Genomic DNA, 199,814 nt, shown 5'->3' with positions numbered 1-199,814 from the left:
ATACGTTTAGTAAGCGGCTTGTTAATACTTCGATAAGTGCAGCATGAACAATTGGTGAGTTGAGTTACGAAAAACGGCTAGGGTAAAAATTACATAATCCCGTTCGTCCTGAGCGCGAAGCAGTCGAAGGAAGCTTGTCGAAGGAAGCGCGAAGCGGTCAAGAAAGTATGAATAATTACAGCTTAAAGTGACCAGTTGTAACAGTTAACAAGTAAAACAGAAAAGATAAGTAAATCAGCAGCCAAATACTCGGTTGCCAATCAAGATGACAGTAGAGATATTATGAAAACAGAGAATACCGTTTGGCACGATCAGCAAGTAAGTAAAGCTCAGCGTGCACAATTGAAAAAACAAAAACCTTGTTTGCTTTGGTATACCGGTTTGTCTGGTTCAGGTAAATCAACCGTGGCTAATGCCGTTGATGCCTTGTTATTTGAGCGTGGTTGCCATACGTATTTGTTAGACGGTGATAATGTTCGTCATGGTTTAAATGGCGATTTAGGTTTTAGCGATACCGATCGTATTGAAAATATTCGCCGTATCAGTGAAGTGGCTAAGCTTTTTATTGATTCTGGCATGATAGTCTCAACCGCTTTTATTTCACCCTTTGCATCAGATCGTCAAATGGCTGCCGATAAACTCGCCCAAGGTGAGTTTATCGAAGTTTATATCGATACCCCAATTGCCGTTTGTGAACAGCGCGACCCTAAAGGTTTATACAAAATGGCGCGTGCCGGTGAAATCAAAGACTTTACTGGTATCAGCTCAGGATATGACGTGCCACAAGCGCCGCAAATTCACATCAAAACTGATGAAAAATCAATTAGAGCCTGTGCCGAGCAAATAGTCGATTATTTAGTTGCTCAGGGTTTTATCCAATAATATTAGCATTTTAGTTTCAGGGAGTTTGTTGTGCATTTTGACGTGTTTAATGGCGATGCCGATGGCATTATTGCTTTACTACAATTACGATTGGCTGAGCCAAAATCATCTCAGCTAGTTACTGGGGTTAAACGAGATATTTCTTTATTAAAGCAAGTGCAACCAAGTAAAGCTGACTCAGTCACTGTGCTTGATATTTCATTAGAAAAAAATATTGATGCGTTAACGTCATTGCTTGATGACAATGTTAACGTATTTTATGTTGACCATCATCGCAGTGGTGACATTCCTCAGTCGAAAAACTTAACGGCGATTATTGATACCGACGCTAATACCTGTACCAGTTTATTGGTCAATCAACATTTAAACGGTCAATACGCTCATTGGGCAGTTGCCGCAGCATTTGGTGATAACATGACCAAATCAGCGCAAGCCCTTGCCAAGCAAATTGGCTTATCAGAGCAAGAACAAAACAGCTTGTCTGCACTTGGCATTTATATTAATTACAATGGCTACGGTAGAACTGTTGAAGATTTACATTTTCACCCAGCTGAGCTTGTGCAAACCTTAATTGCATATCCTAATCCACTTGAGCTTATTGAAGATAAAAGCTCAGTGTTTTACGCACTTGAAAAAGCCTACCATGAAGATATGGCAAAAGCGCAGTCAGCTAAAGTTTTAGCGGATAATAACTCGGCAAAAGTGGTTATGTTGGTTGATGAAGCGTGGTCTCGTCGAGTCAGTGGTGTATTTGGTAATGAGCTTGCTAATCAGTCACCTGATAAAGCGCATGCAGTGCTGACATTAAACGCAGATAATACCTATACTGTAAGTGTGAGAGCGCCGCTAAATAACAAGCAAGGCGCAGATGAGATTTGCGTAAAATTTCCAACGGGCGGCGGCAGAGCAGGGGCTGCAGGTATTAACCAATTGCCACAAGAAATGTTGGCACAATTTATTCAAACATTAACAGACTATTACGCATAACAACTGAGTCAATTAACGTTGGCTAATCAAGGAAAATCACATGAGCTTACTCATTACTGGTGGTACAGGCTATATTGGTAGCCACACTGTTGTTGAATTATTAGCACTAGATAAAGACATTGTTATTGTCGATAACCTATCGAACTCGTCAACGCTAGTGTTAGATCGCATTGAAAAAATTACAGGAAAAACCGTTACATTTATTAAAGCAGATATTTGTGACGAATCGGCATTAGATGCCATTTTTACCGAGCATAATATTGATGCGGTAATTCATTTTGCTGGTTTAAAAGCTGTGGGTGAATCTAACGAAATTCCATTAACTTATTATCAAAATAATGTCTCAGGTTCAGTAACCTTATTGCAAGTTATGGCCAAGCATAATGTTAAAAATCTTGTCTTTAGCTCATCTGCGACTGTTTATGGTGAAAATAACCAAAGCCCATTAGTTGAAAGTATGCCTACCTCGGCCACTAATCCTTATGGTCAAACAAAGCTGATGATCGAAAATATTTTGTTTGATCTTGCTAAAAGTGATCCGAGCTGGTCGATAGCCTGCCTGCGTTATTTTAACCCTATCGGCGCACATGAGTCTGGCTTAATAGGTGAAAACCCTAATGGCATTCCAAATAATTTATTACCTTACGTTGCTCAAGTAGCCGTGGGGCGCTTGCCACAATTGCAAGTGTTTGGAGATGATTATGATACCGCCGACGGTACTGGCGTTCGTGACTATATTCATGTGGTTGATTTGGCAATTGGTCATGTAAAGGCCTTAGAGAAATTAAACGTTATTGAAGGCTGTAAGCCGATTAATTTAGGTACCGGCAATGGTACTTCTGTCTTGGAAATTGTTGAAACCTTTAGAGCGGTCAGTAGCAAAGAAATTCCATACAGCATTCAACCGCGCCGCGCCGGTGATATTGCCACGGTCTATGCAAATGCCCAAATCGCGAATGACCTACTTGGATGGCAGGCAACACGTGATTTAAATACCATGATTACGGATACATGGCGTTGGCAGTCAAGCAACCCAAATGGTTTTGAATAAAGCCAAAAGAAAGCTAAGTTTGAAGTGAATAATAAAAGAGAGCAATAAGCTCTCTTTTTTGTATTTGTCTGCCAAATTTTCTAGCAATAAATTAAAGCATTAGTTGTCGGTTAGCATCGATTGCTCATCAGCCCAAGCCAACGCTTCGTTGTAACATTTCACTACGCTGTCTTTGTTTAAACCAAGTTTAACAATAACTTTTTCAATTTTTTCCCAATCAGCATACTCGGTTAATTCGACCAATTTAATTAAAGCGGCCATTACCCCTTTACGGCTGATCAAGGTATCTTTAATTTCTTGTGCTAACGGTAGCTTGGTGAGCACGGTTTCAATATCTTCGTCTAAAATTGCGTCTATCATCGACAACAGGCCCGTTAAAAAAGCGATAGAGCTATCGACAGGGCTAGTCATTTCTACAGAAATTAATTCACAAAACTTAGCACGTGCCATACTTTGCTTTAACAACTCTGACGGTTTGTCTGGGTTAACGTTTACCGCAAAAATTAAGCCCAAAAAGCGTTTTAACTCTTGTTGTCCTAAGGTGACTAATGCTTGTTTAATCGTTGATATTTCATTACGGCGTCTGAAAATAGGGGAGTTGGCATAACGCAATAATTTATAGGCAATACTCACATCGCGCTCAAAGACGCCGGTAATATTATCTAAGTCTAATTCAGGCTTTGACGTTTCATACAACAGCTCTGCCATCGACATTTGTGATGGTGATAAATCGCGTGTTTTAACCATTTCCGGTTTTGAGAAAAAGTACCCTTGAAAAAGTTCGCAGCCTAGTGCTAATGCTTGTTCGTATTCTTCGTAGGTTTCTACTTTTTCAGCCAAAATTTTAATATTTGGGTATTCACTAATGGCGTTTTTAACGGTCTCAATTTCTTTTAAACCAGAATGCTGAATATCAACTTTTATAATTTTAATAAAGGGGTAAAAATGCGCCCAAACACTTTGATGCTCGTAGTCATCAAGCGCTAAGGTGTAGCCTTTGTGGAATAAGTCTTTACATAGTGCGAGTAGTTTTTTGCCCGGTTTTACCGTTTCTAAAATCTCGATGACAACTTCGTCAGTTGTCAGCATTTCAGGGTAACCTTTACTTAAGGTTTCTGCGGTGAAATTAATAAACGCAGGTTTGTTGCCGGTAAATTCACTAATGCCCATATTAAAACGGCTAGCTTCAATCATTTTACTGGTTGCTTCATCACCACAAATATCAGGAAAAACGTTATCTATGCTATCGCGAAATAGCAGTTCATAAGCGTAAAGTTTTTTGTTTTTATCTAATATCGGCTGGCGCGCCGCATAAAAATACATATATCGTCCTGAAAATCATTTTGCTTGCATAAATATATTTTAATTAAGCAGTTATTTCATTATAAATCTTAATTAATATGCAAATTTTTCTGGTGAGCCTACTTAGCGATTTCACTAAATGATACAATGAAGTTTAGTCTATTATTCAATTCTATGTATATTGTAAGATGATGGTTTTTATAAAAATTATTTTTTTGCATTAAAATTCTCATTTTTAGGGGGCTCTTTTGGCATTAGGTACCATCATTTCACTGGCACTTTATTTTATTGCGATGTTAGCAATTGGTTTGTACGCATTTAAAAAATCAACCAGCGACGCAGCAGGCTATATGTTAGGTGGGCGTAATTTAAGTCCCTCGGTTACGGCGCTTTCTGCGGGTGCTTCGGACATGAGTGGTTGGATGTTAATGGGTTTACCTGGCGCTATGTATATTTCAGGGCTAAGCAGTGCTTGGATTGCGCTTGGTTTAGTTATTGGAGCTTATTGTAATTACTTAATAGTTGCGCCGCGTTTACGTACTTATACCGAAATCGCTAACGACTCGATTACCTTGCCCGACTTTTTTGAACATAGGTTTGAAGATAAAAGTCGCATTCTTCGTATTGTATGTTCTGTTGTTATAATTGTGTTTTTCACTTTATATACGTCATCAGGTGTAGTGGCTGGCGGTAAACTATTTGAAAACTCATTTGGTTTAAATTACGACTTAGGTTTATATATTACTGCGGGTATTGTCGTGATTTATACGCTGTTTGGCGGTTTTTTGGCGGTGAGCTTAACTGACTTTGTGCAAGGCTGTATTATGTTAATCGCCTTAGTTTTGGTGCCTGTTGTTGTTTTAATCGACATTGGCGGCATTGGCCAAATGAACCAAAGCATTGCGGCGGTAAACCCAGACCTACTGAATATTTTCAGTGGCGTAAGTCTTTTAAGTATTATTTCTGCCATGGCGTGGGGCTTAGGTTATTTTGGTCAGCCACATATTATTGTGCGCTTTATGGCAATTCGCTCTGTTAAAGATTTACCTGTCGCCCGACGCATTGGCATGAGTTGGATGATAATAGCCATTATTGGTGCAATGGCAACAGGTTTTGCCGGTATCGCTTATGTTGTCAATAATGGCGCTAAGCTTGATGATGCTGAAACTATTTTTATTTACCTTTCTCAAATCTTATTTCATCCACTAGTAGCCGGATTTTTACTGGCTGCTATTTTAGCAGCGATCATGAGTACGATATCTTCTCAGCTATTAGTGACCTCTAGTTCGTTAACAGGTGACTTTTATCAAGCCTTTTTAAATAAAGAAGCAACTGATAAACAATTGGTTTTTGTTGGCCGTTTATCTGTGGTGATTGTGGCGATGTTTGCCATTTCGCTTGCACAAGATCGCGATAGTTCTATTTTAACCTTAGTCAGCCACGCGTGGGCGGGTTTTGGCGCCGCATTTGGCCCAGTGATTATTGGTAGCTTATTCTGGAAAAGAATGACACGAAATGGCGCACTAGCTGGCATTATTACAGGCGCAGTCACGGTATTGGTTTGGTCTAAAGCGCCAATCACTGTTAATGGTAGTTCGCTCAGTAGCTTAATGTATGAAATAGTACCTGGCTTCTTATTAGCAAGCTTTGCTGTTTATGTAGTAAGTATGATGTCGAAACCGGTGAGCGAAACAATAACGGCTAAATTTGACGAAATGCTTAAAGAGCACTAAATCAAAGTGCTTAATTAGTGGCAAGTTAAAAGCTACAAGTTCGAAGTGATAAGCTGTAAGTTCGAAGTGATAAGCTACAAGCTACAAGTGACGAGCTACAAGTTATAAGTTAAAAACAAAAAAGGTCGCAGTGCGACCTTTTTCTATTGTGCCTTGTAGACAAATTTTTATGTGAAAGTGATTAAATTGACCACTGAATGTTACTGTCGATAGTATTTTGCCATTGTCCTAGCGATTCAGCTTTATCGCCAACAATAATCACATTGCGTCCTTGATACTTAATTGACTGACCTTTAAATTGTTGATCTGAAAAGTTGGCAATAAAACGCATATCTTCATTCTCAGGCACAACATACACATTCACAGGGCTGTGTTCACCTTTAAAGATTAAATGTAGGCTCTTCATGCCATCAAATCGGCAAAAGTCAGCAAAGATTAACTCACCCATGGTATTAGTAAAACTTCCACCAAAAGATGCCATCTTTTCATTTAAGCTAGTTAGGCTAACATTCGCGATATCGTTATTAGTAAAGTGATCTACCTCGTGATAGGTATGCGCTAGTGCATAATCACCTAAATTATTATGGGCACTTGAGAACATGAAAGTATTAACACTTAACCCAACAACAAGCGCGACTGACGCAGCCAAAGCAAGGTGGATACGGCTTTTTCGTTTGTTATGCTGATGGCTCGCCAATGTTTGGCGTAATATTAAGCGCTCACTTAAGTCGCTAGGCACATCAACATTAAGCGCCGCTGCAATTTGGTTATCAAGCGCTTCCATTTCTTGGCTGATTTTTTGACGGCTAGCACTACTTTGTTTTGCTTGCTGCAAATCTGCATCTTTGGATTGTGGCTCGGCAAAAAGTCGTCGCCTAAATTCTAAATCATCCATTGTATTGACCTCGCATTAACGGTTCTTCATCTAAAGCATCTTTTAATTGATTGCGTGCTCTAAATAGTCGAGTCATTACCGTATTCTTATTTAATTCCAACATCTTTGCGATTTCTTCACCGCTAAAACCACCAACGACTTGTAATACCAAAGGCTCACGGTATTCTTCAGGTAACGAGGCAATTTTTTCTCTTAACCAGTGATTTTCTATTTGTTGTTCAGTACTGGTAGACTGATTGTCAGTGATTGTTGATTCTTCATAGTCACTCATTTCAAAACGCTTACGTTCAAATCTACGTGCGTTTTCACGTCTTAAAATTGTGATCAACCATGACTTAGCCGCTTTTTCATCTTTTAAAGAATCTAGCGCGCGCCAAGCCCGTAAGAATGTCTCTTGCACTAAATCTTCTGCGACTTGTTTTTCGTTGCATAGCCAGTATGCATATCGATATAAGTCGGCATGAAGAGCTTTTACGAGTGCTTCGTATCGTGTTTGTTTAGTCGCCATATTTGAATAGACCTGAGCAGCGATAATTTTATTTCCAAAAATTTAAATAATTTTTAGAGCATAGCGCACTAAGTAGATTAGATATAGCAAGGGGCTAGTATATAAAGGATTTTTGACGGTAAAAGAAAAGTGGTTGGAAAGTTCTTTAAACTAACTTTGTTAAAAGGTTGACGATTAAATGAGCCAAGTTGCCTTGGCTCACTTAAATGCTAGGAGTGTTGATAAACTTAAAACTCGAACTAAGGATTAAGGTTAAGGGTATTTTGTGGTTTAATTTCAGCCGGCGTATTATTAATTTGCGCTAACGCACGCAATAAGTTATCACTTTGCCAACTGCCTTCAGTTTTACCAAAGTAACATTTTTGCAATTCGTTTACTGCTTGGCTAAAGGCTTCATCGTTTATTAAGACTATGGCTTCGTCAATGCTTGCAATAGGCTCTGGTTGGCGTTTTAAACTATTTACCCAAGGAACAAGCAGTGATAATACGTGTTGTCCTTGTTGCTGCTTACAGGCTGCAAGCAGGGCTAAATAATCACTATTAACTTTACCTAACCCTTTACGCACTTTTTGCTTTTTACTCGTTTTTGCCGACACGGCATTATTTGCGGATGTCTGTAATTTTCGTTTAGCAAATTTGGCACTAATAAACCAAGCAAAACTGGTTAACAGCCACAAGGCTAAAAACAGCCATTGCAGCCAAGACGCTTCCGTTACGGTTACAATTACTGGCTCTGCGTTTTGTGCATCGCTATTCGTATTGCTCGTATTTACTGGTGCTTCATCTAATTCAGGGTTTGGCAGAACAGTAATTGTTTGCGCGGCAATTTTCGCTACTTGATAACTATTAGTAACGGTATTCCACCACGGAATGCTGAGTTCTGGTAGCTGATATTCACCTGGTTTACTGGCAACTAAGGCAAAGTTTTTCACTTGTTGGCTGACCATACGGCCGCGGTTCATACCTGTGTGTAACTCGGCTTGATCAGGATAAACTTTAATGCCATCAGGCATGTTCATTTCAATGCTTGGCAGTTGTTCTTGGCTAAGCCCAGCGGCGGTTAAGGTTACGGTTCGTGTAATCGGCTCACCAACGGTGAAAGTTGTGAACTCAGGTTGCCATTCTTCGTGCAGCGTTAATAGCTCACTTGGCAGCCAAGCACCTTGATAGTTTTGCGGTTTCGCTTTCACTTTTATGGCAATTTCATCACCAATAACGCTGACAGGTTTGGTATCACCAAAGCTTAAAAAGTTTGAACGTCTTGGCGATTGCACCATCACTTCGCCTGAAAATACCGGTGTTTGTAAATTAAAATCGCCGCTTTGCTGCGGGCTAATGGCATAAGTACGTTCAATAATTCGGTAGCGACGACCATTAATAATATCTTGGCTTTCTTTGTCTTCACCTATTTGTAGAATATTAGCATTGATCAGCGAAGGCTCGGTCATGCTGCCGCGTCTTAGCTCTACGGCAAAATGAAGTTTTACTGTCAGTGTAAATTGTTGCTGTACATACACTTCTTTAGCTGAAATGTCGCTAGTGATAAATACATCTTGTTGCGCAGCTGAGCTATTTTCGTTGGCTTCTAAAACCGTTAAAGTAATGGGGTCGGTAGTTAAACCATCAACGTTTAGCGGTGGAATAATTACCGTGCCCGATTTTCTAGGGAAAAGTACCGTTTGAAAGCGTGTCGTGCGCGTGGTGTTGAAATTCACCATGCTGGTTTGACTACTCACTGTGGTGCGCTGAACAATAAAGTCTTTGCCTAAAGGGGAGGTGTCTAAGGCATTATTATCAACACTATCGTCGACGACTACGTTTAAAATAAACGACTCTTTTACTCGGACCGGATTTTTATCAACCGATGCTGTTGCTTGGCTTGCCGCCCAACTCGGGCTTAACAAGGTTAAGCTAAGTAAACAAAATAATACTCTTACCACTTTTTCGTTTCTCCCAAACTTGATTGCTCGTGTCGGCGTTTTTTGTATTCAAGTTGCATCTTATTACGTAACAATAAATACGGATCGTCGGTCACTTTATTCAGTAATTGTTGATGCTTTTGCTCTTTTTCTTGCTCTAATTGCTCTTGTGCCATTTGCGCAGCACTTTGGTTTTGAGCTTGCTGAGGATCACCTTGCTGATCTTTTTCTTGAGACTCTTCTTCGTATTCAGCATCAGGGTCTTGTTCAGACTGAGCATTGTTTTGCTCTTGCTGATTTTGCTCACTTTCATTTTGGTCAGCGTTTTCTTGCTCATTGCTGCTTTCTTGTTGCTCGGAATTACCTTGCTGTTGCTCTTGAGACTGTTGTCCTTCAGTATTTTGCTCGTTTTGCTCTTCCTGCGATTCTTGATTTTCTTGGTCTTGCTGCTCTTGATCTTGCTGCTGCTGTTGCTCTTGTTGTTGCTTCATTTTTTCGAGCAACTCTTTATTAGCTTTTGCATCGGCCATGTCAGGGTTTTTGGCTAACGCTTTTTCATAAGCTGCTATCGCTTGGTCAATTTGATTGAGCTGCGCGTAACTGTTGCCTTGGTTATAAAGCGCTTGTGCAGTATCGCTTTTTTGAAAAGCTTCTAACGCGAGTTGATAATTACCCGCTTTATAGTGCGCACTGCCTTGCCAATTACTGTCTTTAAAGGTATTGGCAGCATGCTCGTAGTTTTTTTGTTCAAACGCCTGTTGAGCTTGTTGATCGGGGGTTTGCCATAAATCTTGCCAAATTGACGCATTTGCCTGCTCGCTCGGCATTAAAAAACACAGTGGCAAGATTGCTAGCAAGGTACCGCGGCGGAAAAAATATAACACCACAGGTAAAATGAGCAATACTAGCCAAGGACCTTCTTCTTGCCATTGATCGCCAAGCTCTGATTGTTCATCTTCTTCATGCATTCCTAAATAGGCCTCTTTTGCGTATTGCAGTAGGTTTTCGATATCACCTGTGCCTGAATGAATGGTTTGATACACACCGTTGCCACGTTCGGCTAAGCCTTTTAATCTTGCTTCTGGCAATTTAGGGACGATGATAGCACCACTATTATCTTTCATTAATTCGCCGTCTTGCAATGTGATCGGCGCACCATTTTTAGTGCCGACTCCTAATATGTTTAAGCGGTGCGAATGTTCGCGGGACCAAGTGGTAATATCTTGAATATCAGAGCTTTCAATGCCATCAGTAAACCAATAAATATTGCCTTTTACATGACCTGCATTGGTTAGCATTTGATCTGCTAAAGTCAGCGCTGATAATGGGTTACTGCCAAGTTCTGGCATAATATCTGGGCTGAGTGAGGGTAGTAATAATTTTAAATTATTAATATCTTCCGTTAATGGACTAATCGTAAATGCGTCACCAGCGTAGGCCACCAACCCCATTTCACCTTCATTTAAACTGTCGAGTAAATCGTTGGCCTTATAACGGGCGCGCGTAACTCGGTTTGGTGATAAGTCGGTAGCAAACATTGAATAGGACATGTCCATGATCAACACCGCCCCTTGGTTTGACTGGTATACCGGTTGTGGTAATTTTTTCCAGCTAGGGCCGGCAAGGGCAATAATGGCTAATACACCGACAATGAATGGTAGTAACAAAGAGATTGATTGTTTTGAACCACCTTGGTCAATGAGCATTTTAGCAAGATGGTTGGGAATAAACTCTTGCCAGCCAGATTGCTTACTTTGAAATTGCTTTAATAGGTAAATGGCGGCAATAAGCACAACAATTGCCAATAACCACAATGGGCGAATAAAGTGAAAATCGTTCATGAAATTATTTATTCCTATTAGCTAAAGTAGGTACGAGCGTTAGCCAAAAAACATAGGTTAAACTTAAAATAAGGGCGATAGCGAGTGGCCAGTAAAACAGTGCCGTTAATGGGCGCATTTGTTGTTGCTCTTGTTCAACAGGCTCTAATTGGTCAAGTAGTTGGTAAATTTCTTCCATGTCTTGACTACTGCGCGCACGGAAGTATTTGCCGCCGGTGCGTTTCGCAATATCTTGCAGCGTTTTTTCGTCTAAATCGCCTGATGGGTTAACATTACGCGAGGCGAAAAACGTTTGCTGTAGCATTTCATCGGCACCGATACCAATGGTATAAATGGTAATGCCTTTGCTTTGGGCAAGCTCTAACGCTTGTTCTGGTGTTATTTTACCTGCGGTATTGCGACCGTCAGTGAGTAAAATTAATACTCGGTTTGACTCTTCTTTTTCAACAAAACGTTTTACCGATAATGCCATAGCATCGCCGATGGCGGTTTGATGACCCACTAAGCCAATTTCGCTTTCTTCTAACATTTGTTTAACGGTGTTGCGATCAAAGGTCATTGGTGTTTGCATGTAAGCGTCGTCACCAAATAAAATTAAGCCTAAACGATCGCCATTTCTACGCTTGATAAAATCACCAAGTACTGATTTTAGCATGTCTAAGCGGTTAACTGCTCTGCCGTTTAAGTTCATATCTTCTGCTGCCATGCTGCCAGACAAGTCAACCGCGATCATAACTTCGCGACCTTCTGTTGGCATATTAATCGCTTCACCTAACCACTGTGGTCGGCTCGCAGCAATAACCAGTAATAACCAAATAAGTGTTAATAAAATCAGCGGCAATTTTTTACGACTCGGCTGACTTGCTTGGCTATTCACGCCTGCTAGTAATACCGGCATTTTTAACGCTGAGATCGTGCTTTTATTTTTGGCGGGCAACCAATACACCAATAAAGGCAATGGTAATAAAATAAATAGCCATGGCCAGGCAAAATTAATCATTAACGACTCCTTTCTTACGTGGAGTTTTAATGGCAATGGCATGTTGCAGCCAAAGCTTGGCGGCTTGGCCAAACTGTTCAGTGTCTACATTTTTCATCATACTTGTTGGGGAATGATATAAGCCTTGAAAACCGGTGTGACTTAATTCTTTAAATGTCGCTTGTTTGGCTTCAGGCAAATTAGCAATTAAGAACTGTTGAAAGCTTTCACCAAATAAACTGGCAACTTTTCGGCGCGGAAAATAGCTTAATGCCGCCCACTTTAATAAGCCGACTATCGCTTCATTATCTAAATTGTTTTCTGCCAATTGCGCCAATGCTAATTTTTGACATTTATATTGTGCTTGGCGTTTTTTGTATTGAATAATTAAAAATACCAAAACCGCTAATATGATAAAAAGCAAAGCCCACCAGCCCGGAGCGATGGGGTAATTGTGTACAGCGGTAGGCAAACTAATATCTTTAAGTTGTTCTAAAGAATTCACACTAGCTCCCTATTTTTTAGTTGGTTTTCAATGGAACTGCCTGCGTCGACACAAATCACGCGTGCACCCGCTTTACTTAGTAGCGATTGTGTATTTTGATGTCGAATATTGGCGTGTTCTTGATACTGCTGCGATGTTTTTTGATTGGCAAGGTTAAACTCTTGTCGAGTTTTGCCATTGCTGATCGCAACATTAAGGTTATGACTCGTTTGCGGCAAAGCGTGCTCTAATTGGTCTGAAACAAGACAAACCAATAATTCGCAATGACGACTAACATGCGACAAGTGGCGCAGCGCCTCTTCGGTAATGCTGTGCCCGTCGGTGATCAAGTAAACTAAACTGCCGGGGCGAGCTAGCTGGCGAATGCGAAAACAGTTTTGCTCGAAACTTGTGCTGGAATGCTCAAAGTTTAATTTATCTTGCTGAGCTTTACTGCCAAATTGCTGTTCAATGCTTTCTTGATGTAGTTGTACTAAGGCATGCAAATAATGCAGCACACCTTTTTGACGGCTCTTCGGTTTTAGCTCTTGATGACTGAGCTGATTAAAAACGATACCGCCAACACGATCGCCTTTCGATTTAGCATGCCAAGCAACAAGCGATGCAATATGCGCCGCTTGAATTGATTTAAATAGCAGTTGGCTACCAAATAACATACTGGCGGTAAAATCGGTGGCAATTAATACCGGACGCTCAACTTCTTCTTGAAAAAGCTTGGTATGCGTTTTACCTGTACGAGCGGTAACGCGCCAATCAATTGCGCGGATGTCGTCACCGGTTTGGTAATGACGCACCTCATCAAACTCCATACCTGTGCCTTTACTGCGGGCGAGATAATTGCCAGATTTTTTACTACGTAAATGGCGAGTAGGGTAGAGGTTAATTAGCGACGTTTTACTTTGGTAGGGGATCAATTCATCAATCGATAAATTCACCCCATTACTATTTAAGCTTGCCAATGCCTCTTCGGCACTTACAAGCGAGTCTGTAGATTTAGAAAAATTAAACAACATCAATGATAACTCGGCTGATAATATATCGATTAAGCAACTGCGACTAATCTGACTAAATGATCTAAAATTTCATTGGCACTTAACCCTTCAGCTTCTGCTTGGTAAGTTAATAAAATACGATGTCTTAATACGTTGTGAAATACCGCTTGTACATCTTCTGGACTTACAAAGTCGCGATTATGTAACCAAGCTCGGGCGCGGGCACAGCGATCTAGTGCAATCGTGGCACGAGGGCTAGCACCAAACGAAATCCATTGTTTGAGTTTTTCATCGTACTTTTCTGGCTCACGCGTGGCCATGATCAAATCAACAATATAATTTTCAATAGCTGGCGCCATATGAATTTTTAGTACTTCATCACGGGCAGCAAAAATATCTTCTTGTTTAATTGTTTCAGGCTGAGCTTTTGCATGATTTAGTGCTTCACCACGATTGAGCTTTAAAATTTCTAATTCACTTTTTGCATCAGGGTAGCCAATTTCAACATGCATTAAAAAGCGATCTAACTGTGCTTCTGGTAGCGGGTAAGTACCTTCTTGCTCAATTGGGTTTTGCGTTGCCATAACTAAAAATAGCTCAGGCAATTGATAAGTCGTACGGCCAACAGTAATTTGACCTTCCGCCATAGCCTCTAATAAAGCAGCTTGTACTTTGGCGGGGGCACGGTTAATTTCATCGGCTAAGACTAAGTTTCTAAATAAAGGACCATGTTGAAAAACAAAGCTGCCATCTTCAGGGCGATAAATGTCGGTACCTGTTAAGTCTGACGGCAATAAATCCGGTGTGAATTGAATACGGTGGAAGTCAGCTTCTAAACCGTCTGACAAGGCATTTACTGCGCGTGTTTTTGCTAAACCAGGAGGACCTTCAACAATCAGGTGACCATTAGCTAACAGTGCAATTAATAGGTTTTCAACTAAATCTTGCTGACCAATAATTTGCGAAGAAAGATGTTCTTTAAGGGAAGAAAAATGTTCAATTGCCATAATAAATAATCTTGATAGTAGTTAAGTGCAGGTTTAAGACTAGTATTATGATATAAGGTTCCCTTAACAAAAAAACAACTTAATCTGATAATAAATGTAACATTGTTTTTACTTTGAAATACATGAAGTTGTTTCTATGGTCAGCTAAAGCGCAAAGCAAGGGATAATGGCACTGTCGATAGAGAAATATGTAGAAAAATCTCCGCCTTATCTGGTCAATATCATCTACACTATTTGAAGTTAGTGTTAATCAACCATTGATAAATTCAATTTTCTCGCTAGAATGGCAAAAAGCTTAACAGGTCTGACCACTAAGTTTTATAGTATAAAAACCAACTCTCAAGGAAAACTTATGACACAAATAAAGTTAGCAACTCGTAGCGGTGAACGCATTGCTATTGTTGCCGGTTTACGTACACCTTTTGCAAAACAAGCAACTGCTTTTCATGGGGTGCCTGCGGTAGACCTAGGTAAAATAGTGGTGAATGAATTAATGCAAAAGCATGGTGTTGACCCAGCAATTGTTGACCAACTTGTATTTGGTCAAGTAGTGCAAATGCCTGAAGCGCCGAATATTGCCCGAGAAATTGTGTTAGGTACCGGCATGAATGTGCATACCGACGCCTATAGCGTATCACGTGCTTGTGCCACCAGCTTTCAATCAACAGTGAATGTCGCGGAATCAATTATGGCAGGAACTGCCGATGTTGGTATCGCAGGTGGTGCTGACTCATCTTCTGTAGCGCCAATCGGTGTTTCGAAAAAATTTGCCAGAACCTTACTGGATTTATCAAAAACCAAAACCATGTCGCAAAAGTTTGCCCTTATTCGCAAACTCTCATTTAAAGATATTTTACCTGTTCCGCCAGCGGTTGCTGAATATTCAACCGGCTTGTCGATGGGGCAAACTGCTGAACAAATGGCAAAAACCCACGGTATTACTCGTGAAGAGCAAGATGCTTTAGCACATCGCTCTCATACCTTAGCTACTGAAAATTGGGCGAAAGGCAATTTAGCTGATGAAGTAATGACCGCGCATAGTGAACCTTATAAAGGCTTTATCGATAAAGATAATTGCTTTAGAGACAACTCAGTTTTAGAAAGTTACGCCAAATTAAAGCCGGTATTCGATCGTAAGCACGGTACGGTAACCGCAGCAAACAGTACTCCATTAACTGACGGTGGCGCAGCTATTTTATTAATGCGTGAAGGCCGTGCAAAAGAGCTTGGTTACACACCACTTGGTTATATCAAAAGTTACGGTTTCTCAGCCATTGACGTTTGGGAAGACATGTTAATGGGGCCAAGTTACGCCACGCCAATTGCATTAAAACGTGCAGGTATGAATTTAGCTGATTTGGATTTGATTGAAATGCATGAAGCTTTTGCGGCGCAAACCTTAGCTAACGTAAAAATGTTTGCTAGCCAAAAATTTGCTCGTGAAAAATTAGGCCAAGACCAAGCCATTGGTGATATTGATATGGCTAAATTTAACGTAATGGGCGGCTCATTAGCATACGGACATCCTTTTGCTGCTACAGGTGCGCGCTTAATTGTACAAACATTGAATGAATTAAAACGTCGTGGTGGCGGAGTGGGGCTGACCACTGCCTGTGCTGCTGGTGGCTTAGGCGCCGCGATGATAGTGGAGACAGATTAATGACTGAGTTAACAAACAATAATCAAGAAAATAATGATATCAGCAATAGCTTTAGTTTAATTCGCCAAGATAATGGCGTAGCCCATTTGGTGATGGATGTTGCTGGCGAGGCAATGAATACCTTAAAAGCTGAATTTGCTGAGCAAATTTCACAGGTATTAGCAGAGATCAAAAATGACACTAGCATTAAAGGTTTAGTTTTACTGAGCGGTAAAAAAGACTCTTTTGTTGCCGGCGCTGATATTAACATGATCGCAAGTTGCCAATCAGCACAAGAAGCGACGGCATTATCGCGCCAAGGGCAAATGATATTTGACCAATTAGAGAGTTTGACAATTCCAGTGGTCGCTGCGATTAACGGCCCTTGTTTAGGCGGTGGTTTAGAGCTCGCTTTAGCTTGTCATATCCGAGTATGTAGTGATAACGCAAAAACGGCGTTAGGCGTACCTGAAGTACAGCTAGGGCTATTACCTGGCAGTGGCGGTACCCAAAGATTGCCTAAATTAGTCGGTATTCAAAAAGCACTCGACATGATGCTAACCGGTAAACAACTTCGTGCTAAGCAAGCATTAAAAGCCGGTTTAGTTGACGATGTTGTGCCAAATAGTATTTTGATTACCACGGCTGAAAAACTTGCCTTGTCAGGTAAGAAAGGCGCTAAACAAGTAAAACGCTCAATGATGGATAAACTGCTTGAAGATAACAGTATCGGTCGCGGTATTGTATTTAAACAAGCAGCTAAAACTGTATTAAGCAAAACCAAAGGGAATTATCCTGCGCCACTTAAAATTATTGAATGTGTAAAAGCTGGCATTGAAAAAGCGCCAGCAATTGGTTATCAAACCGAAGCTGATTATTTTGGTGAGCTGGCAATGACCGAGGTGTCTAAACAATTACGTAAATTGTTTTTTGCCACCACTGAAATGAAAAAAGAGCATGGTGTTATTGGTGTCGCTCCGGAGAAAGTTAGCAAAGTGGGCGTACTTGGTGGTGGACTTATGGGCGGCGGCATTGCTTTTGTTACCGCAACCAAAGCCAAATTACCGGTTCGAATGAAAGACATAAACCACAAAGGCATTAGTCACGCGCTTAAATACGGTTACGACATTTTATCTAAAAAAGTTAAACGTCGTTTTATGCGTCATAGCGAAATGCAGCAACAACTGGCGATGGTCACCGGCAGTACTGAATATACTGGCTTTGAAAATTTAGATATTGTTGTCGAAGCGGTATTTGAAGACTTATCTTTGAAACAGAAAATGGTCGCTGATGTTGAACAGCATTGTAAAGAAACAACTATTTTTGCCAGCAATACCTCGAGTTTACCGATTGGACAAATTGCTGAAAAAGCGCAGCGCCCTGAAAACGTTATCGGCCTACATTATTTCTCACCGGTAGATAAAATGCCATTGGCTGAAATTATTGCGCACGAAACAACATCCGATCAAACCATTTCAACGACAGTGGCTTTTGCTAAGAAACAAGGTAAAACCCCTATTGTTGTTAAAGACAAAGCGGGCTTTTATGTTAATCGAATTTTAGCGCCATACATGAATGAAGCTGCGAGGCTACTACTTGCTAATGAGCCAGTCGATGTCTTAGATAAAGCGTTAGTCAAGTTTGGTTTCCCTGTGGGCCCTATGCAGTTACTTGACGAAGTGGGCATTGATATTGGTGCGAAAATCAGTCCTATCTTAAGCGCTGAACTGGGTAAACGTTTTGACGCGCCAGATGCTTTTGATAAGTTAATTGGTGATGGCCGCTTAGGTAAAAAGGCCAGCAAAGGTTTTTATGTTTACGGCGCAGCCGCTAAGAAGAAAAAAACCGTTGATGAGTCAGTGTATAAACTCCTTAACCTTGAGCCAAAAACACGCTTAGCGCAAAGTGAAATTATTAATCGTTGTGTTTATTTAATGCTAAACGAAGCCGCGCAATGTTTAGATGAAGGCATTATTAGAAACGCACGTGATGGTGATATCGGCGCTATTTTTGGCATTGGTTTCCCTCCATTTACTGGCGGACCCTTTAGCTATATCGATAGCATTGGTGCCGATAAACTCGTTGCGCAATTAAATCAATGGGCAAGCGTTCATGGAGATCATTTTAAACCTTGCAATGCATTGGTTGAAATGGCAGAAAAAGGCTTACGTTATTATTAACAAAAAATTGCCTTTATAGGGCAATATTCAACCGTTTTAAGAGGCAATTTATTGCCTCTTTTTTGTTCGTTTTACTTTGTTTTACTATGGCATTTTGCTATATTGCGCCGTGAAAATTTAGTGAAGTTATAAACCTGTTGTAAGGCTTGATTGGTGATGTTGTTTTTAGTGGTTTTGATGTGTGTATGTTGCGGTGCGTTTTTTTACTGTATGGCTATTGCTAGTGGCTTAGGAAGAAAACGTTGGGCAGCGGCAGGGTTTGTCTTTGGGCCGTTTGTTTGGCCAATGTTTTGTATGAATAAACGTATGAAATGTAATAGGTTAATGGGTGTTCGAGCGTTAATATTACGTGCTTAGATTTCAATTGTAATGTTGCTTTTTGGCTAACTAGGTAGTTATAACGTTGAAGTAAGGTGTAAAATTAAGGTTTAAATTAAAGTCAGTTACATCCGTGTAACTCTACTAACTTATCTTTTATAGATTTAACCCCGTATGTCTTTAACCCAGTACGGATTTAAATAAGGTTAATCTATGACCACCATGTGTTTGCAGGCATTTCTTTTATTTCTATTTTAGCTGCAATGGCGTTTTCTTTAATGTCAGCGACAAAGAAGGCTTTAATTAAGTTAATCATAATCACTCCTAAATGCGAACAGAACCGCGATTGCGGCCAATCTCTTCGCTGTCTAATTCATTGTTAATACGAACAGAACCACGATTACGACCAATTTCTTCGCTATCTAATTCATTGTTAATACGAACAGAACCACGATTGCGACCAATTTCTTCGCTATCTAATTCATTGTTGATGCGCACAGAACCACGATTGCGACCAATTTCTTCAGTGTTTAACTTATCATTGATTCGAACTGAGCCACGATTACGGCCAACTTCTTCGCTGTCTAATTGACTGCTAATACGAACAGAACCGCGATTTCGACCAACTTGTTCAACATCTAGATTATTAACATCAGCTGCAGGAGTTGTTGACATTGCCATTGATAAGATAAGAGAACTTAGCATTAGTTTTTTCCTTGTTGTTATTAAAATATATTCAACAAGGATATAGCCAGTTTTGTGCCAAAATTGTTAAAGCTTTATATAATAAGGCTTAGCAGCATAATAAAGAAAAAATGTCAGTAAATTGACAGAGTTACCTTTTACTAAATGACGTAGATTTGTCGGTAATTTGATGTGAAATTAAATACTTTTTAAAGTCTGTTTCTGGCAGTGGTTTACTGTATAAGTAGCCCTGTAGTTGCTCACAACGCAAGCCCGCTAAAAAGCTAAGTTGGTGATTGGTTTCTACACCTTCGGCAACTACTTGTAGGTCAAGGTTATGTGCGATAGTGACAATGGTTGCCACCATGTTTCTACCTTGCTCTGAGTGTTCAATATCATCAACAAATGCTTTATCTATCTTTAATGTATTCAGTGGGAACTTCTTTAAGTAAGCTAGCGATGAATAACCTGTGCCAAAATCGTCAAGCGATAAATGAATACCCATTTTTCGTATTTGTAACATGGTATCGATTGCTTGCTGCGGAGAGTCCATTACTGTGCCTTCGGTAATTTCTAATTCAAGGTATTTGGCAGGTAATTGGCTTTCTCTTAAAATGTCTTTGATCATTTCAACCAAGTTAGGTTGAGTAAACTGCACTGCGGAAAGGTTGACGGCAATGCGACCATCAAATAGTTTTTCATCAACCCAGCGTTTAGTGGCAAAACAAGATTTACGTAAAACCGTTTCACCAATGTCAATAATTTGGCCTGTTTCTTCAGACACAGGAATAAAGGTCAGCGGGCTGATTATGCCTTTGTTTGGTGTTTCAAAACGAACTAAGGCTTCCATACCCGCGATTTTACCGGTCGATATTTCAATCTTAGGCTGATAAAACACTGAGAATAAGTCTTCTTTTAAACCGTGTCGTATTAAGTTTTCTACTTGTAAGCGTTTTACCGCTTTTTTATTCATCGATTCATTAAAAAACTGGTACTTATTACCGCCAGAATCTTTAGCGTGATACATAGCTGTATCGGCATTTTTCAATAGCTCTTGTGAACTGACACCATCTTCAGGGTACAAGACAATACCAATACTGCTGTAAAGTACCACTTCTTGATTTTTCAATTTAAATGGCTGTGCAACGGTGCGTAATATTTCTTTTGCTATCGAAGTAATAGTATGAATATCGTTAGTATTTTCAATAATTAAACTAAATTCATCACCACCTAAACGGTAGACGGTATCTTGTTTACGCCCAATCGTTAAAATGCGCTCAGCCACTTTACATAATAAAATGTCGCCAACTTCATGCCCCATAGAGTCGTTAATTTTTTTGAAGTTATCTAAGTCAAATACCAACAAAGCATGTGGTATTTTGCTGCGCACGAGTCGTGTTTGATTAGCTTGGAAATAAGAGCGGTTTGGTAAGCCTGTTAATGTATCTGAACTGGCAAGTTTTCTTAGTTCGGCTTCGGTTTCTTTGCGCTTGGTAATATCTGAAAAAACGCCAACAAAGTGAGAAATATTATTGTTTTCATCACGAATAATATCGATATTTAAATCGGTAAGGTAGGCTTCATTATTACCGCGGTAACTTTCTATTTCACCATGCCAGCTACCTTTGGTAATCAAGTGCTTTTTGACATTTAGGGTAAATTGCTCAGAATAACGGGAAAAGTTTAACTGTTTGCCTATCATGCTTGATTTGGTTTTCTGGGTAATGCGTTGATAAGCCTTGTTAACATCAACCACATTAAATTGTCGGTTGTATATAACAACGGCATCCGAGATATTTTCAATACATTTTGCAAATAATTTTAAACTTTCTTCCGCTTTTTTTATTTGGCTAATATCTTTTAAGGTACCTGTCATACGCGTTGGTTTATCATTTTCATCGCGCTCAACAACTTTGCCGCGATCGAGTACCCAGATCCATTGGTTGTTTTTATTTTTAACACGATAGGTAACTTCAAATAATTCTGAGTCACTTTCCACATGATCGGTTAACGCTTGTTTAACACGAGGAATGTCATGAGGGTGGATATTGGTTTTTTCAGTACCATCTTCATTTAAACCACCGTTTCTTCGACCATCTTGAGGGAATTCAAGAATCCCCCAAATGTTTGAACGATAAATACGGCCAGTAACGATATTCCAATCCCACATTTCATCGCCACTACCCCATAGTGATAATTTAAGGCGCTCTTCACTTTGTTTAATATGTAAATGATACAAACGTTTATGGCGCAACTGCTGAAGGATATATACCACGACAAGTAAAAACACTAACGTATAAACCACTATCGCACTACTTGATAGCCACCAAGGGGGCAAGATATTTATATTAATTGAGTGAGTTTTAAGCTCGTTAGGTTGATGAATATCGTACACTTGTACTTCAAATGTATAATTACCTGGGCTTAAATTTGTATAGGTTGCTCTTCTATTATCGATACCAGACTCTATCCAGTTTTCTTCTAACCCTTTTAATTTATAACGATACCGTATTTGTTCTGGAAGGCGCGCATTAGGCGATATGAACTCTAGACTAAAAGGTGACTGCTGATGTTTTAGTACGAGTTTGTTAATGCTATTCAGCTGTTTATTAATACTAAACGTATTTTTTTTGTTTTTCGGAGATGATTTTACTTTTATTTCTTTGTTTGCTATTAACAGCTTAGTGAATATTGGAGAAGAAAATTTTTGTTCAACTTTTAATACTTCATCTGGTTTAAACTGATAAAAGCCATTGATACCTCCAAAATAAAAGTTACCCTTTTTAGATCTTAAGGCGGAATTCTTAAGTAATTCATTGTCTGAATTTGTAAAACTATTATCAAAATTCTGTACTGTGTTGGTGTTTGGGTTAATTACGCTAATGCTTCTGTTGGTAGCAACCCAAGCGTTATCGTTCTCGTCGGTTAGTAAAGAAGCTATATAGTTATTTGAGAGGTTATTGTTTTCATCAAATACTGTCGTTGTATTATTTTTTTCGTTAAATAGAATAATTCCCTGATCGGAAAGTAGCCAAACCCAATGTTTATTGATGACTATATTAGTTACGGTACCTAAATTTGAAGAGTTTAAACGGCTTGAACTCGATGCAATAAATGTCTTTGATTCAATGTTAAATTTAAATGTTTTGTGTTTTTGGGATACAAGCCAAATATTACCGTTATCTTTAGTTAATCCTTTAAATTTGTCGTTATTTGGTGAAATATAAGTTTTAAATTTGTTGGACTTGCTATCAAAGCTTGCTAATTTTCCATTGTTGTCGATAAACCATATTAAATTATCTAAGACGATAAATAAGTAGTTGTTGTCGTAATTTGACTTTTCCTTCCACTGCGTAATTTCTTTGTACTTGTAGTCTTTACTGGAAAAATTATACATGGAACCTGAAAGAGAAATCATCCAAATATTGTTATCACTACCTGCTTGCATTTGAAAAATGCTGTCATCAATTTGTGTTGGAGATGTAATAATTGAATTATTGGGAGTAATATAATTTAAGCCAGAAGTTTGTGAAGAAAACCAAACGTTTCCGTCAGGAGTTTCAGTAAAAGCATCAATCATATTACTTTCTATGTCGTACAGCTTATGTTGAAACTTTAAGGCGACTGGGTTAAATACATTGACTCCTTTACCGTATGTACCAAACCAAAAAACACCTGAAGAATCTTTAAATATATCTAAAATCCAGTTTTCAGAAATTGCTTTAGGGTGGCTCTTGCTTACATGTGTTGAAACTTTGTCGGTATGTAAATCTATAATATTTAAGCCATCTTCTGTAGCGATAAAAAATTTAGAACCACTGAGGTGCTCTATGTTACGCACTTTATTTGATATAAGAGAGTTCGGTGTGTTATTTACTGTGTAGTGTTTATGAATTTTGTATTCTTTACTAATGACATAAGCGCCATTGTCGGTTGCTAGCCAGTAATATTGACCAGTTTTTTGCATATCGTTTAAGGTATTAGCTTTTAACGTTAATCCCCAGTTATTATCATTTCTTAAAGCTACAGCTGTGGTGACATCTGAATTAGCTAAAAAGATACCGTTTTCGAAGGTGCCGAGCCAAAAGTTTTCGTTGCTATCTTGGAAAATGGTTTTTATTTCAGTTAACTGCTCGTCTAGTCCTTCAACGTGAACACGATTAAAGTTCTTTTTATCTTTATTAAAAATATGCAAGCCTGACTGAGTCGATACCCAAATTTTACCTGCGTTGTCTTGGTAAATATCCCAAATGACATTATCTTTTAGTGAGCTATTATCGCCATTAACATTGGTAAAGCTTTCAAAGTTGTCGTGAACATTGTCGTAGCGGCTTAAACCGTTTTGAGTACCAACCCATAAAGTATTGTTATTATCGACGAAAACTTTTCGAATAAAGTTATCTGCAACGGATGAGGGGTCTGTATTGTTATGTCGGTACTGGGTGAAATTCTCACCGTCGTATTTGTTTAACCCGTCTTCTGTCGCGACCCAAATAAAGCCTTCAGCGTCTTGAGTAATGCTATAGGCATAACTTTGTGACAAACCGTCGTTGATTGACAAGTGCTTAAATTTTAGTTGTTCTTGGTTTGAAAATGCAGCAAAAGATAATTGGCTAAAAAACAGAAAAAAGAGCGCTAAGGCTCTTATATATTTTACTGGTTGGTGACATTTTTTGAATAGTGATAAATACACTAATACAACCTTGCGTTTTTAATAGTTACGACACAATCAGGTAATGAATGACGTTGTACCTATATTGCTTATTATTTTTATAATCTACCGATATTAAAAGTGATAGGTAGACGAAGTCAAATAATTTAACGGTACACTTGTATCGGCAGGTTTAATATTTTCTTTCGAAATTATTTGTAATTTCTTCAATGCTGGTCACAGATTGTGTTTCACCTTTGAATTTATTGCATAAATCGTCACTTTCAAATGAAAGTAAATTGAGTCGATCAGTGTTTGCTTGTTTGACTAAGTTTTTTTCAATAAAAGATAAAATATCGCTAAACTCGAGTGACAACAGGGCATCAATAACTTGTTGTTTATGATCAAACAGGTTATCCCCATTAGTAATCGCCGCCCAAAATCGTTGGCTTCGTATTCGTAAACTGGTGTCTTTTTCTTGCAATTGCCCAGCCAAACCGTGTTGTAGTTGCTGCCATTCGTGCTCAGAAAACTCTGCCAATAAGGTTTGATAATTATTAATGAATTCATCCATAGCATTTGCCAGCGCAGGTGCTTCGGTATGTGGTGATTGAATGTAAAAAGCGATACCTGGGAAGTTGTGAATTGGTACGTAACCGATACCCACTAAATAACCATATTGTTTTTCGGTACGCATTTCTTGAAAAAAAGCCGGAGACAATAATTGGCTAGTGACGATTGTTTTTGCAATGGTAAGTGGTGACTTATCATTTAGTGGATAATACAGCACAGCTGCATGATCATGCTGTGGCAATACGATAGGAACACAAAGCTCACCTTTTGAAGTAATATCAATAAGCGGAACGGCAACCTTATATTGCTCACCGCTACTGCCTTGAAGGGAGTTTTCTATTGTTTCACTCATCGCAAGGGCGGTTTTCTGATGCCAGTTACCATGAATAAGAATATCGAGCGATACCTGTTTCGAGACTTGTTCGGCAAAGCTGATAAATTGCTGATAGCTAACTTCTTTTAACGCGTCATAAAGCGCAGTCGCGCTCGGGTTACTTGGTTGTAACGTTGAACTGAGTACTGAAAATAGCTGAGAAATCGATTTACTTTTATCAGTATGTTGCCATTTATTAAGCAGTTGAGCTTTTAGTAACGTAAATATATTTTCGTCAAAAGAAACATTTTTTAAACTAACCAACAGTTTAGCGAGTAAGTCGCCTTGCTTTTCACTTAAACCTGAAAGTTGTAGGCTTAAGCCACCTTGGTGAGAATATATATGGTAGTGAATACCTGCTAACTCAGCGTCGTAATAATCTTCGGTAATAGCATCGGTATAAATATCAACAAATAAGCGCGTCATTGCAATATTTGTGACGTTTTTAATAGTTATCGGCGCATCCATGCCGACATAAACATACCCTTTAGGTACTTTAAATGTACTGTCTTGTTTAAACCAAACATTTAGCCCGTCTTCCTGTTTGATCAGCGTGGGAGTTTTGGCCTTATTATTCAGCTGCTTGTCTTCTAACGGTAAAACTTGTGGTTGTTTTACGATGTATGGATTTTTAATGGGTAAGAAAAGTTGCTTGAATATCGCAGGGGTTAACCAACGATCAATGTTATCTTGTTCAATTTGACTGACGCGATAAGGGACTTTGTACCATTTACTGGTTTGGTCAAATTCATTGGCATGGCTAATGTGCAATAAGCGCATATTGTTAGGTGAGAGTAAGCTGACTAATTCATCAAAGTCTTCTTGCTTAAGTCCTTGCATTTTATAGTCGCCGTATATGTAATCTTCTTCCATATAATGTTGCATATTAACAACAAGTTGGCTGACATTATCTAGCGGACTTAGCTTTTCTTGGTAATTAAACGAAAGTTCAGCAATTGCTTGTTTTTCATCGTAATAGTCTTTTCCAATAGTGTTGTTTTTTATCAAAGCCACAAAGCTGAAAAATATTTCTACAATATCGTCTATATGACGTTCACCTAATTCGGTTAGCGCAATACTAATATTAAAATCTTTAAAGTTTGAACCGTTGATACCTGAACCTGCGGTTAACGCGACAGCCCATTGTTTTTGCTTTAACAAAGATAAAATACTGCCTCGACCTTCATAACCTAATAAATAAGCAATCAGTGATTCAGGTTTTTGTTGATACAAATGGTCGATACACGGTAGTGCAAAACTCATCAATAACTGCCGATCGTTTTTTACCGGTTTTATGTGAATGATTTTTTGCTGATGCTCAGGTAAATATAACGGCTCGGTAAAACATGGTAAGGCTGTTGCTGTTGAACGTATGTCAGCAAAATATTGTGTTGCGTAGTCAGCTAGTTCAGCAATAGATTGAGGGCCTTCCAATACTAAGGTCATGTATTGTGCGTAGTAATAATCATTAAATAGCTGACAGAGCTCTTCTCGAACCGACCCCGTTTGTTTATCGCCTAATGTTTCACTACTACCTACTGAAAATTTCGCAAAAGGGTGGTTAGGGTTGATCGTCTCTTTGTGCACATCGTATAAACGTCGAATATCATCTTTGAGTTTAAGTTTAAATTCAGCGTCAATATTTTTACGTTCAGACTCAACAAAGGCTTGTGATAATAATGGGGTGATAAAAAATTGGCTGAAGCGATCGAGCGCTTGTTCAAAGTTTTGTGCACTTATATCAAAAAAGAAACAGGTATGTTCGGTTGCGGTCCACGCATTGTGATGACCACCGTTTTGGCTGATAAATTTTTGATATTCACTTCCGTCTGGGTATTTTTCCGTGCCTAAGAAAAGCATGTGCTCTAAGAAATGCGCTAAGCCTTGTCTATGTTCAGGGTCACTAAAATGCCCCACGTTCACCGCTAACGCTGCCGCAGCTTTATTGTTTTGTTCATTGTGAACCAGTAAAACGCGCAAACCATTGCTCAAGGTGAGTGTTTGATATTGTTTGCTGTCGTTAGGACTTTGCTTCAACTGAGGCTCCTATTATTTATCTGGCACAATGAAAACAGCAAATTGACAAGGACGAATTTGAATTAGGTGTATGTAATTTAATCACTTAAATTAAGCATAGACCTTAAATTACCCTAAGGAATAACTTGAGTCCAATTATTCTTAACTAAGGTTATTATTTGCGAGAATTTGCTATACACTATGGGGAAAATTATCTAATTGCAGATCTTAGGTGAATTTAATGCAACTTTTTATAATGCGTCATGGTCAAGCTCAAATACACGGTAACTCTGACGCACAAAGGCCTTTGACCGAGCAAGGAAAGTTAGAAGCCTGTTTAATGGCTAAATGGTTGCAACAAAACCAAGCTGAACTTGAACATGTTTATGTTAGCCCTTATTTACGTGCCCAACAAACATGTGACGCAGTGCTTGCGCAATTAGATGCTAGCCCAATAAAACACACCTTAAACATGATCACACCAGAAGGCTCAGCGCAAGAATTTCATGATTATCTTGATGGCGTTTGCAGCGTTGAAAAAATGAATAATATTTTGGTGGTTTCACACATGCCTTTAGTGAGCTTTTTAGTGGAAGAGTTGACCATAGAGCAAAATGCGCCAATTTTTCAAACCGCAGCGATCGCGCACATTGACTACGACTTAAAGCGCATGAAAGGGCAGTTAGTACAACTTATCGCCCCTGATGATATTTGCTAGCCACTAGCAAAGTAATGGCGTTCTAGTACTCGCTTTTAGCAAATTTATCTTTTAATTCAACTAACGCTAAAATTGCGCCATTGCCGCCCCATTCAAGTGGTGCTTGATGAAACGCCATAATGTCAGGGTGTTGCACTAGCCAGTGCGGCACCTTGTTTTTTAATACTCTTGAACCTAAGCCATGAATAATACAAATACAGTGGGCATGCTCTTTTTGGCAAGCAAATAACAAGGCTGCTAATTCAGCTTTTGCTTGTTGTTGGTCTAAACCGTGTAAATCCAGAATTAAGTCAGGTGCGTATTCACCCCGTCTTAAACTTTTCGCTAAAAAACTGTCAACGCCATCGCGCACATATTTCATTGGCCCTTGTTGGCTTAAGTCGGGCTCAAATTCGTCTGAAAAGTAAAAGCTGGCGTGCTGTTTTGCCTCTTTTGACAAGGTGACTTTTTGCTTCGTCACTTTTTTATTGTGCTGCACAGTATCTTGTACCAAAGGTTTAACCTTACCTATGGCATCTTTGAATAACTGTTTTTCTTGGCTAGATAATGCGTCTTTAAATTTCATTTGGGCATTATATCCGTTAGCGAAATGAAGTTATAGTGTTGAACGCGGACTAAAAAGAACAAAATAAAAAACAAATTCAATAACGTTCTTGCTCATTCAATGATAAAATTTTTCATTATTATCTATCAGTAGGAAAAGCAGTGAGTGAATTAAACATCACCCAAATTAAAGAACAGCTGCACAATGTTGGCGATTATTTACGCTTTGCCACCAGTCAGTTTAATCAACATGAATTATATTTTGGTCATGGTACTGATAACGCATGGGATGAAGCCGTTGCACTGGTAATGTTTGCCTTAAACCTGCCAACAGAGCTAACTGACACTGTTCTTGCTTGTCGATTACTTGATGATGAAAAAGAAACCGTGCTTGAATTTATTCAGCGTCGTGTTAAAGAAGGTATTCCTGCGGCCTACATCACTCATCAAGCATTTTTTGCGGGTATGCCTTTTTATGTTGACGATAGAGTATTAGTGCCACGTTCACCTATTGCTGAATTAATCGAAAATAGATTCAGTCCAATGATCAGTGAGCAAAACCCGCCAAAACGTATTCTTGATTTATGTACCGGCAGTGGCTGTATCGCAATAGCGTGTGCTCATTATTTTCCTGAAGCGGAAGTGGATGCGCTTGATTTGTCGGTTGATGCGCTAAATGTGGCGCAAATAAATATTGAAAACCATGGGCTTGAAGAACAAGTTATTCCAATTCAGTCTGATGTTTTTACTGGGATCGCCTACCTAAAATATGATTTAATTGTTACAAATCCTCCTTATGTCGATCAAGAAGACGTTGATGCGCTGCCAAATGAGTTTTTGCACGAACCGCAAATGGGGTTAGGGTGCGGGGATGATGGCTTAGATATCGTCCGTAAAATTTTGGCGCAAAGTGCAGAGCATTTAAATGACAATGGTATTTTGATCTGTGAAGTGGGTAATTCACAAATTCATGTGGAATCTGTTTATCCAGAGGTACCATTTACGTGGCTAACATTTGAACGTGGTGGTCATGGCGTGTTTATGCTTACTAAAGCACAATTAGAACAATATTCAGCAATTTTTAATGAACAGGTAATTTAATTAAAATGTCAGGCAATACTTTCGGAAAATTATTTACAGTCACCACATTTGGTGAAAGCCACGGTTTAGGTTTAGGTGCCATCATTGATGGTTGTCCTCCTGGCATTGAACTCAGTGAAGCTGATTTACAAGTCGATTTAGATCGCAGGCGACCTGGAACGTCGCGTTATACCACTGCGCGACGTGAAGCTGACGAAGTTAAAATTATGTCGGGTGTATTTGAAGGTAAAACCACTGGCACACCCATTGGTTTAGTGATCAAAAATACCGATCAGCGCTCTAAAGATTACGGCGATATTGCGCAAACCTTTAGACCCGGACATGCAGATTACACCTATTGGCAAAAATACGGCATTCGTGATTACCGTGGCGGTGGACGCTCATCGGCACGTGAAACCGCAATGCGCGTTGCTGCTGGCGCGGTTGCCAAAAAGTTCTTAAAAGCTAAATTTGGCATGGAAGTCAAAGGTTATGTTAGCCAAATTGGCGATATTACCGCAGATACTGTTGATTGGAATATTGTTGAAGAGAACCCATTTTTCTTTCCTGATGAAAGCAAGCTTGAAGCATTAGACGAATTATTACGTGGTATTATTCGCAGTAAAGACTCAATTGGCGCCAAAGTTACCGTAGTAGCTCAAAACGTACCCGTTGGCTTAGGTGAGCCTATTTTTGATCGTTTAGATGCAGAAATTGCTCATGGCTTAATGGGCATTAATGCGGTCAAAGGCGTTGAGATTGGCGATGGATTTGAAGTTGTTAACCAAAAAGGCTCTGAGCACCGTGATGAGTTAACACCTGAAGGTTTTGCTAGCAACCATGCCGGTGGCGTATTAGGGGGCATTTCATCAGGTCAAGATATTGTTGCCCACTTAGCATTAAAGCCAACGTCAAGCATTGGCGTAAGTGGCAAAACAGTAAACTTACAAGGTGAGTCGGCCGATATCGTAACCAAAGGTCGTCATGATCCTTGTGTTGGTATTCGCGCAGTGCCCATTGCCGAAGCTATGTTAGCTTTGACACTCGTTGATCATTACTTACGTCATCGCGCGCAAAACGCTGACGTTGTTTGTGAAACGCCTATTATTACCAAATAATATTTGTCATCTACAATAATGTTCTCGCCATTATTTGTTCGGTTATCGTCTAGTTATTTTTGGTACTTTGCGGTAATTGGCTTAATGGCGCCTTATCTGGCGGTATTTCTCGATGGCCGTGGTTTTACCTCGCTCGAAATTGGTGAGATCTTAGCTGTAGTTACCGCCACCAAAGTATTTGGTCCAACCTTGTGGGCTGTGCTTGCTGATAAAACCGGCAAGCAACTTTCTATTATCCGCCTTGGCGCATTTCTCGCCTGCTTCGCTTTTTTCTTCTTATTCTTCTTAGATGGTTATTGGCCATTATTAATATCACTGGCATTGTTTAGTTTATTTTGGACAGCAATATTGCCGCAAATTGAAGTATTAACCTTAACCTCAATTCGTCGTAGCCCTAAAATTTATGCACGTATTCGTTTGTGGGGCAGTATTGGTTTTATTGCCTTTGCGATGTTAGCGGGCGAATTAATTGAGCGTTATGGCGCCGAGGTTTATATTGCCATTGGCATGGTGATTTTGCTTGGGCTTTTTATCTCGTCAATGCAATTAACTCAGCGGCGTTTAATTACCGTGCACCAGACAAGTAGTGAAAGCATTTTTAACAAACTCTATGATTATCGCTTTGTGATGTTCTTCTTGGCCGGCTTGTTATTACAAATTAGTTTTGGTCCGCTGAATAATTTTTTTGCGCTTTATTTAAGAGATTTACATTATCCAGCTTACGCTGTTGGCTTGATGCTTGGCATCGGTATTATCGCCGAGATTATTGTGTTTATTTTTGCTGGGCGCTTATTTCAACATTTTAGTTTAAAAAGTTTATTAGTCTTTAGTTTAGCCATTTCCATTGTGCGCTGGTTTTTAGTGGCCAGTGTTGGTGATATCGCGTGGCTGCTTACTGTTAGTCAGATATTGCATGCCTTTAGCTTTGGTTTGTATCACAGTGCATCAATGCAATTTTTGCATCGCCATTTTAATCATAATCAGCAAAATCGTGGACAAGCGATTTACATTGGCGGCGTATATGGTGTTGGTGGTGCCATTGGCGCATATGTAACAGGTTTAGTATGGCTTGATGGACAAGGTGGGCAGTTAGCCTTTTATATCGCAGCGGTTGCGGCGTTAATTGGTACCTTGTTCGCATTACTTATTCCAGCTAAATCAACTGCTTTGCTTAATCGTTAATTCCGTTTTTAGTGCAGCTTTTACCTTTGTATAAAATTGTAGCGAATTGTAAGTAATTATTGCGATTTTGCTTTTCATCTTATTTTTACTTCAATTGACCTATTTATATTCTCTTCAAATTTAATCCATCTCTATACTGAAATGAGTTGCATGAATGAGAAGATAAAATGAATTTTACCCGTACTGCATTAAAAAATCCTGCTGCCATTATTGTGATTGTTGCCTTGATCATGGTGTTTGGTTTGCTCAGCGTCTTTAAGCTTCCTATTCAACTCACTCCCGATATTGAACAACCCCAAATTAATATTTTCACTGGCTGGCGCAGCGCAGCGCCAGCAGAGCTTGAGTCGGTGATCATCGAGCCGCTTGAAAATGTCGTCAAAAATACTCAAGGGGTAACACGGGTTACCACCAATATTGGCCGAGGGTTTGGCAACATTACTTTAACTTTTGATGTTGGCGCCGATATGCAAAAAGCCATGCTTGATGTCATCAATAATCTTAACCAAGCGCCGCCGTTACCGCTTGACGCTATCGAACCGGTAGTTTCTGCTGGCGGTGGTCGAGGCGGCCCGAATACCGCCTCGTTAATGATCAAAACCTTGCCAGATAATCCCATTGAAGATTTAGGTACGTATCAAAAACTTATTGAAGATGTGGTTAAACCGCGCTTTGCCCGTATTCCCGGCATGGGACGGGTGAATCTTGCTAGCCACCGGCCACGAGAATTAAGAGTAACCTTTGATCCGATTCGCGCGGCTTCGTTAGGTTTGTCGATTAACGATATCCGCACCACCATTTCGCGCTCAAGTGATGTTTCTGCCGGTGTTGCCAATGTTGGTCGTCGTCAATATACGGTTAGATTTTCAGGCCAATATAGCGTTGAAAACTTAACAGAAATGATCATTGGTTATAGCGGCGAGCGACCTATTTATTTAAAAGATGTCGCCACGGTTGAAAATACCTTAGTTGACCGCCAAGGCTTTAGTTTGCGCAGCGGCCAACCTGCTTATTACTTTACTTTAATTCGCCAAAACGACGCCAATACCGTTGCCTTGCTTGATGAAATAAATATTGCCATTAAAGAGCTTAATGAAGGGCCATTAAAAGCGGCGGGCTTAACCATTGATTTGAGCTTTGACTCGTCGGTGCATATTCGTAATGCGTTAAAATTGGTACAAAATAATTTAGGGCTTGGCGTGTTATTGGCGTTAGGTATTTTATGGCTGTTTCTTAGAGGCATGCGCAATACCTTAATTATTGCCACCACCATTCCAATTTCACTCTTGGTCGCTTTTGTTGCTTTAAGTTTATTTGAACGAAGCTTAAACGTGATCTCACTGGCAGGACTTGCCTTTTCGGTTGGTTTAGTGCTTGATGCGGCGATTATCGTGCAAGAAAATATTGTTCGCCTGCGCAGCCAAGGGCTTGATAATCATAAAGCGGTGATGAAAGGCACTATGGAAGTCAGTGGCGCTTTGTTTGCTTCAACGGCAACCAGTGTCGCGATATTTTTACCGATACTGTTTATGGAAGGCATTGAAGGGCAGCTATTTTCTGATTTGGCGCTAACCTTATCAATCGCAGTCATTGCCTCCTTAGTAGCGGCTATAACTGTATTACCTATCGCCAGTAAGTTTTGGCTAAAAGAAGAAAATGATATCGACCCGTTTGGTCAGTTTTGGCAAAAACTAACCAACTTTGTTATGGCGCTCACCAATACCCGTAGTAAAAGGATTGGTTGGATCGCGCTATTACTTGGCGGCTCACTTGCGACAACTGTGGTGCTGATGCCAAAAACTGACTTTATGCCCAGAGCGCCTATCGATGGCTTTTTCTATAGTTTAAACATTCCACCTGGTGGCAATGTCGACTTCATTGAACATGAAATGGCAACCTTAGTTAAAGCGCGTCTTGCACCTTATTTAGCCGGTGAAAAACAACCTAAAATTAAAAGCTATAACTTTTACTCGAATGGCTCGGGTAATACCGGTGGTTTTGTTTATGCAGCCGACCCAACGCGGGTAGAAGAGCTAATGACACAAGTGCGCACTAAAGTCTTAGCTGACTTACCTGATACGCAGATATTTTTATTTCGCGGCTCAATGATTAATGTGTCCGGTGGCGGCAATGGCAGAACTATTGATATTGATATTCAAGGCGCCGATATCGAAGCGTTAATGGCGGTTGCGCAAACCGGCTTAGACGCTATTAATGAAACCATGGCAGGTACCACGGCATTTCCACGACCAAGTTTGAGCTTGTCTGAGCCTGAGCTTAATCTAATCCCCAAAGATCAGCGTATTACCCAAGCTGGTTTAAGTCGTCACGAAGTTGCCGATGCTGTGCGCGCCTATACTAGCGGCTTGTTTATCGGTGAATATTTTGACGGAAACGATCGCGTAAACGTGATTTTACGTGGCGAGCAGTGGCAAACGCCAGATGAATTAGCCTCATTGCCAATGTATTCGCCACTTGCTGGTATTCAAACCATTGGCGAGTTAACCGAAATTACTCGAACGGCAGGGCCGACACAGTTATTAAGAGTTGACGGTAGACGTACGGTCAGTATTCAAGTCTCGCCGCCGGCAACCATGTCGTTAGAAGAAGCAATTGTGATACTAAACGAACAAGTTTTGCCGAAAATGCAAGGCAATTTACCAGAAGACGCTTCTATAATTCTAAGCGGCAACGCTAATAAAATGGCATCTGCTATTAATGACATGATAAAGAACTTCGTTTTAGCGCTAGTGATTTTATTTTTACTAATGACGGCATTATTTAAGTCAGCTAAAGACAGTTTATTGGTATTATTAGTGATGCCATTGGCGGTTGCAGGTGGTGTGATAGGGTTAAATATTTTGAATGTTTTTGCCTATCAATCGCTCGATTTACTCACCATGATCGGCTTTATTATTTTATTAGGTTTAGTGGTGAATAATGCCATTTTATTGGTGGATCAAACTAGGCAGGCGCAAAGACAAGGGTTAAACCGAGAGCAGGCTGTTGCGCAAGCGGTGCGCATTCGAGCGCGCCCTGTGTATATGAGTACACTGACCAGTTTATTTGGTATGTTGCCATTGATGTTAATGCCAGGCGTTGGTAGTGAAATATACCGTGGACTTGCTACCGTTATTGTTGGCGGTATGACAGTAAGTGCTTTATTTACTTTAGTGCTGTTTCCAAGTTTATTGCGCTTTGGTGAACACTTTGGTTCAAGCAAAGATATTCCGCCACCAAGTGGCACACCAGATAATACGACAGTGACTAACTTGCCGGTTAACAACGCCAGAAGTGTCAGTAATTTTTAGGAGAATTTAATGAAAAACACGTTTAATCAACAGCTAATGAAAATTACGATAACGACCTTACTCACCTGTTGTGGCTGGTTGGCAATAGCTGCAGAAGCACCGGCAAAACCCGTGAAAGTGGACTCGGTGTTGACCATGTCTTTGGCTGCATCAACCCAGCTTAATGCCACTTTACATTCTCGCTCGCATATTCCAATTACTGCCGGAGTTAACGGGCGACTAGAGTGGCTTGCACAACCGGGCGACTATATCGAGCAAGGGCAAGTTTTAGTGAAAATGGATGTATTGCCGCTTGAGCTAAAACGCGCCGAGCAGTTAGCTGAACTGAAACGCGCACAGATTAACGTTGATTATTTAAAAACGGAATTTAATCGTTTACAAAAACTCAGTAAAACCAATGCCACTTCGCAATTTCAGCTTGATCAAAATCGCTCTAAGTATGAACTTGCACAAGCTGATATTGAAATTGCAGAACTTAAGTTAAAGCAAATTGAAGACCAGCTTAATCGCGCCACTATTACCGCGCCTTTTGCGGGTGTGGTAACAGAGAGAATAGTGCGAGCAGGCACTGATATTAATCGTAGCGATACCTTGTTAATGTTCTTAGATACTGAGCATTTAGAAGCGCGTTTATTTATTCCAATCAAATATTTGGGTTTTGTAAATAAAGGGCATTTGCTAACGTTGAGCGCAAGCGAGCAAGTGATTGAAGCGCCAGTTTCAGCAAAAATACCGAGCGCGGATCCACGCTCGCAAACGTTTGAAGTGCGCATTGATATTCCAACGCATTTAAATCAGTACTGGGCAGCTGGTCAATTAGTGCGTATTACCGTGCCAGTGCAAGCGGCAACTGAAAGCTTAACCGTACCAAGAGATGCGCTAATTTTGCGTAAAGAAGCCACTTATGTGGTCAAGGTGGAAAGTAATAATACCGTGCAACGTTTACCGGTTACTGTTGGCAAAGGAAATGTCGATCGTGTATCGATTCGCGGCGCGCTAAAACATGGTGACAAGGTCGCTATTCGTGGCGCCGAACGATTAGTTGACGGTGATAAAGTGATTATCCAGTAAGCGCCTAATAAGGGCCCAATAAGCGTGCAAATAGCCCCCCAAATGCCGTAATCAAAAAAGCATCACAATATCGTGGTGCTTTTTTTTGACTGTGATCCGTCAGTTCACTATCATCAGCTTTTCCCCTTTTTGAAGCTCTATTATGAAAACCGCATTAATTGCTAACTTTACCGGAAAGCGTTGGCTGAAGATCACCTTAAGAAGTCTACACCTTGTTGGCATTGCTGGGGTATTTGCCTCTTTATTTTCGGTAACTGATTTAAGCATATATTGGTTTATTGCTATCGCCTCTGGTGTTGGGCTATTAATGCTTGAAGCCTTGTCGAACTTAGTGTGGTTTGTGCAAGTTAGGGCGCTGGTGATGTATATTAAGCTAGCACTATTTATCTGTGTTTATATCTGGCCGATAGTTGCGTGGCAGTTAATGGTGTGCATTATTTTATTGTCTGGTGTAATTTCGCATGCGCCAAGTTCGGTGCGTTATTTTTCATTTGTTCACTTTAAAAAGATTAAGTCGGTTACCGATATAAAAGGATAAAAACGTGTCAACACCATCGAAATTATTGTCAGAAAATATTGCGCAGCTTAGCCTGTTGATCAAACCACTAAATGCTATAGATACACCTGTGTTGGATTTAGCCTGTGGTATGGGGCGCAACGGTCAATATATGTTGTCGCAAGGTTTTGCTTGTCAATTTGCCGATAGAAATAACGATGCGATACAGGCGATTAAAGCGAGCTTAACGCCGGCCGAGCAATTAAACGCAAGTTTTTGGTTGGTCGATTTTGAGCAGGCTGACTTTACTGAACTTGCTCAGCAACGCTATAGCGCCATTATCGTTTTTCGGTATTTACACCGCGCGTTATTTCAACAAATTAAACAAGCGATTATCCCTGGCGGTACCTTGGTTTATGAAACATTTACCGAGCAACACCCCCAATATGGTCGACCAACCAATCCTCATTTTTTATTAAAAAAAGATGAACTGCGTCAACTGTTTGCCGATTGGCAAATTCAGCATTATTTTGAAGGTACTACAATTTCTGAAACCGGGGGCAATTCACAAGCGATTGCGCAAATTATTGCGGTTAAACCGATTCAATAAATAGGGCGGAATGTAAGGCGTAATTGAGCTTAAAAATACGAGCGAAAAGTTGATAAATAAATAATTGTTGCTATAGGTAAAAATAATTATACTAGCGCTTTTTTAGCTAGTTCTAAACTTAGCATTAATTATAGGTGTTTCAATCACCTTATTTTTGAAGGTTTTTACGTTATGTTCGAGCATCAATTAACATCCAATACACTTTATCTTATAGGAACAGGTGAAGTGGCCAAAGCCGCGCTGTATAAATTAGTACAGCTCTACCCAAATCAAACGATTGCCATAGTTGCCGCTAATCGCTCAGGTGGTTTAGATTTATTGCGTGATAATGTCGCTCAAGATTTAGCGATAGCCAATATTAGTTATCATCAAGTTGATATCTTTAACAATATTGAGCAGTTAGAACAGTTAATTCGCGCAACGGCAGGCGAACAACCGCAAGTTATTTTTAACTTAGGTTCGCCTTATTTAGATATGAAACTAATGACATTGGCGATTGAAACGCATTGTCATTACTTTGACACTGCTTGTTACGAAGCGCTTGATACTAAAGGTTTTAGTTACCAACAACAGTTAGCGCTGGCACCAGAATTTGAAAAGCGCGGTTTAAAAGCGCTACTTGGTGGTGGTGGCTCACCGGGGATCACAAACTTGTTAACGCGACTACACGATAACAAACGCCAATGTGAAAGTGTGAAAATATTTGACTACAACGGCGGCTCTCAAAACAAATATCCATGGGCAACCAACTTCGCCGCAGAAGATAATTTAAAAGAGTTAGATAACCCGGCTAAATTTTTGAAAAATGGTCAATGGACTGAAGCACCTGCATTTTCTGAGCGTTTACATATTACCGACCCGTTAAATATTGGTGATGTTCAACCGGTTGGTTTTAATACCATTTATCACGAAGAACAAGAAACCATTAACATGGTGTTCCCGCATATCAGCAATATCTATAACTACATGAGTTTTGGTGAAGACTATATTAAATACTTTACCTTATTCCGCGATCTTGGTTTGTTAGGGGTTGAGGAAGTTTCTGATGGCCAAGGTGGAAAAATTATTCCTATTCGATTCTTAGCGTCGTTAATGCCTCATCCTCGTGAAGTTGCCCCTTTAGTTACAGGGCCAGCTGGTATGCGCGTTGAATCAGCAGGTGTTGGTTCATCTGACATGGATTTAGTGAGTGTTTGGCACATGAAGCATGAAGAGTGTTGGGCTGATACTAAAACTGGCGCGGTTGCTTGGTCAACCGGCGTGCCTGCGTGTTTATTTTTAGACGCGCTAATGCAATATAATGGCAACGGCGTCTTTGTGCCTGAAAACCTACCAAACTTATCAAGCGAGCTATTTAACGACTTAGCCGACAAGTATGGCTTACAAGTTGATTCATACAATGGTTCGGGTGAGAAGGTAAGCCTTTAATGGAGTTGTCAGCCCCACGCAGACCAACGCACATTTTTGATGAAGGTCAGTTTGAAAAAAATCTTGCGGCGTTAAAAAAGTTCAAGGAAAGCTGTAACCTTAATATTTTGCTTGCCTTAAAGGGATATAACCCTTTGCATTCTGCTGATTTGGTTAATCAATATTTAGACGGTGTTGCCGCGTCTTCGTTAAACGAAGCTCGCTCTTCATTTGAACATTACCAAGGGGAAATTCACACCTATTGTCCAGCTTATGATGAAGACACCTTTGACGAGCTAATGCGATACAGCAGCCACGTGGTGTTTAATTCTCATCAAGATTTAGCGCGCTTTGCTCATCGGGTGCCAAAACAGGTGAAAATTGATATTCGTTTGAATCTTGAGCACCATGATATGGAAACGCAAGTGTTTGCCGGCTACAACCCTAACAAGCCTTATTCTCGCTTTGGCATCACGGTGGCTGAATTTAAACCGGAAGATATTGAACGTTATGGCGTAACAGGTGTGCATTTTCACGCACTGTGTTCACAAGGCGCTGGAGATTTAAAAAGCTGTGTTAATGCATTAACGGTGAAATTTCCAACCCTGTTAGAGCAAGTAGAGCGTATTAATATGGGCGGCGGACATATGGTGTGTCGCCCTGATTATGATTACCAGACACTTGCCGAAGTGGTTTGTGATTTACAGCAAAAGTTTAACTTAACGGTGTATATTGAACCAAGTGAGCATGTTTTTGCCAACGTTGGCGTATTAAAAGCACGGGTACTTTCACTTGTTACTAATGAAATACCTATTGCTATTTTAAATGTCAGCGCTAAAAATCATATGCCTGATGTTATGGAAAGTCCTGACTATAACGTGATGATTTCAGAAGGTAATTTTGGCGATGAAAAAAAACATTGTTATATGCTAGGCGGTAATACCTGTTTAACCGGCGATGTGATTGGTCGCTATAGTTTTGATCAACCACTTGCTTTAGATGATTGCATCACTTTTTTAGATCAAACTCCATATACGCAAGTTCAATGTCATCATTTTAACGGTGTTAATCAGCCTGATTTTGTTGTATTAGATACTCAAGGTAACGTGAAACACCATAGAGTTGACGATTATCAGCGCTATTTAACTTCGGTGATACGTTAGGTGTGATTCGCTAGCTGTGATACGTTAGGAGTTAAAGGTTAGCACTTGCTTAGCAAGTGTCAAAGATAGTCATAATGACCAATAAACCCACTAAGTAATAAAACGGGAGCACAAATTGTGCTCCCGTTTTTTATTGCTTAGTTGTTTCATTGTGCTGTTATCAACAATAACTTTCGATAAATAACTGATACCAGTTTGATCATGTTATTAATCAGATTGGTATTACTTTACTTCTTCACCAGCGGCTTGTTTATCCGCATGGTAACTTGAACGCACTAACGGACCACAAGCTGCATGAGCAAAGCCCATTTTGTCTGCTTCACGTTTAAACATGTCAAACTCATCAGGATGTACGTAGCGCTCAACCGGCAGGTGATCTTTACTTGGTTGTAAATACTGACCTATGGTTAACATAGAAACGCCATGGTCACGTAAGTCGCGCATTACTTGCAAAATTTCTTCATTGGTTTCGCCTAAGCCAACCATTAAGCCAGATTTTGTTGGTACTGTTGGGTTTGCTTCACCAAATTTTTTCAACAAATCTAACGACCACTGATAGTTAGCGCCCGGACGTGCTTTAGTATATAAGCGCGGCGCAGTTTCTAAGTTATGGTTAAATACGTCAGGTGGATTTTGATTTAAAATTTCTAAGGCGCGGTCCATACGGCCACGAAAGTCTGGCACTAGCACTTCAACTTTAGTGTTTGGTGCGTGCTTGGCAATTTCACTAATACAATTAGCAAATTGTTGTGCGCCGCCGTCACGTAAGTCGTCGCGATCAACTGAGGTGATAACGACGTATTTTAACGCCATATCTTTAAGAGTTAAGGCCAACTTTTCAGGTTCATCTTCTTTTGGCGCTAATGGACGACCATGACCCACATCACAAAATGGACAACGACGGGTACAAATGTCACCTAAGATCATAAAAGTCGCGGTGCCGTGGTTAAAACACTCGGCAAGGTTAGGGCACGAGGCTTCTTCACAAACTGAATGCAGATCGTGCTTTCTCAAGGCTGACTTAATACCGTCAATACGCTCAGAAGTGCGCGGTAATTTGATACGCAACCAATCTGGCTTTCGTAACATAGTTTCTTTGGTTGAGCTAACAACTTGAATTGGGATATGCGCTAATTTGTCAGCGTCACGCAGTTTTGTACCTGGGGCAATGCGTGATTTTTTAGTAGTCATGAGATGTATCCAGTCCAGTAGAGTAACTAAGGTGTTGTGTATTCAGTAATTCGGCTAAATGTTTTACTAAGGTATCGCCAGCAAGTTCAACAGAGTTTAACTCACTAATATCAGCCGTTTGTACCATTTCTAAGCCAGCATAACCGCAAGGGTTAATGCGTAAAAATGGAGATAAGTCCATGTTGACATTCAATGCTAAACCATGAAATGAGCAGCCTTTGCGTACGCGCAGACCAAGCGATGCCACTTTTTTGTCGCCAACATATACGCCCGGTGCGTCTTTTCTTGCGCGCGCTTCAATACCAAATTCAGCTAAAGATGCGATAATGCCATTTTCAATTAGGGTGACTAATTCGCGTACGCCCATTTTTCTGCGGCGTAAGTTAATCATAAAATAAATCACCTGCTGACCTGGGCCGTGGTAAGTGACTTGGCCGCCACGGTCAACTTTTACAACAGGAATATCGCCAGGCATTAATAAATGCTCTTCTTTTCCTGCTTGACCTTGAGTAAACACCGCAGGGTGTTCAACTAACCATAATTCGTCTGCGGTTGCTTCATCACGGTTATCGGTGAAGTGCTGCATTGCTTGCCAGACTTTGGTGTAGTCCATATTGGCAAGCTGTCGAATGATCAAAGTATTTTGCAAGGGGTCATCTCGTTAATTTTTGCGGCGTTATTATAGGGGAAGCCCCGACTATATACACCCGAGTAACAGTAAGGTTATTTTAACTTTTTACTTTTAAATTTTACTTGGTCTTGATTAAAGTACGTAACGCACTTCTTCAATCGCTGTTAAGGTTTTATAAATTAACTCAATGTGCTCTTTACTGGTAACGGTAACGGCAATCGAAACCGAGTGATAGTTACCTTTAGAGCTAGGTTTGATTTTTGGAGAGTAGTCGCCCGGGGTATGTTTTTGCAATTCAGCAATAATTAAATCGGGTAATTCGTCACAGGCAATGCCCATTACTTTAAAGTTTAAAACGGTAGGGAACTCTAATAATTCATCAAACTTGGTTTTCATTTTACTCTCATACTTATGCGAGTTAATCGCTGGTAGCCATTAACGTTTGTTTAAATGTTTGAAATGCCTTGTGCATTTGCTTTGCTATTGGGCCTATTTCGCCATTAGCGATTATTTTATCATTAATCTGGGTGACAGGGCTAATTTCCCGCGAAGAACTTACTAACCAAACTTCATCGGCTTGATATACATCATCAACTTTAAGCTGCTGTTGGCAAATAGTGAGCGCTTGTTGCTCGGCGAGTTCAATAATAACATCGCGTGTAATGCCACCCAATATGTGATGATTTTTTTCTGGGGTATAAATTTGTCCATCGTTAACGATAAATACGTTAGTGGTCGTGCCTTCGGTGACAACGCCATCACGGTGTAATATCGCTTCTTGATAACCGAGCGCAATGGCTTGTTGGTGCAGCAAGATATTGCCAAGTAACGAAATCGATTTTATATGACAGTTTTGCCAACGAATATCGTCTAATAAGGTGGTTTTTATTGGGCTTAACTGTGCAATGGTGGTGGTTAATGGATTTGCCATAACCAATACTGTTGCGGGGGTATTTTCTGGAAAGTCGTGCTGCCTTTGTGGCTGGATACCGCGGGTTAATTGCAAATAAATTGATAGGTTACCGCCGCCATTTTTGCCAATGACTTGGTTAATAATTTCTTGCCACTGACTGAAGGTGTAGGGCAGGTCAAGCTCAATTTCTTTAGCGCAAAAGGTCAAACGCTCAAGATGCTCTTGAAGTCGAAAAGGCGTTGACTGATAAACGGGGAACACTTCATAAATGCCGTCGCCAAACAAAAAACCTCGGTCTAAGACCGAGATTTTTGCGGATGACTTTTCAAGATAGTCGCCGTTTAAATAAACAATATCTGTCATTGTTTTAAATGGTAATTACTCAACAAATTGTAATTTTACATAGTCAATTAAACGGTCAACCATGCCACCTTCATTAACTTCTTGTAAAGTTACTAACGGGTATTGCGCAATATCTTCGCCGTCAAGTTGAAGGAAAAGCTTACCAACAACAGTGCCTTTAGCAATAGGCGCTTCTAAGCGTTTGTCTAATTCAAAGTTCGCTTGTAAGTTTTTACGTTGACCACGAGGAATAGTGATCGGCGTATCCACCATAATGCCTAAATCGATTTCTTTTTTATCGCCCATCCAAATGCGGTTGCTGACAAATTTGTCACCAGCTTTGTACGGGGTATAGCTTTCAAAAAATCTAAAGCCGTAATTCAGTAATTTTTTACTTTCTACTTTACGTGCACGTTCGCTCTCGGTTCCCATAACAACGGTAATTAAGCGCATGTTATTTTTGGTGGCAGTTGTAACTAAGCTATAACCAGCGTTTGAGGTATGACCGGTTTTTAAACCGTCAACGTTCATGCTTTTGTCCCATAACAGACTGTTACGGTTAAATTGTTTGATGTTGTTGTAGGTAAACGATTTTTGCTTGTACAACGCAAATTCACTCGGCACATCACGAATCAAGGCGCTAGCAAGTGTGGCCATATCGCGTGGCGTGGTTACGTGCTCTGAACTGTCTAAGCCATGGCTGTTTTCAAAGTAACTGCTGCTCATGCCTAATTGCTCGGCGTGGGCGTTCATTAAATCGGCAAAAGCGCCTTCGCTACCGGCAATATGCTCTGCCATAGCGACACAAGCGTCATTACCTGATGCGACAATAATACCTTGGTTAAGTAGGTCAACACTCACTTCAGTGCCTACTTCAATAAACATTTTAGATGAATCAGGAAAGTTTTTTGCCCACGCATTTTCACTAATTTTAACTTGGTCGTCGTTGCTAATATTTCCGGCTTCAATTTCTTTACCGATAATGTAGCTGGTCATCATCTTAGTTAAAGATGCTGGCGCTAACTGGCTGTCAGCATTGCCTTCTGCAATCACTTTGCCAGTGGCATGGTCTAATAAGATGTAGCCTTTGGCATTAATTTCTGGAGCAGCAGGGATAATATTGGCTGCATGAGTGATAGTAACAACGCTAAAAGCAAGAGCACCGAAAAGGGTTGAAAGTTTAGTGCGCGTTATCGCTAATTTGTTCGCCAGGTAGTGAGGCATAGTGATCCTTTGAAAGTCTAAATTAGGTTAAAAATAAGGGTCGAAATTCGCGATAGTATATCACTTCTAGCTAAGTTTACTACGCGCTACAAACGATAAATTGTTGCAAAATTTAATTTATTTTCTCTTTTACATAAGCATTCGGGTAACCTAACTTTTTTAATTGCTCAAGTAAGGCTTGTTGTTCACTTAATTGCACTATTGGACCAACAAAGACGCGAAAAATTCCATTGCTATATGGATAAGTTAATTGGTGAGCTAAATGACCACTTAATTTTTCTGAAGTCGCCTTGGCACTGGCAAGGTTTTTCGTGGCAAAAACTTGAATGTAATAGGGCTTCTTATTCGCTGGTAAGTTGTTCAGTGGTAAGTTATTCGCTGGTAATTGACCCGCTTTTACTGGGGGAGAACCAGCATTTACTGCTGATTCAAGCTTTTTATTTGCGTTAATGATTGGTTCTGGTCCTGACGGCAGTTTTTCTTGAACTTGTGGCGTTTGAGCTATTGGCGGCTTAGCTTTTGGTGAATTAGATTTGGGAGCTTGGGTAATGGTTTCAATATGTACTTTAGCGGTGCCAGTTTTTAACATGCCTAGTTTATATGCTGCGCTGTAAGATAAGTCGATAATTCTGTCTTGGTGAAAAGGACCACGGTCATTAACACGCACTATGGTCGATTTATTGTTTGCTAAATTGGTGACTTTTAAATAGGTTGGCAGAGGCAAGTTTTTATGTGCTGCGCTCATCGCATACATGTCATAAATTTCGCCGTTAGAGGTTAGGTGGCCATGAAATTTACTGCCATACCAAGAAGCAATTCCTGTTTGTTCAAAATTTTCAGCACTTTTAATTACCTGATAATGTTTGCCAAAAACGGTGTAGTTTTTATTGCCGCCACGACTTGGTTTTTCAACACGAGGGATCGCGTCATGCAATTCGGCTGAGGTTGGCGTTCGGACCGGGGTGCTATCATGTTTTTGTTGATAACGGCCTTTATTTACTGTGCAGGCGCTAAGTGTTATTACCGTAAACAAAGAAATTAAGACGAGTTTCACAAACAGACCTATTTTTATTTAATTATTTTTATCCGTGATTTAGGCAATAAATCGACGATGGGTACTAATAGCCATTAGAATGCCAAATCCCGCCATTAATGTCACCATCGACGTGCCGCCATAACTCACCAGTGGCAATGGCACGCCAACTACTGGTAATAAGCCCGAAACCATGCCGATATTTACGAACACATAAACAAAAAAGGTTAAGGTAATACTACCAGCAAGTAGCTTAGTAAAGGCTTGCTGAGCGTTAACGGCAATCCATAAACCGCGCATGACAATAGCTAAATAAACTGATAATAAAATAGCCACGCCAATCAAGCCAAACTCTTCACTAAATACTGCAAAAATAAAGTCGGTATGGCGCTCGGGCAAAAATTCTAATTGTGATTGTGTCCCTTGCAACCAGCCTTTGCCTTCAATGCCGCCTGAGCCAATAGCAATTTTTGATTGAATAATGTGATAGCCTGCGCCAAGAGGGTCTTGTTCAGGGTTTAAAAAAGTAAGCACCCGCTGCTTTTGATAATCTTTCATCAAAAACATCCATAATATTGGGGCAAATGCTGAGGCTAAACCGACACAGGTGCCGATTAATTTCCAGCTAGCGCCGGCAAGAAAAATAACAAAAATGCCAGAGCTGGCAATTAGTAGTGAAGTACCTAAATCCGGCTGCTTTGCAATTAATAGGGTTGGGATTAAGACCAAAATAAAGGCGATGACGATGTCTTTTAATTTTGCCGGTAGTCGTTCTCTACTGATGTACCATGCGATCATAATCGGTACAACAAGCTTCATCACCTCTGACGGTTGAAACATCATAAAGCCTAAATCTAACCAGCGCTGCGCGCCTTTGCCAACATGACCAAAAGCCAGTACCGCGACCAACATGAGTAAACCGACTATGAATACCGGAACCGCCCACTTTTGGTACACCATTGGTGATATTTGCGCGACAATAAACATAACGAGCAGTGATATGCCTAAGCGAACACCTTGACGGTAAATAATAGGAAGCTCTTGCCCGCCTGCGCTGTAAACAACAAACAAGCCTAAGATCATCAGTGACAAAATGCCCAATAACAGCCAAGCATCAATATGCAGACGCTGCCATATACTGCGTTGTTTTTGTTGATCTTGTCCTGCTGTTCTCACTATCTTTTTCCTGATTTTTTCACCGGTTTAACTCGGTATTGCTTGCTATGGTGAGGGTGTCGACTACTGTCGGTGCTGACAATAACGCGTTTACCAAAATATTGGTCCATCATTTGACGAGCAACAGGCGCCGCATTGGTTGCACCGCCACCTTGGGCAACGTTTTCAATGGCAACAGCGACCACTATTTCAGGTTTTTCATAAGGGGCAAATGCAATAAACATCGCATTGTCTCGTTGCTTTTCTGCTCGTGATTGTGCGTCGTACTTTTCATCTTGTTTGATGCTAGCCACTTGTGCTGAACCTGTTTTTCCAGCTGCGTCGTATTGAGCGCCAACAAAGGCGTTATAACCTGTTGCGCCAAGTTTTTGCACGGTATTGTGCATTGCATCGAGTACCAGATCCCAGTTTTTATTGTCTTTAATGACAATAGGCGGTCTTTCATCGTAACTAACATCTTCAGTTAGCATAATGCTAGCTTCACCATTTTCTTGCGCTGAAAGGTGACTGACGGATTTTAATAAATGTGGTACTTTTATTTGCCCTTTATTCACTAAAACCGATACCGCTTGGGCAAGTTGTAATGGCGTTACGGTCCAAAAACTTTGTCCAATACCCACGGATAACGTTTCGCCGCCATACCAAGGTTGATTATAACGGGCTCTTTTCCATTGGGCACTTGGCATAATGGCGCGGCTTTCTTCGTGTAAATCAACACCGGTATAGTCACCAAAGCCAAACTTTTCCATCATGGTGCTAATACGATCTATGCCTAACTTGTGGGCTAAGTCGTAATAGTAAACGTTACATGACTGTTCAATCGAGTGCGTTAAATCAACCCAGCCGTGACCCCATCGTTTCCAATCGCGGTACTTATGCTCGATATTCTCTAATTGATACCAGCCTGGATCCCAGATCTTGGTATGCTTATTAATAATTTTCTCTTCCAAACCCAGTAGAGCCAAAAATGGCTTAATGGTTGATGCTGGTGGATAACCTTGCAACGTTCGGTTAATCAGCGGTAATTGGCGATTATTGAGGATTTTTTTATAGTCTTTAGTGCTAATGCCGTGAACAAACAAATTAGCGTCGTAGCTCGGATTAGAGTACATGGCTAAAATACTGCCATCTCTAGGGTCAAGCGCGACAATTGCGCCACGCTTAGTTGACAGTGCGCGCTTGGCGATCATTTGCAGTTCAATATCTAAGGTAAGTGTTAAGTTTTTACCTGATACCGGTGGCGTATAATCTAAGGTGCGAATAACGCGCCCTTGGTTATTTATTTCAACAGCTTGGTGACCAACGGTGCCATGTAGTTGGCTTTCGTAATATTTTTCTAAACCCAGTTTACCAATGTTTCGGGTCGCGGCGTAATTTTCCGTTTGCCCTTGTTCTTCAAGTTTTATTGCGTCGCGTTGGTTGATACGCGCGACATAACCTAAAGTATGTGTGGTTAAATCCGCAAAAGGGTAATAACGTTTTAGCCGTGCATCAATAAAAACGCCGGGAAACTTATGTTGATTGACGGAAAAAAGTGCAACTTGTTGGTCGCTAAGTCTAGGGTGAAGTTCGACCGGTTTAAAACGTCTTTTTTGTTTTAAGTTTTTGAGGAATTTGTCTTGTTTGTCTTGGCTGATGTCTAATAATTCACTGACCGCTGCGACTGTTTCAGTGATATTGTCGACGTCTTCAGCGATAATTTCTAAGCTATAAATTGGTCTGTTTTCAGCGAGCAGTACACCGTTTCGGTCGAAAATAAGGCCGCGGTTAGGTTCAACCGGTAGTACCTTAATGCGGTTTTTATTGGAACGAGTTTGGTATTTCTCAAAAGAAGTAACTTCAAGATCAAAAATATTACTAAAGAGTAATAACAGTAAGACCACAACCCCCATAAAAGCGATAAACGTTCGACGAGCAAATAAATTTGCTTCTGCCGAATGATTTCGAATCGCAACGCGTTTTCTTGCTTTCATTAATCGCCAACAACCTTATTCACGATGATAAGGGTGGTTGTTGTTTATGCTCCAAGCACGATAAAGACTTTCAGCGAGGAAAATTCTTACCATCGGGTGAGGTAAGGTGAGTGCCGATAACGACCATTTTTGTTCTGACGCTTTAATACAAGCTGGGGCTAAACCTTCGGGGCCACCAACGAGTAAGGCTACATCTCTGCCGTCGTGTTGCCAGCGCTCTAATTGTTGTGCTAACTGCGGTGTTGTCCACGGTTTGCCTTCAACTTCAAGCGTTACAATGCGGCTACCTTTAGGAATAGCCGCTAGCATTTGCTCGCCTTCTTTTTCAAGAATTCGGGCAATGTCTGCATTTTTTCCGCGTTTTCCTGGCGTAATTTCAACTAGATTAAACGACAGATCACGAGGAAATCGTCGGCAATATTCATTAAAGCCTTGAGTGACCCATGCAGGCATTTTGTTGCCAACCGCATATAAAGTTAAACGCATACGCGAATATTAACTCCAAAGTTGCTCTAGTTGGTATAAGTCGCGTGTACTGTCGGTCATTACATGAACGATAACATCACCTAGGTCGACTAAAGACCATTCACCTACATCGTTACCTTCCATGCCAAGTGGTTCGTTACCGTTGGCACGACATTCTGCAGATACAGACTGAGCGATTGATTTTACGTGGCGGTTTGAGTTGCCAGAGCATACGATCATGTAGTCGGCAAAACTGGCTTTGTCTTGAATATTGAGGGTTTCAATATCGCGACCTTTCATGTCTTCAATTTTTTCAATTATAAATGCTACTAATGCATCATCTGTCAATTTGGTGGGCAAGGTTGTTTCTCTTTTTAAACTTAAATCAGCAAATAATATATCAAATTTTATCGTATTTGCGCGTAAGCCGCGGTATTAATTTTAGCGGAACTTTGTATAGTTTACCTGTTATCGGTAAAGTTTGTAACGATTAATATAATCAAGGATGTATTTGGGCGCTAAATCTGTGCATTTTGATTGGTTATTGACCGCAGCTCTTAACTGTGTCGATGAAATATCCCAGTTTTTTTCTGGTGCCAATAAAATACAACCAGCAGAGCGGTGCTTAGTGTCCGCAACTTGATTTACCTGATATTGCGCCAATAGTGTTTGCACTTCTTGGTTGTTATTTTTAGGGCAATAACCCGGACGAGTGCTGACAACAATATGAGCAAGTTGCAAAATATCTTGCCAGCGGTGCCAAGTGGTAAAAGTTTGTAACGAGTCCATTCCTATAAGAAAAAACAGCGTACTTTGTGGCTGCTCTTGTTTTAGCTCGGCTAGCGTTTCTACGGTATATGACGTGCTAGTTTTAACAAGCTCCCTATCGTCAACAGTGAATAGCGATTCTTGCTGGCACACTAATTTGACCATGTTGTGTCGGTGGCTTGCATCGATATTACTGGCATTTTTGTGCGGAGGAATGCGGTTAGGAATAAGGGTTAACTTATCCAATGCTAACCAATTTGCTAAGTGTTTGGCGCTGTTAATATGGCCCCAATGTATTGGATCAAACGAGCCACCATATAAACCAATACGGGCGTTAGGCATACTCATAATCTAAACTAAATTGCGCCGTGGTTTTACCGTGATACAAACTTATGCATACGTCTGATAACAGTAAGAATACATCAAAGTCACTACTGGTTTTACTGATCAAGTCAACTTGCGCTAAGCGTGCTTGGCCATGCTCGATATTAGCCAATGATATATTGTTCAGCGCATGTTGGTATAGTGGCTTGCGTTTATCCCAAATGCGATATTGCTTGTAGAGGTTATTTAGCGATTCCCCTTGATTTAAGCTCTCAATCATATGGTGCAACTGATTAATTTCTTTATGAAGTACCCAGACTAATTGCCCTGCGGCGCAACCTTCTTGTTGCAGTTGATCTAACATGGTGACACAACGTTTTAAATCGCCACTTAACAAGGCGTCTACCAATTGAAATGGGTTGAACTTTGCTTGCTTGATGATAATTTGTTCGGCGTCTTCAATACCAATGGCTTGATGACCAAAGATAAGCGAAAGTTTTTGTAGCTCTTGCTCAAGAGCTGGCAGGTTACCTTCAAATAAATCAATCAGTAGTGGCACCAATTCAGGGCTTAAATTAACACTTAATTGGCGAGCTTGTGTTGTTAACCACTGTTGCAGTTGTTTGCCTTCAATATCGTACAAGGGCAGAAAACAGCCTGCTTGAGAAAAGCTTTTGAACCACTTTTTCTTTTGTTGGTTGGCGTCGAGTTTTCCGCCATGAATAATTAACTGTACGTCTTGATGAAACTGTTGTGCTAACTCCAATAAGACCTTACTGGCAGCTTCGTTCACTTTGACATTGGTCAATTCAACTTCAATAATGCGTTGGCTGGCAAAAAGGCTCATCGCTTGATATTCGTCAACCACTTGCAACCAGTCAAACTTTTCATCGGCGCTAAAACGAATTGTTTCGCTAAAACCTTGTTGCTGGGCATGTTGTTTAATAACGCTTAAGGCATTATTTTTCTGCCAAGGTTCATCACCAAAAACCAACCACACTGGCTTAAACCCTTGGTTTAATGTCGCGTTAAGTTGGTTATGGTAAATTTTCATCGTTAAGCGGCGAGTTAAAGTTGCACACTGGCCATTGAACGTAAAATACGATCAACGGCGTTTAAGCGCATTTCACTTAACATTAGGTTTAATTCACGAGATTTTGCTAGCGCAACATCGGGATCGTCTTGGTAGTCGCGGTTAAGTTCAAATACAAAGTTTTGTGGTTCTTTATCTTCCATACGTATTTGATAGCGCACAGTATAAATTAACTCGTATTCGGCCACTTGCCCGTTAGGAAATACCGATAAGGTTCGACGGTCTAAACTGTCTTTAAGGATACGTAACTCGGCTTTACCCACTTGATAACTTGGCAGTACTTCAACGTTATTCATTTTTAAATGTTTCTTGAATAATCGCGTTAATTCACCATGTTTATCAACTGAGCTTACATATAGGGTTTGTAGCTCAGGAGCGAGTAAGTAATCGCCCCGTAATTGAAAACCACAGCCGGTAATAAAGCAGGCTACCAGCAAGAAGCTGGTAACTGCTTTGATATGTCGAATAGTTCGTTTCATAAAACCTTAAATCGCTTTTTTGCTTACTTTTACTTAGTTGGCAACAATGTTTAATAGCTTACCAGGTACGTAAATCACTTTACGTATGGTTTTGCCGTCAACAAATTTACTCACGTTGTCATCGGCTAAACCAACGGCTTCAATATCTTTTGCTGAAATATCGGCAGCAACGGTGATTTTAGCGCGAAGCTTACCGTTAACTTGCACGATAATTAGCTTTTCATCTTCAACTAAGGCACTTTCATCAACCACTGGCCATAACGCGTCTTCAATGATTTCAGCTTTACCTAATTCGCTCCATAAGTGATGACACATATGTGGCACAATCGGCGCTAGCATTAAAATAACCGCTTCAACAGCTTCTTTCATTACCGCTCTATCTTCTGCAGTATCAAGTGGCGCTTTGGCTAAATGGTTCATTAATTCCATGATTGAGGCAATCGCGGTATTAAAGGTATTACGACGGCCAATATCGTCGCTGACTTTACCAATGGCTTTGTGTAATACGCGGCGTAGCGCTTTTTGATTGCCTGATAAGCTTAACCCTTCAAGGCTGCCAGCTTCACCACTTTCTTTAAAGTCGTGCACTAGTTTCCATACACGTTTTAAGAAACGATGCGCGCCTTCAACACCTGAGTCAGACCATTCTAAGGTTTGCTCTGGCGGTGAAGTGAACATGATAAATAAGCGTACGGTATCTGCGCCGTATTTATTAATAACTTCTTGTGGGTCAATGCCGTTATTTTTTGACTTCGACATTTTGCTCATGCCTGCCGATAATACCGGCTGACCGTCTAATTTACTTTTAGCTGAAGTTACTGCACCTTTTTCGTCACGTTCTACTTCAACGTCGGTTGGTGAAATCCACTCTTGGCCGCCGTTATCAGCTTCACGGTAGTAGGTATCGGCTAATACCATGCCTTGACACAGTAGCTTTTTAAAGGGTTCGTCACAATTTACCATACCAGCATCACGCAATAATTTATGGAAAAAGCGCGCGTACAATAAATGTAAAATAGCATGTTCAATGCCGCCAATGTATTGATCAACTGGCAGCCAATAATTGGCTTTGGCCGGATCTAACATTTGCGTATCATCACTTGGTGAACAGTAACGCGCGTAATACCAAGATGATTCCATGAAGGTATCGAATGTATCGGTTTCACGCAATGCGTCTTCACCATTAAAGGTAGTTTTGGCCCATGCTGGATCATCTTTTATCGGTGAAGTTACGCCATTCATAATAACGTCTTCTGGCAATTCAACCGGTAATTGATCAGCAGGTACTGGCACAGACTCGCCATTGGCCAAATTCATCATTGGAATTGGCGTGCCCCAGTAACGTTGACGTGATACGCCCCAGTCACGTAGGCGATAGTTCACTTTAACTTGGCCTTTACCTTCATCAACAAGCTTTGTTGAAATGGCTTTAAAGGCAGCATCAAAGTCTAAACCGTCAAATTCACCTGAGTTAATTAAGGTGTTTTTTTCAGTAATCGCGGCAACATTGATATCGTCTTCTGCTTGGCCGGTAATCACTTGTTTGATGTCTAAGCCGTAAGCTTTAGCAAATTCGTAATCACGTTGGTCATGCCCTGGTACTGACATCACCGCGCCTGAGCCGTAATCCATTAGTACAAAGTTAGCTGCCCATACTGGTACAATTTCACCCGTAATTGGGTGAATGGCTTTTAGGCCTGTATCAACACCTTTTTTCTCCATCGTCGCCATATCAGCTTCGGTAGATTTATTGGTTTTACATTCGGCAATAAAGTCAGCCAATGCTGGGTTATTTTTCGCAGCAGCAAGTGCTAAAGGATGTTGCGCAGCAAGTGCGACATAAGTTACACCCATTAAGGTATCTGGGCGAGTGGTGTAAATGTCGAAACTCTCATCAGAGTCAGCAACTTGGAAGGTCATTTCAACACCTTCCGAGCGGCCAATCCAGTTACGCTGCATGGTTTTTACTTGCTCAGGCCACTCAGTTAACTGGTCTAAATCGTTGATCAGCTCTTCAGCGTAATCGGTAATTTTAATAAACCACTGCGGAATTTCTTTGCGCTCAACCACGGCGCCAGAGCGCCAGCCGCGACCGTCAATGACTTGCTCGTTCGCTAATACGGTTTGATCAACCGGATCCCAGTTAACGGTTGCGTTCTTCTTATACACTAAGCCTTTTTTGTATAGCTCGGTGAAGAACCACTGTTCCCAGCGGTAGTAATCTTTTTTACAAGTGGCTAATTCGCGGCTCCAGTCATAACCAAATCCTAACGAGTCTAATTGACCACGCATGTAGTCAATGTTTTGGTAAGTCCACTTAGCAGGTGCCGAGTTGTTTTTAATTGCCGCATTTTCAGCAGGTAAACCAAACGCATCCCAACCCATAGGTTGCATGACATTTTTGCCTTGCATACGTTGGTAACGAGAAATTACATCACCCAAACTGTAGTTACGAACATGACCCATATGCAGTCGACCACTAGGGTATGGGAACATGGCTAAACAGTAGAATTTTTCTTTTTCAGGGTTTTCTTCTGCGCGAAAGGTGTTGTTATCAGTCCAAAATTTTTGAACTTGTGCTTCTATAGCTTGCGGATTGTAAGTGGATTCCATTAAAGATTTCTCGAACACTTAAATTGACGGGCCGACGGTATAAATTGACACTAATGCGACATTACAGCAGTGTAACCGTGAGCGTATTAAAAATATCCGCATAGAATACCTTATCTGTGCAAGCATCGACAAGTTTAATCAAAGCTTTGGCGACATTTATTCAAATAATTAGCCTGAGCGAGGTTAACACCTTTTGCTATACTGATATTAAAGCTGCTTAGTTCATCGTAAATAAGGAATAAAGCTATGGTTAAACACAACGAACATCATAAAAATGCTATTGAAAATATATACGGGAAATTAAGTGAATGGCTAAGTGATGTGCAAGCGCATGAGCTAACCTCTGTTGTTGAATTAGTTGAAAAAACGAAACAATACGCCAAAGCCGCCGAAGCCTTGCCCGAAGAAAAAGTGAAGCAATTTATTGATAACTTTAACTACGATCTGAACCAGTTTTATCAACTTAACCAACAACAAGCTGAGCATTCTTTATATTTAGGCGTATTGAATGAAACGTTTTGGCAGTTGTTGGCAAAAATGACCGATAAATCACAGGTTGAATGGGCCGAGTTAAGTGAAGATTTTGCTCATAAAGGTCATTACCAATGTGGTGATATTATTGGTTTTGGTGATTTAAAGTGTGACCAGTGCGAACAATCGGTTGCCATTAGTCATTTAACAACCGTTAGTGAATGCATTCATTGTGGTGGCACCGCCTTTACGCGGCTACCTTACACAGATAGCTAAACCTCGTTAGCTATCCTAGATAATAACTAGAGCGTGTTGAACTTTGTGGTATGAATTTTGTCCAATTTAAACGCTTTCTGATCGTGGCACTAACTTGAAGGCATAGTGGCTCTACGTCTAAAGTTAGTAACAAAGAGCAGGAAGCGTTTAAATGGATCCTTCGGACAGCGTTTGTTTGCCATTTCTACTGCGTTATCACTCATTTGTGTAGAATAACTACACGACAATCGCTCTACCTTGTATAAATGGTAAACAATTCGCTGTAAAAATATACACCAAAGGTCAACACGCTCTAAAGATAAATAATTGAATATTTTTGTAAATATCGTCGAGATTTTTTGCCAATTGTTGATATGAAAGAGTACACTGAGAAATAGAAAAATATATAATCTAATTTCAAATTGAATTGCTTGTTTTTTAAGCATTAATAGTGAGTTCATGCATGATAAAAAACCTTGAAAGTTTACGTCTAGCCCCAAACCAATTAACCTCTAATTTAAGCACTTCTTTATTTCAACACAGCCTATTAGCCAAAGGTGAAACGCAAGCGTTTATTGGTCATGACCGTGCCAAAGAAGCATTGGATTTTGGTTTGTCGATGGAAGCACCAGGTTTTAATATCTACGCGATGGGAGAGCACGGCACCGGCCGACAAACTCTGATCAAGCAAATTTTAACCGACAGTGCTAAAAGCCAAGAAACACCGCCAGAATGGTGTTACATCAATAACTTCGAAGATAACCATGCGCCCTTTAAACTTTATGTATCACCCGGCGATGGCAAGGTCTTAATTGCGCGCATTAATACCTTTATTGATGACTTACTCAATCTGTTTCCGGAGATTTTTGATAACCCTAATTACCAGCGTAAAAAAACCGCAATAGACAGAGAGTTCAATCAAAAATACGATCAGGCACTAGCCATTGTTGAAGAAACGGCACTTAAACATAATGTCGTCTTGTATGAAGAAAATGGCGAGGTGGGCTTTTCTCCAATAGTTGATGGTAAACCATTAAACGATAAAGAGTTTGCCAACTTAGCAGAAGAACAACGTAGTGAATTTTATCAACTGTTAACTGAGATGGAAGAGTTGTTATCTGAGCAGCTTTTAGAGTTACCACTATGGAAAAGAGCGTCTTCAGCTAAATTAAAGCAATTAAAAATAGATACTGCAGAGCAAAATATTAAGCCCTTTATTAAAGAGCTTGAGCACGAATTTGCGGCAAATCTTGGTGTGCTTAAATATTTATCAACGGTAAAAGCGCATATTGTTGATGCCGTATTAGAAATACTTGCCGACGAAAGTGCCGACGCACCTAACGATAAAGAATCGCGTAAACTGATGGTTGAACGCTTTTTACCTAATCTGTTAATCGAAAGGGAAAAAGATGCCGGTGCGCCTGTTGTTTATGAACAAAACCCTACTTATCAAAACTTGTTTGGTCATGTCGATTTTGCCAGTTTTCAAGGCAGCGTTTATACCAGTTACCGCTTGATCAGACCGGGCGCTTTGCACAAAGCCAATGGCGGGTATTTAATTTTAGATATTGAAAAACTGCTCAATCAACCTATGGTGTGGTCACGATTAAAGTTGGCGTTAAAAACTCAACAAGTGAGTATTGAAAACCCTTACTCTGAGTACTCGCAGCCGGGTGCTTATAGCTTACAGCCTGAAGAAATTCCGCTAAACGTGAAAGTGATTTTGTTAGGCGAGCCAGAGCTTTATTATACCTTGCAAGACTACGATCAAGAATTTACTGAACTGTTTCGCGTGCTAGCAGACTTTGATCGTCATTTAACTAAAAGCGAAACAAACTTAATTGCCTATGCCAATTTAATTCGCCAACGAGCTCAGCGATACAATTACCCAGAAGTGACTGAAGAAGCGTTGGTGGAGTTGGTGCGCTATGCACTGCGTCGTGCTGAGCATCAGCAAAAAATATCTGCCAACATAGTGCAAGTTAACGATTTACTTGATGAAGCGCAGTATTTATGGAAAAAGTCGGGCGGTGAAGGTGATTTAACAGCTGATTTTGTGCGTGCTGCTCTTGCTGCAAAACAACGTAGAACAGGGCGCCTAAGCGAAACGTGGCACAGTGAAATTCGTGAGCGACAAGTATTAATTGATACCCAAGGTAAACATATCGGTAAGGTTAACGGCTTAACGGTATTAGAAATTGGCGACAGTGTTTTTGGTACACCAGCGCGTATTTCGGCAACAGTTTATGCCGGTAGCCAAGGGGTGACCGATATCGAGCGTGAGGTAGACTTAGGCAAGTCTATTCACTCAAAAGGGGTACTTTTGCTTACCGGTTACTTAGGACATAAATATGGCCAAGAGTTTCCGGTGACAATATCGGCTAATATCGCCATTGAGCAAAGCTATGGTCATATTGATGGTGACAGTGCGTCGATGGCAGAATTATGTGCGCTTATCTCGGCAATTACCCATTTACCGATAGATCAAGGCATTGCCATTACCGGCTCGATTAACCAGCATGGTGAAGTGCAATCGATTGGCGGTGTTAATGAAAAAATTGAAGGCTTTTACCGTTTATGTAAAGACAATGGTTTAACAGGCGAACAAGGGGTAATTATTCCGGCAACGAATGTTATTAATTTGATGCTATCGCCAGAAGTCATTGAAGCGGTTGAACAGAGGCAGTTTTCGATTTTTGCCGTTGATAATATCGATCAAGCGTTAGAATTATTAATGGCGGCAACGGCAGGCGAGCTTAATAGCACTGGTCGTTACCCAAGAAAATCAGTTCATGGGCTTTGCTTAGATAAGTTGTCGAACTTTGAAAGCATCCTAAATGGCGCTGACGAATAATGCGCTGCTAGAAAGAGCTATCCGTGCTTGAATGACGGTTAGTTCTTTCTACTTTTAAGTTTACCTTTCAATCGGTGCTTAAACCTTTATTGTTCAAACTTTGAATGAGCAACCTTTCATTATTTTCAATAACCATTTAAAGGTTGATCACAATTTTTCACATCTTTTGGTCGTTCAAACGCAGAAGTATCAAGGGCAGAGGCGAATAAATAATCGAGTTAATTCTTGTGTAATTGTATAATCTCTGTATAATGCGCGCCTCGATTGAGCCGACTTGCTTATTTTATTATCAATTTTACTTGGTAAGTATGAATCTGGTTAGCTAATCTTAAATGAGTGGGGTTTTCCGCCCAATAGACTTGCCGAGCTAATAGATCAAATTAGCCTAATATTCCGTAAGTGAATGCGCCTTAAGTCTTCCTGGTGGTTTCCTCGTATATGTACGCAGGGATTATAGAAATATTTTCCTGCCAAGAGAAGACAAAATTTATGACTACTCCTGACAATGCTCCTGTGAGCTTTGACGCTTTAGGCTTGCCTGAAACTTTATTATCTGCTGTAAAATCATTAGGTTTTGAATCATCAACTGCGATTCAAGCCCAAGCTATTCCACCTCTTTTAGCCGGTAAAGATGTTTTAGGTGAAGCACAAACAGGTACAGGTAAAACAGCCGCTTTCGGTTTACCTGCACTTGCTCAAATTGATGTTTCAATGAAGAAACCACAATTAATGGTATTAGCACCAACGCGTGAATTAGCAATGCAAGTTGCTGAAGCGATTGAATCTTTCGGTAAAAATATGAAAGGTTTACGTGTGGCAACTTTATATGGTGGCCAATCGTATGGACCACAATTTCAACAATTAGAGCGTGGTGCTCAAGTTGTTGTTGGTACGCCGGGTCGTTTAATGGACCACTTACGCCGTAAAAGTTTAAAACTTTCTAGCCTATCATTTTGTGTGCTTGATGAAGCCGATGAAATGTTAAACATGGGCTTTTTAGAAGATATTGAGTGGATCTTAGAGCACATTTCTACCGAAACTCAAATGGCATTATTTTCAGCAACTATGCCACCGCAAATTCGTAAAATTGCTAACCGTTTCTTAAAAGAGCCTGAGCACATTAAAATTGCTGCGGTTAAAAAAGCCAAAGCAAACATTAAGCAATTTGCTTGGAAAGTAAGTGGCATTAATAAAATGACCGCATTAGAGCGTATTGCTGAAGTTGAAGACTTCGATGCGATGATCATTTTTGTGCGTACTCGTAACGACACCGTTGATGTTGCTGAAAAACTAGAACGTGCCGGTTACCCAGCGCTTGCGCTTAATGGTGACATGAACCAAGCACAGCGTGAACGTACTATTGAGCAAATGAAGTCAGGTAAATCTTCTATTTTAGTTGCAACCGACGTTGTTGCACGTGGCTTAGATATTCCACGCATCTCTTTAGTGGTTAACTACGACTTACCAGGTGATAACGAAGCTTATGTTCACCGTATCGGTCGTACTGGTCGTGCCGGTCGTGAAGGTATGTCAATTTCTTTCTGTCGTCCTCGTGAAATGTACTCATTACGTCATTACGAGCGTTTAACGTCAGGTACCGTTGAAACTTACGAATTACCTAGCATTCAAGAAATTGGTAAAACACGTATTGAACGTACTCGTACGGAAATGGCTGCAATTGTAGCTGAGAAAGATATTGCTAACATGCGTGAAATTGTTGAAGCGATGGCCAATGAGTCAGAACTTTCAATTACTGATCTTGCCGCAGCTTTATTATACCAAAAGCAATTAAAGCAACCACTACAGCCAAAAGAAGATCCTAAACCACGTCGTGAAACGCGTGAGCGTAACGACCGCAATGATCGTGATGGTCGTGGCCGTAAAGATGCACGTGACAATCGTGGTAACCGTGGCGACCGTGATAACCGCGGTGAACGTGCTCCACGCAAACCTAAAGCGGTACGTAACGATGTCGATTGGCAAACATACCGTTTAGAAGTGGGTAAAGAACACGGTGCTCGCCCAGGTGATATTGTTGGCGCAATTGCTAACGAAATTTCACTAGACAGCAGCTACATTGGCGCAATTAACTTGCATGACAAACACAGCTTTGTTCAGTTACCAAAAGGTATGCCAGACAAGTCATTCAAGCAGTTAAAACGTGTACGTGTGCGCCGACAAGTACTTGATATTACGGTATCTGACAATGTGGCATCTAGCCCTCGTCCGAGACGCGATAATGATAAAAAATCAGAACGCGGTGCTAAACGCGCTAATTAATCATAGTAATATCGTATAATTATTGACTTTTAAAAGGCGCTTATAGCGCCTTTTTTGTTGCTATAGGAAAATAACAGCAAGTTTAAATTACGCGAATTTTTAACTGTTTAGTCAAAATACTTACCGATAGCACATCTGTGTAAACATATATAAACACCCATTAGGCAGGCAGGGTCGAGCTTTGATCTAAGTCCAAACATAGGCGTAAAGAAAATGCGTACATTTTCTGTTACGTCACTAAAGTTTGCTCAACCCTTACTGAGCTTTCCCTTCGTTAATTTTGTCCAGATAATGAAATTAACAACAAGTGAGAGCAAGTATAATGACTGATAATAACAACCCATTAAATTTACGTGGTATTGAATTTACTGAGTATGCCACTCCTGATTCCGACTTTATGGAAAAAGCTTTTCATGGTTTTGGTTTCTCAAAAACCAAAAAATTCAAAGGTCGTGATATTGATTATTTTAATCAACATGACATTCACTTCTTTTTAAATAAAGAGCAAAAAGGCTTTTCACGTGAATTTGCAAAATCACACGGACCTGCGATTTGTTCGATGGGCTGGCGTGTAGACGATGCTAAATTTGCTTTTGAAGAAGCTATTAAGCGTGGTGCAAAATCAGCAGAAGCTGTTGAAAACAAACTACCATATCCAGCCATTTATGGCATTGGTGATAGTCTTATTTACTTTATAGATATCTTTGGCGACCGCGGTTCGATTTACGAGCACGACTGTGTTGCGCACGACACGCCGGTTATTGTTAAAGATAAAGGTTTTAAAGCGGTAGATCATTTAACTAACAACGTATACCAAGGCACCATGCAAAAGTGGGCCGACTTTTATAAAGACGTGTTTGGCTTTACTGAAGTGAGATATTTTGACATTAAAGGTGAAAAATCAGCGTTAGTTTCTTACGCATTGCAGTCGCCTTGTGGCAAATTCAGTATTCCAATTAATGAAGGTAAGGGCACTAATAATAATCAAATTGACGAATACTTAGATGAATATAATGGCCCAGGTGTTCAGCACTTAGCCTTTATTACTGATGATCTAGTATCGTCTTTAGACCAACTGGATAAGTCGATTATTGATACCTTGCACATTGTGCCTGAGTATTACGATGATGTGTTCGATAGAATTCCGTGGGTGAAAGAAGATCACCAAAAAATTAGAGATCATCAAATTTTAGTGGATAGCCAAAATGAAAATTCGTATTTGCTGCAAATTTTTACCAAGAATATCTTTGGTCCTATCTTCATTGAAATGATCCAGCGTGTTGATGATAAAGGCTTTGGCGAAGGTAACTTTACTGCTTTATTTAAGTCAATTGAGCTTAATCAAATGGAACGTGGTGTGCTTTAAGGACTACTGTTTTAATTGACTAACTGGTTTAGCCAAAATAATAATGAACAAGTAGTATTAAGTAAGTATTAAAAACCAGCGCAGTGTTCGCTGGTTTTTTTATGGCGTCACACTTTCATCATTTGTCATTTGTCATTAGTCATTGGTCATTAGTCAATCATTAAAAATACTTGCCTCGTTACTAGAGCGTGTTGACCTTTGGTGTATGTTTTTGCAGCGAATTGTTTGCCATTTATACAAGGCAGAGCGATTGTCGTGTAGTTATTCTACATAAATGAGTGATAACGCAGTAGAAATGGCAAACAAACGCTGTCCGAAGGATCCATTTAAACGCTTCCTGCTCTTTGTTACTAACTTTAGACGCAGAGCCACTATGCCTTCAAGTTAGTACCGCGATCAGAAAGCGTTTAAATTGGACAAAATTCATACCACAAAGATCAACACGCTCTAGCAATAGTGAACGAAAAATTCTATTTAACGATGTTATAATGCACTAAATTTGAATTGGAGTAGATAAATGGCTGTTGCAAGCGCTAGACATATTTTGGTAAAAACCGAGAAACTCGCCCAAGAATTAAAAGAAAAAATTGCTAAGGGGGCTGATTTTGGTCAACTGGCAAAGAAGCACTCGACTTGTCCGTCGAAGAAAAAAGGTGGTGATTTAGGTGAATTCAAACGCGGCCAAATGGTAAAAGCCTTTGACGATGTTGTCTTTAAAAAAGAATTGCTAAAAGTCCATGGCCCGATAAAAACTCGCTTTGGCTATCATTTAATTCAAACCATTTATCGCAGCTAGCCTTACTTATCGTCAACTAACGTTAAAGGCTATTATAACTGCCTAATATAGAAAGCTAATATAGAAGGCTAATATTTTAGCCTTTTTCTTTTTCTTTTTCTTTTTCTTCTTCTTCTTTGTCCAATTCTTTATTGCGTGCTTTTATATCGTCGAGCTGTTTTTGGCTTAAATGAAATTTAGTCGCAGACTGCTTTAACAGCAAAATTGCGCTAACGATCACCCCTAAGGCGATAATAATAATGACTATACCTGTAGCTGACATAAATTCTCCTAATTATTTGTGTGCTTATTATCGCTTACCTTTCTTCGTCAGTATAAAAAGCTCAGTAATTAATTTAACGTTTTAATATAAAAAATGTTAGCAAATTGTAATATTTACAGGTAACGTATTTAAAATTAATGCCAGTAAGAAGTTGAGCAAACTAATGAATTTGTTCAATAAAACAGCAGAGTATGCTTACTAGCAACGATAAAAATAACTACAACTACTTGCGCAAAGGTCTGGGAAGCATATGCTAAATCGTTTAAATATCAAATTAATCATGCCAACTATCATTGTTGGTGCTTTGTTTATTCTTATTTTATTAATATTTTCCGACCAGCTTGGTCAAACCGGTGTGTTACTTGCCGTCATCGCTATGGTACTCATTCAAGCCGGCGCAAGTTATTTTGTTTCTGAGCAGCTTTTAGCTAAACGTTTACAGTCGTTGAAAAGCTATTTAGATAAGGTTGCCAGTATTAATGAAGCACCAGAGCAGCCGATAAAAGATATTTCTGGTGACGATTTAGGACAAGTGGTGAATCAACTGGGCTTGTTTATTGGGGATTTGAGTGAAGTTGTCGCTGAAATTCGCGCTGAGTCAGATAACTTGCGTCATGGCTCAGAGCTGTTAGTGAAACAAATGAGCGAGTCTACCGATGCGGTAGATGAATCTGCGAATCAAATTCAGCAAATGGCACAGTCAATTGAAGAAGTGGCATTAACTTCTAGTACCTTAAATGAAAGCGCGATTCAGGTAAGCGAAACAACCGGCAAAGTAATGACGATATTGTCGCAAGGAAGAACCTCTTCAAGCACCAGTCAAGATACGATTGAATCGTTCGCTAATGAAGTTACTCGTTTAGCCGAAGACTTGTCGTTACTTCAAGAGCAAAGTGCACAAATCGGATCTGTCCTTGATGTGATCAGAGGCATTGCCGACCAAACTAATTTACTTGCCTTAAACGCAGCAATTGAGGCAGCTCGTGCGGGCGAGCAAGGTCGTGGTTTTGCGGTAGTTGCCGACGAAGTTCGCGCCTTGGCACATCGCACGCAAGAATCGACCGTTGAAATACAATCGATGGTTGAAGGCTTGCAAGAAAAATCGACTAATGCCGTCAATGCCATGGCAAAAGGGCAAGAGCTTACTAGTGAAAGTTTATCGCAATCAAAAGAAGTGGTTGATGCGTTAGAACAAATTGGCAATGTGTTTAATGAAGTTGATGAATTGACCTCAAAAATTGCATCAGGTACCCAAGAGCAACAAGGTTCAACCAACTCTATCAACGATAATATGTCGGCGGTTGTTGCCTTAAGTCATGAAATTAATCAAGGTTTAGCATCGGTTGCAGAGCATGCCGAGCAACAACAAAAAGTCACCACAGAAGTCGACAGTACTTTAAATAAAATCTGTGTTTAATGGCGCGAATCATTGGCTAAATGCTATTGGTCAGATTGGTATTAACTGGTGTTAATTTGTCAGTTTAAATAATAAAAAACCTTGGTGTGATAACTATCAACCAAGGTTTTTTATTGCCATTCATTTAGAAAACCACACGCTAGTCAGTTTGATTTTTTGCCGCTTGATCGCGTGCTTTTGCTAAGCGCTGTAATTGTTTAGATTGTTGATGCAAGCTAGTTCTGACTAAAATTTCGCGGTCTTCTTCTCTAATATGATGGAAAATTATTTTATGCAAAAATTGTTGTTCATCACTTTCAATACTGATCACTTCACCGTGACAAAATACAGCGCAGTTTTCTTCTAAAAAGAACAACTTTAATTCGAGCAGTTGATTCAGCTCAAATGCTTTATCGGCTTGAAATACAATACCGCCGCCACCAAATTTCACCCCTTGAAAGCGTTGGCTTACATCGTCTTGTTGACTCAAAATATAACCCACCAGTAAATCAATTTTTTCTGACTGATGATTTAAGTACTCAACTAATTGACCAGCGACACCACTAATTGCCTGTAATGGGCGCAAGGCACTTTGATCGAGCGTGACAATGTCGGTCGCCATTTTAAATGGCAAAGGAATGCGGCTAAGAAATTGGTCATAACCTAATGTGCCAACGGCTGTTAGTTCGGTAATATTAACGTTGAATGGGTGCTCGATAGAAAAAAACTCATTAAACTGTGCTAACTTTTGTTGATTTTCTTCTACTGACATATGCGCATCCTAAATAGTGAAATTAATTGATTATAAAACGATTTTAGCGATTGGTCTAAATTAAAAGTGCGAATTAAATAAGGGTCTAATTCATAAATGGTTTGTGTTATGCTGCATTCAAAATTAATATCAATCAGATAACCGTCTCGCTTTCCTATTAATTAGTGTATAGCTCTAGCCAAAATTTATGAAAATTCATGTTTCAACCAATTAGTTTCTTTATCGGTTTGCGTTATAGCCGCAGCCGAAACCGTAGCGGTTTTGTATCTTTTATTACCTTTTTCTCTATCGCAGGTATCTTACTTGGCGTTGCCTCATTAATTACTGTTGTTTCGGTAATGAACGGCTTTGAGGGAGAGTTAAAAAAACGCATTTTGGGTTTGATCCCGCACGTTGTCATTTCAAGTGACAAACAACAAAGCTTTGATTGGCAAACACAGCGACAACAATTATTAGCGCAGCCACATGTACTTGATGTGACGCCTTTTTTAGAGTCGGAAGCGTTAATTACCTCAACACGTAGTTTGCAAGCCGTAATGTTGCAGGGCATTGTGCCTTCGTATGAGCACAACAATATTATTGCATCGCAAATGGTGGCAGGCAGTTTAGAAAGCTTAAGTCAGCAAAAATATCAAATTATTATCGGTCATGCGTTGGCGCGAAAACTGGACGTCAATATAGGTGAAGCCGTACGTATTGTTTTACCTAATAAAATGGTTTTTACGCCGATGGGGCGTATTCCTGTACAACGAACATTTACGGTGTCGGGTATTTTTAATGTTGGCTCACAAGTAGACGATGCCATGGTATATGTCCATAGCAATGATGCGGCCAAATTAATGCGTCGCCGAGATGACGGCATTAGGCAGCTTCGTGTTTTCCTCGACGATGCGTTTTATGCGCAGCAATTTGTTGAATCAATCGATTTTAGCGCTGAGAATTTAACCGCAAGTACTTGGTCAGAAAGCCAAGGAGCACTTTTTTCCGCCGTTAAAATGGAAAAAAACATGATGTGGTTAATGCTGAGCCTAATTATCGCGGTTGCAGCCTTTAATATTGTGTCTGCGCTAGTGATGGTGGTGATTGACAAGCAAGGCGAAATTGGTATTTTGCAAACCTTAGGCATGTCGCGCAGTGACATTATGAAGATTTTTATGACCCAAGGCATGGCCAATGGTGTTTGGGGGGTTGCCTTAGGTACAGTGTTAGGGCTTGTATTGGCACTTAATTTAAATGAAATTATGATGTTTTTGGGTGTGAGTATTTTAGGAAACGGTTATGCAAGCCAAGCTTTACCGATTCAATTAACCGCTAATGATGTGGTGGTCATTGTATTTTCAGCGTTATTAATGAGCTTTTTAGCTACTATATATCCATCGTATCGCGCATCAAAAACATTGCCTGCTGAGGTCTTAAGAAATGAATAAAGTTTTACAGTGTAAAAAGTTAAGTAAGTCTTATCTGCAAGGTAAAATTGAAACTAAGGTATTAAATGAACTTGAACTTACTGTTGAAAGCGGTGAGTTGCTGGCGGTTGTTGGTAGTTCTGGTTGTGGTAAAAGTACCTTTTTGCATATTGCTGGTGCATTAGATTTACCGACTTCAGGCGAAGTGTGGATCAAAGATACTAATATTCATACCCTTTCTGAAAAGCAGCGCGCTAAGTTTAGAAATCAGCACATTGGTTTTATTTATCAATTTCATCATTTAATGATGGAGTTTTCTGCCTTAGAAAATGTCGCGATGCCGTTGATGATCCGCGGTGAAAATGCAAAAACAGCGATGGCTCAAGCAAAAGCAATGCTAGAGCAGGTTGGTTTAGCGCATCGTATTTCACACCGACCAGCAGAGTTATCTGGTGGCGAACGTCAACGGGTTGCTATTGCACGCGCATTAGTGACCAAACCTTCACTTATATTGGCTGATGAACCGACCGGTAATTTAGACTTTGATACTGCAGAGCAAATTTATCAATTATTACGTGAGCTAAATGCCACTGTGAATACTAGCTTTGTGATTGTTACCCACGACTTAACACTTGCTGCCAGAATGGATCGTCAATTGCGTTTAGACCACGGTCAATTAAAGCCATTAACGGCTAATGCTGAAGCGAACAATGATGAAGTGAACAAAGCTGCAACCAGCGATACTGAGGCAAACCATGTTTAAACCGTTAAGTCTCTTTTTAGGCTTTCGCTATGTACGAAGTCGTCAAGGCAATGGTTTTTCATCGTTTATTTCTGCTTCATCCACATTCGGCATTGCCCTTGGGGTATTAGTGTTAATTGTAGTGCTGTCGGCAATGAATGGTTTTGAGCGTGAATTGTCACAGCGTCTATTATCGATTGTTGCACATGGCGAAATGGTCACGGTAAATACCCCGATAGACAACTGGCCAAAAGAAGTGCAAAAGGTGCAACAGCATCCACAAGTTGTCGCGGCAGCACCGCTAATTAAATTAACTGGCATGATGCAAAAAGGGGATGAGCTAAAAGGCGTTGAACTAAGAGGTGTTGATCTAAAACTTGAAAGCCTAGTGTCAGATATTACCACTTACGTAAAGCAGGGGAGTTGGCAAAGCTTAGCACAGGGCAACCAAATCGTTATCGGCAGTGGCATTGCTAAAAAGCTCGGCGTTTCGATTGGTGATAAAGTACAAGTGTTACTGCCAAAAACGGCGGCGCAAGGTCAGCCGTTATCAAAAAAATTTCCAGCGCTACTAAAGCAAAACTATATCGTTGGCGGTATCTTTCAATTTGGCGGCACAATTGATGAAACATTGGCTTATGTTTCATTGGCACAAGCTGCTGAGTCAATGCAATATCAAGTCGGTCAAGCACAAGGTATTCGCGTAAAAGTTAACGATGTTTTTATGGCACCGCAAGTGATCCGAGAAGTTGCCAATAACTTTAATTATCACGTTTATATTTACGACTGGACACGTACGCAAGGACATGTTTTTAACGATATTCAACTGGTGCGTATGGTGATGTTTATTGTGCTGGTTTTAGTGATTGCAGTAGCGAGTTTTAACATTGTTTCGACCTTAATTATGGCAGTTAATGAAAAGCAAAGTGATATTGCGATTTTAAAAACCATGGGCGCATCACCACCTACTGTAATGTTAGCGTTTATTGTTCAAGGTGTAATGAATGGCGTGCTTGGCAGTGTGATCGGCACTATTTTAGGTGTGTATGTTTCACTTAATTTAACCGATATTATTTTGGCAATTGAAGGGCTTTTTAATACAAAAATTTTATCGGCAGATGTTTATTTTATTGACTTTATCCCAAGTGAATTACACATCAGCGATGTTTATTTCACTGTGGTTACTGCATTAGTTTTGAGTTTATTAGCCACTATATATCCTGCATGGCGCGCGACAAAAATAGAACCTGCTAAAGTGTTGGGGCAAGCCTAACAGTTTACTGCTAACGTGTTGCGGGTAACGCTTGTTATTAATTTTTGCTGTTTACTTTGATTAAAACGCTGATTTAGTCTCTAAATTGGCGTTTTTTCCATTCTTTTGCCACAGAATAACGCCATAAGCTATTAATGCCAAAGTACGCTAAAAATGAGGCAATAATGGCCATAATTATGCAGCCTAGCAAAAATGCAGGGCCTATCGTTGATAGGCTATCAAGTATCCATTGCCAGCTAAGTTCAAAGACGAACTCTTGTTGAGGCGTACCTAAAATCCAAGTCCCCACCACATAACAACTATAAAAAATAAATGGCATGGTTAGCGGGTTGGTTATCCATACCAAAGAAACCGCTAACGGTAAATTTGCATGAGCTATAATGGCAATAGAGGCTGCCAACATCATTTGAAATGGAACTGGGATAAAGGCACAAAATAAACCGACAGCAAATGCTTTAGCAACAGAACGACGATTTAAATGCCATAAATTAGGGTTGTGTAAAAGATCACCAAAAATCTGCAAATGTTTATTTGACTTAATGGTGTGATGATCTGGCATCAATTTTTTGATGGTTTTTTTAGGCATTACTAATACTAATTATATGGAATTTAATCACTATGGAACGGTGGCTACTTACATTTTTTATTGGTGCGCTTTGCGCATTAGTGATGCCCGTGACACCAACGCCTTATTATGTCACCTTATTCGCTATTGTTGCAATGCTCTTTATCGCGACAAAATGCATGAAAGTGTATAGCGGCTTTTTTATTGGGCTTGCATGGCTGCTTTTTAATGGCTGGACCTACAATAATATTTGGTTAGCTAACAATATTGTTGAAGGCGACTTTTTTACACAATCTCATCAACTTGTTGGCACTGTGGTCAGTTTAGGCACCATTAACTCGCTCGACCTCACAAAGCCGTCACAAAAATTTAATTTTCTCGTTGAGCAAATAAATAACCAAACCTTAAAACGACCAATTTTGTTGAGACTTAATTGGCATCAAACTCAGCAGTTAAAACACGCTACTGCGACAACAAACCCTAGTTCTTCGTTTCCTTTAATCAAGCAAGGGCAGTATTGGCAATTAATCGCTAAGTTCAAACCTGCTTATGGTTTAGCAAACCCCGGAGGCTTTAATTATCAAGCTTGGCTAAGGCAGAAAAATATTCATGGCACGGGTTATGTTAAAAAGCATAACGGCAATCGTTTACTCAATAATAGCCGTTCACATCGGCAACAGTTGTTTGACGAAATGCACGGCAAACTGCCCAAACACGAGTTAGTCGCTTTTATTTATGCGCTTACTTTTGGTGAGCGTTTTTCTATTTCAAATGGTCAATGGCAAGTGCTAACTGCAACAGGTACGCAACATTTGATCGCGATATCGGGATTGCATTTAGGTTTAGTTGCAGCTGCTGCCTTTTATTTTTTTAATATCTTTTGCCGCTTTGTGCCACTAACACAAATACCCAATAATCGACTTAAAGCGGTGTTGAGTTGCCAAAATATTCGTTTATATAGCGTTTTGTTTAGCTGCTTAATTGCCATTTTCTATGCGTATCTTGCCGGTTTTTCTCTACCGACGGTGAGAGCGCTAATTATGTTATTACTTTATTGGTGTTGCCGCTTAGCCAATATTCAGCTCAAACTCAGTTTATGGCTATTAATGGTTGTCTTTTTCATCGTGCTTTTTGATCCTTTAAGTATCACAAGCGCAAGTTTTTGGTTATCGCTTTATGCAGTTACCGTGATATTTTTATTATTGTGGCGACTCTCTTTTACGCGCTCTAAACAGCACTTTTTATTGCTATGGCTGAAAAACTTAGTATTGATTCAGCTTGGGCTGACATTATTCATGCTGCCAATTGTTGCTATCTACGCACAGCAAATTTCACTTATGGCATTTTTTGCCAATATTGTTGCGGTGCCTTTGATGAGTTTCACCGCGATTCCTTTGGCGCTCTTGTTTTTAATAACTAGCCAATTAAATACTTGGCTTGGCGACGTTGTACTTGAACTTACTCTATATGCTTTGCAGCTTGTTTGGTATTGGCTTGAGTGGTTAGCGCATCAGCCTTGGGCGCTAATTACCTTATCGCAAAGTCAAACCCTAGCGTTAACCTTAGTTGTTATGTCCATTGTTATTTGTTGGCTGTTAAATTTGTCAGTTCAAAAGCAAATATTGGCGAGTTCGGCTGTTGTTGCAATTGCCTTAGCTGCGCAAAAAGTTTATTTAAATGAACAGCCAAGTTGGCAACTAAGTGTGATGGATGTAGGGCAAGGTTTAGCTGTGGTGATTGAAAAACAGCAACAAGCGATTTTATACGATACCGGGGCTAGCTATCCAAGTGGCTTTAATATGGCTGATACGGTTTTGCTGCCTTATTTTCAGTCAAAAGGAATTAATACCTTAGATCGGGTGATGATAAGCCATAAAGACAACGATCATGCGGGCAGTTTACCCATGCTTAAACAAGGCATTGATGTCGGATTTGTCATGGCGAATGCCAATAAATTATCAGCAAACAGCTTATGCGCGCAGCAGGAAAGTTTTCGCTGGCAAGGGTTAAGCTTTGATATTCTTTGGCCCGAAAAAAAACATAACGAAGAGCAAAAAAGTAATGATCGCTCCTGTGTAGTTAAACTATCTGATGGTAACTTCACTGCGTTATTAAGCGGGGATATTTCAAAATCCGTTGAAGCTAAGTTAATTGCAGAAAACTTGTTAACTGATATTGATGTGCTTGTTGTTCCTCATCACGGATCACATACCTCATCAAGCGCAGCATTTTTAACCGCACTCACTCCTGAGGTTGCTTTGGTGAGTGCTGGGTTTATGAACCAATGGCAAATGCCCAAAAAGTCGGTAGTGCAGCGCTATCATTCTCAGGGAATTGAGCTTTTATCAACAATAGAGCAAGGCATGATCACGGTTAGTATTTACGATGACAGCCATAAAATCAGTTCGTATCGGCAGCAGCTCTGGCCATTTTGGTTTGCTAACTAGTTTAGCTGCGCTGTGATTTGTTATTGTTTTTCTGTAATTTTCCTATTGTGTGTTTTCTCTAATTAATTGTTTATTAATACCTTTATTGTAAATATTTAACCAGTAATAAAGGAAATTGTGCACCAAATTGGTTATTAATAAATGCTATCTTTTGTGATTGTTTTTCTAATTAGTTGGTAGATAAAGAAAATAGCGTTAAAATGAGCGCCAATTTTTTGTAGTACCGAGACCATGCATGCAAACGTCATCAGAAGTTACCACTTGGCAGAACTTTAAGCGATTAATGGGTTATACCAAGCCATATAAGATGGGGCTTGTGGTATCTGTTTTTGGCATGTTGGCTTATGCGGGTATCGACGTACTTTTCCTGTCAAAACTTCAACCACTCATTGATGGTGGCTTAGAAGGTGCTGATCCAAACTTTATGAAATGGGCACCTATTTTTGTCATTGTCTGTTTTATCGTGCGCGGTGTTAGCCATTTTATTGGTAACTATTGCCTTGCGTGGGTCGGAAATAATGTGGTTGCTGATTTTCGCCAAGCGATATTTGAGCACATTATGAAAATGTCGGTCAGCTTTCATGATAAAGAGTCCACCGGTACGTTAATTTCTAAACTAACTTACGATACCGAACAAGTGTTAAATGCCACCAGTAAAGCGTTGCTCACCTTAGTACAACAAGGCGCATTTTTGATTGGTTTAATTTTCTTGATGTTTTATTACAGCTGGCAATTGTCATTAATATTTTTATTGATCATGCCGGTTATTGCCATTGTTATTTCGCAAGTATCGAAACGTTTTCGTCGCGTGAGTAAAAATATTCAAGGGGCAATGGGGGAAGTGACTAGCGCTGCAGAGCAAACGTTTAATGGTCATAAAGTTGTGCTTACTTTTGATGGTCATGAACGAGAATTTAAACGTTTTGAAGTGATCAATAAAAACAACCGCCAGCAACGCATGAAAATGGTCGCAACCAAAGCGGCGAGTGTGCCGCTTATTCAAATTATCGCTTCATTTGCCTTAGCCTTTATTTTATATGTGGTGACGTTAGATAGCATGGCGAGTATTACGCCGGGTGAGTTTATCTCCGTAATTACTTACATGACCATGTTAATGAATCCCCTTAAGCAGTTAACCAATGTTAATGGCGAATTTCAACGAGGAATGGCAGCGTGTACCAGTATTTTTGCCATTCTTGATCAAGACGTTGAAAAAGATACGGGTACCACAGCGCTAGTAAAAGCTAAAGGCAACATCGAATTTAATCATGTTAATTTTAGCTATAACAACGACGAAACGTTAGCGCTAGACGATGTTTCTTTTACCGTATCACCTGGTGAAACGGTTGCCTTTGTTGGGCAATCGGGCAGCGGTAAGTCGACGGCTAGCTCGTTATTGCTGCGTTTTTACGATGCAAATGAAGGCGAAGTACTCATTGATGGTACTAATGTTGAACAGTACAAGCTCAAAGATTTACGCAATCAATTTGCTTATGTTTCCCAGCAAGTGGTGTTGTTTAATGATACCGTTGCCAACAATATTGCTTACGGCAATCCCAAAGCGAGTCGCGACGATATAATTGCCGCAGCAAAAAGCGCACATGTATGGGAATTTATTGAAAATACCCCAGAAGGTTTAGATGCCAATATTGGTGAAAATGGCGCAAAATTATCGGGCGGTCAACGTCAACGCATTGCTATTGCCCGAGCATTACTATGTGAAGCGCCATTTTTAATTTTAGATGAAGCGACAAGTGCTTTAGATACTGAGTCTGAACGTCATATTCACGACGCATTGCAAATACTTCAGCAAAACAGAACCTGTATTGTTATCGCACACCGTTTATCAACTATTGAAAGTGCAGACAAAATTATTGTTATGAAAGACGGAAAAATTGTCGAGCAGGGCGATCATCAATCTTTACTTGCACAAGATAATGCCTATGCGCAATTACATCGTATGCAGTTTGGTAGCTAAGCAATGCGTTTAATTGAACAGGTATGGTTTAACGGGCACCCCGCTAAATTTATTTTAGTGCCACTACTTTTGCCCTTAACGGCGCTGTTTTGGTTAGTATCTTTTATTCGTAGACAACTCTTTTCAGTTAACATTAAAAAGCGTATTACTTTAGATAAACCCGTGATCGTCGTTGGTAATATTGGCGTAGGTGGCAATGGCAAAACACCGGTTGTTATTCATTTAGTTGAACTTTGCCGTTCAATTGGGTTAACCCCTGGTGTTATTAGTCGCGGTTATGGTTCAAACGCGCCACATTATCCGTATTTGTTAAATGCACAAAGTACTGCCGAGCAAGCAGGTGACGAGCCCTTGTTGATTTTTCAACGCTGCAATGTTCCCGTTGTGATTGGCGCTGATCGTATTGCCGACGGCGAGCTGTTAATTGAACAAGGTTGTAATATTATTATTGCTGACGACGGGCTACAACATTATCGCTTAGCACGTGCTTTAGAGTTGATTGTGGTTGACGGTAAACGACGTTTTGGTAATGGTTTACTATTACCTGCTGGGCCTCTGCGTGAAGGGCTTTGGCGTTTAAAACCTCCTGCTAAAGTCATTATAAATGGTTTTAATGAGCAAACAGATTTACCTCAGTGTTTAACTGGTGCAATTAATATGTCGCTTGAAGCGCAAGAGGTTTGCCATTTATTAACCAATGAAACGATGACTTTAGTTGATTTTATTCGCAAATACCCTAAGGTAAATGCGTTAGCAGGCATTGGCGACCCAGAGCGTTTTTTTACCACCTTAAAACAACAAGGCTTTAGGCTAGATAGCCAAATAGGGTTTGTCGACCATCATCAATTTAGCGAAACAGATCTTAAACAATTTCGCCAAGACCTGCCGTTATTAATGACGGAGAAAGATGCGGTAAAATGTCGTTCGTTTGCCACAGAGCAAAGTTGGTACTTACCGGTTTCGGCAAAATTTAATGTCGATGAAGATAATAAGTTATGTGCTGACATTCAGCGCGTAGCAAAAATGTAAAACGAACTAAGTACAACACTTAGTTTATTCACCAGATAAAATGAGAGAGACACATGGCTTTTGATACAAAATTAATGGAAATTCTTGCTTGCCCAGTTTGTAAAGGCAAATTAGATTACAACAAAGAGCAACAACAGTTAATTTGCAAGTTTGATCGTTTATCTTACCCGATTGAAAAAGGCATTCCGGTATTGCTTGAAAGCGAAGCTAGCCGTTTAAGCACTGAAGAGAGTTAATTATGTCTGGTTTTGTTGTGGTTATTCCTGCTAGGTATGAATCGTCACGTTTGCCGGGCAAAGTACTGGCAGACATTAATGGCAAGCCTATGATCCAATGGGTCGTTGAAAAAGCACAAAAGAGCGGGGCTGCCAAAGTCATTGTCGCTACCGACAACGACAATGTCGCCAAAGTGGTCCAAGGTTTTGGTGGTGAAGTGTGTAAAACTCGCGCCGACCATCAATCAGGTACCGAGCGTTTAGCTGAAGTAATGGACATATACCAATTTCCAGACGACCAAGTCATTGTTAACGTTCAAGGTGACGAACCTTTTATTCCTGTTGAAAACATTGCGCAGGTTGCCAATAACTTAGCAACACAAAACCAAGCGCGTATGGCAACCCTCGCCATGACGATAGATGATGTGGAAGAAGCATTTAACCCAAACGCAGTAAAAGTACTAACAGACAAAGACGGTTATGCTTTGTATTTTAGCCGAGCAACCATTCCTTATGATCGTTCTCGATTTTTAAATAATGACAATGTGCAAGAAATTGGTGACTTTTATCGTCGCCATATTGGCATTTATGCCTATCGAGCAGGATTTATTAAAGACTACATTACGTGGCCGGCAAGCCAATTAGAACAAATTGAGTCTTTAGAACAATTACGTGTTTTATGGCAAGGTGAAAAAATTCATGTTGCGGTAGCAACGACTCGTTTGCCTGTTGAAGGCGTCGATACCCCTGAAGACTTAGTAAAAGCGCGAGAATTTGCAAAAACGCTATAGCTTATAAGTTAAATACACTAAATAAATCGATATTTTAAAAGCCTAAAACGTTATTGTTTTAGGCTTTTTTTTTTAAATGACCCGTCCTGAAATAAGTTGACACTTTGTGGTATGAAAAGTAAACAGCAAATGGGTTAGTTATAAATGGTTTTGCCAAAAATCAGTTTAACCTTCCCAAATTCCGAGACTAATGCTAACAGATGATAGCTGGAAATTGCTATCCAGAATAATGTACTTAACGGGGCGAATTTATAAAAAGCCCGAACACCGAATGACGCTTGAGGGTATCTTATACCGTATGCGCACAGGTATCCCTTGGCGTGATTTACCCTGTGACTTCGGGGATTGGAGTGCAGTTTTCAGGCGTTTCAATTTGTGGTCGAAAAAAGGTGTTATGGCTGAGATATTTAAGTTTTTATCTCGATTAAACGACGCTCAATGGCTGTTTATAGATGGCAGTATTGTAAAAGCTCAACAAGATGGAGCTAATGTAAAAGCACCTAACAAGCAAGCAATTGGTAAAAGCCGAGGTGGTAACTCAACTAAAATACATTTAGCCGTTGATAGTGGCGGTTTACCTCTACATTTTGAACTATCTGGTGGACAGGCTCATGATGTGAGTTATGGTGAGTCACTGGTTACTTCCTCACCCAAGGGAGAAGTTGTTGTCGCTGATAAAGGCTATGATAGTCAAGCTTTACGAGATTTAATTAAAAGGCGTAATGCTCAACATGTGAGACCGAGGAAAGGCAATAGTAAACGAGGAAATGACGATATTGATTGGTGTATGTATCGATACCGTCATTTAGTTGAAAATGCGTTCTTAAAAATAAAAAAGTATCGAGCTATAGCAACTCGATACGATAAGTTAGCTAGAAACTACCAAAGCTTTGTAGCGCTAGCTTTCTCTTTAATGTGGTTACCTATGTGGGTTGATTAGAAAATGTACTCGAAAGATCAACACGCTCTAGTATATGGCAAAGGATGTATGACGCTTAAGCTAGCAGGATTAGTTTTAAGATGGGACCTCTGTAGGCATCGTGATATTTTTAATGGAGCACGGTCACTTTTGAACCTTAAAGACAAAGTTAATTCACTTTTTATATATTTTAACTCATTTCAAAAAAACAAAACTCGTATCTAATTCTTTACAAAAAAACGTGTGCAATAACATTGCTGTTTGTTTTTTGAACTACTATTTAAGATTCTACAAAGGTTTAACAAAATTAGTTAGCTTTAGCTTTTTTATTTTATCTTTATGATTTTATAGGTATTTTGTTTTATTGAACAGCTTTGGATACAATTCTTTAAATTTTATTTTTTTTCTGTAATTTGTTGTTTTTTATGTTTATTTTTTTGTTTCGCGATTTGGGTGAGTAAGTTGTGTTGTTGTGTTTCGTTAGTGTAACCAGGTGTTGCTGTAGGTGTTGACCTTGTTACAAGATTAGGTATACCATCTTGTTCGACCAGATATAAACGCATAAATAATGCGGTATATCTTATAATCAAAAAAAATAATTAAAAAGGCAATATAGCCTTAATTTTAAACACAGAATCACGAAAGTGATCCAGGGAGTAAATATGTATAGCAATAGCAAAATCGCTAAAGCTGTTCGCCTTGCCATGTTCGCAGGCGCAGCATCTACATTAGCAATTTCGGCCCCAGCTTTTTCTGCAGAAGAAAATGCAGAAGAAGTTGAACGTATCGAGGTTACAGGTTCACGTATCAAACGTACTGACCTTGAGTCAGCGGTTCCAGTAACAGTATTAACAGCGGATGATATGCTCGTTAAAGGTTTTAATAATGTTCAAGATGCCTTAGCCAGTTTGTCTTCTGTTACAGGCACAAATACTACCCAATCTGTACACGGGTTTACTCCAGCGGCATCATCAATCAGTCTTCGTAATGCTGGTGCAAACCGTACTTTAACACTAATCAATGGTAAGCGTTTAAACCAGTACCCTAAGCCTTTAGGTGGTACTGATAACTTTGTTGATACTGCTAATTTACCTATGGAAGCAATTGACCGCATTGAAGTTTTAAACTCTGGTGGTGGCGCAATTTATGGTGCAGATGCTGTTGGCGGTGTTGTTAACATTATTTTAAAGCGTGACTATGAAGGTTTAGGCTTTAAAGCTCGTATGAGTGATACATCGGAAGGTGGCGGCGCACGTAATAAATTTGCTCTTTCTTTTGGTGTTACTGGTGAAAAAGGCAATATTTCAACATTCATTGAATATGAAGATAGTGAACGCTTAGAAGCAACTGACCGTGAAAACTTCGGTTTACATACAGATAAAGTTGAGCATAGTAAGTTTTCTTCATATAGTTCATATGGTGGCCGTATAGGTAACCTAGGTGGGTTGGATGAAGCCGAATGTACTGCTGGAGGTTTCTTTTATCGTCCAAATGGCGTATGTGGTTTTGATCGATCTAAATGGCGTGATCTGGCTCCTGAAACTAAACGTGTAAGTGTGATCACTACTTATAATTACGAGCTTACTGACGATATTCGCATGGTTGGTCGAGTTGACGCTTCTGAAGCTAGCTCAAATCGTAATATTGAACCTATGGGCATTGACGCTTTTAATGTAAATGTTACTGGCGATACGTTAACCATGACTTCAGATCAATCACCAGGTCGTGCTGAAATGGTTGATAAAACTTTAGGCTTTGGCGGAGATTTTGCCGAAGCAGATGATGGTGATTATTGGTATGTACGTCGTGCATGGGAGTTTGGACCACGTGGTTCTGATACAGAAAACCGGAGCTTCTTTGCCTCAGCTGGTTTAGAAGGTACTTTTAACGATCAGTTGGACTGGGACGCGTCAATGAACTTCGCAAGAACGCGCGTTGAAGTATTTGATTACGGTTATGCAACCAGTAATGGCATGTTTGATTATCTAACTCAAGGTGAACATGGCGTTTCAATGCTAGACCCTTTCACGCCTGAAACCGTTGAAGCAATCGCATACGAACCTTTTGAAATTGCAGAGTCTTCTCGAATTAACTATCAGTTTAATGTGACTGGTGAAGCGTTTGAAATGCCTGCAGGTATGGTTTCATTTGCATCAGGTGTAGAGTGGAGCAAGCAAACATTCGCAAGTGATTCAGATGCCGAAAGCAAGAAAGGCGCAATTTTAACGACAGGTGGTTCATCAGGTAAAGGTGCACGTGATATGTGGGCTGCTTACTTAGAAATGATTTTCCCTGTAACTGATCAATTTAATGTAAATGCTGCTGTTCGTTATGATGACTATAGCGATTTTGGTGGTAATGTTACACCTCAAATCAGTGCTGAATATCGCCCAACGGATGAATTATTAATTCGTGCTGTTGTTGGTAGTGTTTTCCGTGCACCTGATATGCATCGAGTATATGGTGACCCAACAGCAGGTAGTAATACCGTTATTGATTTTAAAGGCTGTGAGTCAATTGGTGGAACACCTGGAGATGGTATTGACCGAGTGGTTGATCCATGTAATGAATTACATATTTCACAAAATACGGGTGCGAACAGTGAGTTAAAAGCGGAAGAAGGTTATACCGCTAACTTAGGTTTTGTATATTCTGATGATGCACTTGATGCTTCTGTAGATGTTTGGAAGTGGAAGCTAGATGACATGGTAAATGACATCGACGCTGATACTGTTGCTGAAAGATATGACCTATATGAGCACCTAATTACCCGTGACCCTGCAACAGGTTTTATTGACACTATTGATACTGTAGCGCAAAACTTAAGTTATCAAGAAGTTTCTGGTATAGATTTTAGCACTGGTTATAAAATCGAAATGGGTGAATACGGTTTAATTTACGCCAACATTCAAGGTACTTATTTACTTGATTCTGAAGGCCAAGCTAACCCAACAGCTGTTATTGATGATGATCTTGAAGATACTAATGTGGTTCAACTTCGTATGACGGGTTCAGTGAATTGGCAGTATGAAGACTTATCTTTGAACTTATTCTCTCGTTACATTGGTCGTCATCATGGCACAAGTTTCCGTGCAGATATTCAAAATCCAGAAAATACAGAATCTGATTTGGAAGTTGCAAGCCATATTACATGGAACTTAACTGGCGGTTATGCTTTCACTGATGACATTAAAGTTCAGGTTGGTGTTGTTAACATGTTTGATAGAGGTCCAAACTTTGACCCTACTAACAAAAGTTGGCCACATTATTCACGAAGCTTATACAATGCTGTTGGACGTGAAATGTTTATTGAAGGTGAGTTCAGGTTTTAAACTAAACATGTATTGTTAATGTTTATTAAATAGTATCAAAGATTACAAATCCGCTATTAATTCATTTAATAGCGGATTTTTGCTATCTACCCCATGGTTATTTTATAACACCTGTAGTTTGTTTTTTGTTCGATTAAAGTCGGCTATAACGCAGGCTATCTTTTTTACTTGTTTTTTACATTTTATTTATAAATGACTTTTTATTGTTGTATTTAAAAGTTTACGAGTATTTGGTTCCTTATTCTATCTTTTTGTTATGTATAGGTATTTCATTGTTTTCGGTCTAATAGCAAAAACTGCTCTATATTTATTTAATATTTTCTCTAAATCTTAATTCTTCTTCAATTCATTGATAATAAAGGATTTCGCTTTTCAAGCTAAGAGTTATACTATCCTGCAAAAAGATTAAGTCACTTTAATCCAATCTCTAGAACACATTTGCTTAACCCTGTCAGGAAGAGAGATAAATGTGTTCCATGCTTTTGACACTTGCTCAACAATATCTTTATACCCATTAAAAACTCTGTTGGATAAACAGTGTTGACGCAGCCAACTCCATACTTATTCTATTGGACTTAGCTCTGGCGAATAGGGTGGTAATTTTATCAACGTCACATTATCAAATGGTTGTACTGTGTCGAAAGTGTGCCATCCAGCACCATCCATAATAACGACAGCATGTCTGCCATATTCAGTCGCTTTAGATATTTGTTCCATATGTAATGTCATGGTTTCCTTGTTGACACATGGTGTTATTAACGCTTCTGTCTTACCATTACTTGGGCAAACGGCTCCAAATAAGTAACCATATTCATACTGTTGCTGTTTCACCACTCTAGGTAGTACCACGTTCAGCCCAAACGCGTGTCGTTTGATTCTGTTGGCCAAACCGTGCTTCATCTTGTAACCATATGTCCATATCTCCAGGCATTACATTAAATGGAGTGTTCACGATCGTTTCCAGTCGGAACTTTTTTAAAAGCCTCTTGGCTTTCTTGTGATTGTTTTGGGTGTCGTGAACGACTTGTGAACCAACTAAACCCTAATTGCTTAAGGAGTTTATAAATATGATCATGGTGAAATTGAACATTGAATTGGCTTGCAATATAACGAGCTATATTTTCTCCTGTTAAACGTCCACCGTTATTAGCCGTTGCAGAAGAGTTAATATACTTCGATACTTGCTCTAACTGTGAGGGGGGGAATTTAGGAGGACGACCTGGAATAGGTTTGTTATCTAGGCCTGATATGCCACTTGCCAAGTAGTTAGATACCCATTTATTTACACTACCTCTGGCAGTATTTAAACGTCGAGCTATATTGGCTCTATTTTCGCCTTCAAAAAATAAAGATACCGCCAACAAACGGAGTCGTTTTCTAGCATTGGTTTCTTTTCTTGATAAAGCTAAAAGTTGTTTTGATGTTTCTAGATTCAAGAGAGTTAAATGTGGTAATGAATAAACATATATTAGATCACATCTTTATGTCGTTTGGTATTAGTGTAGTCATTTTGTATAAATATAGTAGTAAAACGTCTCTTATTTTATATTTATTGCTTAGGTATTGTTTTTTATGGTTTTTGTTCTACGCTTAAAAAATTACATATATGTATTAATGCTACATATTGTAACTTGTTGTAATGAATGGTGTTGACCCAGTTACAGGATTAGGTATACCATCTTGTTCGACCAGATATAAACGTATAAATAATGCGTTATATCTTATAATCAAAAGTATAATTTAAAAGGCAACATAGCCTTTCTTTTAAACACAGAATCACGAAAGTGATCCAGGGAGTAAATATGTATAGCAATAGCAAAATAGCTAAGGCTGTTCGTCTCGCCATGTTCGCAGGTGCAGCAACAACAGCTACAATTTCAACTTCAGCTTTTTCTGCTGAAACTGGTGCTGAAGAAGTAGAACGTATTGAAGTTACCGGTTCTCGCATTAAGCGTTCAGAATTTGAATCAGCAAGTCCAATATCTGTTTTTGATGCAGACCAAATCAAAGCATCTGGTGTCGCTAGTGTTGATGAATTTTTGAAAGATATTCCATCATTTTCTGGTTTTCAAATGGGTGCATCAACGAATAACGGTAGTGATACAGGTCAGAAAAAAGTTGACTTGCGTGGTTTAGAGTTCAACCGTACCTTAGTTCTTATTAATGGGCGTCGTCAAATTGGTGATGTAAATGGCGATGGTGCAGTAGATATTGGTGCAGTACCTATCGGTATGGTAAAACGCATTGAAGTTTTAAGAGATGGTGCATCTACAATTTATGGAGCTGATGCTATTGCTGGTGTTGTTAACATTATTTTGAAAGATGATGTTGAAGGTATTGAAATGTCAGTAAATTGGGGCGCTGGCACTGAAGATGGCCAGGCTGAAAATGTTGGTTTTTCAATTGTTGCAGGTACAGCTTCTGATAAAGGCAGCTTTACTATGGGTATTGAATATTCTCAACAATCAGAGATGAAACAAGATGAAAAGGATTGGGCTTTAGAAACGTTATACCCAATTTTGGATAGAGACCCAACTTCATCTACATTCAACACTTTTCAGCCTCAAAACTCCGCTTCTTCAAATAGTCGAAAAATTACACTAGCTAACGGCGATACATATATCGTCGATGAAGCAACAGGTCGAACAAGACCATTTGGTAAAGATTTCGATGGTAATCGTGTCGATGATACTTATAACTATGCGCCAGTTAATGCTTTAGTTACCCCAAATGAACGTTTCCAATTTGCTGCCAATGGTAAGTACGAATATATTGATGACCACGAGTTGTATATGGAAACTTTATATACTCGTCGTACATCACATCAGCGTTTAGCACCGGATGCATCGTTTAATACCCCTGGCATAGATCAGAAAATACCTGCTTCAAACCCACATAACCCTTTTGGTGACACACCTAATAATGATGAAGGTATATCTGGTGAGGCTGTAACGCTTAACCGTCGTTTTACAGAATCAGGTGGACGAATATATGAGCAGGCTGCAGACACCTTCCGTATGGTTTTAGGTGGTCAAGGCTATTTAAATGATACTCTTGGTTATGATATTTCATTTACTTATGCTGAAAATGAAACCATAGAAGAAACTAAAAATTTACATCGTATTGACCGTTGGAATATTATGGTTGATCCGGCGAAGTGTGCAGCAAATGACGCATGTACGACAGCAGTTGGTGCTGACGGTTTTAATCCATTTGCCCCTTATGGGTCTATTACTGACGATGAACTCGGCTTTTTAATGGCTAACTCGCTTAAGAACTTGTCTTGGGGACGAATGATGTTATTCCAAGCAGGGTTAAATGGTGAAGCTGAATCTATTGATTTTGGTTCAGGTGCCTTAGGTTGGGCAGCAGGTTTTGAACATAGATTTGAAGAAGGTAGATTTTCTCCTGATGAGTTCATGGCAGAAGGTTTAACTACTTCTGGGGCTTCACCTGCGCAAAAAGGTTCATTCACTGTTGATGAGCTATACGTAGAAATGAATATGCCTGTAACTAATGATTTAACTGTTGATGCATCTCTTCGTTATTCTGATTATGATACGGTAGGTGATACCACAAACTTTAAAATTGGTGTTGATTATCAAGTCTTAGATTGGGCAAAAGTTCGCGGTGGATTTTCAACAGGCTTCCGTGCTCCGAATATAACAGAAATTAACCAAGTTGAAGCAGCAGATAACCCTGTTGTTGAAAACTGGTGTGAATTCATGGACCGCCGTACTGATATCACTGATACTATGAGAACTAACTGTCTTGCTTTAGGAGTTCCTTCTAATGATGATTCAGAGTTAGGCTTTGCTTATCAGTCTTCAGTTACAGAAAAAGCTCCTGCTAAAGGGTCATTAAAACCAGAAGAATCAGAAAGTTTTACAATAGGTATGGTGTTAACCCCAATTGAAAATTTGAGTATTAGTTTCGATTATTGGGATATCACTGTAGATAATTTAATTGGTGTGCCAAGATATAATGATTTATCGCATAGCTGTTTAGATTCAACCAATCTTTCTAGCCCTGCTTGTTCTGTATTCCGCGATTGGGATGGCGAAGCCTCAGGACCAATTATATTTGATTTGTACCCAGCCGATGCTGTATTAACTTATGGAAACTTGGGTGAGTTATCTACAAACGGTCTTGATATTGATGTTCAATATACTATGGATGTTGATTTTGGTTTTGGTAATCAGCTTGATTTTCGTTGGTCTGCAACGAATACATTTACTCGTGAAGAAACATTTGGCTTAACAGGAACAAACGAAACTGTTGGTACAGCAAGTGGTTTCGCTGTTTATCCAGAGCTTAAAATGAATGCTTCTGCTAACTTATCTGCGGATGATTGGAACATCCAATGGGCCATGCGTTACATTGGTGAAACTGATGATGCAGCTCGTCCTGCCTCAATTACTGATGATGCAGTAGCAGAAGATATTATTTATCATGATTTATCCGGTAGCTATACTTTCGGAACTGTAAGTTTTGCTGTTGGTCTTTCAAACTTGACTGATGAAGATGCTCCTCGTTTCCACAGTGCGTTTAATGCAAACACTGAACCGGGAACGTATGATGTAATTGGTCGTCGTATATTCGGTACTGTAAACGTTAAATTCTAAAATAATTTAGAATAATTGATAAAGCCAGTAACGAAAGTTACTGGCTTTTTTGTTTTTCATGGCCTTTAAATATGAATGTATTCAGTGGCGTTTTATTTTATTACTGAGTGAAGCTTTAGGTTAGCTACGAGGTAATTAGACTAACAACTTAGTTACCATTAGATTCTAAAATTTGTTTTGTATTTGCTCAAAATGCTATGAAAATATAAATTTCGTAGATTTGTAATTATTGATGAATAAAGAGCTCAATACTTTTTTTGGGTGAAAAAAAAGACGCTAAAAAGCGTCATTAATTATTAAGGTGGTGGAGCTGGCTGGTGTCCCACCTACTAATAATTCTATCTACTGTTTTGCAAGTGACTGATAAATAAATTAAAAAATCACTAGTTATGGTGGAAGTGTATCACGTAGGTGGTACACCGCAAGTAAAATTATGGCTTATTTTTAGGTATATAACGCATCAGGTGGGGAACTGAACCCCCGTCTGGTTTTTGTATTTTATTACTGTTTCTTTTAAGACAATCACACAGTACCATGTCTTTTGAAATTAATAATTCTATCCCCTCAGTAATATCTTTTTCCCACCTGATATATCGATGTTTTACGTATTTGTGATTATAACAATGCAGTAGTGCATCTTTTACTGAAAATCCTGCTTTCAGATAATGGTATAAACCCACCTCTGGTAATTCACAGCAATCTTTTAATGCTTTTAATTGTTTAAGTGCTGGTATCACTGTTTTTGAATTTCTGTAATGCAATAATTCTTCATTAAATGAATCATTAATGTGATCTGACAATTTACTGCCTTTAATCAGTTGTGATTGTTCAAAACATGTTTTAAAACGTGGATCATGCTCTACTAAATCAATCACTTCTTTAATAAGCCAATCATTTTCAAAGAAGTCTAGATGATTTTCATGGCCGAGTTTGTCACTAAACTGTGTAATAAGAGTAATGTTATTCATTGTGTTAATTTCCTTTTTGTTGTTTTTGTTTCTCCCTTAAGATTTAAGGTATTGAGAGTATTTAAATCGTTTGATGTACCTTGAGAGCAGGAACTTTTTGTTGAGGTAGTGTTGTTTTTATTACATTGACTCAAGGCATTAATGATTTGTTTGTTTTTATCGTAATATTGTTTGTTGTAACGTTTTTTACGTCTTGTCTTTGGTTGGTATTGCGTGTGGTCTAGCCCTGTATGATTTAAAACCGCAAGGTTAAAGGCATGTTTAAGCACTCTAACAATACTTTTTTGTTGCAACTCTGCTCTTGTCTCACCGTTTATGACTTTTGCGATCACAAGGTTTAAATGTGGATTATCTTGTTCATGTAAATTCATAAACAGATGATCTTTTAAATCTTTAGGCGTTAAATTTAAAAAGAGACTTAATTCTTTAATAATATCTCTGCTGATATTTTGCCATTGCTTATGCGTGATTTTATTGGGTAGAGCAGGTGGTAATGAAAAGACAAAACTTTGTGCAAATGAATTAAATCCTCGGCCTCCTTTTTTCTTTTTGGCCGTGATCAATTCTTGCTTGGTAATATTAAAAACGGTTTTTAAATGAAAGCGATCAATATTGCCAAATATAGGTTTTATTGTTGTTTTATCTTTATGGTTTTTATGATTTTCAGATACCAAGTATCTTAAAAATTTTCTTAAGCCTAACCCTCTATCTTTAATAGGCTGAGTTATAACTGTCCAGTTCTTGAGCATGGTTATCATTGTTGTTTGATACTTTAAACGTACCAAATAAAAATAACGATACAAGAGCAAAGAGTAAAAAAGGAAGAAAACCAAATAGCTAATGGAGAATTTTTTACTCTTTCCAGATAGGAGAACCTATCACTTCGTTCAGGATTCTCCACTTCTGGCACTTCGTGAAAATATTATTATATAAGTCTTGTAATTTAAGTTTAAATATGCTTTGACAGTTCTTGTTTCACTTTGTATTATCGTTTTATATTCAAATTTGGAATAACAATCATGTAAAACCTGAGAATATATAATAATAAAACTATAAGGATAAAATTAATGAAAAAGTTATTTGGGAAGAATGAAAGTGGCTTAAGAACAACTAGCACAAAAAAAGTAAAAGTAGAACAAACCTCTTCAAATACTGTTAAAGATAAAGAGGGGAATGTTATTCACCATGAAGAAGATGTTGTTTTTACATCAGTTAAAAATTCACAGCCACGCTATTTTCAGACATATTTTGATGATAGTGATGCGTTGAACTGTGTAACGAAACAAGAAAATAACGTTATTAAAAAACTGGCTAAATTGGCTGATTTTGAAACGAGTATCATTTATTTACACTCATCTCAAAAAAAGCAGATCGTGGAAGATCTTGGTATTGTATTAAAGACAGTTGATAATATTATACAAAACCTAAAAGCAAAACAGGTGTTATTTAGTTTAGATAAGGGGGTATTTATACTAAATCCGTTCTACTTTGGTAAAGGCTCATGGGATGATCAATTACAGCTCAGAAAAGCCATTAAAGTAACTAAAAAAAGAGATGAACCTTATAAATTCGATGCTTCTGCGTTAAAAGAGGCTTATAAAGATTTACTTAAATCATCAGTAGAAAATTCAGATAAAGAAAAAGCTGAAGAAATAGATAAAGAAAGAAATGATAATAAAACAGCAGCTAACGAAAATAATAAAAAAGATGCGTTAGGTTTTATAGAGCTTTTGAAAACTGTATTTTTTCGTTCAAAGAAACATCCAACATTTACAGAAGCTGTAGCTAATCAACAAAAAGAAAATACTTATTCTCTTGATAACAGCCAAAATTTACATTGATGCGTAATATATACTAGATAGTGAATTTTTAAGTAAATGCATGATTTATAGTTTAAATTGTGCAAAAACTATTACTGTATACAAGGCATAAAGTACATTTATAATATAGTGTTTATGCCTTGACTTGAAGTACCTTGATATCCTCGTAATACCTTCTTTTTTATCAAATATTATTTTTAAAAAAATTTTAAAAATTTCTCTTCTGAAATAGCTCAATAGCATTATTGTATTTTTTATACTGGTGTAGGTTATTAGTCCACTCAACTAAACAGATATGTCTTTGTTTAAAGCCTGTAACAGCTTTTAAACGGTTTAATACTTTATTTCTTAATATCTACTTAGAAAATTAAATAATCACGTTATACAGCTAAATTTAAGTATCAGGATAAACAGCAGATGTAACTCACTAAGCTTAATATCTGAAATTGTATTTCTATTTAGTATATTAATTAGCATTAATTCAGATGCAGCAATATATACTAAATAGAGGATTTTTTATTAAAGATATGAAAAATAATGTTTTTTGTATTTTTTTATCAATCAAGAGAAGGTAGTGAGTACATTTTCTATAGGTAGGTTAGTCATGCTCTTGGTTTACATGCAAATTTAACCTAAAAAATTTTTTATAGCTATTTTTAATAAATGAACAGGTTTAAGTTTCTTTTAATAATGAATAAACGCAATATAGCAACAATTACTTTATAGAGAAATATTTCAGGTGTAAGGATACTTATGAATGCCACGAATCAGATAAGAGCAAAATTATTAGAACTTGAAGGTGGGATATTTCAACGTTTATGTGATGACTGGTTGCATCGGAAAGGGTATGACAATATCAATGCAATAGGGATGATGAAGTCAACGGATAGGGTCACTAAAGGCACTCCCGATTGCTTGTTTATACAGCCTGATGGTTTTTATGTGTTTTCTGAATATACAGTCCAACAAGATCGATTAGTCATTAAACTTGAAGATGATATTAATAAATGTTTTGACGAACAAAAAACAGGCATAAAAAACGAGCAGATAAGTGAAATCATTATTTGTTATTTAGGAAAGCTCTCAACACATGAAATTAATCATCTAACAAGCCTTTGTCAAAAAAGAAATACTAGATTAAGTTTAAACGGACTCGATTCAATATCTCTTAGTATACAAAACTGCTACCCCATATTATCTGAACAATATTTAGCTTTACCTCTTGATACAGGCCAATTACTGCCCGTAGATGATTTTATTATTAGGTATGGGAGAAATAATCTAACGACCTCAATAGATAATAAAATATTGTTTCAAGATGATTTAATTAAACAAGCAATGGATCAATTAGAGCAAGAACCGTTATTGTTAGTCTCAGGTGCAGCAGGTGTAGGAAAAACATTATTTTCTGTAAATTTAGTTAAAGCAATGCAGGAAAATAATTCAGAGCTAAAAATATATTGTTTGTTTGATAAGGGAGCAGATCTAACGAGGGATATTACTGCACATTTAAGCGAACCTGGTGATTACTTAATTTTTGTTGATGATGCAAATAGGCTAGATAATAGGCTTGACTATATTTTACATTATCTAAATGAATATGATGGTAATAGAACATTTCGTATTATTGCTACCGTTAGAGATTACGCTCATGACTCAATAATCAATCAAGTTAGTAAATTCACAAATATACATGAGCAATATATATCCTCCTTAACCGATGAACAAGTTAAAGAGTTAACAGTTGAGCTATTTGGTATCCATAACGGTGAATACCAACAAAGAATTCAAGAGATATCAGGTGGCAATGCAAGATTAGCAATGATGGCTTCAAAAGTAGCTGTTGAAACTAATCAAATCAACTCGATACAAAATGTTGCATCTTTATATGATGATTATTTTGGGCAGAATGAAAACATCAAAGAAGTTGTAGAAAATGAGAAATTAATGGCGGCGGCATGTGCTATTTCCTTCTTCCGAAAAGTAGACAAGTTAAATAATTCGCATATGGATTGGGTGCAAAACTCATTTGGTATTTCGCCTGAAGAGTTTTGGGAATATGTTGGTATTTTACATAAAAATGAACTTGTAGATTTATACGAAGATGAAGTTGTAAAAATATCAGACCAAGTTTTATCAACTTATTTATTTTATCTATCTGTATTTGAAAAGAAAATAATACCATTTTCATTAATCGTTAATGACTTTTATCCTGATTTTAAAAGAACCATAGTTGATGCCTTAAATCCTGTAATTAGTGCTTTTGATCACAAAAAAATAGTGAAAGAAATTAGATGTGAAATTGAGGAAACCTTTAAAGTAATTTCTGAGTCTAGAGATATTAAAAAAGCAATTGAATTTTTAAATTCATTTTGGTTTGCGCTGCCTACTGAAACGCTAATTTTTGCCAAAAAATTAATTTCTGCAATGCCTTGTATAGAAGACTCTTGGGAAAATGAGTCGTTTGAAGAAAGCAAAGGAGATGCAAGCGAATTTTCATTAATTTCTTTGTTGAGTAATTTTAAAAATTATGGTGAATCAGAGTTTAAAATGTCTTTTGATTTACTTTTACAATATTTATCGAAAAATAAAGAATCTCTTGGTTATATTATTAAAGAATTAACAGAAAAATACAGTTTTAAGTCTAATGATTGGCGATATGGTTATTATATTCAGGCTTATGTTGTTGATACCCTAATCGAAAAAAGTGAATGTGGTAATAATTATTTATTTTCAAAAGTTTTTTCTTTAATAGCTAAATCGTTTTTAAAAATTGAATACAGGGAGCATCAATGGAGTCGAGGAGATACTATAAATATTATAACCTTTAGGTTAGCACCAGATGAATACCTTATTCCAATAAGACAGAAATTGATTGCCAACTTATCAGTGTTGCAGCGTCAATCGAACTACGAAAAAGATATTCAGGAAATTTTTAGTGAGTACTTAGGTAGGCTTAAGTTTGAAGGAAAAGAAATGGCGGAAGCTGATTTTCCGTTTATAAAAGAATTTATTATTCCTAATTTCGATACAAAGAACACTTCACACTGCTTAATAATGCAAGATCTTTGTGACCATTTAGATTCACTTCAAGTTGAATATCCTGAAGAGTGGAGAAAAAGTTTTATTAGTCTAGCCCTTGAGCTTGCAAATTTACTTCTTGAAGATAGGCAAGAACGAAAAATGCTAGATATGGGTTATGAAGAGTACAATGAATACCGTTATCAGTGTGTTGTAAAGTACTTTGAGGCTCTCACAAAAGATAAATTTACCCAATTCATGGAGCAGTGTATTTCGTTATTTAATGCTCTTTCTGGTAGAGAAAGAGATTATTGCCTTAAAAATGGTATTGAAATAAGCCTAAAGGCTATTAGTGAAACTCACACCAAAGAGTTAGTCGACTACGTGTTAATATATATGCATTATGACGACATATTTGAAATTAACCCTTTTTCAATTATTTCTAATCTTTTTAAAACCCTAAATGCAACAGAGGTATGGAAATTAATTAATTCGAAAGATTATCGTTGGAAGAAATATTGGTGCTCGTTTTATTTTTCGCTATTACCAGAAGAAAGTATCACTAAAGCGGATTCTGAGTCGTTACTTGAACATTTAAGTAATACACCAAGTAATGAGTTAAGAAATTGGTTAGATTTTTTATCTAAATACCAAAAAGTAGATAAAGACATATATATAAAATCAGTCAGTTTATTGGTAAATAAATCAAAAGAAGACAAATATTATGCTAAACCATTAGGCCATATTTTTAGTACTAACTCTGAAATATTTGGTGCTTGGTTTGAAATATTTAAATCAGATGAAAAACTAATATTTGATGCTTATTTAGCCGTATTCAAAATTGAACGGTATTGGGATTATAAAGGTGAAGCCTTAGATTTACTGACAAAACGTAACAGTAACTTTTTGAACGAAATTGTAGATAGCATCTATGGTAGTGAACGCTGGCCTGATTCTCATACAAATATGCCAGAATTAGTTTTTTTATGGCAACGAGATGATTTTATAGATGAAATAGAGAAGTACGGTAAATATGTTTATCACAAAGAAAAAGATTCATATGGCATTGGTGATAATATCTTTTATAAATTGTTTTTGAAAGAAAAAGGCAAAAATGAAGCAGAAGAACTGATTGAAAAAAAACAGTTATTTATCAAACATACTATTTTAAATAATACTGATGACATCAAGTATTGTTGTTTTATTTTTAATGTTGCTAATAATATGGGCGAAGATTTCCGAAGAGAGTTATTAAGTGTATTTATACAAAAAAACCATAATTATGCTGATTTTCAAACGCTTGATTACGAATTAACAACAAGGAGTTGGTCAGGAAGTAGAGTTCCTATACTGGAAAGAGAGAAAAGTTATCTTATCTCTATATTACCATTATTCAATTCTGTCGAGTTACTTGAGCATAGAGTATATGTTGAAGAACAAATTGAACGTAAAGTTAAATCAATTGAATGGGAAAAAAAGAGAGACTTTTTAGAAAGTCGACATTAATTATATCTGTTTTCATCTAGATTATTCATAACGCTATAATCTAGATGAACGTATTGTTATTAGACTGCAATATTTGTTTTCCAACCATTTTCTTCAGAGTAATAACTTTCACTTTCGAAATCTGGTGAGGCCATATTATTTAAATTAAAAGTATAATTTTTATAGTTTAATTTACTATTTTCAAAATATTTAAAAATTAATAAATCTCTAGCTTTGCAATTATTTCTATAATTTAAATATATTGTTAAAGGCACCATAATTAGCCCAAAAACGAGTATTACCAGTAAATACCCTATCGCAAATATTATTAAACCTGCATTTGCTGCTCTTTCATTGGCTTTACCACCCGCAGCAATTCCTGATACTGCAATGGAACCTTTACCCCCAATAGCCGCAGAAGTCATTACAGCATTTCTAATATGACTATTGCGGCTACTAGTATTGTGTTCTGCGTTAATACTACGAGCACCATTGATAGTATTACCAACAAAAGATAAGCAAGATGCTTTTTCTTGGCTTAATCTCGATATGTCATCAATAAATGAATCTAGATATAATAATAAGGCAGAATGAAATAGTTTTTTATCGGTAGACATTTTTAAAAATATTTCTTCTTCAATATAAAGTATTGCTTTCTTTCTTGTTAATTCTGCTTTGTATTCGTTATCTAAACCTATGCATCTATATATTTCCAAGGTTTTATTAATGGGTGCTATCTTGGCAAACATTTCATAAGCTAAAGAATAATTTTCTGGTTCAACAAGTTTTATTACGGAACCATGCGGTAAATTGGCTTTGTATATCTGATAAGTGGCAATACGTTTGATATTCCATATTAAATAAATAATTGAAATTATAGGAGGGTAGAACCAACTTCTGTCTATTTCATGAACAATAGCATAAAGTAAATAATCACCCATTCCTGTTACGATAACGAACATAATAGCTAAGACGTATTTAGTAAAACTTTCTAAATACCAAGCTAATCTGTTTTCACCTAAATAAGTTTTTTTAATCTTTTCAGACATAATAAATTCTTTTGATTATTTTATTGTGGGAAAGCATTACCTTAATAATGCTTAATGAAAAATGACTTAGGCTTATTTGCTAAATTTACGAATTAGTAAGCCTGCAAAACCAAATATTAAAATAATTAATGTTGATGGTTCTGGCACTGAAACAGTGTTATTGGCTTTATAATCTTTAACCAATAATGTTGAATAATATTCGCTCGTATGCGTTTTATAAAATTGATCTGTTGATTTGTGGTTTTCAACTGAAACTTGGCTAGATCCTCTTGGATTATTCCCAAAGTTAAAGCTAGTTAATCCGCCAACATCATTTGCAACTAATCCACGAGAAGTACCTATATCTCTGTTATCATATTTTGCATGAACTATGTTGTAGCCCATAATTTCATATAAATTCCAATGTAATCTTTTGTCAGTGTAGTCACTTAAATTCATTAATAAGTTATTGTCATGATTAATAATATTGAATGTTGCCCCTTTATCATAGAAAAGGCTTGTCCATAACGATATAGCTTGTTCTTCAGTGGCTAATCGCCAGTTATCAGTATTAGCAGGTGAGTTGATTAAATCATTAACTTGGTTATAGGTTAATAAATTATTTTGGCCAAAATCCATCCATTCTAAATTTTGTGAATTATCTATAAAACTATTGTTGTTAGTATCAGTAATAAGACTTGCTGATGCGGATAAAGGTAAAGCGAGTAAGCTAATCCCTGTAAGTAATTTTTTTAACATGAAATATTCCTTTTATTAAAACAGTAAGCTACATATTCAAACCAGTTACTTTGAATTCATCTTCAATTTTTTCTACAGCTATTGGCATAGACATTTCTTTTTCACCAAGCATGAATAAAAATTTTTCATCAGATATTTTTTTTATTTCATGTCCGCATTTTGTTTTTTTACGATCTGCGTCAGTCCAAAAATTGAATTTAATAAATCGATGATCTGTACTTATAGCTTTAAGTGTTTCGATATCATTAATTTTAAATGCTTCACAAAAATCTTCGATCACTGTTTGGGCATGATTTTCTGGCGAGCTACAGGCTGATAAGCTCAAGATAGTAGTTGTAATAAATAATAAATTTGAAGTTTTCATAAAGGTGTCCTTAAGTTTGTAACTACAAAATAAAGTCCAAGCCTTGCTTGGAGTGTTAGGTGTAGTAATTCCGAATAAAATGTAATAAACGCCTACCTTTCCAAGTAACGCTTGGAGTTTTTGGCGTGAAAATCCAACTAACAATTGAAAAAAAGATGAACTCCAAGTGTGGCTTGGAGCTATAAGTTAACAAGTTCTTTAAAATTTATCAATAAGTTGAATACGACTAAATAAAATTGATGACTGATAAAGAAGTAGAAATTAATGCTCTGATAGGTAATAATTTGGCTCGGATTCGAGCTGAAAAAGAGCTTTCTTTACAGAAGGTTGCAGATTTTATTGGTGTTTCTAATCAACAAATATCTTTATTTGAAAAAAATAAAAATAGAATATCAGCCGCACAACTTCAGGTTATTTCAATAAAACTTAGAATTAACATAAATGAGTTTTTTAAAAAAATATAAAAAATTAGGTTTAAAAATGTGCAACAAAACCGACAAAAGTACCTTTAAATTCTATATTGGTATATAAATTATTTAAATCTTCAAATTCCATTTTTACCACCTTATATCCTAAGGTTAGATTAAAGTTTCCCATTCTGGTATTTGCTAGATCGTAATTTACACCAACTTGATAGTCAGAAAGCGTATGATCATTTATTAATGAAAAATCACCTTGTGCAAATACTCTGACCCCTTTTAACGGTAAGCTCAGGTCAGAAGCAATATACAACATAGGTACGATGTCATCAGCTTTTATTTTACCTGTTGGAGTGTAAGTACCTGCTGGTGAAGGACAAATGTTACTTTGAGGTATGTCAGGGCAATCATCTTCATTATCAACAACAACTGTTGCTCCTGTAACAGTAACAGCACCATTAAGATCCCTCGCAGTTAATCCCAAATCAAATGAAAATTTTCTGTTATCTAGTAATTGGTAATATAAACTGTAATCGACATAACTGACGTTAAAACTAGTATTAATATCGTCACCAGTTGAAAAAGTTTCACCTCCAAAGATAAATTCTTGAATTAAGTTTTTTTTACCTGTGGTATCAAGCGTATTACCTGAAATACGTATATTAGGAAGAAATGAAATAGGGTGTATAATTGCCACAAAGTAATTGTTTTGCTGTTCTTTTTTTAAATTAAAATTACTGAGCGTATTTTCTTCTCCAACAGTCCCATTTGCTTTACTTTGCCAAATTTGCCCACCAATATATAAACCAACTTTAGTATTTTTTTTGGGGGTATAACTAAAATTTGCATATGCCTGTGGTGTAAAAGTAAAAACTGTGCTGATTGTTACAGCTAAAACCATTTTTTTCATATAGTTATCATCCTTGTTTACTAATGGGCTTGTTCCATGTTTTATATACTCGCGATTACCTTTTATAAGTACGGAAAGTTATAAAAACTACTGTTTATATGGTTGTTGACCTTAGCTTATATTTAAATTCAAGTTAAGAAAAACTTAACAACTAAATGTTTATCTCACCAAACTAGCTGTTTATAGAGTTTATTGATATGGCTATTGAAACTTATAATATAAGTGTAATAAATGATGTTCTTGATGTAAGTCAATAAAAAATAATGGTTTATTGTTGACTGAAAAATTAGTATGTGTTCTTATCTATTTCGCAGGGAGCATCCAGTTATTACATTGATCGTAATTAATTGTTATTAATTGATTCTAAATATCACTATTTAGAGTTTTGGTATCCCTGTTATTTTTTAATATTAACAAAGGATTTATTAATAATGAAAAAAATTTATACATTGGTTCCACTAATCTTTACAGCATTTGTTTCTACGACAGCTTTAGCTGCACAAGGTACTTGCACTATAAATCTTGTGGATGAGGATGGAAATTTTTCACCTAGTGATTATGGTCCAGGTGGTATGGTTACATACGATGTAACTATGCCATATACAGATGGTTATTATCCTAATCCGTGGACCAGTAGCCAACCAAAACCTAGAGTTTCTTTTCAAAATTGTATTACATATCAGAATGCACCATCTAACGCAATGATAACTTCAGTTAATTACAATTATACATTCCAACAAGCCGTATTAGTTGCTGACTATCAAGTAATGATGGCTTTTTTTGGGCCACAGAACAAGTTTACTTATCCGTTAGTTCGGGGAGGCGGTTTCCCTAATGGCTCAGGCATTCCACTGAATGGGAGTGGCGTTTATTCTGGAGTTAGTAATCAACTCTTAAGCGCAACAGATTTGGAACTACGATCACGAGTGAACAACCCCGCAATTAACTCTGATTGCAACAAGTATATATCAAGAGATCAGTGCCGTACTAAAAACACTCGTTTAACAAAGTTTACTGTCAATATTAACTGGTCAAACTAATTCCTTTAATAGTTAAATTAAACTTTGATATTTAAAGCGTTAGATAAAATAAGGGCTACTACAAATAAATATATTCTAATTTGCTAGTAGCCTTTAACTGTTTAATGTATTAACTAACCTTACAACTCATAACCATTTAACAGTAAAGTTGAAATAAGTCGTTGTGTCATGATGCAATCAGATAAGGCATCATGGGCTGTTAAACCAGACGTTTCAACGTTTTGTTGTCTACAAGCTGATGTTAGTTTTTGCCAAACATAAGATTGATGGTAATCTGAATAATCGCCCCAAATTTGTGAATACCACTCCATTACACAAAACATCTGTTCTTCGAAATGTATAGGTAATTCAAGCTGATATTTACACGCTGTTTGCTCTAAAATTCGAATATCAAAATTACCATTATAAATAAAAAGTTTTTTATCTTTTAAAATATTCATTAGCTCATGATGTATTTCTGGATACGTTTTTTTATCCGCCACATCAGCATTGGTAATTCCATGGATATTTGATGCACCTTCTGATATTTTTACTGATGGCTTTAATATTTCATTAAACAGCGTATCACCCGTATAAGCATCAATAACAGCTATTTGTATTGCTTCATCTTCATAAGATAAACCAGTGGTTTCTGTATCGATTATTACGCCATTTTTTAATTCGTTTAATGTTTCATTATTATTGTTGTTATTATTTTTCATTGTTTTTATCTCCTGATGAGATTTAAACATTGCATAGAAAAAAATAACTTCAATACCTTAAAAAAATTAATTTTAAATCCTTCAGACGATTGATATTAAAGGGCTATACCTTCACAGAAGGTAGCCGACCAACAAGAGCTTTTACTAGGTTTTTATCCTTGTAAATGCTTTTTGTTTTACTGTGCATATTATTAAAAGATGTAGACATGGTGCTTGCATTAAATTCTTTCCAAAAAGTGAATTTTTTAATCGCTTTTAATGTGTCTTCCGATAATGGTTGATAAGTATTAATGACTTTTTTCTTGGTGGGCAACTTATAATCTTTTCCGTAACGTCTTGCTGCTTCACTTTCCGAAGCATGTCCTAAAAAGTCATCTATTAATGTATCTTTTACTTTTAAGTTTTGTTTCAATTCATCAGCAAACGTATGTCTAAATGAATGATAGCTTTTGCCTTTCTCTTTAACGTTTATTTGCGTTAAAAACCGTGAAAACCATTTAGCAGAATTATGTCCCCATCCATCTCTACCTTTTAGCAAGTCAGGAAAAAGTAGATCAGAATCTAGCTTTTTATCGTTATACATTGACTGAAGGTAGTCTACATAGACATCAAATTTAAGTGATAGTAATGTTTTATGAACTGGAATAAGGCGTTTTGCATTAACTGTTTTTAAACTTTTCCCTGTTGCTTCACTGTTGGTATCGTTGATATCAATGATCCACATGTTTTCGGTTTTATAGATATCACCTAACCGTAGTTGTGATAATTCTTGTAACCTTGCACCTGTATATAAGCCTAGAAGTGGCAACCAATACATGTAAGTGCGTTTATAACTGTCATTAATATAATAACCAGAATTAAAAATTGCGTTTAAATCTTGTTCATCAAATCGTTGACGTTCATCTCTTTGTCGAATGTTTTGATTTTTAGCTTTAATTTTGACACCTTTCAATAAATTTTCTTGGATATAGCCACGTTGCTTGGCATAGTCAAACGCTTCAGAAACCCGTGTAATATACTTATTACAGTTAAGCGATCTCATTGGGGTAAATTGATCTGCTATTTCTAAAATCTGTGTGACGGATAAATCACGGGTTAATTTTGATTTATTACGGTTAGGCGGTAACTTTTGAATAGTATCAACAAAATGATTGGTATGATCGTAAGATAGATCACGAATATAAATATCACCGACAATCTCAACAAATAGCTCGTAAATGGCTAAATTTGTCGTATGTGTTTTTTGGCTATTCCATTCAGATTTTCGTTCATCATAAAATTTGGAGAATATTTCAGATACTTTAAAAGAGCTTTTTTGTTTTGCAACAGGAGTTAAACCATTGTTATCAGAAAATTCCATTTCTTGACCTGATGTTAAAGAAGATATCAGCTTTGCAAAACTTGCTGCATCATTTTCATTATCAAGTGTTACACCTTCAAGCACTATATCCTCTTCGCTTTTTTCTGGCGTATGAATATCTATATTAAGCGTATCTACACCTTCTTCCAGTTGTTTATCAATGGCTCGAATAGCTTGGTAAATTAGCTCTTTTCGCTGTTTACTGTGATGCTTTTTAACCTTTTGAGGTGTATTTGGTATAGCTAATGGTTTTATGTCTTTATTAAGCACTAAACGATCAATTTTAATTGCCTTATATGCCTTGTCTGAGGGCATAGCCAGCATTTCTTCATAACTTAATACTGGCTTTGCCTCTTTAAACGGGATTTGATCAATATAAACATGTGGATTATCTAGCGTAGGATCTGATAATAAATCCATGATAGAAATAAATTTATTAATCTTTTCAGCAGAAGAAAAATCAATATCAGATAAGGAGCAGTTATTTAACTCTTTTATATTATTAAATAATTTTTTTATTTGTTTTTTGCGTTCAAATAAAAAATAGAGGTAATGAACAAAACGCTGATCTTCAATGCGTTGTTTGACAATTTCTTCACCAATTAAAAACTCTTGTTCATGGTTCGGTAATTCATCAAAAGATGGTTTGTTTGATTCAACTTCTATTACACTTTTGCCATACGACATATTACTTATTTCCTTAAAACAGTGATCAAATCCAATTTTATGCTCTCTGGCTTTTTGCAGTGCAATAGTTCGGTCTTTGGTTAACAGACTGATCTTCACTTCTTTTTTAACGTGAGGCAATAGTTTAATAATGGTTTTTGGTGTTTTTATTCTGAAATAAAAGGTATGAAAACGATTTTGAACAATATAAGAGGGTACTTGCATGTGTCTCACCTTGGTGGCTCACTTGCAAAATTAACGGAATATGAATAAATTAGTATGGGTTTTTAGAAAGGTAAGTCGTTTAACTTGTTAAAACTAAACGACTTATTTTCATAAGGTGGTGGAGCTGGCGGCATCTTAATTGGTTTTTTAAGTTATTGTTAACTATTGTTTGTTGTTTATTTGGCTATCTTTGGTGTTACTTTAAGTGTTACTAAATGAAAAAGTCACAATTATTGTATGATTGTTAACTTTTACTTTGAACAGCATCTTTTATACAATAATTTGTAAGGGCTCATATCTCTCCAATTCAAGATACACTTACTGACTTTTTTGAATATATCGGAGATACTATATTCACATGAAAAAGGAAGCAGTGTGCCCCAAATTAAAGTCGAAACTAAAGTTAACTCAATTTCCTCTATGAGCAAAGAAGGCAAGTCAATACCATTAGTTGGTTTAATTTCTACTACACCAAATATCGAATTGTTATTATCAAGGTGTCTTCCCTCCGTGAGTTCGCAAACGACCCCCCTAGACTTGCTTATCATTGTCTCTGATAAAAGACAATTATCATGGAGCGAAGAGAAGACAATTAGAGATATCTTAGAAAAAGTACCGGTTATTATATTGCAGAATAAGAAGGCAAGCGGCGCGGCAGGAAGCTGGAATACAGGACTTAGTTGGATATATTCCAATATTCCTGACTGTTACGTATCAATCATCGACGATGATGATACTTGGGACTCGACACACCTAGGCGTTTGTTGGAGCACGGCATTACAAAATGATTGGCCAGATATAGTAATTTCTGGTCTTCGACTTTCAAAAGAAAATCGGATAATTGAAAGAGAGATAATTACACAAATCAAATCAAGTGATTTTCTGACAGGGAATCCGGGCTGGCAAGGTACAAACACCTTTGTAAAATCTAAAAAGCTCGAACAAATTGGTGGGTTCACCGATGGCTTAAGTAGTTGTAATGATAGAGACTTAGCAGTACGTCTTTTAGATTATTCGACAACAACTGTTGCATTCACAAATCAATTTACTGCAACGTGGTATTGCGGAGAAAGAAAGAGCGCACTTTCTGCGCCTGGGGCGAGTTCTAAACTGAATGGTTTAGCTCAATTTCTTTTATTACACCAAGTTAGAATGTCATCATCTGAGAGAATTTCATTTTTTGCGCGAGCAAAAAATCTATTTCATATCTCAGAAACTCAGATTTTAGAAAAGATGAAAAACATTTCCTGCTCAAAGGGGAACTAATAATGGATTACAAGCGCCATGCGCCAAAATCGGTTAGACAGGTCTTATGTACAAGAGAAATAACTGAAGTTAAACCGATATCAAATGAACTAAAAAACCGTTCTATTGTTATCGCTATTGCTATTCACAACCAAACTAACAGTATTGACAAAGCACTGAAAAGTGCTCTCCAACAGACAGTTGTAGAAAAGCAACAAGCCGCCATACTTATATTGGATGACAGCAGCATAGACGGCTGGGAACGCATCCATGCCGAGACGCTGCGAAATCCAAACATTGCTATTATTAGAGGTCATTGTGGGTCTCCAGCAAGAGCTAGAAATGCCCTACTTGACTATGTTGATAATCATTTCAATTCGGATTGGGTATGCCGTTTAGATTCTGATGATCGGTTGGCCACTCCTATAAGTGTTGAAGAGCTTTGTTCGAAGGGTACACAAACTGGCGCACTATATGTCTTAGGAAGTAATTCTCTCAGCCAAAGTTCACCAATAGCAGGTGAATTGTCAGGAATTAACTTAGCAACGCCTTCGGTACTGCAAGACAGGAAGCGACTGGTTGAATTTATACAAGGATTTTGCTTGGAAGGACAACAACAAGAATTACCATCATGTAACCTTGTTTTAGCCTCTAACTGCGGGTTTCGCTATCCTAATATCAGAAGTGCAGAAGATCATTGGTTGGTAGCTGAGTTACTAATGCTTCATTCAGATGTAGGGCAGATTGTATCGACACCTTTATATTCAATATATAGTCTAAACGGCACTGAGACAAAGCGAAATAAAAATGATACTCAATGGTCTGATCAACGAACTCGGTTAGCATTCGCTGTCAAATCTTGGCAAGAGATATTAGACACAAAAAAAGAACTACTTGGAGTAGGGCACGAAGGCGTTGTATGGCGGGAAGATGATGTAATCCTTAAGCGCTTTTATCCTTGGGCGATGAATGGTCAATATGTAAAGCGTATTTCAAAACTTCTAGATAATTGCTCACCTCATTTATTGAATCCAACCTGGTTTCAAGAAAGGGATAGTTGGCTATGTCAAACATCTTACAAACCGATGCGTGGATTACGTCAATACACTGAAAAAAGTGAAATAATAAAATTCTTGAGAGACATCTACAAAATTGGCGTTGCTCCTTTAAATATCAAAAGAAGTAACATGCTGCTAGATGAAAATGGCAGATTGGTGATGATCGATATAGGAAAGGACATTGTTGATTTGAACCTCAGTAGGTTTTTAGATCTCTGTGCTCGTATGTATGGAATCGGAATTTTAGGCTGGAGCGATGAAGAATTAGTTAGGCGACCTAGTAAACAAAGCCAAGACGAAGCACTGAAGAAAATTCCAGGATTTGAAACGTTTTACCGAGAGCTAATATTAGGTATTCATAAGGAGCAATTAAAGGGTCCTGCTAAAAATATGGAGGCAACAACTAAACAGGATGTCACTCTACTAATAAAAGCTTGCGCTCAAGATGCCGAAGTCCTGCTGCACCAAGTTCAGCATATAGTTTCCCAACTTAGTTACCCTAATACTTTTGAAGAAGTAGTTTTACTCTTGGATTCGTATGAAGGCCCTTTCCTACGCCAATACGCCACACCAAACTTAGTAAAACTCCAATCAGAAGCCAAAAAATTAAAAAGGGATGGATGGGTAAATAGCGTAATCATCGCACCAATAGACTTGGAAACAATAAAAAATCTCTATTTACGATGGTTTGGTAAAAGCGATATTTCACATACGCATACGTTAAGTAGCGCTCCACTATCTAGTCAGATTTGGGCATTTGAAAACGTTACAACTAGGTATGTTCTCCAATGTGATTGTGATGTCTTAGTAGGGAGAAAAGATTTCAATCACGCTTATTTAGACGATATGCTTTCAGCTTTAGCTACTGAAGACGTATTCTCAGTTGGCTTTAACATTCCCAAGGCCAATAATGGCTTTCGTCGTTATGAGGCGGAGCCTGGTGAATATGTTCCTGAAGTTAGGATGGGGTTATTAGATTTAAAGCGTATTTTTCAGCATATTCCACTTGAAAATCCAGTGAAAGATGAGCGATATACTCTCACTTGGCATAGAGCTCTGCATCGCCGTCAAAAGCAAAGATCCATTCGCTCATTGCGAGGTGGTGATAGTAGAACTTTTTATCTTCATCCACGAAATGAAGATAAACCACACCTGGATCTATATACCGTAAGGGACTTGGTTGCTCAGGGGCAATATCCTTTAGAACAAGCTGAAAATTTTGATCTTGTCCCTTTCGCTAACTGGGACTATCCCAAACGAGATGAAGAAATAGTGTTTCTTCTTAAAGGCAGCAGGACTAATCCAGAGTTATTACAACGCTGTCTGAATAGTTTGAAACAACAGGATTGCCAGCACTTTGGAATAATTCTCATAGATGACGATTGCGACCTATCTACGTCTTGGCAGTGGCCTGATTTTTTAAGGTCATTTAATGCACGAGTAACACTTATTCGCAGACTTCATCATGCAGGCCGAGGTGAAAATTTCAAAGAGGCTATTAGCAATATATGTTTAAACCCAGATGCCTTTATTGTGATCCTCGATCAGGATGATTCACTTCTTGGAAAAGATGTCGTGACAATACTAAAAAGCCACATAGAAGCAGGGGCTGATCTGATTCAACTTCCTATGTTTAGACCAGACAAACCCCTAAAACAGTATACCCCCAACTACATTTCACCCCGACGTCATGGTGGTGGAGAGGTATGGGCACATCTACGAGCATTCAAAAAAGTATTATTTGAAAAGATTCCAGAAGAGTACTTATATAAAGAAGGAGAGTGGATAACCCCTTCTGACTATTCAACGATGATGTCCCTGGTTGAGCTAGCTAATAAACCAGTATTCGTGAGTCAAAGATATGGATACTTGCATGAACGCTTACCCTACTCTACAAAAGTCAAAGAAGAGCAATTGCAAAAGCTTGAATATCTTATGTCTCTGACTCCACTTGGTTAAGGAACAGTTGCTGCTGACACCACGCTAAACGTTTGTATATTATATCAACCTGAATTGACGCGTCGTAATCATAGAGCCACCAGTTCAAAGTTTCATGTGAAGTGCGGTCTAGATAAAACAGATGTTCTACGAGAGATATTTGTTCAAACGAGGAAAATTCAAGCCAATGTTTAGCTGGTATTTCACTTAGCTTCCTTAGTAAACCCCAGCCATCTGCTTTAGATAGTTTTGCTAATTTGGATAGCTCTTCAAATGGTTTTATGACCGATTTTCCATATCCTTCCTCAATTTTCACAAAGAGACTGGGCCATGGTTCAATATTGACCTTTTGGGTAAATACAACACGCCGCTCACCAAGCCAATTATGAAAAGCGCATGCCAATGGCTTACGCGGCGGCATATCTGGAGTACGGACAATGCTTGGAAGCAATGGCATTTGATAAACTTTTATTTTTTTCTTGATTAGTGAAAAGTAAGAAATGACAACCATCCCAGTGGAAGGCCAACACGCAATTGACTGTTTTAGTGTCTGGGCCTGTTTCAACAGGGCCGTATCTAGTACTTGTGAGGCTTGTTCCCCCTCACTTTTATACCCGGATTGATGTGGTTTTACTCTTGAATTGTTGATCCAAAGCTCATCTTTATTCAAAGCACATTTTGATGCAAACCGATTGAATCGAATTTTAAAACCTATATTTGGAGTCTCATCGGCTACCGGACCATTGCCAATAACATGCAAAGAGAGTTCATTTCTTAATTCTTTGACCATAAACATCATCGTATTTTCAATCTAATGCAGTACAACATTTTGTTTTATCCATTTTTGCATAATTACTCTTTACGCTGATCTTGATAGGTAGTAATTCATTAGAATGCGCATCTAAAATATTAACAGTTATCACTTGAATGTTTATTCTATACTCTATTAGGAAGGAATTCTGAAGATAAGAGGTAATAGTTACTTATTGTAAATTTGATATTGAAAAATTTTATTTGATATTTTAAAAGCTTACTGAATAAATATAGAAATATTTATATTGCTTTTTTGTACAATTTGTTTGACTGTAACTTTTTTTTAATGCATGTTAGTTATTCAATTTAGGAGCATTATTGAGTTGGTGATGAAGGATCTATCCCCCTCTGATTTAAAGACTGTTTTGCATTCAAAGCGTGCCAATATGTATTACTTAGAATATTGCCGGGTGATGCAAAAAGATGGTCGTGTTTTATATCTGACAGAAGCAAAAAACGAAAATTTATATTTCAACATCCCTATAGCAAATTCAACGGTTTTGTTGCTAGGAAACGGAACTTCAGTTACACAATCAGCTATGAGAATGTTGGCGCAGGCTGGAGTCTTAGTAGGCTTTTGTGGTGGAGGTGGTACACCGCTTTACATGGCTTGTGAAGTTGAATGGCTAACACCACAAAGTGAATATCGACCAACTGAGTATTTGCAAGGTTGGATGCAGTTTTGGTTCGATGACAATAAGCGATTACATGCCGCTAAAGCTTTCCAGCAAGCACGTATCCACTACTTACAAAAAGTGTGGAAAAGAGACCGTGACTTAAAAGGTGAAGGGTTTGATTTCGACAGTCAGCAAATACAAACAGCCCTTGAACAATTCTACACTCGCACCGAATCAGCGACTAAACAATCAGATCTGTTACTAACAGAAGCACAACTCACTAAAGTGCTTTACAAATACGCAGCCAATAATACCCAGTACACAAATTTCAAACGACAACACCAATCACAAGATCAAGCGAACGACTTTCTTAACCATGGTAATTATCTAGCGTATGGCTTAGCAGCAAGTTGTTTATGGGTATTGGGGATACCGCATGGTTTTGCTGTTATGCACGGTAAAACTCGAAGAGGTGCGTTGGTATTCGATGTGGCTGACCTTATTAAAGATGCAATAGTTTTACCTTGGTCGTTTATTTGCGGGAAAGAAAATGCCACAGAGCAAGAGTTTCGGCAGCAAATACTACAAGCTTTCACTGACCATAAAGCACTCGATTTTATGTTTGATACTGTAAAGAAAATAGCCCTGAATGAATACGAATCAGAGAAAATTGAGGCGCAAAGCCTATGATGGTGACCTTTGTTTCTCAATGTGAAAAAAAGGCGCTTGCTAAAACTCGAAGAGTACTTGATGCCTTTGCCAATCGTATTGGTGATAACACCTGGCAAACACTAATTACTGAAGATGGCCTACAAACAGTCAAAAAAATGCTTCGTAAAACAGCCAGTAAAAGTACTGCAGTGAGTTGCCATTGGATAAGAAGTCGCTCTCGTAGCCAATTATTATGGATAGTGGGGAATAAATTAAAATTTAATGCGCAGGGGGGGGTACCTGTAAATAGAACCTCGCTTAACTTAAGTTATAAAGGTTGGGAACAAGGTTGGCATTTAAACGAAGTCATAGTGTTAGCTTCAAGTATTGCTGGACTCTTTCATGATTTTGGTAAAGCCAACGATTTGTTCCAACAAAAGTTAATAGGCTTAACAGAATCGAAAGGAGAGCCTTATCGACACGAATGGGTATCACTGCGCTTATTTGAGGCTTTTACTAAATGCAAGGCTGACCATAAATGGCTAACGCAACTCGCAAACGTAAACGAAAGTGGGCAAGGTAAGGAAGTCGAAGTACAGGTTTTAAGTCAATTGTTTATCGATGGAAGCGGCAACCAACGAGTATTTGAGGGGTTATCATCATTTGCAAAGCTAGTGGCTTGGTTAATTGTATCGCATCACCGTTTACCTATGGCAAATGATAAACCAGTGCAAATAAAGGATATCAATAAATGGCTATCTAACTGCTTTGACTGCCATTGGAATTCCCCTAATGCCCTAGACCTTTCTATGTATAGTTCAAAAGTCATTAAGAAAAACTGGCTTTTTAAACAAGGGACACCATTTTTAAGTCAAACTTGGCAACGTAAAGCGAGCAGATTAGCTCAGCGTGCTCTAAACACACCTATATTATTTATGCGTGAGCCTAATTGGATTGAGCAACGGTTTGTTAGTCATATGGCAAGGCTCTCGTTAATGTTAGCCGATCATTATTACTCTTCTTTACCTCTTGAAAGATCAAAAGCCGCTTGGCGAGATGAACATTATTACGCTATTGCCAATACAGATAGACAAAGTGCCATGCAAGTTAGTCATAAACCAAAGCAGCAATTAGATGAACATAACATTGGTGTTGCTGTAAATGCGCAGCGTTTTGCACAAAATTTGCCAGCACTTAAATATACTTTGCCGTCAATTGCGCAGCATAAGTTATTTAGTAAACGGGCAGAGCACGATAAATATAGATGGCAAGATAAAGCATTCTCTCATGCTAAATCGATTGCCAAAGCAACTGAAAGGCAAGGGTTCTTTGGAGTCAACATGGCATCGACGGGCTGTGGTAAAACAATCGCCAATGCACGAATTATGTACGGTTTAGCGGACGAAAAAGAAGGATGTAGATTTTCTGTCGCTTTAGGTCTTCGAACCCTTACATTGCAAACGGGTGATTCATACCGTGAATTATTAAAGCTTGGTGATGATGAACTGGCTGTGCTTATTGGCTCACAGGCTGTTAAGACATTGCATCAATTAAATAAACAGTCGGAACAAATTCGCAGTGGGAGTGAATCGGAAGACGACTTATTTGAGCAACTATTTGTTAGCTACGAAGGGCAAATTTATGATGGTCGCCTAAAACACTGGCTAAGTGCTAGCCCCAAGTTAGAGCAACTCATTAGCGCGCCAGTGTTAGTCAGTACTATTGACCATCTCATGCCAGCCACTGAAAGCAAACGTGGCGGTAAACAAATAGCCCCAATGTTACGATTATTAACGTCAGATTTAGTTTTAGATGAACCTGATGATTTTGGTCTTGAAGATCTACCTGCACTATGTCGTCTTGTTAACTGGGCAGGAATGCTAGGCTCGCGAGTTCTACTATCCTCAGCTACCTTACCTCCGTCATTAATAAAAACGTTGTTTGATGCATACCAATCAGGGCGGCAACATTTTAACCAAGCGCAGTTTGCAGGCATTACTGAAGCCCCTATTTATTGTGCATGGTTTGACGAATTTACCAGTCAAACAAAAGAGGTTGCTAATAAAAGGGATTATATAGAACTACATAAAAAGTTCGTTACAAAGCGAGTTGAAAAACTAACCAGTAAGCAACGTGTATTGCGTAAAGGTGAGATTATAAATGTGGAATCTATTGCACCTACAAGTACAGATCCTAGTTCAGCTCCTTGTGAGTATTTAATTTTTGCGCAAACCATTGCAGAACACATGCATCAATTACATTTAGCCCATCATTTAATTCACCCTTCAGGCAAAAAAGTTTCATTAGGTGTAGTACGTATGGCCAATATTAATCCTATGGTTAAAGTGGCTAAGTACTTGGTTAATATGAAGCCGCAGCAAGATCATCATATTCATTTTTGTATCTATCATTCACAATTCCCATTGGCATTGCGTTCATTCAAAGAAAGTAGATTAGATAAAGCGCTCAACCGCCATGATGAGCAGCAACTCTGGCAACAAAAAGAAATCCAACATGCATTAGAAAATAGTACCGCTAACAATCATATTTTTGTAGTGCTTGGTACTTCTGTGGTTGAAGTTGGTCGTGACCATGATTATGACTGGGCTATAGCCGAACCAAGTTCAATGCGCTCACTTATTCAGTTAGCGGGTAGAGTACAACGCCATCGGCAACAAGTGCCTGAAACAAGCAATGTGTTGGTGTTAAACAAAAACCTACGCGCGTTAAAAAATGAAACTCCAGCTTATTATAAGCCCGGCTTTGAAAGTCAAGCATTACCATTATCAACACACGACCTCAATTCGCTTATAAGTAATGAGTTAGTGCATATATCAGCTATTTCTCGCGTAAAGGAACCTAACTTCGAATCTAAACACTTTGAAGCACAAGCAATATATGGCCCAGCTAATCCAGTAGACAATTTTATGGTGCAAGAACACCGTGCAATGCGTTTCCATTTAGAGATAACTGGCGGTGATAACTATATCGAAAAATATTATCGTAACTACAAAGAAGCGGAAATTTGGTGGAACAATGCAACGGGCGGGCATGCAAGTTGGAACGCTGAATTTATCCGTCAAACTGAATTTAGAAAATCACAAATGCAAGAACCATTCACCTTAAGGATGGACGAAAACGATGATCTCACTTGGTGGCAATTAGATACGACCCATAAACCTTATCGTTATGTTCCAAAAGAGAGTCGCTTTACTAGCGATGAGGTTACCTTAGTCGATGGGTGTTACTGGTGGTTTGCTATTACGGCAGAAGAAACTTACGAGTATTTTGCTAATGCACTTCATTGTTGCCCACAAAAAGCAAGTGAACAACTGGGTGAAATAAATGTTAGAGCAGAAAAAGAAGAGCAATTGATCACATGGTCATGGCACGAGCAATTAGGTGTCTATGAAAAATTAAAGAAAAAGGAAAAACAATGGAATTGACCTTAAGCGATGCGATTGCTGAATATATTGAGCAACGTAAGCAGACTAAGCTAGAGCCGTTGCAAAAAGCCCGAGATAAAGTGCTTAAAAAGAGCGATGATCTTAATGAAATTAGTCTTGCTAAATCACAGTATCTAGAAGCGGCAGCACCGATTGAAGCGGCATTCAAACCAACTGCTTGGTTAACTGATGCGGCAAAGCGAGCAAAACAAATAAGTTTAGCAACTCATGCAGCGAAGTTTACTCATAGTGATGCCAAAGCTAGCAGTATGTTAGTGACAGATAAGCGCCAAGAGTGTACTGGGTATGTTATTACAGCTAGCTTGGCTTACAAAGAGATTGATGCTGTCGGAAATGCTGCAGCTTTAGATGTGGCAAAGCTTTTAAAAATCACAGTTAACGATGATAGCTTGGTCGAGCAATTACAAAACCAGCATGTAGATGCTTTAAATACCTTTACTGGTGACACTGAACTGCTAAAAGAGTGGCAAGTAGGCTTTGAAAAAGCATTGGGAGATGAAAAGCTTTCAGGCCATACTCTGACTAAGCAACTTTATTACCCAGTCGACGCAAACGTCGCGAAAGAGACCCAATATCACTTATTATGCCCTCTTTTCTCATCCTCACTGGCCCATGCATTACATAAGCAAGTTACCCAAACACGCTTTGGAGAGGCTAAAGATATTCGTGATGCACGTAAAAAAGGACTTTATCATAAAGAGTTAGCTGAAAGCTTCCCTGCTACCGCAGTGCAAAACTTTGGTGGCTCAAAGCCTCAGAATATTTCTCAGCTAAACAGTGAGCGTTATGGCCAAAGCTTTTTACTCAATTGCGCCCCTCCGACCTATCGGGCCCAAAGTAAACCACCTTTAATGAGTGCGACGATTTTTAATCGTGAATTTGGTTATAAAACTTATGAATTAATTCGTGAGTTTAAGGCCTTTCTAACAGGGCTATCGGCGCAAGATAACAATTTTAAAACCCGCTATAAACGCGACTATGGCTTTGTACAACATTTACTTGATAGCTTATTTAATTATGCGGTGCAGATCCAAAGTTTAACTAAGGATGCTGGTTGGTCAAATGACAGTGAATGCCAAATGAAGCACCAACATGCACTGTGGCTAGATGTGTATAACCCTAATGAAAAATTTCAATTAGAGCGTGATAAAGGCGACTGGTTAGAGGTTATCGCTAATGACTTTTCACTTTGGTTGTTGCGCAAGCTTGAAAATAAAGCAAGTTATTTATTGGGTGATGCAGAACATAAATACTTTAAAAAATTATGTCTACATGAACTGAAAGCGTTTGAGCGTAACACTCCAACGCTTGGAGAAAAGTAATATGCGCCAATATATTTTAGTTAAAAAACTCAACATACAAAATGCTAATGCGATAGCTGGGTTAACTTACGGCTTCCCTGCTATCACTAATTTTTTAGGCTTTACCCACGCAATATCGCGAAAGTTGCCTGAGCAACTAGGGGTGAGCCTAGGCGGTGTAGCGGTAATTAGCCATAAAAATAATGTCCATGTGCGCCAACCAAAAGGTTGGGGTGATTATGTGTTTGCGTTAACGCGTAATCCGCTCACACAGCAGGGAAAAACGGCACCAATTAATGAAGAGGGGCGCATGAACATGCAGATTTCTTTATTAATTGAAGTTGAGGGGCTGGTTGCGGGCGATCAGACCACAGAACAAGCGTTAGTGAATCATTTACTTAAATTGATCCCAACAATGCGCATAGCGGGGGGACAAGTTACCGACTTTGAAAATTGTGAGGTGTTAAGTGACGATAAATCACAACAACAAGCCTTACGTCGCCTAATGCCTGGTTTCGTATTACTCGATAGAAGTAACTACCTAGAGCAACATTTTGAGGTGTTAAAAAAACACCAAAAGGAAGCAAGCGTATTTGATGCTTGGTGCGACTTCGCAAAATTAAAATACCAAGCAAACCCTATTGATTCCCCACGTTTGGAGCCGGTAGATTTAAATCTGAAGGGCGAAGAAAGCGTAAAAATGAAAGCTACATGGGATTACTTGCCTAAACCCAATTCGGGTTACTTAGTGCCTATTGCAGCAGGTTATTACGCTATTTCAGAACTATACGTGCCAGGTGAAGTCACAAATGTAAGAGATAAAACTATGCCTGTAGCGTTTGCTGAAACTGCTTACAGCGTTGGCGAATGGCAAAGTGTACATAGGCTAAAGGATATAAATGTAGGTGTTTGGCGTTATAGCTATCAATACCCTTGGTATATTGCCAAAACTCAAGAAAGTACGACCGATATTTTAGTGCCAGATACCGATTCGCTTGTAAGTGATGCAGTATTTGACCCTGACTTTTTATAATTAATGGAGATGTAATCATGGCAGAAATAAAACTTAAAACCCCATCCGTATTAGCATTTGAAGCAAAGCTCATCCCATCAGATGCCTTAATGTTCGCAGGCAATCTAGCAGAGAACAGTTGGCAACCCATTGTGGTTGGTGAAAAAGCGGTAAGAGGCACTATTTCAAACCGGCTAAAAGCTGCAACAGCTAATGACCCCACGAAGCTTGATGCCGAAGTATCAAAAGCGAACCTACAGACGGTAGATGTTGCAGCATTGCCGCATACTGCTGATACCTTAAAATTAGTATTTACTATGCGTGTTTTAAGTGATTTACATGTGCCATCAACATGTAATGACCCTATTTATCAAAGCGCTCTGGCTGAAAAAATAAAACAATATCAGATAGGCACAGGTTTTAAAGAACTCTCAAAACGTTATGCACATAATATTGCCAACGGTCGATTTTTATGGCGTAACAGAGTAGGAGCTGAAACTATCAAAGTTGTAGTTACTGCAGGTAGTAAAGAAAATCAAAAGCAATTTATTTTTGATAGCTATCAATTTAACTTACGTAACTTTGAGGAAGATGAACAAGTAAATAAGTTAGCGCAAATCATCCAAATGGGACTTACTGAACAGCATGCCTTTATTAAAATCGAAGCCTATAGCCAATTAGGACAAGGGCAGGCGGTTTACCCATCACAAGAATTAGTTATGGGGGGCGGAAAAGGTGATAAGAGTAAGTTTTTATACCAGTTAGATGGGCAAGCGGCAATGCACTCTCAGAAAATCGGAAATGCTCTACGAACCATTGATACATGGCACACTGAGTTTGAAGAAATTGGTCCAATTGCAGTAGAACCTTACGGCTCAGTCACAAATAGGGGGGCAGCGTATCGTCAGCCAAAAGCGAATATGGATTTTTATAAGTTACTTGATGGTTGGATGCTAAAAGGTAAAGAACCCTCACTGGAGCAGCAACATTATATAATGGCAATGCTGATCCGTGGTGGCGTATTTGGTGAATAAGGAATAGCCATGAATTATTATGTAGACATCACCTTATTGCCGGACGCCGAAACAAATCTAGGCTTTTTGTGGCACAAAGTATATCAGCAAATTCACCTTGGGCTTGTAGAAAACAAGGTGAACGAAAAAGACTCAGCGATAGGTTTATCATTTCCTGAATACGGCAACAAGAGTTTTCCTTTAGGTCAAAAGTTAAGGTTACTGTCTGAAACGAAACAGCAACTTGATGATTTAGATGTTAACCAGTGGTTGGCGAGGCTTAACGATTATGTCCATATTAAGGCGATAAAAAGTGTGCCGAGCGATGTGAAAGAATATGCTTACTTTAAGCGTAATAATTTTAAATCTCCCGAAAAGCTTCGAATGAGTGTGAATGCGAGAGCCTCTGCAATAGCTGAAAAAAACGGTTATGATATATCTGAAGTGAAAAAGCGTTTATTAACTTCTATAAACAATTTAGAGCAACAATCAAAACTACCTTATATATGTTTAAGAAGTTTATCTACAGATAAAAACATATGCCAAGCAGAGCGAAAGAAGTTTTTATTATTTATTGAATGTCACAAAACGTCAAAACAAAGTAACAATCCTAAATTGTTTACTTGCCATGGTCTAAGTAGACGAAATAAGAATGAACAAGTATCAGTTCCTTGGTTTTAAGTGAAATAACAACGTATACCCTTTAATTTTGCTCTTTAAAAATTTAATTTCAGAAACAACAGGTTACAACTGTATGTATTTTGTTTGGGTAAATTCAATTTTTTAACTAAACAGTTTGTTGTAACTTGTTTTTTTGTTCATAATCCATTGTTCACTGCCGCACAGGCAGCTTAGAAATCTTGGGGTGCTGATATAGCAGGGCTGGAAAAGTTCACTGCCGCACAGGCAGCTTAGAAAGAACGGAAGAGATGATCGGGCAGCGGATATACGTTCACTGCCGCACAGGCAGCTTAGAAACACAGGAAAATTGCCACAGGAAATTCAAAAAAGTTCACTGCCGCACAGGCAGCTTAGAAAAAGCGGAACACTTACACCAAGCGCAGCGGATAGTTCACTGCCGCACAGGCAGCTTAGAAACACGCGAGATAGTAAAAGCAGCACTAAAATATGTTCACTGCCGCACAGGCAGCTTAGAAAAGTTAGCCACTATTGGCAGAATTAACGTGATGGTTCACTGCCGCACAGGCAGCTTAGAAATAATTCAAGCTCAAATAATGCCCTAGCTTGGTGTTCACTGCCGCACAGGCAGCTTAGAAATACATACGGAACCTTTACTAAGGGCGATATAGGTTCACTGCCGCACAGGCAGCTTAGAAAAAAAACTGAGAACTTTGTGCACAGTCACAACAGTTCACTGCCGCACAGGCAGCTTAGAAATATAGGAAAATGCTATAGGAAATTTAAAAAAAGTTCACTGCCGCACAGGCAGCTTAGAAAGATTTAAACGCGGTTTTGGGTTCGAATTCCGGGTTCACTGCCGCACAGGCAGCTTAGAAATTCACCAGTAGCTTTAATTGTTGCATTTACACGTTCACTGCCGCACAGGCAGCTTAGAAATAAATAATCACCCCTGCGCTGATTACTTATTTTGTTCACTGCCGCACAGGCAGCTTAGAAACGCTGAATCAAAATTTATACCATTGAACAGTAGTTCACTGCCGCACAGGCAGCTTAGAAAAGTGTGTAAGCTCGTGTAATACGGTCGCATCGGTTCACTGCCGCACAGGCAGCTTAGAAAATACGTTGCGGTATTTGGTGACTAGCTCCATAGTTCACTGCCGCACAGGCAGCTTAGAAATCAAAATAAATGGCTTTACTGCATGAGCGATAGTTCACTGCCGCACAGGCAGCTTAGAAAAGTTAGCCAACTATTCACACGTTAACGCGCGAGTTCACTGCCGCACAGGCAGCTTAGAAAGATCGAATACACGAACGCATTAACGTTTGCGAGTTCACTGCCGCACAGGCAGCTTAGAAAGATCTCGAAAACCCATGTGCTGATAAAGAAAGGTTCACTGCCGCACAGGCAGCTTAGAAAACAGCAAAATGGTGTTAACGCCTGAATAGTTAGTTCACTGCCGCACAGGCAGCTTAGAAAGCAAACAGACATGATGGTAGCTTTGCCTGAATGTTCACTGCCGCACAGGCAGCTTAGAAATTTCGCTTACTCCTTCGATTGGGAGGCAAAGCGTTCACTGCCGCACAGGCAGCTTAGAAAACTAAGTACAATGTTAGCTACAGTAATTTTTAGTTCACTGCCGCACAGGCAGCTTAGAAACTTAAATTAGGCGTGCGCAGCTTGCTGCGTCCGTTCACTGCCGCACAGGCAGCTTAGAAAATCAGCATAAGTCTTAGCAACTTCTCGCTCTAGTTCACTGCCGCACAGGCAGCTTAGAAAATGATTAAGAAATGAGCTTACATTCTAAAATTGTTCACTGCCGCACAGGCAGCTTAGAAAATTACGGGCGTTATTTCATTATTTATCTTTAAGTTCACTGCCGCACAGGCAGCTTAGAAATTAGTAATGATTTTTCATGGGGCGCAAGCTTAGTTCACTGCCGCACAGGCAGCTTAGAAAAGCTAAAGCATTGGGCAGTACTCAGGTTAACAGTTCACTGCCGCACAGGCAGCTTAGAAATTTATCGAGGTTAATATTAATGACTGAAGAATGTTCACTGCCGCACAGGCAGCTTAGAAAAACGGTTAAACGTTGGTTTACTGGTACTAACTGTTCACTGCCGCACAGGCAGCTTAGAAATTGGTGCGCATTAAACGCGATCACTCTGCTTTGTTCACTGCCGCACAGGCAGCTTAGAAAGTTGGCTTAGAGCTAATAACTAGTAACCGTGTGTTCACTGCCGCACAGGCAGCTTAGAAAAGCCAACCCGTGGATCTTCGGTACGCAAGGTAGTTCACTGCCGCACAGGCAGCTTAGAAAATAGTGACAGTATTGTTATGGGGTCGGGGGTCGTTCACTGCCGCACAGGCAGCTTAGAAAGAAGAGGGCAGCGTTGAGCATGAGGTTAAGTTGTTCACTGCCGCACAGGCAGCTTAGAAATGCGCCAACTACGCAAATATTCGAGCTAAATAGTTCACTGCCGCACAGGCAGCTTAGAAATATTGGATGGTCGCTACAAATAGCACCTAAATGTTCACTGCCGCACAGGCAGCTTAGAAAATCTTGTTTGTTAGTTATTACTTTATGTTTTAGTTCACTGCCGCACAGGCAGCTTAGAAATAGCGTTTGCTTGTTCATCTCTATCAGTGTCAGTTCACTGCCGCACAGGCAGCTTAGAAATTGATGTTCATTAAATAAAGCTCTGCGTTTTGTTATTGTACTAAAGTCAAAGTGCGCAACACTTTTTAGTGCGCAAAGTGTTAAACCCTTATTTATAAAGGGGTAGTGATTAATTATTATATTTAAAATATTCTCTATGGATGCGCAACGGCCTGTGAAACGTCCTTGTTTGGTTGATACGTTTTAAGTAATAAAGCTGTTATTTACCTAGAAATACACACACTTTTAGTTCGAGGATGACGTAAGGTGACCAGAAGCCTCTATGTGTATGGCTTGCAGCTGCGCAAGTGTTTGTCGTATTCCGCTTATATACCGGTAACTTGCTTATGTGCTTGTCGCTAGGGTTTGTAAGTGAAGTTAGGCGGTGTTAACCCTAGCTCTTGTAAACTAGCACTCCACTGTATTAATGCTTCGCTACATAAGTTCATCGCTGTGGTTTGAATATAGCTTTGGTCGAGCTTACTCAAGCTGTGATTTAGTAATAACTCACCAATTACATAATCTACGCCATTCTCAAGCCAACAACTGCGGGCGTACTTTCTAATGTCATGTGCTGACCATTCTCCTTTAGCTATATTGCTGATAATACGAGAGCTAACATTGCTACTTTGCGCTTTTCGGTTATTACCAAGTTGTGGAAACAGCCATTGTGATCGCTTGTTTTTGTATTGATACTTTTTATAAGCCTTTAACCATTTCACTGCTAATGGCGAAAGGGGGAGGGTGTGTGGCTTTTTCGTTTTAGTATCTTTACTGGGAATTCGCCAAAGATTTTTTTTAAAGTCAAAGTCTATCCATCGTGCCTTGGTCGTTTCACCGATACGTGTTCCATGTAAAAGCAGTAGTACGAATAATACTTGGTGCGCTATCGGTTGCTTGTAAAGGCCTTTTAAACTTTGCTTAAGCTTTAATTGAGTTAATCGACCGACTTTTACTGTTGGCCTTTGATTAGTGAAGTTTGCCAGTGATATTTTGCTTACGGCACTTTTATTAATTAGCTGTAAGCGTATCGCCCATGCAAACATGGCATTCATCGTGACGATAACTAAAGCAATTGTAGATAATGACAATGAGCTTTGTATTGGCGTGAACCATTGTTTATCAATCAACCCATCATTGATATCTTCAACCTTTACGTCTTTAAAATAAGGCGCAATATGTTTATTAACCATCGAAACCGTTTGTTTAATGGTTTTATCACTAATCTGTTTGTTGTTTTTGACACGCTCGATATACCACTGGCAAAGCTGCTCCACGGTGGTGATTTCATTTTGTTTAAAGTGTTCATCCTTTAAGTGAATATGCGGTATGGCGCGCTGTGCTTGTTGCACACTAATTTCAGGGTACTTACCAATTTTAATCATTTTGTCTTGGTTATTTTTATACACTCTGACATAAAAAACGCCCTTATTTCGATTGACCTTACTGTACCGAAAGTGAAGTGATGTTCTTGCATCTCTTAGCTGCGTGACGGTCACGTTTTCTTTTTGATTTTCAATCATGGTATTGGTGATGTTAACGACACATGTTGTCATCATGCTACCCTCGACTTTGAAGGAGCATTTGCATCAACAAGTGCTAGTAAATGCTCACTAAAATTATCATGGTTCTCATCGATGAAGTTTTTCTTCAATGTCGCCATATCAAGGTAACTGGGTAATTCAAAACTCTTTGGCGTGTTTTGCCTTTTTAGTGCGCTTAATACTTTTTTATCATTAGCGACTAAGCGACTAAATACATTAATCGTTGAGCCATATTGATGTTTGGCGTAGGCAACCGCTTTGCTTAATGTTTGTGTTAACTCAGTGGACTTTTCCCGAACAGTGCTGCGTGGCTCAACATTGTTAATCAGTCGTTTATGCATCTTTGGGTACGCACCAACAAAGTAACCATCAGGGTTCGTCAGTATATCTAAAGTCAGTATGTGGCTGTTGCGTCTACGTAACTTCAGCTCATGGCGTGTCCACTTACCATATAGAGGGTGCTTTTTAGGTAGCTTCAACTCACGCCATTTTTCATAAACGCACATTGACTTTGCAGAATCACTACGACCTAAATAAAGGGAGCCTTGGTATTCTTTCTCTGGGTTCCGTACAGGCTTCATGCCTCGCTTAGGATTGTAATCACCGGCTGAGTAGGCTTTTTTAGTGTATCTAAGGTTATATTTGCCCGTTAAATCATCCGTGGCAATATCCACTTCCGTGATTTTACCTCCATATTGCGCTAATAAAGCATATAACGGTAAGAACTTGAGATCTGATGTTTTAATGTAATGACAGCCTGAGCCCGTTAATTCCAGTTGTAGTTTGTTGTCATCCCACTTGAATGAGCCACAACAACTATGGCTTTCATCTAGCGGGAATAATTTCACGCCTTTTTTATGATAGCGCAACGCAGGTAGTTGGTTTGAACGACCAATACCAACCTGACGTAGCCAGAAACTTATGAGCTCTTTGAGTTCGGATAATTCTTCTATGCTATTCACTGGTAATACGACCTTTAAAAAGTCGATTGAAGATATCATTTCAGTGTTCGTTATTTCCAGACAGTGTGTCTGTAATAAGTACCCAATTAACTGGTCACCTAAGTTCTTATCTTTATTGATATTAAAAGCACTCAGTGTCTGTGAAAATGATCCTGTTATTATCTTGGTAGGTGTAAAAGGTTGATTCATTGATACGTTTTTCATAACTACCACCTTTACGCTAGTTCATTGCGTTGAGCGATAAGCTTTGCAACTAAGGCTTTAATTTCATCAGGGCTTTTATTTGCACATATCGCACGTAAAATGTGCTGTAGTTCATGCTCAGGCCAAGCAACACTTCGTTCACCAAGAGAAACAGGAGGTACCATTAATCCTTTGGCTATACGTGTGTATAAAGTGGATTTTTTAAAACCGAATAGTTCAAGTAATTCTGGTTGGCGGCAAAGTTTAAAACGGATGTTAAGGGGCATTGTTAGCTCTCTTTGGTTCTTAATGGAAAGCTAGAATAAAAAGTGAGGCGGATCACTCTACGCGTCAGTGATCCGCTTGGAAGTATTTATTTTAATTTTTTATGCATTGATAGAAAAAGCTCGATGTTAATTTAAAGCCTAAAAGGTTGTCAGGCTGTTCAGGTGAACCATAAAGATTACCTTCTTCAGTTAATGAGTCGGTAATAGATTCATCAAGCATCGATGGTTCAAAGCTATCTAGCGCTAAATCTGCTAAAGCCATCTCTAGTAACCAATGGTTTGCGGCATTACTTCCTGAGCGCTTTGGACGCGGTGGCTCGTTTCGGCTACGCTGATACTCACAATCTTGCGCATATTTTTCATTGGCCCATACTTTTAATTTATGTTTGTACTCCTCTAGCGCTGCAGCTTCATCGATTGTAGTGTTTGTACCTTTTGCTTTTCGAGCGGCTTGTGCTTTTTTAGACCGGATAACTCGACTAATACTTTGAACCGCTTTTGTCTTGTCCAATAAAAGCTCTACAGACTTAGCCATTGCAAACAAGCCACCTGTTTTAAGTGCAATAACAATTTTATTGATGTGCTCTGTATCTAGAATGATATGCGGTGTCGGAGATAACAAAACTTGATCAGCTTTTATCAGTGTTTCATACAAGTCTGACTGCGTTTGTGTTTTACCTAGCGTTGATAAATTTTGTGTAGTTTTTTCGATGAAAGTATCTTTATCACATGCATCTGAAAGCTCTTGAAGAGAGATGGAGCTAGGCACCTTTTGCAAGGTGCTATGTATGGGCGTGACAAATTTAGAGAGTGAAAGAATATCTAGCTGGCGCGTAGATAGGGAAGGAGAGGTGTTTTTTGTGTTCATGAATAACCTTATAAAATAAGTAAAAAATAATATAAGTTCCCTCTTAAAAGTAAGTTAAATGCTTTTGTCTAACCGTTTACTAAGCGTAAGCCTTTTGTTGAGCTAGACAAACTGAAACTTCCTTGAGCACAGTTTTCGATATGCGCTGACCACCAATTCATGAGGGCGCGTCTACGTTCTAAATATTCAGCGCGGTTGTATGCGCGTCTGACTTCATTTTTATCAACATGAGCAAGTGCTGATTCAATTACGTCAGGGTCAAAGCCTTGCTCATTGAGTGTGGTACTGGCTAAAGCACGTAAGCCGTGTGAAACGAGTTTTCCTTTGTAACCCATTCTTTTAATTGCCATATTGGCTGTTGAAACGTTGGCATGTCTTTTGGGATCTCTATCAGAAGGAAAAATATAGTCGCGGTGTCCACTAATAGGCTTTATTGCGCTTAATAATGAGAGTGCTTGGTCTGATAACGGTACTGCGTGAGGAGATTTCTTTTTCATACGTTCAGCAGGTATATTCCAAAGGTTTTGTGTAAAGTCTATTTCGTCCCATTTAGCACCTGCTGCTTCACTAGGTCTTACCATAGTATGAAGTTGCCATTCTATTAAGTAGCGTGTGACTAACTTAATGCTAGCAATGCTTAATGACTTCATCAGTTCTGGAAGCTCTTCAGGTTTAAGCGTTGGCATGTTTTGTTTTTTGGGGCTTGCAAAAGCGGCTTTGATGCCTGTAAGTGGGTTTGCATGTATAACCCCTGTATTTACAGAGTAAATCATAATTTCATTTAAGCGTTGTGATAAGCGTTTTACGGTTTCAAGTGAGCCTTTGGCTTCAATAGGGCTTAATACCTTGATAACCGACGGAGCAGTAATAGCACTTATTGGTTTCTTCCCCAATTGAGGGAAAATATGCAGTGTGAGTGATCGCCAGATATCATTGGCATAATCAGCACTTACTTCAGTTCTTTTGATAGCAAACCATTTTGAAGCAAGGTTAAATAGCGTATTTTCAAGCTCCTCTTTATTTTGCAAAGTTTTTTGTTCTTTATCTTCTTTTGGATCTATGTTTTGTGCGAGCAGTTCTTTAGCTTCTTTACGTAGCTCCCTTGCCTTAGCTAAAGAAAGATCTGGGTATTTACCAAAACTAAGATTGGCACGCTTCTTTGTGTATGGACGTGAATAATTGAAAAGCCACAGCTTACTACCGTTAGGTTTCACTCTAAGCATCAGGCCATCACCATCAGCTAGGTTATATTCTTTACTTTTAGATTTTGCTTGTTTTACTTCTGTATTTGTCAGAGGGGTTGTTATTCTGGCCATTGCAAACCTTTTTAAGATAACTGTTTTTAGTAACACTAATTTTGATAATTAGCTTCAGTGTTACTATAGATGTTACTAAAAAAAACGGATGTTTTAAATCCTTAATGGACGTTAACAGGCTCTGTTGTGTCGTAAGTTCTTGTTTTTGATGAAAAAAAAGACGCTAAAAAGCGTCTTTAATTCTTAAGGTGGTGGAGCTGGCGGGAGTTGAACCCGCGTCCAAAAAACCTACATCCTCGGTACTACATGCTTAGTCGATTATTTGTTTAGCCAATTAGACGCCAATCGACAGGCTTCGTCATGGTGAGTTTGATACTATTTCGCGGTTCAGCCTCAAACAAGCTTCCCTCGCTATCCTACTTGGGGTGACCATCACTTCTCTAGCCAATAGGCGAGACTATGAGAGGATGGCTAGCATTAAGCTGCTAGTGCGAACGTTTCGTCGTTTGCAATTATAGTTTTGCGGCTTTTTACCAGGCCAACCGCCCCTGGGCATGCACCTTGGGTTTCGTGAATCTTGTCGAATCCTGAATCAGCCCCAAAGTTTTTGGCTATTTGCATAGCCTACAAAGCGCATTGTACCTTGCCTTGCTTGATTAAACAACGTGGTATTTTTTAACCAGTTATCTATCCAAATTTTTATTTTTCATTAAGCGGCCTTTATCAACCTGCCATTCTCGGTCTTTTATATCAGCGCGCTTGTCGTGATCTTTTTTACCTTTACCTAAGTAAAATTCTAATTTTACCCAGTTTTGTTTCCAATACATTGCTGTCGCAATAAGCGAAAAGCCATCGCGATCTACCGCACCGATTAATTGATCCAGCTCACGACGATTTAACAGTAACTTGCGATCTCGGTTAGGTTCACACACAACATGACTAGAAGCAGCATTTAACGGCATGATTTCAGCCCCTAAAAGATAGGCTTCTCGGTCTTTAATATGTACATAACAATCGGAAATATTGACTTTACCACTGCGGATACTTTTAATTTCCCAGCCTTGCAAACTCATACCGCCTTCGAACTTATCGGTTAAGTTGTAGTTATGTCGTGCTTTTTTATTTAACGCAATTGTATTGCTGTTAGATTTGTTCTTTGATTTTTTCTTTGCCATTTATCTTTACCATGGTTAACGGCGTCATTATACGGAGAAATATCTGCTTTGAAATGAAAATTTATCTTTTGTGACAATAATGCGCTTTTTATTCGGTTTTGTTATCATAAGCGAGTAATTTACAGGGGGTTAAATGCCAACAATATCTCGAAGTGCTTTGGTGATGCATAGTGCTGAAGAAATGTACCAGCTTATTAATGATGTTTCATCGTATCCAAGTTTTGTACCTGATTGCAGCGACAGTAAGGTTATCTCTGCTGATGAAAATGAAGTAACAGCAGCTTTGTTAGTATCGAAAGGCGGCTTAAAAAAATGGTTCACGACTAAAAACACTTTAGTACCTAACAAACAAGTGAATATGAATTTAATTGACGGGCCGTTTAATAAATTAACGGGTGGTTGGACATTAACTTCTTTGTCTGACGAAGCATGTAAAATTAGTTTAGCCCTAGAGTACGAGTTTTCTAATAAGATGTACGATTTTGCTTTCGGCCGTGTGTTTAATCATATGGCTAATAATATGGTGCAAGCGTTCACGCAACGCGCAAAAGAGGTTTATTCAAGTCATGTCTGATGTCGACGCAACATCGGTTGCACAAGCGCCCGCTGAGCAACTTCAGTTGGAAGTGGTTTACGGCTTACCGCATAAGCAAAAAATCTTAACCTTTTCTGTTGAGTCGCCATGCACCATTGAACAGGCGATAACGCAATCGAATATTATCGAAGTTTTTCCTGAAATAGACCTAACGGTTAATAAAGTGGGGATATGGAATCGCGTGGCAAAACTGTCTGACTTGGTCAACGATCTTGATAGAATAGAAATATATCGTCCATTAATAGCCGATCCAAAAGAAGTACGTAAACGCCGAGCCGAAAAAGCAAAAGAAGAAGGGCGCGCCGATAAAGTGACTGGTGGGCGTGTTAACCCGTTAAGAGGCGGTTAGTTTACTCTTAAAAAGATGCAGACATAAAAAAAACGGCACATCGCCGTTTTTTTGTATCTGTAATAACGATAACGATTAATTAGTTAATCATTGGCTCGTAGAAGCTCTCAGGCAAGGTGAAATCACCTTCTGCGCTCACTAGCTTATTATCTTCAAATTTAATAATAAATTGCTTACGCTTGTTATAGCTTTCGTCTCGGCCAGATTTAAATTTATACACATAATGCCAAGTATCATCATGAAATGAGTCGACAACAACAGGACTACCTAATACAAATTTAACTTGCTCTTTAGTCATCGCAATTTGAAGTTTGTCGATATCTTTTTGTTCAAGGTAGTTGCCTTGAGGTATATCGCGACGAAATACCCAGCTTGAGCAAGACGCAAGAGAAATAACAAGAATAACAATAAGTGTTCTAAACAACATGTAAATATCTGTACCAAAAAAGTGTGAACGGGGATAATAACTAAGCTAAAGCTGAGATACAAAATTATTTTTTAATTTCTTCGTTAATCTTGTTATCCAGCCAATAACTCGGCGGCATTTGCCAGACTATTATCGGTAATTTTATCGCCCGCAAGTAATCGAGCTATTTCTTTGACGCGACTTTGCTGACTTAGTTCCGTAACGGTCGTTTCTGTGTGCGCTCCGTCGGTTAATTTTGCAACAAAAAACTGTTGATGCCCTTTACACGCAACTTGCGGTAGATGAGTTACACAGATAACTTGTGTCTTCTGGGCGAGTTGTTGCAATTTAGTGCCAACCATCGCAGCAGTAGGGCCGCTAATGCCAACGTCAACTTCGTCAAAAATAAGCGCAGGTGTTACTACTTTATCGGCAAGAATGACTTGCATTGCTAAACTTATTCTTGATAACTCACCGCCAGAGGCAACTTTATGCATGGCCTCTAAGGCTTGCCCAGGATTTAAGCTCACTAAAAATAAGACTTCATCAATACCATTAGGTGATAATGCTTTGCTATCGTTATGAGTAATATCTACATGAAATTTACCATGCTCCATATTTAACTCATGTAAACTGGTGCTGATTTTCTTGCTAAGGGCTTTGGCTGACTTTTGTCGAGACTTTGATAATTTTTCCGCACTTTGAAAATACGCTTGTTCAGTTTTTTCAATTTCATCAATCACTGTCAATACACGAGATTCGTCTTGACTAATATTTGCTAGCTCTTGCGATAAACTTGCATGTAGTTGAGGTAACTTTTCAGGCGCAACTTGATGCTTTTTCGCTAGCTGCAATGCAAGAGAGTATCGCTCTTCAATTGCGGCATAGGCTTGTGGGTCGAGTTCAAGTTTATCGTGGTAATGGCGTAAATCGTTGCTTGCTTCTTCTATTTGAATTAATGACTCTTGCAGTAAGTTGGTGATATTGGCTAAATCCGCATCAATATGACTAAACGCAGACAAATTTTCAATCGCTTTGCCTAAGCTGTCGTTAACGTTGAATTGTTCATTGGTGCTGAGGATATCAAGTGCAATGAGGCTTTCGGTCAGAATGCTCTGTGCGTGGCTATGACGTTTATAGTCGCCTTCTAATTGTAAAAACTCATCTTCTTGCAGTGAGAATTCATCAAGTTCAGTGACTTGATATTGCAGTAATTGGCGTTTAGCTTCTCGTTGCAATTGACTGTCTTGCAAACTTTTTAATTCGTTATTCAGTTGTTGCCATTGTTTGTAGTAATACTTTACTTCGTCTAACAAGTGGCAGTGATCGGCATAATCATCAACAATTTTTCGCTGCTCACTCGCTTTTGTTAATAATTGGTGATCATGTTGGCCATGAATATTAATCAGTAATTGGCCTAACTCTTTAAGCTGTATTAATGGTACTTGGCTGCCATTAATATAAGATTTTGAGCGACCTTCAGCAGAAATAATACGGCGTAAAATGCAGTCGTCGTCTAAATTTAGGTCTTTTGTTTTTAGCCAGTTTTGTGCTGCTGTATTGTTAGCAATGTCGAAGGTTGCACTTAACTCTGCTTTTTTACAGTTTGGTCTAACGGTATTGGTGGTTGCTCGTTCGCCCAAGCAAAGCCCTAATGCGTCAATGGCAATAGATTTACCTGCACCAGTTTCACCTGTGATGGTGGTCATGCCTTGATGCCATTCAAGGTCAAGATTTCGAACAATAGCAAAATTTTGAATGTTAAGTTGTAGCAGCATAAGAGTTCTCTATTAATCGTTTTTAAATTTGAGCTAAATGCAAAAAACCGATACTGTTAATTTATACAGTATCGGTTTTTTATGCAAGTGTTGATGATTAATTATGCTGTTTTATTTTACATCACTTTGAAATTAATAAAGTTTATTACCCCAACTGAGCTTTTGTCTTAAAACGCTAAAATAATTATGATCCAGTGGATGAATCAAGCGAATGGTATTTTCACTTTTTCGAATAATCACTTCATCGCCCGGCATTACTGCCAAAATCACATGGCCATCACAGCTTACTTGCAAATTTTCATAGTTTTCATTGGCGAGTACTAATTTAATTTCACTGTTACCATCGACCACTATTGGGCGACTTGTTAAGGTATGCGGAAACATAGGCACTAAAGAAAGTGCATTTAGGTTTGGCGTTAAAATTGGTCCGCCGGCAGACATTGAGTAAGCCGTTGAACCGGTAGGTGTAGACAAGATCAAACCGTCTGAACGTTGGCTGAACATAAAACTACCATCAATATAGACTTCAAACTCAATCATGTTGGCTACTTTACCAGCATGAAGTACGGCCTCATTTACCGCACTGTTGGAGCTTTTTAATTTTCCGTGACGATACACTTCTGCTTCAATAATAAAGCGTTGTTCGCTTTTAGACTCGCCGGCTAAAATCTTAGCTAATGGCTCGAATAAATCATCAGGTGATAAGTCAGTTAAAAAACCTAAATTACCTCGGTTAACGCCTAAAACGCCAATGTCGTAACAAGCCAGTACGCGCGCTGCGCCTAGCATATAACCGTCGCCGCCAACCACAATTGCAAGATCGGCTAATTCACCTATTTTAGTCAATGATTGACTGTTAATATTGTCAATCGACACTGAGCTTGCAACAGAGTTCTCAACCAAAACATTATAGTTGTGTTCGGTAAGGTAATTATGTAGCGCTTCAATGGTATTTCCTGCACCTTCGTGGTTAGGTTTACCAATTAAGCCGATCGTTTTATACTGGTTGGACATAGCTTTGTGTCTAAAATTCTTGATATTAGGCTAAGTTTCGCTGTTAATGGGGCGCTTGTAAAGTTCACTTTTTTCAAAAGTTTTGCTTTTACGCTTGAATCGTAAAATCTAAGCCCCATAATTAGCCCTATTAAGTTTTACCAATATTTTATGTGTTACCTTGGAGTTTTTCATGACGAATCAGTCAACCGAGAATAAAAGTGCCGAAGAACTTGCTGCAGAGCAATTGGCTGAAGAAATAGTGCAACAAGCTGAAGAGCAAGTTGAAGAGCAACATGAACATGCTCATGAAGTGATCAGTGAAGAGCAAGAAAGAATCAACGAATTAGAATTAGCACTTGCTGCCGCCCAAGCGACAGTAGCTGATCAAAAAGACTCAGTTATTCGTGCTAAAGCTGAAGTAGACAACGTCCGTCGCCGCGCAGCACAAGACGTCGAAAAAGCGCGTAAGTTTGCGTTAGAAAAGTTTGCCGGTGAAATGTTAACGGTTGTTGATAACTTAGAGCGTGGTTTAGCAACGATTGACGCCGAAGATGAGTCGCAAAAAACAACCTACGAAGGTGTTAACCTAACCCTTCAAGGTTTACTTTCTGGCTTAGAAAAATTTGCTATTAAGGCGATTGACCCACAAGACCAACCGTTCAACCCAGAGCAACATCAAGCGATGTCTATGCAAGAAGTTGAAGGTGTTGCGCCAAACACGGTTATTGCCGTAATGCAAAAAGGTTATGAATTAAATGGTCGTTTAATTCGCCCGGCAATGGTGATGGTATCTAAAGCTGCACCAAGTGTAGATACTACTGCATAATCTTTTGCTTTATATCGTTAATGAAAAAACCAGCCATTGTGCTGGTTTTTTATTGGCTGACGTTTACAAAGCGACTTTAAAGTGCAAAGCATCGTTTTGTGGTAATTAGACGATAAACATAAAAAATATCGCCTTCTACTAAAATTTTCTTACATTTTTCACTTTTTAGTGTTGAAAACCAATTTTCCTGCCCCCACTAACTGTTCATCAACAGATTTAATCTACATTTTAATAGTATTCGGAGATCCTCAAGATGGGCAAAATAATTGGTATTGACCTAGGGACAACAAACTCATGTGTTGCTGTACTAGATGGCGATAGTGTTCGTGTAATTGAAAACGCAGAAGGTGATCGTACAACACCTTCAATCATCGCATACACTGAAGAAGGCGAAACTTTAGTTGGTCAACCAGCTAAGCGTCAATCAGTAACTAACCCTAAAAACACCTTATTTGCTATCAAGCGTTTAATCGGTCGTCGTTTTGAAGACGAAGAAGTTCAACGCGATATTAAAATTATGCCATTTGGTATTACAAAAGCAGACAATGGTGATGCTTGGGTAACCGCACGTGATAAAAACGTTGCGCCACCACAAGTTTCTGCTGAAGTTTTAGCAAAAATGAAAAAAACGGCAGAAGACTATTTAGGTGAAAGCGTAACTGAAGCGGTAATTACGGTTCCTGCTTACTTTAACGATTCACAACGTCAAGCCACTAAAGATGCTGGCCGTATCGCAGGTTTAGATGTTAAGCGTATTATCAACGAACCAACGGCTGCTGCACTTGCTTACGGCATGGACAAGCAACAAGGTGATAAAGTTGTTGCAGTATACGATTTAGGTGGTGGTACTTTTGATATTTCAATTATTGAAATTGACGAAGTTGAAGGCGAGCACACGTTCGAAGTATTAGCAACTAATGGTGATACTCACTTAGGTGGTGAAGATTTCGATAACCGTTTAATCAACTACCTTGTAGCTGAATTCAAAAAAGACGCAGGCATGGACTTAACCACTGATCCATTAGCAATGCAACGTTTGAAAGAAGCGGCAGAAAAAGCAAAATGTGAGCTTTCTTCAGCACAACAAACTGATGTTAACTTACCTTACATTACAGCGGATGCTTCTGGTCCTAAGCACATGAACGTTAAAGTAACTCGTGCTAAGTTAGAATCTTTAGTTGAAGACATGGTTCAAGCAACTTTAGAGCCGTTAAAAACTGCCCTTAAAGATGCTGACCTTTCAGTAAGCGACGTAAACGATGTTATTTTGGTTGGTGGTCAAACACGTATGCCAATGGTACAAAAAGCGGTGACTGATTTCTTCGGTAAAGAACCACGTAAAGATGTTAACCCTGACGAAGCAGTAGCTTCTGGTGCAGCAGTACAAGCGGGTGTTCTTTCTGGTGACGTAACTGACGTATTACTTCTTGACGTTACTCCATTATCTCTAGGTATTGAGACAATGGGCGGTGTGATGACCAAAGTTATCGACAAAAACACTACGATTCCTACGAAGCAATCACAAACGTTCTCAACAGCAGAAGATAACCAATCAGCGGTTACTGTGCATGTTGTGCAAGGTGAGCGTAAGCAAGCAAGTGCAAACAAATCACTTGGTCAATTCAACCTTGAAGGTATTGATGCAGCGCCACGTGGTATGCCACAAATCGAAGTAACGTTTGATATTGATGCCGATGGTATCTTGCACGTTACTGCGAAAGATAAGAACACAGGTAAAGAGCAAAAAATTACCATTAAAGCCTCTTCTGGTTTATCAGATGATGAAGTAGAGCAAATGGTACGCGACGCAGAAGCAAATGCTGATGAAGATGCGAAGTTTGAAGAATTAGTTCAAGCACGTAACCAAGCTGACGGCATGGTTCACGCAACACGTAAGCAAATTGAAGAAGCGGGCGACGATTTACCTAGCGAAGACAAAGACAAAATTGAAGCTGCATTAACTGAACTTGAAGAAGTCATCAAAGGCGACGACAAAGAAGCCATTGATGCAAAATCTCAAGCAGTAATTGAAGCTTCAGCTAAGTTAATGGAAATCGCGCAAGCGAAAGCTCAAGCACAAGGCGGCGCGGCTCCTGAAGGCGCAGCACCTGAAGCGGATGCAGCTCCAGCTGGCGACGATGTTGTTGATGCGGAATTCGAAGAAGTTAAAGACGACAAGTAAGTTTGAATAACTCTGTTGTCGCTGTTTCAACTAATTTCTTTGTCGAAGGTACTCACGTAGGTAAACTACGCTCCGTGCCTTCTTCTTGAAATTAGCCTAAACAGCTTAAACAGAGTCATCAAAGGCTTGTTCCTTTAATATTAAAGCGTCGATAACTTCGGCGCTTTGTTATGTAAGACCTTATATAAAACGCGATGTTAATTTGCTTGGTTTTTTACTGAATTGCTCAGTGTTAAGAAGCTAAACAAATGAATATTCAATCAATTGAAGTAAAGAAATAACTATGTCAAAACGTGATTATTATGAAGTGCTAGGGGTATCGAAAGATGCGTCTGAGCGTGATATCAAAAAAGCTTACAAACGCTTAGCAATGAAGTTTCACCCAGATAGAACCAAGGGTGATAAGTCAAAAGAAGAGCAGTTTAAAGAAGTAAAAGAAGCTTATGAAATTCTAAATGACGATCAAAAACGTGCGGCTTACGACCAATACGGTCATGCGGCATTTGAACAAGGCGGTCACGGTGGTGGCGGTTTTGGCGGTGGTCAAGGCGATTTTGGTGATATTTTTGGTGACGTATTTGGCGATATTTTTGGTGGTGGACGTGGCGGCGGACGTGGTGGTCAATCACGCTCTCGTAGAGGTTCAGACTTACGTTATAACCTTGAACTAACGCTTGAAGAAGCGGTTAAAGGTAAAACCTTAGAAATTAAAGTGCCAACGTTTGTTAGTTGTGACCCATGTGGTGGCAGCGGCGCGAAAAAAGGCACCAGTGCTAAAACCTGTTCTACCTGTCATGGCCATGGCCAAGTGCAAATGCGCCAAGGCATGTTTGCTGTTCAACAAACCTGTCCAACCTGTAGCGGTAAAGGTAAAGTGATCACTGATCCTTGTCCTTCTTGTCGTGGTCAAGGCCGCGTTGAGAAAACCAAAACCTTATCTGTTAAAATTCCACCAGGTGTTGATACTGGCGATAGAATTCGTTTATCAGGCGAAGGTGAAGCGGGTGAGCATGGCGCGCCAGCGGGCGATTTATACGTACAAGCGAATGTTAAAGATCATCATATTTTTGTTCGTGATGAAAACCACTTGTACTGTGAAGTGCCAATTAGTTTTACTACCGCGGCATTAGGCGGTGAAATTGAAGTCCCTACACTTGAAGGGAAAGTGAAGCTGAAAGTGCCAAAAGAAACGCAAACCGGTAAAATGTTCCGTTTACGTGGTAAAGGTGTTAAATCAGTACGTAGCCATTCTACTGGTGATTTAATGTGTAAAGTCGTCATTGAAACGCCGGTAAGTTTATCAGGCGATCAAGCCGATTTACTTCGTCAGCTAGAAGAAAAAATGGGTAAGAGCAACAGCAAGCATAGCCCAAAAGAAACCGGATTTTTTGACGGTGTGAAAAAATTCTTCGATGATCTCAAAGGCTAAATAAACGCTAATATTTAACCTTTAGTGCTTATAAACCAAAAAATCCAGCTAATTGTTAGCTGGATTTTTTTATTAGTTGATTTCTTAAACTTATTATTTTGGGTTTAATTCGTTAAATTTTGCTAACTGTTCTTCGGTTGCTGGTAGTTGATGTTTTTCTTTCCATTCGCTATATGGCATGCCATAAACTTGCTCGCGGGCGGTATCAATGTCGACGGTAACGCCTAGTTTTTCGGCTTCTGCTACTGTCCACTTTGAAAAACAGTTACGGCAAAAACCGGCTAAGTTCATTAATTCAATATTTTGCACATCTTTTCTATTATCTAAATGTGCCAATAAGCGGCGAAATACGGCGGCTTGAATTTTGTCTTGATTGTCCATTGATACTCTCTTGGTTATTGCTTAATTTTTTTTTAACTTGCCTGAATTTAATTTTATTGCTCAGGCAAACTTGGGCGTTTATGTTTTCTGATTTGCACTATCATGCCCATATAAGGGTGGTCAAAATAGTGTATTTCACCGCTGATCACCCGCTTGTTTTGTTGAAAACGAATAGGCTTTAATTCAAGAGGCTGGTCTGATGACAGTGCATGAGTCGCCTGCTGAGCCAGTGTATGGTTCATCACACTAAAATCAGCAGTGATGTATAAATAGTGATTTAAATGCACGCGAAATAAACCATCGATATACCAAGGTTGAAGCGGTGCTAAAGGCGGCTTAATCGCCTCTGTTTCTTGTGTTTTTGGTAAAAAATTCAGTAGCTTTTCTGGATTATCTAGCGCATCTGTTATTTCATCAAACTGGTTTTCATTGATGCTTGGCGCTTGTTGAACAAGGTTGGCTATTTTGGCGTTAATCGCTTGTTCTATCTCGCGTTGCGCTAACTCATTTTGGCTTAATGATTGACTTGACTCAATACTTAGCGCTTGATGATCTTGATTGCTATAACTGCTTACCTGCTCAGATAAATCACTTAGCTGTAGCGGCTTAACAGCGTTTTCACTTGCTAGTGCCAAAGCTCGTTGGTGCTTATCTGATGCTTTTTGATAATGGCCTTGAAGGTTTTCCCCGGCATAAATTTTATACGCTTCTGCATATTTTTTATCTTTAGGGGCATGTCGCCAGCCCATATGTAGCATAGGTCTAAAGTTTCGACTAAGTCGCAGCTGCTTAACGATATCGTGTAATTGCAGTGAGCCGCTGCTTAGTAAATATGGGCGCTTGCTGTAAGGGTTTTCAACATTGTTAACCGTTGTTGGCATGGCATCTAAGGTAAAGCCATCGTAATCAAAGTTTTTGTCTTGTTTGGCGAGCTCGGTAAACATTTGCTCTGGTAGGCGACAAAGTGGTTGTCGTTTATTGGCCGTTAAGCCTTGGCTAATGAGGTTGTTTTTTTCAAAAAATTGAATATCGGCAAAGGCTTGCTCGGCTTGTTCAACTAAGGCAACTTGCTCTGGTGTTAACGTTGAAATATAAGGCTCAGTGGTTAACTGCCCCGTACCGTCGTTATATTCAGTTGTGGTGGCGCTGTTTAAGCTGTTACTGTCAGCGGTATTAATCATTTCTTCACTAGCGTTTGAAAAGTTTTGTACTTGTATCGAATCATTAGTCGGTACATTGCCAGCTATATTTTCATCGATAATCGTTTGCTGGCTGTCATTAGGTTCAACAAGTAATGTGTTATCACTCTCGTTTGCAGTAAGCTCTTCAATGTCAGCGAGACTTTTTTCAATAAATAGTGGTGTCGGTTTACTTGCTTGAATAAATAAACTTTCAGCGTAGTTGGGGTTGTCACAACTTGGCAGGCGCGATTTTAATGAGGCGATATCTGGTTGTAAATAAGGCGCTAATAAGTCGATAACTTTGCTGTATTTAGGCATCGGCGTAATGGCGTCTGCTGCAGGAAACTCTTCTTTAAGTGTTGATTTGTCATCGAGCTGAGAAAACAGAATAACTTCAACTTCAAACCAGCGTTCGTTTGCCGCACTGGCAGTAAATGCAGCTGCTGTTGAACATAGTGAAAAAATAAATAATGTGAGTTTATTAAAGGTCATTCATTGTCCTGTAAATAAAAACTCAGCTAATCCTTATTAACTGAGTAAATAGTGCTCGTTATATTAACAAATAAAAAGGCGAACAGAGCGTGTTATTTTGTTTTTTTACCAAGTTCATTCAGTATATTGGTGATTAATAGAAAACGCGATTTAGCATCTTCACTGGCCAATTTGAATTTAAGTTTGTTTGCCCCTTCCAGTTTATAAATGTTAGGTTGGGTTTGAATTAGGCCAATAATAAATACCGGGTCAACATTGGTTTTATCACTAAATTCAATTGAGCCGCCAGCAGGGCCTGCTTCAATACGGCGAATACCAATGTTTTGTGCTTTGAATCTTAGCTTAGCAATTTGAATAATATTTTTAGTCGCTTGCGGTAATAAGCCAAAACGGTCGATAAGTTCAACTTGAATTTCATCTAATGCCGCTTTAGTTTTGCAGCTCGCAATACGTTTATACAAACTGAGTCGTAGGCTAACATCAAAAATATAATCGTCTGGCAGTAGGGCAGGTACACGTAAATCAATCTCAGTTTGATCAGACATGACTTGATCTAACGATGGTTGCTTGCCTTCTTTAAGCGCGGCAACCGCTTGGTCAAGCATTTCCATATATAAGCTAAAACCTACTTGGCTCATCGAGCCACTTTGCTCTTCACCTAATAGCTCGCCGGCACCACGAATCTCTAAATCGTGTGTGGCTAAGGTAAAGCCAGCGCCTAAATCTTCAAGTGAGGCGATAGCATCTAGACGTTTTTTGGCATCTTTGGTCATGCGTTTTTCGTGCGGTGTTAATAAATAGGCGTAGGCTTGATGGTGCGAGCGTCCGACACGACCACGTAATTGATGCAACTGCGCCAAACCTAAATGATCGGCCCTGTCCATAATAATGGTATTGGCGGTAGGGACGTCGATACCGGTTTCAATAATCGTGGTACATACTAATACGTTGTAACGTTGATGATAAAAATCACCCATAATGCGCTCAAGTTCGCGCTCGCGCATTTGCCCATGGGCGGTAACAATTTTAGCTTCCGGCAGTAAGGTTTGAATATCGGCTGCGGTTTTCTCGATAGTATCAACGTTATTGTGTAGGAAATAGACCTGACCACCACGTAAAATTTCACGCAAGATTGATTCGCGAATTAAGGCGTCGTCACGTTGGCGAACAAAGGTTTTCACCGCTAATCGTTTTGCCGGAGGCGTGGCGATAATCGATAAATCGCGCATACCGCCCATCGCCATATTGAGTGTTCGAGGAATTGGCGTTGCGGTTAAGGTTAAAATGTCGACATTGGCGCGCAGCTGCTTTATTTTTTCTTTTTGCTTAACCCCAAAACGGTGTTCTTCATCAACAATTAATAAACCTAAATCGTGATATTTGATGCTATTTTGCAATAGTTTATGGGTGCCAATTAAAATGTCGATTTCACCCGATTCAACCTTTTTGATGACTTCATTTTGCTCTTTGGTTGTTTTAAAACGCGAGAGTACTTCAATGTTAACCGGCCAGTTGGCAAAGCGATCGCGAAAGTTTTCATAATGCTGCTGTGCAAGTAGCGTGGTCGGCACTAAAATCGCCACTTGTTTACTGTCGTTTACCGCGATAAATGCTGCGCGCATTGCCACTTCGGTTTTACCAAAACCTACATCGCCACACACTAAACGGTCCATGGCTTTTGCGGCTATCATGTCGTTGGTTACAGCATTAATCGCGGTTTCTTGGTCGAAGGTTTCTTCAAAACCAAAGCTGTCAGCAAAGGCGCGCATGTCTTTTTTGTCGTAATTAAAACCGTAACCTTTATTGCTCGCGCGTTTGGCATAAATGTCGAGTAAGTCTGCGGCAACATCACGTATTTTTTCAGCCGCTTTTTGCTTAGCTTTGCTCCAAGTATCGTTACCAAGTTTATGTAGCGGGGCATGTTCATTGTCGCTACCTGAGTATCGGCTGATCAAATGCAATGAGGCTACTGGTACGTATAATTTTGCGTCGTTGGCATAACTAAGCATTAAAAACTCAGTGGTAATGCCACCGGTTTCTAGGGTTTGCAAACCTAAGTATCGACCTATGCCATGCTCAATATGAACTACCGGCTGGCCGATTGTTAACTCGGCTAAATTTTTGAAAATGGCGTCAGCATGAATATCTTGCTGTTTGGCACGGCGACGAGATTGGCGAACACGATCGCCTAATAGCTCAGACTCGGTGATCAAGGCGATGGCATTTTTCTTAGCGACACCTTTTGCTTGAAAGACAAAACCTTGGGTAAGAGCGTTTACCGTGATCCCTTGTTTAGCGTCACTTTCAATAAATTCTTCAATGCAATTAAACAGTGGCGGTTTAATATTATTGCGCTGCAGTAGTTCAAGCACACTTTCACGTCGCCCTTGGCTTTCGGCAATGTATAAAATTTTGTCGGGTGTTTCTTTATCGCTAATAAAATGTTCAAGTAACTCAAAAGGCTGTTTAAGCTGATGATTAATCGTTAAATCAGGCAAGCTACCAACATTGTAGGTAATTTTTCTACCTTGGGTGTTTTGCGTTGAATCAGTACTTTCTTCTGAAGTTTTATCAGAGGTAATGGTGATGCGATCAAACGGTTTAAGCGCTGAATACAACTCTTCGATATTGAGAAACAGTTCATTTGGTGGCAACAATGGGCGCGTAGGGTCGTAACGTCTATCTTCATAACGATATTCTACATCGCTCCAGTAGTGGCTAAGCGCTTGTTCGATATCGCCGGAAATAACCACCAAGGTTTGCTCAGATAAGTAATCAAATAAGTTATTGGTTTGTTCAAAAAAGAGCGGTAAGTAATATTCGATACCGGCAGGCATAATGCCATTGCTGACTTGGTGGTAAATCGACTCTTTGTTAATCGCGCTGGTAAATTTTTCGCGGTATTGGCTGCGAAATAAATTAATGCCTGCTTTATCTAGCGGAAATTCGTGGGCAGGTAATAGGTTGATTGCATCAATTTTATCTTTCGAGCGCTGGCTTTCTGGGTCGAATAAACGTATTTCGTCGATTTCATCATCAAAAAAATCTAGGCGAAAAGGCGTTGTACTGCCCATAGGAAATAAATCTAATATCGCGCCTCGGGCTGAAAATTCGCCGTGCTCCATTACTTGGTCTACCGCGCGGTAACCACTTGCTTCTAATTCTTGGCGCAACTGATGTAGGTCTTTGTTGTCGCCTTTTTTAATAATTAAACTATTGGCTTCTAAATACTGTTTCGGTGCTAAGCGTTGTACTAAGGTGGAAATTGGCACAATGACAATGCCTTTGTCTAAGCGCGATAATTTATACAACGTGGCTAAGCGTTGAGAAATAATATCTTGATGTGGAGAAAAGGTATCGTACGGTAGCGTTTCCCAATCAGGAAATAGGCAAATAGCTAGGCTGTTGTCGTAATTTAAGCTTACTAACTCTTGCTCTAAGCGTAAGGCACTCGGGGTATCGTGAGTAATGAGCAATAGCGGAACAGTAGCCGACTTTGCCGCCTGAATAATTGCTAGCGCATTACTGCTTCCCGGTAAATTTGACCATGTTTTTTTGTCAGCATGCTGACCACGTCGTTGGGCAATGATCGGCGATAAAATACTAGGTAATTGACTCATGTTTTTCCGAATAGTAAAAGAATAATAACAGCGCAGCACATTCTAATTAAGGCAGGTAAAAAGTGCTACTGTTAGTGCGAGTAAATTAAACAAAAAATCGGCAGTCTTGCTAAGCCTTTTACTATAAATGGCATAAATAACACGGCAACTACGCCTAAGGCTTGGTTGTTTTCTAAACAGAATCTATACTTACCTGTGGGATCCATTTAAGGAGGATGCCTTATGACTATTCCTACTCGTTTACAGACCTATTTAAATGAACACCATATTAACTACCATGTAGTGCCGCACTTTCATACTGGCAGCTCTATCGCGACTGCAATTTCAGCTAATATTCCGTTAAATGAATTGGCAAAAGCGGTAATGCTTGAAGATCATCAAGGTAAAAGTGTTATGGCCGTTCTGCCCGCTAATCATAAAATCAGTTTATCAGCGCTTAATGATGAAATGCAGGCCAGTTATCGCCTAATGAAAGAGCATCAAGTCTACCAGCGTTTTAATGATTGCGAACATGGCGCAGTGCCACCAATTGGAGACGCTTACAATGTGCATGTAGTCTGTGAAAAGCAACTCGACCAGTTAGAGCAAGTTTATATTGAAGCAGGCGATCACCAAACCTTAATTTGTTTAGACAAAGAGGGCTATCAGCGCATGATGGCACAAGGTAAACACATTAGCTTTAGCCGCGAGGTTTATCATTAACTCAATTAACAGCTAAACGAATAAGAAAGCAAAAGCTTACGTTTGATAGGTTTTTGTTTTCTTTTGTTCCTAACGTTGATTTGTTGCCACATAGCAGGCGAGTTCTGTTAAAATGTTAAACAATTTTTAGAGCTCCACTGTAATTAGGACAATGCTTTGACCAATAATGACGTTTTACGCCGCTTGCGATATACCTTTAACTTTAACGATAAAAAAATGATCGCAATATTTGCGCTTGCAGAAAGTGACGTAAGCCGAGAGCAAGTAAGTAATTGGTTAAAAAAAGAAGATGATGCTGAAGCGGTGAATTTACCCGATACACAACTTGCCATCTTTTTAAATGGTCTGATTAATGACAAACGTGGCAAAAAAGAAGGCCCGCAACCTGCGCCAGAAAAGCGTATTAACAACAATATTATTTTAACTAAGTTAAAAATTGCGCTGAACTTAAAAGCCGAAGATATCATTGAGATCCTCGCCTCTGTTGATTTTCGTTTAAGCAAACCTGAATTAAGTGCATTTTCAAGAAAACCTGATCACAAACATTTTCGCCAATGTAAAGACCAAGTGCTGCGTAATTTATTGCAAGGCTTAGAGAAAAAATACTTTGTTAAGCGTCCTGAAAAGTTTATCAGTAAACGCAGTGACGCTAAAGACGAAACGACAGAACAAGCGCAAAACATGTCGTATAAAAATGCTCGTCCACAAGCGAGCAAAATTTACGTTAACCCAAACAAAAAAGCGGCTGAAAAGCCTAAGTCTGAACGTAAAGTCTTAAAATTAAAACCTGAGGATATTTATAAGCAATAGCAAAGTTGCTGATTTAGCATTATTGTTCACATAAGGCATTGACGCATTTTAATACTATTAATTTACTGGGGCAGGTAGTGTTTTAAACAATGCCAGTTCACAATCTGAGAAAGCCCAAAAGGTTTTAAAAATTTCCCGCTGGAAAATGGCTCAAGTTATTAATGAATTTAGTATAATTCAATGCCAGTACAGTACCAAAAAAGCCACTAACCTTCGGTTAACGGCTTGCAACAATTTGTCTTAGTAACTAAATCGAAACCAAAGCAGTTTTACAAAGACACTTTAGTTTCTATTAAAAACAACATTTATATTTACCAATTGTCAGTTCTAAACGATGACGCTGGTAACCCAGCAGTATTGAACAAGCTGGCTTCCGGGCAGTTTTCAAACGCGTATCGTGCAGCTTCAGGTGATTTTACTTTGTCACTCCATACCGTTACCGTTGTTTTCTTATAATCTATTTTGGCTTTGGCAGGGTAAAACTGTTTGTCTTTACCTGATATTTCAAACCCTGTTAGTGGTTTATTGAAAGTTGAGAGTCCAAGCGGTACATGGTCAAACGTCAATGTGATCCTACCGTTATCTGTTTTACTCATTGAACGATATACCGGACCTGATTTTTGCACTTTGTCATAACCGTATTGTTGATTGAATGCCCAATAGGACAAGCGCTCTCCAACGCCTTGCTTTTGAGAAGGGTGGATATTGGCACATTCACCAATATCTAAGATTACCGCCATACCCGTGTTACTTACATTTTTCATTGTAAGTAACTGTGCTTCGCGCAGATAGGCTGAATTACCTTCACGATGCGATTTAGGTGAAATTTGCACAAAGTAAAATGGCAATTCTGGTTGTTGCCATCGTTCACGCCATGAATTAATCATGGCAGGGAAAAGTGTTTGATATTCTTTTGGTTGCTTCCAGTTAGCCTCACCTTGATACCATAAAATACCTCGTATCGTCAGCCCTAAGTATGGATGAACCATGGCATTGTATAAGTGCGATGGTCTCTTTGGCGATGGCTGTTCACCGGCTAAAACCGTTTCGTATGAATAGCCTTTATAGCTTTTTAGTACCTCGGCAGGCAGCCATGCTTCAACTGGCGACCCTCCCCATGAAGAATGAACAATACCGATGGGCACTTTTAGTACTTGTTGTAATTTTCGTGCAAAAAAATAGCCAACCGCACTAAAACTACCTGTAGTCGCTTGCGACGCAGATTGCCATTGTCCTTTGATGTCATTTTGTTCTGTTGGTGTTGATGTAAGCTCTGCGTAAAACATTCTTACGTGATCATTTTCTGAGGTTAAAATAGCGTCATTACTACCAATGATTGGTTGATTCAATGAACCTTCAACACGCATTGCCATATTTGATTGACCGGATGCAAACCACACTTCGCCAAGTAAAATATCACTCACAGTTAATTTGCTACTTCCTTGTACTTTAATATGATGTTTTTTAAAGTCGGTACTTGGAGTATTTAATTTTACTCGCCAAACGCCATTATTATTGGTGATTGCTGAGGTTTTAACACCCCACGATGTTTCAATGGTTACTTTTTTATGTGCTTTATCAAACCCCCAAAAAGCAGTTTCATTATTTTGTTGCAATACCATACCGTTCTGAAAGAACGAAGGAACCGACGTTTGGGCGTTACATGTACTGATCATTCCCCAAAGAACAATGGCAACAAGGTAGCTTTTTTTTAACATTTAATATCCCTGATTTTATTTTTATTTATGTACGATGGATAACAATCGCTAATAGGCTAATCATATTAGTAGTAGCTCATAAGTTTTACATAATAAGTTAATTGTTAACTAAAGACAATTGAGGCTGTAAGGTTTATTTAGTATAAAAATAAAATTGGCATGACTAACCTCGGGCAGAGAAATATTGCCACTTTATTGTGTAAGCGTCTTGTTGATCTAGATACTTAAAAAGCACAGCAATGCAATATTAAGTGGCGTTTGAAGAAGCAGGTGCTAGATATTACTTGAAGGGGGGGGTATGAGACCCTGCTACAAAATGTATTACAGGGTCATTTTAAATCAAAGCTATTTTCTAATGAATTAATTAATTACATTAGGCTTAGTTGTACTACAAGCCGGTAAATCAAAAGTAACATTTGATACTTTAACATTACTCTCCACAATACCTTGTCCAGCAAGAATCGTTACATCACACGTACCTTCATCTTTACCGTCAAAATGTATTTTATCATCACTATTATCATTGCCATTAAATGCATTTAGGGCAACAGTACCATTTTTCATTGTGCCCACTTCAATGCTCTCACCTTCTTTCACATGTAAATATTTAGAAATTTTAGTTGAGTCATTAAAGGTATTACCGGCAATATAAATATTTCTTGAACCATAAGCGTGGACATCACGTTTACAATCTGCATCAATATGGCCTGGCGTAATGAACACTTCAATTTGGCCTAAATTTTTACATACAGTATTCAATAAATATCTGTATTCAAACGGTTGTTTCGTTACGACTCGATGACGCATTCCTTTCTCAGAACATAGCTTTGTAGTCTGATCTTTATTGGTGAAAATCTGCATTATCCTGAAAATAAGCGCCAATATTTTGTAATTCAATATTAAATGGCGTGAGACTGAATATTTCCAGCCGAAAGGGATTTAAAAATCTATTGGGCTTTCTCAAATGGTTGTGGGTGCTTTGAACGATAGATTATCTAACAGAGTCTTAGTGCGTGAAGTAAGCGTTAGATGTTACCTAAGAATATCGTGCCCGATATCTTCGGCGAACAACCGAGCTTTAATTGATTTGCAAATGATGAACGGCTTATCAACAAGTAGAAAGGTTATCAGTAGGCGTTTTTCATTTGTCGCCAAATATTAGTTAGATGCTATACGTTATAGATGATGTTGTTAAGTTTTACTAGCCGATTAACAGCAAATATCAAACGCGTTAATTAGCCCATTTGGCATAAAATATTGATGCAAAATAACTATTTATTATGGTGAGTATTTATAATACTGTCATATTATTCTTCTAATAATACTTATAAAGCATAGGAGTTTTCATGCAAGAAAGAACAGTTCCGGCTTGGTTTACGATTGTCGTGGTATTTGCCATTGTATGGAATTTAATGGGGGTAATGGCGTTTGTGGGTCAAATGATGATGACACCAGAAGCAATAGCACAATTACCCGCAGAGCAACAAAATATGCACTTGAATACGCCGCTTTGGGCAAACATTGCCTTTGGCATTGCCGTGATTGCGGGCACGCTTGGCTGTATTGCTTTATTTTTAAAAAAGGTATGGGCAATTAAGCTTTTTCAATTATCGTTAGTTGGTGTTGCCGTGCAAATGTTCAACGCTTTTGTTTTAAGTGACGCACTGACGGTATTTGGTCCTGGTGGTTTAGTGATGCCTGTGATGATTATCGTAATTGCTGTAGCGTTATTACTATTTGCCAACAAGTGTCAAAAAGAAGCGTGGATCAGCTAAGTCATAATGTTTAACAATAATGTTATTATTTTAAAAGGGAGCGATTATGCTCCCTTTCTCTTGGCTTAGATTTTATAATTGTCGTGGATTTCTTGAGCTGCCTTTTTGCGTTACAGCGCCCAGTTTTTCCTAATCTAGGACTAATCATCACTAGCTTCTTAACTGAACCCATCGCTAAATTGAAAAATACGGCTAAATTTGAAATGTTGTGTGTTTTATGAGCGAATATGTGACGATAAATTTTATTCTGTTGGAAAATGTAATAATCCTTATAAAAATTGTGGTTTATTTGCTCTGCCTGTCGAACAGTTGATTTAAATCAAAACACTTTTGTTCATTAGCCATAAAATACAAAAATAGTATTTTTAACAGAGAAGTTTTTATGGCCGATAATAAAAAGCCTATTGTGTATTCATGTTCAGGGTGTTCTAACCTTGCACGTATGGCTCATGATATTGCCTTAAACATGGACAGTGATGGCATTGCTGAGATGTCTTGTATTTCTGGTGTTATAGGTAAAGTTGGCCCAATTGAAGCAATGGCAAAATCAGGGCGTCCTATCATCGCGATTGACGGCTGTTCACTTGCTTGTACTAAAGCGTGTTTAGATGCTTGTGACCTAACACCGAGTCATTATTATGATATTAGTCAATTTGGTTTTGAAAAACGCAGCAAATGGCAAGACTCGCTTACCGAAAACAGTATTGCGATGAATAATATTTATGAAGACTTATTCAAAGCAGGTCTTAGCTTCTCTAAAGATTAAACCTCAAATGAATATCATGTGAAAAAGCTAAGTTACTTTTTTGGTAGCTTAGCTTTTTTTACGTGTAAATTTTACCGGCTTAACCATTTTTAAAGACGAGTTAATCGCATGAGAGCGTCTGGTTTTATTAAAACAATTTTACCTGATGATGTTCAAGGAGCTAAGCATCAGCGCTTTGTTGTGCAACTGACTAATCATAAAACGGTGTTAGTGATTCACAATATTGATATTTCGGGGAAAATTGGCCAGCTAAAAGTGGGAGCTAAAATCAGTTTTCAGGGCGAGTTTATTTGGAATAATCGTGGCGGTATGGTGCACTGGACTCATAAAGATCCGCACGGTAAACACTCTGATGGTTGGATAAAGTATCAAGGGAAAATTTATCAATAATCAGCCAATGCTCAGTCGAGAATCAGTTACATACAAAGCCAGTCATTGATGCACCAACTGGCTTTGTATGTAACTGATTATATTATCGGAGTGATAAAAGTTATACCTTAGCTAACGCTTGTTCGATATCAGCAATAATATCGTCAACATCTTCTATCCCCACTGAAATACGCACTAATTCTTCAGAAACGCCCGCAGATTTTAACTCTTGTGGGTTCAATTGTCTGTGAGTGGTTGAGGCAGGGTGACAAGCAAGAGATTTTGCATCACCAATGTTCACTAAGCGTAAAATCATTTGCAGTGCATCGATGAATTTTCCACCCGCTTCACTACCACCTTTAATGCCAAAGCTTAAAATACCTGAGGCTTTGCCCTGACACATGGTGTGGGCAAGCTGATGATATGGACTGCTTTCTAAGCCGGCATAATTAACCCAAGTGACTTTTTCGTGATCATTTAAGTAATTTGCAACTTTTAGGGCATTTTCACAATGACGCTCCATGCGCAAACATAAGGTTTCTAAACCTTGCATAATCAAAAACGCGTTGTGAGGCGAAATTGCGGCACCGGTATTTCTAAGAGGGACAACGCGGCAACGTCCAATGTAGGCAGCAGCACCTAAAGCTTCAGTATAGACAACACCGTGGTATGAAGGATCAGGTTCGTTCAACATCGGAAAACGGGCTTTATTGGCAACCCAGTCAAACTTTCCAGAATCGACAATCATGCCGCCAACACTGGTGCCATGACCGCCAATATATTTGGTCAGTGAATGAACCACAATTGCGGCGCCATGCTCGATTGGGCGACATAAAACCGGGCTTGCCACCGTATTATCAACAATAAGTGGCACGCCATGCTTTGCACCTATTTTCGCTAGAGCGGCCAAATCAATAATATTGCCGGCAGGGTTACCAATCGATTCACAAAATATAGCGCGTGTATTGTCATCAATCAGCGCTTCAAAGTCTGCAAGTTTATCGCCTGAGGCAAAGCGCACTTCAACCCCTTGTCTTGGCAAAGTATGGGCAAATAAATTATAGGTACCGCCATATAATTGGCTGGTACTAATAATATTGTCACCGACAGAGGTAATGGCCTGAATTGCGTAAGTGATTGCCGCCATCCCCGACGCAAGTGCAAGGCCTGCAATACCGCCTTCCATTGCTGATACACGTTGCTCTAATACATCTGTTGTCGGGTTCATGATGCGAGTATAAATATTGCCTGGCACTTTTAAATCGAATAAATCTGCGCCATGTTGTGTGCTATCAAACGTATACGAAGTGGTTTGATAAATAGGTGTTGTTGCAGCTTTTGTGGTCGCTTCTGATTCATAGCCATGGTGCAAAGCTAGAGATGCTAACTTCATGTTATCTTCCTTTTATCTTGTTTTATTATTCAGCGCCTTAAATGCAGTGGCAACTGTGCTGAGTTATTTGGTTTGATTTACTGTAACGAGCAGAAAAATAAAAAGAAAGTAATACGGTGAATTTTTACGCGATTAAATCAACATTTGTTAATTTAGTATTGGTTGGAAGATGAGATTGTTGGTATTTAACGCCCAACAATACATTGGGCGTTTATATTTTTAGCTTTTAGCTTTTAGCTTTTAGCTTTTAGCTTTTAGCTTTTAGCTTCTAGCTTTCAACTTCTAGCTTTTAGCTAAGTCATGTTCGCTTAATAAACGATATCAACTGTTTCTGATACGGTTTTAGCATTGTTGACGGCTTGTTCAATGGTTTCGCCTTTTGCAATGGCAACGCCAAGGCGACGTGGTCCATTGATATTAGGCTTAGCAAAGAAGCGTAACTGCGCGCCAGGTACTTGGCGAAGCGCATCGCCAACGTGCGCAAATTGAATATCTTCTGATTGTCCCAAGCCTTTAATTACACTTGATGCGGTTGGACCAAATTGCGCAATCTTGCCAATTGGCAAAGCTAAAATCGCGCGAACATGCAATGCAAATTCAGACAAGTCTTGCGACATTAAGGTGACTAACCCTGTATCGTGTGGGCGTGGCGATACTTCACTAAAATAGACTTGATCGCCTTTAATGAAAAATTCCATGCCGAATAAACCATAACCGCCTAATTCAGTGACAACTTTAGCCGCAATTTCTTGGGCTGACGCTAATGCTTTATCAGACATCACTTGTGGCTGCCAAGACTCGCGATAATCACCATCTTCTTGACGATGACCAATAGGTGCACAAAAATGAATACCATCAACGGCGCTAATGGTTAGTAAGGTAATTTCATAATCAAAATCGACAAAACCTTCGATGATAATGCGTCCTTCACCAGTGCGTCCGCCTTCTTGTGAGTAAGTCCAAGAGGCATCTAAATCTGCGGCGGTTTTAACGACACTTTGACCTTTACCTGAACTACTCATTACTGGCTTTATTACACAAGGCATGCCAATAGACTCAACTGCCGCTAAGTATTCTTCTTTGGTATCTGCAAATTGGTAAGGCGAGGTTGAAATGCTTAGCGTTTCAGCGGCTAGGCGACGAATACCTTCGCGGTCCATCGTAAGCTGAGTTGCTCGGGCACTTGGAATAATATTAACACCATTTTGCTCAAGTGTTACTAAGCTATCAGTTGCAATCGCTTCAACTTCAGGAATAACTAGGTCGGGCTTTTCAAGTGCGACAATCTCTTCAATACGCTTGCCGTCTAACATGTTCACTACGTAATGCTTATGAGCAACTTGCATGGCTGGCGCATTTTCATAGCTGTCACAAGCGATCACTTCGACACCCAAACGTTGTAGCTCAATGGCGACTTCTTTTCCAAGTTCACCTGAACCTAATAGTAGGGCTTTTGTTGCGCTTTTTGAGGTTGCGCTACCCAATATTGCTATAGACATAATTTCAACTCTTTAAGATTAGTTTCTGAAACTTTTTCAATGTATTAGTGCTTAGGGGCTGTAGCTAATATTTCACCAATATATTGTTTAATCAAGGCAATGATCAATTGGTGACAATTTTACCCGATTTAGGCGGTAAGGGTTATTAAAACTTGTTACTGAAAATTAGTAAATTAAATTTAAGAGGAGTTTGGTGTAAAAGCAGTGACTATAGACCCTAGCGGCGTTTTATTGACAACAGGTATGAGGAAGTTACGTTTGAATAGATGGAAGATATCGCTTGGCTGCAATTTATAACAAAGTGTTGATTTTGACGCGTTGAGCTTTTGATTACACTATGTTTTTGATTTTCACTAGTGATCTTTATGAATAAAGCCATTCCCTTTGTTTTTATCTTTTTGTGGAGTACTGGGTTTATCGCCATTAAGTACGGTTTGCAATATAGCTCGACCACCGATTTTTTATTACTGCGAACCTTGGCTAATGTTGTTATTTTTGCTCTGTTAGTCGCTTTTGTTCGTTCATCAAATTTTCGAGATCTAAATATTGTCCATGCCATGGTTGCCGGGCTTTTTGTTCATGGTGGTTACCAACTCGGTATATTTTTAGCCATAGATGAAGGCATGCCAGCAGGTCTTACGGGAATTATTGTTGGCTTTCAACCACTATTAACCGCCTTTATTGCCGTTTCTGTATTGCAAGAGCAACTTAACAAGGTGCAATGGTTCGCCTTACTTGTCGGTTTGTTTGGCTTGATTTTGGTCGTCTCAGGTGGACTAAAAACTGACACCGTCACCCCCTCTGGTATTGTCCTCGCTATTATTGCGTTATTGGGCATCACAATTGGCACGGTTTATCAAAAACGGTATTGTAAAAACCAAGCATTATTACCGAGTGTTTTTTGGCAATACGTGCCGTGCGTATTTTTGTTTGCCTTAATGGCAAATTCTCGGCCATTAACCGATATTATTTGGCACCCAGAGTTTATTTTTAGCCTTGCTTGGTTAGTTATTGCTTTATCGGTGGTTGCCATTTTATTACTGTTTTATATGGTAGATCGCGGTGACGCCGCCAAAGTTACCAGTTACTTTTATTTAGTTCCGCCGCTTACTGCGTTAGAAGCTTGGTATTTGTTTGATGAAAGCTTAAGCGTAAAAACGATAGTCGGCATGGTGTTATGCGCATTAAGTGTTGTGTTGATGGTGAAATGTGCCAGTGGTGACATTAACGAACACAATGAAGAAAGCCGTGACTATAATGACGTCGGTAACGCTGAAGAAGCTAATAACGTATCGGCTAGCCAAGCGAGTGATAGTAAATCGAGCGGTTTTACTGAAAATGATTGCCCATCAATGAATGTTAAAAGTTCGGCGCAAGTGGTGTAGTTCGTAAATCGTAAACATTAAAAAGGGGCAAGTTGTTCAACTTTGCCCCTTTTTTTTGATATTAGCCTTTAAATACTTAACTATGGCTAAGCTATGCTTTTGCTGATGACTACTTTTTAGTTGCTGCCTTCATCGATTCAACAAACTCTGACAGCTGGTTTAGCATTGCGCTGTTATCATCGAGGTTATTTTCGATGATTTTAACCACAGCCGAACCACTAATGGCACCTGCTGCACCTGCCGCTAGCGCATCTTTGACTTGCGCTGGCGCTGAAATACCAAAGCCTAATACTGGTGGCGCGGCGCTATATTCAGTTAGTGAATTAATTAAATCGTTGGCAGGCATTGCCGCTTTGGTTTCCGTACCAGTAACACCTGCGCGGCTAAGCACATAAGTATAACCGCGGCCATATGCGGCAACGTCACGCAATGTTTTGTCGCAGGCGTTTGGCGGAGCAATAAAAATAGGCGCTATGCCATGTGTTAAAGCCGCTTCGCGAAATGGCTTGCTTTCACGAATAGGTAAGTCGGCAATTAACACAGAATCAACACCCACTTGTGCCATATCACGATAAAAATTGTCGATACCACGAGCAAAGACTAAGTTACCGTATAACAATAAACCAATAGGAATGTGCGGCGCGTATTCACGTACTTGGCGTAAGATATCAATGCACACATCGGTATTAATGCCTGAATTAATCGCGCGTAGCGCTGCCATTTGAATGGTGACACCATCAGCACTTGGATCAGAAAATGGAATACCAAGTTCAAGCGCATCAGCGCCGGCGTCGATTAAGGTTTTAATTACCGCTAATGATTGCTCGGCATTTGGGTCGCCAATGGTCACAAATGGGATAAAGGCGCCTTCGTTTTTTTCTGATAAATCAGCAAATGACTGATCGTAGCGTTGTCCTGCTTTTTGTACTTGAATATCAGTCATTAGTCTTCTCCACGATGTTTAACTGGTGAGCTTTGTGCCGTAGCTGGGTCTAAAATAGCGTGGACATGGGCTAAATCTTTATCACCACGACCAGATAAATTCACTAAAAATACTGTTTCTTCGGTCACGGCATCTGCCATTTTTAATGCTTGTGCCAGTGCATGTGATGATTCTAATGCGGGAATAATACCTTCACATTTCGCTAACGCTTGGAAAGCATCTAGCGCTTCATCATCGTTAATTGGTACATATTCAGCGCGCAAGGTATCTTTTAAAAATGCATGTTGTGGACCAACAGCTGGGTAGTCAAGACCGGCTGAAACGGAATAAGACTCTTCAATTTGGCCAAACTTGTCTTGCATGATGTAGGTATAATTACCGTGTAACATGCCTTTAGTGCCGGCATACAAGGTCGCGCCATGTTTGTCGGTTTCGACACCTTTACCACCGGCTTCAACACCAATGAGTTTAACGTTTTCTTCACCAATAAAGTCGTTGAACATGCCAATCGCGTTTGAACCGCCACCAACACAAGCAATAACATAATCAGGTAAGCGACCTTCTTCAGCCAATAGTTGCTGTTTTGCTTCTTCGCCGATCATTTTTTGAAATTCGCGCACTATGGTTGGGAACGGGTGCGGGCCTGCCGCTGTGCCTAATAAATAATGGGCTTTATCGTAATTTGCTGACCAGTCACGTAAGGCTTCGTTAACCGCATCTTTTAAGGTGCCAGAGCCAGCGGTTACTGGAATCACTTCTGCGCCCATTAATTTCATGCGAAAAACGTTAGGTTGCTGACGCGCACAATCTACTGCGCCCATGTAAACCTTACATTTTAAACCAAGTAATGAACAAGCAATTGCCGTGGCAACACCATGTTGACCGGCGCCAGTTTCAGCAATAATTTCTGTTTTGCCCATGCGTTTTGCCAATAAAGCTTGACCTAACACTTGGTTAGTTTTGTGTGCGCCACCGTGCAGTAAATCTTCACGTTTTAAGTAAATTTTCGCCAGTGGATTTTTAACGATATTGCGACATAAGGTTAATGGCGTTGGACGACCAGCGTATTTGGTGAGCAGGTTATTAAACTCATCCAAAAAGGCTTGGTCTTGTTGCGATTCAATATACGCTTGCTCTAATTGCTCAAGCGCTGGCACGAGTAATTCGCCAACAAACATGCCGCCAAATTCACCAAAATAGGCAGGCAAAGAGGCTTTTACTTGAGAGTTTGATTCATTTTTGTCTGAAGACATATTAATAATTCCGTATCTGAGTGAAAACTTGTTTAAGTTTTTCAGGGCATTTTTTACCTGGGCTAGACTCAACACCTGAGTTAATGTCTAAACCGTATAATTCTTGTATGGTTAATTGCGCAATTGCGTCAGTAATATTATTCACGCCTAACCCACCGGCTAAAAAGCAGCGTGATAAATCTTGCTCACTCTGAGCTAACGCTTGCCAGTTAAACGCTTGGCCGCTGCCGGCATTTTTACCATCTAGTACGTAATGTTCAGCATTTACGGTTAAGTTATCGATGTTGTTTTCAACTGCAACCGCTTTCCAAATTTTGCAGCTTGGCGGTAATTTTTCAGCCAATTTATCGATATATTCTTGGTCTTCTTTGCCGTGCAGCTGTACCGCCGATAAGCTCAGCGCTTGGGCAAGCTCGACTATTTCTGTGCGTTTATGATCAACAAAAACGCCAACATAATTTAAGCCTGATTCCGCTTCAACAATGGCTTGAGCTTGGCTTTTGGTGATAAATCGTGGCGACTTTTCGGCAAAAATCAAACCGCCAAATTCTGCGCCAACGTTTTTAGCCGTTTGTGCTTGCTCTGCTGTGGTTAAACCACAGACCTTGTTATGACCAAAAATAAGCTGACGACAAGCAAGGTCGATATCATCTTGTGCCATCACAGAACTACCCACTAAAAAGCCATCAACTGCCGGCGCTAACTCACGCACTTGGTCGTTGGTATAAATACCTGATTCTGAAATCACAATGCGATCATCTGGTAAGCTTGGTGCGTAGTCAAAGGTACGGGCGATATCGGTAGAAAGATCACGTAAGTTGCGATTATTTATCCCGATAAGTTTTGCGCCAAGGGCGATGGCGCGGTCGCGCTCTTCATCGGTAGAGATTTCAGTGAGAATGTTTAAATTATATTTTTCAGCAACTTCGGCAAGCTCTAAATATTCTTCATCACTTAAGACACTTAGCATGAGTAAAATTGCATCTGCGCCATAATAACGGGCTAAATGTACTTGGTAAGTATCAATAAAAAAATCTTTATTTAATACTGGGCAGCTAACGGTATCTGTGACTATTTTTAAATACTCATAGGTGCCTTGGAAATATTTTTCATCGGTAAGCACAGAAATTGCGGCAGCGTATTTATCATAAGTCTGGCAAATCGCTTTCACGTCAAAGTCAGGGCGAATTAAGCCTTTTGATGGCGACGCTTTTTTACACTCTAAAATAAAGCCCGCGTACGGTTTTTCTGGTGTACGGGTTAGGGCAGCGTACATGTCTTTGGTTGAAGGCGTAAGCTCATCAATAAAACTTTCAAGTGGCATCGTTTGTTTTAGTTCTTCAACCGTTACCCGTTTATCGATAACAATTTTTTCTAAAACATTCGGTAAATTGGCGGTAGTGCTCACTAGCTATTTCCTTCACTGGTATTTTCTGAATTTGACACGCGTACTAAGGTATTTAAAGTTTCAAGACCTTGACCTGAAGCAAGTACATTTGTCGCCAACTCTGCCGCTTCTGATAAGCTGCTGGCTTTGTCATGTAAATATAATAATGCCGCGCAATTAATAATCACCGCCGCATTATGGGCAGGTAACCCTTGGCCTGATAATATTGCCTTTATTATATCGGCATTTTCGTTTGGTGTGCCGCCTTTAATATCGTCTAAGGTATAACTTTCTAGACCAAAATCGCTTGGGCTGATGGTTTTTTCAAATAGCTGACCATTATTAATTTCAGTTACTTGTGTTTGACCGTGTAGGGCAATTTCATCTAAACCACTGCCGTGCACTACCCAGCCACGTTTTACGCCGGTTAGCAGTAAACTTTTTGCGATCACCTCAATTAAACTTGGCGTATAAACCCCTAATAACATCACGTTCGGAAAAGCTGGATTTACCAAAGGGCCTAAAATATTAAACAGGGTGCGAATGCCCATTGCTTGGCGAACAGGGCCTGCATGTTTAAAACCTGGGTGGTAGGCTGGTGCAAATAAAAAGCAGATATTGGCTTTGTCTAAACACTCGCTTGCGGTTTGTGGCGACATGGTAAGGTTCACACCAAACGCTTCGAGTAAATCAGCTGAACCTGACATGCTAGATACACTGCGGTTACCATGTTTTGCCATTTTCAAACCACAAGCTGCCGCTAAAATTGACGCTGTGGTTGAAATGTTAATGGTATTGGCACCATCACCACCTGTGCCAACACAGTCGGCAACATCAAAACCTTGCTTTGGAAACTCGGTTGCCGAAGCGCGAATAGCGATAGCAGCACCGGCGATTTCTTCTGACGTTTCACCTTTCATTTTTAATGCGGTAAGTACTGAGCCTAACTGCGCTGGCGCAATATCACCGTTGATTACTTGGCTAAAAAATTCAGTGGCTTGTGCTTGAGATAATGATTGGCCATCAACCAATTGTTGTAAAATATTACTCACTAGACGCTCCGTTTTCTACAAGGTGTTGTTGCTGCGCAATTAAGTGCTCTATGCTTTGCGCTAATAAGGTACTGCCGTAGGTGGTTAAAATTGATTCTGGGTGAAATTGAAACCCTAAAATGGCATGACGTTGATGACTAACTGCCATAGTGAGTTTTTCGTCACTGGCACCATTATTAAGTGGGCAGTGGGCGATAAGCTCAAGTGGCGCTTCAATGTTAGTGGCAACTAACGAATGATATCGTGCAATCGGTAATGGGTTCGCAATTCCTTCGAATGCCCCTTTACCATTATGACTAATGTTTGATGCCTTGCCATGGACAATTTCGGGGGCACGTTCAACACGGCCACCATAATGTTGTACTAAGGCTTGGTGCCCTAAACAAATGCCCAAAATAGGGTACTTGCCTGCCGTTTTCTCGATGAGTTCCATTAAACACCCAGCATGGCTAGGATCGCCCGGGCCGGGTGATAAAACAATAAGTACCGGCTCTTCACAGGCCTGAATTTGCTTGATAATAAAATCGGCACTTAAGGTATTGCGGTAAATGGTCGGTTCAAAACCTAATACTTGAAACTCGTCGACTAAGTTATAAGTGAATGAGTCTAAATTATCGAGCATGAATATTTTGGTTTGTTGGCTAGCGTGTGGCGCAATATTTTGCGCGCTTTCATTAGTGCTCATGGTGAGACTCCTTCTCGGTTGAAGTTGTCACTTGTTGATATTTTTCTGCTGTTTGAATAGCGCTGATCACCGCCTGTGCTTTTTGTCTGGTTTCGTCAGCTTCGGCTTGCGGATCTGAGTCGTAAACAACACCTGCGCCTGCTTGAATTTGCGCAATGCCGTTTTTCACAAAGGCAGAGCGAATAACAATACAGGTATCCATATCGCCTTCACCATTAATATAGCCAACAGCGCCGCCATAACTGCCACGGCGTTTGCCTTCAACTTCTCGAATAAGTTCAGTCGCGCGTACTTTTGGCGCGCCCGATAATGTGCCCATGTTCATACACGCTTGATAAGCATGCAAAGCATCGAGTTCCGTTTGCAAGGTGCCACAGACGCGAGAAACTAAATGCATGACATGTGAATAACGGTCAACTTTTAATAAATCGGCAACATGGCGCGTACCCGGTTGACTAACACGCGCAACGTCATTTCGGGCTAAATCAACTAGCATAATATGTTCAGCTAATTCTTTTTTATCTAAGCGCAGATCTAATTCTATGCGACTGTCTAAATCAGGTGAAAAGGTACCATCCGCAGTAAAGCCGCGTCGACGGGTACCGGCAATTGGGTAAATTTCAACTTGACGATTATGTTGTTGATACTTAATAGCAGACTCAGGTGAAGCGCCAAACATGCAAAAGTCTTCATCTTGCAAATAGAACATATACGGACTTGGGTTACTTAACTTAAGCGCGTGATAAGCGTTAAACGTATCAGTACATGGCAATGAAAAAGTACGTGATGGCACGACTTGGAAAATATCACCAGCGCGAATATGTTCTTTTAAATCGTTCACGGTTTGGCAAAATGCTTGGTCGCTAATGTCTGTGCTAGCACCAGCGACATCAATTGAGTTGTCAACCACATAATTCGGAGCGTTAACCGGTGTTGATAATACCGCTTGCAGCTGCGTAAGGCGTGTTTGCATTTGTTCGGTATAGGCTAGCTGAGTGTCACCACTAAAAACGTTAGCGAGAATTTCAGCGCTGTTTTGTTCGTGGTCAATAATAATGAGTGTTTCAGCAAGGTAGTAAACAAAATCAGGACAGGTGTTTTCACCATCGGCGACATTTGGCAGTTTTTCACTCATCGACATCATGTCAAAAGCAAAAGCACCACCAAGAAAAACAGCAAAAGGATGTTGGTCGATGTTATTTAGCTGATTAAATAAGCGCAAGCCCTGAAATGGGTTAACCGCCATTAATCGCGACTTTTCGTCAAGCTCAGTTGCTACCTCGTTAAAGTAGGCAATAAGGGTATCGCCTTGGTAACTGAGTTGGGCTTGTTCATTAAGTTGCTGTTCGGCAAATTTAACGGCTGTTTTACCGTTATCGGTTAATGGTAGAAAACTGACTTGGTTGCCATTGCAGGTAATTTTAACCGCTGCGTCGGTAAGTAGTAAGCTTTTTAGTTGATGCTTTTTATCAATTTCAGCTGACTCTAATAATAAATTATGCGCTTTTTGATCACATAAAAGTCGGTAGAGTGCTAGCGGGTCGGCTTGATAACAAGCACTGACGGAAAGTGTATTTACTGCGCCAATGGTTTGATTGGCAGATGCTGTTTTTTGATTCATTGGTTTGTCCTGAAAATTTATTGGTAAATGTCGTTAACCTGCGTAAATAGGTAAAAGCCACCAAATAAACCAACTTTTTACTTTTGTCATTATCATTGTAAACTCTTTATTCGAAACACTAATTTAGCATTTTTTAATGCTGTAAAACGTAAAAAACCCGCTTAGCTAAGCAGGTTTTTTGGAAATTTTTTGCATGTACAAACAATTCTCACAACCCACTTATGTAGAGTTATGCCACCACCAAATCATCGAAATAGTTTGTTTTGCTTGTATCATTTACTTGTTCATCCACGTAAAATTAACGGGTACTCGTTAATTCCCTATAGAAGAACCCATAATGGCGTTGATGTCAACCACTGAATTAGAAGATTTTCAAAATTTACGCATTGATTTACATAGCCATACAAAGTGCTCTGACGGTGGCTTATCGCCTGCGGAGCTTATTGAACGGGCGACTAACTTTCAAATTGATGTTCTAGCCATTACCGATCACGACACTGTTGCGGCAATTGATATTGCCAATGAGTATATTTTAGAAAAAAATCGTCCAATAAAATTAGTGCCCGGCATCGAAATTTCGACTGCATGGCATGGCTTTGAAATTCATATTGTCGGTTTAAATATCGACCATAAACATCAGGCGTTAACGGCGTTAATTACTAAGCAACAACTGGCCCGAGAAAACCGTGCTATTGCGATGAGTGAAAAACTGGCCAAATGTGGCTTTGACAATGTGCTTGAGCAAGCGAAGCAACTGGCAGGCGATGGCAGCATTACCCGTGCGCATTTTGCTCGTGTCATTCAAGCACAAGCTAATTTATCGAATTTACAAGCCGCGTTTGACAAATACATCGGCAAAGGCAAACGCGCTTTTGTTAAACCGACTTGGTGCGCAATTGAAGAAGCGGTTGAAGCTATTCACCAAGCCGGCGGCACAGCGGTGATGGCGCATCCGATCCGTTATGATATGACGGCAAAATGGTTACGCCGTTTAATAGTGCAATTTAAAGCCGCAGCTGGTGACGGATTGGAAGTTGTTTTACCACAAATGAATAACAGTCAGCGTGAGCTCATGCTAAACTATTGTTTAGAGTATGATTTGCATGCATCAATGGGATCAGACTTTCATTTCCCAAGTAAATGGAGCGATTTAGGTCGTAACCTTACAATGCCTGAAAAGGCACAGCCCATCTGGGCATTATGGTCGTAAGACCTAGGTTTAGGAGCCAATTATGAGCCAGTTTTTTTATGTTCACCCAGACAACCCGCAAGGGCGTTTAATGAAACAAGCGGCGGCGATGATCCATGAAGGCGCTGTTGTTGTTTATCCTACCGACTCTGGCTACGCTATCGGCTGTCATATTGGTGATAAAAAAGCGCTCGAGCGAATTTGCCAAATACGCAACATAGATAAAAGCCATAACTTTACTTTAGTATGCAGTGACTTATCGCAACTGTCAGAATATGCCCGTGTTGATAACAGTGTATTTCGTTTAATTAAAAATAATACTCCAGGTGCATATACCTTTATTTTTAAAGGTTCAAAAGAAGTGCCTAAACGCTTATTAAACCCTAAGAAAAAAACCATAGGTATTCGCATTCCTGATAATAAAATTGCCCATGCGTTATTGGCGGAAGTGAAAGAGCCTATTATGTCGACCACCTTAATTATGCCGGGTGAAGACATGGCTGAATTTGACCCAGAGCACATTCGCGATATTTTAGAAAAACGTGTCGACTTGATCATTAACGGCGGCTATTTGGGTGAAAAACCCACCACAGTTATTGATTTCTCTGACGATACGGTTGATATTATTCGTGTTGGCGAAGGCGATCCAAGCCCGTTTGAATAACCGAACGATTTTGCACGATGACCGCTGATACACAGTTAAAGAAAGCGCCAAGCGATAAAGGTGAAATGGTACAACAAGTACTGCCGCTTGCGCTTATTCGTGGTGAAGCTTTTGTCGAAAAACCACAAGACTTATTTATTCCGCCCGATGCCCTAGAAGTGATCCTTGAAAGCTTTGAAGGGCCGCTCGATTTACTCTTGTACCTTATTCGCAAACAAAAATTTGATATTTTAGATTTACCGATTGCGCCCATTACTACCCAGTACATGCAATATGTTGAGCTGATGAAAGAAATAAAGCTGGAACTTGCCGGTGAATACTTGGTGATGGCGGCGATTTTAGCGGAAATTAAATCGCGGTTATTATTACCGAAAAAAGTGGTTGAACAGGGCGAAGAAGATCCCCGCGCCGAGCTCGTTCGTCGACTTCAAGAATATGAAGTGATGAAGAATGCCGCGCAAGATCTCAACGAACTCGAACAAGTTGACCGAGATGTGTTTGTCGGACAAGTCAAACTTGCTGATAATTTTCAAGCAAAACTAATGGACGCCGATGTCTCGATGGCTGAACTTGTAAATGCGCTCAAGTCGGTACTTAAGCGTAGCGAAGCGTTTGAGCATCATCATATTAAAAAAGAAATGTTATCAACACGTGAGCGCATGTCAGCAATTTTACATCAGTTACAACAAAGCACAGAGAACGTCTTTATTGAATTTAGCCAATTGTTTAGTGTACACGAAGGTCGCCAAGGCATAGTGGTAACATTTTTAGCAATTTTAGAACTGATCAAAGAATCAATGATAGAATGTGTGCAAGCGCAACTTTATGGGCAGATTCAAGTAAGGCTTAAATCGTGAAAAACATTGACGATACCAAGTTAAAAAAACTGGTCGAAGCTGCACTATTTATTGCTGACAAACCGCTGACGGTAGCGATTTTGAAAACCTCGTTATTAGCCGATTATAGCGTCAGTAGTGCGCGCATTAAGGCGGCAATTGCAGCGCTTGAACAAGATTATAAAACACGTGGCGTAGAATTGATTAAAGTAGCCTCTGGTTATCGCTTTCAAACGCATCACAGTATAAGTGACGATCTTGGCCACTTATACAAAGAAAAAACACCTAAATATTCACGAGCCTTATTGGAAACGTTAGCATTAATTGCTTACAAACAGCCAATTACGCGTGGAGAAATAGAAGAAGTTCGCGGAGTCGGGGTAAGTAGTTATATAATGAAAACCTTAACTGAGCGAAATTGGGTTAAAGTTGTTGGGCAAAAAGAAGTTCCCGGTCGTCCTGTTTTATACGCGACCACCAAGGAATTTTTAGACTACTTTAATTTAAGTTCACTTGCTGAACTACCCGATTTAATGCCAATACCTGAGTTGTCGCTAGACGATAACTTAACTCCAATTAAAGAGACAGAGACGTAGCATGAATACTGACAAAGTACGTGTGAAGTTACTGACGAAGAAGAGTTTATAATGTCTGAAAAATTACAGAAAGTTTTAGCCCGAGCCGGCAAAGGTTCACGTCGCGAAATGGAAACCGTGATCAGCGCAGGTCGCGTTACGGTTAACGGTAAAGTTGCCTATTTAGGCGATCGCGTAGAAGGTAACGAACAAATTAAAGTGGATGGTCATCTGGTTGCCACCAAGCAAGCACAAGATCAAATGTGTCGTGTTTTGATGTACAACAAGCCTGAAGGCGAAATGTGTACTCGTAAAGATCCAGAAGGGCGCCCAACGGTATTTGATCGTTTGCCGCCACTAGAAAATGGTCGCTGGATCGCCGTTGGTCGACTCGATATTAATACCTCAGGTATGTTGTTATTTACCACCGACGGAGAATTAGCTAACCGTTTAATGCACCCGTCGCAACAAGTTGAACGTGAATATGCGGTGCGTGTTTTTGGTGAAGTGAACGAGGCGATGCGTCAAACACTGCTTAGTGGCGTAAAACTTGAAGACGGCCCCGCACGTTTTCAAAAAATTACCTATCGTGGCGGTGAAGGTCGCAACCATTGGTACCATGTAACGCTTTCAGAAGGGCGTAACCGTGAAGTTCGTCGTCTGTGGGAAAGCCAAGAAGTCCAAGTTTCGCGTCTTATTCGTGTGCGTTATGGCGACATGGAAATGAAACGCCAATTGCCATTAGGTGGCTGGACTGAGCTTAATCTTCAAGAAGTGAATTACTATCGTAAACTGGTCAAGCTTGCCCCAGAAACACAAAGCAAAGTAAAAGTGGATGAAAAAGCGATGGACAACGCAAAAAGCCGTCGTATTCGCCGCTCGGTGAAAAAGCATCAGCAACGTCATAAGCAAGCACAAACGCGTCGTCGTCGTAGCTAGAAATATTGTTGAATATAAAATTAACGTTTTGATTTATATAGCCAAATACGTTAGTTTGTTGTTATATCAAACAAAAGGGTAAGTACTTTGCAAAATCACTACATTCAAGATAACCAAGCATTAGTGGACATCTGCCAATTACTTGCCCAATCTTCGGTATTAGCGGTTGATACTGAATTTGTTCGCACGCGTACCTTGTATCCCAAATTAGGTTTGTTGCAAGTGTGCAATGGTGAACAGCTTGCATTAATTGACCCGATTTCAATCACCGATTTATCGCCTTTTTGGCAATTATTGACTGAACCAAGTATTTGTAAAGTATTGCATGCCTGTTCGGAAGACTTAGAAGTTTTTCTTACTGCCGCAAATTGCAAACCCGTGAACATGATTGATAGCCAAATCATGATGTCGTTTTTAGGTCATGGTTTATCGCTTGGTTATGCGGCGATGATCAATCATTACACCGAAATTTCACTCGATAAATCTGAATCTCGCACTGATTGGACAAAGCGTCCATTAACCGAGCGTCAACTTACCTACGCGCAAGCGGATGTTGACTATTTATATCAGGTTTACCCTAAAGTGCTGAACGAGCTAACAGAGTCTGGTTGGCTAACCGCTGCTCAACAAGAAACGCAAGCAATGATCGATAAAAAGTTTGTCCCCATTGATGCCGATAACTTGTACAAGCAAGTCAAAATGAGTTGGAAATTAAATACCAAGCAATTGAATTTGTTAAAAGCGTTGGCAACATGGCGTTTTGAACAAGCCAAAAAACGTAATTTGCCGATTGGTTTTGTCGCCAAAGATCACACCCTAATGGCGTTAGCTAAGCATAATCCGCAAAGCCTTGGCGCGATGATGAAACTTGAAGGGGTGGAAGTGCTAGATGTTAAGCACAAAGGCAATGTTATGCTGAGCGTGCTTAATAAAGCGAATAAGATTTCAAGTGATTTATATCCAGACAAAATTATTCGCCTTGACGAGTATACAGGCTATAAACAAACCTTCAAAAAAGTGAAAAACTTTATCGCAACCGTTGCAGAGCAAAGCGGTTTGCAAAGTGAAGTGTTAGCCTCTAAGAAACAAATCAATCAGTTTTTAACGTGGCATTATAAAATTAATGGTGCCAGCGATTCGGTCATTGATGTTGATATTTTACAGTCTTGGCGACACCAATTATTTGGTGAACAACTGCAAAAACTAGCGGCTAATAACTTTCAATAAATTAACGGTTTAAATTTATCACTTAAGCGTTAATCGCGAACAAATAATGCTAAATGTGGTGGCTATGTTTTTTGATAGTCATTCTTCCTCAAGATACATGTTTCATCTCGCATATTGGGGTAGAATCGGTATATAATGCCGGTCATTATGGCTAACGCCTGCCCATATATATTATCTTTTAGAGGTTTAACTGGATGTCGGATACTGAAAATCGTCCAAGCAATTTTATTCGTCAAATTATCGATGCTGATTTAGCAAGCGGTAAACATACACAAGTACAAACGCGTTTCCCGCCAGAGCCAAATGGCTATTTGCATATAGGTCACGCTAAGTCGATCTGTTTAAATTTTGGTATTGCGCAAGATTATCAAGGTTTATGTAACTTACGTTTTGACGATACAAACCCTGAAAAAGAAGACATCGATTACGTTAATTCAATTCAAGAAGACGTAAAGTGGTTAGGTTTTGAATGGGCGGGTGATATTCACTATTCATCTGACTATTTTGATCGTTTATACGGCTACGCAGTTGAGCTTATCGAAAAAGGTTTAGCGTATGTGTGTTTTTTAAATGCCGAAGAAACGCGTGAATACCGTGGTACGTTAAAACAGCCAGGTAAAAATAGCCCATACCGAGATACTTCGCCAGAAGAAAACTTAGCTTTATTTGAAAAAATGAAAAAGGGTGAGTTTAAAGAAGGTGAATGCTCACTACGCGCTAAAATTGATATGTCATCAAGCTTTATGTGTATGCGTGACCCGATTATTTACCGTGTTAAATTTGCTCACCATCACCAAACCGGTGATAAGTGGTGTATTTATCCGATGTATGATTTTACCCATTGTATTTCTGATGCGATTGAAGGTATTTCTCATTCATTATGTACGCTTGAATTCCAAGACAACCGCCGTTTATACGACTGGGTGATTGACAATATTTCCATTGAAACTCAGCCAAGACAATACGAATTTTCTCGTCTAAACCTTGAATATACGGTGATGAGTAAACGTAAACTTAACTCGCTGGTTGATGAAAACCTTGTTAGCGGTTGGGACGACCCTCGTATGCCAACTATTGCGGCCTTTAGACGCCGTGGTTATACGCCAGCATCGCTTCGTGAATTTGCCAAGCGCATTGGTGTGACCAAAATGGATAACACCGTTGAAATGAGCGTATTGGAAGCCTGTATTCGTGAAGATTTAAACGATAATGCACCACGCGCTATGGTGGTACTTGATCCAATTAAATTGGTGATCACTAACTATCCTGAAAGCCAAGTTGAACAGCTTACGGTGAAAAATCACCCAAGCGATGAAAGCCAAGGTACGCGTATTGTGCCGTTTTCAAAAGAGCTGTACATCGAAGCTGAAGATTTTCGTGAAGAAGCCAATAAAAAATACAAACGCCTTGTGTTAGACAAAGCGGTACGTTTACGTGGCGCTTATGTGATCACGGCCACGAGTTGTGATAAAGACGAAGCGGGTAACGTAACCACCGTATATTGTACTTACAATGAAGACACGCTTGGTAAAAACCCTGAAGATGGCACTAAACCAAAAGGTGTTATCCATTGGGTTTCTGCTAACGAGAGTTTAGATGCGCAAGTGCGACTTTACGACAGGTTATTTACCGTGCCAAATCCTGCGGCCGCAGAAGATTTTCATTCAGTGATGAACCCAGAGTCGTTAGTGGTGATTGATAATGCAAAAGCTGAACCTTCGTTAGCTAATGCAAAACCAGAGTTGGCATTTCAGTTTGAGCGTCAAGGCTACTTCTGTTTAGACAATAAAGACACAACTGACGGTAAGCTAGTCTTTAACCGCACGGTGGGTTTACGTGATACTTGGGCAAAAATGAACGCTAAGTAAAATCACCAGTCACTAGACACAAAAAAACCGACATTATGTCGGTTTTTTTGTGTCTTATATTCAGTTTATTGACTAATGCGTATTTTCATTCATCAGTACTTTGCCAAAAAGTTAACTATAGGCAGGCTATAAGTTAGCGATTCGGTATTCTTCGCAGGCAACTTCGTCGTTACACTCACCGTATAAATATAAACTGTGGTTGGTAAGTTTAATGTCGTGAGATTTTGCAATATCAAGCTGACGGTTTTCGATAATATCGTCTTCAAATTCAACGACTTTTCCGCACTTTAAACACACTAAATGATCATGGTGTTTTTTGTGGCTTAATTCAAAAACTGATTTTCCACCTTCAAAGTGATGGCGAGTAACAATGCCAGCATCGTCAAATTGGTTTAATACACGGTAAACCGTTGCCAGACCAATTTCTTCTTTTTGCTCAAGCAGCACTTTGTAAATATCTTCAGCACTAACGTGTTGATTACCTTCGGATTGCAAAATCGTTAAAATTTTAATGCGAGGCAGGGTGATTTTTAGTCCGGCTCTTTTTAGTTCTTCGTTTTGATCAGACATTATTTTTTCTCGAAACTAGTTAATGCACAAAATTATAGGGGGTTCTGCGATAGGATTAAAGCGTTAGTTTGCAATGAAAGTAATTATTTATCTAATTGATGGTTTTTGGGCTAATAAGTCAGCAATTTATCAATACAAAAATTAGGGATATTGCTGATAAAATACAAAAAAACCAATCGAGTTTATTGAAACTACGATTGGTTTTAGTCTTTAGTGTGCGATGCCGTTATTGCTTAGTCAGCTAACTCAGCTAAACACATCTCGTCATAAATTTGATTAACCCATTTGTCAACGCGCTCTTCAGTTAACTCAGGTTGACGGTCTTCATCTATGGTTAAACCAATGAAAGTGTTTTCATCAACTAAGCCTTTAGATGCTTCAAATTCATAACCTTCAGTTGGCCAGTTACCAACTACAATCGCGCCTTTTTCTTCAACGATATCGCGAAGTGGGCCCATTGCGTCACAAAAATATTCAGCATAGTCTTCTTGATCGCCTAAGCCAAAAATAGCAACAAGCTTGTCTGTGAAGTCAATTTCTTCTAACTCAGGTAAAAAGTCATCCCAGTCACATTGGTTTTCACCGTAGTACCATGTTGGAATACCTAAAATAAGCAGATCAAATGCTGCAATATCTTCTTTGGTGCTTTTAGCAATGTCTTTTACTTCGACCATTTTTTTACCCAATTTCTTTTGGATAATTTTGCTAACTGCTTCAGTATTGCCTGTATCGCTACCGAAAAATAAACCTACAATTGCCATGGAAGCTAAATCCTCTAATCAAATTTAATTTTTTTCATCCGACATTGATTTCACCAATATCGACTCGATCAATTCGCTACGGCTTACATTTTGCTCTTTAGCCAATTGATCCAATTGTTCAAATAAACTGTGGTGAATTTTAAATTCAACACGTTTTAATCCTTTATTTTTGTCCCGCTTAACTTGGTTACGCTTGTTGATCTTTATTTGAACATTGCGTGGATGCGGGTTCGTTTTCGGACGTCCTGGTCGTTTTTCATCGCTAAATAAATCTAGCGTTGTTAAGTCTGTTGCTTCTTTTGCCATGATATTTTTTACCCAACCCCTTGGCTTTCCCAAACGAATTGAATAATGCCTTTTGCAATAAATCCTGCACAGCCTAAGAAAAGGACTAAATAAACTACATAACGACCCATTTTTGGAACGTCATTCTTTTTCATAACGTCATTAATAGATAACCCTATGAAAATAAAAATAAAAGCGAAGAATAAGTTTAAACCAATCGCCTCTATTAACTCAAAGTGTTCTGCAAGCATTTTAGTACCCTAAAAAATTCTGCGCGCACTATAGCACCAAAGGCAGCTGTTTTATAGTTCTTACGATAAAATTCACTTGCTTATTTATACCTAATTGCTAAACGTGTTGGCTTGATCGTTATCAACTTGAACAAAATATTCTCAGTTTGTTTTTATCAGTTTTTCTTGTCGGTTTATTTGAGTAAAAAGTCTTGGCAAATTTTGTTAAATATTACCGGCTTTTCAGCGTGAAGCCAGTGGCCAGCACCTTGAATGATTTTGGCTTTGCTATTAGGAAATATTTTGGCGATGGCAGGTTTGTGCTCAGCTAAAATATAATCTGAATTTCCGCCTTTAATAAATAAGGTCTCGCCCAAAAATGGTTGTTCGCTGCTAACTTGGGCTAATATTTGGGAATAACAATTTACGATATTATCGAGATTGCATTTAAAGGCTAACTTACCATCGACCGCAGCAAGGTTTCTCAGTAAAAACTGCCTAACACCCACTTCGTCGACATACTGCGATAATTGATTATCGGCGTCTTTTCTGCTTTTCAAATGTGCTAAATCGAGCGACTGCAAACCTTGGATGATTTTTTGATGACGTGCTTGGTTTTGCACGGGTGCCATGTCAGCAACAATTAATTTATCTACGCGGCTTGGCGCAAGCAACGCGGTTTTCATCGCAATTTTACCGCCCATTGAATGACCTAATAGGTGAGTACTTTCAATCGATAAGTGATCAAGTAAATCAATAAGATCTTGCGCTAGCAGGGCATAATCCATATCGTTTTTATGAAAAGAACTGCCGTGATTACGCACATCAACACTGGTCACGGTAAAGTGTTCTGACAATGGCTTAGCGATCATGTTTAAGTTGTCTAAACTGCCAAATAGCCCATGAATTAAAATAATTTGTTTGTCACTACTGCCTAGTTGCTGATAATTTAATTGCATCAAGATAAACCTACGGTGCTTACATAAAGTATAAATAACAGCGGCGATTGTCGTTGGTTTTGGCAAAGCTTTCAATAGTTAGGCTTGGCTTTGGTAGCTAAGTTGCTTTATTTTCCGCATCCATGAAGACCATTTGCGAATGAATTTAACGCGAAAGCAGGGAAAATTACCGGCTAAGGACGTAGTGACTAATCCGAGTTCAGCTTATAAGAGTAAGAGTAAATTAAAACAGCAGAACTAACGGGCAGGGCTTGGTGATGAAAAAAACAGCGAATACGTTATTTGCTTAGTTCACCAGCATGGCTGGCTGAAGTTAACCTTGAATTATTCTTAAATTTACTGCATTCAACGCTAGAGAGTTGTCTCGTAGGTGAGTATAATCTTCGCGCGCAAATAAATTTCCAGGGTAGTTAATGAAAAATATCGAGATAGATGAAGAGTTATATCAGTTCATCGCAGCTAATACTCAGTTCATAGGCGAGAGTGCCTCTTCAATTTTACGCCGTTTATTATCACTTGAAGCACAACAAGCTGATAAACCAGCACAAGTCGTTACTGAGAAAGTTGATGCTATTGAGTCAGTTGACGTTGAAGAAGAGCAGGCTGAAGTTGACGTGGTTGTTGGCAATGTTTTTGACCATATCAACAAAGAAGAGCTGGCAATGCAGCGTGGTGCGGTTGGACGTTTCTTGTTAATTTTAGCTGCACTTTATCGTGTACATGCTAATCAGTTTTCTGTTGTTGAAGATATTCGTGGTCGTGACCGTTTATATTTTGCTAGCTCAGAAGAAGCCTTAGCGGCAAGTGGCAGCAGCACTAAACCTCGCCAAATTCCAGATAGCCCATTTTGGGTGATCACTAATTCAAATACCACGCGTAAAAAGATGATGCTAACCGAAGTTTCTTTAGCTTTGGGTTACCAAGAAAGTGATGCCGAAAAAATAAGAGAGTTGCTGTAAAACCGCTGTAACTAACAACTCCTAGAATAAATAAAGCATGTACGACAACATGAATTAAATGACTTGATAAGATAAAAGGAAATAAGTGGAATGACTGTTCATCATCATGCGGGCAAACCAGCTCGACCAGAAGACAGAATAAACATTGGACGTTTAGTTAGCGATTACTTTTTAAAAATTCCTAATACTGACATCCCAGAGCAACGTGTTAGCTTTGGTACCTCAGGGCACCGTGGTTGTGCAACTAAAACCAGCTTTAATGAACAGCATATTGTTGCCATTTGCCAAGCAGTTGCCGAGCATCGTAAAGCACAAGGTTATACTGGTCCATTATTTTTAGGTAAAGATACCCACGCACTTTCTGAACCGGCTTTCGCTAGCGCAATTTCGGTACTTATTGCTAATGGTGTAAATGTTGTTATTCAAAGTGATGAAGGTTTTACACCTACACCTGTTATTTCAAGACTTATTATTGAACACAACCGAAATAATAAAGAACAAGCTGACGGGCTAATTATTACTCCTTCGCATAATCCACCAACGGATGGTGGTATTAAATATAACCCGCCACACGGTGGTCCGGCAGAAGGCGATGTAACTAAATTAATCGAACAACGCGCTAACGATCTTATGGCGGCTAATTTAGTTGATGTTAATACAGTTGATTTTGAACAAGCACTGCAATCGCCGTTATTATCAAAACAAGATTTTATCGAATTTTACGTTGACCAGTTAGACCAAGTGGTTGACATGCAAGCCATTGCCAAAGCAGGCGTGACTATTGGTGTTGATCCGCTTGGCGGTTCAGGCATTAACTACTGGCCAGTTATCGCCAAAAAATATGGGCTGAATATTGAAATCGTCAACCCGGTTGTTGATGCAAGCTTTGCTTTTATGCCATTAGATAAAGATGGCAAAATTCGCATGGACTGTTCATCGCCATACGCGATGGCAGGTCTTATCGCAATGAAAGATGATTTTGACGTAGCTGTAGGTAACGACCCTGATTTTGATCGCCACGGCATTGTGACCAAATCGGGTGGTTTGATGAACCCGAACCATTATTTAGCGGTAGCGATTAACTACTTAATGACTCACCGCAGCTGGCCTGAAACAACCAAAATTGGTAAAACCTTAGTATCAAGTTCATTGGTCGATCGCGTGGCTGAGCATATTAACCGTCCGTTATCAGAAGTACCGGTAGGTTTTAAATGGTTTGTTGACGGTTTGTTTGACTCATCATACGCTTTTGGTGGCGAAGAAAGCGCAGGTGCTTCATTTATTGCTCGTGACGGCAGCTGTTGGACCACAGACAAAGATGGTTTCATTATGGCATTGCTTGCTGCTGAAATTTTAGCAGTAACCGGTAAAGACCCGCATCAGCACTATAAGCATTTGGCTGAGCAATTAGGCGAACCATGTTATGGCCGCGTTGAAGCTGTTGCTAACAGCGAGCAGAAAAAAGTATTAACAGCGTTAAGCGCTGATGCGATCACTGCAGATACTTTAGCGGGTGAAAAAATTGTCAATATTTTAAGCCACGCACCAGGTAACAATGCCGCTATTGGTGGCATTAAAGTGACCACAGAAAATGGTTGGTTTGCTGCTCGTCCGTCTGGCACCGAAGAAATTTATAAAATTTATGCGGAAAGCTTTATCGATGATGCACATTTGCAAACCATTATTAAAGAAGCGCAAGAAATTGTCAGTGCGGCATTTAAAGCTGCCGGTATTTAATTTTTATTCACGGAATCTGCTTCAAGCTGAATAATTAATAACTAAACCTAGTTAATTATTAAAATATCTTTTAAAACAATCGATTATATAAAAGGCGCTGGCAACGAAAGTTGTCAGTGCCTTTTTAATTTTTGATTGCATAAACGCCCATTAATACAGATACTGCTGTTAAACTAGCAGCAATTAATCGTAATAAACTTGGGAAAACTCATGACGTCATCAACTACCACCAAATCACTTAGCGAACAATTACAACTCGATGGTGATTTTCTTACGATGACACGGGCAAACCCTGATGGCTTGCCAGAGCGCTTTAGTTTTTCTGTTGGGAAAAGTGAGCATCGCACCAAAGTATCAGTGCTTGATACCGGCATTATTGTTTTTGAACCCGATCACATTACCACCAGCAAAGATATTGTACTTTCAAGTGCTGTGCACGGTAATGAAACTGCGCCTATCGAAATTTGCCAAGACTTAATTCAACAGATTATTTTAGGGCAACTTATGCTGACCGAGCGAGTTTTGTTTTTGTTTGGCAACCCAGAAGCGATTAATATTGGGCAGCGTTTTGTCGAAGAAAATTTAAACCGACTGTTCTCCGGTGCACATCAGCAGCTTAAAGGGGAGCTTGGTCAAAAAGAAGCCAAGCGCGCTGCAATACTTGAACAAGCCGTGCGAGATTTTTTCCAGCACGGCAGTCAATTGTCTGAAACTCGCAAGCGATTTCATTACGATTTACATACCGCCATTCGCGGCTCTAAAAACGATAAATTCGCTGTTTATCCATTTAGACACGGAAAGCCATGGAAAAAAGAGCAATTACAGTTTTTAAATGCCTGTGGCATCAATACCATTTTGCTGTCGCATTCACCAACGACAACATTTAGCTACTTCTCTTCCAATGAATTTGGTGCTGACGCCTTTACCGTTGAACTGGGTAAAGTTAGACCATTTGGCGAAAATGATATGGCAAATTTTGCTGCGGTAAAACACACATTAACGCAACTACTAAGTGGTAAACCTATTGCGTTAACGCCTTATAATGCCAATGATTTTAGCATTTTTGAAATTTATCAAACCATTAATCGCCACCAGCAAAACTTCGCCTTACATTTTGCGAACGACGTTGAGAACTTTACCAGCTTTGCTAAAGACTTTGTGTTAGCCACCGATGGCGACATAGAGCATAAAGTAAAACAAGAAGGCGAAGCGATTATCTTCCCTAATGCTAACGTCGCGATAGGGCAACGCGCGTTATTAACTGTTATTCCTACTACTATTGATTAAAACATCGTTTAAGAGGGCGAGTTAATTTTAACCTTTATTTACAGTCAAAATAGCTCGCTTGCTTCATCATATTTACTCATAAGTGACCTTATTAATTTCATTAATTTGTCAAAAAATAATGAAACGCTTTGCCTTTATTTTTAGCTGTAAAGATAACTTTTCACTTAATATTCTTTTAACTGTGCTGCAATTCGGCGTCTTGCTTGTTTTGCAGTTTACGTAAAGGTAAGGTTTGTCGCAATTATTATTACAACACTATTGAGCTGCATTACGCGAGTAACACAAGAAGCAGGGCTTACGACTATACTTATAGATAAACCTAAAAAATAGCTTCAACTTACTTAATCAGCTTCTACAAAAGAGAATGTTATGAATATTGATGTCTATAACGAAGGGCCTGTCGTGCACGAGCCTGTTTTTATTGATGGTCATTCTGTTGAAATTCCTATCTTAAAAATACTTCAGCTTGACGGCACACTTTACCCTAATGCTCAGTTACCTCTACTTGACCAAGCGTTAGCAACCAAAGTGTATAAAACCTTAGCCTTTCATCGCGTACTTGACGAGCGCATGGTTGCGGCTCAGCGCCAAGGGCGGATCAGCTTTTACATGGCGGCATTAGGTGAAGAAGCGGCCAGTGTTGGCAGTGCTGCCGGTTTGCAAGCGCAAGATATGATCATGGCGCAATACCGCGAGCAAGGGGCATTAATGTTCAGAGGTTTCACAACTGAACAGTTTATGAATCAAATGTTTAGTAACGAGCAAGACCTAGCTAAAGGTCGTCAAATGCCTATTCACTACGGTAGCAACGAACTAAATTACATGACTATTTCTTCTCCGTTAGGTACTCAAATTCCACAAGCCGCTGGTTACGCTTACGGCCAAAAACTGCAAGGTTTAGACGCAGTCACTATTTGTTATTTTGGTGACGGTGCAGCCTCTGAAGGTGACTTTCATGCAGGACTAAATATGGCAGCAGTGCATGAAGCGCCGGTGATATTTTTCTGTCGAAACAATGGTTATGCAATTTCAACACCTTCATCAGAGCAATATATTGGCAACGGTATTGCCTCTCGTGGTGTTGGTTATGGCATTAAGACCATTCGCATTGATGGTAACGATATTTTAGCGGTGATCAAGGCGACGCAAATGGCGCGAGAATATGCCTTGGCTGAAAATAAACCCGTACTTATTGAAGCCATGTCTTATCGATTAGGTGCCCATTCAACCTCAGACGACCCGTCAGGTTACCGCACTCGCGAAGAAGAAGCGAAGTGGCAAGCCCATGATCCTATATTACGCATGAAAAATTGGATGATCAGCAAAGATTGGTGGAACGAAAGCCAAGAAACTGAGCTTTTTGAATCGTTACGAGAAGAAGTATTAGCGGCATTAAAAGTAGCTGAAAAAATTGAAAAGCCACCCGTTGAAGATTTAGTAACCGATGTTTATCACGACGTGCCAGCGCATTTACAAAACCAACTTGAGCAATTAAAAGAGCACATTAAAAAATATCCAGATCAATACCCCATTAGCTCAGGGAGGCTGTAACAATGGCGAATATGAATTTATTACAAGCAATTAATAACGCCTTAGATATAGCAATGGCAGAAAACGACCAAGCGTTATGTTTTGGCGAAGATGTAGGTCATTTTGGTGGTGTTTTTCGAGCGACTAGCGGGTTACAAGAAAAATACGGTAAGGCGCGTTGTTTTAATACGCCACTGGTTGAGCAAGGCGTCATTGGTTTTGCTAATGGTTTAGCAGCACAAGGCAGTGTGCCAATTGCTGAAATTCAATTTGCCGATTATATTTTTCCGGCATTTGATCAAATCGTCAATGAATCGGCAAAATTTAGATACCGCAGCGGTAACGAGTTTAACGTCGGTAACTTAACCATTCGTACGCCATACGGCGGTGGTATTGCCGGTGGTCTTTATCATAGTCAATCACCTGAAGCTTATTTTGCCCATACACCGGGACTAAAAATTGTTGTACCTCGCAACCCGTATCAGGCCAAAGGTTTATTGCTTGCCTCGATTCGCGACGATAACCCCGTTATATTTTTTGAGCCCAAGCGTTTATATCGCGCATCAACAGGCGAAGTACCTGAGCAAGATTATCAATTACCCATTGGTAAAGCTGAAGTCGTTACTCAAGGTAGCGACATTAGTTTGCTCGCTTGGGGCGCACAAATGGAACATATTGAAAAAGCGGCTGAACTTGCCCATGCAGACGGCATTTCTTGTGAGATTATCGATTTAAGAACTATATTGCCTTGGGATGTCGAAACGGTGGCCCAGTCAGTATTAAAAACCGGTCGTTTGGTGATCAGCCAAGAAGCGCCATTAACCGCAGGTTTTGCTAGTGAAATAGCGGCAACAATTCAACAAGCGTGTTTTTTACACCTTGAGTCGCCTATTGAACGCGTATGTGGTTTAGATACGCCATACCCACTAGCGCTTGAAAAAGAATATGCTGCAGATCACTTAAAAGTGTATGAAGCCATTAAACGTAGTATGAATTATTAGGAAGTTTGATCATGAGCATTGATTTTATATTACCCGACATTGGTGAAGGTATCGTTGAGTGTGAACTGGTGGAATGGCTAGTAAACGAAGGCGAGCAAATTGAAGAAGATCAGCCCGTTGCTGACGTAATGACAGATAAAGCGCTTGTGCAAATTCCGGCGATGCATGCGGGTAAAATTGACAAACTTTATTACCAAAAAGGCGACATTGCCAAAGTACATTCGCCGCTATTTTCGATGACGGCAACAGATGAAACACAAAATGTTTCTGCACAAATAAGCACAGCCGCTAATACAGAGGTTGCTGCGGCAAGTGTCGAAACAACAACTTCAGTTGCGGGTTCAGTGGTAGAAGACTTTATTTTACCTGATATTGGCGAAGGCATTGTTGAATGTGAGTTAGTTGAATGGTTGGTGAGTGAAGGGGAAATGATCGAAGAAGATCAGCCCGTTGCCGATGTGATGACCGATAAAGCGTTAGTGCAAATTCCAGCCATGCATGCAGGTAAAGTGAGTAAGCTTTATTACAACAAAGGTGATATTGCCAAAGTGCATGCACCATTATTTGCTATTGAGCGCGCAGGGCAAAGCACTGCTGCGTCAGTAACTACTGTGATAGAGACCAGCGTTCAGCCAGAAAAAAACGCTGCTGCAAAAGCAGAAGTTGCCGAAAAAGTATCAGCTCAAAATTCAGTTCAAGCAACTGTGCAAACATCAGGTAAAGCGGTTGCCAGCCCAGCGGTAAGAAGGGTTGCGCGTGAGCTAAATGTTGATATTTGCCAAGTGCCAGGATCTGGTGCCAAAGGGCGAGTCTATAAAGAAGATATTTTATCGTTTAACCAACAAGACAGCGCTGCTCAGTCTAATAGTCAAACGGCTCAATTAGCATCAGAGCAAACTGTTTCTGGTGGCGTACGAGTTGAGCCTATTCGCGGCGTAAAAGCGGCGATGGCAAAAGCTATGGTTGCCTCAGTGTCTAGCATTCCTCATTTTACTTATTGTGAAGAAATCGATATTACCGAGTTAGTTAACTTACGTAATAGTTTGAAAGAGATGTACGCTAAGCAAGACATTAAACTGACGATGATGCCGTTTTTTATGAAAGCAATGTCGTTGGCGTTAAAAGAGTTTCCAGTGATTAATACCCAAGTTAATGATGACTGTAGCGAAATTACGTATTTTGATGATCATAATATCGGCATGGCAGTTGATTCTAAAATTGGTTTATTGGTGCCGAATGTTAAACAGGTGCAGCATAAATCGATTGTAGATTTAGCGAAAGATATTACTCGCTTAACTAATGATGCGCGTTCTGGTCGTGTTGCTTCACAAGACTTAAAAGGCGGTACCATTTCTATTTCAAATATTGGTGCTATTGGTGGTACTGTTGCAACACCGATTATCAATAAACCAGAGTCAGCTATCGTTGCCTTAGGTAAAATGCAAAAATTGCCGCGATTTAACGGCAATGGTGATGTTGAAGCGAGAACAATTATGCAAGTGAGTTGGTCTGGCGATCACCGCATTATTGACGGTGGCAGCATCGCTCGTTTTTGTAACTTGTGGAAATCCTTCTTAGAAAATCCGTCTACCATGATGATGCACATGAGTTAACAAAAGCGGTAAGTGGTAAGCTAAAAGTGGAAAGTTAAAAGCTGTAAGCAGTTTTGTTTTCCTTGAAGCTTGTAGCTTATCACTAGTAACTTTGTTTCATGTAGGCCGACACTCATTTGCATCCATGCAATCGTGTCATACCTACATCCGTGTAGGCCGACACTCATTTGCATCCATGCAATCGTGTCATACCTACATCCGTGTAGGCAAAAAAAAGCCCTACATTGTAGGGCTAAAAAGTTGGGGTGTTGTCATATCCATGATAACTATCTTTAGCGAGCACTTGCTTAAAGACAAGACAAAAGGTAACAATGGTTTGTTACAAAACGATGAAATTGTTAAATATTGTTGGCAAAATAAAGCATGACCGAAAAAAAGTTACAACACTTTTACATTGCTGAAGAACAATCGATTTATTTGCTTAGTCATAAAGATGCCGCAAAGCTAAAACAGTGGGTTGAATTATGCCAACAACAGCTTAAACAACTGGGTTATCACAATACATTCTTGTTAGGAAAAGGGGCATACGGTTTTGTCTTTAACGGTGACAATGACCAAGGTCAACGTTATGTTTTTAAATTTTCGCGAATAAACTTACCCCAGCATGTGCAAGACCGTCTTGCCGATGAAGCTGAAATTCAAAGTGAACTTGATCACGAACGCATTCCTAAAGTTGTTGAATACCATAAAATTAAACGCCAAGGCATTTTGCATATGGCGCGAGCACCCGGTATCGATTTAGAAAAATACTCTCATCAACACGGACCATTGCCGCCAGAGCTTATTGTTAACATTGCGGTGCAACTTGCTGAACTCTTGCTGTATTTACGTAATAGCAACTTACATGGCAAGAAAAAACCTTATGTGCACGGCGATATAAAGCCATCAAATGTCGTTTTTAATGAAGACAACGGCAAAGTCTATTTAGTTGACTGGGGCTCGTCTGTAACCGCACAACTTGATATTAACGGGCAAAGCACGGCCAACAATATCATGGACTTAATGAGTAGCGATTTACAACATACTAATGCCCGTTTAGGTGATGTTTATTTTATTGGCCCCGAGCAGCTAAATGGCGGTTTGTCTAGCCCACGGTTTGACGAGCAAGGTTTGGCTGCCACGTTATACGCACTTGCCTCAGGGCAAAGCTGTAGATACGGCCACCAAATTATTACGCCAAGCTCGTTAGGTTTACCTAAAATATTAGCGCTGACTATCGAAGGAATGTTGAGCGACGACGAAAAAAAGCGCCGACAAGCGGGCGACTATTTATTTGGTCAACTCAAGCAATTAAAACATATGGTATTGGCAAAGCAGCCAACCAAAATGCACATTACGCCGTTAATTCCTGTTTGGAGTAAAGCCTTTGTCGCTGATATTGATACGGTAGTTTACGGCTCTCGAAAGTCATTTTTACGTGAGTCGAGCGATAGCGACAGCTTGTCGGGTATTGATGACGTGCAGTTAGAGAAGTATTACAAAAACTTTTTAATGGGCATGGGCGATACAGAAAAAGCCTTTGTTGCCGCAGTTAGTCGTTTAGGTAACTTTCCTGTGGTTGGTGGCTTGGCGATCCGCTGGCAAAAAGACGGCGTTTATATCGACTCAAACCTTACCTTATTTGATCCTAGCTTAAAGTATTCATTTCAAAGTGCGGTAAATAATATGGTGCATTTAGCACAAGGTATTTTCCGCGAAGGGGTGTTCAAAAGCTGTTTATTTAACGCCAGAAATACCCTGCACGTTGAGCGAGAAGACGAAAATGTCGACTTTGTTGCAGCGCCAGAGCAATATATTCCTTTTGATATTAGTGATGTGCCAGATCTCGAAGATGAAGCAAAAGCGCATTCTTATTTTGAAGATGGTAAAGACCCTGATGAGTATTTACATTTTCCACCAGAAGTAATGGCCGTATTTAAACGTTTAAATAGCATTCACCACACCGGCTGTATTATTTTTGAAGTACTGCCTAAACATTTAAAAATACACAGCTATTTAATGTTACTTAATCCTGAAAAAGCCGACGAATTTAAAAGCTGCCTTGCTGAGCTATTACAGTTATTACCGACAATTAATGGGCAGGGCATTGCCGGCTTTATGAAACTTCCTTATAAAGACACGCGTTTTTTCGAACATATCAATAAGTTGCCAGATAAGTTTTATCCGCGAAACCCAAAAATTCAATAAAAGCACAGCACTAACATAAAAGTTGTGCAATGCTTAACATCTGCTTTAACAAAACTGGAGTGCATTATGGCAAATAATATTGGCGACCTTGCATGGGTAGACTTAACCGTAGATAACGCAGAGCAAGTAAAAGGCTTTTATCAGCAAGTCGTTGGTTGGAAGACTGAGCATATTCCCATGGGCGATTATGACGACTTTGCCATGGTGTCTGAAATTACCGGTGAAGCGGTTTCTGGCATTTGTCATGCTAAAGGTGTAAATGCCGATTTACCGCCTATGTGGTTACCGTATTTTTTAGTCGCAGATATCGCATCGGCAGTTGAAGATGTTTCAGCACTTGGCGGCAAACTACTTACGCCGATTAAAAACATGGGCAATGACCGTTATGTGGTGATAAAAGACCCTGCCGGCGCTGCGTGCGCGCTTTATCAAAAAGGCGATAAAAGCTAACCTTTTTATAAAGTATGACCAGAATGATCTTTTAAAAAACAAGGTTTAGTAGTGCTGGCATTGAGATGTGAGTACAGGCATTATAGTGCCTTAAATAATAACAATAAATTGCAGTTTTACAGGTAATACGGTAGTTAGATGATCGAAATATATGCAGGAAAAACAGCGCTTGAAACCATTAAACAGCAAGGTTTTAAACAAGAGTTGTTTACATCTTTTTTAGGGGCTTCTGGCGGCCCTAAATGGTTTACTTTGTAAAGCTAAACACCGACATTTAATTGTTAAAGTTATAGAGCCTTGTTATTAATTTCACTTCGTAAAATTATTCTGTAAAAAAAGTAAAATCTAGCGTAGATGGTAGTCACCATTGCAGTCACTCTACATAAACTAATAACACTGCTTTGAAAGAGCAAAGCTGCAGTTCTATATTATACTTGTACCTGATACATAAATATCGAAGCCAATTAATCTATAGGCTTGCCAATATCAAAAAAAATTACCTTAGAGTAATATTATTCGAATAAACCATAGTCATGCTTTAACTTTAACATTATGGATTTATTTGTTTTTGATTCGTAATATGTTTAAAAAGTGAAAAGGGATTTTATGCTTTCTAATGGGTTTGAGTTAACAAATTTATATATAGTTTTTATAATGTTATGTGCTATTTATTCATTTTCTATTAACCGTTCTTTTCAGAACAATGATAAAGAAATTAAAAAAAACTTAAAGTTAATGGGCTTCAAAATAAATAGCAAAGTCACAGAAAACGCTATTTTATTTTTGTATACCATTGCTTCCCCTGTCTTCAAAGAACTAGGCTTATCTTCTTTAGCTGCAAGATCAAAACAATATTGCACCATTTCGTGGCTAACGTACAAAAAAGAAGAAAAGTTCAGTTTTATGATTTTCAATATTTCTAGCGGTAATCATGAGGGTTCACAGTTTGATAGTGTTATCGTGATTACTTTTTATGACATAGAAAAAGACAGAAGTGAAATAAATAAACTAATAGAGACAATTGATTTACCTGAATATACCGAGCTAATTGATGATGGTAAGTACATATCGCTCCTTATAGAAAACAATTCAATAACCCAAAATAGTTTAACCAGTATTCTGCACTCTATGGGCTATAAATTAAATAATAAAAAACATAACATTTCTTCCGTTACTAAATCAGAGCATGTTAGAAGTAAAATAAAAGATGTTCTTAATAAAGTATGGGTAACAAGATCTTTTCTCTTCATACTTTGTTTATATTGGGGAAATATAACACTTTATTCTGTTACCACGTTGAGCCTGAACCTTCCAGATGACGGTTATCCAATCCCCATATTTTGGGAAGAAAGCCCTCTAGTCTTTACTGTAGTATCTCTAGTTCAGCTATTTTTTCTATATATATTATCCAAACATTTTTTGTCTTCTTTTATAGAAGAGGATGAACACCAAAAATCTAAATTTACTTTTATTTACTCACTTATTATAGCTTGCTCATTTTTGTCTCTTAATTACTTTTCAGGTATTCAGTTGGAAAACAGGTACGCAATGGAGAGTTATAGGTTTGAAAAAGCCGCAGAACGAAGTCTTAAGCAAAATTCCAACATACCAACAGTTGAATTTAAGGCCAAAAAAATTCCTTTAGTATCTTTATCATTAATAGAGTTAACTAAAAATGCTGAATTTAAAAAATTGGAATCAATGTTAAGTGATTATCATGATCAATTAGATAATGATATTGCGAATGATATGTTCCTTTATAAAGCCTACCTTTCATTTGCTATAGAAGACGAGAAACTATTACGTCACATTATGCTTTGGAAAAAATCACAGCCTGTGAATCCTCAACCATTACTTGCAGAAGCTTTTTATTACTTCGGTAAAGCATGGCGAGTAAGAGGTACAAAGCGTATCAGTTTAACGCCAGAGAAGAATATTAGAGAAATGAAAGTTTTGCTATTACATAGCAAAAAATTATTAGAAGAAGCCTTTTTTGAGCAAAGTTATAAGCTATTATCGAGTGCGTTACTCATTGATGTAATTAGACCAATAGGTGATAACTCTTCTCTAGAGAAGGTATATGAAAATGCATTATTACAATTTAAAGCATCTTATTTACTCAGATATAGATTTTTGATTTCATTGCAACCTAGGTGGGGAGGGAGTTACAGAGCAACTCAGAATGTTATTGATGAAGCTCAAAATTATAGCGATACCAATAAACAACTTATTTTATTAAAAGGATATTTATTTGAAGAAGCTGGAGATATTTTAGCAATTGATGGTTTTCACAAAGATGCAGGTGATTTTTATACATTTGGCTTAAAATTCGGTAAAAATCCAACTTTATTATGGAAAAAAGGGAAAAGTGAATATAGACAAAAAAACTATTCATCGGCACTATCTTATTTTAATCAAGCTATAGAGCTAAATAGTAATGCCCATGATTATTATAGTTGGCGTTCCTCTACTTTCTATCGTTTAAATAAATTCGCAGAATCAAAAAAAGATCTATTGTTGGCTAACTCCCTTCAACCAAATAAAGAAAGTTATAATAAACGAATTCAGGACCTAACTGACAAACTAACAAAAATGAAAGGAAGAGCTAATTATAGGGAGCATTATGGTTTTTCATTAGATGGAAAAGCTTTAGATACAAAGTTAATTCCTAATAACAAAGATCTTAATAGGCAGGATGTTATCCTTTATATGGGGGCTTTGAATTCAATAAAAAATAATGATGTTGAATCGGCAGCAATAAAATTAATTGAAGCTATTGAGGTTAACCCTCGTCAAATCAAATATTACTTAACATTAGATATGGTTTTAGGGCAATCAAAACAATGGACGGTCATTATTAATTATTGGAAAAAGTTTATCGATTTATACCCAAACAATGGGCGAGCACATTTTGAGATTAGTGGAACTTATTATCATAATAAAGACTCAGAAAAATCTTTATATCATATGAAAAAGGCTTCAGATTTAGGATACCCTGAAGCAGAAACAACTTATAAACGTTTAATGAGGCAAAGGTGAAAATGAATATGCCTAAAAAAGCGTTTACACTAGATAAAGTATAACGAAACTGATTGTAGGATTTAACTTGATACTTGATTATAAACAACTCAAAAATGTTAAAACAAGGCAGAAAAGTTAGCATTCTAAGGCGGAGCCCTTCTGACATATTGAGCTTTCAGTTGCCATTGGCTAATTCAATATTATATTCTAAAAAATCACTTTGTTAATACTTACTAAGGTTATATTGCTTTAATGATTGAAATATACGCAGGAAAAACTGCTTTAAAAACCATCCAAGAACATGGCTTCAAACAAGAGCTTTTTACTAGCTTTTTAGGAGCCAGCGGTGGCCCTAAATGGTTTACCTTGTTTGGGTTAGATAAGTACTTGTTTGGTGATTTTTTTGCGCAGCGAACAACACCGCTTAATATTGTTGGATCTAGTGCAGGCGCATTTCGCGCGGCATGTTTTGCGCAAAAAGACCCGGTAGCCGCTATTGAAACCTTAGCCAAAAACTATTCTGAAACAGTATATTCTGCCAACGCAACGCCGCAAGAAATTACCTTTAAAGCACGTCAATTGCTTGATACCGTTTTTGGTGATACAGGCGTTGCTGAAATAATTGATAATCCTATTTTTAAAGCGCATTTTATTGTCGCTAAAACTAAAGGATTAACCTCATCAGAAAATAAATTGTTGCAAGGCGCAGGGTTGCTAACTAGTTACATCCTTAATCGCTTAAATCGTAAGTTATTATCGAGCCAATATCATCGTTATGTGTATCAGCCCCAAAGCAGTAATTTAGTGATCAACGACCCTTATGGTTTCGACACTGAACATGTTAATTTTACCGAAAATAACCTTAAAGATGCATTGTTGGCTTCCGGTGCTATTCCTATGGTAATGCAAGGCATTAAAAACATCGCAGATTCACCAAAAGGCATGTATCGTGATGGCGGAATTATTGATTATCATTTTGACTTTAAAGTTAAAAACTCAGGCTTAGTTTTATACCCGCACTTTAACGCTAAACCTAAAGCCGGTTGGTTTGATAAAAACTTAAGCCGTAAAGTGTCAGCCGACAACTATGATAACGTGGTGATGATTTGTCCGACACAAGCTTGGATAGAAGCATTGCCTTATGGCAAAATTCCCGATCGTACCGACTTCACCAGTATGGAGCCTGCGCAGCGCATTAAATACTGGCAACAAGTGTTTGTTGAAACTGAAACCTTAGCACAGTCTTTAGATGACTTTATTCATCAGCGCCGCGCTATTACGATTAAAAGCTTTAACTAATAAAATCGCGTGTTATAAATTTGCTTCGCGAAAACTCGCGCCAACACTTGGCAAAAATAGTGTTTTGTAAAGTTTGGTAGCGTAATCGTCGGTCATGCCTGCAACGTAGTCGGCGATAACTCGATGATGGTTCAGTCCGTTATCTTTAGCGTATTGCCAACGTTTAGCGCTATTGCTTGGCAGTAGCCGCATTGGGTCTGAAGCTAAGGCTTCAAACAACTCCATTACAATTTGCTGTCCGCGATACTCGATGCGTTGAATGCTTGTTTGTTTAATAACAAAATTAAAAACAAAATCTTTAAATATTTGCAAAACTTTAGCGGCAACTTTGGGAAGCCGGGCGTTAAACTGCAGTAATGGCTCGCCAAAATTTGTATTAAGCAACTGATTTAAATCTTGAAGCTCGATCGCGGTAATTAAATAATTCACTAAACCGCCAATGGCATCTTTTTGTTTATGATGCTGCTCGCTAAATAATAATTGCGCTAACGGCTGTGCATATTCTTGTACCCAAGCATCGTCGGTAGCAATTAACTTAGCAATAACTTGCTCTTCAAAGTCGTTTCGACTAACCACACCTGTGACAATTGCATCTTCAAGATCATGAATACCATAGGCGATATCGTCGGCAAGCTCCATAATGGAACAATCTAACGATTTATAGCGGGTTTTATGATGACAGCCATTTTTACTTTTTACTTGTTGAAATTCAGTTTTGTCCTGAAGTGATAACGGCTGTAAGACCCAGTTTAAAACGTCGGCATCATCAAGGTAAATACCTTTTGCAGGGTGCCAGTCTTGCGCTTTTAATTGACGAAAATTACTCGGCGGGCGTTCTTCACTTGGCTGATTCAGCTGATCCAGTGTTTGTGGGTATTTTAGTAAACCCAGCAAAGTTCGTCGGCTTAAGTTCATGCCATTTTGTTCACTAAAAGGTTCAAGTTTGGCGACTATACGCAGGGTTTGCCCATTACCTTCAAAGCCGCCATGGTGGCGCATCATATAATGCAGTGCTACTTCACCGCCATGACCAAACGGCGGATGACCAATATCATGCGCCAAACAAAGTGCTTCAATTAATGTATCGTCGGTAGGTAAAAGTTCAGCGCATTGTTGTGGATATTTTGATTTTAACTGGGCAACTATCCCAGAGCCGATTTGCGCAGCTTCTAATGAGTGGGTAAGGCGTGTACGGTAAAAATCACTTTGGCCACTGCCCATCACTTGGGTTTTTGACTGAAGCCGCCTAAATGCGGCAGAGTGTAAAATTCTGGCGCGATCACGCTGAAAAGGGCTACGGTGATCATGTTGACGTTTTGAAACCGTTTTAAGTCGGCGTTCTAACCACAAATTTTCCATATACAATTCTCATGTCGTGTTATTATTTGCACGCTCAATGCGTAAATTTATCAAATACTTGCTTAAGCATAAAACTAATCGCTCAATTACTATACTATACTTAACTTTTAATAAAGGGTAGTTTGTTGAAGTGCTAGCTAAATCAACTAATTAGATATGAGATGAAACGAGTTAATCCACGCCAATTACTATTGAAAAACCTGATCTTGATTTTGGGAGCTTGTTTTTCTGTTTTTGCCTTTGCACAAGCCAAAATTGAAATGACTGCCGGCTTACCTAAACCGCCCTTTATTACTAAGCATAATCAAGGCATGCAGCTTGACATTGTCCGTGCGGCGCTTGCACTGCATGATATTGAAGTTAAATTTGTGCATATGCCATTTGGGCGAAACATCTCAAGTTACCAGCGCTTTAATTTTGGTGGCGTTTTAACGGTCAAACCGAATAGCGAAAATAACGGCATGTATACGTCAAAGCCTTATATTCGATATCAAAATGTTGCGGTGTCACTGACTGAAAATAATTTTAATATTTACAGTTTGAGTGAATTGGCTGGCAAAAAAGTGACTGCGTTTCAACGGGCAAAAAAATACTTAGGTGCTGAGTATAATAAAGGCATTGCAAAAGCGAGTATTTATCGCGAAATTGCAGAGCAGGCGCAACAGGTTTCTTCGCTATTTTTAAATCGTTCAGATGTGATTGTGTTAGACATTAATATTTTTAAATATTTTGTCAATCAAGATCAAACCGGCAGGTTTTCAAAACCTTATACCATTCATTATTTATTTGACGAAACCAACTATTCAGCGGGCTTTCGCGACCCTCAAATCAAAGAAAAGTTTGACCAAGGCATAGCAACACTGAAAGCTTCGGGTGAATATAAAAAAATTCTCGACCGTTATATTGATTAAACTGTCACGTTCTTAACGTGTTGTGTTTTTAGTACTATATTTCTAGGATGAATGTTTTGTAAATTAATCAAATACCTATTGCTCAAACATAATACAAAGATCAATAGCCCCTAATAAATGGAATTTAAATAAAATGGAATTTAAATAAAATGAAATTACTTCAAACCCTTCTGGTGTCTTTGTGCTTCTTTATGCCTACTCCTTCTATTGCCGGATCAAACCTTGTATTTTGTGATAGCTGCAATATGTCAACACAGCAAGATGTCGCCGAAAGTATGTTGACGGTAGCTAGTAATGAGCTGTTAATTTATAACAAAAATACCGAACAGTTGACAAAGTGGGCGATGAAATCACGCAAGAACAGTGAAAACTACCACGAGATTCGCGCAAAATTTTATAACCAATATGTCGTTCAAGTTAACTTGACAGCAGCAGAAGATAGTTTAAAAACAGCGATAGACTCATTGAATCGACAATATAAGTTTGACCTTGAGAATGAGCAAATGAAGGAGAGCATTACTTTAGAACACCCAATATTAACTGATGCAACTGACGCTATTATTACCCCAAAGGCTTATATAAAAGCGGTTTACAATAAGCTTGTCGAACAAGAAAGATGGTATAGATTACAGCAAAATATTGACCAATTTCAAAAGAAGAAACAAGATGCCAAGGTGAAAACCGCAGCTATCCCCTCAGCTTTATCAGCAACATTAACAAAAGGTCTTGGCTCAAAAAATTATTTGATTCATATTGCGCACCCTAATAAGACAAGCGTGCGGTTAGGTATTGATACCACACAAGATATCAGTGATAAGTATTATAAAGCCATGTTCTATGTTATTGCTAAAGATGCACGTAACCAAACCATACCTGAAGACAAATCAAGCCTAATTGCTAATGCAGATAAGACGTATGATGGCAATGATTCTGATATTTTTGCTCTGGCCGATTTTATTCAGCGCTTCGAAGGTGTTTCTGTTAATGAGGTGTGTGCAGAAAGAACCGCGCTTAGCTGTCAAAACGGTGGGCGCAGAATTAATAGTAAAGGGAAGTTAAGCTATGACGTTATTTGTTCACTTGGACAGCAAAACCTTTGTAATTAGATCTAGGGTCTGTTGATCTTTGATGTTTAAATTAAATGCTTTTTGATCGCGGCGCAAGCAGCATTTAAACGAATCCGTAGGACAGCGTTTATTAACCATTTCTACTTCGTTGCCCCACATGGATGTGGGGTAAGGTGACTTTGCAGGAGCATAAAGCCTTTATCGCCTATTAGAGTAGAACAACTACACAACATAGGCTCTGCCTTGTATAAAAGGCTAATAAACTGCTGCAAAAATAATTAGCAAAGATCAACAGACCCTAAGTTAATTTAAAAACTTTGAACTTATTGAGAAAACACCACTCTTACTTTACAGAGTGTTATCCCTTAGTGTTTCATGTTTTTTTAGCGCGTTTGATTAAACGCGCTTTTTTTTGCCTAAATTTTGGCGATAGAAAGGATTAAACTTAATTAAACGTTAGCAATAAATATCGCCCGTTGCGGGGCAGGGTAACCTTCAATGGTTTTACTGTTATCGTTCGGGTCTAAAAAGTCTTGCAACGATTCTGTATCAATCCATTCGGTTTTGCGTTGTTCATCAAGGGCGGTAACGTCAGTATTTACCATACGCACATTATGAAAACCGCAGCGCTCTAGCCATGCGCACATCGCTTTTCCACTCGGCAAAAACCAGACATTGCGCATTTTAGCGTAACGCTCACCCGGCACTAATACGGTATTTTCATCGCCATCAACGATCAAGGTTTCAAGCACCAATTCACCGCCTTTGGCAAGCTGTGCTTTTAATTGATATAAAAAATCAATCGGTGAACGGCGATGGTATAACACGCCCATGGCAAATACGGTATCGAAAGCCTTTAATTCTGGTAAGTCTTCAACGCCAAGTGGCAGTAAATTTACGCTTGGGTCTTGCACAAAATGTTGCACCGCTTGAAATTGCGTTAAAAATAATTGCGTCGGGTCAATGCCAACCACAAATTTTGCGCCAGCACCGCGCATACGCCACAAATGGTAACCACTGCCACAGCCAATATCTAATACGTAGCGGTCTTTTAAATTACTAATGTGCGGTACTAAGCGATCCCATTTAAAATCTGAACGCCACTCGGTATCTATATGCAAACCATGAATATGGTAAGGGCCTTTGCGCCATGGTTTAAACTTTTTAAGCAAGTTTTCTAAGCGTTTATATTCACCGTCATTAATATCTGCTTTTTCACCAACGACAACCCCTTGACTTAAATCGACACTCGATGGGCTTGTTTTGGGTAATGCCGCTAAGGTTTTTTGCCACTGGGCAAATTCACCATGCAAATTATGTTGTTGCCAATGGCTTAATTGCGCTGGCAGCGTATTTAACCAATGGCTAAGTCGATTGGTGGCAATTTGTTGATAAAACGTATTGAATGAGGTCATTTGATCGCTATTAAAGAAAAAAAGTTAAAACATTGAAACCAAGGAGTCACATGATTAAAGCCGGCATGGCTTAGTCGTTGTTGATGCGTTGATAACGAGTCTGGGCGCATCACATTTTCAAGGGCAGTGCGCTTTTGGGCAATTTCCAATTCACTGTAACCATTGGCACGTTTAAAGTCGTGATGCAGGTCAATGAGCAGTTCGTTACAGGTATTGTCTTCAGCGGTAATTTTTTCAGACAATAGCAATAAGCCGCCAGGTTTTAATCCGTCAGCTATGGTGCTGATCAGTTGCTGACGTTTGGCAGGCTCAATAAATTGCATGGTAAAATTTAACACCACCATAGAGGCATTTTGTATTTTAGTTTGTAAAATATCACCTTCTATTATTTCTACGGGCGTTTCGCCTTTAAACGCATTTACGTGAATTTTACAGCGTTCAACCATAGCGGCTGAATTGTCAACGCCAATAATTTTTGCATTGTTAGCGCTTATGCCGCGGCGCATGGCAAGTGTTGCTGCGCCCAACGAGCAACCTAAATCGTATACGTTTGAATCATCAGTAACAAAGCGTTGGCTTAGCCTACCTATGGTATCAATAATGGTATTGTAGCCGGGAACAGAGCGGCTGATCATATCAGGAAAAACTTCAACAACTTGCGCGTCAAAGGCGAAGTCTTTGATCTGTTTTTGCTGATTTGAAAAAATTAAATCGGGTTCTGATGGCTGCATAAAAGGCGTTTAAAAAGTAAAGCAAATAAATTGGCGGCTATTTTAACTGAAAATGACCAAACAAAGAAATGATTCTATACACACTCGAACAGTTAAATGCCCAGAAATATCGACAGACCAGTGACATTATTCGCTATTGCTATATAATGGCGGCAATTTTTTATCCTATTAAACAACATTGTTTTATTAGGGTGTGTTCAAGTTAGAATTTCAAGGCAAATATTCATGCGAAGTATTTATTGTGGTGAGGTAAACGAAGCTCACATTGGTCAAGAAGTTACACTTTGTGGTTGGGTAAACCGTCGTCGTGACTTAGGTGCGGTAATTTTTCTCGATTTACGTGACCGCGAAGGCATAGTGCAAGTAGTTTACGATCCAGATTTACCCGAAGTGTTAGAAAAAGCCAATACCTTGCGTAATGAATTTTGTGTGCAAATTAAAGGTAAAGTTCGCGCACGTCCAGAAGGGCAAGTGAACAAAGACATGAAAACCGGTGGTATTGAAGTATTAGGTTTAGAGCTTAATATTTTAAATAAAGCAGCACCTTTGCCACTGGATTCAAACCAAAAGAACTCTGAAGAGCAACGTTTAAAATATCGTTATTTAGATTTACGTCGCCCTGAAATGACTGAACGTATGCGTTTTCGCGCCAAAGTAACCTCTGCTGTGCGTGAGTCAATGGAGTCACAAGGCTTTTTAGACATTGAAACGCCAATTCTTACTGCGGCAACGCCAGAAGGTGCGCGTGACTATTTAGTACCAAGCCGTACGCATAAAGGTCAATTTTTTGCTTTGCCACAATCACCACAATTATTTAAGCAATTGTTGATGATGTCGGGCATGGAACGTTATTACCAAATCGTAAAATGTTTCCGTGACGAAGACTTACGTGCTGATCGCCAACCAGAATTCACGCAAATTGATATTGAAACATCTTTCATGAGCGCTGAAGAAGTGATGGGCGTGACTGAGAAAATGATCCGTGAATTATTCATCAAAATGCTTGATGTTGATTTAGGTGAATTCCCGCGTATGCCATACAGCGAAGCGATGACACGTTTTGGTTCAGACAAGCCTGACCTGCGTAACCCATTAGAAATTACTGACGTTGCTGATATTTTAAAAGACGTAGAATTTAAAGTATTCTCAGGCCCAGCGAATGACGAAAAAGGCCGTGTTGCGGTGATTAACGTACCACAAGGCGCAGCGAAATTTTCACGTAAAGGCATTGACGAATTAACCAAATTTGTTGGCATTTATGGCGCCAAAGGCATGCCATGGATGAAGGTTAACGATCGCGCTGCTGGCCTTGAAGGTTTGCAATCGCCAATCTTAAAATTCTTAAGCGAAGATGCGGTTAATACCTTATTAGATCGCGTTAACGCACAATCGGGCGACATTATTTTCTTCGGCTCTGACAACTACAACGTAGTAACCGAATCATTGGGCGCACTTCGTTTAAAACTGGGTGAAGACTTAGATTTATTACAAGGTGAGTGGAAACCACTTTGGGTTGTAGACTTCCCAATGTTTGAAGAAATCGACGGCCACATGCACGCGCTTCATCACCCATTTACCGCACCAACCAACCTAACAGCAGCAGAGTTAGAAGCAAACCCAGTTGGCGCATTATCTGATGCATACGACATGGTCTTAAACGGCTGTGAATTAGGCGGTGGTTCGGTACGTATTCATAACCAAGACATGCAAGCGGCAGTATTTAGAATTTTAGGTATTAGCGACGAAGAAGCACAAGAGAAATTTGGTTTCTTACTTGAAGCTCTAGAATACGGCGCGCCACCACATGCAGGTCTTGCTTTTGGTCTTGACCGTTTAGTGATGTTAATGACCGGCGCTAGTTCAATTCGCGACGTAATGGCGTTCCCGAAAACAACGACTGCGGCATGTCCGTTAACGAATGCACCAGGTCATGCAAACCCTGATCAATTAGTTGAACTGGGTATTGCTAAAATCGTTAAAGAAGAAAATAAAGAAGCTGACAGCGAAAGCTAATTCCTTTTATCGCCTAAATAAGCAGAACAATTTAAAAGGTAAAGCCAGTAAAAGTATTTTTTACTGGCTTTTTTGTTGCATTTTATCTGTACCTGCTTTGTCGAAAAATACTCAAAAATTTACAAACACCAAACAAAACTATGCGTTAATTAACGCGTTTCCCTCTTGACATTTTCCGCGCTAATTTAACGGTTTTTAGCCGAAAAATCCGGTATTGCTTGCTTATTGCACCACCTCAACAAACCTTGATCTAGATCAATAACTCATTTGTCGTATTCTCGTCTAATACACCGCATCTAGTGTTGCGTATTTTTAAAACTACTATATTTAGTGTTTTTGTTTTATTAAGTAATCTTTAGTAACACTGTCGTTATAATGATAAATAAGGAATTCTTAGTGAAACCGGTAGTGATTAAACGCGATGGCTGTCGCGTAGCCTTCGACATTGCACGCATCCAACAAGCAATCATCAGCGCAGCAGAAACGGTTGCGGTAATAGACAACAACTATGCGTTAGATGTTGCCGAAACTGTGTTCTCTCAGTTCAAGGATGTTGAGCAAGTTGAGATCGGTCAAATTCAAGATATGGTTGAAGATATTTTGATGTCAGGGCCACACCGCGAAATCGCTCGAGCGTATATTGAATATCGCCATGATCGTGACATTGCCCGTGAACAAAGTAGCCAACTGAACAATGATATTCGCGGCCTCATTGATCAAAGCGATGCCAGCATTTTGAATGAAAATGCCAATAAAGACAGCAAAGTCATACCTACTCAGCGCGATTTACTTGCCGGTATTGTTGCTAAACATTATGCCAATAAGCACATTTTGCCGCGTGATATTGTTAGCGCGCATCAGCGTGGTGAAATTCATTACCACGATCTTGATTACGCGCCATTTTTCCCAATGTTTAACTGCATGTTAATTGATCTTGATGGCATGTTAACGCGCGGCTTTAAAATGGGAAATGCGGAAATTGATACGCCAAAATCCATTTCTACCGCGACTGCGGTCACAGCGCAAATTATTGCCCAAGTTGCCAGCCATATTTACGGCGGCACGACCATTAACCGCATCGATGAAGTACTTGCCCCGTATGTGAGCGCAAGTTATGAAAAACATTTAACTATTGCCCAAGAATGGGATATTCCAAACGCGGAAGTATTTGCTCGTGCGCGCACGGAAAAAGAGTGTTACGACGCGTTTCAATCACTTGAATACGAAGTAAATACCTTGCATACCGCTAATGGTCAAACGCCTTTTGTTACCTTTGGTTTTGGTTTAGGTGAAACGTGGCAGTCACGTTTAATTCAGCAATCGATTCTTGAAAACCGCATTGCCGGTTTAGGCAAGAATAAGAAAACCGCGATTTTCCCGAAATTAGTGTTTGCCATTAAAGATGGCCTAAATCATAAAGCCCAAGATCCGAACTACGACATTAAACGCTTGGCATTAAAATGTGCGTCAAAACGCATGTATCCAGATATTTTAAACTATGAACAAGTGGTGAAAGTGACCGGTTCGTTTAAAACGCCGATGGGTTGTCGTAGCTTTTTATCAACCTATGAAGAAAAGGGTCAAGAAATTCATGAAGGGCGCAACAATATTGGTGTTGTTAGCTTAAACCTACCGCGTATTGCAATAGAAGCAAAAGGCGATGAATCGGCATTTTTCAGCTTACTTGATGAACGTTTACAATTAGCACGCCGCGCGCTTGATACTCGTATTGCTCGCTTAGAAGGGGTTAAAGCTCGTGTTGCGCCAGTACTGTATATGGAAGGTGCTTGTGGCGTGCGCTTAAAAGCCGACGATAATGTTGCGCAAATATTTAAAAACGGCCGCGCTTCAATTTCACTGGGCTACATTGGTTTGCATGAAACCATTAACGCGCTTTATGGTGATGAAACTCATATGTTTGATAGCGAAAGCTTGCGCGTAAAAGGGCTTGAAATTATACAATATTTGCGTAATGCAACCGACAGTTGGAAAGCGGAAACCGGCTATGGTTTTAGCTTATACAGCACGCCAAGTGAAAACTTATGCAGTCGTTTTTGTAAGCTTGACGCCACTGAATTTGGCGTAATGAATGGCGTTACCGACAAAGGTTACTACACCAATAGTTTTCACCTTGATGTTGAAAAACAAGTTAACCCGTATGACAAAATTGACTTTGAAATGGCTTACCCAAATGTGGCTAATGGCGGTTTTATTTGTTACGGCGAGTACCCGAATATTCAACATAATGTTGAAGCGCTCGAAAACGTTTGGGATTACAGCTATAGCCGCGTGCCATACTACGGTACCAATACGCCGATTGATGAATGTTATGAATGTAACTTTACCGGCGAGTTTGACTGTACCAGCAAAGGTTTTGTTTGCCCAAGCTGTGGCAATCATAATGCTGAAAAAGTGTCGGTTACCCGCCGCGTATGTGGTTATTTAGGTAGCCCAGATGCTCGCCCGTTTAACCACGGTAAGCAAGAAGAAGTAAAACGTCGCGTTAAGCACATGTAATTGGGCAGAGCTTTAAAAAGGCTCACTGTTTTACAAGTTAAGCAGTCATCGTTTTACATGGCTGCTTTTTTATTTTATTGGTGAATACGGTAAAAAAGACGCTATGCACTTTCATAAATACTATCCGGTCGATGTGGTTAACGGGCCCGGCACGCGCTGTACCTTGTTTGTTTCAGGGTGTGAGCACGCATGCCGTGGTTGTTATAATCAATCAACGTGGCGATTAGACTCTGGCAGCCTTTTTACTGAAATCCAAGAAGATCAAATTATCGCTGATTTAAATGATACTCGCATTAAACGCCGAGGTTTGTCGTTATCTGGCGGAGACCCTCTGCACCCAAGCAATACGGCAGACGTGTTAAAGTTAGTTAAGCGGGTAAAAACAGAATGCGTGGGCAAAGATATTTGGCTGTGGTCAGGCTATACGCTTGCTAAGTTGAGTGCTGATCAGCAAGCCATTGTTGATTTAGTTGATGTATTTGTTGATGGCAAATTTGAAGAGAAACTAAAAGACGCCAAACTTATTTGGCGCGGTAGTAGTAACCAAGTTATTCATCAACTTACCGAGTAATGTTTATCGCAACTGTTTTGATAACTGGTTAATTAAATAATCAACCTCATTATCGGTTGTATAAAAATGCGGTGACAAGCGCATGCCTTGTTCGCGATGATCAAAACCAATATTTACCTCTTTTAAGCGCTCTATCATGGATTGATGTTTATCTTTAAAATGCAAAATCAACGTGCCGCTCGAGTGAGATAACTTTTCAGGTGAAACAATAAATTCATCATTCACAGCTGCCCTTATTCGCTTTTGATGAGCACGATTAATACCATTTATTGCCTCAACCCCTAATAGATTAATTTGCTCAATGGCAAAGGCGGCAATTGCAAAAGGCGCGACACTGGGCGTTCCACCCCAAAACCTTAAGGCACTTTGGTGATATTGAAAGTGATCACCATCAAACTCAAATGGGTTTTGATGCGAAAACCAACCAACATCAACTGGCTGGCATTGAGCAAGCTGTTGCTGATCTACCCACAAAAAGCCTGCACCAGAGCCACCGCACAACCATTTAACCGACGAACCGATAATAAAATCAGCTTGCCATGTTTTAACATCTATCGGCTGTACGCCAATGCTTTGTGCAACATCAACAATCGACGTAACTTTTTGATGTTTGCAAAGGGTGGTGATTTTATCGACGGGAAGTTTTAAGCCATTATTCGATTGCACATGGCTAATAAAAGCAAGTGCCACATCATCTTGAATATACCTTTGCCAGGTTTCAATATTAACCAAATCCGCTGCCAAAGGAATGCTTTTCAGCTGGTAACCGAGTGATTGTGCTTGTTGCAATACAAATGCCATTGAAGGAAAGTCAGCTTGGCTATATAAAATGACTGACTTTGTAGCATTAGGTTTAGGTAGCGAAAATAACACCTTAGTTAACGCACTCGATAAATTAGTTTGTGGGCATAACTGATCTAGGTTGCTATTTAATAGCTTGGTTAATTGCTGACGAAAATTGTCGATAACCGCTAACCATTTTGGCCAAGGCTCAAGGTTATTTTGCCATGTGTCAAAAAAGGTATGGTCAAAATTTTCTTTTGCGCCTTTAAAGGGCAAACCTACTGAATGGCTTAAAAAATAATGACGGTGCTGCTTAACGCTCAGGTGCTCAAAGGTTTTCATCGTAATACCTAATTAACCCTCTTAGTTTTTCAATATCTTGAAATCTGCTTGGAATATCCTCACGTTTGGCTGCGGTTCGTAAATCTTTTAACTTTTCTAATGAAGCAAGTAGTACAGGCAAAGGTGGACCACTGGCGGTAATATTTTTTAACGCAGCGGGTGATTCATTAACCGACATTTGTTTTATGAATCGTTCCACTAATTGCTGATGATGTTGCGTGGCCGCTCTGCCATGTAGTTGGCAAACTTCCAAAAAGAGTTGTGCATTGTGCTGAAACCAGTCGCTATCGACTTGTTTTTTATTGGTCGATAATAATGCATCAAGCAAGCTTTGTTTGCGCATACAATCGCGCAATATGGCTTGCTCTTCGGGCATCATAAATAAAAATTTGTCGACCAATATTTGTGAGTAGTAAGGATCTTGCCCTTGGCACAAACCTAACAGCAAATCGATAGCATTAATGCCGGAAAAGTCCCCCGCGTTTGCACCTCGATAGACATTTTGGCCGACGCGATAGGGTTTGTAATAAGGACGCACGCAATAGAAAAAGCGTTGTGGGTTTAAACACTTAAATAACATGTCGTTATGTTGTATAACTTCATTAAGAGCTTGCTTGGCGATGGTGAGCATTTCAGCAGCAAGTGGGTGAGAAATCCCCAAAGGTAACAACTTAATTAATGCGTCGGCACAGCGTTTATAGCCTAAAATACCACGGGTATTGTAGTCAATAAAAAGTAATTCATCGTCTAAACTGGTAAAGCTTTTAAACTCGCCATTCACCGCTAAATTGTGTGTGGTTAAATGGCTAGTGGAAAAGCGTGGCGTAACTCCAAGTGATGCGCCAATTTGCATTGCCAACGCAGAGGCTTCAATTAATGGCGACTTTTTTTCGCGCGAAGGTTCGGTTATTTCATGACGTCGACAAGCGGCCATGTAAATACCAACATTACCTAATAAATCATAACCTGAGTCAAAACCGTTGTCGGTATTTCCTTCCTTTAAGACGTCGCTGATGAGTGCTTGACCGGTATCGGTTAATTTTTTGGTTAATGGTTTGGTCAGTTGAGGTTGTAAATTTACATCACTGCGGTCATCTTGATCAAAGTAGATATTGTCTAGGCGAGTATTTAATTCTTTAAATTCACCACGGATCCATTGATCGAGCTTTTTAACGGTCGCTGTTTGGTTGTTATGCATGCAAGCTCCTGAGCTACGCTGCGGTTGCCATAGTTAATTGTTATGACCGCGCTCAGCGATATTGTTGACAAATATTGTTATTGTTATAAAGGTCTAGTGCTTTTCATTTTGCACGGATATTGCTCATTTTTGCAAAAGCCAGAATAAAATACAGAGCAATAGACTTTATTAATAAAACATCGACTTAGCGTTAAAAGCAACTTTTGCTGATGTGGGGCGGGGCAATAAAAGTTGTAGTTGTGCACAGAAAACTTTCCGCCAATTTTTACAAATGGGCTTTGACACAAGAACGTTAAATATCGTGAAGTCACAAAGCTGATACGGTAAACTTTGCCCATCGTTATTTTATATAAAGTTTGCATGAATATTATTTTAGGTATTGATCCCGGCTCTCGGTTAACTGGCTATGGTGTAATTCAACAACAAGGGCGGAAATTTACGTATTTGGGCAGTGGCTGTATAAAAGCGGTGGCAGCCGGCGACAATTTAGGTGATCGTTTGCAAACCATTTTTGCTGGCGTGTCTGAATTAATTATTCAATTCAAACCGACCATGTTTGCCATTGAACAAGTGTTTATGGCGAAAAACCCTGACTCAGCGCTAAAACTTGGTCAAGCGCGTGGCGCCGCTATTGTTGCCGCAACACAATCGGGTTTAAGCATTGCTGAATATTCAGCTCGGCAAATAAAACAATCGGTGGTTGGCACCGGCGCCGCTGATAAAACCCAAGTGCAACACATGGTCACATCGATTCTAAAGCTACCCGGTACGCCACAAGCAGATGCTGCCGATGCGCTTGCAGTCGCGCTCTGTCATGGTCATAGCCACGAATATCTTGAGAAACTTTCAGGCCAAGCCAGTAAAATTGTTCGTAGCCGACTGCGCTAATGACACCAATTGGCAAGCAAAATGTGGCAAATAAGCGGCTCAAACCTTTACTGTATAAATATCTAGTGGTATGGTGTCAGCCAAATAATAAGTCTGTTTAGGTTTTTGCTGTGATCGGTCGTTTACGTGGAATTTTAATCGAAAAAATTGCTCCTGAAATATTAATAGAATGCCATGGCATTGGCTATGAAGTAACTATGCCAATGACCAGTATTTATTCATTGCCTGATATTAACCAAGAAGCCACTATTTATACCCATTTTGTCGTACGTGAAGACGCGCAATTGTTATACGGTTTTGCTAATAAAGTGGAACGTAAGCTGTTTCGCTTGTTAATTAAAGTGAACGGTGTTGGACCAAAACTGGCGCTCGCAATTTTATCAGGCATGTCTGCCGATCAGTTTGTCAGTTGTGTGGTACATGACGATTTAACCACCATAGTGAAAATTCCAGGGGTGGGTAAAAAAACCGCTGAACGTTTGCTTATTGAAATGCGCGACCGATTAAAAGACTGGCAAGGCGATATTCATACCCCTGCAACCGATGCCGCGCCGCTTATGCCGCATTCAGAGACTAGCTTTGCTAACGATCATAAAGGTGATGCAATTAATGCCTTGGTGTCGCTAGGTTATACCACGGCACAAGCCGATAAAGCGGTTAAATTAATATATCAACAAGGCATGACGAGCGAAGATTTAATTCGTGATGCGTTAAAGTCAATGATATAAACTGTAGCTAGAAGCTAGAAGCTAAAAAAAACAAACACAAAATAGGTTCAGAAATGATAGAAGCCGATCGCTTGATACAGCCCGTTGCAACAGTAGAAGATGAAACTGTTGATCGCGCTATTCGCCCTAAAATGTTACAAGACTACACAGGGCAAGATCATGTCAAAGCGCAAATGGAAATTTTCATTCCTGCCGCTAAAAAACGCGGTGAGCCTTTAGATCACTTACTTATTTTTGGTCCTCCGGGTTTAGGTAAAACGACACTTGCTAATATAGTGGCCAATGAAATGGGCGTAAATATTCGCACCACCTCAGGCCCCGTATTAGAAAAAGCCGGTGACTTAGCCGCCTTGTTAACTAACCTTGAAGAAAACGACGTATTATTTATTGATGAAATACATCGCTTAAGCCCAGTGGTTGAAGAAGTACTTTACCCTGCGATGGAAGATTATCAACTCGATATTATGATCGGTGAAGGGCCAGCTGCTCGGTCAATTAAATTAGACTTACCGCCATTTACCCTAATCGGCGCAACGACACGTGCGGGCGCGTTAACGTCACCACTACGCGACCGCTTTGGCATAGTGCAGCGATTAGAGTTTTATAAAACCAAAGACTTAACCGATATTGTCAAACGTTCTGCCCATTTCCTAAATTTAACTATAAATGAAGAGGGCGCATTTGAAGTGGCCAAACGCTCTCGCGGTACACCGCGCATTGCCAATCGTTTATTAAGACGTGTACGTGATTATGCGGATGTAAAAACTGCGGGCATTGTTGATGCCGCCACTGCAGTTTCAGCATTAACTATGTTAGAAGTTGATAACGAAGGCTTTGACATTATGGACAGAAAGCTACTTAACGCAATTATTGATAATTTCAAAGGTGGCCCGGTAGGTCTTGATAATGTTGCTGCAGCTATTGGTGAAGAACGTGAAACCATAGAAGATGTAATCGAGCCATTTTTAATTCAACAAGGCTTTTTGCAGCGTACACCACGCGGTCGAATCGTAACCGATCGCGCTTTTCAACACTTTGGAAAAGTAAAAATCGACAAGTAAACTCACTTATTTGGTTACTCATTGCAATTTAAATGTGAATTTTTATTTTTTTGGATAAAATTCACATTTATACGATAAGTGATTTTTCTAATAGATTAATCAATGCTATAGCGCTTTATAAACACTCATTTCTCATTTGAAGTCGCAAATATTTTGTTTATTCACTAGTCTGCTTTTGTCATTTTCTTTTCTTATAGGCAAAAAAAAAAGCCCACATAAAAACTTATGTGGGCCAACTTATAATTAAGTCGATATAAGGAAGTCATGATAAAACAAGGGGTAAAACAGCGAATAGAAAATTTACTATTCTAATGAGTTAATCAGTAATATGGGAACTAACTATTACTGGCTAATTCAAAACATGGTGTAATTTTAGGATAGTCATCCGATCTGTTCAAACTAAAAAAAATACCGCTTTCGCATTAGAAAAACTAATGCGAAGAGGTGGCGATTGTAACCAATTCTTACTTTATTACAAATAAAACACAGAACATGGGCGCTTCGGGCTTGTTAGTGATGTGTACAATCTATTATCATTACCGCACTGCGCAACGTTTCTTTAGAATAAAAACTAAATGTCGAATAAAAAAAATCAATTTCCTATCAGAGTTTATTATGAAGACACTGATGCTGGTGGCATTGTTTTTTATGCTAACTATTTAAAGTTCTTTGAACGCGCTAGAACTGAAATGTTACGTGAAATTGGTATAAATCAATCATTCTTTTTAGAACAAAATATAGGTTTTGTGGTCAGAAGGGTGGAAATGGATAATATTGCTTCGGCAAAATTAGATGATTTGCTCAACGTAACTACAACAATTAGCGAGCTAAAACGCGCCAGTTTGCGTTTTACACAGCAAATCACCAACCAAGAAAATACGTTACTTTGCACAGCAACCGTTTTAGTTGCCTGTGTAAATTTAGCACGGGCAAAACCGTGTGCGATTCCCCAAGCAATATTAGGAGCATTTGAAGGTGCACGCTGAAATATCATTCTTTGATTTATTTTTACAGGCAAGTTTATTGGTTAAATCAGTTATGCTGATTTTGTTGGGCTTTTCAATCGCTTGTTGGGCGATGATAATTCAACGCCGTAAAATATTGAAAAATGCTCAAATTCAACTTCAAACATTTGAAGACAAATTCTGGAGTGGTGCTGATTTAAGTAAACTTTATAGTGAAATTTCAGCACGAGAACATATCGACGGCATCGAGAATTTATTTGTTGCTGGCTTCAAAGAATTTGCCCGCTTACGTAAAAGTAATATCGCGACACCACAAGTGATTGTTGACGGTACACACCGAGCAATGCGCGTAGCATTATCTCGTGAAGTTGACGCATTAGAAACCAATTTACCTTTTATGGCGACCGTAGGTTCAATTAGTCCTTACATTGGTTTATTTGGCACTGTGTGGGGGATCATGAATTCATTTATCGCCCTTGGCGCTGTTGAACAAGCAACATTAGCAATGGTAGCGCCGGGTATTGCTGAAGCGCTTGTTGCTACAGCAATGGGCTTATTTGCAGCGATTCCTGCGGTAATGGCCTATAACCGTTTTAGTCATAATGTTGAAAAGTTAGAAAATAGCTATGGTAACTTTATGGAAGAATTTTCAAGTATTTTGCAGCGCCAAGCGGCTGTTGAACATTAAGCTTTGTTGTTTTTGATTATTAGTCGGAAAGCTTAAAAGGGCCTAATTTCATGTATAGACGCGTAAGACGAAAAAAAGTGGCTGAAATCAATGTTGTACCTTACATTGATGTTATGCTAGTTTTGCTGATAATTTTTATGGTAACCGCGCCATTAATCACTCAAGGTGTAAAGGTTGACTTACCTAAAGCCGATGCAGAGCCTCTAGATAAAGACAGTAAACCGCCATTGGTTGCGTCTGTAGATGCTCAGGGAAATTATTATTTAGCCGTTGGTACCAGTAAAAACGAACCTATGTCTGCAGAAGAAGTGGCGACACTAGTTGCAGCGCATTTAAAAGTAGAGCCAGATACACCGGTAGTGGTCAATGGTGACGGCGCTGTGTCGTACGACGCTGTTATTCAGTTAATGGTATTACTACAACAAAACGCCGGTGTACCATCGGTAGGCTTAATGACAGACTCTGTGGAGAAATAATTGGTGGACCAGAAGTATACTACTGCAATCGCTGTAAGTATTGGCCTACATGTGGCGTTAGCCTTGGTGCTGCTGTTTGGTGATTTTACCTCAGCGCCCAAACCAACGCCCACTCCTACCGCTGCGAAAATGGAACCTATTCAAGCAGTTGCTGTTGATAAATCGAAAGTTGATGCACACGTAAAACGCTTGAAGAAAGAACAAGCAGATGCAAAAGCTAAAGAAAGAAAACGCATAAAAGATTTAGAAGATCGCGCTGCTGCAGCGAAGCGAAAAAGAGCACAAGAGCAGCAACGAATAAAAGATTTAGAAAAGCAGCGTAAGAAAAAAGAGCAAGAAAAACGCAAAGCTGACGATGCAGCTAAAGCGGCAAAAGCAAAAGCTGATGCGGCAGAAAAAGCGCGTGTACGTAAAGAAAATGAACAGAAAAAAGCGGAAAAAGCCGCAGCTGATGCGAGAGCTAAACGCTTAAAAGAAGAAGCGGCAGCTAAAAAAGCGGAAGAACTGCGGAAAAAGAAAGAAGCAGAGCGCAAACGTAAAGAACAAGAAGCGAAAGAGCGCGCCATGCAAGAGCAGATGATGGCTGAAGAATTAGCTGCTGAAGCCGCGCAAAGGCAAAAAGCGCGTAGCAAGCAAGTAATGTCTGAAATTGATCGCTATACCGCGTTAATCACGCAAACGATTCAGCGCAATTTAATCACTGATCGCGACACAATGGAAGGTAAGTCTTGTAAATTAACCATAAGTCTTGCACCATCAGGGTTTGTGACTAATGTTGTACCTGGTGTGGGTGATAGATCAGTTTGTAATGCTGCCAAAACAGCAATTTATAAAGCTGGCACTTTGCCTGTGTCGAAAGATAAAGAAGTGTTCAAAGCTATGAGCACCATAAGTTTAACGGTGGTGCCAGAGTTTTAGTCTTACTAATGCTGGCTGATTTTAACTAATAATAATTTTGAAGAAATGATGAAATTTAAAGTACTCCTAATTTGTCTATGTAGCTTGTTTTCACTTCAAGCAATGGCGACCTTAGAAATTGTGATCACTGAAGGTGTTAACGGCGCAAGACCTATTGCGGTTTTACCGTTTAAGTTCCAAGGCAGCAGTGAAGTGCCAGAGCGTTTATCGCAAGTGGTTAGCGATGACTTACTGCGTAGTGGTAAATTTAGTCCGATAAGTGAATTTAAATTTCCACAAAAACCTAATAACGACAGCCAAGTTGATTATGCCGCGTGGGCAAACGAAGGCGTAGAAGCCATTGTTGTGGGTTCAGTGACGGAAGTTGGTGTTGGTCGCTTTAGTGTTCACTATCAATTAATCGATGTTATTCGCGGCCAAATTACCGGTGGTGAAAGCCAAATGTTAAGTAACGGCCAATTGGTTAGTGCAAAAGATCATGTTTTAGAAGATCGCACTATTGAAATTAGTGCAAGTCAATTTCGTCGTTATGGTCATCGCATCAGTGATGTGGTTTACGAAAAGCTTACCGGTAGTCGTGGTGCTTTTTTAACCAAAATCGCTTATGTTATTGTTCGCGATCAACAAAGTTACCCTTATCAACTTGTTATTGCCGACTATGACGGTTATAACGAAGAAGTATTATTAAGCTCTAAAGAACCATTAATGTCGCCGACTTGGAGTCCAGATGGCAGCAAATTGGCCTATGTAACGTTTGAGAATCGTCAAGCGCAGATATTCAGTATTGATATTTATAGCAGCCAACGCACCATGTTAAGCTCGTTTAAAGGCATTAACAGTGCGCCACGCTTTTCGCCAAATGGTAAAGAGCTTGCGTTAGTCTTGTCAAAAGATGGTAATCCTGAACTTTATGTGATGAATTTAGCCAGTAAAAAATTGCGACGTATCACCCGTCATCGTGCGATTGATACTGAACCAAGTTGGACACCTGACGGTAATTCATTGATATTTAGTTCAGAACGGGGTGGAAAACCTCAGCTTTATCGCGTAAATTTAATCGATGGAAAAATCAGACGGTTGACATTTGATGGTGAAATGAACCTTGGTGGTTCGTTAACACCAGACGGACGTCAGCTGATCATGGTTAACCGAACACAAGGTAGATATCATTTAGCGAAACAAGAGTTAGAGTCGGGTATGTTCCAAGTGCTAACTAAAACACGCTTAGATGAATCGCCAAGCATTTCACCAAATGGTGGCATGATTATATACAGTACGTTGCACAATAATAAGCAAGTACTTAGTTTAGTGTCTGTAGATGGGCGTTTTAAAGCGCGTCTACCTGCATTAGACGGCCAAGTAAAAGCACCTGCTTGGTCACCATTTTTATAATAAAGAAAGTATTTATTTTTAACTTTTATGTAGAACCATTAAGGAAACCAAAATGCGCTTAAACAAAACAGTGAAAGCTTTAGCCATTGCTTTACCAATTTTAGCTATTTCAGCTTGTAGCAACACTAACTCAGAAGACGAAGGTACCAGCTCAGTTGAAACTAACGCTCAAATTGAAGCGAAAAAAGTCGCTGAACAAGAAGCAGCCGTTCGTGCCGCTGCAGCTAAAAAAGAAGCTGAATTTAAAGAGCAACAACGTCAAGCTCAAGACGCATTACGTGCTAACAGCATTATTTACTTCGATTTTGACAAATCTACAGTAAGCGGTGAGTTTGCAGCTATTTTAGAAGCGCACGCTACATTTTTAAATGCGAACACTAACGTAAACGTTGTGATCGAAGGCCATGCCGATGAGCGCGGTACGCCAGAGTACAACATTGCCTTAGGTGAGCGTCGTGCTAAAGCTGTTGAAACTTACCTAGAAAACATGGGTGTTTCTTCTTCACAATTAAGCGTAGTTAGCTACGGTGAAGAAAAGCCAATGGTTAAAGACCGTTCTGAAGACGCTTTTGCTAAAAACCGTCGTGCCGTTTTAGTTTACTAATTGGTAGATAAATGAAACTGAATAAAGTTTTATTTGGCTTAGGTTTAGTTGTTAGTGCATCTTCTGTACTAGCAGCTCAACCTGCACCGGTTATTGATGTAAGTTCACCACCACCAGCAACTGTTAACAACAATACGTCAACGGTTACTACAACGACTTCACCACTTCCTAGCCCTACAACCTATTCAGCGCCTAAAGGCAGCGTTGCTGAACAGCTTGTAAGCTTAGAACGCAAATTAGATGCTAGAAATCGTGCACAAGTTAATGTGCAACGTCAGCTTGATGAATTGCAAAATGAAGTGAATGAATTACGCGGTGTTACCGAGCTTCATACCCATCAATTAAGCCAAGTGCTTGATCGCCAGCGTGAATTATATCAAGAGCTTGATCGTCGTGTATCACAAGCCCTGAAACCGACTAATCAAGTGCCAGCGGCAATTGGTGCCACTAATACGCCAGCAAGTAATTCATCCAGTGTTAATTACAGTAGTGATTTAACTGAAAACGAAGCTTATGATCGTGCGGTTAACTTAGTACTTAAAGAGAAAAAGTACGAACAGGCTATCCCTGAATTTCGTGCCTTTAATCAAAAGTATCCTCAATCAAGCTATGCGGCAAATGCGCATTATTGGTTAGGGCAATTACTGTTTAATAAAGGTGAGTTAGCGGAAGCGAAACAAGAGTTCGAAGTGGTTGTTAACCAGTTCACCGACTCAAGTAAGCGCGGTGATGCATTATTGAAACTTGCTATGGTTGAACAAAAGCAAGATAACCGAACTAAAGCAATTAGCTTATACCGTAAACTTATTGCTGAGTACCCAAGTTCAAGTGCAGCGCAATTAGCAAAACCTCGTTTAGACAGTTTAACGCAATAAAGTTGTATATATATCTAGCAAGTTGCTTTCTTTTTACGCAAACGCGCTAGAAAGTTAAAAAAACTTGAATTTGTTGTTGCACTAAAAAAAATTATAAGTATTATATGCGGCGCGTTGAACGAGCAGGGCAACGCAATACAAATGTCGGTCGTTAGCTCAGTTGGTAGAGCAGTTGGCTTTTAACCAATTTGTCGAAGGTTCAAATCCTTCACGACCGACCACTTTCTTTTTTGTTTAAATCTACAAAGCAGAAAGTAAACATTCGAAATATCTATCATCGGTCGTTAGCTCAGTTGGTAGAGCAGTTGGCTTTTAACCAATTTGTCGAAGGTTCAAATCCTTCAC

Annotated in this window: 158 protein-coding genes, 1 tRNA gene, 1 other RNA gene, 3 pseudogenes and 1 CRISPR repeat array; of the genes and pseudogenes, 90 read left to right on the top strand and 73 right to left on the bottom strand. The window is 39.3% G+C overall.

The features are described from left to right. Nucleotides 1-282: 282 nt before the first annotated feature. Genes cysC through galE form a run of 3 tightly spaced genes read left to right on the top strand, consistent with a single transcriptional unit; the run spans nucleotide 283 to nucleotide 2,920 of the window. Nucleotides 283-882, top strand: a complete 600-nt coding sequence (gene cysC, locus ACRRSQ_RS09710; protein WP_440875537.1) for an adenylyl-sulfate kinase — start codon at nucleotides 283-285, stop codon at nucleotides 880-882. 30 nt (nucleotides 883-912) lie between these two features. Further along, nucleotides 913-1,869 carry a DHH family phosphoesterase gene (locus ACRRSQ_RS09705; protein WP_440875536.1) on the top strand — a complete coding sequence of 319 codons (957 nt, stop codon included), beginning with the start codon at nucleotides 913-915 and terminating at the stop codon, nucleotides 1,867-1,869. 40 nt (nucleotides 1,870-1,909) lie between these two features. After that, on the top strand, nucleotides 1,910-2,920 hold the full coding sequence (gene galE / locus ACRRSQ_RS09700) for a UDP-glucose 4-epimerase GalE (protein WP_440875535.1): 1,011 nt from the start codon (nucleotides 1,910-1,912) through the stop codon (nucleotides 2,918-2,920). Between the two features lie 99 nt (nucleotides 2,921-3,019). On the opposite strand, the gene ACRRSQ_RS09695 is transcribed toward galE, so the two are convergent. Next, nucleotides 3,020-4,243 (bottom strand): EAL and HDOD domain-containing protein, encoded by a 1,224-nt coding sequence (locus ACRRSQ_RS09695; RefSeq protein ID WP_440875534.1) that lies wholly within the window; start codon nucleotides 4,241-4,243, stop codon nucleotides 3,020-3,022. 272 nt (nucleotides 4,244-4,515) lie between these two features. Between ACRRSQ_RS09695 and putP the strand changes: the two genes are divergently transcribed. Further along, nucleotides 4,516-5,955, top strand: a complete 1,440-nt coding sequence (gene putP / locus ACRRSQ_RS09690; protein WP_440875788.1) for a sodium/proline symporter PutP — start codon at nucleotides 4,516-4,518, stop codon at nucleotides 5,953-5,955. 181 nt (nucleotides 5,956-6,136) lie between these two features. Here putP and ACRRSQ_RS09685 read toward each other — a convergent pair whose 3' ends face one another. The 8 genes from ACRRSQ_RS09685 to ACRRSQ_RS09650 form a co-directional block, all read right to left on the bottom strand. Further along, complete coding sequence (locus tag ACRRSQ_RS09685; protein WP_440875533.1) at nucleotides 6,137-6,850, bottom strand: DUF3379 family protein; 714 nt, start codon at nucleotides 6,848-6,850, stop codon at nucleotides 6,137-6,139. Further along, nucleotides 6,843-7,358, bottom strand: coding sequence for a sigma-70 family RNA polymerase sigma factor (locus tag ACRRSQ_RS09680; RefSeq protein ID WP_440875532.1), 516 nt, complete (start codon nucleotides 7,356-7,358; stop codon nucleotides 6,843-6,845). The genes ACRRSQ_RS09685 and ACRRSQ_RS09680 overlap by 8 nt, the downstream gene beginning before the upstream one ends. 239 nt (nucleotides 7,359-7,597) lie before the next feature. Then, nucleotides 7,598-9,298, bottom strand: a complete 1,701-nt coding sequence (locus ACRRSQ_RS09675; RefSeq protein WP_440875531.1) for a BatD family protein — start codon at nucleotides 9,296-9,298, stop codon at nucleotides 7,598-7,600. Beyond that, the gene (locus tag ACRRSQ_RS09670; RefSeq protein WP_440875530.1) at nucleotides 9,292-11,118 is read right to left on the bottom strand and encodes a VWA domain-containing protein; all 1,827 of its coding nucleotides are present in this window, start codon (nucleotides 11,116-11,118) and stop codon (nucleotides 9,292-9,294) included. The genes ACRRSQ_RS09675 and ACRRSQ_RS09670 overlap by 7 nt, the downstream gene beginning before the upstream one ends. A gap of 4 nt (nucleotides 11,119-11,122) precedes the next feature. Further along, nucleotides 11,123-12,118 carry a vWA domain-containing protein gene (locus ACRRSQ_RS09665; RefSeq protein WP_440875529.1) on the bottom strand — a complete coding sequence of 332 codons (996 nt, stop codon included), beginning with the start codon at nucleotides 12,116-12,118 and terminating at the stop codon, nucleotides 11,123-11,125. Next, nucleotides 12,111-12,602, bottom strand: coding sequence for a DUF4381 domain-containing protein (locus ACRRSQ_RS09660; RefSeq protein WP_440875528.1), 492 nt, complete (start codon nucleotides 12,600-12,602; stop codon nucleotides 12,111-12,113). The genes ACRRSQ_RS09665 and ACRRSQ_RS09660 overlap by 8 nt, the downstream gene beginning before the upstream one ends. Beyond that, nucleotides 12,599-13,615 (bottom strand): DUF58 domain-containing protein, encoded by a 1,017-nt coding sequence (locus ACRRSQ_RS09655; RefSeq protein ID WP_440875527.1) that lies wholly within the window; start codon nucleotides 13,613-13,615, stop codon nucleotides 12,599-12,601. Before ACRRSQ_RS09655 ends, ACRRSQ_RS09660 begins: the two co-directional genes overlap by 4 nt. Nucleotides 13,616-13,644: 29 nt before the next feature. Next, a complete protein-coding gene (locus ACRRSQ_RS09650; protein ID WP_440875526.1) occupies nucleotides 13,645-14,601 on the bottom strand; it encodes an AAA family ATPase in 957 nt (318 codons plus the stop codon). A gap of 352 nt (nucleotides 14,602-14,953) precedes the next feature. On the opposite strand from ACRRSQ_RS09650, the gene fadI reads away from it, so the two are divergent. Both fadI and fadJ read left to right on the top strand, forming a co-directional pair. Then, nucleotides 14,954-16,261 (top strand): acetyl-CoA C-acyltransferase FadI, encoded by a 1,308-nt coding sequence (gene fadI / locus ACRRSQ_RS09645; protein ID WP_440875525.1) that lies wholly within the window; start codon nucleotides 14,954-14,956, stop codon nucleotides 16,259-16,261. Further along, nucleotides 16,261-18,420 carry a fatty acid oxidation complex subunit alpha FadJ gene (gene fadJ / locus ACRRSQ_RS09640; RefSeq protein ID WP_440875524.1) on the top strand — a complete coding sequence of 720 codons (2,160 nt, stop codon included), beginning with the start codon at nucleotides 16,261-16,263 and terminating at the stop codon, nucleotides 18,418-18,420. The genes fadI and fadJ overlap by 1 nt, the downstream gene beginning before the upstream one ends. A gap of 642 nt (nucleotides 18,421-19,062) precedes the next feature. Here fadJ and ACRRSQ_RS09635 read toward each other — a convergent pair. The 3 genes from ACRRSQ_RS09635 to ACRRSQ_RS09625 all read right to left on the bottom strand — a co-directional run bounded on the left by ACRRSQ_RS09635 (nucleotide 19,063) and on the right by ACRRSQ_RS09625 (nucleotide 27,056). Further along, entirely contained in the window at nucleotides 19,063-19,443 is a 381-nt protein-coding gene (locus ACRRSQ_RS09635; RefSeq protein ID WP_440875523.1) for a hypothetical protein, read from the bottom strand. 130 nt (nucleotides 19,444-19,573) lie between these two features. Continuing rightward, nucleotides 19,574-24,115, bottom strand: a complete 4,542-nt coding sequence (locus ACRRSQ_RS09630; protein ID WP_440875522.1) for an EAL domain-containing protein — start codon at nucleotides 24,113-24,115, stop codon at nucleotides 19,574-19,576. Between the two features lie 151 nt (nucleotides 24,116-24,266). Then, nucleotides 24,267-27,056: an insulinase family protein gene (locus tag ACRRSQ_RS09625; protein WP_440875521.1), complete on the bottom strand. Its 2,790-nt coding sequence runs from the start codon at nucleotides 27,054-27,056 to the stop codon at nucleotides 24,267-24,269. A 220-nt stretch (nucleotides 27,057-27,276) separates the two neighbouring features. Here ACRRSQ_RS09625 and sixA point away from each other — a divergent pair, with 220 nt between their 5' ends. After that, entirely contained in the window at nucleotides 27,277-27,753 is a 477-nt protein-coding gene (gene sixA, locus ACRRSQ_RS09620) for a phosphohistidine phosphatase SixA (protein ID WP_440875520.1), read from the top strand. Between the two features lie 22 nt (nucleotides 27,754-27,775). On the opposite strand, the gene smrB is transcribed toward sixA, so the two are convergent. Next, nucleotides 27,776-28,318: an endonuclease SmrB gene (smrB, locus tag ACRRSQ_RS09615; RefSeq protein WP_440875519.1), complete on the bottom strand. Its 543-nt coding sequence runs from the start codon at nucleotides 28,316-28,318 to the stop codon at nucleotides 27,776-27,778. A gap of 140 nt (nucleotides 28,319-28,458) precedes the next feature. Here smrB and prmB point away from each other — a divergent pair, with 140 nt between their 5' ends. From prmB to ACRRSQ_RS09570, 9 genes are all read left to right on the top strand, one after another. Beyond that, on the top strand, nucleotides 28,459-29,397 hold the full coding sequence (prmB, locus tag ACRRSQ_RS09610; RefSeq protein ID WP_440875518.1) for a 50S ribosomal protein L3 N(5)-glutamine methyltransferase: 939 nt from the start codon (nucleotides 28,459-28,461) through the stop codon (nucleotides 29,395-29,397). 5 nt (nucleotides 29,398-29,402) lie between these two features. Next, on the top strand, nucleotides 29,403-30,494 hold the full coding sequence (gene aroC, locus ACRRSQ_RS09605) for a chorismate synthase (protein ID WP_440875517.1): 1,092 nt from the start codon (nucleotides 29,403-29,405) through the stop codon (nucleotides 30,492-30,494). Nucleotides 30,495-30,497: 3 nt separating this feature from the next. Next, on the top strand, nucleotides 30,498-31,676 hold the full coding sequence (locus ACRRSQ_RS09600) for an MFS transporter (protein ID WP_440875516.1): 1,179 nt from the start codon (nucleotides 30,498-30,500) through the stop codon (nucleotides 31,674-31,676). A gap of 167 nt (nucleotides 31,677-31,843) precedes the next feature. Next, the gene (locus tag ACRRSQ_RS09595; RefSeq protein WP_440875515.1) at nucleotides 31,844-34,987 is read left to right on the top strand and encodes an efflux RND transporter permease subunit; all 3,144 of its coding nucleotides are present in this window, start codon (nucleotides 31,844-31,846) and stop codon (nucleotides 34,985-34,987) included. Between the two features lie 9 nt (nucleotides 34,988-34,996). Beyond that, on the top strand, nucleotides 34,997-36,058 hold the full coding sequence (locus ACRRSQ_RS09590) for an efflux RND transporter periplasmic adaptor subunit (RefSeq protein WP_440875514.1): 1,062 nt from the start codon (nucleotides 34,997-34,999) through the stop codon (nucleotides 36,056-36,058). A 142-nt stretch (nucleotides 36,059-36,200) separates the two neighbouring features. Next, nucleotides 36,201-36,596: a hypothetical protein gene (locus ACRRSQ_RS09585; protein WP_440875513.1), complete on the top strand. Its 396-nt coding sequence runs from the start codon at nucleotides 36,201-36,203 to the stop codon at nucleotides 36,594-36,596. Between the two features lie 4 nt (nucleotides 36,597-36,600). Then, nucleotides 36,601-37,164: a methyltransferase domain-containing protein gene (locus tag ACRRSQ_RS09580; protein WP_440875512.1), complete on the top strand. Its 564-nt coding sequence runs from the start codon at nucleotides 36,601-36,603 to the stop codon at nucleotides 37,162-37,164. A 171-nt stretch (nucleotides 37,165-37,335) separates the two neighbouring features. After that, nucleotides 37,336-38,592, top strand: coding sequence for a saccharopine dehydrogenase family protein (locus ACRRSQ_RS09575; protein ID WP_440875511.1), 1,257 nt, complete (start codon nucleotides 37,336-37,338; stop codon nucleotides 38,590-38,592). Continuing rightward, a complete protein-coding gene (locus tag ACRRSQ_RS09570) occupies nucleotides 38,592-39,734 on the top strand; it encodes a hypothetical protein (RefSeq protein WP_440875510.1) in 1,143 nt (380 codons plus the stop codon). Before ACRRSQ_RS09575 ends, ACRRSQ_RS09570 begins: the two co-directional genes overlap by 1 nt. A gap of 222 nt (nucleotides 39,735-39,956) precedes the next feature. Here the strand turns inward: ACRRSQ_RS09570 and lipA are convergent, their stop codons facing one another. From lipA to leuS, 14 genes are all read right to left on the bottom strand, one after another. Further along, nucleotides 39,957-40,925: a lipoyl synthase gene (gene lipA / locus ACRRSQ_RS09565; protein WP_440875509.1), complete on the bottom strand. Its 969-nt coding sequence runs from the start codon at nucleotides 40,923-40,925 to the stop codon at nucleotides 39,957-39,959. Then, nucleotides 40,915-41,574 (bottom strand): lipoyl(octanoyl) transferase LipB, encoded by a 660-nt coding sequence (lipB, locus tag ACRRSQ_RS09560; RefSeq protein WP_440875508.1) that lies wholly within the window; start codon nucleotides 41,572-41,574, stop codon nucleotides 40,915-40,917. Before lipB ends, lipA begins: the two co-directional genes overlap by 11 nt. Before the next feature lie 114 nt (nucleotides 41,575-41,688). Beyond that, complete coding sequence (gene ybeD / locus ACRRSQ_RS09555) at nucleotides 41,689-41,952, bottom strand: DUF493 family protein YbeD (protein ID WP_440875507.1); 264 nt, start codon at nucleotides 41,950-41,952, stop codon at nucleotides 41,689-41,691. Between the two features lie 22 nt (nucleotides 41,953-41,974). Then, nucleotides 41,975-42,832 carry a D-amino acid aminotransferase gene (locus ACRRSQ_RS09550; protein ID WP_440875506.1) on the bottom strand — a complete coding sequence of 286 codons (858 nt, stop codon included), beginning with the start codon at nucleotides 42,830-42,832 and terminating at the stop codon, nucleotides 41,975-41,977. A 15-nt stretch (nucleotides 42,833-42,847) separates the two neighbouring features. Next, nucleotides 42,848-44,035 carry a serine hydrolase gene (locus tag ACRRSQ_RS09545; protein WP_440875505.1) on the bottom strand — a complete coding sequence of 396 codons (1,188 nt, stop codon included), beginning with the start codon at nucleotides 44,033-44,035 and terminating at the stop codon, nucleotides 42,848-42,850. A 112-nt stretch (nucleotides 44,036-44,147) separates the two neighbouring features. Next, nucleotides 44,148-45,089 carry a septal ring lytic transglycosylase RlpA family protein gene (locus ACRRSQ_RS09540; RefSeq protein WP_440875504.1) on the bottom strand — a complete coding sequence of 314 codons (942 nt, stop codon included), beginning with the start codon at nucleotides 45,087-45,089 and terminating at the stop codon, nucleotides 44,148-44,150. 39 nt (nucleotides 45,090-45,128) lie between these two features. Beyond that, nucleotides 45,129-46,244, bottom strand: coding sequence for a rod shape-determining protein RodA (rodA, locus tag ACRRSQ_RS09535; RefSeq protein ID WP_440875503.1), 1,116 nt, complete (start codon nucleotides 46,242-46,244; stop codon nucleotides 45,129-45,131). Beyond that, complete coding sequence (mrdA, locus tag ACRRSQ_RS09530; RefSeq protein ID WP_440875502.1) at nucleotides 46,244-48,217, bottom strand: penicillin-binding protein 2; 1,974 nt, start codon at nucleotides 48,215-48,217, stop codon at nucleotides 46,244-46,246. Before mrdA ends, rodA begins: the two co-directional genes overlap by 1 nt. 15 nt (nucleotides 48,218-48,232) lie before the next feature. Further along, complete coding sequence (gene rlmH / locus ACRRSQ_RS09525; RefSeq protein ID WP_440875501.1) at nucleotides 48,233-48,703, bottom strand: 23S rRNA (pseudouridine(1915)-N(3))-methyltransferase RlmH; 471 nt, start codon at nucleotides 48,701-48,703, stop codon at nucleotides 48,233-48,235. Between the two features lie 9 nt (nucleotides 48,704-48,712). Continuing rightward, nucleotides 48,713-49,030 (bottom strand): ribosome silencing factor, encoded by a 318-nt coding sequence (gene rsfS, locus ACRRSQ_RS09520; RefSeq protein ID WP_440875787.1) that lies wholly within the window; start codon nucleotides 49,028-49,030, stop codon nucleotides 48,713-48,715. A 120-nt stretch (nucleotides 49,031-49,150) separates the two neighbouring features. After that, complete coding sequence (gene nadD, locus ACRRSQ_RS09515) at nucleotides 49,151-49,798, bottom strand: nicotinate-nucleotide adenylyltransferase (RefSeq protein ID WP_440875500.1); 648 nt, start codon at nucleotides 49,796-49,798, stop codon at nucleotides 49,151-49,153. Then, nucleotides 49,785-50,828 carry a DNA polymerase III subunit delta gene (gene holA, locus ACRRSQ_RS09510; RefSeq protein ID WP_440875499.1) on the bottom strand — a complete coding sequence of 348 codons (1,044 nt, stop codon included), beginning with the start codon at nucleotides 50,826-50,828 and terminating at the stop codon, nucleotides 49,785-49,787. The genes nadD and holA overlap by 14 nt, the downstream gene beginning before the upstream one ends. A 14-nt stretch (nucleotides 50,829-50,842) precedes the next feature. After that, nucleotides 50,843-51,346 carry an LPS-assembly lipoprotein LptE gene (locus ACRRSQ_RS09505; RefSeq protein WP_440875498.1) on the bottom strand — a complete coding sequence of 168 codons (504 nt, stop codon included), beginning with the start codon at nucleotides 51,344-51,346 and terminating at the stop codon, nucleotides 50,843-50,845. Between the two features lie 33 nt (nucleotides 51,347-51,379). Continuing rightward, complete coding sequence (leuS, locus tag ACRRSQ_RS09500; protein ID WP_440875497.1) at nucleotides 51,380-53,959, bottom strand: leucine--tRNA ligase; 2,580 nt, start codon at nucleotides 53,957-53,959, stop codon at nucleotides 51,380-51,382. Between the two features lie 246 nt (nucleotides 53,960-54,205). Here leuS and ACRRSQ_RS09495 point away from each other — a divergent pair, with 246 nt between their 5' ends. From ACRRSQ_RS09495 to ppiC, 5 genes are all read left to right on the top strand, one after another. Continuing rightward, nucleotides 54,206-54,706, top strand: a complete 501-nt coding sequence (locus tag ACRRSQ_RS09495) for a zinc ribbon-containing protein (RefSeq protein ID WP_440875496.1) — start codon at nucleotides 54,206-54,208, stop codon at nucleotides 54,704-54,706. 442 nt (nucleotides 54,707-55,148) lie between these two features. Continuing rightward, a complete protein-coding gene (locus tag ACRRSQ_RS09490; RefSeq protein ID WP_440875495.1) occupies nucleotides 55,149-57,539 on the top strand; it encodes an AAA family ATPase in 2,391 nt (796 codons plus the stop codon). Between the two features lie 489 nt (nucleotides 57,540-58,028). Beyond that, on the top strand, nucleotides 58,029-59,819 hold the full coding sequence (locus tag ACRRSQ_RS09485; RefSeq protein ID WP_440875494.1) for a DEAD/DEAH box helicase: 1,791 nt from the start codon (nucleotides 58,029-58,031) through the stop codon (nucleotides 59,817-59,819). Nucleotides 59,820-60,141: 322 nt separating this feature from the next. Next, nucleotides 60,142-61,185, top strand: coding sequence for a 4-hydroxyphenylpyruvate dioxygenase (hppD, locus tag ACRRSQ_RS09480; protein ID WP_440875493.1), 1,044 nt, complete (start codon nucleotides 60,142-60,144; stop codon nucleotides 61,183-61,185). Between the two features lie 517 nt (nucleotides 61,186-61,702). Next, the gene (gene ppiC, locus ACRRSQ_RS09475) at nucleotides 61,703-61,981 is read left to right on the top strand and encodes a peptidylprolyl isomerase PpiC (protein ID WP_440875492.1); all 279 of its coding nucleotides are present in this window, start codon (nucleotides 61,703-61,705) and stop codon (nucleotides 61,979-61,981) included. A gap of 76 nt (nucleotides 61,982-62,057) precedes the next feature. Here ppiC and ACRRSQ_RS09470 read toward each other — a convergent pair whose 3' ends face one another. Beyond that, a complete protein-coding gene (locus ACRRSQ_RS09470; protein ID WP_440875491.1) occupies nucleotides 62,058-62,243 on the bottom strand; it encodes a DUF2897 family protein in 186 nt (61 codons plus the stop codon). Nucleotides 62,244-62,493: 250 nt separating this feature from the next. On the opposite strand from ACRRSQ_RS09470, the gene ACRRSQ_RS09465 reads away from it, so the two are divergent. Beyond that, entirely contained in the window at nucleotides 62,494-63,660 is a 1,167-nt protein-coding gene (locus ACRRSQ_RS09465) for a methyl-accepting chemotaxis protein (RefSeq protein ID WP_440875490.1), read from the top strand. 139 nt (nucleotides 63,661-63,799) lie between these two features. On the opposite strand, the gene ACRRSQ_RS09460 is transcribed toward ACRRSQ_RS09465, so the two are convergent. Further along, complete coding sequence (locus ACRRSQ_RS09460; protein WP_440875489.1) at nucleotides 63,800-64,411, bottom strand: PilZ domain-containing protein; 612 nt, start codon at nucleotides 64,409-64,411, stop codon at nucleotides 63,800-63,802. A gap of 197 nt (nucleotides 64,412-64,608) precedes the next feature. Here ACRRSQ_RS09460 and ACRRSQ_RS09455 point away from each other — a divergent pair, with 197 nt between their 5' ends. The 3 genes from ACRRSQ_RS09455 to lolE are packed head-to-tail and all read left to right on the top strand — an operon-like array spanning nucleotide 64,609 to nucleotide 67,832. Then, nucleotides 64,609-65,838 (top strand): lipoprotein-releasing ABC transporter permease subunit, encoded by a 1,230-nt coding sequence (locus tag ACRRSQ_RS09455; protein ID WP_440875488.1) that lies wholly within the window; start codon nucleotides 64,609-64,611, stop codon nucleotides 65,836-65,838. Then, nucleotides 65,831-66,580 (top strand): lipoprotein-releasing ABC transporter ATP-binding protein LolD, encoded by a 750-nt coding sequence (lolD, locus tag ACRRSQ_RS09450; protein WP_440875487.1) that lies wholly within the window; start codon nucleotides 65,831-65,833, stop codon nucleotides 66,578-66,580. The genes ACRRSQ_RS09455 and lolD overlap by 8 nt, the downstream gene beginning before the upstream one ends. Continuing rightward, on the top strand, nucleotides 66,573-67,832 hold the full coding sequence (lolE, locus tag ACRRSQ_RS09445) for a lipoprotein-releasing ABC transporter permease subunit LolE (RefSeq protein ID WP_440875486.1): 1,260 nt from the start codon (nucleotides 66,573-66,575) through the stop codon (nucleotides 67,830-67,832). The genes lolD and lolE overlap by 8 nt, the downstream gene beginning before the upstream one ends. Before the next feature lie 73 nt (nucleotides 67,833-67,905). Here lolE and ACRRSQ_RS09440 read toward each other — a convergent pair whose 3' ends face one another. Beyond that, complete coding sequence (locus ACRRSQ_RS09440) at nucleotides 67,906-68,418, bottom strand: DUF2062 domain-containing protein (RefSeq protein WP_440875485.1); 513 nt, start codon at nucleotides 68,416-68,418, stop codon at nucleotides 67,906-67,908. Nucleotides 68,419-68,450: 32 nt separating this feature from the next. Here ACRRSQ_RS09440 and ACRRSQ_RS09435 point away from each other — a divergent pair, with 32 nt between their 5' ends. The 7 genes from ACRRSQ_RS09435 (at nucleotide 68,451) to ACRRSQ_RS09405 (ending at nucleotide 79,108) form a co-directional block, all read left to right on the top strand. Continuing rightward, on the top strand, nucleotides 68,451-70,844 hold the full coding sequence (locus ACRRSQ_RS09435; RefSeq protein WP_440875484.1) for a DNA internalization-related competence protein ComEC/Rec2: 2,394 nt from the start codon (nucleotides 68,451-68,453) through the stop codon (nucleotides 70,842-70,844). A gap of 235 nt (nucleotides 70,845-71,079) precedes the next feature. After that, nucleotides 71,080-72,822, top strand: coding sequence for a lipid A export permease/ATP-binding protein MsbA (gene msbA, locus ACRRSQ_RS09430; protein WP_440875483.1), 1,743 nt, complete (start codon nucleotides 71,080-71,082; stop codon nucleotides 72,820-72,822). A 3-nt stretch (nucleotides 72,823-72,825) separates the two neighbouring features. Further along, complete coding sequence (gene lpxK / locus ACRRSQ_RS09425) at nucleotides 72,826-73,851, top strand: tetraacyldisaccharide 4'-kinase (RefSeq protein ID WP_440875482.1); 1,026 nt, start codon at nucleotides 72,826-72,828, stop codon at nucleotides 73,849-73,851. A gap of 53 nt (nucleotides 73,852-73,904) precedes the next feature. After that, nucleotides 73,905-74,087, top strand: a complete 183-nt coding sequence (locus ACRRSQ_RS09420; RefSeq protein WP_440875481.1) for a Trm112 family protein — start codon at nucleotides 73,905-73,907, stop codon at nucleotides 74,085-74,087. Between the two features lie 2 nt (nucleotides 74,088-74,089). After that, nucleotides 74,090-74,857, top strand: a complete 768-nt coding sequence (gene kdsB, locus ACRRSQ_RS09415) for a 3-deoxy-manno-octulosonate cytidylyltransferase (RefSeq protein ID WP_440875480.1) — start codon at nucleotides 74,090-74,092, stop codon at nucleotides 74,855-74,857. 178 nt (nucleotides 74,858-75,035) lie between these two features. Further along, complete coding sequence (locus ACRRSQ_RS09410) at nucleotides 75,036-75,797, top strand: IS5 family transposase (RefSeq protein ID WP_440875786.1); 762 nt, start codon at nucleotides 75,036-75,038, stop codon at nucleotides 75,795-75,797. A gap of 641 nt (nucleotides 75,798-76,438) precedes the next feature. Beyond that, nucleotides 76,439-79,108, top strand: a complete 2,670-nt coding sequence (locus ACRRSQ_RS09405; protein WP_440875479.1) for a TonB-dependent receptor plug domain-containing protein — start codon at nucleotides 76,439-76,441, stop codon at nucleotides 79,106-79,108. A 405-nt stretch (nucleotides 79,109-79,513) separates the two neighbouring features. Here the strand turns inward: ACRRSQ_RS09405 and ACRRSQ_RS09400 are convergent. Then, nucleotides 79,514-80,544 (bottom strand): annotated as a pseudogene (locus ACRRSQ_RS09400) (IS630 family transposase). 366 nt (nucleotides 80,545-80,910) lie between these two features. Here ACRRSQ_RS09400 and ACRRSQ_RS09395 point away from each other — a divergent pair. Beyond that, nucleotides 80,911-83,733 (top strand): TonB-dependent receptor plug domain-containing protein, encoded by a 2,823-nt coding sequence (locus ACRRSQ_RS09395; protein WP_440875478.1) that lies wholly within the window; start codon nucleotides 80,911-80,913, stop codon nucleotides 83,731-83,733. A 431-nt stretch (nucleotides 83,734-84,164) separates the two neighbouring features. Here the strand turns inward: ACRRSQ_RS09395 and ACRRSQ_RS09390 are convergent, their stop codons facing one another. After that, on the bottom strand, nucleotides 84,165-84,701 hold the full coding sequence (locus tag ACRRSQ_RS09390) for a hypothetical protein (protein ID WP_440875477.1): 537 nt from the start codon (nucleotides 84,699-84,701) through the stop codon (nucleotides 84,165-84,167). After that, a complete protein-coding gene (locus ACRRSQ_RS09385) occupies nucleotides 84,698-85,459 on the bottom strand; it encodes a hypothetical protein (protein ID WP_440875476.1) in 762 nt (253 codons plus the stop codon). The genes ACRRSQ_RS09390 and ACRRSQ_RS09385 overlap by 4 nt, the downstream gene beginning before the upstream one ends. A 309-nt stretch (nucleotides 85,460-85,768) precedes the next feature. On the opposite strand from ACRRSQ_RS09385, the gene ACRRSQ_RS09380 reads away from it, so the two are divergent. Then, entirely contained in the window at nucleotides 85,769-86,542 is a 774-nt protein-coding gene (locus ACRRSQ_RS09380; protein ID WP_440875475.1) for a hypothetical protein, read from the top strand. Nucleotides 86,543-87,274: 732 nt separating this feature from the next. Further along, on the top strand, nucleotides 87,275-91,048 hold the full coding sequence (locus tag ACRRSQ_RS09375; protein WP_440875474.1) for a DNA replication protein: 3,774 nt from the start codon (nucleotides 87,275-87,277) through the stop codon (nucleotides 91,046-91,048). 59 nt (nucleotides 91,049-91,107) lie between these two features. Here the strand turns inward: ACRRSQ_RS09375 and ACRRSQ_RS09370 are convergent, their stop codons facing one another. The 3 genes from ACRRSQ_RS09370 to ACRRSQ_RS09360 form a co-directional block, all read right to left on the bottom strand. Further along, the gene (locus ACRRSQ_RS09370) at nucleotides 91,108-92,076 is read right to left on the bottom strand and encodes a hypothetical protein (RefSeq protein ID WP_440875473.1); all 969 of its coding nucleotides are present in this window, start codon (nucleotides 92,074-92,076) and stop codon (nucleotides 91,108-91,110) included. A gap of 72 nt (nucleotides 92,077-92,148) precedes the next feature. Continuing rightward, a complete protein-coding gene (locus ACRRSQ_RS09365) occupies nucleotides 92,149-92,814 on the bottom strand; it encodes a PEP-CTERM sorting domain-containing protein (protein ID WP_440875472.1) in 666 nt (221 codons plus the stop codon). Nucleotides 92,815-92,842: 28 nt separating this feature from the next. Next, nucleotides 92,843-93,178 (bottom strand): hypothetical protein, encoded by a 336-nt coding sequence (locus tag ACRRSQ_RS09360; protein WP_440875471.1) that lies wholly within the window; start codon nucleotides 93,176-93,178, stop codon nucleotides 92,843-92,845. Between the two features lie 239 nt (nucleotides 93,179-93,417). On the opposite strand from ACRRSQ_RS09360, the gene ACRRSQ_RS09355 reads away from it, so the two are divergent. Continuing rightward, on the top strand, nucleotides 93,418-93,642 hold the full coding sequence (locus ACRRSQ_RS09355) for a helix-turn-helix domain-containing protein (protein ID WP_440875470.1): 225 nt from the start codon (nucleotides 93,418-93,420) through the stop codon (nucleotides 93,640-93,642). 10 nt (nucleotides 93,643-93,652) lie between these two features. Here the strand turns inward: ACRRSQ_RS09355 and ACRRSQ_RS09350 are convergent, their stop codons facing one another. After that, entirely contained in the window at nucleotides 93,653-94,507 is an 855-nt protein-coding gene (locus ACRRSQ_RS09350) for a TIGR04219 family outer membrane beta-barrel protein (RefSeq protein WP_440875469.1), read from the bottom strand. A gap of 431 nt (nucleotides 94,508-94,938) precedes the next feature. On the opposite strand from ACRRSQ_RS09350, the gene ACRRSQ_RS09345 reads away from it, so the two are divergent. Further along, on the top strand, nucleotides 94,939-95,547 hold the full coding sequence (locus tag ACRRSQ_RS09345; RefSeq protein ID WP_440875468.1) for a hypothetical protein: 609 nt from the start codon (nucleotides 94,939-94,941) through the stop codon (nucleotides 95,545-95,547). A gap of 119 nt (nucleotides 95,548-95,666) precedes the next feature. Here ACRRSQ_RS09345 and ACRRSQ_RS09340 read toward each other — a convergent pair whose 3' ends face one another. Together ACRRSQ_RS09340 and ACRRSQ_RS09335 are read right to left on the bottom strand one after the other, a co-directional pair. Beyond that, nucleotides 95,667-96,248, bottom strand: a complete 582-nt coding sequence (locus ACRRSQ_RS09340; protein ID WP_440875467.1) for a 3'-5' exonuclease — start codon at nucleotides 96,246-96,248, stop codon at nucleotides 95,667-95,669. Between the two features lie 103 nt (nucleotides 96,249-96,351). After that, nucleotides 96,352-98,499, bottom strand: coding sequence for a tyrosine-type recombinase/integrase (locus ACRRSQ_RS09335; protein ID WP_440875466.1), 2,148 nt, complete (start codon nucleotides 98,497-98,499; stop codon nucleotides 96,352-96,354). A 375-nt stretch (nucleotides 98,500-98,874) separates the two neighbouring features. On the opposite strand from ACRRSQ_RS09335, the gene ACRRSQ_RS09330 reads away from it, so the two are divergent. Beyond that, complete coding sequence (locus ACRRSQ_RS09330; protein WP_440875465.1) at nucleotides 98,875-99,765, top strand: glycosyltransferase; 891 nt, start codon at nucleotides 98,875-98,877, stop codon at nucleotides 99,763-99,765. A 2-nt stretch (nucleotides 99,766-99,767) separates the two neighbouring features. After that, on the top strand, nucleotides 99,768-102,761 hold the full coding sequence (locus ACRRSQ_RS09325) for a glycosyltransferase (protein ID WP_440875464.1): 2,994 nt from the start codon (nucleotides 99,768-99,770) through the stop codon (nucleotides 102,759-102,761). Here ACRRSQ_RS09325 and ACRRSQ_RS09320 read toward each other — a convergent pair. Then, a complete protein-coding gene (locus ACRRSQ_RS09320; protein ID WP_440875463.1) occupies nucleotides 102,736-103,530 on the bottom strand; it encodes a hypothetical protein in 795 nt (264 codons plus the stop codon). The two genes, ACRRSQ_RS09325 and ACRRSQ_RS09320, sit on opposite strands and share 26 nt — an antisense overlap. Before the next feature lie 352 nt (nucleotides 103,531-103,882). On the opposite strand from ACRRSQ_RS09320, the gene cas1f reads away from it, so the two are divergent. From cas1f to cas6f, 6 genes are read left to right on the top strand one after another with little or no spacing between them, the layout of a single operon-like run. Continuing rightward, the gene (gene cas1f / locus ACRRSQ_RS09315; RefSeq protein WP_440875462.1) at nucleotides 103,883-104,860 is read left to right on the top strand and encodes a type I-F CRISPR-associated endonuclease Cas1f; all 978 of its coding nucleotides are present in this window, start codon (nucleotides 103,883-103,885) and stop codon (nucleotides 104,858-104,860) included. Next, nucleotides 104,857-108,267, top strand: coding sequence for a type I-F CRISPR-associated helicase Cas3f (gene cas3f / locus ACRRSQ_RS09310; protein WP_440875461.1), 3,411 nt, complete (start codon nucleotides 104,857-104,859; stop codon nucleotides 108,265-108,267). Before cas1f ends, cas3f begins: the two co-directional genes overlap by 4 nt. Continuing rightward, a complete protein-coding gene (gene csy1 / locus ACRRSQ_RS09305) occupies nucleotides 108,258-109,610 on the top strand; it encodes a type I-F CRISPR-associated protein Csy1 (RefSeq protein WP_440875460.1) in 1,353 nt (450 codons plus the stop codon). Before cas3f ends, csy1 begins: the two co-directional genes overlap by 10 nt. Before the next feature lies 1 nt (nucleotide 109,611). Next, nucleotides 109,612-110,622 (top strand): type I-F CRISPR-associated protein Csy2, encoded by a 1,011-nt coding sequence (csy2, locus tag ACRRSQ_RS09300; RefSeq protein ID WP_440875459.1) that lies wholly within the window; start codon nucleotides 109,612-109,614, stop codon nucleotides 110,620-110,622. A 17-nt stretch (nucleotides 110,623-110,639) separates the two neighbouring features. Continuing rightward, nucleotides 110,640-111,635: a type I-F CRISPR-associated protein Csy3 gene (gene csy3 / locus ACRRSQ_RS09295; protein ID WP_440875458.1), complete on the top strand. Its 996-nt coding sequence runs from the start codon at nucleotides 110,640-110,642 to the stop codon at nucleotides 111,633-111,635. A 9-nt stretch (nucleotides 111,636-111,644) separates the two neighbouring features. Next, nucleotides 111,645-112,295 (top strand): type I-F CRISPR-associated endoribonuclease Cas6/Csy4, encoded by a 651-nt coding sequence (gene cas6f / locus ACRRSQ_RS09290; protein WP_440875457.1) that lies wholly within the window; start codon nucleotides 111,645-111,647, stop codon nucleotides 112,293-112,295. A gap of 149 nt (nucleotides 112,296-112,444) precedes the next feature. After that, a CRISPR array of direct repeats spans nucleotides 112,445-114,933; the repeat unit is 28 nt; unit sequence GTTCACTGCCGCACAGGCAGCTTAGAAA. Nucleotides 114,934-115,271: 338 nt separating this feature from the next. On the opposite strand, the gene ACRRSQ_RS09285 is transcribed toward cas6f, so the two are convergent. The 7 genes from ACRRSQ_RS09285 to smpB all read right to left on the bottom strand — a co-directional run bounded on the left by ACRRSQ_RS09285 (nucleotide 115,272) and on the right by smpB (nucleotide 121,187). Next, nucleotides 115,272-116,471: a tyrosine-type recombinase/integrase gene (locus tag ACRRSQ_RS09285; protein ID WP_440875456.1), complete on the bottom strand. Its 1,200-nt coding sequence runs from the start codon at nucleotides 116,469-116,471 to the stop codon at nucleotides 115,272-115,274. Further along, a complete protein-coding gene (locus ACRRSQ_RS09280; RefSeq protein WP_440875455.1) occupies nucleotides 116,468-117,622 on the bottom strand; it encodes a replication initiation factor domain-containing protein in 1,155 nt (384 codons plus the stop codon). The genes ACRRSQ_RS09285 and ACRRSQ_RS09280 overlap by 4 nt, the downstream gene beginning before the upstream one ends. Before the next feature lie 11 nt (nucleotides 117,623-117,633). After that, entirely contained in the window at nucleotides 117,634-117,888 is a 255-nt protein-coding gene (locus tag ACRRSQ_RS09275; RefSeq protein ID WP_440875454.1) for a helix-turn-helix transcriptional regulator, read from the bottom strand. 91 nt (nucleotides 117,889-117,979) lie between these two features. Continuing rightward, nucleotides 117,980-118,756 carry a hypothetical protein gene (locus ACRRSQ_RS09270; protein ID WP_440875453.1) on the bottom strand — a complete coding sequence of 259 codons (777 nt, stop codon included), beginning with the start codon at nucleotides 118,754-118,756 and terminating at the stop codon, nucleotides 117,980-117,982. Between the two features lie 68 nt (nucleotides 118,757-118,824). Further along, nucleotides 118,825-120,072: an integrase domain-containing protein gene (locus tag ACRRSQ_RS09265; RefSeq protein ID WP_440875452.1), complete on the bottom strand. Its 1,248-nt coding sequence runs from the start codon at nucleotides 120,070-120,072 to the stop codon at nucleotides 118,825-118,827. Between the two features lie 189 nt (nucleotides 120,073-120,261). After that, nucleotides 120,262-120,612, bottom strand: a transfer-messenger RNA (tmRNA) gene (gene ssrA, locus ACRRSQ_RS09260). Between the two features lie 83 nt (nucleotides 120,613-120,695). Beyond that, nucleotides 120,696-121,187, bottom strand: a complete 492-nt coding sequence (gene smpB / locus ACRRSQ_RS09255; protein WP_440875451.1) for an SsrA-binding protein SmpB — start codon at nucleotides 121,185-121,187, stop codon at nucleotides 120,696-120,698. Between the two features lie 133 nt (nucleotides 121,188-121,320). Here smpB and ACRRSQ_RS09250 point away from each other — a divergent pair, with 133 nt between their 5' ends. Then, a complete protein-coding gene (locus ACRRSQ_RS09250) occupies nucleotides 121,321-121,761 on the top strand; it encodes a type II toxin-antitoxin system RatA family toxin (RefSeq protein ID WP_440875450.1) in 441 nt (146 codons plus the stop codon). Further along, the gene (locus tag ACRRSQ_RS09245) at nucleotides 121,754-122,131 is read left to right on the top strand and encodes an RnfH family protein (protein WP_440875449.1); all 378 of its coding nucleotides are present in this window, start codon (nucleotides 121,754-121,756) and stop codon (nucleotides 122,129-122,131) included. Before ACRRSQ_RS09250 ends, ACRRSQ_RS09245 begins: the two co-directional genes overlap by 8 nt. Nucleotides 122,132-122,210: 79 nt before the next feature. On the opposite strand, the gene ACRRSQ_RS09240 is transcribed toward ACRRSQ_RS09245, so the two are convergent. The 3 genes from ACRRSQ_RS09240 to nadK form a co-directional block, all read right to left on the bottom strand. Then, nucleotides 122,211-122,558, bottom strand: a complete 348-nt coding sequence (locus tag ACRRSQ_RS09240; RefSeq protein ID WP_440875448.1) for an outer membrane protein assembly factor BamE — start codon at nucleotides 122,556-122,558, stop codon at nucleotides 122,211-122,213. 92 nt (nucleotides 122,559-122,650) lie between these two features. Continuing rightward, nucleotides 122,651-124,315, bottom strand: coding sequence for a DNA repair protein RecN (gene recN, locus ACRRSQ_RS09235; protein ID WP_440875447.1), 1,665 nt, complete (start codon nucleotides 124,313-124,315; stop codon nucleotides 122,651-122,653). Between the two features lie 132 nt (nucleotides 124,316-124,447). Then, nucleotides 124,448-125,329: an NAD(+) kinase gene (nadK, locus tag ACRRSQ_RS09230; RefSeq protein ID WP_440875446.1), complete on the bottom strand. Its 882-nt coding sequence runs from the start codon at nucleotides 125,327-125,329 to the stop codon at nucleotides 124,448-124,450. Nucleotides 125,330-125,501: 172 nt separating this feature from the next. On the opposite strand from nadK, the gene grpE reads away from it, so the two are divergent. From grpE to dnaJ, 3 genes are all read left to right on the top strand, one after another. Then, entirely contained in the window at nucleotides 125,502-126,137 is a 636-nt protein-coding gene (gene grpE, locus ACRRSQ_RS09225) for a nucleotide exchange factor GrpE (protein ID WP_440875445.1), read from the top strand. A 253-nt stretch (nucleotides 126,138-126,390) separates the two neighbouring features. Further along, a complete protein-coding gene (gene dnaK / locus ACRRSQ_RS09220; RefSeq protein WP_440875444.1) occupies nucleotides 126,391-128,319 on the top strand; it encodes a molecular chaperone DnaK in 1,929 nt (642 codons plus the stop codon). A gap of 283 nt (nucleotides 128,320-128,602) precedes the next feature. After that, nucleotides 128,603-129,748, top strand: coding sequence for a molecular chaperone DnaJ (gene dnaJ, locus ACRRSQ_RS09215; protein ID WP_440875443.1), 1,146 nt, complete (start codon nucleotides 128,603-128,605; stop codon nucleotides 129,746-129,748). Between the two features lie 93 nt (nucleotides 129,749-129,841). Here dnaJ and ACRRSQ_RS09210 read toward each other — a convergent pair whose 3' ends face one another. The 3 genes from ACRRSQ_RS09210 to mfd form a co-directional block, all read right to left on the bottom strand. After that, the gene (locus ACRRSQ_RS09210) at nucleotides 129,842-130,129 is read right to left on the bottom strand and encodes a DUF1244 domain-containing protein (RefSeq protein WP_440875442.1); all 288 of its coding nucleotides are present in this window, start codon (nucleotides 130,127-130,129) and stop codon (nucleotides 129,842-129,844) included. Nucleotides 130,130-130,182: 53 nt separating this feature from the next. Next, nucleotides 130,183-131,802: a CsiV family protein gene (locus tag ACRRSQ_RS09205; RefSeq protein ID WP_440875441.1), complete on the bottom strand. Its 1,620-nt coding sequence runs from the start codon at nucleotides 131,800-131,802 to the stop codon at nucleotides 130,183-130,185. 92 nt (nucleotides 131,803-131,894) lie between these two features. Further along, nucleotides 131,895-135,422 (bottom strand): transcription-repair coupling factor, encoded by a 3,528-nt coding sequence (mfd, locus tag ACRRSQ_RS09200; protein ID WP_440875440.1) that lies wholly within the window; start codon nucleotides 135,420-135,422, stop codon nucleotides 131,895-131,897. Nucleotides 135,423-135,644: 222 nt separating this feature from the next. Between mfd and ACRRSQ_RS09195 the strand changes: the two genes are divergently transcribed. Then, nucleotides 135,645-136,124 (top strand): aminoacyl-tRNA deacylase, encoded by a 480-nt coding sequence (locus tag ACRRSQ_RS09195; RefSeq protein ID WP_440875439.1) that lies wholly within the window; start codon nucleotides 135,645-135,647, stop codon nucleotides 136,122-136,124. 156 nt (nucleotides 136,125-136,280) lie between these two features. Further along, nucleotides 136,281-136,748: pseudogene (locus tag ACRRSQ_RS09190) on the top strand (DUF1456 family protein); the annotation flags it as partial. Between the two features lie 497 nt (nucleotides 136,749-137,245). On the opposite strand, the gene ACRRSQ_RS09185 reads toward ACRRSQ_RS09190, so the two are convergent. Both ACRRSQ_RS09185 and ACRRSQ_RS09180 read right to left on the bottom strand, forming a co-directional pair. Beyond that, complete coding sequence (locus tag ACRRSQ_RS09185) at nucleotides 137,246-138,652, bottom strand: sialate O-acetylesterase (RefSeq protein WP_440875438.1); 1,407 nt, start codon at nucleotides 138,650-138,652, stop codon at nucleotides 137,246-137,248. A gap of 360 nt (nucleotides 138,653-139,012) precedes the next feature. Further along, a complete protein-coding gene (locus tag ACRRSQ_RS09180; protein ID WP_440875437.1) occupies nucleotides 139,013-139,459 on the bottom strand; it encodes a hypothetical protein in 447 nt (148 codons plus the stop codon). Between the two features lie 539 nt (nucleotides 139,460-139,998). Here ACRRSQ_RS09180 and ACRRSQ_RS09175 point away from each other — a divergent pair. From ACRRSQ_RS09175 to ACRRSQ_RS09165, 3 genes are all read left to right on the top strand, one after another. Beyond that, nucleotides 139,999-140,427: a hypothetical protein gene (locus tag ACRRSQ_RS09175; RefSeq protein WP_440875436.1), complete on the top strand. Its 429-nt coding sequence runs from the start codon at nucleotides 139,999-140,001 to the stop codon at nucleotides 140,425-140,427. Between the two features lie 382 nt (nucleotides 140,428-140,809). Further along, nucleotides 140,810-141,193, top strand: a complete 384-nt coding sequence (locus tag ACRRSQ_RS09170; protein WP_440875435.1) for a putative zinc-binding protein — start codon at nucleotides 140,810-140,812, stop codon at nucleotides 141,191-141,193. Between the two features lie 108 nt (nucleotides 141,194-141,301). Beyond that, the gene (locus ACRRSQ_RS09165) at nucleotides 141,302-141,583 is read left to right on the top strand and encodes a DUF3465 domain-containing protein (RefSeq protein WP_440875434.1); all 282 of its coding nucleotides are present in this window, start codon (nucleotides 141,302-141,304) and stop codon (nucleotides 141,581-141,583) included. 100 nt (nucleotides 141,584-141,683) lie between these two features. On the opposite strand, the gene ACRRSQ_RS09160 is transcribed toward ACRRSQ_RS09165, so the two are convergent. Together ACRRSQ_RS09160 and purT are read right to left on the bottom strand one after the other, a co-directional pair. Then, on the bottom strand, nucleotides 141,684-142,955 hold the full coding sequence (locus tag ACRRSQ_RS09160) for an O-acetylhomoserine aminocarboxypropyltransferase/cysteine synthase family protein (RefSeq protein ID WP_440875433.1): 1,272 nt from the start codon (nucleotides 142,953-142,955) through the stop codon (nucleotides 141,684-141,686). Nucleotides 142,956-143,263: 308 nt separating this feature from the next. Further along, on the bottom strand, nucleotides 143,264-144,454 hold the full coding sequence (purT, locus tag ACRRSQ_RS09155) for a formate-dependent phosphoribosylglycinamide formyltransferase (RefSeq protein WP_440875432.1): 1,191 nt from the start codon (nucleotides 144,452-144,454) through the stop codon (nucleotides 143,264-143,266). A 365-nt stretch (nucleotides 144,455-144,819) separates the two neighbouring features. On the opposite strand from purT, the gene ACRRSQ_RS09150 reads away from it, so the two are divergent. Beyond that, the gene (locus tag ACRRSQ_RS09150) at nucleotides 144,820-145,839 is read left to right on the top strand and encodes a DMT family transporter (RefSeq protein ID WP_440875431.1); all 1,020 of its coding nucleotides are present in this window, start codon (nucleotides 144,820-144,822) and stop codon (nucleotides 145,837-145,839) included. A 109-nt stretch (nucleotides 145,840-145,948) separates the two neighbouring features. On the opposite strand, the gene trpA is transcribed toward ACRRSQ_RS09150, so the two are convergent. The 6 genes from trpA to ACRRSQ_RS09120 are packed head-to-tail and all read right to left on the bottom strand — an operon-like array spanning nucleotide 145,949 to nucleotide 152,780. Beyond that, nucleotides 145,949-146,782: a tryptophan synthase subunit alpha gene (gene trpA, locus ACRRSQ_RS09145; RefSeq protein WP_440875430.1), complete on the bottom strand. Its 834-nt coding sequence runs from the start codon at nucleotides 146,780-146,782 to the stop codon at nucleotides 145,949-145,951. Beyond that, a complete protein-coding gene (gene trpB / locus ACRRSQ_RS09140) occupies nucleotides 146,782-148,035 on the bottom strand; it encodes a tryptophan synthase subunit beta (RefSeq protein WP_440875429.1) in 1,254 nt (417 codons plus the stop codon). Before trpB ends, trpA begins: the two co-directional genes overlap by 1 nt. 1 nt (nucleotide 148,036) lies before the next feature. Beyond that, a complete protein-coding gene (gene trpCF / locus ACRRSQ_RS09135; protein WP_440875428.1) occupies nucleotides 148,037-149,443 on the bottom strand; it encodes a bifunctional indole-3-glycerol-phosphate synthase TrpC/phosphoribosylanthranilate isomerase TrpF in 1,407 nt (468 codons plus the stop codon). Then, on the bottom strand, nucleotides 149,443-150,474 hold the full coding sequence (gene trpD, locus ACRRSQ_RS09130; protein ID WP_440875427.1) for an anthranilate phosphoribosyltransferase: 1,032 nt from the start codon (nucleotides 150,472-150,474) through the stop codon (nucleotides 149,443-149,445). Before trpD ends, trpCF begins: the two co-directional genes overlap by 1 nt. Next, a complete protein-coding gene (locus ACRRSQ_RS09125; RefSeq protein WP_440875426.1) occupies nucleotides 150,467-151,159 on the bottom strand; it encodes an aminodeoxychorismate/anthranilate synthase component II in 693 nt (230 codons plus the stop codon). The genes trpD and ACRRSQ_RS09125 overlap by 8 nt, the downstream gene beginning before the upstream one ends. Continuing rightward, nucleotides 151,149-152,780 carry an anthranilate synthase component 1 gene (locus ACRRSQ_RS09120; protein ID WP_440875425.1) on the bottom strand — a complete coding sequence of 544 codons (1,632 nt, stop codon included), beginning with the start codon at nucleotides 152,778-152,780 and terminating at the stop codon, nucleotides 151,149-151,151. Before ACRRSQ_RS09120 ends, ACRRSQ_RS09125 begins: the two co-directional genes overlap by 11 nt. A 337-nt stretch (nucleotides 152,781-153,117) precedes the next feature. Here ACRRSQ_RS09120 and ACRRSQ_RS09115 point away from each other — a divergent pair, with 337 nt between their 5' ends. The 7 genes from ACRRSQ_RS09115 to glnS all read left to right on the top strand — a co-directional run bounded on the left by ACRRSQ_RS09115 (nucleotide 153,118) and on the right by glnS (nucleotide 160,078). Beyond that, a complete protein-coding gene (locus ACRRSQ_RS09115) occupies nucleotides 153,118-153,990 on the top strand; it encodes a PHP domain-containing protein (RefSeq protein WP_440875424.1) in 873 nt (290 codons plus the stop codon). A gap of 22 nt (nucleotides 153,991-154,012) precedes the next feature. After that, entirely contained in the window at nucleotides 154,013-154,633 is a 621-nt protein-coding gene (locus tag ACRRSQ_RS09110) for an L-threonylcarbamoyladenylate synthase (RefSeq protein ID WP_440875423.1), read from the top strand. Nucleotides 154,634-154,650: 17 nt separating this feature from the next. Next, complete coding sequence (locus tag ACRRSQ_RS09105) at nucleotides 154,651-155,490, top strand: segregation and condensation protein A (RefSeq protein WP_440875422.1); 840 nt, start codon at nucleotides 154,651-154,653, stop codon at nucleotides 155,488-155,490. After that, nucleotides 155,487-156,065, top strand: coding sequence for an SMC-Scp complex subunit ScpB (gene scpB, locus ACRRSQ_RS09100; RefSeq protein ID WP_440875421.1), 579 nt, complete (start codon nucleotides 155,487-155,489; stop codon nucleotides 156,063-156,065). The genes ACRRSQ_RS09105 and scpB overlap by 4 nt, the downstream gene beginning before the upstream one ends. Before the next feature lie 51 nt (nucleotides 156,066-156,116). Then, entirely contained in the window at nucleotides 156,117-156,983 is an 867-nt protein-coding gene (rluB, locus tag ACRRSQ_RS09095) for a 23S rRNA pseudouridine(2605) synthase RluB (protein WP_440875420.1), read from the top strand. Between the two features lie 87 nt (nucleotides 156,984-157,070). Next, on the top strand, nucleotides 157,071-158,210 hold the full coding sequence (gene rnd, locus ACRRSQ_RS09090; RefSeq protein WP_440875419.1) for a ribonuclease D: 1,140 nt from the start codon (nucleotides 157,071-157,073) through the stop codon (nucleotides 158,208-158,210). 194 nt (nucleotides 158,211-158,404) lie between these two features. Continuing rightward, nucleotides 158,405-160,078, top strand: a complete 1,674-nt coding sequence (gene glnS / locus ACRRSQ_RS09085) for a glutamine--tRNA ligase (RefSeq protein WP_440875418.1) — start codon at nucleotides 158,405-158,407, stop codon at nucleotides 160,076-160,078. Nucleotides 160,079-160,204: 126 nt separating this feature from the next. Here the strand turns inward: glnS and fur are convergent, their stop codons facing one another. The 5 genes from fur to ACRRSQ_RS09060 all read right to left on the bottom strand — a co-directional run bounded on the left by fur (nucleotide 160,205) and on the right by ACRRSQ_RS09060 (nucleotide 162,883). Continuing rightward, entirely contained in the window at nucleotides 160,205-160,648 is a 444-nt protein-coding gene (fur, locus tag ACRRSQ_RS09080) for a ferric iron uptake transcriptional regulator (RefSeq protein ID WP_440875417.1), read from the bottom strand. A gap of 233 nt (nucleotides 160,649-160,881) precedes the next feature. Next, nucleotides 160,882-161,409 carry a flavodoxin FldA gene (gene fldA, locus ACRRSQ_RS09075; RefSeq protein WP_440875416.1) on the bottom strand — a complete coding sequence of 176 codons (528 nt, stop codon included), beginning with the start codon at nucleotides 161,407-161,409 and terminating at the stop codon, nucleotides 160,882-160,884. Nucleotides 161,410-161,433: 24 nt separating this feature from the next. Continuing rightward, complete coding sequence (gene ybfE / locus ACRRSQ_RS09070; RefSeq protein ID WP_440875415.1) at nucleotides 161,434-161,715, bottom strand: LexA regulated protein; 282 nt, start codon at nucleotides 161,713-161,715, stop codon at nucleotides 161,434-161,436. Nucleotides 161,716-161,723: 8 nt separating this feature from the next. Further along, nucleotides 161,724-161,945 (bottom strand): DUF2788 domain-containing protein, encoded by a 222-nt coding sequence (locus tag ACRRSQ_RS09065; RefSeq protein WP_440875414.1) that lies wholly within the window; start codon nucleotides 161,943-161,945, stop codon nucleotides 161,724-161,726. A gap of 173 nt (nucleotides 161,946-162,118) precedes the next feature. After that, a complete protein-coding gene (locus tag ACRRSQ_RS09060; protein ID WP_440875413.1) occupies nucleotides 162,119-162,883 on the bottom strand; it encodes an alpha/beta fold hydrolase in 765 nt (254 codons plus the stop codon). 413 nt (nucleotides 162,884-163,296) lie between these two features. On the opposite strand from ACRRSQ_RS09060, the gene seqA reads away from it, so the two are divergent. The 11 genes and pseudogenes from seqA to ACRRSQ_RS09005 all read left to right on the top strand — a co-directional run bounded on the left by seqA (nucleotide 163,297) and on the right by ACRRSQ_RS09005 (nucleotide 177,967). Next, the gene (gene seqA, locus ACRRSQ_RS09055) at nucleotides 163,297-163,842 is read left to right on the top strand and encodes a replication initiation negative regulator SeqA (RefSeq protein ID WP_440875412.1); all 546 of its coding nucleotides are present in this window, start codon (nucleotides 163,297-163,299) and stop codon (nucleotides 163,840-163,842) included. A 90-nt stretch (nucleotides 163,843-163,932) separates the two neighbouring features. After that, complete coding sequence (gene pgm / locus ACRRSQ_RS09050) at nucleotides 163,933-165,579, top strand: phosphoglucomutase (alpha-D-glucose-1,6-bisphosphate-dependent) (protein WP_440875411.1); 1,647 nt, start codon at nucleotides 163,933-163,935, stop codon at nucleotides 165,577-165,579. Between the two features lie 210 nt (nucleotides 165,580-165,789). Further along, the gene (gene astE / locus ACRRSQ_RS09045) at nucleotides 165,790-166,866 is read left to right on the top strand and encodes a succinylglutamate desuccinylase (RefSeq protein ID WP_440875410.1); all 1,077 of its coding nucleotides are present in this window, start codon (nucleotides 165,790-165,792) and stop codon (nucleotides 166,864-166,866) included. A gap of 369 nt (nucleotides 166,867-167,235) precedes the next feature. Then, a complete protein-coding gene (locus ACRRSQ_RS09040; RefSeq protein ID WP_440875409.1) occupies nucleotides 167,236-168,417 on the top strand; it encodes a thiamine pyrophosphate-dependent dehydrogenase E1 component subunit alpha in 1,182 nt (393 codons plus the stop codon). A 2-nt stretch (nucleotides 168,418-168,419) separates the two neighbouring features. Then, on the top strand, nucleotides 168,420-169,397 hold the full coding sequence (locus tag ACRRSQ_RS09035) for an alpha-ketoacid dehydrogenase subunit beta (protein ID WP_440875408.1): 978 nt from the start codon (nucleotides 168,420-168,422) through the stop codon (nucleotides 169,395-169,397). Nucleotides 169,398-169,408: 11 nt separating this feature from the next. Beyond that, nucleotides 169,409-171,010, top strand: a complete 1,602-nt coding sequence (locus ACRRSQ_RS09030) for a dihydrolipoyllysine-residue acetyltransferase (protein ID WP_440875407.1) — start codon at nucleotides 169,409-169,411, stop codon at nucleotides 171,008-171,010. A gap of 363 nt (nucleotides 171,011-171,373) precedes the next feature. Next, entirely contained in the window at nucleotides 171,374-173,197 is a 1,824-nt protein-coding gene (locus ACRRSQ_RS09025; RefSeq protein WP_440875406.1) for a protein kinase domain-containing protein, read from the top strand. Between the two features lie 66 nt (nucleotides 173,198-173,263). Continuing rightward, nucleotides 173,264-173,647 (top strand): VOC family protein, encoded by a 384-nt coding sequence (locus ACRRSQ_RS09020; protein WP_440875405.1) that lies wholly within the window; start codon nucleotides 173,264-173,266, stop codon nucleotides 173,645-173,647. Nucleotides 173,648-173,785: 138 nt separating this feature from the next. Next, a pseudogene (locus ACRRSQ_RS09015) lies at nucleotides 173,786-173,902 on the top strand (patatin-like phospholipase family protein); the annotation flags it as partial. A 351-nt stretch (nucleotides 173,903-174,253) separates the two neighbouring features. Further along, the gene (locus ACRRSQ_RS09010; RefSeq protein WP_440875404.1) at nucleotides 174,254-176,686 is read left to right on the top strand and encodes a tetratricopeptide repeat protein; all 2,433 of its coding nucleotides are present in this window, start codon (nucleotides 174,254-174,256) and stop codon (nucleotides 176,684-176,686) included. 234 nt (nucleotides 176,687-176,920) lie between these two features. After that, nucleotides 176,921-177,967 carry a patatin-like phospholipase family protein gene (locus ACRRSQ_RS09005; RefSeq protein ID WP_440875403.1) on the top strand — a complete coding sequence of 349 codons (1,047 nt, stop codon included), beginning with the start codon at nucleotides 176,921-176,923 and terminating at the stop codon, nucleotides 177,965-177,967. Between the two features lie 12 nt (nucleotides 177,968-177,979). On the opposite strand, the gene ACRRSQ_RS09000 is transcribed toward ACRRSQ_RS09005, so the two are convergent. Next, nucleotides 177,980-179,326 (bottom strand): anti-phage deoxyguanosine triphosphatase, encoded by a 1,347-nt coding sequence (locus ACRRSQ_RS09000; RefSeq protein WP_440875402.1) that lies wholly within the window; start codon nucleotides 179,324-179,326, stop codon nucleotides 177,980-177,982. A 161-nt stretch (nucleotides 179,327-179,487) separates the two neighbouring features. Between ACRRSQ_RS09000 and ACRRSQ_RS08995 the strand changes: the two genes are divergently transcribed. Both ACRRSQ_RS08995 and ACRRSQ_RS08990 read left to right on the top strand, forming a co-directional pair. After that, a complete protein-coding gene (locus ACRRSQ_RS08995) occupies nucleotides 179,488-180,237 on the top strand; it encodes a substrate-binding periplasmic protein (protein ID WP_440875401.1) in 750 nt (249 codons plus the stop codon). A gap of 149 nt (nucleotides 180,238-180,386) precedes the next feature. Beyond that, nucleotides 180,387-181,343, top strand: a complete 957-nt coding sequence (locus ACRRSQ_RS08990) for a hypothetical protein (protein WP_440875400.1) — start codon at nucleotides 180,387-180,389, stop codon at nucleotides 181,341-181,343. 410 nt (nucleotides 181,344-181,753) lie between these two features. On the opposite strand, the gene cmoB is transcribed toward ACRRSQ_RS08990, so the two are convergent. Then, a complete protein-coding gene (gene cmoB / locus ACRRSQ_RS08985; RefSeq protein WP_440875399.1) occupies nucleotides 181,754-182,719 on the bottom strand; it encodes a tRNA 5-methoxyuridine(34)/uridine 5-oxyacetic acid(34) synthase CmoB in 966 nt (321 codons plus the stop codon). Further along, nucleotides 182,716-183,450, bottom strand: a complete 735-nt coding sequence (cmoA, locus tag ACRRSQ_RS08980; RefSeq protein WP_440875398.1) for a carboxy-S-adenosyl-L-methionine synthase CmoA — start codon at nucleotides 183,448-183,450, stop codon at nucleotides 182,716-182,718. Before cmoA ends, cmoB begins: the two co-directional genes overlap by 4 nt. Nucleotides 183,451-183,675: 225 nt before the next feature. Here cmoA and aspS point away from each other — a divergent pair, with 225 nt between their 5' ends. From aspS to nrdG, 3 genes are all read left to right on the top strand, one after another. Continuing rightward, complete coding sequence (aspS, locus tag ACRRSQ_RS08975) at nucleotides 183,676-185,463, top strand: aspartate--tRNA ligase (protein ID WP_440875397.1); 1,788 nt, start codon at nucleotides 183,676-183,678, stop codon at nucleotides 185,461-185,463. A gap of 396 nt (nucleotides 185,464-185,859) precedes the next feature. Next, on the top strand, nucleotides 185,860-187,980 hold the full coding sequence (nrdD, locus tag ACRRSQ_RS08970; RefSeq protein ID WP_440875396.1) for an anaerobic ribonucleoside-triphosphate reductase: 2,121 nt from the start codon (nucleotides 185,860-185,862) through the stop codon (nucleotides 187,978-187,980). A gap of 103 nt (nucleotides 187,981-188,083) precedes the next feature. Beyond that, a complete protein-coding gene (gene nrdG / locus ACRRSQ_RS08965; protein WP_440875395.1) occupies nucleotides 188,084-188,551 on the top strand; it encodes an anaerobic ribonucleoside-triphosphate reductase-activating protein in 468 nt (155 codons plus the stop codon). A 3-nt stretch (nucleotides 188,552-188,554) separates the two neighbouring features. Here nrdG and ACRRSQ_RS08960 read toward each other — a convergent pair whose 3' ends face one another. Further along, entirely contained in the window at nucleotides 188,555-189,676 is a 1,122-nt protein-coding gene (locus ACRRSQ_RS08960; RefSeq protein WP_440875394.1) for an aminotransferase class V-fold PLP-dependent enzyme, read from the bottom strand. Beyond that, a complete protein-coding gene (locus tag ACRRSQ_RS08955) occupies nucleotides 189,663-190,874 on the bottom strand; it encodes a PrnB family protein (protein WP_440875393.1) in 1,212 nt (403 codons plus the stop codon). Before ACRRSQ_RS08955 ends, ACRRSQ_RS08960 begins: the two co-directional genes overlap by 14 nt. Nucleotides 190,875-191,234: 360 nt before the next feature. On the opposite strand from ACRRSQ_RS08955, the gene ruvC reads away from it, so the two are divergent. From ruvC to ACRRSQ_RS08900, 11 genes are all read left to right on the top strand, one after another. After that, complete coding sequence (gene ruvC / locus ACRRSQ_RS08950; RefSeq protein WP_440875392.1) at nucleotides 191,235-191,762, top strand: crossover junction endodeoxyribonuclease RuvC; 528 nt, start codon at nucleotides 191,235-191,237, stop codon at nucleotides 191,760-191,762. Between the two features lie 110 nt (nucleotides 191,763-191,872). Then, the gene (gene ruvA / locus ACRRSQ_RS08945) at nucleotides 191,873-192,490 is read left to right on the top strand and encodes a Holliday junction branch migration protein RuvA (RefSeq protein ID WP_440875391.1); all 618 of its coding nucleotides are present in this window, start codon (nucleotides 191,873-191,875) and stop codon (nucleotides 192,488-192,490) included. A gap of 53 nt (nucleotides 192,491-192,543) precedes the next feature. Further along, nucleotides 192,544-193,551 (top strand): Holliday junction branch migration DNA helicase RuvB, encoded by a 1,008-nt coding sequence (gene ruvB / locus ACRRSQ_RS08940; protein ID WP_440875390.1) that lies wholly within the window; start codon nucleotides 192,544-192,546, stop codon nucleotides 193,549-193,551. A gap of 575 nt (nucleotides 193,552-194,126) precedes the next feature. Beyond that, nucleotides 194,127-194,537 carry a tol-pal system-associated acyl-CoA thioesterase gene (gene ybgC, locus ACRRSQ_RS08935; protein ID WP_440875389.1) on the top strand — a complete coding sequence of 137 codons (411 nt, stop codon included), beginning with the start codon at nucleotides 194,127-194,129 and terminating at the stop codon, nucleotides 194,535-194,537. Continuing rightward, the gene (gene tolQ / locus ACRRSQ_RS08930; protein ID WP_440875388.1) at nucleotides 194,527-195,204 is read left to right on the top strand and encodes a protein TolQ; all 678 of its coding nucleotides are present in this window, start codon (nucleotides 194,527-194,529) and stop codon (nucleotides 195,202-195,204) included. The genes ybgC and tolQ overlap by 11 nt, the downstream gene beginning before the upstream one ends. Nucleotides 195,205-195,254: 50 nt before the next feature. Beyond that, a complete protein-coding gene (tolR, locus tag ACRRSQ_RS08925) occupies nucleotides 195,255-195,680 on the top strand; it encodes a protein TolR (protein WP_440875387.1) in 426 nt (141 codons plus the stop codon). A 3-nt stretch (nucleotides 195,681-195,683) separates the two neighbouring features. Then, on the top strand, nucleotides 195,684-196,598 hold the full coding sequence (gene tolA / locus ACRRSQ_RS08920; protein WP_440875386.1) for a cell envelope integrity protein TolA: 915 nt from the start codon (nucleotides 195,684-195,686) through the stop codon (nucleotides 196,596-196,598). A gap of 45 nt (nucleotides 196,599-196,643) precedes the next feature. Next, nucleotides 196,644-197,990 carry a Tol-Pal system beta propeller repeat protein TolB gene (tolB, locus tag ACRRSQ_RS08915; protein WP_440875385.1) on the top strand — a complete coding sequence of 449 codons (1,347 nt, stop codon included), beginning with the start codon at nucleotides 196,644-196,646 and terminating at the stop codon, nucleotides 197,988-197,990. A 52-nt stretch (nucleotides 197,991-198,042) separates the two neighbouring features. Beyond that, on the top strand, nucleotides 198,043-198,594 hold the full coding sequence (gene pal / locus ACRRSQ_RS08910) for a peptidoglycan-associated lipoprotein Pal (RefSeq protein ID WP_440875384.1): 552 nt from the start codon (nucleotides 198,043-198,045) through the stop codon (nucleotides 198,592-198,594). Nucleotides 198,595-198,605: 11 nt separating this feature from the next. Further along, the gene (gene ybgF / locus ACRRSQ_RS08905) at nucleotides 198,606-199,469 is read left to right on the top strand and encodes a tol-pal system protein YbgF (protein WP_440875383.1); all 864 of its coding nucleotides are present in this window, start codon (nucleotides 198,606-198,608) and stop codon (nucleotides 199,467-199,469) included. Nucleotides 199,470-199,614: 145 nt separating this feature from the next. After that, a tRNA-Lys gene (locus tag ACRRSQ_RS08900) sits at nucleotides 199,615-199,690 on the top strand. Nucleotides 199,691-199,814: the final 124 nt, after the last annotated feature.

The organism is Thalassotalea sp. PLHSN55, assembly GCF_052030545.1.
In the GTDB taxonomy this organism is placed as follows: Bacteria; Pseudomonadota; Gammaproteobacteria; order Enterobacterales; family Alteromonadaceae; genus CANMXU01.
This window is presented reverse-complemented; position numbering and strand designations above follow the sequence as displayed.

What these genes read in the sequence shown, in the direction of transcription:
- cysC (WP_440875537.1), top strand. Translation starts at nt 283, where the DNA reads ATGAAAACAGAGAATACCGTTTGGCACGATCAGCAAGTAAGTAAAGCT.
- galE (WP_440875535.1), top strand. Translation starts at nt 1,910, where the DNA reads ATGAGCTTACTCATTACTGGTGGTACAGGCTATATTGGTAGCCACACT.
- ACRRSQ_RS09695 (WP_440875534.1), bottom strand. Translation starts at nt 4,243, where the DNA reads ATGTATTTTTATGCGGCGCGCCAGCCGATATTAGATAAAAACAAAAAA.
- putP (WP_440875788.1), top strand. Translation starts at nt 4,516, where the DNA reads ATGTTAGCAATTGGTTTGTACGCATTTAAAAAATCAACCAGCGACGCA.
- ACRRSQ_RS09685 (WP_440875533.1), bottom strand. Translation starts at nt 6,850, where the DNA reads ATGGATGATTTAGAATTTAGGCGACGACTTTTTGCCGAGCCACAATCC.
- ACRRSQ_RS09680 (WP_440875532.1), bottom strand. Translation starts at nt 7,358, where the DNA reads ATGGCGACTAAACAAACACGATACGAAGCACTCGTAAAAGCTCTTCAT.
- ACRRSQ_RS09670 (WP_440875530.1), bottom strand. Translation starts at nt 11,118, where the DNA reads ATGAACGATTTTCACTTTATTCGCCCATTGTGGTTATTGGCAATTGTT.
- ACRRSQ_RS09665 (WP_440875529.1), bottom strand. Translation starts at nt 12,118, where the DNA reads ATGATTAATTTTGCCTGGCCATGGCTATTTATTTTATTACCATTGCCT.
- ACRRSQ_RS09655 (WP_440875527.1), bottom strand. Translation starts at nt 13,615, where the DNA reads ATGTTGTTTAATTTTTCTAAATCTACAGACTCGCTTGTAAGTGCCGAA.
- ACRRSQ_RS09650 (WP_440875526.1), bottom strand. Translation starts at nt 14,601, where the DNA reads ATGGCAATTGAACATTTTTCTTCCCTTAAAGAACATCTTTCTTCGCAA.
- fadI (WP_440875525.1), top strand. Translation starts at nt 14,954, where the DNA reads ATGACACAAATAAAGTTAGCAACTCGTAGCGGTGAACGCATTGCTATT.
- fadJ (WP_440875524.1), top strand. Translation starts at nt 16,261, where the DNA reads ATGACTGAGTTAACAAACAATAATCAAGAAAATAATGATATCAGCAAT.
- ACRRSQ_RS09635 (WP_440875523.1), bottom strand. Translation starts at nt 19,443, where the DNA reads ATGCTAAGTTCTCTTATCTTATCAATGGCAATGTCAACAACTCCTGCA.
- sixA (WP_440875520.1), top strand. Translation starts at nt 27,277, where the DNA reads ATGCAACTTTTTATAATGCGTCATGGTCAAGCTCAAATACACGGTAAC.
- smrB (WP_440875519.1), bottom strand. Translation starts at nt 28,318, where the DNA reads ATGAAATTTAAAGACGCATTATCTAGCCAAGAAAAACAGTTATTCAAA.
- aroC (WP_440875517.1), top strand. Translation starts at nt 29,403, where the DNA reads ATGTCAGGCAATACTTTCGGAAAATTATTTACAGTCACCACATTTGGT.
- ACRRSQ_RS09595 (WP_440875515.1), top strand. Translation starts at nt 31,844, where the DNA reads ATGAATTTTACCCGTACTGCATTAAAAAATCCTGCTGCCATTATTGTG.
- ACRRSQ_RS09590 (WP_440875514.1), top strand. Translation starts at nt 34,997, where the DNA reads ATGAAAAACACGTTTAATCAACAGCTAATGAAAATTACGATAACGACC.
- ACRRSQ_RS09585 (WP_440875513.1), top strand. Translation starts at nt 36,201, where the DNA reads ATGAAAACCGCATTAATTGCTAACTTTACCGGAAAGCGTTGGCTGAAG.
- ACRRSQ_RS09575 (WP_440875511.1), top strand. Translation starts at nt 37,336, where the DNA reads ATGTTCGAGCATCAATTAACATCCAATACACTTTATCTTATAGGAACA.
- ACRRSQ_RS09570 (WP_440875510.1), top strand. Translation starts at nt 38,592, where the DNA reads ATGGAGTTGTCAGCCCCACGCAGACCAACGCACATTTTTGATGAAGGT.
- lipA (WP_440875509.1), bottom strand. Translation starts at nt 40,925, where the DNA reads ATGACTACTAAAAAATCACGCATTGCCCCAGGTACAAAACTGCGTGAC.
- ybeD (WP_440875507.1), bottom strand. Translation starts at nt 41,952, where the DNA reads ATGAAAACCAAGTTTGATGAATTATTAGAGTTCCCTACCGTTTTAAAC.
- ACRRSQ_RS09550 (WP_440875506.1), bottom strand. Translation starts at nt 42,832, where the DNA reads ATGACAGATATTGTTTATTTAAACGGCGACTATCTTGAAAAGTCATCC.
- ACRRSQ_RS09545 (WP_440875505.1), bottom strand. Translation starts at nt 44,035, where the DNA reads ATGCCTCACTACCTGGCGAACAAATTAGCGATAACGCGCACTAAACTT.
- mrdA (WP_440875502.1), bottom strand. Translation starts at nt 48,217, where the DNA reads ATGAAAGCAAGAAAACGCGTTGCGATTCGAAATCATTCGGCAGAAGCA.
- rlmH (WP_440875501.1), bottom strand. Translation starts at nt 48,703, where the DNA reads ATGCGTTTAACTTTATATGCGGTTGGCAACAAAATGCCTGCATGGGTC.
- nadD (WP_440875500.1), bottom strand. Translation starts at nt 49,798, where the DNA reads ATGAGTATGCCTAACGCCCGTATTGGTTTATATGGTGGCTCGTTTGAT.
- holA (WP_440875499.1), bottom strand. Translation starts at nt 50,828, where the DNA reads ATGAAAATTTACCATAACCAACTTAACGCGACATTAAACCAAGGGTTT.
- ACRRSQ_RS09505 (WP_440875498.1), bottom strand. Translation starts at nt 51,346, where the DNA reads ATGAAACGAACTATTCGACATATCAAAGCAGTTACCAGCTTCTTGCTG.
- leuS (WP_440875497.1), bottom strand. Translation starts at nt 53,959, where the DNA reads ATGGAATCCACTTACAATCCGCAAGCTATAGAAGCACAAGTTCAAAAA.
- ACRRSQ_RS09495 (WP_440875496.1), top strand. Translation starts at nt 54,206, where the DNA reads ATGGTTAAACACAACGAACATCATAAAAATGCTATTGAAAATATATAC.
- ACRRSQ_RS09490 (WP_440875495.1), top strand. Translation starts at nt 55,149, where the DNA reads ATGATAAAAAACCTTGAAAGTTTACGTCTAGCCCCAAACCAATTAACC.
- ACRRSQ_RS09485 (WP_440875494.1), top strand. Translation starts at nt 58,029, where the DNA reads ATGACTACTCCTGACAATGCTCCTGTGAGCTTTGACGCTTTAGGCTTG.
- hppD (WP_440875493.1), top strand. Translation starts at nt 60,142, where the DNA reads ATGACTGATAATAACAACCCATTAAATTTACGTGGTATTGAATTTACT.
- ppiC (WP_440875492.1), top strand. Translation starts at nt 61,703, where the DNA reads ATGGCTGTTGCAAGCGCTAGACATATTTTGGTAAAAACCGAGAAACTC.
- ACRRSQ_RS09470 (WP_440875491.1), bottom strand. Translation starts at nt 62,243, where the DNA reads ATGTCAGCTACAGGTATAGTCATTATTATTATCGCCTTAGGGGTGATC.
- ACRRSQ_RS09465 (WP_440875490.1), top strand. Translation starts at nt 62,494, where the DNA reads ATGCTAAATCGTTTAAATATCAAATTAATCATGCCAACTATCATTGTT.
- ACRRSQ_RS09460 (WP_440875489.1), bottom strand. Translation starts at nt 64,411, where the DNA reads ATGTCAGTAGAAGAAAATCAACAAAAGTTAGCACAGTTTAATGAGTTT.
- ACRRSQ_RS09455 (WP_440875488.1), top strand. Translation starts at nt 64,609, where the DNA reads ATGTTTCAACCAATTAGTTTCTTTATCGGTTTGCGTTATAGCCGCAGC.
- lolD (WP_440875487.1), top strand. Translation starts at nt 65,831, where the DNA reads ATGAATAAAGTTTTACAGTGTAAAAAGTTAAGTAAGTCTTATCTGCAA.
- lolE (WP_440875486.1), top strand. Translation starts at nt 66,573, where the DNA reads ATGTTTAAACCGTTAAGTCTCTTTTTAGGCTTTCGCTATGTACGAAGT.
- ACRRSQ_RS09440 (WP_440875485.1), bottom strand. Translation starts at nt 68,418, where the DNA reads ATGCCTAAAAAAACCATCAAAAAATTGATGCCAGATCATCACACCATT.
- ACRRSQ_RS09435 (WP_440875484.1), top strand. Translation starts at nt 68,451, where the DNA reads ATGGAACGGTGGCTACTTACATTTTTTATTGGTGCGCTTTGCGCATTA.
- msbA (WP_440875483.1), top strand. Translation starts at nt 71,080, where the DNA reads ATGCAAACGTCATCAGAAGTTACCACTTGGCAGAACTTTAAGCGATTA.
- lpxK (WP_440875482.1), top strand. Translation starts at nt 72,826, where the DNA reads ATGCGTTTAATTGAACAGGTATGGTTTAACGGGCACCCCGCTAAATTT.
- ACRRSQ_RS09420 (WP_440875481.1), top strand. Translation starts at nt 73,905, where the DNA reads ATGGCTTTTGATACAAAATTAATGGAAATTCTTGCTTGCCCAGTTTGT.
- kdsB (WP_440875480.1), top strand. Translation starts at nt 74,090, where the DNA reads ATGTCTGGTTTTGTTGTGGTTATTCCTGCTAGGTATGAATCGTCACGT.
- ACRRSQ_RS09405 (WP_440875479.1), top strand. Translation starts at nt 76,439, where the DNA reads ATGTATAGCAATAGCAAAATCGCTAAAGCTGTTCGCCTTGCCATGTTC.
- ACRRSQ_RS09395 (WP_440875478.1), top strand. Translation starts at nt 80,911, where the DNA reads ATGTATAGCAATAGCAAAATAGCTAAGGCTGTTCGTCTCGCCATGTTC.
- ACRRSQ_RS09390 (WP_440875477.1), bottom strand. Translation starts at nt 84,701, where the DNA reads ATGAATAACATTACTCTTATTACACAGTTTAGTGACAAACTCGGCCAT.
- ACRRSQ_RS09385 (WP_440875476.1), bottom strand. Translation starts at nt 85,459, where the DNA reads ATGATAACCATGCTCAAGAACTGGACAGTTATAACTCAGCCTATTAAA.
- ACRRSQ_RS09380 (WP_440875475.1), top strand. Translation starts at nt 85,769, where the DNA reads ATGAAAAAGTTATTTGGGAAGAATGAAAGTGGCTTAAGAACAACTAGC.
- ACRRSQ_RS09375 (WP_440875474.1), top strand. Translation starts at nt 87,275, where the DNA reads ATGAATGCCACGAATCAGATAAGAGCAAAATTATTAGAACTTGAAGGT.
- ACRRSQ_RS09370 (WP_440875473.1), bottom strand. Translation starts at nt 92,076, where the DNA reads ATGTCTGAAAAGATTAAAAAAACTTATTTAGGTGAAAACAGATTAGCT.
- ACRRSQ_RS09365 (WP_440875472.1), bottom strand. Translation starts at nt 92,814, where the DNA reads ATGTTAAAAAAATTACTTACAGGGATTAGCTTACTCGCTTTACCTTTA.
- ACRRSQ_RS09360 (WP_440875471.1), bottom strand. Translation starts at nt 93,178, where the DNA reads ATGAAAACTTCAAATTTATTATTTATTACAACTACTATCTTGAGCTTA.
- ACRRSQ_RS09355 (WP_440875470.1), top strand. Translation starts at nt 93,418, where the DNA reads ATGACTGATAAAGAAGTAGAAATTAATGCTCTGATAGGTAATAATTTG.
- ACRRSQ_RS09350 (WP_440875469.1), bottom strand. Translation starts at nt 94,507, where the DNA reads ATGAAAAAAATGGTTTTAGCTGTAACAATCAGCACAGTTTTTACTTTT.
- ACRRSQ_RS09345 (WP_440875468.1), top strand. Translation starts at nt 94,939, where the DNA reads ATGAAAAAAATTTATACATTGGTTCCACTAATCTTTACAGCATTTGTT.
- ACRRSQ_RS09340 (WP_440875467.1), bottom strand. Translation starts at nt 96,248, where the DNA reads ATGAAAAATAATAACAACAATAATAATGAAACATTAAACGAATTAAAA.
- ACRRSQ_RS09335 (WP_440875466.1), bottom strand. Translation starts at nt 98,499, where the DNA reads ATGCAAGTACCCTCTTATATTGTTCAAAATCGTTTTCATACCTTTTAT.
- ACRRSQ_RS09325 (WP_440875464.1), top strand. Translation starts at nt 99,768, where the DNA reads ATGGATTACAAGCGCCATGCGCCAAAATCGGTTAGACAGGTCTTATGT.
- ACRRSQ_RS09320 (WP_440875463.1), bottom strand. Translation starts at nt 103,530, where the DNA reads ATGGTCAAAGAATTAAGAAATGAACTCTCTTTGCATGTTATTGGCAAT.
- cas1f (WP_440875462.1), top strand. Translation starts at nt 103,883, where the DNA reads ATGAAGGATCTATCCCCCTCTGATTTAAAGACTGTTTTGCATTCAAAG.
- cas3f (WP_440875461.1), top strand. Translation starts at nt 104,857, where the DNA reads ATGATGGTGACCTTTGTTTCTCAATGTGAAAAAAAGGCGCTTGCTAAA.
- csy1 (WP_440875460.1), top strand. Translation starts at nt 108,258, where the DNA reads ATGGAATTGACCTTAAGCGATGCGATTGCTGAATATATTGAGCAACGT.
- csy2 (WP_440875459.1), top strand. Translation starts at nt 109,612, where the DNA reads ATGCGCCAATATATTTTAGTTAAAAAACTCAACATACAAAATGCTAAT.
- csy3 (WP_440875458.1), top strand. Translation starts at nt 110,640, where the DNA reads ATGGCAGAAATAAAACTTAAAACCCCATCCGTATTAGCATTTGAAGCA.
- cas6f (WP_440875457.1), top strand. Translation starts at nt 111,645, where the DNA reads ATGAATTATTATGTAGACATCACCTTATTGCCGGACGCCGAAACAAAT.
- ACRRSQ_RS09285 (WP_440875456.1), bottom strand. Translation starts at nt 116,471, where the DNA reads ATGATGACAACATGTGTCGTTAACATCACCAATACCATGATTGAAAAT.
- ACRRSQ_RS09280 (WP_440875455.1), bottom strand. Translation starts at nt 117,622, where the DNA reads ATGAAAAACGTATCAATGAATCAACCTTTTACACCTACCAAGATAATA.
- ACRRSQ_RS09275 (WP_440875454.1), bottom strand. Translation starts at nt 117,888, where the DNA reads ATGCCCCTTAACATCCGTTTTAAACTTTGCCGCCAACCAGAATTACTT.
- ACRRSQ_RS09270 (WP_440875453.1), bottom strand. Translation starts at nt 118,756, where the DNA reads ATGAACACAAAAAACACCTCTCCTTCCCTATCTACGCGCCAGCTAGAT.
- ACRRSQ_RS09265 (WP_440875452.1), bottom strand. Translation starts at nt 120,072, where the DNA reads ATGGCCAGAATAACAACCCCTCTGACAAATACAGAAGTAAAACAAGCA.
- smpB (WP_440875451.1), bottom strand. Translation starts at nt 121,187, where the DNA reads ATGGCAAAGAAAAAATCAAAGAACAAATCTAACAGCAATACAATTGCG.
- ACRRSQ_RS09250 (WP_440875450.1), top strand. Translation starts at nt 121,321, where the DNA reads ATGCCAACAATATCTCGAAGTGCTTTGGTGATGCATAGTGCTGAAGAA.
- ACRRSQ_RS09245 (WP_440875449.1), top strand. Translation starts at nt 121,754, where the DNA reads ATGTCTGATGTCGACGCAACATCGGTTGCACAAGCGCCCGCTGAGCAA.
- ACRRSQ_RS09240 (WP_440875448.1), bottom strand. Translation starts at nt 122,558, where the DNA reads ATGTTGTTTAGAACACTTATTGTTATTCTTGTTATTTCTCTTGCGTCT.
- recN (WP_440875447.1), bottom strand. Translation starts at nt 124,315, where the DNA reads ATGCTGCTACAACTTAACATTCAAAATTTTGCTATTGTTCGAAATCTT.
- nadK (WP_440875446.1), bottom strand. Translation starts at nt 125,329, where the DNA reads ATGTCCAACCAGTATAAAACGATCGGCTTAATTGGTAAACCTAACCAC.
- grpE (WP_440875445.1), top strand. Translation starts at nt 125,502, where the DNA reads ATGACGAATCAGTCAACCGAGAATAAAAGTGCCGAAGAACTTGCTGCA.
- dnaK (WP_440875444.1), top strand. Translation starts at nt 126,391, where the DNA reads ATGGGCAAAATAATTGGTATTGACCTAGGGACAACAAACTCATGTGTT.
- dnaJ (WP_440875443.1), top strand. Translation starts at nt 128,603, where the DNA reads ATGTCAAAACGTGATTATTATGAAGTGCTAGGGGTATCGAAAGATGCG.
- ACRRSQ_RS09210 (WP_440875442.1), bottom strand. Translation starts at nt 130,129, where the DNA reads ATGGACAATCAAGACAAAATTCAAGCCGCCGTATTTCGCCGCTTATTG.
- ACRRSQ_RS09205 (WP_440875441.1), bottom strand. Translation starts at nt 131,802, where the DNA reads ATGACCTTTAATAAACTCACATTATTTATTTTTTCACTATGTTCAACA.
- mfd (WP_440875440.1), bottom strand. Translation starts at nt 135,422, where the DNA reads ATGAGTCAATTACCTAGTATTTTATCGCCGATCATTGCCCAACGACGT.
- ACRRSQ_RS09195 (WP_440875439.1), top strand. Translation starts at nt 135,645, where the DNA reads ATGACTATTCCTACTCGTTTACAGACCTATTTAAATGAACACCATATT.
- ACRRSQ_RS09185 (WP_440875438.1), bottom strand. Translation starts at nt 138,652, where the DNA reads ATGTTAAAAAAAAGCTACCTTGTTGCCATTGTTCTTTGGGGAATGATC.
- ACRRSQ_RS09180 (WP_440875437.1), bottom strand. Translation starts at nt 139,459, where the DNA reads ATGCGTCATCGAGTCGTAACGAAACAACCGTTTGAATACAGATATTTA.
- ACRRSQ_RS09175 (WP_440875436.1), top strand. Translation starts at nt 139,999, where the DNA reads ATGCAAGAAAGAACAGTTCCGGCTTGGTTTACGATTGTCGTGGTATTT.
- ACRRSQ_RS09170 (WP_440875435.1), top strand. Translation starts at nt 140,810, where the DNA reads ATGGCCGATAATAAAAAGCCTATTGTGTATTCATGTTCAGGGTGTTCT.
- ACRRSQ_RS09165 (WP_440875434.1), top strand. Translation starts at nt 141,302, where the DNA reads ATGAGAGCGTCTGGTTTTATTAAAACAATTTTACCTGATGATGTTCAA.
- ACRRSQ_RS09160 (WP_440875433.1), bottom strand. Translation starts at nt 142,955, where the DNA reads ATGAAGTTAGCATCTCTAGCTTTGCACCATGGCTATGAATCAGAAGCG.
- purT (WP_440875432.1), bottom strand. Translation starts at nt 144,454, where the DNA reads ATGTCTATAGCAATATTGGGTAGCGCAACCTCAAAAAGCGCAACAAAA.
- ACRRSQ_RS09150 (WP_440875431.1), top strand. Translation starts at nt 144,820, where the DNA reads ATGAATAAAGCCATTCCCTTTGTTTTTATCTTTTTGTGGAGTACTGGG.
- trpA (WP_440875430.1), bottom strand. Translation starts at nt 146,782, where the DNA reads ATGACTGATATTCAAGTACAAAAAGCAGGACAACGCTACGATCAGTCA.
- trpB (WP_440875429.1), bottom strand. Translation starts at nt 148,035, where the DNA reads ATGTCTTCAGACAAAAATGAATCAAACTCTCAAGTAAAAGCCTCTTTG.
- ACRRSQ_RS09125 (WP_440875426.1), bottom strand. Translation starts at nt 151,159, where the DNA reads ATGAGCACTAATGAAAGCGCGCAAAATATTGCGCCACACGCTAGCCAA.
- ACRRSQ_RS09120 (WP_440875425.1), bottom strand. Translation starts at nt 152,780, where the DNA reads ATGAATCAAAAAACAGCATCTGCCAATCAAACCATTGGCGCAGTAAAT.
- ACRRSQ_RS09115 (WP_440875424.1), top strand. Translation starts at nt 153,118, where the DNA reads ATGGCGTTGATGTCAACCACTGAATTAGAAGATTTTCAAAATTTACGC.
- ACRRSQ_RS09110 (WP_440875423.1), top strand. Translation starts at nt 154,013, where the DNA reads ATGAGCCAGTTTTTTTATGTTCACCCAGACAACCCGCAAGGGCGTTTA.
- ACRRSQ_RS09105 (WP_440875422.1), top strand. Translation starts at nt 154,651, where the DNA reads ATGACCGCTGATACACAGTTAAAGAAAGCGCCAAGCGATAAAGGTGAA.
- rluB (WP_440875420.1), top strand. Translation starts at nt 156,117, where the DNA reads ATGTCTGAAAAATTACAGAAAGTTTTAGCCCGAGCCGGCAAAGGTTCA.
- glnS (WP_440875418.1), top strand. Translation starts at nt 158,405, where the DNA reads ATGTCGGATACTGAAAATCGTCCAAGCAATTTTATTCGTCAAATTATC.
- fur (WP_440875417.1), bottom strand. Translation starts at nt 160,648, where the DNA reads ATGTCTGATCAAAACGAAGAACTAAAAAGAGCCGGACTAAAAATCACC.
- fldA (WP_440875416.1), bottom strand. Translation starts at nt 161,409, where the DNA reads ATGGCAATTGTAGGTTTATTTTTCGGTAGCGATACAGGCAATACTGAA.
- ybfE (WP_440875415.1), bottom strand. Translation starts at nt 161,715, where the DNA reads ATGGCAAAAGAAGCAACAGACTTAACAACGCTAGATTTATTTAGCGAT.
- ACRRSQ_RS09065 (WP_440875414.1), bottom strand. Translation starts at nt 161,945, where the DNA reads ATGCTTGCAGAACACTTTGAGTTAATAGAGGCGATTGGTTTAAACTTA.
- ACRRSQ_RS09060 (WP_440875413.1), bottom strand. Translation starts at nt 162,883, where the DNA reads ATGCAATTAAATTATCAGCAACTAGGCAGTAGTGACAAACAAATTATT.
- seqA (WP_440875412.1), top strand. Translation starts at nt 163,297, where the DNA reads ATGAAAAATATCGAGATAGATGAAGAGTTATATCAGTTCATCGCAGCT.
- pgm (WP_440875411.1), top strand. Translation starts at nt 163,933, where the DNA reads ATGACTGTTCATCATCATGCGGGCAAACCAGCTCGACCAGAAGACAGA.
- astE (WP_440875410.1), top strand. Translation starts at nt 165,790, where the DNA reads ATGACGTCATCAACTACCACCAAATCACTTAGCGAACAATTACAACTC.
- ACRRSQ_RS09040 (WP_440875409.1), top strand. Translation starts at nt 167,236, where the DNA reads ATGAATATTGATGTCTATAACGAAGGGCCTGTCGTGCACGAGCCTGTT.
- ACRRSQ_RS09035 (WP_440875408.1), top strand. Translation starts at nt 168,420, where the DNA reads ATGGCGAATATGAATTTATTACAAGCAATTAATAACGCCTTAGATATA.
- ACRRSQ_RS09030 (WP_440875407.1), top strand. Translation starts at nt 169,409, where the DNA reads ATGAGCATTGATTTTATATTACCCGACATTGGTGAAGGTATCGTTGAG.
- ACRRSQ_RS09025 (WP_440875406.1), top strand. Translation starts at nt 171,374, where the DNA reads ATGACCGAAAAAAAGTTACAACACTTTTACATTGCTGAAGAACAATCG.
- ACRRSQ_RS09020 (WP_440875405.1), top strand. Translation starts at nt 173,264, where the DNA reads ATGGCAAATAATATTGGCGACCTTGCATGGGTAGACTTAACCGTAGAT.
- ACRRSQ_RS09010 (WP_440875404.1), top strand. Translation starts at nt 174,254, where the DNA reads ATGCTTTCTAATGGGTTTGAGTTAACAAATTTATATATAGTTTTTATA.
- ACRRSQ_RS09005 (WP_440875403.1), top strand. Translation starts at nt 176,921, where the DNA reads ATGATTGAAATATACGCAGGAAAAACTGCTTTAAAAACCATCCAAGAA.
- ACRRSQ_RS09000 (WP_440875402.1), bottom strand. Translation starts at nt 179,326, where the DNA reads ATGGAAAATTTGTGGTTAGAACGCCGACTTAAAACGGTTTCAAAACGT.
- ACRRSQ_RS08995 (WP_440875401.1), top strand. Translation starts at nt 179,488, where the DNA reads ATGAAACGAGTTAATCCACGCCAATTACTATTGAAAAACCTGATCTTG.
- ACRRSQ_RS08990 (WP_440875400.1), top strand. Translation starts at nt 180,387, where the DNA reads ATGAAATTACTTCAAACCCTTCTGGTGTCTTTGTGCTTCTTTATGCCT.
- cmoB (WP_440875399.1), bottom strand. Translation starts at nt 182,719, where the DNA reads ATGACCTCATTCAATACGTTTTATCAACAAATTGCCACCAATCGACTT.
- cmoA (WP_440875398.1), bottom strand. Translation starts at nt 183,450, where the DNA reads ATGCAGCCATCAGAACCCGATTTAATTTTTTCAAATCAGCAAAAACAG.
- aspS (WP_440875397.1), top strand. Translation starts at nt 183,676, where the DNA reads ATGCGAAGTATTTATTGTGGTGAGGTAAACGAAGCTCACATTGGTCAA.
- nrdG (WP_440875395.1), top strand. Translation starts at nt 188,084, where the DNA reads ATGCACTTTCATAAATACTATCCGGTCGATGTGGTTAACGGGCCCGGC.
- ACRRSQ_RS08960 (WP_440875394.1), bottom strand. Translation starts at nt 189,676, where the DNA reads ATGAAAACCTTTGAGCACCTGAGCGTTAAGCAGCACCGTCATTATTTT.
- ACRRSQ_RS08955 (WP_440875393.1), bottom strand. Translation starts at nt 190,874, where the DNA reads ATGCATAACAACCAAACAGCGACCGTTAAAAAGCTCGATCAATGGATC.
- ruvC (WP_440875392.1), top strand. Translation starts at nt 191,235, where the DNA reads ATGAATATTATTTTAGGTATTGATCCCGGCTCTCGGTTAACTGGCTAT.
- ruvB (WP_440875390.1), top strand. Translation starts at nt 192,544, where the DNA reads ATGATAGAAGCCGATCGCTTGATACAGCCCGTTGCAACAGTAGAAGAT.
- ybgC (WP_440875389.1), top strand. Translation starts at nt 194,127, where the DNA reads ATGTCGAATAAAAAAAATCAATTTCCTATCAGAGTTTATTATGAAGAC.
- tolR (WP_440875387.1), top strand. Translation starts at nt 195,255, where the DNA reads ATGTATAGACGCGTAAGACGAAAAAAAGTGGCTGAAATCAATGTTGTA.
- tolB (WP_440875385.1), top strand. Translation starts at nt 196,644, where the DNA reads ATGATGAAATTTAAAGTACTCCTAATTTGTCTATGTAGCTTGTTTTCA.
- pal (WP_440875384.1), top strand. Translation starts at nt 198,043, where the DNA reads ATGCGCTTAAACAAAACAGTGAAAGCTTTAGCCATTGCTTTACCAATT.
- ybgF (WP_440875383.1), top strand. Translation starts at nt 198,606, where the DNA reads ATGAAACTGAATAAAGTTTTATTTGGCTTAGGTTTAGTTGTTAGTGCA.